This is a genomic window from Bacillus cereus group sp. MYBK95-2, from assembly GCF_051915225.1.
Taxonomy (GTDB): domain Bacteria; phylum Bacillota; class Bacilli; order Bacillales; family Bacillaceae_G; genus Bacillus_A; species Bacillus_A cereus.
The window spans coordinates 920,411-1,151,096 of record NZ_JBQAEH010000001.1 but is presented as its reverse complement, the minus strand read 5'-3'; the positions used below and the strand labels follow the sequence as shown (position 1 = coordinate 1,151,096).

The window sequence follows — 230,686 nt, the reverse complement described above, 5'->3', positions numbered from 1 at the left end:
GTAACCACTTTTAATGATAGCATACGTATGTAAAAATGTCAAATTTTATATAATAACATAATATTTATATTCGAGTCAATAAGATAAAGTGCTTTTTTATGTTTTTTTTGGGGACCTTATTTATCGTGATTTTTTTAGAAAAATAGTACAGGTGAAGAAAGAAGGCATATCCACTTATTTTTAAGCATAAAATGTAAAAGCGCTAATACAATATACCTAAATCCGTTCTTTGCAAAGGAGGGAGAGAAGGTGGGGCGCACAATAAAAATTGATATTACAAATAAAGTTGTAGCTAAATTTAGACAAAATTATTTGGAATTATATACGAGTAAATTTATGATAGGTAAGTTTTATGTCTATACTGAAGATAAAGAATATGTGTTAGAAGACGGATATATATATGAGAATGGAAAGTTTTATCGCATCATAGATACGCACCGTGGCAATAATCAAGCGGCCGAGGGCTGCGATCTAGGACGGTGTTAACATGATTCGTGTGAAAGTATTTGATGAAAGTCACGAAAAAGACTTAGAAGACGCTGTGAATGTATTTTTGAAAAAGATTGATGATAGCAACTTTGTAGATATTAAGTATCAAGTTGGTGTTTCTATTAACGACGATGAAAACCAAATTTATTGTTTTTCAGCAATGATCGTTTATAAAGCATAAAAAAGAGCTGGCTCACCCAGCTCTTTTTTATGTTTTATGTTGGGACAACATGTGTCGGTAATACGTTCATAATAGATTGGGTTGTGCCTAATTTCTTTGTCGTTAAAAGAGGCTCCCCTGTTTCATGGTTTTGGGCATCTTTACACATACCAAGGTGATAACGATCACCTAAAAATGGATCAATATAAAAACCGTTTTTGAATACTTTATCATTTGGATGTTTTTCATGGTGAATATCAGAGCAGTTAATGCAATAGAACATAGCGTTCAACCCCTTTTTATTTTGTTTGAAAAAAGTGAGTCGGTAGTCATTTCGCTCCTAAGGAAATGTTGAGGAGAAGAGAAATAACTACCTACTCAAATGGTGGGCATATTCCTTCTGATTTGTCATATCTCGCGTATTGTCCCTGAGGGAAGGAGGAGAGACGAAGTACGCATGATATAAGTAAGGCGCTTCTTTCAATATGAATGATGGAGTTTCATGTTGAGAGAAGTTTTTATTTTGTATTGCCTTTGTGAGTATATTATGAGGAAATGCTAAGAGGGTGTTTGTCCTGTTGAAAAAATGTTGAGAATTTCTCAACAGTAAAAGAATTAGCGTTGACATGAAACTAAAAGGTGTTATATTATCAAAGTATAACCAAAAGGTGTTATGTTGTAACGCCGAGTAAAGGAGAATGAAAATGGAACAACAAAATACATTAAATGATATTAAACAAACAATCGTTTTTAACGCGTCTATTCAAAAGGTATGGAGTGTAGTATCAACTGCAGAAGGGATTGCGTCATGGTTTATGCCAAATGATTTTGTATTAGAGGTAGGACATGAATTTCATGTGCAATCACCATTTGGGCCATCACCATGTAAAGTATTAGAAATTGATGAACCAAACCATTTATCTTTCTCATGGGATACAGATGGCTGGGTTGTTTCATTTGATTTGAAAGACTTAGGAGATAACAAAACAGAATTTACGTTAATTCACGGCGGCTGGAAACATCCTGATGAAATTCTTCCGAAAGCAAATGCGAAGAGCTCTATTATTCGCGATAGAATGAGCGGTGGTTGGGTAGCGATTGTAAATGAAAAACTGAAAAAGGTTGTCGAAGGCTAAGTGTCCTCGTCAGCAGCGAAATATGATGTATTTCAAGCAATTGCTGATCCAACCCGCCGAGAAGTAATACGGTTATTAAGTGACAAAGAGTTACCGATTTCCAAAATAACGGATCATTTTCCGATGAGTCGTACTGCGGTTGTAAAGCACCTTCATATTCTTTCAGAAGCGAATTTAGTAAGTGGAAGAAAAAGCGGAAGAGAGAAGATATATCGTTTGCATCCAGAACCATTAGAAGAATTACAACAATGGCTCTCGTATTATGAACGTTTTTGGGATAATAAATTATCCATGCTGAAACATATTGTGGAGAATGAAGAATAAAAAGGATGACCAAAATGGTCATCCTTTTATTGTTGCTCACTTGTTTGTGTAGCTGGCTTTAATAAGAGCCAAGCGATAATTAATGTAAATACTGCTAATACGAAAGTGCTCATATAAATGACGTGTACGCTTGATGCTAATGCAGATTGCGATTCGGTTACTACGTTTGCTGTAGTACCGCCGTGTCCGCCAGATACAAGATCAAGGTTTTTAATACCACGTGCGTGAATCATCGTATTGAAGATTGTACCGAATATTGCAGCACCTAACGTTTGACTAAATGTATTAATAAATGTGTTTAAACCAACAGCTGTTCCGCGTGTATGAGCTGGTACAGCTGCTTGAATTGTTACCATGTAAATCGGTGTCACAAGCCCCATTCCTAAGCCGAATAATCCGACTGCTACATAAATAAGGAACGATGGTGAATTTGTTGATAGTGTAAATAATAAGAACGTAGCGACTGATAAAATGCTAGCTCCAAGTAAAATGATTTGTTTCGTTTTTAATTTGCCTACTAAGTTACCAGAGAAAATAGCGCCAAATGTCCACATAACAGGAATTGGCATTAAAATAAGTCCAGCTTCTGTAGCGTTTTTCCCTAATACACCTTGGCTCCAAATTGGAAGGTACATTGTAATACTAATAATCATTGCGCCAGCAATAAGAGTTAATATATTTATCGTAGATAATGTACGGTTAGAGAAAAGTGCTAGCGGAATTAATGGTTCCGGAGATTTCTTCTCGATGAATAAGAAAATAATAAATGAAATAGCGGCAAAGATTAATAGGCCGATAATTGTCATGTCTCCCCAGTTTTGCTTACTGCTACCTGTTAATAATGCATATAGTAGAGCGATTGTACTTAATGAGAAGACTGTTGCACCAAGATAATCGATATGATGCTTAGCAGGTTTAATAGATTCTTTGTAGTAAATTGCAATCATTAAGCAAGCGATAATTCCGAATGGAACGTTTAGGAAGAAAATATAACGCCAAGAAAGGGAATCAACTAAAAATCCACCTACTAACGGTCCGATAACACCGGATACACCCCAAACGGCACTCATCCAACCTTGTGCTTTCGCGCGGTCTTTCGCTTCGCTATATAAGTCTCCAATAATCGTCATTGTGATTGGCATAACAGCACCAGCACCGATACCTTGAAGCGCGCGGAAGAAGATTAATTGTTCCATCGATGTAACGACTCCGCAAAGTGCAGAACCGACTAAAAAGATTGTAGCTCCGATCAGTAAAACTTTTTTACGGCCAAATAAATCAGCGAGCTTTCCGTATATTGGAGTCGAAACAGCTGTTGCAAGCATATAAATTGCATATACCCAACTAACAAGTTCGACGCCTGACAAATCACTCGTTATACGAGGGATTGCTGTACTAACAATCGTTCCTTCTACCGCAGAAAGAAACGTCATTAACATTAAAGACATCATGACTTTTTTTCTCATTTGTTTTCCCCTTACCCTTTTTTAAATATTCAACAATATAAAATATAAAGGTACTAAGGTATATAAAGCAACAAAAAAGCAATGGGAAGTTAAGTGGAGCCTATATTTGTCGTTTCTTGTCGGTAAGTCGATATAAGTTGCAGAATCGCTGATAAATTTGGAAAATAGCCGATATAAGTTGCGGAATCGCTGATATATTTGTGGAATCGCTCATATAATTTCATGTGCCTATAAAAAAAGAAACAGGAATCCCTGTTTCTTTTTTTAATACTGCATTTTCGCGTTTTCTCCAGCTGTCGTTCCGGCAATTCTACCAGTAACAAGGGCTGATGTAATATTATAGCCACCAGTATAACCATGAATATCAAGAACTTCTCCGCAGAAATATAAGCCGTTCGTAAATTTAGAAGACATTTCTTTCGGATTAATTTCTTTCACGGATACACCGCCGCCAGTAACGAATGCTTTTTCAATTGACTGCGTACCATTTACATTCACAGTAAACTCTTTAAAGTCTTTCACAAGTGCACGAATCTTTTCGTGAGAAACTTGTCCAGCTTGTTCGCTGCCGTCAATTTCATTTTTTTCTAATAAGAATAGGAAGTAACGTTCAGGAACATAACCTTTTAAAACGTTTTTAATTCCTTTTTTCGGATCTTCTTTCATTTGTTTCAGCATGCGCTGAAATAGTTGTTCACTATTTTCCTCTGGCAATGCATCAATACTCATTTGTATTGTATTCGTTTTAAACTTTTTCAGTGCTTTCACGACGAATTGGCTACAGCGAAGAGCAGCAGGTCCAGATAGGCCGAAATGAGTGAAGAGCATGTCCATTTTGTGAGAAATGATAGCTTTTCCTTTCGGATTTAATACACTTAAGTTTATATCACGTAAAGCAAGACCTTGTAATGAGCGGTTACGTATAAACGGCTCGTTTGAAAGGATAGGTACTTCTGTTGGGAATAATTCTGTGATTGTATGACCCGCTTTTTCAGCCCAAGCATATCCGTCTCCAGTAGATCCAGTTTGAGGAACTGATTTTCCGCCAACAGCGATAACGACGTGATTTGTTTCTAACACTTCGCCTGTTTGCAGTATAACTGCTTTTGTTTGACCATTTTCATATTCAATTGTTTCAACAGGCGTATTTGTACGAATTTTTACACCTAAGTCTTTTAATCGTGTTAAAAGTGCGTCTACAACAGATTGTGCTTTGTTTGACACAGGGAACATGCGACCGTGGTCTTCTTCTTTCAATTTAACACCGAGATTTTCGAAGAATGTAATAATATCTTCATTATTAAAAATAGAAAAAGCGCTGTATAAGAAGCGACCGTTTCCTGGTATATGTTTAACAATTTCATCAAGTGGTAGACGGTTCGTTACGTTACAGCGTCCGCCACCAGAAATTGCAAGTTTACGCCCAAGTTTATTTCCTTTATCAAGAAGTAAGACATTTGCGCCTTCTTCTGCAGCACCAATTGCAGCCATTAGCCCAGAAGGACCGCCGCCGATGACAATAACATCATAATGCATAATATATCGACCTCATTTTCTACATTTCCTGCCTAAAAGAATAGCATGTTTTCCCTTAAAAGAAAAATAGAGTGAAGTACTGCTTAATGAGAGAATTGTGGTACAATACAAAAGTTAGAGTTCAGCACTATCCTGCCATTTGTAGGCGATAAGACTAAAACCTCAAGATTTAGGAGAAGTAAATAGGGAGTCTGTTAGCCTGTAAATGCTCGAATGGTTCAACTAATAAGGAGTAGGAGAGAAGTCTCCAACTAATTATAGTTTCACTTTATGTAGATGTAGGAGGATTTTTGTATGTCCGATTCGAAATTTCTGCGCGGAACGCTTATTGTTACGCTAGGGACATTTTTAGTAAAGTTCTTAGGCATGATTTACGTCTTTCCGTTTCATGCATTAGTAGGAACAGAAGGCGGAACGCTCTATACATATGGATACATTCCATATACGATCTTTTTAAGTATCGCAACGGCAGGTGTGCCACTTGCTGTTTCAAAATTTGTTTCCAAATATAATGCGCTTGGCGATTATAAAACGAGCCGGAGAATGTTCCGCTCGGGAATGGTTATGATGATAGTAACAGGAGTTCTTTCGTTCCTAGTACTGTACATGACGGCGCCATTGTTTGCAGAAGCGATGCTTGGTAAACAAAGTATACACAATAATGTAGGAGAAGTTACGACGATCATTCGTCTTGTAAGCTTCGCGCTTATTGTTGTACCAGCAGCGAGTTTAATTCGTGGTTATTTCCAAGGTCACCAGTCTATGGGACCAACTACCGTTTCACAAATTATTGAACAAATTATTCGTATCGTCTTTTTATTAGCAGGTAGTTTTATCGTTATTAAAGTACTTGGCGGTACAGTTGCAACAGCAGTTGGAGTAGCGACATTTGCTGCGTTCGTTTCAGCGGTTGGAGCACTCGGTGTGTTAATTTGGTACTGGCTAAAACGTAAAAAATATTTGGATCAATATTTAATTGAACAAACTGTACCAGAATCAACAGTAAGCACCGTTCAATTGTTTAAAGAGTTATTTGCATATGCGATTCCTTACGTTGTAATTGGGTTAACAATTCCTTTATATCAACAAATTGATACATTGACATTTAACTCAATTATGCAGGCGATTGGTCAAGGTGATATCGCAGAGCGAGCTCTCGGTATTTTCACAATGTGGACGCATAAGTTAATTATGATTCCTGTATCACTTGCAACAGCGTTTAGTTTAACGCTTGTACCAGCAATCACAAAATCATTTACTGAAAAACAATACCGCTATTTGAAATTACAAATTACACAAACATTCCAGGCAAATATGTTTTTAACATTGCCAGCAGTTGTCGGTATTTCTTCACTTGCATATCCAATTTATACTGCGTTTTACGATTCAGATCCACTAGGTGGACAAGTATTAATGTGGTATGCACCAGTTGCGTTGTTATTCGCTTTATTTACAGTAACAGCAGCAATCCTGCAAGGTATTAACCAGCAGAAGCATGCGATTATTGCGCTTATAATGGGCGTTATTTTGAAATTTGTATGTAACGTAATCTTTATTCGTTATTTCGGTACAGTAGGAGCAATTCTAGCGACAGCAGTTGGTTTCTTAGCTTCTGTTTGGTACACAAATCAACAAATTAAAAAATACGCACACTATTCATTCGGTGTTGTATATAAAAGAACATTCCAAATTGCAGTACTGACACTTATAATGGTCGTTGCTGTAAAACTATCACAATGGATTCTATCCTTCATGATTTCGCCTGATGGCCGTATTGGTGCTCTTATAACAGTTGCGATTTGTGCAGGTATTGGCGGTCTTGTTTACGGATTGTTAGCAATTCGCACAGGAGTACTTGAAAGAGTATTTGGTGGAGAAGCATTAGATAAAATTCAACGTAAACTTGGTAGTAGATTTAAAATAAAGTTGAAATCAAGAGGGGCGTAATTACGTCCCCTTTTCTATGATAAATAAAGAAGGTGAAAAACGTGAGATTAGATAAATTATTAGCAAATATGGGATATGGAAGTAGAAAAGAAGTAAAGAAATTATTGAAAGATGGCGTTGTGAAAATTGATGGAACGCCAGTAAAAGATGCGAAAGTTCATGTAAATGTAGAAGAGCAAGAAGTTATGATTCACGGTGAAGTTGTGGAATACAAAGAATTTGTTTACTTAATGATGCATAAACCACAAGGTGTTATTTCAGCGACGGAAGATGATAATCATGAAACAGTAATAGATTTATTAGAATTAGAAGATGCAATCTTTGATCCGTTCCCAGTTGGACGACTTGATATCGATACGGAAGGCTTCTTATTGATAACAAATGATGGGAAGTTATCACATCAATTATTATCTCCGAAAAAGCATGTGCCGAAAAAATATTATGCACACGTTGCAGGAGTAGTAACAGAAGAGGATGTAAAAGAATTTGCTAAAGGTGTTATTTTAGACGATGGCTATGAAACAAAGCCAGGTGCACTTACAATATTGAAAAGCGATGATATTTCTGAAATTGAGCTTGTGATTACGGAAGGGAAATTCCATCAAGTGAAGCGTATGTTTGAAGCGGTAGGAAAAAAAGTAGTCTACCTAAAGAGAACAGAGATGGGTCCGTTAGTATTAGATGAAGAACTAGAACTTGGACAATACCGAGAGCTAACAGATGAAGAAGTAGAAATGTTAAAAACATATCAAGTAGATACTGAAAAGTAGTACCTTTATAGGCGCAGAAAAGACCCCTTTCTAATTATTAGAAAGGGGTATGTATTTATTTACCATACAATTATTTTTCGTTATGAGGTCATTCTCACTTTCTTTCCTGTTGTTGTCCACTTACCGCGGCAAGGGCTATACACGAGTTCATTAAACTGCAACACATTTAGATCACGTTGTATCGTTCGCGGTGTGATCCCGAACTCATCTACAAGGTCTTTCGTCGTTACCGTTCCGTTTTCATTGATGTACATATAAATTGATTTAATGCGTGTTAGCATACGAGTAGTTGTAGGTTTCAAGAGAAAACCACTCCTCTACTAGTTTTTTTGACCCCATTCAGGAAAGAAGGTCGTTACTACCATTGTACTCTACATGATAAAATTCATGCTTTAATCTACTTAAATTTTACAGAAATTTAACAAATATTCATATAGAAAAATATTGGTAGTTGACATTGTATATATGGTCAGTCAACTAACACATAAAATTCTACGTAAAACGCCAAATTCCTGCAAATTTTTTTGGAAAAACAAAAGAAAAACTAATAAGAAATATCTGAAATATTACAATTGTTCGGTATTTAGTTTTCGTGTATGGCATAAGAGATTTCTGTTTGTTATGATGAAAGAAACAATATAGTGAAGGATGGATGCGTGATGTCAGCGATTAATTGGACAGAAGAAGTTGCAAAACGAAAAGATGATTTAATTCGTGATACACAACAATTTTTACAAATTAAAAGTGTATGGGAAGAAGAATCTGCGAAAGAGGGCGCACCATTCGGTGAAGGTGTAGAAAAAGCTCTATCTTTCATGTTACATAAAGGAGAAGCTGAAGGTTTTGCTTCTAAAAATTTAGAAGGATATGCAGGTCATCTTGAAATGGGACAAGGAGAAGAATTAGTAGGTATTCTTTGTCACGTTGACGTTGTACCAGAAGGAGATGGCTGGACGACTCCCGCATATAGTGCGGATATTCGCGATGGAAAGATTTTTGCACGTGGTGCAATTGACGATAAAGGCCCAACGATGGCAGCATATTATGCAATGAAAATTGTGAAAGAATTAGGCTTACCTCTTTCAAAACGTGTTCGTATGATTATAGGAACAGATGAGGAAAGCAATTGGAAATGTGTAGATCACTACTTTAAAAATGAAGAAATGCCAACAATTGGTTTTGCACCGGATGCAGACTTTCCAATTATTAATGCAGAAAAAGGAATTTCTGATATACAAGTTGTGCAAAATGGTAGTGAAGAGAAAAAAGGTACATATGAACTTGTTTCATTTGATTCAGGGCGCCGTTTAAATATGGTTCCTGATTTTGCAGAAGCAGTTATCACAGGAGAAGATGTAAATGCACTTACAGTAGCATATGAAGAGTATTTACAAACTGCTAAAAAAATAGGGAAATCGACTATAGAAGGAAATACAGTGACGTTGCAAATAGAAGGAATTTCAGCGCACGGATCTACTCCTGAAAAAGGAGAAAATGCAGGTTTATTATTAGCAAACTTCTTAACTACAGTTTCACTTGATGGAAAAGCAACTGCATTTGCGACATTTGCAACAGAAACATTTACTGGTGATATTTTTGGTGAAAAAGCTACTATTGCTTACAAAGATGAAATTAGCGGTCCGTTAACAGTGAATGTCGGTCGCATTTCTTATACGAAAGAAAACGGTGGTAACTTAGGGCTAAACGTACGTTACCCAGTTACAACTAACTTTGAAGAAACAATTGTGAAGTTGAAAGAATATGTTGGTACGCATGGTTTTGAAGTGGCTGACTATTCTAATTCTCGCCCACATCACGTCGATAAAGATCACGTATTAATCCGTACGTTACAACGTGTGTATGAAGAACAAACAGGTGAAAAAGCAGAACTATTAGCAATCGGCGGCGGTACTTATGCTCGTTCATTAAAAGCTGGTGTGGCATTTGGCCCGCTATTCCCTGGAAAAGAAGAACTTGCGCATCAAAAAGATGAGTATATCGAAATTGAAGACTTATTGAAAGCAACAGCAATTTACGCGCAAGCAATTCATGAATTAGCGAAGTAATGGATATATAAATAATGTCCGCTCTCTATTTTGGAGAGCGGCTTCTTTTTACCTGAATGAGATAAGAAAGAAAAGCAACAATAGAAAAGAAGGAGAAGATGTACATGGAACTGCATTATTTTGTCGCAATTACGTTACCGAATCATATAAAAGAAATGCTGTCTAACTATAAAGAGGATATGCAAGAGGAATTACAATTTCGTTCATGGGTACATAAAGAAGACTATCATATTACCCTTTCATTTTTAGGGAGTGCAACGGGGGAACAATTAGAGGGAATAAAGAATGGATTAAAAACAATTGCAGAAACAAAAGAACTATCGTTCACATTACAAGGTTTTTCAACGTTTGGTAGGGAAGATCAGCCTCGTATTTTTTGGGCGAAGGTAAGTGAGAATCACGATTTGTTTCAGTTGCAAAAGCAAATACATGCCATTTGTGAAGAAAATGGATTTTCTCTAGAAACACGCCCATATCACCCGCATATTACCGTTGCTCGTAAATGGATAGGAGAAGAAAAGTTTCGTTTAGAAAGTATAAAAGAAGTGCCTGAAATATCATTTCAAGCAGATACAATTACTTTATACGAATCCCACGTGAAAGAAACCCCGAAGTATAAATCGATTGCTGAAATAAAATTACAAAAATAGAATGTTGAAAACGTTTTTTATGCAGGTGAATATACTATAGAGAAGAATGGAGTTACTGTATAGAGTCTTGTTGATAAGAAAAGCCTTATCATTTGCAGCTCATTTTATCTCGCCTAATTGGTGAAGGCTAATAATAAGTGAGGATGGAGAAATTTTCTCGCTCATTAAAGTTTCACTTTATTTTAACTTTGAGAATGATGGTGATTTTTTTATGTTGAAAGTAAAACGTCCATTTGATGCCTATTTAGATGAAATGAATAAAATTACAATTTTGCTCCCACATGCGTATGGAACAAGTCGGACATTTCGTTTGCAAGAAGGAAGTAATGTGAAAGATTTACCGATTGCTCATACTATTGCGCTTCCAGATGCAACGAAGTATGAGTGCTTTATAGAAGAGCCGCTAGATGTGGGGAAGTATTATACAGTACGAGATGAACGGAATGAAGAAACTGATTTACAAATAGGTGCTGTTATTCGAACAAAAAGTTTCGATGAAAAGTATTATTACGAAGGTACAGATTTAGGTGCTGTTTATCAAAAAGAAGAAACGACATTTAAAGTATGGGCCCCAACTGCAAGGCTTGCGAAAGTAAGAATTTATAAGAGCGATAAAGAATATACCGATCATGAAATGTACAGGGGAGAAAACGGAGTTTGGATTCAAACATTACAAGGTGATTTAGACGGAGCACGCTATACATTTCTTGTTTGTATTAATTTAATATGGAACGAAGCTGTGGATCCTTATGCAAAGTCGGTGACGGTAAATGGAAAACATGGTGTTGTTATCAATTTAGAAAAAACGAATGTAACAAGACGAGAGGGATTACCAACATTACAATCAATGACAGATGCCATATTGTATGAACTGCATATTCGTGATGCGACTATACATCCAAATAGTGGAGTAATTCAAAAGGGAACATATAAAGGATTGATGGAAGAGGGAACAACAGGACGGAATGGGACATTAACAGGGTTGTCCCATATAAAAGATTTAGGTGTTACACATGTTGAACTATTACCTTTATATTGTTTCGGTGGTGTAGATGAGGCGAATCCTTCGTCCGCCTATAATTGGGGATATAATCCATTATATTACAATGCACCAACAGGATATTATGCTACAAACCCCTCTGATCCGTATAACAGGATAGTTGAGTGCAAACAACTAATTGAAACATTTCATGAACAAGGTATTAGGGTGATTATAGATGTTGTCTATAATCATGTTTATGAAAGAGAGCTATCATCATTTGAAAAGCTTGTTCCAGGATACTATTTTCGTCATGGTGAAGATGGTATGCCTTCTAATGGGACGGGAGTCGGAAATGATATAGCGTCTGAACGGAAAATGATGAGGAAATTCATTGTAGAGTCTATTTTATATTGGCTTACTGAATACAATGTCGATGGATTCCGATTCGACTTAATGGGAATTTTAGATGTTGATACAATGAATATGATAGAAAAAGAAGTGCGAAACATAAAACGAGATGCTTTGTTATTAGGAGAAGGATGGGATTTACAAACACCGCTTCCTGCCAAAGAAAAAGCAACGTTAAATAATGCGAAGAAAATGCCACATATCGCGCAGTTTAATGATCAATTTCGTGATGGGATAAAAGGGAGTACATTTCATATAAATAAGCGTGGTTTTGCATTTGGTGGGCATGTAGACTGTAATCATTTGCAGTATATTGCAGCAGGAAGTCTTTTAAGTATGAAAGAAACAGGGCTGTTTCTAGAGCCAGCGCAAAGCATTAACTATGTAGAATGTCATGATAATATGACGATGTGGGATAAACTAGTGCGCAGTAATGAAGAATCAGAAACGATTTTGAAAAAACGTCACCTGTTAGCGAGCGCAATGGTTATTCTTTCACAAGGCATTCCTTTCTTACACGCAGGGCAAGAGTTTTATCGTACGAAGAAAGGAAATGAAAATAGTTATAATGCAAATGATGAGATCAATCAATTAGATTGGGATCAAAAAGAGAAAGAGATAGAGACTGTTAACTATATAAAAGGTTTAATTGCGATTCGTAAAGAGCATGGGGCATTCCGTTTACAAAGCGCAGACCTTATAAAAAAACATATGACTTTTTTACAAACATCTACAGAAGTACTTGCATATCACCTAGAGCATGCAGAAACGTTTGGGCCATGGAAAGAGATTATCGTCTTATTTAATAGCGGTTTAGAAGCTAAAACTGTGCAACTTCCGAAAGAAGCAACGTGGCATGTGTTAGTAAACGAAAACGAAGCGAAAATAGAGCCAATTTCTTCATTTAGAGGAAAGGAACTTAAGCTCGCTCCAATTAGCACGTATATATTGACGATAATGTGACAAATCGCTACTTGACGATGAGAATGTAATAAATGTAGAATTGACAAAGGTGACGATTTTGATAAGTTGTCATTCTATGACAGGTTTTGTAAAATAAAATAGAGGATTTTTGGCTTAGGCTAATTTTTCTTTTCATTTACAGTAAAATATATGAATCCACAACATGTGTAGAAATGTTGCGGTTTTTCTTTTCATAACTATAAAAGATAAGGATTTGTTAACGGGTAATGAATATGGAATGGTTGGAACAATTATTAGGAAAAGAGTGGAGTCTTGTACCGGCTGGTGGAGTAACGGGCGATGCATATATTGCGCAAAACGGACAACAGAAGTTATTTTTAAAGCGGAATACATCGCCCTTTTTAGCGGTATTGTCAGCAGAAGGAATTGTTCCAAAATTACTTTGGACAAGAAGGGTAACGAATGGTGATGTAATTTCTGCTCAAAAATGGCTTCCGGGACAGAAGCTAGAGCCAGAGGATATGAAACTAGAACGTGTTGCGAAACTTTTGAAGAAAATACACTCCTCTAAAGCGCTTGTACAGATGATTCAAAGACTTGGGAAGCAGCCGCTTCACGCACAAGAGTTATTACAACAACTGCAACTCGTTTTAAGAGGAGATATAAGGGATGATGAAACAATTCAGCAAGGCCTTCAATATTTAATGGATTCATTAAAAGCTATTGAATACAATGAATTCGTTGTATGCCATTGTGATGTAAATCATAACAACTGGCTATTGTCGGATGAAGATGAATTGTTTTTAATTGATTGGGATGGAGCTGTAATTGCTGACCCAGCTCTAGACCTCGGTATGTTATTATATTGGTACATTCCGCGCCAGGAATGGAGTGAGTGGCTCGGTTACTATGATATTGAAATGGATGAATCGCTGCTTAGGCGTATGAGATGGTATGTGATAGCACAAACGATTTTGTCTATTCAATGGCATACAACAAAAAAACAGCAAGCAGAAGCTGAATATTGGCATCAATATTTACAGCAACTACTTGCTTCAGAATGATACTTAAGAAAAATTGTCCATTCCAGCAATCCACTGAGTAAGTTGTTCTTGATTATTGGAAATATGGTTGTCCAAATTAGAGGAAGATTTACCCGATTGACTATAAGAATATACATCGTTTAGCATTGTTTTAGCGTCACTACTTATATTATCGTTTGCGAGTAACGATTGAATGAGGCGCTCTAATTGCTCGCATTCTGAAACTGTCCCGCAGCAATCACTTTGGTGGTTGACTAAAATATCTTTCAGTACTTCTAATTGATGTTGTTGATTAATTGGCATGAACGGATCATCCTTTCGATTGTTTTTCTCTTCAAATGTAAGAGAAAAAGCTGTTTCGTCATGGAATGTTTAATGCTGTATGTAGTTTTTATCAAAATGGTACATCTTATACTTGAAAGAAACGGACCGAGTGCTCGTACGTACTTGGTTTTTTGTTTGGTAGATTGATTAAAAAAGAAAGAAGGAATTATTCCTTTAAAATAGCTATGTAAAGAGAGGGAAACATCTATGCGTTTAAGACATAAACCGTATGCAATGGATCGAATTAATGAATATTCACATATCGTAATCGGAAACCCAGAGGAGCGCGCTGGTAGCTGGAAAGAAGTATTTGGAAACGAACAACCAATTCACATTGAAGTAGGTACAGGTCGTGGCCGCTTCATGTATGATATGGCGAAAGCGAATCCACATATTAATTATATTGGAATTGAAAAATTCACAAGTGTTGTTGTAGATGCACTTGATAAATTAATTGAAGAAGAATTACCAAACTTAAAGTTAATTAATAAAGATGCTGAAGATTTAACAGTTTTCTTTGCGAAAGGTGAAATTGATCGCGTTTATTTAAACTTCTCAGATCCATGGCCAAAGAAACGTCATACGAAGCGTCGTTTAACGTATAAAACATTTTTACGTAATTACGAAGAAGTGTTAGTAGAAGGCGGAGAAATTCATTTCAAAACAGATAACCAAGGTTTATTTGAATATTCTCTTATGAGTATGGCTGAGTATGGTATGTTACTAACGTACTTAAGCTTAGATCTTCATAACAGCGACTTTGAAGGTAACATCATGACTGAATACGAAGAGAAATTCTCTAGTAAAGGTCATCGTATTTACCGAGTTGAAGCAAAATATCGTACAGAGCCTATGCAGTAATGCGTAGGTTTTTTTACACCTAAAATAATCAGAATTTTATGTTAAGATTAATTAAAAAGGGGGATGTGTAATGGAACAGTTACAAATTGGAGATATAAAAGTAACGTGGTTAAAAGGCGGGAATACACATTTAGATGGAGGAGCAATGTTTGGAGTCGTGCCGAAAGTACTTTGGTCACGTAAATATAAACATAATGACACAAATCATATTTATTTACGAACAGATCCGTTACTTTTGCAAACAAAAGATGGAAATATGCTCATTGATTCCGGGATAGGAAACGGTAAGTTGAATGAGAAGATGAAACGCAATCAAGGTGTAACAGAAGAATCATCGGTTTATGAATCATTAGAAAAATTAGGATTAAAGCCTGAAGATATCGACTACGTCTTGATGACACATCTTCATTTTGATCATGCATCTGGTCTAACAAAATGGGAAGATGATCACCTTGTACCGGCATTTCCAAATGCGAAAGTTTACGTAAGTGAAACAGAATGGAATGAAATGAGGAATCCAAACATTAGATCACGTAATACATATTGGAAGGAAAATTGGGAGCCAATTGTAGATCAAGTTGTTACGTTCCAGCAAGAAATAGAAATTACAGATGAAATCAAGATGGCACATACGGGTGGGCATAGTGATGGACATGCAGTTATTGCTTTAGAAAGCCAAGGAGAAACGATGCTTCATTTAGCAGACCTATTGCCGACGCACGCGCATCAAAATGTATTATGGGTAATGTCATACGATGATTATCCGATGACCTCGATTGAAAATAAGCAAAAGTGGATGAAGTATGGTGCTGAAAAAGAGGCATGGTTTACGTTTTACCATGACGCATATTATCGAGCTGTGAAGTGGAATGAGGAAGGTCATATCGTAGAAAAAATAGAACGGAAAACGAGTATAGAAGCATAAAAATAGGAGGTTGTTCCATCATATTTATTGGAGCAGCTTCTTTTTTATTGTCGGGTTTTGTCGGTAAGTCGATATATTTAAAAAATCGCTGATATAATTTTAATCAATACCCGCAATTTCAAAAAAATAAGAGGTTCACCTAATGGGAACCCTCCGTTTTATGCTGCTATAACCTCTAAAACAGTACCTGTTTTAGCATCAACTAAAAATTCAAATCGTTCTTGTATATCATTTAACATCGTTGTAAGACCGCCGCGATAAACTTCATATGCGACATCATATTTTTCAAATGTCTCTGGAACCATATGTACCCAAGAGCCAGTAATTTCACCTTTATGACTTAATGCTTGTTTCACCATTTTCAATGCTTTTTCTGAAGAAATATGGGATTGTTCTTGTACTTTGTTTGCAACGAGATAACCAGCTGCGAACCCAACGCCAAGACCTGCTACTAAACCTTTCCAGCTCATATATTCACCTCAATTCTATAAAATAAAAATAGTGTACCGATAATAATTATAAAGCAAATACAGCTAAAAAAGAAGAAACTAGAAACATTTCGAAAATTTCGTTACAATAAAAGAGGTATTCTACTAAGGTTTGAAAGAAGGGGACTTCGTGAATAAAGAGACATTACAATTATTTCGTACGTTAACAGAATTACAAGGTGCATCAGGTTTTGAACATGATGTACGCCGTTTTATGAAACAAGAATTAAGCAAATATGCGGATGAAATTGTACAAGACGGTTTAGGTAGCGTATTTGGTCTGAAAAAAGGGGACGAAACTGGCCCACGTGTTCTTGTAGCAGGTCATATGGATGAAGTAGGTTTCATGGTTACGCAAATTACGAAAAACGGAATGCTTCGTTTTCAAACGTTAGGCGGCTGGTGGAGCCAAGTTTTATTAGCACAGCGTGTACAAGTTATGACGAAGAATGGTCCTGTTATTGGGGTTGTTGGTTCTATTCCTCCTCATTTATTAAGTGACGCGCAACGTGCAAAACCGATGGATATAAAAAATATGTTAATTGATATAGGTGCAGATAGTTATGAAGATGCGATTGAAATTGGTGTAAAACCAGGACAACAAATCGTGCCGATCTGCCCGTTTACACCGATGGCAAATGAGAAGAAAATTATGGCGAAAGCTTGGGACAACCGTTACGGATGTGGTCTTGCAATCGAATTGTTAAAAGAATTAAAAGACGAAACATTACCAAATACATTATATTCTGGTGCTACTGTACAAGAAGAAGTAGGTCTTCGCGGAGCGCAAACCGCTGCAAATATGATTCAACCAGACATTTTCTATGCGCTTGATGCAAGTCCAGCAAACGATGCATCTGGTGACAAAACACAGTTCGGTCAATTAGGAAAAGGTGCTCTTCTTCGTATTTACGATCGCACAATGGTAACACATAGAGGAATACGCGAATTCATTTTAGATACAGCAGAAACAAACAACATTCCGTACCAATACTTTATTTCACAAGGTGGTACAGATGCGGGCCGTGTACATACAAGTAACTCTGGTATCCCATCAGCAGTAATTGGTGTTTGTGCGCGCTACGTTCATACACATGCTTCAATTTTACATGTTGATGATTATGCAGCGGCGAAAGAATTAATTACGAAGCTTGTAAGAACAACAGATAAAACGACGTTAGAGACAATTAAGAATAACGCGTAGAGAGGAAGAAGGGCTGAAGAGCCTTTCTTTTTTTAGATTGAATAGATGACCCAGCGATGAGTGGGAGCGGTCAGTGCCTAATTGGTGCTCGAATGGTGTATTAAGACCCTAGATAGGAAAAGAGAGGAAGGCTGTTTTTGTTTTTGAAGACGGTAATGTTGTTAGAAAAAACCTTCTTTTTTAGATTGAATAGATGACCCAGCGATGAGTGGGAGCGGTCAGTGCTTAATTGGTGTTCGAATGATGTATGAAGACTCCAAGTAGGAAGTGAGAGGAAGGCTGTTTTTGTTTTTGAAGACGGTAATATTGTTAGAAAAAACCTTCTTTTTTAGATTGAATAGATGACCCAGCGATGAGTGGGAGTGGTCAGTGCTTAATTGGTGTTCGAATGATGTATGAAGACCCCAAGTAGGAAGTGAGAGGAAGGCTGTTTTTGTTTTCGAAGACGGTAATGTTGCTAGAAAAAAACTTCTTTTTTAGGCTGAATAGATGACTTGGTGATATGTGGTAGTGGTTGATGCTTAATTCGTATCTGATAGGGATATTAGAATAGAATGATGAATTTTTATAGAGGTGAACGAAATGAAAGTAGTAGTAGGATCAAAGAATAAAACGAAGGTTGGCGCTGTGGAGAAGGTTTGGAAAGATGCTGAAATTACATCTCTTTCTGTTCCGTCAGGAGTATCAGCTCAGCCTTTCTCAGATGAAGAGACGATGCAAGGAGCGATTAATAGAGCGAAGCGAGCGCTAGAGGAAGGAGAAGCTCCAATTGGTATTGGGCTAGAAGGCGGCGTAATGAAAACGGAGCACGGTTTATTTATGTGTAACTGGGGCGCGCTAGCAACAATGGATGGGAAAGTATTTGTGGCCGGAGGAGCGCGTATTACGTTACCAGACGATTTTTTAGCACCTCTTGAAGATGGTAAGGAATTGAGCGAAGTGATGGAAGAGTTTGTGCAGCGAAAAGATATTCGTAGTCACGAAGGTGCTATCGGTATTTTTACAGATGATTATGTCGACCGCACGGAATTATTTGTACACGTTGTTAAGTTGTTAGTTGGGCAATATAAGTATGACAAAAAGCAAGCATAAACCTTGCACCGTGCGCGATGTATGGTAGTATAAAAGAAAGATTATAACATGAAAAATGCACCCGTTAGAGGAGGAAATATAGATGAAGTCATTAGAAAGCATGGAGCAATTCCAACAGTTAAAAAATGAAGAGAATGTAGTCTTTATGTTCTCAGCAGAATGGTGCCCAGACTGCCGCTTTGTAGATCCATTTATGCCAGAAGTAGAAGAGAAATATAGTGATTTCTCATTTTACTATGTAGATCGTGATGAGTTTATTGATCTATGTGTAAAATTAGACGTATTTGGCATTCCGAGCTTTGTAGCGTACAATAAAGGTGAAGAAACTGGTCGCTATGTAAACAAAGATCGTAAAACACAAGAACAAATCGAAGAGTTCATTGAAGGTTTAAAATAAGGCAATTTGCCAATTGAATTGTAAAACAACCTCTACCTTCGCGGGGGAGGTTATTTTTTTGGAAGGGAGGAAAAAAGAGATGAAGATGACAAGTAAAAAGATGAAAGATGAGTTAATAAAGAAATTATCTCGCCCAGAATGGGACTTTCAGTATGATAGTGAGAAAGAAGTTTTACGTATTGAACAAAAAGACTCCAAAAAAGGTATTAACGTATCGCTTCCAGGAGTTGTGGCAAAATGGGAAGTGAACAAGGAAAAGGCAATTGAAGAAGTTGCTTATTACGTACAAGAAGCGCTAATTGCGATGCATAAAGAAGAAAATAGCGGAGCGAAAATTTTACCTGTTATTCGCTCTACTTCTTTCCCGAAACAAGCAGAAGAAGGAAATCCGTTTATTATGACGGATCATACGGCGGAAACACGTATTTACTACGCGCTAGATTCGAATAAAACGTATCGACTAATTGATGAGCGTCTATTACAAAAATTAGAACTTACAGAACAGCAAGTGCGTGAAATGGCATTATTCAACGCACGCTCATTAGGTTATGAATTTAAACAAGACACAGTAGCGGGTAATACATTCTACTTTTTAAACACAAATGATGGGTATGACGCGACTCGTATTTTAAACGAATCGTTACTACAATCGATGCGTGAAAAGATTTCTGGTGACATGGTTGTTGCTGTTCCTCACCAAGATGTATTAATTATTGCTGATATCGTCAACGAAATCGGTTATGATATTATTGCACAAATGACAATGAAATTTTTTGCCGAAGGGCATGTTCCGATTACATCACTTTCATTCGTATATGAAGATGGAGAATTTGAACCAATCTTTATTTTAGCGAAAAATCGGAAGAAGACAGATGGAAAAGAGAAAGGATGAACGAAGTGAACGTTTTTTACAACCTTGAAGGAATTGGTGACACTTTAATTGTTGCCTTACAAGATATTACTTTAGAGAACCGTACTTTTGATCGCAAAGGAGATGTTGCACGCGTATATGATCGTGAAAGCAACGAGACAGCAGGATTCAACATCTTTAATGCATCTTCTTACTTAGAAGTAAAAGAAACAGGCAACCTTACATTAACGAAAGAGCTTGTAGAGAAAATCAACGAAATTTTAGCGAAGAATGGCTTTGAAGAAACAGTAGAAGCAGATCTTTCTCCGAAATTTGTTGTAGGCTATGTAGCTGAAAAAGAAAAGCATCCAAATGCTGACAAGCTAAACATCTGTAAAGTAGAAATCGGTACAGAAACATTACAAATCGTATGTGGTGCACCAAACGTTGATGCAGGACAAAAAGTTGTCGTTGCAAAAATTGGTGCTGTAATGCCAAGTGGTATGTTAATTAAACCAGCAGAACTTCGCGGTGTTCCTTCTTCTGGAATGATCTGCTCTGCACGTGAATTAGAGCTTCCAGATGCTCCACAAGAAAAAGGTATTCTTGTATTAGAAGATAGCTTTGAAGTTGGACAAGAGTTTAAATTTTAATTGATATAAGAAAAGAGAGGTTGTCCTTTTGGGCAGCCTCTCTTTTTGTTTTGTCATTTTTTGTTGGTAAGTCGATATTCCGTGTCGAATCGTTGATATATGTAGAGTTACGATAGATATATTTGAAAAATCGTTGATATATGTAGAGTTACGATAGATATATTTGAAAAATCGTTGATATATGTAGAGTTACGATAGATATATTTGAAAAATCGTTGATATATGTAGAGTTGTGACAGATATATTCAAAAAATCATTCATATTATAAGGATGTCACCTTTTTTCTTAAAATCTATATTGTATTTTATAAACAAACTAGTTAAAATTTAGAAAAATAGAAGGGGATAGACGTATGAAACAACAAATAAAAATCGCAGAACTTCTAAAACGAATTGAAACTTCAAAACAGCAAGATATTGAGCTAGGTACTTATGAAATATATGTGTTTAGTGAAAGTGAATTAGAAAAAGGACAAATCGGTTACCGATACGATAAACATAAAAATTCATTAATAAGTGAAGAAAACGGAAAGTGGCAAGAAGGATGGATTACAATTGGATATGAAACGGATATGGGCGATCCAGTTTTCGTAAATATAGATGATGACGCTTATCCGGTTTATACTGCAGAACGTGGTACAGAAAAATGGCAGCCAGTTTATATTGGAAATATGGATGAGATTATAGGGCAATTATAAGAAAAACTTTGAATCCGGTGCAAAGTGATGGGAGAGAAGTATGAAGTATATAAAAATAATGAGCATGATTGCATTCATTGGAATATATATGGCCGGTTGTTCACAAGAGCAGCCGAAAAAAGAAACTACATCTTCTATACAAGAGAAAAACAAAGATACCAAAGAAGACGCACCGGTAGAAAAACAGCAAGAACAAGAAATAAACGAAGAATTGCAAGCAATTCAAACGAATGAGCAAGTAGAACATAAGCAAGAGGAAGTATCATCTGAGGAAAAGAAAGAAGAAACTACGCCAGTACAGCCAACTGAGCAACCAGTGCAAAATAATGAACAAAAAGTAGGGAGTAATGAAAAACAAGAGAAGTTTCTCGTCGTTATTGATCCAGGGCATCAACAAAAAGCGAATTTAAATTTAGAGCCAATTGGACCAGGGGCAACAACGCAAAAATATAAAGTGACAGACGGTACAACAGGTGTTGTGACGAAAAAGAGAGAGGCTGTACTTGTATTAGAAATGGCTTTTTTATTAAAAGAAAAGCTTGAAGCAAAAGGGATACAAGTATTAATGACGAGAACATCACAAGACGTTGATATAAGTAATAAAGAACGGGCGACATTCGCAAATAATCATAAGGCGAATTTATTTTTACGTCTTCATGCAGATGGTTCTGAAAATCCAAACGAAAGTGGATTTGCTGTATTGACGCCGGCAGAAGGAAGTCCGTATACGAAAGAGATTTATGCGGAAAGTCTTCAAATCTCTCAAATGATTGTAAATAAAATGAGGGAGAACCAGCAAGTAAAAGTAAATGGAATTAAATTTCGGGATGATCTTTCTGGATTTAATTGGGCAAAGGTTCCTGGTGTGTTATTAGAACTTGGGTTTATGTCAAACCATGAAGAAGATAAAAAATTATCTGACCCGCAGTATGTAAATTCTTTATTGCAAAGTGTAACGGATAGTATAGATGTATATCGGAAGAGTAAAGCTTAAGCGCAGTCTTACATGAAAGGCTGCGTTTTTCCATATGAAACACTCGTAAATTAGAATATTGTGGATAAATATGACATGCTTAATTTTACCTGCACTTTTTGCCGAATGCTGATACAATAAAGGATGTTACTATTTAGTAGAAAGAGTGGTAAGCATGTTAGATTGGATGAAAAAGCTGTTTAACAAAGAGGAAGAACAAACAGCGATGAATAAAGAAGTACCAAAGCAAATTGAAAGTCAGCCGAAAATTCCTCGTGTAAACCACTACACTGAAGCAAGAGAAGCACAAATGGCAAGTAGGAATGCAGGTAAATGCCGTTTTCCTTTAGTACCGGATAATGGGTTCGATGAAGAGGATGAAAGCGAAGTAAATCGCTTCGAAGAACAACCTATTCAAGGAGTAACATATGAAGAACCTACTGCCCAAAGAGGAATAAAGGTGGAAAGAAGCAGACGACCGTATGTGGAAAAGGTAGTTTCTACATATGAAGAGCCGGAAGTGCAATATGAACCGGTGCGGGAGTCTGTCGTTAAAAAGGCATCTGCACCTTCGCAAGAGAGTAACCGTAGACCATTTCGTCCAACAGAAATGATTTCGCCAATTTATGGATATAATCGTCCTTCAGTAGAGAAAAAGGAAGAAAAGCAGGAGGAAGTAAAGGAAAGAGAAGACCTTGAAATATCTGTAGAGGGTAAATCAGTCGTTGATGCATGGTTAGAGAAAAAAGGATATAAATTATCTGATTTCTCAGAAGGACAAGCACCAACTTCTTCTAGTCATAGAGCTGCTAACCAGCAAGGAGAGCAACAATATGAAGAGAATAAAAAGGAAGAAAAGTCAGTAGTTGATCAATGGCTAGAGAAAAACGGTTATGAAATTGAACGCCAAGTGCCTTTAGTAGAAGAAAAAGAAGTGATTCAAGAAATGAGTACACCGCAGGAAGTTTCAGCGGATGAATTACTTCATAAAACAGTAGCTGAGCAGATGGAAAGTGCTAAGCTAGAAAAAGATGTAGTGGTGTTAAACGAAAACAATCTACAAGAAGAATTAGTAGCTTCTAAAGTAGAGCACGAGGATACAATATTATCAGAAGAAATTAAACGTAACACAGAAATAAAACAACCTACTATTGAAGTAGAAAAGCAAGCTCCAGAAGAATCAGTGATTGTCAAAGCAGAAGAAAAACTTGAAGAAACAATCATTGTGGAAATACCAGAAGAAGTGTCAAAAGTAGAAGTAATTGCAGAAACGGAAGAGCTTGAAGAAGTAGTTATGGAAACAGAGGCACCTGAAGAAGTGGAAGCAGAAGGGTCAGAAGAAGTGGAAGTAATTGCGGAAACGGAAGAAGTGGAAGTAATTGCAGAAACGAAAGAGCCAGAAGAAGTAGTTATGGAAACAGAAGAAGTGGAAGTAATTGCGGAAACGGAAGAAGTGGAAGTAATTGCGGAAACGAAAGAGCCAGAAGAAGTAGTTATGGAAACAGAAGAAGTGGAAGTAATTGCGGAAGCAGAAGAAGTAGAAGTGATTGTAGAAACAGAAGAGTCAGAAGAAGTGGAAGTAATTGCGGAAGCGAAAGAGTCAGAAGAAGTGGAAGTAATTGCGGAAGCGAAAGAGTCAGAAGAAGTGGAAGTAATTGCAGAAACAGAAGAGTCAGAAGAAGTGGAAGTAATTGCAGAAACAGAAGAAGTGGAAGTAATTGCGGAAGCGAAAGAGTCAGAAGAAGTGGAAGTAATTGCGGAAGCGAAAGAGCTAGAAGAAGTGGAAGTAATTGCGGAAGCAGAAGAAACAGAAGTGATTGCAGAAACAAAAGCGCCTGTAGTAGAGACATTTGTAGCACTTGAGGAAATTCAGCAAGAAGATGAAGCAATTGAACAAAAGAGTGAATTCATACATGTTGCTGAGGCTGATGAACAAACGAAGAAAGATGTTCAAAGCTTTGCGAATGTTTTAATTGCAGAAACAGAGGAAAATAGACGAGTTGTAGAAGAAGCACAGGTCGCAGAAGAGCAACGAGTTGTAGAAGAAGCGCCAGTCGTAGAAGAGCAACGAGTTGTAGAAGAAACACCAATCGCAGAAGAGCAACCAGTTGTACAAAAAGAAGAACCAAAACGTGAGAAAAAGCGCCATGTACCATTTAATGTTGTTATGTTGAAACAAGATAGAACACGATTAATGGAAAGACATGCAGCTAGAGCAAATGCAATGCAGCCTTCTGCTAATGTACGAGTAGAGAATAAGCCAGTACAACAAGAGGTAGCAGAACCACAAGTGGAAGAACGCCCAGTGCAGCAAGTAGCAGAACCACAAGTGGAAGAACGCCCAGTGCAGCAAGTAGTAGCAGAACCACAAGTGGAAGAAAACCCAATGCAGCAGGTGGTAGTAGAACCACAAGTGGAAGAACGTCCAGTGCAGCAGGTGGTAGTAGAACCACAAGTGGAAGAGCGCCCAGTGCAGCAGGTGGTAGTAGAACCACAAGTGGAAGAGCGCCCAGTGCAGCAAGTAGCAGAACCACAAGTGGAAGAACGCCCAGTGCAGCAAGTAGTAGCAGAACCACAAGTGGAAGAGCAACCAATGCAGCAAGTAGTGGTAGAGCAAGTACAAAAGCCAATTTCAAGTACGGAAGTACAAGAGAAAGCATATGTTGTAAATCAAAGAGAGAACGATATGCGAAATGTATTGCATACACCACCGACATATACTGTTCCACCATTAGCGCTGTTGTCGATTCCACAGCAATCAGCGTTAGATAATACAGAATGGTTAGAGGAGCAGAAAGAATTATTAGATACAACGTTTAATAATTTTCACGTTGGCGCACATGTTATTAATGTATCGCAAGGGCCAGCGGTAACTCGTTTTGAAGTACAGCCAGACCCAGGTGTGAAAGTAAATAAAATTACAAACTTAAGTGATGATATTAAGTTAAGTTTAGCTGCGAAAGATATTCGTATTGAAGCGCCGATTCCAGGGAAGAGTGCAATTGGAATTGAAGTTCCAAATAAAGAAAGCAAGCCAGTATTTCTTCGCGAAATTTTAAGAAGTCCTGTATTCACAAAGAGTGAATCACCGCTTACTGTTGCGCTTGGACTTGATATTTCAGGGGACCCAATTGTAACGGATATTCGAAAAATGCCGCACGGACTTATTGCGGGTGCAACGGGTTCAGGTAAAAGTGTGTGTATTAACGCGATTTTAACGAGTATTTTATATAAAGCGAAACCACATGAAGTGAAGTTAATGTTAATTGATCCGAAGATGGTTGAGCTTGCACCATACAATTCTGTTCCGCATCTTGTAGCACCTGTTATTACGGATGTAAAAGCAGCGACAGCTGCATTAAAATGGGCAGTTGAGGAAATGGAACGCCGTTATGAATTGTTTGCACACGCAGGTGCTCGTGATTTAACTCGCTACAATACGATTGTAAGTGAGCGAGAAATTCCAGGAGAGACATTACCTTATATCGTTATTGTCATTGACGAGTTAGCCGATTTAATGATGGTAGCACCTGGTGATGTTGAGGAAGCGATTTGTCGTATTGCGCAAAAAGCACGTGCTTGTGGTATTCATTTATTAGTAGCGACGCAGCGTCCATCTGTAGATGTTATTACAGGTTTAATTAAGTCAAACATTCCAACGCGTATTGCGTTTACTGTATCATCTCAAGTTGATTCGCGTACGATTATTGATATTGGGGGCGCGGAGAAATTACTTGGCCGTGGTGATATGTTATTCTTAGGGAACGGTACATCTAAACCAGTTCGTGTACAAGGTGTATACGTATCGGATGATGAGATTGAAAAAACAGTTGATCATGTGAAAAAGCAAATGAAGCCGAATTACTTATTTAAGCAAGAGGATTTATTAGCGAAAACAGAACAAGCTGAGTCGGAAGACGAATTGTTCCTTGATGCATGTCAATTTGTTGTAGAACAAGGGGGAGCGTCCACATCTTCTGTACAGCGAAAATTCCGCATCGGTTATAATCGCGCGGCACGTCTCATTGAAGAGATGGAATCGCAAGGAATTATTTCTGAAGGTAGAGGAACGAAACCGAGAGATGTCCTTATTTCTGAGGATGAATTTGCCGCTATGCAGGAAACAAATGTATAGTAAACGGTTTTGCTGTATACTAAGAGAAAATGTTGGATAGTAAAGTAGGGAGTAAAGCGACATGAAAGAAATTGAATTAAAATTAAAAGGTGAAATAAATAGACTAACAAATAAAACATTTAAATTTGACGAACGTGTTGGAGAAGGTTGGTTCTCTGCCGTTTACTTTTTAAAGACTAGAGAAATCATCGAAGAATTTCGCCCGAAAAGTGTTGTAACGATGCAATTTTTCCAAAAGGAAAATGCAGTTCTTTGTGGAACGGATGAAGTAATTGCATTGCTACAAACATTCGCTAAAAATCCTGAGGAACTTGAGATTAACTCTTTAAAAGATGGCGATAAAATTAGTCCATTTGAAACAGTGTTAACAATTCATGGCCCTTATGAAAATTTCGGATTTTTAGAAGGTGTCATTGATGGGATTTTAGCTCGTCGTACATCGGTTGCGACAAACGTATATAACGTTGTCCAAGCTGCGCGTAGCGTAGATAAAGAAAAACCAGTTATTTTCATGGGAGACCGTGATGATCATTATACACAACAAGCTGGTGACGGTTATGCAGCATACATCGGAGGTATGAGCGCACAAGCGACGCATGCGATGAATGAATGGTGGGGCAAAAGTGGTATGGGGACGATGCCTCACGCATTAATTCAAATGTTTAATGGTGATGTTGTGGAAGCGGCAAAAGCATATCATAAGAAATTCCCAGAAGATGAATTAGTTGTATTAATTGATTACAACAATGATGTCATTACAGATGCACTTCGCGTAGCGCGTGAATTTGGATCAACATTAAAAGGTGTACGTGTAGATACGTCCCGCACGATGATTGATCAATACTTTATTCGCCACCCAGAAGTACTTGGAACATTCGATCCACGCGGTGTAAACCCATCGCTTGTATTCGCACTTCGTAAAGCACTTGATGAAGAAGGATTCCAGCATGTAGACATCGTTGTAACTGGTGGATTTGATGAGAAGCGTATTCGTGAATTTGAAGCTCAAAACGTACCTGTTGACATATACGGGGTAGGAAGTAGCTTATTAAAAATGAATATTGGCTTTACTGGTGATAATGTAGAACTAAATGGGAAACCAGAAGCAAAAGCTGGTCGTAAATATCGTCCAAACCCACGTTTAGAGCGTGTTCAATTAGAAAAAAGAGAAGAGATGTAAAAGAGAGAAAAACTGATAGGTGATTGACCCTATCAGTTTTTCTGTTATCATAGTATAGCGGCTTCTTTTTTGCTATAATGGACTTATTATGGACATATAAAGAAGTACGTACGAGTTTATCCTGATAAGTGAAGGGAAAGAATAACTTCACTACATCAAAAATGTATGATGATTACCAAAATAAGAAAAGATTCATATACTGTCTTATAGATAGGCCGTTGTATTAGTTCGAAATGTTGGAGGTTCTTTAAGATGACAGTTTACCATTTTGTAGGAATTAAAGGAACAGGAATGAGTTCATTAGCGCAAATTCTTCATGATATGAAGCATACTGTTCAAGGGTCTGATTATGAAAAGCGTTTCTTTACACAAACAGCGTTGGAAAAGCGTAGTATCTCGATCCTTCCTTTTGATAAGAATAATGTAGAAGAAGGACAAGTGATTATTGCAGGAAATGCATTTCCTGATACGCATGAAGAAATCGTAGCAGCAAAAGAATTAAACATCCCAGTCCATCGTTACCATCATTTCTTAGGTGACCTGATGAGCCAATACACAAGTGTTGCTGTAACTGGTGCACACGGAAAAACATCAACAACAGGTTTGTTAGCCCATGTAATGCAAGGTGCACACCCAACATCTTACCTTATTGGAGATGGAACAGGGCATGGGGTAGAAAATAGTAAGTATTTTGTATTTGAAGCTTGTGAGTATCGTCGTCATTTCTTGTCTTATAATCCAGACTATGCAATTATGACGAATATTGATTTTGATCATCCAGATTATTTTGCAGACATCAATGATGTATTCAGTGCATTCCAAGAGATGGCATTGCAAGTGAAAAAAGGCATTATTGCATGTGGAGATGATGAAGAACTTCAAAAAATTCAAGCGAAAGTACCTGTTATTTTCTATGGATTTGGAGAAGATAATGATTTCCAAGCACGCAACATTCAAAAGAGAACAGATGGTACGATATTTGATGTATTCGTTCGTAACACGTACTATGATACGTTCAAAATTACAGGATACGGCAATCACAGCGTATTAAATGCGTTAGCAGTAATCGCGCTTTGCCATTATGAAAATGTTGATGTAGAAGCAGTAAAACATCAATTAACAACTTTTGAAGGCGTAAAACGTCGCTTTAATGAAAAGCCGATGGGAGAGCAAGTAATCATCGATGACTACGCACACCATCCGACAGAGATTAATGCAACGATTGAAGCTGCTCGTCAAAAACATCCAGAGCGTGAAATTGTCGCTGTATTCCAGCCACATACATTCTCACGTACAGAAAAGTTCTTAGATGAGTTCGCAGAAAGCCTAAGCAAAGCTGACCAAGTATACTTATGTGATATTTTCGGATCAGCACGTGAAAACAAAGGTGAATTAACAATCGAAGATCTGCAAAAGCGTATTGACGGTGCAGAATTAATTACAGATACAACAACGGATGTATTAAAGAAACATAAAAACGGCGTTCTAATTTTCATGGGCGCAGGTGACATCCAAAAATTCGAAGCGGCTTACGTAAAAGAAGTTCAAGTTGCAGAGAAATAATAGAAAAGACGCATAGCTTGGCTGTGCGTCTTTTTTATGTTGTCGTGGTTGTGCATTAATGTTGAAACGTCGATATATATGGAGTTGTGTTCGATATATTTCAAAAATCGTTGATATATTGGTACGCGTTTTGAAATATAAATGTTAGAATAATAAGAAAACTAAAAAGGGGACTAAAAAACATGTTCACACTCCGAGTAGATGACGAAATCGAACTACAATTACTAGAAAAACATCATAAAGAGGAATTATATCAATTATTAGATCAAAACCGTAATCATTTACGGAAATGGCTCCCTTGGGTAGATGGGACAAAATCTGCTGATGCTTATGATGAAATTTTTCCGATGTGGTTAAAGAAGTTTGCAGAGGGAGACGGTTTTGAAAGTGGTATACGTTACAAAGGAAAGCTCGTTGGGATGGTAGGCATTCATCCAGTGAGCTGGGGGAAGAAAGCGACGAGTCTTGGGTATTATCTTGCAGAAGATGCTGGCGGGAAAGGTATTATGACGCGTAGCGTAAAGGCTGTACTTCACTATGCATTTGAAAATTTAAAGCTGAATAAAATTGAAATTCGGTGCGGTGTTGGAAATGCGAAAAGCCGCGCAATTCCAGAACGTTTAGGATTTAAGTTAGATGGTATTTTACGAGATGAAGAATGGCTATATGATCATTTTCATGATATCGCTGTATATAGTTTACTAGCTTCAGAATGGAAAGAGATTCGATGAACGAGAAGATTCGTATTGTTCCATATGAAAGTACGTTTCAAGAGGAAGTAGTAGATCTTATCGTTCATATTCAGCAAAAAGAGTATAATGTTTCAATTACGAAAGAAGAGCAACCTGATTTACTTGAAATAGAAACATTCTATCAAAAGGATCACGGAAACTTTTGGGTAGCAATTTATGATGGTAAAGTAGTTGGAACAGTAGCTTTATTAGATATTGAGAATCATCAAGTAGCGCTAAGAAAAATGTTCGTACAAAAAGAGTTTCGCGGAAAAGAATGGGGTGCATCACATATGTTGCTTCAAACAGCAATTTCATGGGCTGAGGATAAAAAATTGAAAGATATTTACTTAGGAACAACAGTAAAATTTTTAGCGGCACATCGTTTTTATGAAAAGAATGGTTTTCAAAGTGTGAGTATAGACGAGTTGCCGAAAAACTTTCCGGTGCTACAGGTAGATAAGAAATTTTATAGGTACATTGTGTAAAAGGTCATTTAGAAATGGCCTTTTTCTATGAACTAAAATGGAAATAGTGGTATAATTTGGATTAGGGGGGGTGTAGGTATGAACTTTCCAATTCAAAGAAGTAAGTCAGTAGTCATTTTCGTTTGCCTTACGTTAGTTTTTATGTTTATATATCCAATTGTCATGCTTTTCACTAATAAAGCGCATTGGATGTCAGCGTTGATTGGGATGGGTTTATGCTTCATTGTAAATGTACCACTCGTTTGGGAAGTATTTATTAAAAAACATAAAGTAGAAAATGGCGTATTAAAGTACGGTATTTTAAATGATGATATTGTATTAAAAGATGTGAGAATTATACGTCAGGTCGGAAAGTCTCTTGAAATTACGACGAATGCATATAAAGTACATATGGTTGCGATGCCGCAAAATATGGATGAATTCTTGGCGCTTATAGAGAAAGAAAATCCACATGTGAAAATAGAAATGGTAGGAAAGAAATGAAATATGTAAAACCTTTGTTTTGTTTAGAAATATTATTTGTGCTTGTTGGTTGCACTAGAGTATATATGAAATGGGATCTTCCTTTATATGTTCCGATATCAATCGGTACTATCGCAGTGGCACTTTTATATTATTTTCATTTTCAGCAAACAAAAAGTAAGAACAGTAGCTCGATATAGAGTGAGGATAATAAAAAAACGCTCGGATATAATTCTAACGGGTTCGGATTAGGAGTACAATAACTTAAATAGCGTAATAATTTTAGGTTCAAATCGTATATGATTTGAACCTTTTGTTTTTGTTGATTTAATAAGGTTTATTGGTAATTAACGTATTGACAATAGCCAATATCATATGTTTGGAAATCATGCTAAAATAGATTCCGATATTGTTGCTACACCTGCTCAGAGGCTTCGTATAAGTAGAAAAAAATATGAGTTAAATGATATTATCTATTTAAGAAAATCATTTCTTTCAAAAAGAAGGGGGATTGAGATGAACACAATGAAAAAAATAATAAAAAAACTATTTTTTAGCGATTTGGAAAAGTTTAGCCAAAGTCTTGGATATTCTACTTGGAATGAGTTAATGGACAATTCCTTTCACATATTCATTATCCCTCCCGATGCAGAATGGTTTGCAACCCAATTACCTAATAAAAATTGGGCAGTATGGAATGATGAAGGACAACCTCCTTTCGAATATAAAGAGTTCGTGAAATGGGCAGAAGCTATACGGTATTTAAGAGATATTTTTGAAAAGAATGGCTACCCAGAGGAGAATTGGGAACCAGAAGGTTTTGAATAAAATGACGACTGTTATTCTCAAGAACCTGGTAAAAACAAACGTATAGAGGATTAAAAAGACATCTTGTTATGTTGTCTTGAAAACAGAAAAAAGCATCTGAAATTGATGCTTTTTTCTATGCTATTAAATGTATTAGTTTAGGTACAAAATTCAAGCTAAATCAGTTGTTTTTTGCATTGCTTTTTCTGATTTTGTACCTCAAAACCGAACCCGTTAACATAATTCCGAGTGTTTTTTATTATTTTAAGTTCTCTGGGTTTAAAGCTTCTAATTCAGGTACAACGAAGCGCCCGTCTTTACGGATTAGTACGTCGTCAAAGTAAATTTCGCCGCCGCCGTATTCAGGGCGTTGGATACATACTAAGTCCCAATGGATGTTCGAGTTGTTACCGTTCCATGCATCGTCGTAAGCTTGTCCAGGAGTGAAGTGGAAGCTGCCATCGATTTTTTCATCGAATAGGATGTCTCCCATTGGATGTAAGATGTATGGGTTTACGCCGATTGCGAACTCACCAACGTAGCGTGCGCCTTCGTCTGTATCGAAGATTTTGTTAATGCGTTCTGAATCGTTTGCAGTTGCTTCAACGATTTGGCCGTTCTCGAACTTAAGTTGTACATTTTCAAATGTATAACCGTTGTAAGGAGATGGTGTGTTGTAAGAAACTGTACCGTTAACAGAATCACGAACTGGTGCAGAGTATACTTCACCGTCTGGAATGTTTAAATGACCGGAGCATTTAATTGCTGGAATGTCTTTAATAGAGAATGTTAAGTCAGTTCCAGGACCAGTTAAACGAACTTTATCTGTTTTATTCATTAATGTAACAAGGCTGTCCATCGCCTTATCCATTTTACCGTAGTCTAAGTTACATACTTCAAAGTAGAAGTCTTCGAAAGCTTCTGTACTCATTTTAGCAAGCTGTGCCATAGAAGCATTTGGGTAGCGAAGAACAACCCAGCGTGTTTTTGGAACGCGAATGTCTCTATGAACTTTTTTACCAACTGTTTGGCCATGAACTTTCATACGCTCACTTGGAACGTCAGCTTGTTCATTAATATTATCGCCAGAGCGAAGGCCGATATAAGCGTCCATGTCTTTCATTACGCTTGCTTCATATGCAGCGATTTGTTCGAAATGTTCTTCAGTAGCACCCATTAATAAAGAGCGATCTACTTGATGATCTTTTAAAGAGACGAATGGGAAACCACCAGCTGCATATGCTTCTTTTACAAGTGCAGTTACAAGTTCTTTTTGTAAGCCAAAGTTTTCAATTAATACTTTTTCACCTTTTTGTAAGCGGATAGAGTAGTTAATTAAATTGTATGCTAACTTTTCAATACGTGGATCTTTCATATGTAAAGCCTCCCTACTAATTATGTATCCTCTCCTATTGTAACCTACTTAGTGGAATTTGTTGAATGATTTATGTTACAGTTAACGAATAAGTATGAAAATTCTAATGATGAGATAGGGATTAGAATGAAACGGAAAATGATTGTATAATAGGGGAAAGTATGAAAAAGATAAAGGAAGTGATGAAATGCAAGTTCTTTTATATGTAAGTGCGGCTATTATCGCGGTTGCTTTCGCAGTATTAGTAGTGTATGTATGTAGAACGTTGTTATCGGTTCAGAAGACGTTAGAAAACGTTGCAAGCACGTTAGAAGGTTTAGAAAAACAAATGCAAGGAATTAGCGTAGAGACAGAGCAATTATTACATAAAACGAATGCGTTAGCTGATGATATTCAACAGAAGTCACAGTCATTAAATAAAGTGGTAGCGGGTGTAGATGGGATTGGAACGACAATCCAATCTTTAAATACGAAGCTTCGTAATGTATCAGACTCTGTAACGGACGAAATTGAAAATAACGCTGATAAAGTAGCGCAAGTTGTACAGTGGAGCAGTGCGGCGATTGAAGTATACAATCATTACCGTGCGTCGAGACAAGAGAAGAAGGTTGAAAAAGAAGAGCGTAAATTAGAAAGAATTGAGAAAAAAGCTGAAAAGAAAGAGAAACGCTCTAGATTTCGTATGAGAGGTGAATCGTGATGAATATGACAAAACTTGAAACAATTGAAGAGCTTGAAGTCTTAGTAGAAAAGAACGAGCCGTATGTTCTTTTTAAACACAGTACGACATGCCCAATTAGTCACGGTGCATACACAGAATTTCAAGCGTATTGCAGCGAAGAAAGAGAAGTACCAGCGTATTACTTATACGTACAAGATGCGAGAGATGTGTCAAATCGTGTTGCAGAACAATACAGTATTAGACATGAATCACCGCAAGTGTTATACATAAAAGATGGGATGGTAGTATGGAATACATCTCATTGGAATATTAAAAAAGATGCTTTAGAAGAGAATATAAAGTAAAAAGAAGCAAGCTAAAGGTGCTTGCTTCTTTTTTTTGTTTTTGTTGAAATATATTTAGTGGTACACTATTAATAGTTCAAACTAAATAACTAGATTGTTGAAAGTAGGTTTTAAGTAATGAAGAAAATGGCATTATCCTTCGCAGTCGTAAGTTTATTACTGGGAGCTTGTAGTAACAATAGTAATACGATTAGTAAGAAGGATGAAGTTATACAAAAAGATACAAAAGAAAAAAGTATGATTCCGAGAACTGCTGTTTCTAAAGATTATTATAGAACTGTTATTCCTTTAAAAGAACAAAAGGTTATTAATACAGCTAATATAAAAACAAATTCTAAATTAGATTTAGCAGAGTATGAAAATGGTTTAATAAATATTGCAACGCAGCAATTTGATACAGAGAGTCACGTACTGCAATTAAACCAGTATATTCCAGAGAAACTAATTGATGAACTAGTTGCGAAAGTAGAAGCGCCAGTTTTGACAAATATTATAGAACAAGATTATTTCGGAAAACAGAATTCAAATGAATTAAGTTTATCTGGTGTTATGATTGGCTTAGCTATGTCTTCAAGTGTATCGAATGAAGAGGCTATGTCTAAAGGGACTGAAGTTGCTAAACAACTTATTGAAGCTATTAACAAAAATGATAAATATAACAAATCTCCAATTACGTTTGCTATCTTTAAGCAAGAAAGTACAAGTTCTTTAAAAAATGGTACGTATATTGCTAGTGCTACTGTTCAAAAGAATGATACGAACCTTGGAAATTGGAGTACGATCGATGAAAAGTCGTATTCATATCCTTCTGATGAATTTACACAAGCACATGGAGAAGATAATACAAAAATAAATAACTTTGCTAAGGAAATAAAAGGTTTTTCTAATGGAGATTTTATTCCAGTCAACGCTAAAGTTTCTTATAAGAAAGATCAAATGGATACATTAAATATGAATATTGTTATTAAATATAACGGTAAAACAGAATTAATGGCTCTTACCCAATTGGCTGCTCAAGGCATGTTAGACAAATTGCCTAAAGATGCGAAAGTACAATTACAGATCAAGTCTGAGAGTAAAATTGAGGCCGTTATTATAAAAGAGAAAAACAGTGATAAACCGTTTGTTTCCTTCTTGTAAAAAAAGACAGTATGTAAACTGTCTTTTTTTTATTTTAAATGAAAATATATAATGTTTTTTGATAGTAATTCCTTGCTGTATATCGTGTGACAATCGTATATGTATCAGCTATAATAAATTATCTTAAAAAAGTAACATATAGGAATTTGAAAGAGGTGGCTTTCTTATGGCATCACAACAATTAGGTCGTTTACGTTCTGAAATTGATCAACTTAATTTACAAATATTAGAGTTACTAAACGAAAGAGGTCGTCTCGTACAAGAAGTTGGTAATTTAAAAGAAGTACAAGGTGTGAAACGTTTTGATCCTGTACGTGAAAGAAATATGCTGGATTTAATTGCAGAGAATAATAATGGTCCATTTGAAACTTCGACTTTACAACATATTTTCAAACAAATTTTTCAAGCTGGTTTAGAATTACAAGAAGACGATCATCGTAAAGCATTACTTGTTTCTCGTAAGAAAAAAACAGAAGATACGATTGTTGAAATTAATGGTGAAAAAATTGGTGACGGAAATCAGCATTTTATTATGGGACCGTGTGCAGTGGAAAGTTATGAACAAGTACGTCAAGTTGCTGAAGCAATGAAAGGGCAAGGTCTGAAATTAATGCGTGGTGGTGCGTTTAAACCACGTACTTCACCGTATGATTTTCAAGGTCTTGGATTAGAGGGATTACAAATTTTGCGCCAGGTAGCAGATGAATATGGTTTGGCTGTCATTAGTGAAATTTTAAATCCGAATGATATTGAGATGTCATTAGATTACGTTGATGTTATTCAAATTGGTGCTCGCAATATGCAAAATTTTGATTTGCTAAGGGCAGCTGGTGCTGTGAATAAACCAGTATTATTAAAACGTGGTCTATCAGCAACGATTGAAGAATTCATTAATGCGGCAGAATATATTATGGCAAAGGGAAATGGGAACATTATTTTATGTGAACGAGGTATTCGCACGTATGAAAGAGCGACGCGTAATACGCTTGATATTTCCGCTGTGCCGATTTTAAAGAAAGAAACACATTTACCTGTCGTTGTCGATGTAACGCATTCTACAGGGCGACGTGACCTTCTCTTACCAACTGCAAAAGCAGCGATGGCAATTGGTGCAGACGCAATTATGGCTGAAGTACATCCAGATCCAGCTGTAGCTTTATCTGATGCAGCGCAACAAATGAATATACCGCAGTTCAATGATTTTATGAATGAATTAAAATCATTTGGAAGTAAATTATAAAAACTTTTAATGAGCTGTTCCAAAAAGGCATTTTGGAACAGCTTTCTCCTATTGTATAGCGACTGTCATTGTCGATTTTTGTTGGTAAGTTGATATATTTAAAAAATCGCTGATATAATTAGAGTTGCGGTCGATATATTTGGAAAATCGCTGATATATTTCGAGTTACAGTCGATATATTCGAAAAATCGCCGATATAAATTTCATTTACTATCGTACTGCTTAAAATAAGATTTCTACTAAGGAAACATCTATTTTTTTACAAAAAATGCCCTTTTTTCATAAAAAATACGAAAATACGAGAAAAGAAGCGAATTTTTTCGAAACTTTTGCGGGAAAATATTGTATGAGCCTGCGTTTTTATCGTATCATTAGTAAAAGGAAGAACTCGGGACGATTGGTGGCATCTGCAAATAGAGTTGATGTCTTTTTTTCATTCAAGTAACCGATACATAAAAATAGATAACAAAAATAGAAGGAGTGTGCGATGAGATGAACGTAACAATATATGATGTAGCGCGTGAAGCGAACGTTTCAATGGCTACCGTATCACGCGTTGTGAACGGTAACCCAAATGTAAAGCCTACAACAAGAAAGAAAGTATTAGAAGCAATTGATCGTTTAGGATACCGCCCAAATGCGGTAGCACGTGGACTAGCAAGTAAGAAGACAACTACAGTAGGTGTTATTATTCCTGATATCTCAAATACGTTTTATGCAGAACTAGCTCGTGGAATTGAAGATATCGCAACAATGTACAAATATAACATCATTTTAAGTAACTCTGACCAAAACAAAGAGAAAGAGTTCCATTTATTAAATACGATGCTTGGAAAACAAGTGGACGGAATTGTTTTCATGGGTGAAGATATTACAGACATTCACATTGAAGAATTTAAAAAATCTCCAGTACCAATTGTATTAGCAGCATCATTTGATGAGCAAAATGAAACGCCATCAGTAAATATTGATTATACACAAGCAGCTTATGATGCAATGAAGCACTTTATCGAGCAAGGACATAAACGTATCGGTTTCGTCTCTGGTCCTTTCATTGATAAAGCGGGAAGCGCGAAGAAGTTACAAGGTTACAAAAAAGCTTTAGAAGAAGCAGGTATTTCATATGATGAAAATCTTGTAATCGATGGAGATTACACATATGACTCAGGTATCGAAGCATTCGAAAAGCTTTGGAGCAATGATGAAAAGCCAACAGCAATCTTCGTATCTTCTGATGAAATGGCACTAGGTGTAATCCATGCAGCACAAGACGCTGGATTAAACGTACCAACTGACGTAGAAGTACTTGGTTTCGATAATACACGCCTTGCATTAATGGTTCGTCCGCAGCTTTCAACAGTTGTTCAACCGATGTATGATATCGGTGCAGTAGCAATGCGTCTATTAACAAAGTATATGAACAAAGAAAAAGTGGAAGATCACACTGTTATCTTACCTCACCGTATCCAATTTAGAGATTCAACGAAGTAAGTATAAAAAAGCTCACAGCGATTGCCGTGAGCTTTTATTCGTATTCAGGATAGTATTTTTGTACGACTGCATTTACCATTTCGTCTTTCTTAACGTGTAAAAATCTTGCATACAATTCTTTTCCAGTTTCAAATGGGGTATCGTCTAATTCAAACACATGCAATAGTTTTCGAAACGTCCATGTTATTTGCTCGCCGTACATATTATCGTACGTATGCTCAGACTGTATAGCGATTTGTTCACCTAGTGCATGAGCTTCTTCCAAACTGTTTGCTTTAACAAGAATAATACTTTCTTCAAAAAGTGTATCGTGATTCTCTTCATAATGCTCATCAATTTTCGTAGAATCAGGCTCACTAGAATGAACAGACTCAAACAATAATTTTACAGCGTACATATTATGCTGCATGGTTCACTTTATAAATAATACTTGCGACAAGCGAAGCAGGTATTGTAAATACGTTACTTTGATAATGGTAATGTACTTGGGATTCTTCATAAGACATGTTGTCATATAGTTCGTTTTGTGAGACACTCATTTTTTTCTGTTTTTCTTTGAGCATTTTAATGTAGTTGTACTGTATTGGGACGAGAATGATGAAATAAGCTAATACGATTAGTGAAATCCAAATCATTATGAACACTCCCTTATAAAGAATATTTCTATATAACAATTATATCAATAAAAAGAAAAAATAACCATTTTTTTTGTTAGAGCTAATTTTCTTCTAAAAATGCAAACAGTTCCTTTTGATTTTTTAAATTGTGATCAATACATGTTCGAGCAACATATTTCAATCCTTGTAATAATGCATCTACGTGAAAAGTATCATAATGAATTATATTTCCCTCTACCATCGTTTCGTCTTTTTGCAAGTTAATTGATATTTTTAGTACAGTTATATTACTTTGTAAATTTACAACTTCGATGTAAAAAAACTGTTTGTCTAAGTCAATCGTAACATAATCGAATCGTTCGGATAGCTCTAATTTATATGTAGTAGTATATTCCAAATGAAAGCCTCCTTATTGTATAAGTGTATGTTATAATGCCTTCGCTATAGATGGGGCTATTCCTTGTTATATGTCACATAAGTGCAAATTTAACTATTATAGGGCAATGTCATGTATAATAGAAAGAAAAGGCTTGTGAGGGGGGAAAAGAGATGATCGTTCTTTGGATAATTACGCTTTGTATGACTGCTATTTTTGCATATATGACGTTAAAACAAAATGGTTTAAAGCGATTTGTTCCAGGAAGTATTCTTGCAGGAATTGCCCTTATCACGTATGTAATTTCTATTTTTATTGAAAGTGTATCAGTAGATATGAGCACAAGTTTAATGTTTATTGGTATTACACTATTTGCAGGTAGCATTATGGTACTTATGGTTGCTGGTATTATTTTATTTATTCATATGAATTCGGAAACGTTATAGCATATAGAAAAGGCATGTCCCCTCGGGACATGCCTTTTTATCCGTTCAATTATGCTCTATCTTTAGAAGAGTTTTGCTGTTTTAGTAAGTCGCGAATTTCGCCAAGAAGTTCTTCTTCTTTTGTTGGTTCTGGAATTTCTTCCTCTTTTTCTTCTTCTTTTTTAGATGTTAGTTTGTTGAAAACTTTAACAAACATAAAGATAGAAGCTGCGATAATTAAGAAGTCAAAAATTGTTTGGATGAAGTTACCATACATAACAGCAGATTTACCGTATCCAAAGTGTAAACTTGTAAAGTCAACGCCACCTAATACCATACCAAGTAATGGTGTGATGATATCTTTTACTAAAGAACTAACGATTTTACCGAATGCAGCACCGATTACAACCCCGACAGCTAAATCAACGACATTCCCTTTGAAAGCGAATTTTTTAAACTCGTTCCACATGTGTTAATCCCATCCTTTCCACGATTCATTATGAAATTTATAATTCCTATCAACATATTCTATAGAAATTTACGAGAGAAATAAAGAGGGAATGGGAATGAAAGTAAATTCTGAAAAATGTATCCGTTTTAATTTTTGTTTACATCATCTAGTAAAGATTGTAGCATTTGCTGCGTTTTTAATCCTTCTAATCCATCTACAACAGGCTTTGTATCGCCTTGTACACACTTAATAAAATGATGAACAGCATCTTCAAAACCACGTTGTTTTAACGTCGTATCCCATGATGGGGAACCACTTTGTGAAACTGAGTTTTCCTGTTCAATTTCAAATGTATTCATATTTTTTACGCGAATGATTTTCCCTGGCGTTACAAGTTCAATTTGTTCTAAATTTGTACCGGCATGGCGATGCATTGCAGTAGAAAGTAACAGTCCACTTGGAGTTGTATATGTATGATGTCCGTAAAGAAGTTCATTCTTTTCATTGATTTGCATCATATTGTGAACGGCGTTAAGGTCATCATTAGCTAACCAGCGAGCGGTATCTACAATGTGTAAATAATCATCTAACATAGTGAAGTCGTACGTATATGGCCCGACTTTATTTGTACGATGCTTTTCAATTCGAATCCATGAAATATCATTAGCCTGTTCTTTGGCAGCGACATACATAGGAACGAATCTGCGATTAAATCCGACCATTAATTTTCGGTTATACTTCTCGCTTAACTCGACTAGTTGCTCAGCTTGTTCCACTGTAGCTGCTAGCGGTTTATCAATATAAACGTCGATCCCTTTTTTTAGAAGTTCAGAAACGATTTCATAATGCGATGCAGTTGAACTATGAACGAAGATTGCATCGCATTCCGAAGCTAACATTTCAATAGAATGAAAGTCTTGAATTCGGTATTGCTGGCAAACTTGTTTTCTTTTCTCTGCGTTAGGTGTAAACGCCCCTACAAAATTCCAATCAGTTTCTTTTGTAAGTGTTGGAAGATAGGCCTTTTGCGCAATACTTCCAAGTCCAATCATCCCAATTTTAGGTTTGTTCATGTTTATTCCCACCCTATTAATATTAATGTAACGGCTTAAATGTAGCATAGGGTGGGGGAGGAAGGCAAAAATTAGCTTTTTACTTACGGCCTTCTAACAAAATCTTCTCTATCTCCTCAAAGTGATGAGCGCGAGCATGCTCTAGCGGGGTAACACCATCATTGTCTGGAATATTTACATCTGCACCGTGCTCAATAAGAAGGCGAATGACTTGTTGCTGTGTTTCGTTTCCGTTACTTAGTACGATGGCTTCCATTAAAGCTGTCCATCCCAGGTTATTTACATGATTTACATCAATATTTGTTCGAGTGAGGAGTTCTTTTATGACGTCAATATAGCCATGTTCTGAAGCTGGGATAAGAGCTGTTCCGCCGTAACGATTTGTAATCGTAGGATCTGCACCAGCATCAATTGTTAGTTTTAAAATGTCTAAGTAACCTTCCGCACCGGCGTATAGAAAGGGATTATTTTTCATGTCATCTTGAATATTTACGTCAGCACCGGCTTTGATAAGCGCCTTTGCGGTTTTTACATCATTTTTGTATGTAGCAATCATAAGCGGAGTGCGTCCTTGACTATCCGTCGCATTTATATTTGCGCCTTGTTTTAGTAAAGATATAACAGTATTCGTTTCATTTTTTTCAGTAGCTGCTAGTAGTGCAGTCTCCATGTTTGCCATCTCCTTTTTTACTTCTTGTTCTTGCGAGCATCCTTGTAAAAAAATTACGCAACATATCATACTGAATGTTTTTTTGAACATGGAATTTCAACCTCCTAATTTCAACTGTAAAATAGGAACATTAAATTTTTATAAACTGACGCTAAAATTACTATAAAATCGCTTGAGTAATTGAACATATATTTTTATGCTTATAAATAATAAGGTTTGATAAAGTGAGGATTTAAGATATGTCTATTAAAACAAGGTTTTTATTTTCTTATATTGCTGTTATCCTCGTTTCCATTACGCTTATATTAGTCGCGGGATTTTTAATCGTTTTTTCGATAACAGGTGACTTGGAAGCAGTGAAAAATTTCTATAAAAGTTCTTATATTCAAAAGCCGCTTACACCAGAAGAAGAGAATGCCTATCTTGAGTTGAAGTCAGCAGCTAAACAGCATCAATCTCAATTGTTAGATGAGTCGTTTGTCTCAGCAATAGAAAAAGAGGGTGTGAAAATAGTAGTAAGAAAAGGAGAAACACTTTCATATGCTTCAAACGTATTTGAAAGTGTATCTTTAAAAGAAGCCCTTCCGAAATTTGAATCAGCAAATATTAATAGTCGTGGTACAACGGAACTAGGCGATACATTTTATCGATATGTAAAGTTTGATTTTTATTTTCCTCAGGAAGAAGAGGGAAGTATATTTGTATTAAAAAAGCAAAGTTCATTTGTAGATCTTACACAAAAATTATTTCCAATCTTATTTGTATCTCTCTTACTACTAGCCATTTTACTCATTGGATTATTAAGTTACCTCGTTTCAAGAAGTGTAATAAAACCAATTTTTGTATTGAAAGGCGCAACGGAGAAAATTAAAGAAGGAAATTTAGATTTTCAAATACCAGTTACATCACACGATGAAATAGGGCAATTAAATCAAGGATTTGAGGAAATGAGGAAGAGATTAAAAGAATCGATAGAGATGCAAACACAGTATGAAGAAAATAGAAAAGAGCTTATTTCAAACATCTCTCATGACTTAAAAACACCGATTACATCAATTATCGGATATGTAGAAGGAATAAAGGACGGGGTAGCAAATACGCCAGAAAAAATGGATAAGTATTTAACAACTATCCATACGAAAGCAAGACATATGGATACACTTATTGATGAATTATTTTTATTCTCAAAGCTCGATTTGAATCGAGTTCCCTTTCAGTTTGAAACGGTTGAATTGAATACGTTTATGCAAGAGTTAATCGAAGAGATGCAAATGGATTTAAGTAAAGAAGGTATAGAAGTTAACTTACAATTACATGCATCACCACTATATGTAACGGCTGATTGCGAAAAAATCAATAGAGTTATATCAAATTTAATTCATAATAGTGTGAAATACATGGATAAAGAAGAGAAGAAAATTACTGTAATAGTATCGAGTGATAATAATAAAGTTATTGTGAAAGTGATGGACAACGGATCAGGTATAGAATCTGATACGCTACCTTATATCTTTGAACGTTTTTATCGTGCAGAACAATCGCGGAATTCTAGCACAGGTGGAAGTGGACTTGGTTTAGCAATAGCGAAGCAAATTGTTGAAGAACATGGCGGGGAAATTTGGGCGGAAAGCGAGCTTGGTAAAGGCACAAGCATTTTCTTCTCATTGGAAAAAGTAGAGGAATGTGGTGAGTAAATTGAAAAGAATTTTATTAATAGAAGATGAAGTAAGTATTGCAGAATTACAGCGAGATTATTTAGAAATTAATGATTTCCAAGTTGATGTAGAGCATTCAGGAGAAATAGGTTTACAAACAGCCTTGCAAGAAGACTATGATTTAATTATTTTAGATATTATGCTTCCGAAAATGAACGGATTCGAAATTTGTAAACAAATACGTGCTGTAAAAGATATTCCGATTCTACTTGTTTCAGCAAAAAAAGAAGATATAGATAAAATTCGCGGACTCGGATTAGGAGCGGATGATTATATAACGAAGCCGTTTAGCCCGAGTGAATTAGTCGCAAGAGTAAAAGCACATATTTCTCGTTATGAAAGATTATTAGGAAATGTAAGTAAGCAACGCGATACGTTATATATTCACGGAATTTCTATCGATCAACGAGCGAGGAAAGTTTTTATAAACAATGAAGAAGTGGCATTTACAACGAAGGAATTTGATTTATTAACATTCTTTGTCACACATCCAAACCAAGTATTAAATAAAGAACAGTTATTTGAACGCATTTGGGGATTAGATTCCGCTGGTGATTTAGCCACTGTTGTCGTCCACATTAGAAAGCTACGTGAAAAAATTGAAAGAGATCCTGCTCACCCGCAATATATTGAAACAGTATGGGGAGCTGGTTATCGTTTTAACGTGTAATATACCTGCCGAGTAATTGGCAGGTTTTTTGTATGTTATTCGAATGAAAAGGAAGAAATAGGTAATTTGTGTTAAAATGTAAAGAGAAACAAAACAGAGGAGAGCATAGGGAGCGAGCTATATGTTGGGGGATATATTAAAAGATAATAAATCAAATAAGACTTTAAAGATTGGAACTAATATCGTACTTATCTTATTGATTATTGGTGCAATACAAATGTTTTATGATGAAGATTCTACGAATGATCATTTCGGTTGGTTCTTTTTTGCGATCTTTTGGGTAATTAAAAGCATTTCTAGCTCTAAGGTAAGTTTAAAAGATAGAGATAAAAAGTCGGTATTACTTGATGTGGGTTTAGTGGTTATTTCTTTTGTTTTTTTAGTTGTTTTTAGTGTGAAATATTTCTTTTGAAAAAAGCTCATAGTCGTATAGAGGCTATGAGCTTTTTGTCAGTGTTTAGGTTTTCTTAATAATAACGGTACTGGCGTAACGATTTATAAAATGTTTGAGTAGTAGAAGTAAACTGAGCAGCTTCTTCTAAAAAAGGATAATGGTTGCTATTTTCGAATGGAATGAAGATAGAATTACGTATTCCATCATGTATCTCGATAGAATACTGAATCGGGCACTGTACATCATGTCTTCCACATGTAATGAGGGTCTTTGTTTGGATGGAAGGTAAATTCTCTCTTAAATCAAATGAAGGATATTCATTGGCGAAAGCATTCATCCGGCTAACGGACATTGTTTTATTAATTGGTTTACAAAAATAAGAGTTGTAGTTTTCTGGTTTATACAATGATAATTTTGTTCTCTCAGTAGATAGTTCTTTCCGTTCTTCACTTGTAAGGTGAGGGCTTTTTAAGTTTTCGATGAGTTTTTGCATATATTGAAACTGTGGATGTGCTGGGTAATAAATGCAAAATGGTGTTTCGGTATAGTTACTTGCTGCAGCTCCTGCTACGACTAATGATTGTAAGGAATGTGGATATGTAATTGCATATAAAAGTCCAAGCATACCACCTGTTGAATGGCCAGCGAAATGCCATGTTGGAAGTTGTAATGCTTCTCGTATGGCTTCCAAGTCGTGGATTGTTTCAATCATGCTTAATTCTTTTTCTGAATTGGCTTTTAACGAGTTACCAGCGTCTCGTAAATTAATGAGAAATACATGATGCGTAGCAGTAAAAACATCCGCAAAGTAATCACCAGTTTCATTAAATTGTGAATAGTGATGTGTAATACAAAGCGATTCGCCATCTCCTTTTGTAAAGAGTTCAAATGTACCACGTTTCGTGTGGATCATTTGTCGTTTCCACATAATATCACTACCTTTTCTCATAAAAGTTGGGCCAGGCTGTTATGAAATGAAAATATATCGGCGCATTTCGAAATATATCAGCGATTATTAAAATATATCGACTTACCGACAGAAACCGACAATAAATAAAAGGAGGCTATTCAAAAACGAGCCTCCTTTTCGTTTAGTACAAAGATTTTGTCATATTATTCCGAATAATTTCAAGGGATTTCGCTACAGTTAATGCGTTTTTTTCTTCAATTTCTGGTTTACGGGGGATAGGTTTATACATGTTGTCTGGATCTTCCCATGTGAGGGGAAGTTCTGTTTCTGCTTGTCCTTTCCAAGCTTCAATCCATTCTGGAGGGAGATAACCTGAGATGTTTTGGATGTTGTTCATTTCGAGCCAAATGAGTGCCCAAGCTCTTGGAACGACGCGCCAGTGATCATAGCCACCGCCACCGACAGCGATCCAGCGACCGTCGCAATATTCATTTGCAATTTCACGAGCGAGCTTCGGTATTTCACGGTAAATATTCATTGTCGCACAAAGATGTGTAAGTGGGTCATAATAATGTGCGTCAGCACCATTTTGCGTTAAAATAATATCCGGTTTAAAGTACGCTGCAACTTCTTTTACAACAGTTCGATATGATTTTAAGAACGATTCATCTTCTGTAAAAGCATCGAGTGGAACGTTAAAAGAATAACTATAGCCATTACCTTGTCCGCGTTCATTTACAGCGCCAGTTCCAGGAAATAAATAGCGACCAGTTTCATGTAATGAAATTGTGCATACGTTAGGGTCATCATAAAACGACCACTGTACGCCATCACCGTGATGAGCATCTGTATCAATATATAAGACGCGTAAACCGTATTTCTTTTGAATATATTTCATTGCGATAGAACTGTCGTTATAAATACAAAAGCCAGATGCTTTGCCGCGAAAGCCGTGATGTAAGCCGCCGCCCAAATTAAGTGCGTGTTTTACTTTTCCGGAAAGAACAGCATCGACAGCTGTTAACGTACCACCAACGAGCAATGCGCTTGCTTCGTGCATATTTGGGAACATCGGTGTATCTTCTGTTCCGAGTCCATATGTCATTGCAATTGATTTTTCTAACTTTCCTTCTCCAGCACGTTTTACCGCATTTATGTACTCCTCTGTATGAACGTAGGCGATTTCTTCATCTGTAGCCGTCCGTGGTGAGATGATTTGAGAGGGAGAGATGAAACCGCCCTTTTGTAATAAATCATACGTAAGTGTGACGCGCAGTTGGTTAAAAGGATGATCAGGGCTAAATGAATAGCCCCGGAAGTCATCCGAATAAATAAACGCGCTACTCATGCCTGCATCCCCATGATGTTTGGCCATAATACGCGGTAGCCTTCTGCTTCAAGTGCATCAATCACTTTTAGAGGATTCATCGTTTGAATGCGGAAAACGAGTACTTTATCATTCTCATCTTTTGCTGGGTAGACGAGAACACTCACGATATTTATTTGTAAATCACTAAAAATAGCAACGACTTTTCCAAGAATACCAGGTTCGTTTTTTACTTGAATTTCAATTTGCGAACTTGGTTGATGTGCTCCTGTTAATTTTACTAACGTGTGTAATACTGTAGATTCAGAAATGATTCCAACTAACTTCCCGGCCTTTGTAACAGGAAGACAGCCAATTTTATTTTCAAAAAATAAAGTAGCAATTTCCTCAACGAAATCGAGAGGATGGCAAGTCATAACAGGATGTTTCATAATAAGTTCGAGAGGTTGCTGTAGCATATCGAGTGAAACTTGTTCATCTAGAATAGATGGACTTGCATCTCTTACATCCCGATCAGAAATAATGCCTACGACGTGATTATTTTGATCGACAATTGGAATGTGCCGAATGCCTTTCGTGCGTATCGTTCGGATTGCTGTTTCGATTGTATCGTTTGGATGTAATGTAACTACATTTTGATTCATAATTTCTTCTACAATCATTCCAGTTGCCCCCTTTATTAATACATAAAACGATTGTGAAAACGTAGACGATCAAAAGCTTGAATAGAATCCGTATCAACGCGTTTACCGATGCGGACCATTAAACAGTTGGCAGGATGTGAACAAATTTCAGGATCGTCTGTAGCCATCCATTGTAACCCGCCGGCATTCATCATCTTCTCCATTACTTTTCGGTATTCCCACACATTCAAACCTGTTTGTTTCAAATCCCAGTGCCAATAATATTCAGTCGTCAATATAATGTAATCTTCCATATAATCGTCCATCATAGAAACCTCTAGTAAGTTCTTTCCGACAGAACTCCCGCGGAAGGCTGGGACTACTTCAATTGCCCCAAGCTCAATTAAGTTTTCCATTTTTCCTTCTGACCATCGTTCAAGTGGATCAGGATACAAGTATGTAACATATCCAACAATTGTTTGGTCATGTCTAGCAATAATGAGACGAGCTTCTGGTAATTTAGAAATTTCGACAATTGCTTTATATTGTTGCTCGGCAGGACGAAACGCAATTAAGTCTGGATGAAACTCATACATTTCTAAGTTATGTGTAGAGACAGGACCTTCAATAATTAAAGTGCCTTTCGCTGTTTTTAAGTTTCTAGCATTATATATTTTTTTATGAATCAATGTATTGCTCACCACCTTGAGGGTTTGTGAATCTATTAATATCGTACTTTATAATATATGCGATGTGAATCGAAATTTGTCATTAAAAATTTGTCTAAAAATCAACAAATATACTGAAAATTTTAAATAATGTCATTATAATAGATAATAGAATACATAGGAGGGGGATGTAAAGTATGAAAGTAGAAACGCTTCCTGTCATTAAAGGAGAAAATAATTTGCCGAATTATGATGAGGCATACGCGAATTTTAACTGGGAAGAGGTTAATAAAAACTTTACTTGGAATGAAACAGGCCGAGTAAATATGGCGTATGAGGCAATTGATAAGCATGCGAAATCCGATCGAAAGAATAAAGTAGCTCTTTATTATCAAGATGGATCGCGAAAAGAGAAATATACATTTAAGGAAATGAAGGATTTTTCTAATAAAGCAGGAAACGTCCTTAAGAATTATGGCGATGTAGAAAAAGGCGATCGCGTTTTTATTTTTATGCCACGTTCTCCAGAGTTATATTTCGCACTTTTAGGTGCAGTGAAATTAGGAGCAATTGTTGGACCGCTATTTGAAGCATTTATGGAAGGCGCAGTTCGCGATCGCTTAGAAGATAGCGAAGCAAAGGTGTTAATTACAACGCCTGAATTATTAGAGCGCGTACCATTAAATGATTTACCGGCTTTAAAAACAGTTTTCCTTGTTGGAGATAATGTAGAAGAAGGCGGTAAAACGGTAGCGTTCAATCCGTTATTTGAACAAGCTTCAAAAGAATTACATATTGAATGGTTAGGCCGTGAAGACGGTTTGATTCTACATTACACGTCTGGTTCTACTGGTAAGCCAAAAGGTGTGCTTCATGCGCAAAACGCAATGGTTCAGCACTATCAAACGGCGAAGTGGGTATTAGATTTAAAAGAAGACGATGTATATTGGTGTACTGCTGACCCGGGCTGGGTAACTGGAACAGCTTACGGTATTTTCGCACCGTGGTTAGTTGGAGCGTCAAATGTTATTTTAGGTGGACGCTTTAGTCCAGAAGCTTGGTATGAAGCACTGCAAGATTACGGTGTGACGGTTTGGTACAGCGCACCAACAGCATTCCGTATGTTAATGGGAGCTGGACAAGACGCAATTAAAAAATATGACTTATCACAAGTTCGTCACGTATTAAGCGTTGGTGAGCCGTTAAATCCAGAAGTAATTCGCTGGGGTATGAATGCATTTGGACTTCGTATTCATGATACGTGGTGGATGACAGAAACAGGTGGACAAGTAATTTGTAACTACCCTTGTATGGAAATCCGTCCAGGTTCAATGGGTAAACCAATTCCAGGTGTGAAAGCAGCGATTGTTGATAATGAAGGAAATGAAGTGCCTCCTTACACAATGGGTAACTTAGCAATTGCGAAAGGTTGGCCATCTATGATGCGCGGGATCTGGAATAACCAGCAAAAATATGAATCTTATTTCATGCCGGGAGATTGGTACGTATCAGGTGACTCTGCCTATATGGATGAAGATGGATACTTCTGGTTCCAAGGACGTATCGACGATGTAATTATGACGTCAGGTGAGCGCGTTGGTCCGTTTGAAGTAGAAAGTAAATTAATCGAGCATGCTGCTGTTGCAGAAGCTGGTGTAATTGGTATTCCTGATCCGGTGCGCGGCGAAATTATTAAAGCATTTATCGCACTTCGAGCAGGATACGAACCATCTGATGAATTAAAAGAAGAAATTCGTCAATTTGTAAAGAAAGGCCTAGCAGCTCATGCAGCGCCACGACAAATTGAATTTAGAGATAAATTACCGAAAACGAGAAGTGGTAAAATTATGCGCCGCGTATTAAAAGCGTGGGAGCTGAATTTACCAACAGGTGACTTATCAACGATGGAAGATTAAGAGGGAAAGGTCTGAACGAAAAATGTTCAGGCCTTTCTTTTTTATGATATCATGAACTTGTATATATAAGTTAAAGGGGATAGTATGATGAAAACAGAAAAGGAAAAGATGATACTAGGAGAAATGTACATACCGGCTGATCCAGTTTTAGTACAAGAAAGAGAGCAAGCACGTATATTAACGAGAAAATTAAATGATACGCCAGAAGAGCAATTAAAAGAGCGTAGCGAAATCGTAAAAGAATTATTCGGAACGACAGGAGATAATATTCATCTTGAATCTTCTTTTAGATGTGATTACGGCTATAACATTCATGTCGGTGAAAATTTTTACGCGAACTTTGACTGTACGATTTTAGACGTATGCCCGGTAACAATCGGAGTGAACTGTATGTTAGCTCCAGGTGTTCACATTTATACAGCAACGCACCCACTTGATCCGGTAGAGCGTATAAGCGGATCAGAATACGGAAAACCAGTTACAATTGGCGATAACGTATGGATTGGCGGAAGAGCAATTATTAATCCAGGTGTAACAATTGGAGACAATGCGGTGATCGCATCTGGTGCTGTCGTAACGAAAGATGTGCCTAATAATGTAGTAGTTGGCGGGAATCCTGCAAAGATTATAAAAAAACTAAAATAATATTTGAACGAAGTGCCTTCCTCGTCTGTATACATTTATGAAAGAATAGATGAGGGAGGCTTTTTTATATCTAATAAATTACTCTTTGCGACGTTGTAAAGGATTGGAGAGAAGTGAAATTCCACCTCTATTTGACACGCCTATATAAATGATGGTATAAAGAAAAGTATATGAATAATTGAGCGTGGAAAGGGAGAAGTAGTGATCATTTCCCTGTTTTAGAGAGCTGATGGCCGGTGAAAATCAGCACATAGATGATCGCGAATTACGCCCCTAGAGCATCTTTTTTCGATTGAATTGTATTCAAAAGGGAAAAGACGGTGCTAAGCCGTTATGTAAATAAGGTGGTAGGCTTTTTTTTGCTTGCAACTAGGGTGGTAACGCGATAATCAAAATCGTCCCTTATTTGAAGGGGCGATTTTTTTATGTTTTCAACCTTCACGCCAGTAATGAACTTAAAGGAGAGTATGTAGGATATGGGTATTTTACAAGATCTTGAATTTCGCGGTCTAATTAATCAGCAAACAGATGCTGAGGGCCTTGAGCAATTATTAGAAAAAGAAAGCGTTAAATTATACTGTGGTTTCGACCCGACAGCAGATAGCTTACACATTGGTCATATGTTACCAGTATTAATGTTACGTCGTTTCCAATTAGCTGGTCACCAACCAATCGCACTTGTTGGCGGTGGTACTGGTATGATCGGTGACCCAAGTGGTAAAAAAGCAGAGCGTACATTAAATACGAAAGATACAGTTGCTTACTACACAGAAAGCATTAAAAACCAACTTTCAAACTTCTTAGAGTTCGAAAACGTGGACAACCCAGCAACAATGGCTAACAACTATGACTGGCTTGGTAACTTAGATGTCATTTCATTCTTACGCGATATCGGTAAAAACTTCGGTTTAAACTATATGTTAGCAAAAGATACAGTAGCATCTCGTTTAGAAACTGGTATTTCATTTACTGAGTTTAGTTATATGATTTTACAATCATACGACTTCCTAAACTTATACCAACACCATAAGTGCCGCCTACAAATCGGTGGTAGTGACCAATGGGGTAACATTACAGCTGGTCTTGAATTAATCCGTAAATCAGAAGAAGATGCGAAAGCATTCGGTTTAACAATTCCACTTGTTACTAAATCTGACGGTACGAAGTTTGGTAAAACAGAAGGCGGCGCAATTTGGTTAGACCCAGAGAAAACAACTCCTTACGAGTTCTACCAATTCTGGATTAACACAGATGACCGTGATGTTGTTAAATACTTAAAATACTTTACATTCTTATCTCATGAAGAAATTCTTGAGCTTGAGAAACAAGTAGCTGAAGCACCAGAAAAACGTGCAGCACAAAAAGCATTAGGTGCAGAAATGACAAAACTTGTTCACGGCGAAGAAGCATTAGAGCAAGCGATTAAAATTTCAGCTGCATTATTCAGCGGTTCTGTAGCAGAACTAACTGCAAGCGAAATCGAGCAAGGATTCAAAGACGTACCATCTGTAGAACGTACTGCAGAAGATACAGTATTAATCGACTTACTTGTAGAAAGCAAAATCTCTCCATCAAAACGTCAAGCACGTGAAGATGTAACAAACGGCGCAATCTACGTAAACGGTGAGCGTACACAAGCATTAGACTACGTTGTAACAGAAAAAGACCGCATCGAAGGTAAATTCACAATCATTCGCCGCGGTAAAAAGAAATATTTCTTAATTCGTTACTAATCCGAAACGAATATAAACAAATAGTACCCCGAATTGTAGGCTGAAAAGTTTATGATTCGGGGTTTTTATGTATGGATTTAAAACGCCACATCTTTTCTTTTGAATAGAATATAAAGAATTAATATGAGCATATAAAGTAAACTCACTAGCATAACGATAAATGCTGTTGGATAAAATTTTGCTGCATATATAAAGAAGTCGATTTGATAAATATCTTCGTAATTTGAAACGGTACCTTTAAAGTAATTCGTAAATTTAGCGCTATATTTCCATTCATCAGGATCATCTATTAAATTACTTCCCTGATACCAATTAATAAGTGCGGAAGTAATAAATAGCATAAATGAACTTCCGAGTTGAACCATTTGATTTATTGTCAAAAAGAATCCACCTCCCATTTTATGGTTATTATAGCGTGCATTCATATGCTTGTAACCATTTTGTTGTAATCTCCTTTTCGAGTTCATACGGAAATCACATGTAAGCGGTATGATAAATGTATAACAACTAGAAAGGAGTGGTAAAACAAAATGTCACTAGAAGCGCTCATTATTTTTTCTTTGCTAAATGCGGGTCAGCTTGCAGAGAATTCGAAGGTGGATGTACATAAAGAGCAGAAAGATGCTTATGTATATGTTCAGAAAGAGGAAAATAAATAATTTTATTTTATATATAAACGAAAAAAGCCAATCCACAGGATTGGCTTTTTGTCATTAACGAGAGTAGAACTCTACGATTAATGCTTCGTTGATTTCAGCTGGTAACTCAGCACGCTCAGCGTGACGAGTGTAAGTAGCTTCTAATTTGTCAGCATCGAAAGTTAAGTATTCTGGTACGAAGTTGTTAACTTCGATCGCTTCTTTAACAACAACAAGGTTGTTAGATTTTTCGCGAACGCTGATAGTTTGACCAGGTTTTACACGGTAAGATGGGATATCTACGCGAGCGCCATCAACCATGATGTGACCGTGGTTTACTAATTGGCGAGCTGCACGACGAGTGCGAGCTAAGCCCATACGGTAAACTAAGTTGTCAAGACGAGCTTCAAGAAGGATCATGAAGTTTTCGCCGTGCTTACCAGGCATTTTACCTGCTTGGTCAAATGTGCGACGGAATTGACGCTCAGTCATGCCGTACATGTGACGAAGTTTTTGTTTCTCTTGTAATTGTAAACCGTATTCTGAAAGTTTCTTACGTTGGTTAGGACCGTGAGGACCTGGTGCGTAAGGGCGTTTTTCTAATTCTTTTCCTGTGCCGCTTAGAGAGATTCCAAGACGACGAGACAGTTTCCAAGCTGGACCTGTATAACGAGCCATAGTTGACTCCTCCTTTAAAAATGTTTTTATTTACGTAAAATAAAAACAGACGTAATCGATATTTACGGGCATTTTGTTTTCATGTACCTTCGCTCCAGCAGCAGGGAGTTACGAGATACACCTCCGTAGAGGAACAAAATACAAACGATAAACTCACATTACAAGGCTGCCTTTTTATTTTACACAAACGCTATTATATCTTTTACCCAGAGTTTCGTCAAGCGAGTACGTTTTTGTTTTATGCATATAAATTTTGGAAATTAATATAAGAAGGAATTTAAAACAATATAGAAGAAGAGATAGAAACACAAATAAAACGCTTACATAAAATGAAGGAAAACGTTCATCAAATTTTTATGGATGAATATGCGGCAATAAAAACATAAGGGGGATGTTTTTATGAAAAAGAAGCATATGGAGACAGCGTTAATTCATTACGGTTATACACCTGAGGAACATAAAGGAAGTTTAACACCACCTTTATTTCAAACTTCTACATTTACATTTGAGACTGCGCAGCAAGGAGAGGCGAGTTTTGCGGGAGTGGATCCATCTTATATTTACTCACGGCTTGGAAATCCAACTGTGAAATTATTTGAAGAACGTATGGCGGTGTTAGAAGGAGGAGAAGAAGCACTTGCCTTCGGATCTGGTATGGCAGCTATTTCAGCAACGTTAATCGGTTTTCTAAAAGCTGGAGATCATATTATTTGTTCAAATGGATTATATGGATGCACGTACGGTTTTTTAGAAGTGTTAGAAGAAAAATTTATGATTACGCATTCGTTTTGTGATATGGAGACAGAGGTTGATATTGAAAATAAAATTCGCCCAAATACAAAGCTTATTTTCGTTGAAACACCGATTAATCCGACAATGAAATTAATTGATTTAAAACAAGTGATTCGGGTTGCAAAGCGAAATGGCTTACTTGTTATTGTTGATAATACATTTTGTTCACCTTATTTACAAAGACCGCTTGAGCTTGGCTGTGACGCTGTTGTGCATAGTGCGACAAAATATATTGGTGGTCACGGTGACGTTGTAGCGGGCGTAACAATTTGTAAAACGAAAGCATTAGCTGAAAAGATTCGCCCGATGCGAAAGGATATCGGCGGTATTATGGCACCGTTTGATGCGTGGTTATTATTACGCGGGTTAAAGACGTTAGCAGTAAGAATGGATCGTCATTGTGATAATGCAGAAAAAATTGTATCGTTCCTAAGAAAACATGATGCGGTAGAAGGTGTTTGGTATCCAGAAGGGGAGTTAGCATCTCGTCAAATGAAACGCGGGGGCGGTGTTATTTCTTTTTCAGTAAAAGGCGGAAAAGAAGAGACGCAAGCGTTTATTAATGATCTTCACTTTATTACAATTGCGGTGAGTTTAGGAGATACAGAAACGTTAATTCAGCATCCAGCAACGATGACGCACGCTGCGATTCCAGCTGAACTAAGAAAAGAAATGGGCATTTTCGATAATTTAATACGCTTATCAGTCGGTTTAGAATCGTGGGAGGATATCGTTTCTGATTTAGAGCAGGCATTAAAGAAAATATCTACTGTAAATCAATGAAAAAAGAGTGAGCTATCGGTTTTGTACAGGGCGTACTAAATCGATAACTCGCTCTTTTCTTTTTACATATGTTTTAGGAGTGTTTCCACAAACTTTTCTAAATAGCGCTGATCTACTTCATCAAAACGATTCTTTTCAGGACTATCAATGTCAAGTACACCAATGACAGCTCCTTCTTTCACAATCGGTACAACGATTTCTGAATTAGAAGCACTATCGCAAGCGATGTGACCTGGGAATTGGTGAACGTCTGCTACAAGCTGTGTTGTTTTCGTTTCAGCTGCTACGCCGCAAACGCCTCGTCCAAATGGAATGCGTACGCAAGCAGGCATTCCTTGGAACGGTCCAAGGACAAGCTGATTTCCTTCTGTTACGTAAAAGCCAACCCAATTAACGCGATCTAAAAATTGGTTTAATAATGCGGACGCATTTGATAAGTTTGCGACTACGTTTGATTCGCCAGTTAATAACGCATCCAGTTGTTTAATTACTGTCTCATATTGCTGCACGCGAGATCCTGCATAACTTTCTTTAGTAAACATGGAAACAGCTCCTTTTTTATCGAGATGTGTAAAATATTAGCAAAATACGATGTATTTCACATGACTTTGTCGATAGAAAATTAAAGGAATTTGTCTTAAAAGTCAAGAAATTTAAACTATAGCTGTTCAGTGAGGGGAAGTGAGCGCATGAAGCAGACGAAACAAAAAGTAATTGATGCGGCAATATCGTTGTTTAATACGAAAGGGTATGATGGAACATCGGTGCGAGACATTGCAAAGCGAGCGGATGTGAATGTAGCGAATATTTCATATTATTTTGCTGGGAAGCAAGGTTTATTAGAACAGCTTATTACTGATTTTTTAGAAGGATATATTCATGTGATTGAAATGTCGTTTGAACAGAGAGAGTATTTGTCGGCTAAAGATGTGATGGTGCAAATGGTGCGCGGGATTTTACGATATCAATTTGAAAATAGAGAACTAACACGTTTCTTCTACCGAGAGCTTTCGCTTGATACGACATTAATTCGTGAAGTGATGACCGTTTATTTTTCTAAAGAAAGATATTATATAGAACAAATGATTAGACAAGGACAAATGAAAAAAGAATTTCAGAAAGTATCATTTACAATGTTTATGACGCAATTAAAAGGTATGATAAATATGCCGTTTTTATATCCACAATATATATCAGAAGTACTGCATTCTTTCCCGTCTGAGACATTTTTCATAGAAATGTACACGAAAGAGATTGAGCAATGGATGGGACAAGCATTATGTAAGGCGAATATGTACCATGAATGGCCAAGAGCTGTTCATATGTGAAGAATCCCCACCTAACGAACTGAGGTGGGGATTTTTATGTTTACTTTTCTTTGCCATAAATTGTTACATAATAGCGCTATAATTGTTAATGCAGCTCCAGCGATTTCAATTTTATCGACTGTATAACCTCGAAAGATAGAACCGATCAGTGCAAGGATAGGAACTAAATTCATAAATAATATGCCGTTAATAGATGAAATATAGCGATTTCCCATATTCCAGCAAAATACAGCGATAACGCCTGCGATAATCGACATATAAAAGAGCTCAAAACGAACGCTCACAACTGTACGCAGTGACGGCATAGTAACTATATTTGTGTACGTTAAGAAAGTAACAATAACGATGAGTGAAATGGAGCCAAATAAACAAGTTAATGTCGTGTACCTAAGTGGTGACCAAGATTGAAAACGAGCACCCCCGTTTGTATAAATGACCCAGCAAGTAACGCCGCATAGCATCAATATATTTGTTGATAAGTGGCTTGCAGCTCCAAATAGTAATTCAATATTTCCTTTTGAAATGACAAGCATAACGCCAAGTAATGCAACGAACATACAAAGGAATGTATAGTTTTGTGGGCGGCGATTTTGGGTTATCCATTGCAGTGATAAGGCAATCAGTGGCATAAGGGATTGAATCATAGCTGCATGGATTGCTCCGGAAGGTCCGGCAAGTTGCTGTCCGTAGAAAACGAGAAAACCATACCCCGCGAAACCGACTGTCCCGTAAAAGAATAGAGAAAGTGTTCTTTTTTCTAAGCGGAGTGAAGTCTTTCCTTCAGTAATTAATAGCAAAATAAGAAAAATAATAGCTGCTGATCCATAGCGAAGCGTTGTGAAGAAGAATGGATCGATAAATTGCAGAGCACTTGCCATTACAGGAAACATAAATCCCCAGGCAGTGACGGCGAGTAAGCATAGAAAGGATCCGAGTAGCATTTGTTTTTTGTTCAAGAGTATCTTTCCCCTTTACATTTCGTTATAGTAAGTTGATGAAATAAGTATAAAGAGTAATTGTTTATAGGAGGAAATATCGATTTCTTATAACGGTTATAACTTTTTGTTAGAGGTGTGTACGATGGATTTGGAGGCAGTACGATCGTTTATTGAAGTGAAGCATACGCGAAGTTTATCAAAGGCAAGTAAGATTTTACATATATCACAACCAGCGCTTAGTAAACAAATTCAAAAGTTAGAAGCGGATTTAGAGGTTACTTTACTTAAACGTTCTGCGCAAGGAGTAGAGTTAACGGAGGCAGGAGAGTTATTTATAAAAAGAATGTTACCGATTTTGGAGCAAATAAATGAAGTGAAAACAGAAATGAGGGGGTATCAAGAGAACCGGAAGTTTTCAATTGGTATACTACCGAGTTTAGCGGAGCATTACATATCAGAATGTAAAAATATATTAGGTGATGAGTTCGAAGTGGAATGGCAAATCGGGCATACGGAAGTATTAAGAGATTTATTTAAAGCGCGGGAGATTGACGCGATGTTCATCGATTCAGTAGTAGAAGGTGCTACGTATATAAAAGAAGTGCAACAAGAGAAAATTGTTTGTGCCGTTTCAAATAATCATCCGTACAAAGAGAAGATAGTCATTCAAATAGAAGAGCTGCACAATGAAAAATTAATTGTATATCCAGAAATATGTGATGTAAGGAAAATGATTATGAACATGTTTCATGAAATAGGTGTAAAACCAACTATAGCTGTGGAAACATCTTACGCAGAACCGATGCTTGCAATGGTAAAAGCTGGCCTTGGTATCACGTTACTTCCAGAAAGGGCAGTAGAGCAGTCTGTAAGGCAAGGAAATGTACATGTAATTTCTGTTGAACCACCACTCATGCGGAAAATTTATTTCGTATCCCATACGAAAGATTGTTTGTTATTACAATCATTTGAGGATAGGGAGTGAGGTAGGCGGAATATTGAGAAAGATTACAATCACATTGAAAGAAACATGAAATTTTAAAAAAAACTAGGTCAAAAACAAACCATTACATGGTATGATTAGTACATTGTTAGTTGTTAAATATAGGGGAATTCCCTTTTTATACATAATGCCTTCCATTTCATAAACGGAACGGACAAAAAAAGAGATATAACTAGGAGGCTTTTTTGCATGGATTCTATCCTGACGATCGTTATCATTGTAGTAAGCTCTATTCTAGTGCTGCTCATGATAGAGCTTGTGATAAGAAATCGTTCATATAAAGATATTGAAGCACTGGAGCAGTGGAAACAAGAGATAAAAGATAAACCTGTGGCAGATGAACTAAAACGGGTAAAAGATTTAAACATGACGGGTCAAACAGAAGAACTGTTTGGTAAATGGCGTGAAGAATGGGATGAAATTGTATCAACAACCCTTCCGAAAGCTGACAAAGATTTAGCGCAAGCGCGAAAATTCGCCTCGCAATTCTCCTTCCGAAAAGCAAAGCATGCGATGAACGAATCCATAAGTGGTTTAGATGACGCTGATAATCGTATTACGGACATTTTAAATGAATTACAGCAATTGTTAGAAAGCCATGAGAAAAATAGCTCGGAAATTGAAGGGTTACGTGATACATATCGTAGTATGAAAAAGAGTGTTCTTGCTCATAGACATATGTATGGAGCAGCAGAGCAGAAAATCGAAGAGATGCTAGACGCTGAATCTGAGAAATTTAAAACCTTTGAAGAAGCAACAAACAATGGCGACTATTTAAAAGCGAGAGAAATTGTTATTAGTTTGGAAGAAGGTTTAGCAGATTTAGAAATCATTATTCACCAAATTCCAGATTTATTGGTAGAGTGTCAAGCGACGTTACCAGTTCAGCTGGAAGATTTATTACACGGACATAATGATATGGTAAGACAAGGTTATGTATTAGATTATTTGGAAGTCCCTAAAGAAGTTCGCGATATGACGAAACAACTACAAACATGTTTAATGGATATACAGGAGCTTCATATAACAGAAGCGGCTGAAAAAGTAGAAAATTTAAAAACACGTTTAGATGGCTTCTACGATCAATTGGAACAAGAAGTACATGCGAGACATTATGTGGAGCAAAAAACACTTTCTGTTTACGATGACTTAGAAGAAATGCGTATCGAAACGATTGAAACGAAAACAGAAACACAACTTGTGAAACAAAGCTATCAGTTACAAGATAAAGACATTGAGTCTCAAAAAGTAATTGAAAAGCAAATGCACATTTTAACGAAACGTTTTGAAATGCTACAATTACGCGTTGCAGAACAAGATATTGCCTTCTCTATTATTCGTGAAGAACTAGAAGAGGTTTATGAGCAATGTGAAACGTTAAAAGTACTTCATGCAGAATATAAAGAAATGCTGCAAGCGATGCGCAAAGAAGAATTTGAAGCACGTGAGAAGTTACAAGAAATGCGAAATACTATTTTCGAAACGAAACGCTTTATGCAAAAGTCGAATTTGCCAGGTCTTCCAGAGAGTATTATGGAAGATTTAAAAAGAGGGCAAATGGCAATGCAAGCTGTATATGAACAATTAGAAGTGAAGCCGTTAAATATGAACGCTGTAAATAGCAGTTTAGAAGAAGCATACACAACTGTGAACGGTGTGGCTGAAATGACAGAAGAGTTAATTGGACAAGCATATTTAGTGGAAAAATTAATTCAGTACGGTAACCGTTACCGTAGTCATGATGAAAACCTAGCAGAAAGTTTAAATTATGCTGAGAAATTATTCCGTGAATACCAATACGATGCAGCTTTAGAACAAGCGGCTTCAGTATTAGAGCAACTTGAACCTGGCGTTGTTCAAAAAATAGCTGAATATGTAGACAATGAACAAACCCTTTCATAAAAGGGTTTGTTTTTTTGTGTAATTTTGCAGACGATGTTGCTATAATGAATAGCGGAATACAGCAAGGTTATTCGTTTCAAAATAAAGTGAAACTGTAATCAGTAGGAGGATTCATCCCCATTGATTACTAGCCATCACCAATCGGGCATTTACGGACAGCCCGACTCCTACCTAACTTCTTTGCTCTAACTGGATTTTGAGGTGAGAGTCTTATTGCCCGTTCATGCGGGATAAAGTGAAACTGTAATAGGAGGGCATCCTCGACAATTATTAGCCTTCACCAATCGAGATAAAACGGAACCTTTGCGTAGTCTTAGCGTAATGACACGTATTTATGATATGATTATACGATGTGATAGCGCTGAAAGGGGAAGAACGATGATCTATTTTGATAATAGTGCGACGACGAAGCCATATCCAGAAGCTCTTCAATCGTACGTGACGGTTGCTGGGAAATATTTTGGTAATCCTTCTTCTATTCATTCGCTTGGAGGAGAGGCAGAGCGTCTATTAACACAATCAAGAACGATTGCAGCGCAGCTTCTTCGTGTTAAACCTTCTGAAATTATTTTCACATCAGGTGGAACAGAAGGGAATAACCTTGCGATTAAAGGGATAGCGATGAGGAATCGTTCGCGCGGCAAACATATCATTACAACAAATATTGAACACGCGTCTGTGTTTGAGGCATATAAGCAATTAGAAGAACTCGGGTTTGATGTAACATATTTACCGGTTAACGAGCATGGTGTTGTGTCGGTAGAAGATGTGAAACGAGCACTTCGTGAAGATACGATTCTTGTGTCAATTATTCATGTGAACAACGAAACTGGAGCAATTCAGCCCGTTGCTGAAATTGGAACGTTATTATCGAATCATCCGAAAATAAGATTCCATGTAGATCATGTACAAGGGATAGGGAAAGTACCGCTTGATTTATATGCGTCTCATATTGATCTTTGCTCAATATCTGGACATAAATTCCACAGTGTAAAAGGAACGGGTCTTCTATATGTACGCGATGGCGTAAGATTAGATCCGATTTTATCAGGTGGTCAACAAGAGCTTAAGTATCGCTCTGGTACAGAGAATTTACCTGGCATTGTAGCGATGGTGAAAGCACTTCGCATGACAATGGAACAAGTGAAAGAAAAGGTAGCTCATTTGCAAAGTTTACAAGCAGAGCTTGTTCGTTTCTTTAAAGAGATGGAAGATGTAACGATTAACACGTCGCTTGCATATGCAGCACCGCACATTTTAAATGTATCATTTGTTGGTTTAAAACCAGAAGTAGTCGTTCATGCTTTAGAAGAACACGGTGTATATGTGTCAACGAAATCTGCTTGTTCTTCAAAAGCAAATGAAGTGAGCAGAGTGTTAGTGTCAATGGGAGTGCCGCATGCAGCAGCTGCAAGCGCTATTCGTATTAGTTTGGCACCAGAAAACACAATGGAAGAAGTAAAACAATTTGAAGGTATTGTAAAAGAGACGATGCCAAAATTATATGAAGTGATGAGGTAAAGAAATTATGTTGAAATATGAATATATTTTAGTGCGTTACGGAGAAATGACGACAAAAGGTAAGAACCGTTCTAAGTTTGTAAGCACATTAAAAGATAACGTGAAGTTCAAACTGAAAAAATTCCCAAATATTAAAATCGATGCAACACACGATCGTATGTACATCCAGTTAAATGGTGAAGATCATGAAGCAGTCTCTGAAAGATTGAAGGATGTATTTGGTATTCATAAGTTTAACTTAGCGATGAAAGTACCATCAGAATTAGAAGACATTAAAGAAGGTGCATTAGCAGCTTTCTTACAAGTAAAAGGTGATGTGAAAACATTTAAAATTACTGTACACCGTTCTTATAAGCATTTCCCAATGAGAACGATGGAATTATTACCTGAGATTGGCGGACACATTCTAGAAAATACAGAAGATATTACAGTAGATGTTCATAATCCAGATGTAAATGTACGTGTAGAGATCCGCAGTGGCTATAGCTATATCATGTGCGATGAGCGTATGGGAGCTGGCGGTTTACCAGTTGGCGTTGGCGGAAAAGTAATGGTACTTCTTTCTGGTGGTATTGATAGCCCAGTAGCAGCTTACTTAACGATGAAACGCGGCGTATCTGTGGAAGCAGTTCACTTCCATAGTCCACCTTTCACAAGTGAGCGTGCAAAACAAAAAGTAATCGATTTAGCGCAAGAGTTAACGAAGTATTGTAAACGAGTAACGCTTCACCTTGTTCCGTTTACAGAAGTGCAAAAAACGATTAATAAAGAAATCCCATCTAGCTATTCAATGACGGTTATGCGCCGTATGATGATGCGTATTACAGAACGTATTGCTGAGGAGCGTAACGCACTTGCAATTACGACTGGTGAAAGTCTTGGACAAGTAGCAAGCCAAACGTTAGATAGTATGCATACGATTAACGAAGTAACAAACTACCCAGTTATTCGTCCGCTTATTACGATGGATAAATTAGAGATTATTAAAATCGCTGAAGAAATCGGCACGTATGATATTTCAATTCGTCCATATGAAGATTGCTGTACTGTATTCACACCAGCAAGCCCAGCGACGAAGCCGAAACGTGAAAAAGCAAATCGTTTTGAAGCGAAATACGATTTCACACCATTGATCGATGAAGCTGTAGCGAACAAAGAAACAATGGTATTACAAACGGTAGAAGTAGTGGCGGAAGAAGAAAAATTTGAAGAACTTTTCTAAAACCATAAATTACCATATCTAAAACGTGTATGAAGTCATGTTATTTATCACACTCTATACTCACAAGGAGGTGATATAACATGTCACGTAGCACAAATAAATTAGCGGTTCCTGGTGCTGAATCAGCATTAGACCAAATGAAATACGAAATCGCTCAAGAGTTTGGTGTTCAACTTGGAGCTGATGCAACAGCTCGCGCTAACGGTTCTGTTGGTGGTGAAATCACTAAACGTCTAGTTTCACTAGCTGAGCAACAATTAGGCGGTTACCAAAAATAATCCCATATGATGGCTTAGAAAGAGCGGGTTCTCCCGCTCTTTCTTTTTTTGTGTTGTGTCGCTATTTGTCGGTAAGTCGATGTAATTTCGTTTACTAATTCGACAGAACTGAAAAATTTGTCAAAAGAAGAGGGTTCAAAATTAACAGAAAATTCTTTATTATATAAAGGAGGCATAAAGAAAAGGGAGGATATTTTATGAAGCGAGAAGAATTGTTGGCGCCACCGTCTTATAATTTAGTTTCTGAAATAGAGAAATATACAGGTGATAAAGGGAAGTTAGCTTTAATTTGGCAAGATGATAAAGGGAATCGAAGGGAAGTTACATACGCTGAATTAATGCAAGGTGCGAATAAAATTGGAAACGCTTTTATAAAAAGTGGTTTGCAAAAAGGGGACAAGCTTCTCATTATGATGCCGCGTTTAATTGAAGCGTACATGACGTATATTGCTGCTATTAAAGCAGGATTTGTCGTAATTCCAAGCTCGGAAATGTTACGTAAAAAAGATATAGAATATCGAATTGGACATGGAGAAGTAAAAGCGATAGTAAGCTATGAGCCGTATATTAGGCAGTTTGATGATATAGAAGCGATGGAATCTCTTCGAAAATTTGTCCTGAGCGAGCAGTCAGTAGATGGATGGGTTAATTTAAAAACAGCGTTAGAAACAGAGAGTGACATGTTAGAAATGGCGAAGACAGATAAAGAAGATATGGTCTTTTTATCTTACACGTCAGGAACGACAGGAAATCCAAAAGGTGTCGTTCATACACATGCGTGGGCATACGCTCATTTACGTACGAGCGCTCCAAATTGGCTCGGAATTGAAGAGAATGATATTGTATGGGCAACAGCTAGTCCAGGCTGGCAAAAGTGGATTTGGAGCCCGTTTTTAGCAACTTTAGGATCAGGGGCAACAGGGTTTGTATATCACGGTAAGTTTGAACCGAAAACGTACCTAAACTTATTAGACGATAATAAGGTGAATGTACTTTGTTGTACACCGACTGAGTATAGATTAATGGCAAAGGTAGAAGATTTAAGCCACTACAATTTAGAGGCATTACATAGCGCTGTATCGGCAGGTGAGCCGTTAAATAGAGAAGTCATTGAAACGTTCAAAAAGCACTTTCATATTACAGTGAGAGACGGCTATGGGCAAACGGAAAATACATTACTTGTTGGTGTAATGAAAGGGATGGATATTAGACCAGGATCAATGGGGAAACCAACGCCAGGTAACCACGTCGATATCGTAAATGAGGAAGGTACTCCAGTTAAAGTAGGCGAAGTTGGTGATATTGCAGTTCACATTGAAACGCCGGCCCTCTTTAAACAATATTACAAAGATGATGAGCGTACAGCGATGCAATTCCGCGGTGATTATTATATTACAGGTGATAAAGCGAAGAAAGATGAAGACGGCTACTTCTGGTTTGAAGGGCGCGGCGATGATATCATTATTAGCTCTGGTTATACAATCGGGCCGTTTGAAGTAGAGGATGCACTTGTAAAACATCCTTACGTAAGAGAATGTGCAGTTGTCGCAAGTCCTGATGAAATTCGTGGAAGTGTCGTGAAGGCATTTATCGTATTAAGAGAGAATATAGAAAAGAACGAAGAAACACTAATTCCAACACTCCAACAACACGTCAAAGAACTCACTGCACCATATAAATACCCTCGCAAAATTGAATTTGTAGATGAACTACCAAAAACGATTTCTGGGAAAATTCGCCGTATTGAACTTAGAAAACAAGAGATGGAGATTCCGTCAAAATAATTTTGAAAACAGTGAAGTAAATAGTTGAATGAAATGTAAATCAATGATAAAATAAAAACGAACACAAGTTCGGTTTTATAAATTTAAAAAAGAGGTGTCCGTATGATTTTAGGTATTAATCCGTACTTAGTTTTAGATGGTAGTGGGCAAGAAGCTGTACAGTTTTATAAAGAGGCTTTAGATGCAAAAGTAGAAGTCATGCAAACTTTTGGTGACATGCCTGAAAATCCAGAATACCCGATTCCAGCTGAAGCGAAAGAGCGCGTTTTACACGCTACTTTAAAAGTTGGTAATACGGATCTTATGATTTCTGATACATTCCCAGGTCAAGGGCATGCAATCGGATCTCAAGTAACAATCGCAATTCAAATTAGTAATGCAGAAAAAGCAAAAGAAGTATTCGATAAGTTACAAGAAGGTGGAGAAGTTATCATGCCACTTCAAGAAACATTCTGGAGCCCAGCATACGGACAAGTAAAAGATAAATTTAATATTGAATGGCAAGTTACAACGTCTACTACTGAACGAAAGTAATTTTTAGAAAAGCACCATGTTTTGAAATGGTGCTTTTTTTTATACAATAAAAAATAAAGGAGATGGGATATATGGGAGAAATTTGGTATGGCGGCACCATTTACACAATGAGAGAAGAAAATGAAAAAGTGGGCGCTGTTTACGTTGAAAACGGTACGATCGTTGATGTTGGAAGTAAAGAAGAGTTAGAAAACCAATATGCCGCGGTTACATTGCACGATTTAAAAGGCAAAACGATGATTCCAGGTCTCGTTGATAGCCACATGCACCTTATTGGGCATGGGGAGAGATTGCTTCGTTTAGATTTATCAAATTGCACATCTTATGGTGAAGTGCTTACTCTTGTTCAGAAGCGAGTGGAAGAAGCTCCAAAGGGCTCTTGGATTATTGGAGAAGGATGGAATGAAAATAACTTTACAGATACGAAAGATGTTCACGCGCGTGATTTAGATGAAATTTCGAAAGAACATCCCATTTTATTAAAGAGAGTTTGTCGTCACGTTACATGGGTGAATGCATACATACTGCAAGAAGCGAATATAACAGCAGCGACAGAAGATCCAAAAGGCGGGAAAATTGGTAGGGATTCATCAAATAAGTTAACAGGGCTTTTATATGAACAAGGGCAAGAATTAATTAAACATGTTCAGCCAGAAATTGATGAAGCTTATTTACAAAGAGCTCTGCAAACAGCGATTAAAGATTGCTGGAAATACGGACTTGTTGGCGGGCATACGGAAGATTTAAATTATTATGGTGGTTTTAGAAAAACATATAATGCGTTTTCTCACGTTATAAAAGAAATGCCATTTAAAGCCCATTTGCTCGTTCACCATGAAGTAGCACATGAACGAAAAGAATATGAAAATGAACATTATATTGAATTTGGAGCAATGAAAATTTTCTCTGACGGTTCTTTTGGCGGAAGAACAGCATTATTAAGTGAACCGTATGAAGATGCGAAGGAAACAAATGGGGTTGCGATTTTCTCACGTGAAGAACTTGCGGAATTAGTAAAGAAAGCACGAGATTTACATATGCCAGTTGCGATTCATACTATCGGTGACTTATCGCTTGAATATGTCATTGATGCACTCGAATTATATCCACCAGCAGAAGGGTTACGTGACCGCATCATTCATTGTCAGCTTGCTCGTGAAGAGTTGATAGAAAGAATGAAAAACTTGCAAGCCATTATCGATATACAGCCAGTCTTTCTTTCATCAGATTTTCCGTCAGTCATTGAAAAACTAGGCGAGCACCGTCTTCGTTATGCGTACGCTTGGAAGACGTTACTGGAAGCAGGATTACACTGCAACGGTGGCTCAGATGCTCCCATTGAACAAGTAAATCCGTTTCTAGGCATATATAGCGCTGTTACACGTAGAAGTTTTATTGACGGTATATGCTATATGCCTGAGGAGAGATTAACGGTATATGAGGCTGTTTCTTTATTTACAACAGGAAGTGCCTATGCAATTGGAAAAGAAGCGAAGCGAGGGCAAATTACAAAAGGATATGAAGCAGACTTTACAATATTAGACCGCAATATTTTTGAAATTGAGGCAGAAGAAATAAAAGAAATACAAGCAGAAATGACCGTAATAGATGGCCAAGTTGTCTATAGAAAAGATGCGTAAAAATATATGAGCGGTTTTCGGAATATATCGAATTACCGACAAAAACTGACAAGAATAACGGCCGGATAGTAAGAGAGTATTGTTCGCGTCAATCGGGGGAAATAAATAACCGCAGAATTATGGAATTCCATAATTCTGCGGTTATTTTAATCTTATAAAAACGTTCTCTGTACTTTTTCCCAGAAAGAATTGTTTTTCAATTTAACTGTTTTAATTTGTTTATCGCTTAAGCGTACAACAGCTTTTTCCACTTGTTTAATGCTAAGCGCTTCGTTATCCATGCCGATAACAGGATAATCGTTACCGTCTGGTCTTAGTTTTAAAGTTAATGTACGTTCGTGATTTAAAATGAAAGGTGAACCGAGCGTACGGTAAGTGTTGTTGTTTAAAGATGCTAGTTCGCTTACTTGGAAACATGGGATAAGCGGGTCAACAACTGCACCATGCAATGATTTATTGTAAGCAGTACTTCCTGTTGGGGTAGAAACCACTAAACCGTCCCCTCTAAATGTTTCGAAATATAAATCATCAACATGAACATCTACAACGAATGTTTTAATAATGCTAGAACGTAATGAGAACTCATTTAAACAATGGAAAGATGTACTGCCATCTACATCTACCTGAATTGTTGGATATTTTCGCACTTCAATTTCATTTTTTGTAATTTCTTGAAGGGCTGTATCAACGTGATCAATATGGAAATCGCAGTAGAAAGAAATTTCATCTTTCGTAGAAATCCCTGCGTATAAGCAATCTTCTCTAAAACCAGTTTTACGAACGGCTTGTAAGAAGGTTGCATCATCTCCAACACTGACGATAGCGTTTGCATTTTTTGGATGATCTAATATGGTAAATCCATTCTCTTCTAAAATACGATAGATTGGTTTCATTTTTTCAACGAGCGTTGCTTTGTCATCACCATAAAAGAAAAATAAATTGCGACGATCTGCCATTATGTATCCCTCCACTGCAGTTAAATTTTCTGTTTTTCGTGCTACATATCATTAGAGTCCGTTCCCTGATGATATGTTCAAATAATATATTTCGATATAAATTGTCAAAATACCTTTTTATTTTTAGAAAAATTTTTATATTCAATCTTATAAAACTCTGTTTAACGATGAATAAACTTGTCGATAATGGGTACGGAGTGAAAGGATGATACGTATGAAGTGGCTCGTAATTGGAATAATAATTCTTCTTCTTTTTATTTTGTTTATACTATTGTCGAAAATAAAGCTTAAGGTGACATTTTTATATTCAGAAATGGAAAAGCAATGTTTGCTTCAAGTGAAAATATGGATGATTCGATATACATTTGATGTGTTGGAAAGAATTGAAAAACAGCAGAAAAAGACAGGACAGAAAATCGAAAAAGCTGAAGAGGACGGCGGACTCGATAATAAAATTATGGCGCAACTTGACAGCATTGGTGAACTGATAAAAAAGCTTCAAGAAGTTCATACTATTGTTAAAGATTTTCTCAAACGAGTGAAAATCAATGGTTGGAAATGGCATACACAAATTGGAGCAGGCGATGCAGCTAGTACTGGAATTGTCACTGGATATGCATGGGGGACAAAAGGTATGGCTGCTGGAGTTGTCGGACAATATATGCATATTGTCGACGTACCAGAATTTGAAATTACCCCAGTTTTTCAAGGGAAAGGATTTGCATCAAGATGCGAGTTAACAGCATCTTTTCGTATATTCCGCGCTATAAAAACTGGCGTCAAATTACTCGTATTTATGAGAAGACAAAGATCTGGTATGACAGAAAAATCTGTTCAAGCATAGGGGGGATATAGAATGGACCATCCAATTCAAGGTTTAATGACAACAGCAATGCAGCATTTAAAACAAATGACTGATGTAAATACAATTGTTGGTGACCCAATTAAAGCGGCAGATGGAAGCGTAATTCTTACAGTTTCGAAAGTAAGTTTCGGATTTGCTGCTGGTGGAAGTGAATTTGGTAAAGTAGAACATTCAGGCCGTCATCCATTTGGCGGAGGAAGTGGTGGAGGAGTTTCTATTAATCCTGTTGCCTTTCTTGTTATAAATGGAGATGGTGTGAAAGTATTGCACTTAGATAAACAAACACACGTCATCGATAAAATAATTGAATTAGCGCCACAAGCTGTTGATAAAGTGAAAGAAATGATGGATAAACGAAAAGAAGATGATCCTGAATTTCAAATTTAACGAATAAAGAAGCTAATCAATAGGTTAGCTTCTTTAATTTTTTTGTAAATAAAGCGATTTTATTTGCATTATCGATAGGGACAAACTATCATTTACATTGTACATATTTTGTTTAAATAAGGGAGGATTTTCAAGTGGCAAACGTAACTTTTAAAGGTAATCCAATGACTTTAGTTGGAACAGAAGTTAAAGTTGGCGATCAAGCGCCAAACTTCCAAGTATTAGCAAACGACTTATCTCCAGTAAGTTTAGAAACATACAAAGGTGAAGTGAAATTAATTAGTGTTGTACCTTCAATCGACACAGGTGTGTGTGATGCACAAACACGTCGTTTTAACCAAGATGCAGCAGGTATTGAAAACGCGAAAGTATTAACAATTAGCGCTGATTTACCATTCGCTCAAAAACGCTGGTGTGCAGCAAACGGTTTAGAAAATGTTGTTACACTTTCTGACCACCGCGACCTTTCATTCGGTGAAGCTTATGGCTTAGTAATGAAAGAGCTTCGTTTACTTGCTCGTGCAGTATTCGTAGTAGATAGCAATGACAAAGTAGTTTACGCAGAATACGTAAGCGAAGGTACAAGCCATCCAAACTATGAAGCAGCATTAGAAGCAGCTAAATCTGCGAAGTAATGTGATGAAAATGACCTCTTATAAAGAGGTCGTTTTTTCTCATATATTGCTCTGTAACAGCATCGATATATGAGAAAAAACGTTATATCATATATAACTAAAGGGGAGCTCTTTACAGGAGGTCGCTTTTTCTTTTTGGAAAAAATCACTTTGTGGTATGATATAAGTTATGTGTAAAAGAGAGAAGGAGGAATGTACGTGAGTCAGACAGTAGAAACATTATTTTCTATTTTTGATTCTTCTGCGGTAGTTTTACGTAAAGAATTAGATGTAACATATTTAGAGGCGCTTGTAGAAACAGGTGATAACTTGTTTGAGGGAGCGATTTTACAAGAGGAATTATCCGAATCAGCAATTGAAAGGCTGAATCGTGAATATAGTACGTTTAATGAAGAAACATATAAAGGTGAAGAAATTCGTAAAGCATTTCAGTTAGCCATCTTAAAAGGAATGAAAGAAGGCGTACAAGCGAATCATGAAATGACGCCTGATGCAGTTGGAATGTTCATGAGTTACTTATTCCATAAATTTATGCAAGGTCAAAACGAGATCACAGTTTTAGATCCTGCAATTGGAACAGGTAATTTAATGACTACAGTGTTTAATAGCGCCAAAGAAGGACTAACAATGAGTGGATTTGGTGTAGAAGTGGATGAAGTGCTAATTAAACTTGCTTTAGTAAATGCAAATTTACAAAAGCATGCAATCGAATTCTTCCATCAAGATGGACTAGCACCACTTTATATCGATCCAGTTGATGCAGTCGTTTCAGACTTACCGGTTGGTTATTATCCAAACGAAATCGGTGCAAGTGAATATAAATTAAAAGCAGATGAAGGAATGTCGTATGCCCATCACTTATTTATTGAACAAAGTGTGAAACATACGAAAGAGGGCGGTTACTTATTCTTCTTAGTACCAAACTTCATTTTTGAAAGTGACCAGGCACCAAAATTACATGCATTTATTAAAGAAACATGCTTTATTCAAGGGTTATTACAGCTTCCTGTTTCCATGTTTAAAAACGAGAAAAATGCAAAAAGTATATTTGTTCTCCAAAAGAAAGGCGCTAATGTAACAATGCCAAAACAGGCATTATTAGTGGAGTTGCCTAAATTCTCTAACATGAAGGCGATGGAAGACATTATGGATCAATTAAATACTTGGTTTGCAACACATAAATAAAGCTGGGTATATGTAACAGCATTAGTGATTCATGTAGTACAGTTTTATATAATATGTCATATTTTTAAATATATACAAGATTTAACTGAATTTTTTTGAAATCTGTAATATATATTTTTTCTTGGTGTTACAATTTTTTCACTTGAAATATATGTCGGACGATGTTTAAATTAAAATCGTGAGTATAAAATTTGCTAATGATGAAACGTTTTCATATTTGGTGAATTTGATCAGATAAAATCGAGCGGTTTGTGGAAACATCCACACAACTACCAAGAGAAAAAGGGGCGAAAGACTAGATGTCAAAAATCATCGCGATTAACGCAGGAAGCTCTTCCTTAAAATTCCAATTATTTGAAATGCCAAGTGAAACAGTATTAACAAAAGGTTTAGTAGAACGTATCGGTTTAGAAGATAGTATCTTCACTATTACTGTAGATGGCGAAAAACAAAAAGAAATTACAAACATTCCAGATCACGCAGTAGCAGTTAATATGCTTCTTAAAAAGTTAACTGAAAACGGAATCGTTAAATCTCTAGATGAGATTGGCGGTATCGGTCACCGTGTTGTTCACGGCGGCGAAAAATTTGCTGACTCTGTTTTAATTACTGATGAAGTATTAGCTGATATCGAAGAATTAAGCGATTTAGCACCACTTCATAACCCAGCAAACGTTGTTGGTATTAAAGCATTCCAAGAAGTATTACCAAACGTACCAGCAGTAGCAGTATTCGATACAGCATTCCACCAAACAATGCCGGAATCTGCATTCCTATACAGCTTACCATATGAGTACTATGAAAAATTCGGCATCCGTAAATACGGTTTCCACGGAACTTCTCATAAATATGTAACTGAGCGTGCGGCTGAATTATTAGGTCGTCCAATTGAAAGCTTAAGCTTACTTTCTTGTCACTTAGGTAACGGTGCAAGTATCGCAGCAGTAGAAGGCGGTAAATCTATCGATACTTCTATGGGCTTCACACCACTTGCTGGTGTAACAATGGGTACACGTTCTGGTAACCTTGACCCTGCGTTAATTCCATACATCATGGAAAAAACAGGCCAAACAGTAGAAGAAGTAGTTAACGTATTAAACAAGAAGAGTGGTATGTTAGGTCTTACTGGTTACTCTAGTGACCTACGTGACATCATTGCGAAAGAAGAAGAAGGCGACCACCGTGCGAAAGTAGCACTTGATGTATTCGTAAGCCGTATCCACAAATACATCGGTTCTTACACTGCTCGTATGAAAGGTGTAGACGCAATCATCTTCACAGCTGGTGTAGGTGAAAACAGTGCGATTATTCGTGAGCGTGTATTAGAAGGCCTTGAGTACATGGGCGTATACTTCGATGCAAAACGTAATAACGTATTCGGTGAAGAAGCATTCATCAGCTTCCCACACTCTCCAGTAAAAATTATCGTAATTCCAACTGACGAAGAAGTTATGATTGCTCGTGACGTACTACGTCTTGGAGATATTGGTTAATATATGAAAAAAAAGACGAGATCCTATAGGATTTCGTCTTTTTTCTTTTGGATGTATTTTAAAACTCCATCTGGATATAATATTTTTTCTTTCTGAATGAATGCCGTAATAGGAATCCATTTCGCATACGCTACTGTTTCTTCATCTTGTATATTTAATATTTTCATTTCATATAGTGACGTGTTTAATAAACGCAAAGAATATAGTTGAATGATTTCATGACCAATGTCTCCATCGAGATGAAAGACATTTTCTAAACACCCTAAATAATTGGTGATTTCTATCTCCGTATGAAGCTCTTCTTTAAACTCCCGAATAACAGTATGTGCTGATTTTTCACCAAGTTCAATTGAACCGCCAAGAGGACGATAATATATTTCGCCTTCTGTATAATATTCTTGTACGAGAAGGCGATCTTGATGTACAGCAAGACCGAAAGCTTTTGCACGTGGATACATATAGAATCACTCCTTATTTGTTTTGTATAAGGACGATTATAATGTATGGTGTGATAAAAGTATCGTGTATTTAAGTGTGCGGTCTAATTGTAATTCCATCAAATAAGTCTTTCCAAAATGCTTCATTGTATTGGTATACATCCATAATAGGACATTTCATAACGCAAATACGTTGTAATCCCCAATCTTCTTGGGTGATAGTTGGTATATCGGCAGGAATTAGTAACAGGACAGAGAATGTATGTGTAACGATTTGAGATAAAATTTGTTCTAGGGAACATGCTTCTTCATATGTTCCTCCAGTTCGAATAAATAATATGGATTCTGCCGTTTCAATTGTAGCTAGAAAACGATTAATACGATGTTCATAGTTTAACTTAATTTCTGTATAAGAAGGCCAAGAAGTTGGTGTATTTACATCTGTTTTAAAGTCATGACAGGAGTCAATTTCATAAAGGTTGTCCCTTAATCTTAATTTTGCATCATCATCCCAAAATGAGATGAAGGATAAATTTTCGAGATTTAAAAAGCGGTCAAATCGATTTTGTAATAATACATTCACTTTTTCTAATGAGGGACTTAGCATAAAATCAATAACGCCAAAAAATGGTGATAATTCTAATTGATATAATGCCCAAGCGGGCCAGCAGTTTTGTCCTAAGCTGAATACCGCATTATATTCTTTTTTTATATCGGATAGATTCATGTGATTTATCTCATCCTTTTTGTTAATATTTTATGCCATTCAAAAATGGTATGTGAATAAAGATAGACAAGCATATTTGCAAAGAATAAGCAGAAATATGTTACAATAGAAAAAAATCGAACGAGGTGGTTGTTACGATGCGATCGAAGCGAGAACAAGCCATTTTAGACAATATAAAAGAATGGGAAGCGCAATTAGTTGAGCAAGAAGCGACCGATTTTCAAAAAGTGTTTGATAAATGGTTACATGCTACAGTTGCGAAATTACCTGAGAAAAAGCGAAAAGAATTCTTCACGAAAGCAGATGGATGGCTCTTTCATTTGCATGCATTTATTCAAAGTTCACAAGCACAGTTAGATGCACGTAATCGGATTTTAGGAACATCAAGGTTATTTGATGAATCGATTGAACAGCTTGAAGATTTGAAAGCATTATCTATTGATCAATTAACATACATAGCAGAGCAGCAAACAGCACGTCATCGTCTATATTCATTTGTACAAGGTGGGGCAACAGGTGCTGGAGGTTTATTATTATTAACGGCGGATTTTCCGGTTATGATCGCATTAAATGTGAAGGCAGTCCAACTTATTGCAACATCATTTGGACATGATGTGAACAAGCCGTATGAAATGATGCTTGCGTTAAAGGTGTTTCATGCGTCATTACTACCAGGAAGACTTCAGCAATATGCATGGTACAATTTATTGCAAGAGCTGGAGCAAGAAGATTCGTTCTTTTACGAAGGAGACGAAGCAGTGCTACAAACAGCTTCTACTGAGGTTGTGTTAAAACAAATTTTGAAGACATTTTCGATTTATGCTCTTCGTCGTAAATTATTCCAAGGTATACCGGTAATTGGAATGGCAATTGGATCTACAGTGAATTATCGTTTAACAAGAAACGTTACTGAATTTGCAAATAGATTTTATCAAGTGCGCCATATAGTCGAGAAAGAAAAAAGAGCATAAAAAAAGCGAGAGGCCGAAGCCTTTCGCTTTTTTAATTCGTTGCATGTTTTTTGGACATTGGAACAGATACTGGCTGCTTTTCTGCTGTTTTTTCTGTTTTTGGATAATAAATTAAATCCAATGTTTTTGCCTGTACGGCAATCGAAAGAATAGTAAAAGCAATTTCTGTCCAATTTAAATAATATAATGAAAGCGCAAGAACAATCGCGTCAAAGACGAAGAAAATTTGCCCAATTGTAAAACGAGTTCGTTTACTTAATACAATTGTTAAAATATCGTCTCCACCGGTTGCACCGCCAAATCGTAATATAAAACCGAGTCCAATACCAGCTAACGCACCGCCAACTACTGCAGCTATAAATAAGTTATTTGATAAATCTACCGTAAATGGAGAATAATTTTCCATAAAGGAATAAAATACTCCGAATGAAATTGAACCTAGGAATGAATAACCAACCATTTTTCTACCTAAAAATGAAGCGCACAGTAAAATAATTGGGATATCCATTAATACAGTTGAAATAGATGGTGAAATATCATAAAAGTTTTGAATGAATAGTGCAATTCCTACAAATCCACCTTCTGTTAAGTGGTTTTGGAAGTGAATGTGATATAGCGCTGCTGCTAAAATAAATGAACCGATTAAAACCATAAAAATTTCTTTAATAATTTGCCGACTTTGGATGTTCCTCATCGTTATTCCTTCTTTCCGTAGTTAGTAGTCCTTTTTGTGTTGTAAACTAACTACGAGCTCACATGTAGCTTTCAGTTAGTTTACGAAAAAACTAACTACGCTATATGTCGCTGAAGAAATAACGAATAATCCTCTCGTCCATCAATTCTCCCTACCTTCGTTTTAGTTTAAGTCTTAAAACGACTAAACAAAACGTGGAGTAGGATTCGTCATTTAGCAATCCTGCTCTTCTTTGTTTTGTTTAGTTAGTAACAATTAAGTCCTAAACAAAACGCTATGTGTAAGAAGAGTCTTTTTTTTGCCAAATTATCCTTCGGGCAATCATAATTTCCCCACTCTCGTATTTTTTTCGCTAGACTAAAGTATCTGAGCTAAAAAATACGCTACGTGTATGATTCGTCAATACGATGCCACATGCTCCTTCGAGCGATCATGATATCAAAATCCCTTCCTTCAAGATTTATACTATTATATCATACTTTTAAAAAATGTATGCGGATGGAAACCGACAATAAACGGAGGGAATCTACAAAAAATGTTATGTTTAAATATTTTTGTAGAAAAGCCTAAGTTATTTCGGAGGATTGGCCAGTTTATAACGGTTTGTCCAATAAGTAAGAAAAAAGGGTTTTATTCCGTTGTGTTCTTTTCATCACTTTTATCTTTAAAAAACGCATCCCAACTAATCACACTTAAAAAAGTTAAAGTGATAATAACGAAAGCACGCATAATTTTTAAACCTCCTTTTGTACATAGTATATGAATCATTCGATTCAGAATGTGTCATTTTTTTACAAGTCTTAACTATTATGAGAGTATATTAATATAGATAGATGAAGGGGAGAGTGAAGGTATGCTAAAAGACATGTTCAAAAGAAAAGAATTAATATGCATTTCATGTCAGAAAAAAATTCAATATGAAGAAGAGCTTGTTGCTTTTGTAAAGTTGCCGAAAGAAAGAAGTATATTAGTTGGTCCATTCGATGTATGTTTGGCGAAAACAGCACAAGAAATATATTGTAAATCATGTTATGACAAAAAAAGCATGACCCAAAGTTATTGAGGGGCATGCTTTTTTCATTGGTGTGCTTTCCCCTCAGATACATTTTGAGTGAGTCGATACCAAAGCCAAAGGTCATTAATGATTGAAGCAAGATCGGCAATTTCTGAATTTAGTTTACAAGAAACTTCGAAGTCTTCTTCGTTATTTAAATAATGTTGTTTTGTATTAATATAGTGCTCAAGTTCTTTTATACGATCAGGAATTTTCCCGCGAACTTGTTCCCATTTTAGTAAAATAGCATGCTGCATTTTTTCGGGGATATCTTCCCAATCTTCTTGTAAATGAGGAATTTCAATTCCTAGATGATCATCGTATAAGAAATACTTTTCCATAAGTTCACCCCCGTTGTCCTGCTTATATTGTACAGAAAAACAGAAAGAAGTTCGACGAAATTGTTTGAAAAAATTTGAAAATGACTCTTGATACATTTTGTGAAAGGTGGTAAAGTGTGAATTATTATAAAAGAAAATGAATATTTATTCTTAGGGGGATGCAAAATGGAGAAGAAAAAAGTTGTATTAGCATATTCCGGAGGTCTTGATACTTCCGTTGCAATTAAATGGTTACAAGAGAAGAATTATGATATTATCGCGCTTTGTTTAGACTTAGGGGAAGGTAAAGACTTAGCATTTGTAAAAGAAAAGGCACTTTCAGTAGGTGCAATTAAATCATATATGATTGATGTTCAAGAAGAATTCGCGAATGAATATGCATTGATGGCGATGCAAGCACACACATTATACGAAGGGAAATACCCTCTTGTCTCTGCATTATCTCGTCCGCTTATTGCGAAGAAATTAGTAGAAATCGCAGAACAAGAAGGCGCAACTGCAGTTGCACACGGATGTACAGGGAAAGGAAATGACCAAGTTCGTTTTGAAGTTTCTATCCAAGCATTAAATCCTTACTTAGAAGTGATTGCACCTGTACGTGAATGGAAGTGGTCACGTGAAGAAGAAATTGCCTATGCAAAAGAAAACGATGTACCAATTCCGATTAATTTAGATAGCCCGTTTTCAATCGATCAAAACTTATGGGGACGCAGCAACGAATGTGGAATTTTAGAAGATCCATGGGCAGCGCCGCCAGAAGATGCATATGAGATGACATTGGCATTAGAAGATACACCGAATAAACCAGAGTTTGTAGAAATCGGATTTGAAGCAGGCGTACCGACTACTTTAAATGGCACTGCATATTCACTTGCAGAATTAATTAAAACGTTAAATGCGCTTGCTGGAAAACACGGCGTTGGACGTATTGATCACGTAGAAAATCGTCTTGTCGGTATTAAATCTCGTGAAGTATACGAATGCCCAGCAGCAATGACGTTAATCACTGCGCATAAAGAGTTGGAAGATTTAACACACGTAAAAGAAGTAGCACATTTTAAACCAGTGATTGAACAGAAAATAACAGAACTTATTTATAATGGTTTATGGTTCTCGCCTTTAAAACAAGCGCTTCATGCATTTTTACAAGAAACGCAAAAGAATGTAACAGGTACAGTGCGTGTGAAATTATTTAAAGGTCATGCGATTGTAGAAGGACGTAAATCTGAATACTCTTTATACGATGAAAAATTAGCAACATATACTGCTCAGGACGAATTTAATCATGATGCAGCAGTTGGATTCATTTCATTATTCGGTTTACCGACGAAAGTATACAGCCAAGTGAATCAAAAGAAGGTGGAAGCGTGAGCAAACTTTGGGGCGGACGTTTTACAGAAGAAGCGGAAGCATGGGTTGAAGAGTTCGGAGCATCCATCTCCTTCGATCAACAATTAGTAAATCAAGATATAAATGGGAGTATGGCACACGTAACGATGCTAGCAAAGCAAGGCATCGTTACGCAAGAAGAAGCAGAGAAAATAAAGATAGGTCTTCAATATTTATTGAAAGAAGCAAAAGAGAATAAGCTACAATTTTCAGTAGAAGCAGAAGATATTCATTTAAACATCGAAAAAATGTTAATTGAACAAATTGGCGAAGTAGGAGGAAAACTTCACACTGGCCGAAGTCGTAATGATCAAGTAGCGACAGATATGCATTTGTATTTAAAAGAAAAGGTAGAACATATTATAAAAGCTACAAAGCAATTGCAAACTGTTCTTGTTCATCAAGCAGAAAATAATATTGAAACCATTATGCCTGGCTATACGCATTTGCAACGTGCTCAGCCGATTTCATTTGCTCATCATATTCTCGCTTACTTTTGGATGTTAGAGCGTGATGTGAATCGTTATGAAGATTCGTTAAAACGTATTAACATTTCGCCATTAGGAGCAGGAGCGTTAGCTGGAACGACATTCCCCATTGACCGAGAGTATAGTGCGGAGCTTCTTGGATTTAATGGAATCTATGAAAATAGTTTAGATGCAGTAAGCGATCGTGATTTCATACTGGAGTTCCTAAGTAACTCCTCTATGCTTATGATGCACTTATCACGCTTTTGCGAAGAACTTATTTTATGGAGTAGCCAAGAGTTTCAATTTATTGAAATGAGCGATCAATATGCAACGGGAAGCAGCATTATGCCGCAAAAGAAAAACCCGGATATGGCGGAACTAATCCGTGGTAAAACAGGCAGAGTATACGGTAATTTATTCAGTTTACTCACAGTAATGAAAGGATTACCGCTCGCTTACAATAAAGACTTACAAGAAGATAAAGAAGGAATGTTTGATACAGTTAAAACAGTAGAAGGATGCCTTCATATTATGGCGGGCATGCTTGAAACGATGACTGTAAACAAAGAAAAAATGGGGCAAGCTGTGACGCAAGATTTCTCCAACGCAACAGAAATTGCTGACTATTTAGCGAACAAAGGACTACCATTCCGTCAGGCTCATGAAATTGTTGGAAAGTTAGTGCTACATTGCACACAAAAAGGAATTTATTTATTAGATGTCTCGCTTGAAACATATAAAGAAATGAGCTCTTTATTTGAAGAAGATTTGTATGAAGTTCTTTCACCATATGCGGCTGTAAAGCGTCGTAATAGTTCGGGTGGAACAGGATTTGAACAAATCAAAAACGCTTTGGAGAAGGCGAAGGGGTTAACGAAAGAAGTTATTAAGAGTTGAGTTGGGAAGTACGCCAGTCTAGTAAAGTCTGGCGTACTTTATTTTTTACTAGCATTTAAGTTACAATGTAGTAAAAAATAACAATTTAGGGGAAGTCTATGAAAAAAATAGTGTTGATCATTGTACTGTTAATTAGCTTAATTGCAAATGCTAAAGTGTTTCTTTTGGACAAATATATATATGTTGGTGAAAAAGAAAAGCGAGAAGAAGCGGTTATCGCAACGATGTGGCATTTACAAGATAAAGGATATAAAGAAAGTGATATTTTATATATAAAACCGGCCTTTTATAGCAAAATGGATTCGTATGGTATGAATGTACAGTTTAAAGATGAACCAAATGAATCATATACATATAGAGTTTTAAAAGATGCGAAAACAAATAAACTAACTGTACACCAAGATAGCAATGAGTCTGGTGGTATGGGCGGGAAACATCAAGAGCTTAAATAAAGAAAGAAAACGACTGATGGCATTCGCCTGCAGTCGTTTTCTTTTAATCATACTTATGTCGATCTTCCGTAATTCGAATATACTCAATATCCATCAAATCACGAAGTAATGCACCATTACTTAGTTCAACGCCGTGCTTCTCTTTAAAATGAGTGCGAATCGTACCTAGCATTTCAATTTCTTTGCCGTTCACATCTAAAATAATGCGTTCAGAATCATCCATATAGCATCCTCCTTTTTTACACATATATATTTTGTCCGTCTATTTCTAAAAAATGTATGTTAACGTAATGTTAGGAAATAAGAAAGGGATGGAAAATGAGACGTATTTATTTTATAGGGCTAATTTTGTACACATTCATTGTATTACATGTTGCATTCCCAAATATCTTTTCATTTGAGGATTTAGAAACAGTACACGTTGCGATATTTATTTTTGCTCTATTTGTAGTAGATTGCTTTATTTCTATATGGCTTTCGAAAAGAAAAGATATACAAGGCAAAAAAGAAATGGAACGGAAAAAGAGAAAACGTTCCTTTTGGATGATGACATACTGTTTGTCTTTAGTGCTTACTGCTGCTTTTTTTAGTGAACATATTCCATTAGAAAGAGTAAATATTGGATTTGGAGCATTCGTATTCGCATACTATTTTTTTATGCACTTTCTTCCTTATATGAAAGAAAAGCGAGGAGAAGAGGAAAATCCGCTTGTAGAAGAAGAGAAAGAACAAGAGCATAAGAGAATAGAAGGGGATATAAAGAAACTTGGAGAACAAAAGTGGTATTTAAAATCAAAAATCATATACGTTCTTTGCTTTATTACGCCGCCAATTGGTTATTTGTATGTTTTCTTATTTCGTAAAAAAATGACAGAAGGTGCAAGGCGAACGTACTTAACGGTTGCGACGATTATGATGGCATTATGGTCTTTGAAGTTTCTTCCGCCTTATGTGTTGGCAATTACCGTTGTTGTCGTAGCATGTCTTTTGTTTATAGTGAAGTTTATAAAATGAAAAACACCAAGCCTATGTGGACTTGGTGTTTTATCTATAAATTAAAGCTCACCTTGCTCTTCATCACCACGAACAACAAGGACATCGCATTTCGCATAGCGAATAATATGTTCAGAGACGCTACCAATTAGGAAACGCTCAACAGCATTTAAACCAGTCGCACCACACATAATTAAATCTACTTTATGGTTTGGAGCGATTTCTTTTGAAATTTTTGATTTAGGATTACCGAATTCTAATACAGTTTCAATTTTTTCAAGACCAGCTTCAAGCGCAGTTTTTTTGTAGTCTTCTAATAGGTCTTCTGCAAATAGATTTGCACGTTCCGCAATTGCACGGCTATAAGCTTCTACTGCTGAGTATGCTTTTACATCAACGATATGAGCAATTGTTAATGTTGCATTGTTGCGCTTTGCGACTTGAATTGCTTTTTTAAAGGCTTTTTCTGCTTCTTTAGAACCATCCACCGCGATTAAAATATTTGTATATGTATTATTCATAGTAAATTCCTCCCAATCTGTTTTATAACTGTTTACAACTTAATTATAAAACAAATTTTGGTAACGTGCTTGCCAGAAACGTTACAGAATTTTGAAAACTCTGTTTCAATTCATTTTAGTTGTAATTGGAGCGAGAACTTGTTACATATGAAGTATAGCAATTTAAAAGGGGGCAGTTTTGTGAGACATGCGCTCATTACAGCCGGTACGAAAGGTTTAGGAAAGCAAGTAACAGAAAAGTTATTGGCTAAAGGCTATTCAGTAACAGTAACGTACCATAGCGATATCACGGCTATGGAAACGATGAAAGAAACATATAAAGATGTGGAAGAGCGTCTACAATTCGTGCAAGCGGATGTCACGAAAAAGGAAGATTTACATAAAATAGTAGAAGAAGCGATGAGCCGTTTTGGCAAAATTGACTTTTTAATTAATAATGCTGGTCCATATGTATTTGAACGAAAAAAGTTAGTTGATTATGAAGAAGATGAATGGAATGAAATGATTCAGGGAAATTTAACAGCGGTATTTCATTTATTAAAACTTGTCGTTCCGGTCATGAGAAAACAGAACTTTGGCCGTATTATTAATTACGGATTTCAAGGGGCGGATAGTGCACCGGGATGGATTTATCGTTCAGCTTTTGCCGCAGCGAAAGTAGGACTTGTTTCATTAACGAAAACAGTTGCTTATGAAGAAGCGGAGTATGGTATCACTGCGAACATGGTATGTCCTGGTGATATTATTGGCGATATGAAAGAGGCAACTATTCAAGAAGCACGTCAGCTGAAAGAGCATAACACACCGATTGGTAGATCTGGAACAGGTGAAGATATTGCAAGAACCATTTCGTTTTTATGTGAGGACGATTCCGATATGATTACCGGTACAATTATTGAAGTGACTGGTGCAGTGGATGTTATTCATAGACATCGATAGAATAAAATAAGATGAAGTTTCGAATAATTGGACAGTTTATCCATTGTGCTGAGAGGTGCGGATAATACTGTCCTTTAATATAAAATTAAATCTATCGGAAAACTCGTGTTATTTTTTTGTCAAATATTGAGATATTATGTTAAAATATAAGAGCGTAGAAAGCGCTTTAAAAAATGATTCAGGGGTCATTTCATAACTCAAGGGGGAACTAATCATGCGTATCGGTATTCCAACAGAAATTAAAAACAATGAAAACCGTGTGGCAATGACGCCAGCGGGAGCAGTACATTTAGTACAAAATGGTCACGAAGTTTTTGTTCAAAAAGGAGCAGGTTTAGGATCTGGCTTTACAGATGAAGAATACGTACAAGCTGGTGCGAAACTTGTAGAAACTGCTGAAGAAGCATGGAATCAAGATATGGTTATGAAGGTAAAAGAGCCAGTAGCAAGTGAATACGGCTATTTCCGTGAAGGCTTAATCTTATTCACATACTTACACTTAGCTCCAGAACCAGAATTAACGAAAGCATTAATCGATAACAAAGTTGCATCAATCGCATACGAAACAGTACAATTAGACAATCGTTCTTTACCATTACTTGCACCTATGAGTGAAGTGGCTGGTCGTATGTCTGCACAAATCGGTGCACAATTCCTTGAGAAAAACAAAGGCGGTAAAGGTATTTTACTTGCAGGCGTTCCAGGGGTAAAACGCGGCAAAGTAACAATCATCGGCGGTGGTCAAGCTGGTACAAACGCAGCTAAGATTGCAGTAGGTTTAGGTGCAGATGTAACAATCATTGACTTAAGTGCAGAACGTCTTCGTCAATTAGATGATATTTTCGGTAACCAAGTAAAAACATTAATGTCTAATCCATACAACATTGCAGAAGCTGTTAAAGAATCTGACCTTGTTATTGGAGCAGTATTAATTCCGGGTGCAAAAGCGCCAAAACTTGTAACTGAAGAAATGATTCAATCAATGGAACCAGGTTCTGTCGTTGTAGATATCGCGATTGACCAAGGTGGTATTTTCGAAACAACTGATCGTATTACAACTCATGACAACCCAACTTACGAAAAACATGGCGTTGTTCATTATGCAGTTGCTAATATGCCAGGTGCAGTTCCACGTACGTCAACTCTTGCATTAACAAACGTAACAGTACCATATGCAGTACAAATTGCTAACAAGGGCTACAAAGAAGCTTGCTTAGGCAACACTGCATTATTAAAAGGTATTAACACATTAGATGGTTATGTAACATTCGAAGCAGTTGCGGAAGCTCACGGCTTACAATACGCTGATGCAAAAGAGCTTCTTGAAAAAGCTCCTGCTTTATCATAATAGAAATACATTTGAGACCTTCCTTTTCGTGAGGAGGGTCTTTTTTATATGGAGAAATAACATGTGAATAATTGTTATTTATTGGTGTAAAACGATTTTTATTATGATAATTTAGAATTATATAATAAAAAGAGGGGATTCGATGGGGAGCAAAAAGAGGAAGAAAAAACAGGCAAAGAGACAAAGGTATATAAAGAAAAAACAGGAACAGAACATACCTTTTTCACAAAAAGTAGTCATTACGATAGAGAAAACATTTCGGTATATTTGTATGTTCTTGTATGTGATTTTTTGCTTGTATTTATGTGGGATATTTAAAAGTTTGGGGATAACCCCCAATGTTATTGAAAGTACCTTAGGCGTTCTACTTGTTATGGTAGAAGGAATCTTATTCTTTATATTATTTGATAAAGTATGGCCTAGTCATGAAAGTAAAAAAGATAGAAAAAGAAGCAAAAAATCTTCATACGCTTCAAGCTCATCAAGTGGATTCGGTGACTACAGTAGCAATGACTGTAGTAGCTCAAGTGATGGTGGAGGAGATTGCGGAGGTGGTGGAGATTAAGTTAGTTTTTTAGAAGAACGACTAATGAAAGGATGGGACGAAAGATGGAGACTGTGAACTTAATAGAATTAACAAAGGATATTAAAGATCAACATAAAAACTTCGTCGTTTCAAATATAAACAGTCATTGCTTACGAATCGCTGTATTTACTGGTGAATATGATTGGCACTATCATTCTAATTCGGATGAATTATTTATTGTGTTAGAGGGAGAATTACTTATTGATTTTGAAGATGGAGAAACAGCGGTTTTAAAGCCAAATGATTCAATCTTAATTCCAGCATGTAAGATTCATAGAACGAGAGCATTAAAGAGAACTGTAAATCTTTGTTTTGAACATATAGAGGCGGATACGATTAAAGTGGAGCAATTATGAAAAAATTATCCGTAGCCGAGTATAGAAAAATCCTTCCGATTTTAGAAAGTCATACAAAAACGACGACGTTTGCTTATGCGGTATGTGATCAAGTGATAGATGGTGAGGTTTTTGCAAACGAGAAATTAACAGCAGGACTAATTCGTACAGCTAACGGTATTTATTATTTATTTGGTGATACTGATGATCAAAATTATAACGAAGATTTATTTTCTTTTATAAAAAGGGCTATTGAAAAAACAGAGAAGAGATTTACATTGTTCTCTTCGAGTAACGAGTGGGAAATGATGATAGAAGAACGTTTTAGTCATGTACTTCGAAACATTCCGCGAATGAAATTTCAAAGCGTAACCTTTGAAGAGAGAAAACGAGATTGTAACAAAAATACATATGAAGTGAAGCGTATTGATAGAAGAGATATAGAGCGAAGCAGTGAATTTAAAGAGGAGTACTACAAAGAATATTGGGGATCAAAAGAAACGTTTTTGAATAGTGGTTTTGGATTTTGTATAGAACAAGATGGGATAATTGTAGCTGAATGTGTCTCGATATTTAGCGGGAATGGTTATGCTGAAATAGATATTGCAACACATGAAGCGCATCAAGGGAAAGGATTAGCTCAAGCTGTTGCAACACGGTTCATTGAACATTGCATGCAAAATGATATTATACCGAGCTGGGATTGTTATGTAGACAATATTCCTTCGCGAAAATTAGCTAGTAAATTAAGTTTTTATCATCCAATAGAATACAGTTTGTTTGTACGTAAGAAAACGGGGGAAGAAAAATGAATGTAGAATTAACGAGATTTAAAGTTAAGCCTGGTAAGAGTCATCGAGTAAATGAATGGATGCAGCTTCTGAATGACAATATGAAAGAAGTACTTTTGACATTAAACGACGAAAAGATGTACGTTGAGACAATTTTCCGGGAAATAAGAGATGGAGAAGAGTACTTATATTGGTATTCTGTGCAAGGAGAAGGTGGGGCTCTTGTCGAAAATTCTCATTATGAAATTGATAAAAAGCACTTGGAATTTTGGTATGAGTGTATTGATGAAGAAGCACCCTCTGTTGATATGAAAACAGAAGTCGTTATGATTCAAGATGTTGTGAAGGACGCGATGAAATAATAGATTGGTATTTTATAACCGTAAAAGGGTCATCTTTTTGGTTGGAATATATATTATTGGAGATGCTGTAGGATGAGAATTAGTAATAAATATATCACTCTCGATGAAATAGAAGTAATAAGGGAACCTTTAAATAAATTGCATGAATATCATAATAATACATCAAGGCATTTTTCTGGTGACTATCCAAGAATGACATTTGAGGAACGTATTGAAATTTATAAACAAAATTCAAAGTATGGAGAGTATAGAATTGAATTATTGTTGAGGCGGAAACAGATAATATATTAGGATGTTGTATAGCGTATAGCAAAAGTGTAAACGGAAAGATTGAAGTTTTATTCGTTGATGAAAGATACCGAAGAAACGGATTTGGTTTGAAATTAATGAATAGTGCAGTGGAATGGTTTAAAGCGAAGAAGATAGATGAAATTGAATTAACAGTAGTGTACGGAAATGAAGCTGTATCGTTTTATGAAAAGCTGGGGTTTTATCCTCGTTCAATTATTATGGAAACTAAGTCATAACGATAGTATGGAGAGAGATGAGTGAGAGTTTTTGTTTCAAAAAAGTGATTTATATGTTAATAAAATATATGTGAAGGGCGCATCAAAATAGATGTGCTTTTTATTATGATAAAAATGTAGAACAGCTGTATTTGGATATCTTTAAGTGAAAATAAAAGGGATATTAAGAATCTTTTAGGACAAACTATAAAGAAATAAAAAACACCAAACCAAAAGACCTACCAATATACGGTGTAGTCGTAACAGGCAAAACAGAGGATTTACAAAGTTTACAAGGAGCACCATATATTAAGGCTGCTGTAAGAGGTGTAACAGTTGAGAAATATTGATTACAAGCAATTAATGTGAATAATCAGAAAATTTATGTTATAATATGGGAAAAGGAGGTTTATATGAGGCAAATACATGGAGCAATTTATATTTACATAACAATGTTTTTCGTGGCGGTATCCTATGGATTGGGGCACGTGTATTCGCATCCTATACTAACTTTTTTAAGCGGAGCATGTATGGCGTTTGCGCTTCTTGTCCACCTTTTCTCAGTTTGGATCGTGAAATTTCAATTAAATATTAGTGAAATAGAAGAAGGCACTTTTTGAGTGGCCTTCTTTTTTTAATAATATTTTGGAAGTTCTTGTAGCAATTTTTCAATTTCGCATTCTGTTTCTTCGCATATAGAAAGCTTGCGCAGTCTGAAAAATAAGCTGCGTAAGAAAGATTTTATATTTCCGTATAGAAACTCGTATGATTCAATATGTAATGTTTGTTTTTGAACGGGTAATTGAGCTACTAAATCACGAAGGGCTAATATGAGTGCTTCTTCCTTTAAGCCATTTTGTAGCATTGCGACAATCGGATAAACGATACGTTCATCTTCTTCATATTTGTAATAGATGGAATGAACACAAACTTTGTTTAATAAAGTTTGTAATATTTCTTCGTAATATAAAGTTTCCAGTTTAGGACTATTCACAAGCGCCTCAAATGTATCAGAAGCATGAGCGATACTATGTGCCCAGCCGTGTTTTTGCACATATCCCCGGAAATCATGTTCGTTGTTCATATATAGAATTAGTTGATCTTTTACATTTGAAATATCAGTCTGTGATAAGAAATTATGATTTGTATCAGCATCAATAATGAGGGCAATTAATAATGTTGTAAATGCTCGGGTAAATACCGCATCTTCATCATCTGAATGAATCTTATACAATAAATATTTTTCACCGATGCTTTCTAATAATAGTTTCTGTAATTGTGTGTGTGAAAGATATTCCTTCTTGATGAGATGAAAAAAAGTAGAGTAGATGAGTTTGTCCCTTAAATAGCTATCAGTATCGCCAATTTGCTCAAGCATATTGGAACTTAAAGAATCAATGTTAAGTGTGTTATCCAGTATGTAATTATTATTACGAATTTCTTCTAACTGTTGTTGTAACATATAAACCCCCTATTTTAGAAAATTCTGTATTTTAATAGTATAATAGAAGGAAGAAATAGACAATAAATAAGTGCATTTGAATGGAGGGGCATGATGAAGAGAGCGTTATTCTTTTTCATTAGTATTTTCTTTTTAGGAAGCTGCTCGATTTGGTATTTTACTTTTTCTAGCGAGAGCAAAAGTTGGACTGGACAATATAAAGGGCATATTAAGGATGACAGTGAAGATGGAATGTTTACGTTTCAATATAAGGGCGGGGATGGAAAGACAGAATTTAAAAACTTAGAGATTGCTATTAATGGAGCCTTTAGTACAATGACACAAACGTCAGAAGTTCATAGAGGAGCAAAGGTTGAAATGAAGTCTTCTTGTGTAAGTTGCGCGCCTATCTCTAAAGATGAACCTATAGAAGTTGTGATTAAATGGGATGATAAGTATGAGGAGAAGATGGTGTTAAATTTGAAATAGCCTAGAGTAAGGAGTTAAAAATGAATAGGCATATGAAAATTGTTATGTTTTTAAGTGTATTTCTAGTCGTATTATCAGCGTGTGATACAAAACAAGTAGAGCAAGTAACGGTAAAAGAAGTACCTAAAGAAGGGTATATCATATTAAGAAATGACACGATGTTTTTTGCCGATGATAAAACGGTTGAAACAAAAGTAGAGTTGCAACATTATATAGAACAACAAATGAATAAAGAGCATCCAGCACATATAGTCTTGAGCTTTAAGGACAAAGACGCATATAAACAGTTAAAAACAGGGGATAAAATAAAAGTATGGTTTTCTCAAATACTTGAAAGTTATCCAGCAAAAATGATTGTAGAGAAATTTGAAATAGTAGGGAAATAGAAAAAGGCAGCACTCCCGCTGCCTTTTTCTATTATTTTACAAATTGTAACTCTTTCGGGAATTTCGTTAAAATTTCTGATCCGTCTTTTGTGATGTAAATATCATCTTCAATACGAACGCCACCTACGTTTGGTACGTAAATACCAGGTTCGATTGTGAAGACCATACCTTCTTTTAATGGAGACTCGTTACCAGCTTTTACATCTGGATATTCGTGTACGCTAATTCCAAGTCCGTGACCAAGTCGGTGTGGGAAGAAGTCTCCGTAACCTGCATCTGCGATAACAGAACGAGCAGCGTTGTCGATTGCGCCAAGTGTAACACCTGGTTTACATGCTTCAACTGCTTGTAGTTGTCCAGCAAGTACAGTGTTGTAAATACGAGTTTGTTCTTCAGAAATCTCGCCGAATGCCACTGTACGTGTAATATCAGAGCAATAACCGTCAATGATTACGCCTAAATCAAATAGTACGAAATCACCGCGTTTCATTTTGTTTGCGCCAGGAATACCGTGTGGAAGAGCTGAGTTCGCACCTGCTAATACCATCGTATCAAATGACATTTTATGTATGCCTTTTGTTTTTAATTCGTGTTCAATAATTGCTAATACTTCTAGTTCACTACGATCTTCTTTAATTGCATTTACACCAACTTCAACAGCATAGTCCGCCATTTTAGCTGCTTCGCGTAAAATAGAAAGTTCTTTTTCATCTTTAATTAAACGAAGTTCGCGAACTTTCTCCTCAGCTGATTTGAAAGCTGCATTTGGGAATAATTTCGTTAATTCTTCGTAGCGCTCTACGTTTAAATGTTCTTTTTCAATTGCAACTGCATTTGCATTGATGCCGCGGTCTTTAATTGCTTTTGCAATCATATCCCATGGTCTGTCAGTATCAGTAAATCCGATAATTTCATGTGCCCAGCCAGCGTTACGTGCTTGACCTTCTTCCATTTTAGGGCAAATTAAAATAGGTTCTTTTTCTTGGAATACAAACATACCAAGTAATCTTTCGTGTGGTTCACAGTGGAAGTTTGTCATGTAGAAGACGTTTGGTGTAGAAGTTAAGAACGCAGCTTCTACGTTTTTTTCTTTTAGCCATTGCATTAAATTTTCTAATCTAGCATTCATCGATTGGCACCCCCGAGATATTTAATTACAAATATAACTTTAACTCGGAAGAAAGCGTTATGACAAGTAAATAGATGTTAGAAAAGACAGGGAATTGAAAAATCATGTAGAATACAAAGTGAGAATGTGAACAGGGGAGGAATGTAATAATGAAAGTATCTTATCATGGACATTCAGTTGTGAAAATTGAGGCGAATGGAAAAGTTATTTTAATTGACCCGTTTTTAACAGGTAATCCGAAAACAGATTTAAAAACTGAAGATGTAAAAGTGGATGCAATTCTTTTATCGCATGGACACGGTGATCATGTTGGAGATACAGTAGAACTTGCGAAGAAAAATAATGCAGTTGTTGTAGCGCCATTTGAACTAGCAACATTTTTAAGTTGGCAAGGTGTAAATACACACCCGATGCATATTGGTGGTTCACATGAATTTGACTTCGGAAAAGTGAAGTTTACACAAGCATTCCACGGCTCTAGTTATATTGATGAAGAAAATAAGACGATTACATATACAGGTATGCCAGCAGGTATTTTATTTACAGCAGAAGAGAAAACTGTATACCACGCAGGAGATACTGCACTATTCTCTGATATGAAGTTAATTGGGGAATTAAATAAAGTTGATCTAGCATTTTTACCAATTGGTGATAATTTCACAATGGGGCCAGAAGATGCTGTACTAGCGGCAAAATGGATTAATGCGAAAACTGTTGTACCGATGCATTACAATACGTTCCCAGTTATTGAACAAGATCCATATCAATTTGTAGAAAAGCTACAAAATTGTACAGGGAAAGTATTAGAAGCTGGAGAAAGTATTACACTATAGAAAAGAAACCCTTCATTTGAAAAGAAAAGTGAAGGGTTTTTTACGTGTGTAGGACAGCTTTTAATGCTTGTATTTGTTTTGGTGATTCTTCTCTTTTGGTACGTGGTTGTTCAGGTGTTTCATTCAATTCCATTGCAACTTTTTTCCCATCTACGAAAGCTAAAAATACAGCACCTACAACCTCTAAAAGTTTTTTCATCATGTGTTCGCTCCTTTGTTTTATTTCTTGTCTTAATTGTATAGGCAATTAAGTGGGCGAACTATCGAATGAGATGACAATAGCATTACATTGTTGTAATAGAATGACTGGTGGAATGTAAGCGTCATTTTGTTATAAAAAAAATAGTACAGGTATGCAAAGAGAGAGTGTAACAGTTTTGAAAATATAGTATACTGAAAGTACAACACATGAAGAATTTAGGGAAAAGAAAGTATGGTGAAACCATTTGGCTACCAAGCATAACCAAATTTTAGAACATATTAATAGCCTGCCAGTAGGCCATAAAATTTCTGTAAGACAAATTGCGAAAGATTTGAGTGTAAGTGAAGGGACCGCTTACCGTGCAATTAAAGATGCAGAAAATAAAGGATATGTTAGTACAATTGAACGTGTCGGAACAATTCGAATTGAACAAAAGAAGAAAGAGAATATCGAAAAACTGACATATGCAGAAGTCGTTAACATTGTCGACGGTCAAGTACTTGGGGGCAGAGAAGGACTACATAAAACATTAAATAAATTCGTAATCGGAGCTATGAAATTAGAAGCGATGATGCGCTATACAGAAGCTGGGAATTTACTCATTATTGGTAACCGTACCAATGCACATGAATTAGCGCTAGAAACTGGAGCGGCTGTATTAATTACGGGCGGATTTGATACGGAAGATCATGTGAAGAAATTAGCAGACGAATTAAAGCTGCCGATCATTTCAAGTAGCTACGATACATTTACGGTCGCAACGTTAATTAATCGTGCAATTTATGACCAACTTATTAAGAAAGAAATTGTACTCGTTGAAGATATTTTAACGCCAATTGAAGAAACGTTATATTTAAAGCCGAGTGATACAGTACAGCAATGGCATGCATATAACGAAGAGACAATGCACGGAAGATATCCAATTGTCGATGAAAGTAACAAAGTACTAGGAATCGTAACTTCAAAAGATATGATCGGAGTAGCGAAAGAAACACCAATTGATAAAGTAATGACAAAACACCCAATTACAGTGAACGGTAAAATGTCTGTCGCAGCTGCGGCACGTATGATGGTGTGGGAAGGAATTGAATTACTTCCTGTCGTTGAGGAAGGAAACAAACTGCAAGGTATTATTAGCCGTCAAGATGTACTTCAGGCACTGCAAATGATTCAACGTCAGCCACAAGTTGGAGAAACCATTGATGATATTGTAACGAATCAATTTATGACACCAAAAGAAGCGAAGAATGAGCATCTATATCAATTTTCGGTGACGCCGCAAATGACGAACTCAATCGGGACGTTATCGTACGGTGTATTTGCAACAATTGTGACAGAAGCGACAAATCGCGTCATTCGTGCGCAAAAGAAAAGTGATTTAATTGTTGAAAACTTAACGATTTATTTCGTAAAGCCGGTTCAAATTGATAATGTTGTATCTGTTCATCCAAAAGTATTAGAAATTGGACGTAAATTTGGTAAGGTCGATGTAGAGGTGCATCATGAAGGTAATGTTGTTGGAAAAGCATTACTTATGGTTCAGTTAATCGATAAATAAAAAGATGGAACAAATCGTTTTGATTTGTTCCATCTTTTTTTGTTGTTTTAAATTTGAAAGGCATGATTTTAGATGGGAGTTTTAGTGAAATATGTATGGGATGGAGTGGAAAAGTAATGTGAGAAAAGACGGAATAATAATTCAATTCAGTTGTATATTGTGTTATGATTATATTGTAAGAAAATGGAATCGTGAGAGGTGGTATGCATTATGTCGTCAGCCGTACTCTTTTTTGGTAGTATCGCACTATTTTACTTTCTTGTAATGATACCGATTCAATATTTATATTTACAAGGTTTACATGAAAAAAAGGAAAAGACAGGATTATCTCAGCGAGAGCTATATGAAAAAATGTCTTTTGGAGAAGAACAATTACATTTTCACGTACAAGGGAACCCATTTAATATACCATCTGCGTTTGTTGCGTATATGATTTTGAAAGTTAAGGGACGTAAAAAAGCATCACAATATTGATGCTTTTTTACGTTGCTTCATAGACTTCAGCTTCTTTAACTGCTAATGGCAAGAAATGTTTGTATTGGCGAAACCCGTTAAATACACTTGCACTACCAAATAGAACGAATAAAACACCAACGATAATACGAGCGGTTGAAAGTTCTAAAAAGAATTGGTTTATCCCGAAAAATAAAACGAATGAACCGAGTGCCATTGCGGATTTTCCTGAGAGCCAACCTTTCTCCATTGGGCGGTTTGTACGAAAGTATTTTGTTTTGTAAAAGAGGTACAACATAAATGAGACGATAATACAGAAGACTAATACTGGCATAATGAACACTCCCATCGCTTTGTGAAAAATAATAGAAAAGAAAAAGAAATATCTAAACTTTCTAACTTTTATTATAAAGCAATTGTTCGCATGTATGAAATACTTTCCGTTATAATGGAGGATAAAGTGAAGAAGTTGATTAAAAAGGAGATTATACATATGCATGAGCAAATTTTAGGAGCAATTAAAGAGTTTGATACAATTATTATTCATCGCCACGTGCGTCCGGATCCAGATGCGTTAGGTTCACAGGGTGGTCTTGGTACAATTCTACAAGAATCGTTTCCAGAGAAAAATATTTATACGGTTGGGTACAATGAGCCGTCACTAGCATACTTACGAGTAATGGATGATATTGAAGATAGTGTATACGAAAATGCGCTTGTTATTGTTTGTGATACTGCGAATCAAGAACGTGTTGACGATCAACGCTATACAAAAGGGAAGATGTTAATTAAAATTGATCATCATCCAAATGAAGATCCATATGGAGATATTACGTGGGTAGATACGACAGCGAGTTCTACAAGTGAAATGATTTATGAGTTTTATAACTATGGGAAAGATAAAGGATTAAAAATAACAAAAGAAGCAGCCCGCCTTATTTTAGCAGGAATTGTTGGAGATACAGGTCGTTTCTTATTCCCGAATACGACAGCAAAAACACTTCGTTACGTAAGTGAGCTTGTTGACATGGGTGTGAAATTCACAGATTTATACAATGAGATGTATAAGACAAAAGAAAAAATTGCTCGTTTAAACGGTTATATTTTACAAAACTTTACGATGGTAGAAGAAGGAGCAGCTTACATTAAATTAACGAAAGAAGTATTAGAAGAGTTTGATGTACTTCCTTCTGAAGCATCTGGTGTTGTTGGAGCGCTTGGCAATATTGATGGATTAAAGGCGTGGGTTCTATTTTTAGAGGAAGACGACGTAATTCGTGTTCGTCTTCGTTCAAAAGGACCAGTTATAAACAAATTAGCAATGCAATATAACGGCGGGGGGCATCCGATGGCTTCTGGTGCGAAGGCATCTTCTTGGGAAGAAGCGGATCGTCTTTTTGCTGATTTACGTGAGATTTGTAAATAAGAGACTATATGTTAGAACGAAAAGAAGGAGCGGCGCTAAAGCCCTCCTTCTTTATTTTTCTTTCTCTATAGTAATGCTAATTTCAAGCACTGTATCAAAAGATATTGTATCGACTTTAAAACGGTATAGCCGATCGTAATGTTTGTACGTTTTATTTTCGATTACCTTTTTAAGTAGGTCTTTATTTTTTGCGATACTTTGAATGTTTTTCGTTAAAAGATGTTGGAGGTCATTATGGATAGATGTAGTCATATTTTCGAGTGTGAGATTGTCTAAATCGTATTTTTCTCGATTGATAAGTTTTATTTTAATCTCTTGAATGGTTAAGAGCCGTTTATTTTCAGTGTTCAATTTTTCTTGATCTTCGAGAAGGACGTGGAGCTTTGCTTCTTGTTTTTCTATAATTTCTCTTTGTTCTGCTATTTTACTAGCTTGTTCTTCTTGAAAAACACCGTATATGTACAAAAAAATAAACCAGCTCAACACGCCTCCAACAGCAGCCCCAGCTAATACTAAGTACCATCTTTTTGCTGTATTGGCACTTGGTACTCTCATACATGTTCCTGCGTTAGCCATTTAATAATAATGAGACCTGTTTGCATACCACCAGTTGCGAAAAAAATAAGGAGAATTTGCTTTACGATATCTTTCATATCTCCGCCAAAGAAACTTCTTTCAAAGCTATAAAAGGTATCGAATGTTCCGCCGATTGCTGCAACGAGTGCCCAAATTCTTAAATTTTGGGCGAATTGATTAATGTAAGTTAGAGCTGGTTTTCCGATAAGAAACGCACCAAATCCACCAATTAATGAACCGCCAAGTATAACCCCAAAGGCAATAAAATAACTAATAATAAGCAGAGAGAAAAAAGTATGTTCTCTTACATCCATCGTCATTCCCCTTTCTTCTTCATATATATGGACAAAGTATAAGAAGTATGTTTTGATTTCCGCTTTCCTCATCACCTATAATAAAAGTAGTCAAATAGGTAAAGAGAGGGTACAACAGTGAAGTTTGTGCATTTACAATGTCAAACCGTTTTTAGTTTATTAAAAAGTGCTTGTAAAATTGATGAGCTTGTAGTCAGGGCGAAAGAACTCGGTTTTTCATCGCTGGCTATTACGGATGAAAATGTTATGTATGGCGTTATTCCGTTTTATAAAGCATGTAAGAAACATGGTATACAGCCCGTTATTGGATTAACCGCTTCTATTTTTAGTGAAGAAGAAGAAAGGTCTTATCCGCTTGTATTACTTGCTGAGAATGAAATAGGCTACCAAAATTTATTAAAGATTTCTAGCAGTATTATGACAAAGTCCAAAGAAGGTATTCCTAAGAAGTGGCTTGCGCATTATGCGAAAGGATTAATTGCAATTTCACCAGGTAAAGATGGCGAAATTGAGCAATTATTACTAGAAGACAATGAGAGTCAGGCTGAAGAAGTAGCTCGCACGTATCAAAATATGTTTGGCCATTTTTATATGAGTTTGCAGCATCATGCGATTCAAGATGAGTTGCTTTTACAAGAGAAACTACCTGAATTTATTAGTAGGGTTAATATTCCAGTCGTTGCAACAAACGATGTGCACTATATCAATCAAAGTGACGCGCTTGTTCACGAATGTTTACTATCTGTTGAAAGTGGAACGAAAATGACTGATCCAGATAGGCCGAGGCTGAAAACAGATCAGTATTATTTAAAGTCATCGGATGAAATGGAAGCACTATTTTCCCATGCGCCGGAAGCAATCCAAAATACAATAAAAATTGCAGAGCGTTGCCAAGTAGAAATACCGTTCCATGTAAATCAACTTCCGAAGTTTCCTGTTCCGTCTAATGAAGCGAGTGATATATACTTGCGTCGTGTTTGTGAAGAAGGTTTGCGGAAACGATATGGTGAACCGAAAGAAGTGCATATAAAGCGTTTGGATCATGAATTAAATGTTATTTCTCGTATGGGATTTAGTGATTATTTCCTCATCGTATGGGATTTTATGAAGTATGCACATGAAAATCATATTCTAACAGGACCAGGTCGTGGATCGGCAGCTGGTTCACTCGTTTCATACGTATTAGAAATTACAGATATTGATCCAATTGAATACGATCTATTATTTGAAAGGTTTTTAAATCCTGAACGTGTGACGCTTCCCGATATTGATATTGATTTTCCAGACGTAAGACGTGATGAGATGATTCGCTATGTGAAAGATAAATACGGTCAGCTCCGTGTTGCGCAAATTGTAACGTTTGGTACGCTTGCAGCAAAAGCGGCAATTAGAGACATTGCCCGCGTAATGGGGCTTCCGCCGCGAGATATTGATATATTTTCAAAACTTATTCCATCAAAGCTTGGTATAACGTTAAAAGATGCATATGAAGAATCACAATCACTTCGTGAGTTTATACAAGGGAATCTTCTGCATGAGCGTGTATTTGAAATCGCAAAACGTGTAGAAGGTTTACCACGTCATACGTCTATTCATGCGGCTGGTGTTATTATGAGTCAAGAACCGCTAACAGGAAGTGTAGCAATTCAAGAAGGACATAACGATGTTTATGTTACGCAATATCCAGCCGATGCGCTAGAAGAACTTGGTTTGCTTAAGATGGACTTTTTAGGATTACGTAATTTAACGTTACTTGAAAATATTATAAAATTTATCGCGAACAAAACAGGGAAAGAAATCGATATAAGAAACTTACCTCTTCAAGATGAAAAGACGTTCCAATTATTAGGGAGAGGGGATACAACAGGTGTATTCCAGCTTGAGTCGGGTGGTATGCGAAATGTACTTCGCGGGTTAAAACCGAATGAGTTTGAAGATATCGTAGCTGTTAACTCGTTATACAGACCAGGACCGATGGAACAGATACCGACTTTTATTGAATCGAAACATGGAAAAAGAAAAATTGAATATTTACATCTGGATTTAAAGCCAATTTTAGAAAGAACATACGGCGTCATTGTATACCAAGAACAAATTATGCAAATTGCATCGAAGTTAGCTGGTTTTTCGCTCGGAGAAGCAGATTTACTGCGCCGTGCGGTGAGTAAAAAAAATCGTGATATTTTAGATCAGGAACGTAAGCATTTCGTCCAAGGATGTTTGCAAAATGGTTATGATGAGACATCCGCAGAGAAAATTTATGATTTAATTGTAAGATTTGCGAATTACGGTTTTAACCGAAGTCACGCTGTAGCTTACAGTATGATCGGATATCAGCTTGCCTATTTGAAAGCGAATTATACGCTGGAATTTATGACGGCATTATTATCAAGCGCAATTGGAAATGAAGATAAGATTGTACAGTATATACGAGAAACGAAGCGGAAAGGTTTTCACGTTTTGCCACCGTCTCTTCAGAGGAGTGGCTACAACTTCCAAATAGAAGGGAATGCGATACGTTACAGTTTACTTTCGATCCGAAATATTGGAATGGCTACAGTGACGGCATTATTAGAAGAACGAGAGAAAAAAATGTTCGAAGATTTATTTGAATTTTGTCTTCGTATGCCGTCAAAGTTCGTAACGGAGCGTAATTTAGAAGCTTTCGTCTGGTCGGGATGTTTTGACGATTTTGGTGTTTCGAGAACGAATTTATGGAAAAGTATTAAAGGGGCGTTAGAGTACGCGAATCTCGCACGTGATTTAGGAGATGCTGTTCCAAAATCAAAATATGTACAAGGAGAAGAGTTATCTTTTATTGAACAACTAAATAAAGAGAAGGAAGCGCTTGGCTTTTATTTATCAAGTTATCCGACAGCGCAATATGTGAAGTTAGCAAAAGAATTAGAAATTCCATCTCTCGCTCAGGCGATGCGACACAAGAAAAAAGTACAAAGAGCTATTGTGTATATAACAAGTGTGAGAGTGATTCGTACGAAAAAGTTTCAAAAGATGGCATTTATTACATTCTGTGATCAAAATGATGAAATGGAAGCGGTCCTCTTCCCGGAAACGTATATACATTTCTCGGATAAGTTGCAAGAAGGAGCAATTGTTTTAGTTGACGGTACGATTGAGCTAAGAAATCATAAGCTGCAATGGATTGTAAATGGACTATATCCGCTAGAGGAAATGGATGTTTATGAAGAAAAGAAAGACGCATCTGTTTACGTGAAATTGCCGTCTCAGTATGAGAAAAAGCTTTTAAATCAGGTTACGAAAATATTGTTCGACTATTCAGGTTTTGCGAAAGTACTAATTTATTATGAAAAGGAACATAAAATGGTACAATTATCTCGGAGTTTATCGATTCATCCAAGTGAAGAATGTTTAGGAGCACTTCGTGAAATTGTCGGGGAAGAAAATGTAGTTGTGAAAATATAATGGACAATTTCCCTACACTTCGATTATTATAGTAGTAGTGTTCGTGGTCAGACCACTTGGAGAAATTGATATCAGCAAGAATAATTTGAGGAGAGTGGATAGTTTGTCAACACTTCGTGAAGAAGCACTTCACATGCATAAAGTGCATCAAGGAAAATTAGAAACTGTATCAAAAGTAAAAGTAGAAAATGCAAAAGATTTAAGTCTTGCATATTCTCCAGGGGTTGCAGAACCTTGTAAAGAAATTTATGACGATAAAAGTAAGGTATATGAATATACGATGAAGGGAAATATGGTAGCAGTTGTGACAGATGGAACAGCTGTACTTGGTCTTGGTAACATTGGACCTGAAGCATCTCTTCCAGTAATGGAAGGTAAAGCTGTATTATTCAAGAGCTTTGCTGGTGTAGATGCATTCCCAATTGCCTTAAATACAAACGATGTAGATAAAATTGTTGAAACTGTAAAATTAATGGAGCCAACTTTTGGCGGCGTTAACTTAGAAGATATCGCAGCACCAAACTGCTTCATTATTGAAGAGCGTTTGAAAAAAGAAACAAATATTCCTATCTTCCATGATGATCAACACGGAACAGCTATTGTAACAGTAGCAGGTCTTGTAAATGCACTGAAATTAGTTGGAAAGAAAATGTCTGACATTAAAGTTGTCGCAAATGGCGCAGGTGCAGCAGGTATTGCAATTATTAAACTTTTATATCGCTATGGTGTACGCGACATTATTATGTGTGACCGTAAAGGCGCAATCTATGATGGTCGTCCTACAGGTATGAATCCGGTGAAGGATGAAGTTGCAAAATATACAAATAAGAATCGTATAGAAGGTTCTTTAGCTGATGTTGTACAAGGTGCGGACGTATTCATTGGTGTATCTGCAGAAGGTGCATTAACAGAAGAGATGGTTCGTACAATGAATGACGATGCGATTATTTTTGCAATGGCGAATCCAGTTCCAGAAATTATGCCAGAATTGGCAAAAGCAGCGGGCGCAGCTGTTGTTGGAACAGGTCGTTCTGACTTCCCGAACCAAGTAAATAATGTACTGGCGTTCCCTGGTATTTTCCGCGGTGCACTTGACGTACATGCGACACAAATTAACGAAGAAATGAAGATGGCAGCTGTACAGGCTATTGCTGAGCTTGTAGCAGAAGATGAGTTAAATGCAGACTATATCATTCCGGCACCATTTGACGCGCGTGTAGCGCCTCAAGTAGCGGCTTACGTTGCAAAAGCAGCAATGGAGACAGGAGTAGCTCGCCGTCAAGTAGATCCAAATGAGATCGCTGAAAAAACAAAACAATTAGCGCTGATTGGTAAAGAATAAGCGAGGAATTTCCATTGACATCATCAAATACAAAAGTATATCTCGAAATTGTAAAAAAAATCCGTTCCATTATGGAAGAGGATGGTTTGGTGGCGGGGGATCGTTTGCCGTCTGAGCGTGAGTTAAGTTCACGCTTAAACGTAGGACGTTCCTCTGTAAGAGAAGCATTGCGTGCTTTAGAACTGGTAGGATTGATTGAAACGAGACGTGGTGAAGGGACGTTTATTCGAAACTTTTATGATAACGGTCTTGTACAATTAATTGCTCCGTTCTTATTGCAAGATGAGAAAACAATTCGTGATTTATTACAAACGAAACGATTACTTGAGAAAGATATGATTCGAATTGTATGTAATTTACCGAAAGAAACGTTTTCTAAAGTACTAAGTAGATTACACCAAGTACTTGAAGGAAATGAAAGCTCAGTCCCAACGCTTCATCAAACGTTCTTTAAAACACTTATTGAACAAGTCGATAATTATTTACTATATCGCATTTGGATGATCGTAAATGATTACGTAGCAACTCTTTCTTGTAAAGTTTCAAGAGATTCTATCGATATGTATAGAAAGCTTTATGCTACTTTGGAAGAAAAACAAGAAAATGATGCACTAAAAATTTACGATGAATTAGTAGAGAATATACAGTTTCACTCGTAATGTATAAAATTTGTCGAAATGACCATGACACGTTATGACAAACATTCTACCGCTTAGCGGTTAAAGTTAAACGTAAAGAGTGAGGTTATTAGACAGATTGAGAAGATAAGGCTAACATCAAACTTTGGTGTTAGCCCCATTTTCTTCTTACGCTAACCTTAGCTCTCAACGAAGGGGGTCAAATTGTGCTAAGAGATTTATTCGTGAAAAAGAAAAAGTACGCTGCAATACCTTCAGAACAAGTACGAAAAGATGTACCAGATGGCGTTATGACAAAATGTCCGGAATGTAAAAAAATCATGTATACGAAAGAACTTCTAAAAAATTTAAAAGTATGTGTGAATTGTGGATATCATCATCCTATGAATGCATGGGAACGTCTTGATAGTATATTGGACGAAGGGTCATTCCGTGAGTATGACAAAGAAATGGTTTCATTAAATCCACTCGAGTTTCCAGGTTATGAAGAGAAACTAGAGAGCGATCGTAAGAAGACTGAATTGAACGAAGCGGTTGTAACTGGTGAAGGAACAATTGATGACATGCTTGTTGTTGTTGCAGTAATGGATTCTCGTTTTCGAATGGGGAGCATGGGCTCTGTAGTAGGAGAAAAAATCGCCCGTGCGGTTGAAAAGGCGTACGACTTACAAGTTCCATTTATTATCTTTACTGCTTCGGGTGGTGCCCGTATGCAAGAAGGGATATTAAGTTTAATGCAAATGGCAAAAACAAGCGTAGCTTTGAAAAAGCATAGTAATGCAGGAGGGTTATTTATTTCTGTTATGACTCACCCAACGACGGGCGGGGTTTCAGCGAGTTTCGCTTCACTTGGTGATTATAATCTTGCAGAACCAGGTGCACTTATCGGATTTGCTGGTAGACGTGTAATTGAACAAACGGTGCGTGAGAAACTACCAGAAGATTTCCAAACGGCAGAATTCTTACTAGATCATGGTCAATTAGATGCGGTGGTGCATCGTGATGATATGAGAGAATCACTTCGCAAGATTTTAGAAGTTCATCAAGGGGGGGGAATGGCTGTATGGCAGAGCTAGAATTTGAAAAACCAGTTGTTGAGCTAAGAAATAAGATTCGTGAACTGAAAGACTATACGAAAAACAGCCAGATGGACTTCAGTGAGGAGATTCGTATTTTGGAAGAAAAGCTAGAAAATTTAGAGGAAGATATATACGGCAATCTGAAAGTATGGGACCGTGTTCAAATTGCTCGTCATGCAGAACGACCGACAACGCTCGATTATATTGAGCACTTATTTACTGATTTTTTCGAATGTCATGGAGATCGTCTATTTGGCGATGATGCAGCGATTGTCGGCGGCATTGCGAAATATAAAGGGATGCCTGTAACTGTAATTGGGCATCAGCGCGGAAAAGATACGAAAGAAAATATTCGCCGTAACTTTGGAATGCCTCATCCAGAAGGATATCGAAAAGCATTACGTTTAATGAAGCAGGCGGAAAAGTTCAATCGTCCTATTATTTGTTTTATTGATACGAAAGGAGCTTATCCTGGTAAAGCTGCTGAAGAACGTGGTCAAAGTGAAGCTATCGCCCGCAATTTATTTGAAATGGCAGGTTTAACGGTACCTGTTATTTGTATCGTTATCGGCGAAGGTGGTAGTGGTGGTGCGCTAGGCCTTGGAGTTGGAGATTACATTCATATGCTAGAAAATTCCACTTATTCTGTTATTACACCAGAGGGTGCAGCGGCAATTCTTTGGAAAGATGCAGGAAAAGCAAAGGAAGCTGCAGAGGCAATGAAAATTACAGCAGCAGATTTGAAAGAATTAGGTGTAATTGACGAAATTATTCCAGAAGCAAGAGGCGGAGCTCACCGTAATATTTTGAAACAGTCAGAAAATATAGACTTAATGATTCAAAAAACTTTTGAACAATTAAACGGAATTTCGAAAGATGAATTAATCGAAAAACGTTATGAAAAATATATGAAAATTGGGCAAGTTTCGTTTTCAAACGCTTCCATTTGGATAAAATAAGAAAAGCGTGCGTTCCACTTCGCGAATGCACGTTTTTATTATGAAAAGACACATCTTCTCCATTGTATTTTTATATTTTTTCGTGTTATTTTATTATAAGGCAAATAATCTTTATGAGGTGAGTACAAATGAAACGTATTGGTGTATTAACAAGTGGTGGAGATTCACCTGGTATGAATGCTGCCATTCGTGCAGTTGTTCGTAAAGCGATTTTCCATGATATTGAAGTATATGGTATTTACCATGGATACGCTGGATTAATTTCTGGTCACATTGAAAAATTAGAACTTGGTTCTGTTGGCGATATTATCCACCGCGGTGGTACAAAATTATATACAGCAAGATGTCCTGAGTTTAAAGATCCAGAAGTACGACTAAAAGGTATCGAGCAATTAAAGAAACACGGTATCGAAGGACTTGTTGTCATTGGTGGAGATGGTTCTTACCAAGGCGCTAAAAAATTAACTGAACAAGGATTCCCATGTGTTGGTGTACCAGGTACAATCGACAATGATATCCCTGGAACAGACTTCACAATTGGTTTCGATACAGCTTTAAACACTGTTATTGATGCAATTGATAAAATTCGTGACACAGCTACATCTCATGAACGTACATATGTTATCGAAGTAATGGGACGTCACGCTGGTGATATCGCATTATGGGCTGGTTTAGCTGATGGTGCGGAAACGATCTTAATTCCAGAAGAAGAGTATGACATGGATGATGTTATCGCTCGTCTGAAGCGTGGTAGTGAACGTGGTAAAAAACACAGTATTATCGTTGTAGCTGAAGGTGTTGGAAGTGCAATTGACATCGGTAAGCACATTGAAGAAGCAACAAACTTTGATACTCGTGTAACTGTATTAGGTCACGTACAACGTGGTGGATCACCAAGTGCACAAGACCGTGTATTAGCAAGTCGTCTTGGCGCAAGAGCAGTTGAATTATTAATTGCTGGTAAAGGCGGACGTTGTGTAGGTATTCAAGATAACAAACTTGTTGATCATGACATTATCGAAGCGTTAGCTCAAAAGCATACAATCGATAAAGACATGTATCAATTATCTAAAGAATTATCCATCTAATCGGCGTAATGTCAGATATTTGGGAACGGTTTCATAATTTTCGGAGGTGCAATATGCGTAAAACTAAAATTGTATGTACTATAGGTCCTGCTAGTGAAAGTATTGAAAAATTAGAGCAATTAATCGAAGCAGGTATGAACGTTGCTCGTTTAAACTTCTCTCATGGTAGCCATGAAGAGCACGGAGCTCGTATTAAAAACATTCGTGAAGCTTCAAAGAAAACTGGTAAAACAGTTGGTATCTTACTTGATACAAAAGGTCCAGAAATCCGTACTCACGACTTCGTAGACGGACAAGCTGAGCTTGTAACAGGTGCAGAAGTAGTTCTTTCTACTGAGCAAGTATTAGGTACTGCAGAGAAGTTCTCTGTATCTTATGCTGGTCTTTATGACGATGTAGACCCAGGTTCTCGTATTCTAATCGATGACGGTCTTATCGAACTAGAAGTAATCGAAAAAGCTGATGGAAACATCCGTACAAAAGTTCTTAACAGCGGAACTGTAAAAAATAAAAAAGGTGTTAACGTACCAAACGTAAGCATTAAGCTTCCTGGTATCACTGAAAAAGACGTAAAAGATATCATCTTCGGTATCGAGCAAAAAGTTGATTTCATTGCAGCTTCATTCGTACGTAAAGCGTCTGACGTATTAGAAATCCGTGAATTATTAGAAGAGCATAACGCTCAATACATCCAAATCGTACCAAAAATCGAAAACCAAGAAGGTATCGACAACATCGATTCAATCTTAGAAGTTTCTGACGGTTTAATGGTAGCTCGTGGTGACATGGGTGTAGAAATTCCACCAGAAGAAGTACCGTTAGTACAAAAACGTCTAATTAAAAAATGTAACGTGTTAGGTAAACCAGTTATTACTGCAACACAAATGTTAGATTCTATGCAACGTAACCCACGTCCAACTCGTGCGGAAGCAAGTGACGTAGCTAACGCAATCTTCGATGGTACAGATGCAATCATGCTTTCAGGTGAAACAGCTGCTGGACAATACCCAGTAGAAGCAGTAACAATGATGGCTAACATTGCGGTACGTGTTGAAAAATCATTACAATATGAAGATATGTTCAAAAAACGTATTAAAGAGTTCACTCCAACAATTACAGATGCAATTAGCCAATCTGTTGCACATACAGCACTTGCTCTTGATGTAGCTGCAATCGTAGCTCCAACAGAAAGTGGATATACTGCGAAAATGATCTCTAAATACCGTCCAAAATCTCCAATCGTAGCTGTAACATCTGACGAGCAAGTAGGACGTCGTCTTGCACTTGTTTGGGGTGTACAAGCATTTATGGCTGAGAAGCGCGCAGCTTCAACTGACGAAATGTTAGATACAGCAATTCAAACAGGTATGGATGCAGGTCTAATCGGACTTGGAGATACTGTAGTGATTACTGCTGGTGTTCCAGTTGCTGAAACTGGTACAACAAACTTAATGAAAATCCACGTTGTTGGTGAAGAAATTGCTAAAGGACAAGGAATCGGTCGTAAAGCTGCAAAAGGTAAAGTAGTTGTAGCAAAAACAGCTGCTGAAGCTGTAGCGAACGTAAACGAAGGTGATATCCTTGTTACAACAAGCACTGATAAAGATATGATTCCTGCAATCGAAAAAGCTGCAGCTTTAGTTGTAGAAGAAGGTGGCTTAACAAGCCATGCAGCTGTTGTAGGTGTATCAATCGGTATTCCTGTTATCGTTGGTGTAAACGGCGTAACAGCAACTTTAAAAAATGGCCAAGAAGTAACAGTTGATGCAGCACGCGGAATTGTTTATAATGGACATGCGGAAGTGCTATAAGTAATACGGAGAGAAGGATCGGAGTCCTTCTCTTTTTTTTACACAAAAACGAGATAAAATTAGCTTGAAGCGCCTAGAATTGCTTTTAAAAGCTGTTTGTTATGGGTTTTAATATGAAAGGGTATCTATATTTCATATGATGTATATAGGCATTGTGAGGGCGTTAAAAGTGAGATGTGAGAGAGGTGTAGAACTATGAAGTGGTTACTATTCTTGTTTATTTTAATACCGGCGATTGAGATTACGGTCTTAATTGGATCAAGTCATGTAATAGGTTTATGGTCTACGTTCGCTATGATTGTATTTACAGGTGTTGTAGGTGTGTATTTGGCGAAAAGACAAGGGTTTAAAGTGCTTGGAGAGATTCAATCTAAGTTGAATAGAGGGGAAATGCCAGGTGAGGCGGTACTAGATGGTATTTTTGTATTTGTAGGAGGTATTCTCTTAGTGCTTCCTGGGTATGTGACAGATATGCTAGGGTTTATCTGCGTGATCCCTATTACGAGAGCTTTATTGAAGCCGCTTGTTATGAAGTGGATGGAATGGAAATTTAGAAAGAATTCTACTATTATTATTCAGAAATAGCACTTAGATTGTAGAAATCTAAGTGCTATTTTTTTGTCTTGTAAAAGGAGAGGAACTTGCTGATTGAAGCTTTGTTTTACCGCGCTATTTGTGGGGGGGATTTCTATCTCAAAGCTGGGCTGCTCGTAAGTGTCTGATGTGGGGCGAATGATGAGTGGGGATGAACAAAACGTTCGCTTATTATATTTGCTATATAATTTTCGTTTGAACTCTTGTGTGTACTTCGATTAAACTTGTGATTTTTTAGTGCTATTAATTTAGATGAATAAGATGGAGGGAAACACTGCTAAATTAAAGTTTTGCTTTCTTATATAGAGGAACGATTGGTGTAAAAAATTCATATAAAAAGGCGGAGATTGTTAGTTGAAGTCGTATTTTATGCTATTTTGTATGTTTATTCATTTACATAAAAAGTAATAAATGTAAATGATAATTATAAAATAAATAGAATAAATATGTAAAAACACCACGGAATATGCGTTTTTCATGCAAAAAAACAAGAGAATTATCTTTTTTGAGTGCAATTCTCTTGTTTTATGTAATAAGTATGAAAAATAAGTACAAGGAATAATCAGTGGGAATTTCCCACTGATTACAGGTAAGTTTTTTGTTGTGTATGAATTAGAAACTATTATTTTGAAGGTGAACCTTTAATATATTTCCACAAGTCATGGAAGACATTAGCTTTGTGTAATGTATTAAGTAGTACTAAGGTGACTGGGCCGATGATTAATCCTAAAAAGCCAAAAAGTTTAAAGCCGACAAATAGAGCGACGAGTGTTGCTAATGGATCGAGACCGATGTTAGATGAAAGTACTTTCGGCTCCATAATTTGTCTTTGGACAATCACGACGATGTATAAAATGAGAAGACCAATGGCGAATGCGGTATCGCCAGTGAAAAATACGTATATAACCCATGGAACAAAGACTGCGCCTGTTCCTAAATATGGTAGTAAATCTACAACCCCTGTAATAATCGCGATAGTAATGGCGTATGGTACGCGTAATATTAAAAGCCCGATTAGTACAATGACAGTTGTCATAGATACGAGTGTAAGTTGTGCTTTCACAAAACCAAACAAAGCTTTTCTTAAGTCGACAAAAATAGTTTTTCCATAGCCATGTACACGATTCGGTAGCAATTTTCTTGCTTTCTGAGCAAGACGGTGCCAATCGTAACTAATGAAGAAAGTGGCTAATAAAATGAATACAAGGACAGTTAAAGTTGTTGGCAGTGCACTAATGAAATTCGTTAACCCGCTTATAATGGCGGTTAAAAGTTCTTTCATTTGTGTTGTCGCTTCTGTTCCTAAGTTTTGAATGTTTTGTGTAATTGTATAGCGCTGTGGTTCTCCAAGATGATTAAATTTAGAGATTAAATCATCGTAGAGAGGCATAATATGATTAAGTGCAAATTGCTGAGCGAATGTAACGATATCTGGAAACTTTACTGTAACAAGTTGTAGTAAGTATGTTGTGGCAGATATTGCTTCAGTCACAAGATATGTAACAAGTCCAACGATAGCTCCAAATACGAGAATTAAGCTAACGAGTACTGCTAGTGCGCGAGGAAATTGTAGTTTTTGATTAAGGAAATTGACGACAGGATTAATCAAATAAGCAAATGCAAAAGCGATAATAAAAGGATAGATAAGCCCTGACATGTATAGTAATACATAGAACCCAGCTACCGTTGCTACAATGACAAATATGAGTCGCAATATCATATATAGTAAGTTTCGGTTCAAAGATGTATACCTCCCATTCCAATTTGGATTATCCTAATTCGTTCAACTTATAACGAGTGTGCCCCACTGATTAAAGTTTCACTTTATGTTATAGTGGAATGATGGATTTTTCCTGCTTTTTCAGTATGTGAGTGACTGTGAAAGCTTGGTGTTGATGCTTCTACTATATGGTAAAAACTTCATTTTCTCTTCTTTTTATTTTACCTGTTTCTAATTAGAAAAGAAAGAAGAGACGCCTGTTTTTTAAAATGTATACACGCTTAAATTTTTATGGTGAAAGTCTCAATTTATCATTTTAAAATACATAAAAAATGAAGTGATTCATGTTGAATAGGCATCGATATATCATGTATAACGATAGGTTTAAAGGTATTTTTGTTTGGAAATGAGTTCATTATTTTCAGAAAGGAAGTGCAAACATGATTAGTCAGTCAACGTTATTTTTATTCATACTACTTATTATAGGACTTATTGCGAAAAACCAATCGCTTACTGTGGCTATTGGTGTGTTATTTTTATTGAAGTTTACGTTTTTAGGAGATAAGGTCTTTCCTTATTTACAAACGAAAGGAATTAACCTAGGTGTAACGGTCATTACAATAGCGGTGCTCGTACCGATTGCGACGGGGGAAATAGGTTTTAAACAACTTGGAGAAGCGGCAAAATCTTATTATGCGTGGATTGCTTTAGCTTCAGGTGTAGCGGTCGCTTTGTTAGCGAAAGGCGGCGTACAATTGTTGACAACGGATCCCCACATTACAACTGCGCTTGTTTTTGGGACAATTATAGCGGTTGCGCTATTTAATGGGGTTGCTGTTGGTCCGTTAATTGGGGCTGGAATTGCCTATGCGGTTATGAGTATTATACAAATGTTTAAATAAGGAATTTTATAGTAATATAAAATTTTTGAATTCTTTCTGTTCACAAAAGTCAGATAATTGTTTATAATAGGATTAGAAACTTTGAAAAGTTACATAACAGCAGAGACTTTACACCAGATAAAATAAAAACAACATAAAACAATTTTATAATGATATTGTTTTATGTTGTTTTTATCATAAAACTCTTCGGAATGTATTTTCCTCACTAACTTGTTGTTTTGAGCGTGAGGATTCGGGGAGACATTCACGCTCATGCTTTCCATGTAAACAATGGACAATAAGAGGGGAACATCGCAACAAATTTGCATGATCGTGCATTTTGCTTGCCTAAAGAGTGAACGGGCGTTCATAATTCATAAGGGGAGCAAATAGATATAAGGAGCAAGGTTGGGAGAATTTTCAGGAAAAGGAGAGAATGTCATGACTGTTATTCGAGGTTTAGAAGGGGTAGTAGCAACAACATCATCTGTGAGCTCTATTATTGATGATACATTAACTTATGTTGGGTATAATATTGATGATTTAGCTGAGAATGCTACGTTTGAAGAAGTAGTGTACTTATTATGGCACCGCAAGCTTCCTAATGAAAAAGAACTAGCGGAATTTAATGAAATTGTATCAGAATACTATAAAGTTCCAGGTGAGATTTTAACATATTTGAAACAAGTAGATTTAAAAATTGCACATCCGATGTCGGTTTTACGAACTGCAATTTCCATGCTATCATTATACGATGAGAGCGCTGAAATTATGGACGAAAAGTCCAATTATTTGAAAGCGGTTAAATTACAGGCGCAAGTGGGAACTTTAGTTGCTGCTTACGCGAGAATCCGTAAAGGTTTAGATATTGTTGAGCCAAGAAAGGATTTATCATTAGCTGCAAACTTCTTGTACATGTTAAATGATCGCGAGCCAAATGAAGTTGAAATTGAAGCTTTTGATAAGGCGCTTGTACTTCATGCAGATCATGAGTTAAACGCTTCTACATTTACTGCACGTGTTTGCGTAGCTACACTTTCAGATGTATATTCTGGTATTACAGCAGCAATCGGTGCATTAAAAGGTCCTCTTCACGGTGGGGCAAATGAAAATGTAATGAAGATGTTAACTGAGATTGGTGAAGAAGAAAATGTAGAGTCATATATTCATAATGCTCTTCAAAATAAAGTGAAAATCATGGGCTTTGGCCACCGTGTGTATGAGCAGGGTGATCCACGTGCAAAACACTTACGTGAAATGTCTAAGAGATTATGCGTGCTTTTAGGAGAAGAGAAATGGTATAATATGTCTATCAAAATTGAAGACATTGTAACAAAAGAAAAAGGTCTTCCACCAAATGTTGATTTCTATTCAGCTTCTGTATACCATTGTTTAGGAATTGACCATGACTTATTTACACCTATTTTTGCAATTAGCCGTATGTCAGGCTGGTTAGCTCATATTCTAGAACAATATGAAAATAACCGTTTAATTCGTCCGCGTGCTGATTATAATGGACCAACGCATCAAGTGTATGTTCCAATTGCACAACGATAAGCGAATAACACTATTTTGATAGTGAAAATACGCTTTCAAAAGTCTGATTTTTTCGGAAAGATGTAATGATTAGAATATTTTAATTTGACTAACGGTTTGAACTGAGGGGTTATTCCCTCAGTTTCATACATATGAAATTTCAAACATGGGGGTTATCACATTGACGACAGGTGAAAAAATTACTGTAACTAATGGTGTTATGAATGTACCAAACAATCCGATTATTCCATTTATCGAGGGAGATGGAATTGGTCCTGATATTTGGGCAGCTGCATCTCGCGTACTAGAAGCAGCAGTTGAAAAAGCTTATGATGGTGAGAAGAAAATCGTTTGGAAAGAAGTGCTTGCAGGGGAAAAAGCATTCAACCAAACAGGCGAGTGGTTACCAGAAGAAACTTTAAACTTAATTCGTGAATATTTAATCGCGATTAAAGGTCCACTTACAACTCCAGTTGGCGGTGGTATTCGTTCTCTAAACGTAGCACTTCGTCAAGAATTAGATTTATATGTATGTCTACGTCCAGTTCGTTATTTTGAAGGTGTTCCTTCACCTGTAAAACGTCCGGAAGATACTGATATGGTTATTTTCCGTGAAAATACAGAAGACATTTATGCTGGAATTGAATATGCGCAAGGATCTCCAGAAGCAGAAAAAGTTCTTGCTTTCTTAAAAGAAGCAATGGGTGTTAATAAAATCCGCTTCCCAGAAACATCTGGTATTGGTATTAAGCCAATTTCAGAAGAAGGGACAAAGCGTCTTGTTCGTGCTGCAATTCAATATGCAATTAACGAAAAACGCTCTTCTGTTACATTAGTTCATAAAGGAAACATTATGAAATTTACAGAAGGTGCTTTCAAAAACTGGGGTTACGAAGTAGCGGAACAAGAATTCGGCGACAAAGTATTTACTTGGGCTGAATACGATCGTATCGTTGAAAAAGATGGTAAAGATGCAGCGAATAAAGCGATGGCAGACGCTGAAGTGGCTGGAAAAATCATCGTAAAAGATTCTATTGCAGACATCTTCTTACAACAAATTTTAACTCGTCCACGTGAGTTCGATGTTGTTGCAACAATGAACTTAAATGGTGACTATATCTCTGATGCACTTGCTGCACAAGTAGGTGGAATTGGTATTGCACCTGGTGCAAACATTAACTATGTGACTGGACATGCTATCTTTGAAGCTACACACGGTACAGCTCCAAAATATGCAGGTTTAGATAAAGTAAATCCATCTTCTGTTCTTCTTTCAGGTGTATTATTATTAGAACACTTAGGATGGAACGAAGCTGCGAAATTAGTAACTGCTTCTGTTGAGAAAACAATTGCTTCAAAAGTAGTAACTTATGATTTCGCACGCTTAATGGAAGGTGCAACAGAAGTGAAATGTTCTGAGTTCGCTAATGAACTTATTAAAAACATGGATGTAGCGATAATCAAAAACGCATAATTAAAGCGGGGGGTAAATTATGACAATCAAACGCAAGAAGGTTTCAGTCATCGGTGCAGGATTTACAGGAGCAACAACGGCATTCTTATTAGCACAAAAAGAACTTGCAGATGTTGTATTAGTGGACATTCCACAACTGGAAAATCCAACAAAAGGGAAAGCGTTAGATATGTTAGAAGCGAGCCCAGTACAAGGTTTTGATGCTAACATTATTGGAACATCTGATTACGCAGATACTGCTGATTCTGACGTTGTCGTTATTACAGCAGGTATTGCACGTAAGCCTGGTATGAGCCGTGATGACTTAGTAGCAACAAACTCTAAAATTATGAAAAGTATTACGCGCGACATTGCAAAACATTCACCAAATGCAATTATTGTTGTGTTAACAAATCCAGTTGATGCAATGACATATTCTGTATTTAAAGAAGCAGGATTCCCGAAAGAGCGTGTAATCGGCCAATCGGGTGTATTAGATACAGCTCGTTTCCGTACATTCATCGCACAAGAATTAAATCTTTCTGTAAAAGACATTACAGGATTTGTTCTTGGCGGACACGGTGACGACATGGTACCTCTTGTGCGTTATTCTTATGCAGGCGGTATTCCGTTAGAAACGTTAATTCCGAAAGAGCGTTTAGAAGCAATCGTAGAACGTACACGTAAAGGTGGCGGTGAGATTGTAGGCTTATTAGGAAACGGTAGTGCATATTACGCACCAGCAGCTTCTTTAGTTGAAATGACAGAAGCAATCTTAAAAGATCAACGCCGTATATTACCAGCTATTGCGTACCTTGAAGGTGAGTATGGTTATAGTGACCTTTACTTAGGGGTACCAGTAATTCTAGGTGGTAACGGAATTGAAAAAATTATTGAATTAGAACTTCTTGCAGATGAAAAAGAAGCGTTAGATCGCTCTGTAGAATCTGTACGTAATGTAATGAAAGTTCTTGTTTAATAATTGAATAGTAGTGAAAAAGATTCGGGATTCCGAATCTTTTTCTACTATTTACCGAATTGTTTTTTTGAAATAATATGAAAACGCTATCATTTGTAATATCCTATAATGAAACTGTAGATTTATACTATACATTGCCCTCATCATAGTAAATTTCGGATAAGGTATCGCTTTTAGTAGGATAATAAGGTGAAAAAATCGGAGGGGGTTGTAACATGTTAAAGAAAAAAGTTCAAATTGGTCGTAAAATGGATGAAATTACAGTAGGAGAGAAATTATCTATCACTGAAAAAATTGAGGATAAAGATTTGTTATTGTACTTAGGGTTAACGAATGATGCCAATCCATTATATATTCAGCATGATTACGCATCCCAAACTCCGTATGAAAAGCCGATTGTACCAAGCATTATGCTAACGGGAATGATTACAACGGCGGTTACGAAATATTTACCGGGTCCAGGAAGTCATATTACGAGAAAGGACCTTACATTCGTGAAACATGTTCACCATTATGAAACGTTACAAATCCACTTTGAAGTTGTGGCTGTTTCTGAGGAGGAACATACAATTGATATGCTTGTATCTGCTCATGATGAAAAAGGAGAAACTGTTGTGAAAGGTTCATTAACAGTAACGCCACCTTTTAAATCAGTTTCTATTATGGAAAAAGCATTAGATAATTTTTAAAAAGATGAAAATATGAATAGCGCTAGCATACCTTTAATAAGGATGCTAGCGCTATTTTTAGTTGAAGAACCCTTCTTTGAACCCTTCAGCAAATTCTGAGCACCCCGTTTTAATCGTATCCCAGCTCGGAGCGTTAAAAGCAAGGATACATGTGACTGCTAAAGATAGAATGGATAGTATTAGTCGCATAATAGACCTCCGTATATTATTAATTTATATATTAAGATTAATGATATGATTATCGGTAATTGAAGTCAATTAAAGGAGTGGTTTTTTAGGTAAGGTGGAAAAGAGAAGACGTGATCTTTGAAACGGTAAGAGAAGCTGAAGTGTGGGCCAGATGGGGTAGCAAATGAAATGTATGGAAGAGTATTTGATGGATATGAAACACCAGATTATAAAATAGCGTATGCTCTTTCGTTTTTCCTAGCACAAAATTAAGATTTTATAGTTCATACGGAAGTGAGCTTTAAAGAAGAGAGAGCAATCTATAAAGTTTGGCAAAATCCTGTGTAGTTGCAGGTGAATTGTAATTACTTCTATTTTCTCAATTCTACACAAACGCTCTCCATGAATAGACAATTATATTGAGAGGGACCTTGTTTTCTAGTATGATGAGAATAACGGGGAAAATACTAGGATGAAGAAGGTTTCAAGTCTATAACTTGGAGGAAAAGAATGAACAATCGTATTTTAGTAGTTGATGATGAGGAATTTATCTTAACTTTAATCGAATTTAATTTACAACAAGCTGGGTTTGAAGTTATAACAGCGATGGATGGAGAAATGGCGCTTCAAAAAGCGACAACAGAACGCCCAGATTTAATTATATTAGATTTAATGCTTCCGAAAATGGATGGTATGGAAGTGTGTAAAGAATTACGATTGCAGCGCGTTATGACACCGATTTTAATGTTAACGGCAAAAGATGATGAGTTTGATAAGGTGCTAGGCCTTGAACTTGGGGCGGATGATTATATGACAAAGCCATTTAGTCCAAGAGAAGTTGTTGCTCGTGTGAAGGCGATTTTGCGTCGTACGAAATTACAACAAGAAGAACAAGTTGCAGAAGCGCCAGATGAAGATAGCATCACAATTGCAGAACTTAAAATTTTACCGGAATTTTATGAGGCTTATTTCCAAGGAAGAAAGCTTGAATTAACACCAAAAGAATTTGAACTACTTGTGTATCTTGCGAAAAATAAAAGTCGCGTGTTGACACGTGATCAATTACTAAGTGCTGTATGGAATTACGATTTTGCTGGTGATACACGAATTGTTGATGTTCATATTAGCCATTTGCGCGATAAAATTGAACAAAATACGAAAAAACCGACGTACATTAAAACGATACGTGGTTTAGGATATAAATTAGAGGAGCCAAAAGGGAATGAATAAATTTCGTTCCAGGCTTCTTTTTACATTTGTTTCTCTTATTGTATTTATTTTAGTTGGACTAGGTTTATTACTAGAAACTGTGTTTGAAAACTACTATATAGATCATGCTAAAGAGAGAATGGTAAAAGAGACAGAGTATGTTGCGACGTTAGCAGAAGAGCAAGGTTTTGATAATGTCTTAAAAAACCCATACATATTTGAAAAGTTAGAAGAAAAAATACCAGCTTCTATCGTATTTTTGGATGAAAAAAAGAAAGTTCAATATAGAAAAGGACAAGAATTGGCATTTAGTCCAGAGACGATTAAAGAACTTTCTTCGGAAGTGGCAAAACAACGAAGTAAAGTGATTACGAAAGAAACGGATCGAAAGAATGAATTTTATCATGCGGTGTTCGTTCAAGATGTAGAAGGAAAACAAGGATACATTTTGGTGAAAAGTATAATTGATCCTTTAAGAGACGTACATCAAAAAACGTGGGGATTATTAATTATCGGATTTGTCATTGCTTGTCTCGTAGTTGTATTTTTAGGTATGAAAATTACAGGGCAATATATTAGGCCAATTGAATCGGTTACGAAAGTTGCAATTGAATTGGCAAAGGGCAATTATAAAGCACGTGCATACGAAAGTCATTCGGATGAAACTGGAATGCTGAGTAAAGCGATTAATATTTTAGCTCGAAATTTACAAGAGATGACACTTGAACAAGAAATGCAGCAAGATCGTCTGCATACGTTAATTGAAAATATGGGAAGCGGAATGATTTTAATTGATAGCCGAGGATATATAAACCTTGTAAACCGCTCTTATAAGGAAACTTTCCACGTAACAGATGAAGAATATTTAGATCGCTTATATTATGAATCGTTTCATCATACAGAAATTATTGAGCTTGTAGAAGAAATCTTTATGACAGAAGTGAAAGTGCGTAAACAAATGTTATTGCCACTTGGAATTGAACGGAAGCATTTCGAAGTATATGGAGCGCCGATTATCGGGACAAACCATGAATGGAAAGGTATTGTTCTCGTATTCCATGACATAACAGAGTTAAAGAAATTAGAACAAATGAGAAAAGACTTTTTAGCGAATGTTTCTCATGAATTAAAGACACCGATTACTTCTATTAAAGGTTTTTCAGAAACACTTTTAGACGGAGCGATGGATAATAAAAAATTCTGCGAACATTTCTTGCACATTATTTTAAAAGAAAGTGAGCGCATGCAAGGATTAATTGAAGATTTATTAGATTTGTCGAAGATCGAACAACAAGGATTTAAATTAAATATGGGAACCGTTGATATGAAGGGGCTGCTTGAAGATATTCATATGGTACTTGATAATAAAGCAGGAGAAAAAGAAATCTCTTTACAAGTTAATGTATTAAAACGTGCCTCTGTTATTGGAGATCCAAGTCGTTTGAAACAAATCTTTATTAATTTAATTAATAACGCAATCGTATATACACCGGCTGGAGGCGTTGTTTCAGTAGAGTTAGCGGAAGATAAATATAATGCTTATATAAAAGTATCGGATACTGGAATTGGTATTAGTAAAGAGGAAATTCCGCGTATTTTTGAACGTTTCTACCGGGTGGATAAAGCAAGAAGTAGAAATACTGGTGGTACCGGCCTTGGATTGTCGATCGTAAAGCATTTAGTTGAGGCGCATCAAGGTACGATTACAGTAGATAGTGAAGTTGGAGAAGGGACAACGTTTACAGTTGTTTTACCGAAATCAGCAACTGAAAAATAGGATGAAGGATGTTTACAATATATTAACAATGGCTTAATTAAATATTAATAAAGCTCTGTTAATATAATACATGAAAACCCCTTCATCCAAGGAGTAATTTTGGACGAGAATAGTTAAGCTGTTCTCGTCACTTCCCTTTATGCCAATATAAGTCTGTTTTATATATGAAAGAAAATAGCCGTTATTTTTCTTCTCTCTATTAGTCATGTTAATATAGAGAGAGGAAAGGAACGGTTTTTTTCTGTGAAAAAAATCATTTCAAATTTGTATGGGGAGGTTTCAATTTTGGAAAAAAAGGTCGTATTAGTAGATGGTAATAATATCGCGTATCGTGCTTTCTTTGCACTACCGCTTTTAAATAACGACAAAGGTATACATACGAACGCAATTTACGGTTTTACAATGATGTTAATGAGAATATTAGAGGAAGAAAAGCCAACTCATATGTTAGTGGCGTTTGATGCAGGCAAAACAACGTTCCGTCATAAAACGTATAGTGAGTATAAAGGAGGACGTCAAAAGACTCCACCTGAATTATCAGAGCAGTTCCCGTTTATTCGTGAGATGCTAGATGCGTTCAATGTACCGCGTTATGAATTAGAAAATTATGAAGCGGATGACATCATGGGAACGTTAGCGAAAGAAGCGAGTGAGCAAGGGGCAAGTGTAAAAGTTATTTCAGGAGATAAAGATTTACTTCAACTTGTTTCTGATAACACGCTTGTATGTATTCCGCGAAAAGGGATTACAGAAGTGGATGAATATACGAAAGAAGCTTTATTTGAAAAATACAGCTTATCACCAAAGCAAATTATCGATATGAAAGGTTTAATGGGAGACCAATCAGATAATATACCGGGTGTACCAGGAGTTGGTGAAAAAACGGCAATTAAATTGTTAACACAGTTTGGAACGGTTGAAGCGGTGTATGAAAATATAGATCAAGTAAGTGGGAAGAAATTAAAAGAAAAACTGGAAGAAAATAAAGAACAAGCTCTTATGAGTAAGGATCTTGCAACTATTATTACAGATGCGCCGATTACAGTTCATGTGGATGATATGGCGTATAAAGGATATGAAGCAAGTGATGTCATTCCAATGTTCGAGAGTTTAGGATTTACATCTCTTTTAAATAAATTAGGCGTTACGCCAGAAGAAACAGCTCCAGCTGAATTAGATGATATTACATTTGATATTGTGGAAGAAGTTACAGAAGAAATGCTTCAGCAAGATAGTGCGCTTATCGTTGAAGTACAAGAAGATAACTATCATAAAGCAGACATTCAAGGTTTCGGTATTCAAAATGAAAATGGATGTTACTTTATTCAGACAGACATTGCTCTTAAGTCAGATGCTTTTAAAGAGTGGCTTGCAGATGGAGAGATGAGAAAGCATACATTTGATGCGAAGCGTGCAATCGTTGCACTGAAATGGAATGGGATAGATATGCAAGGGATTGACTTTGATCTATTAATCGCTGCTTATTTACTTGACCCGGCTGATACAGATAAAGATTTCCGTACTGTAGCGAAAATGAAAGAAACGCATGCTGTGAAATCAGATGAAGAAGTTTACGGAAAAGGTGCGAAGCGTGCTGTTCCAGAGTTAAAGGTAGTCGCGGAGCATGTGGCTCGTAAAGTGCATGTATTATATGATGTAAAGCAAACATTCGTTGAAGAGTTAAAGAAGAATGAGCAATATGAACTGTTTACAGAGTTAGAATTGCCGCTTGCACGTGTATTAGCTGATATGGAAGTAAAGGGTGTAAAAGTTGATACAGAGCGTCTTCGTAATATGGGAGAAGAACTTGCGGGTAGATTAAAGGAAATGGAACAGGAAATCTATAAGCTTGCGGGAACAGAGTTTAATATTAATTCACCGAAGCAGCTTGGTGTTATTCTGTTTGAGAACTTAAACTTACCGGTTATTAAAAAGACGAAAACAGGTTATTCTACGTCAGCTGATGTACTAGATAAGCTTATGAATCACCATGAAATTATTCCAAATATTTTACATTATCGTCAATTAGGGAAACTAAATTCAACTTACATTGAAGGTTTACTGAAAGTTGTACATGAAGATTCATCTAAAATTCATACTCGCTTTAATCAAGTGTTAACGCAAACAGGTCGATTAAGTTCAACGGATCCGAACTTGCAAAATATCCCGATTCGATTAGAAGAAGGAAGAAAGATTCGTCAGGCATTTGTTCCATCAGAAGAAGGATGGATTATGTATGCGGCTGATTATTCACAAATCGAACTGCGTGTATTAGCTCATATTGCAAATGATAAAGGGCTAGTTGAAGCGTTCCAACATGACATGGATATTCATACGAAAACAGCTATGGATGTATTTGGCGTTGAAAAAGATGAAGTAACTTCAAATATGAGACGACAAGCGAAAGCTGTTAACTTCGGAATTGTGTATGGTATTAGTGATTATGGTCTTTCACAAAACTTAGGAATTACAAGAAAAGCAGCAGCGGAATTTATTGAAAAGTATTTAGAAAGTTTCCCTGGTGTACAAGAATACATGGAGGACATCGTAAAAGATGCGAAACAAAAAGGATATGTAGCTACATTATTAAATCGTCGCCGTTATATTCCAGAAATTACGAGTCGTAATTTTAACTTGCGTAGCTTCGCTGAGCGTACAGCGATGAATACACCAATTCAAGGTACTGCAGCAGATATTATTAAAAAAGCGATGATTATTATGGCAGATCGTTTAGAAGAAGAAGGATTACAAGCGCGTCTTCTTCTGCAAGTACACGATGAATTAATATTTGAAGCACCAAAAGAAGAAATCGAAAAATTAGAGCAGCTTGTACCTGAAGTAATGGAACATGCGATTGAACTTGCAGTTCCGCTGAAAGTTGATTATTCTTACGGTCCAACTTGGTACGACGCAAAATAAGGAAGTGATGAAATGCCTGAATTACCAGAGGTTGAAAACGTCAGACGGACACTTGAAAATCTTGTAACAGGAAAAACGATTGAAGATGTTATTGTTACTTATCCAAAAATAGTGAAACGACCGGATGATGCAGAAATCTTTAAAGAAATGCTAAAAGGCGAGAAGATTGAAAATATAAAGCGAAGAGGAAAGTTTTTGCTTTTATATGTAACGAATTATGTCATTGTTTCACATTTGCGTATGGAAGGTAAGTTTTTATTACATCAAGAGGATGAGCCGATTGATAAACATACGCACGTCCGTTTCTTATTTACAGATGGAACGGAATTACATTATAAAGATGTGAGAAAGTTTGGTACGATGCATCTCTTTAAGAAAGGTGAAGAAATGAACCAAATGCCTCTTGTTGACTTAGGTCCGGAGCCATTTGATGCTGAAATGACACCGCAGTATTTACAAGAAAGATTACAAAAGACAAATCGTAAAATAAAAGTTGTGCTACTGGACCAGCGTCTTTTAGTAGGGCTTGGAAATATATATGTAGATGAAGTTTTATTCCGTTCTCAAATTCATCCAGAACGAGAAGCTTCGTCTTTAACAGTAGAAGAAATTGAGCGAATTTATGAGGCTACCGTTACAACGCTAGGCGAAGCAGTAAAGCGTGGCGGAAGTACAATTCGGACGTATATCAACTCACAAGGGCAAATTGGTTCGTTCCAAGAACTCCTAAATGTATATGGGAAAAAAGGAGAGCCGTGCGTAACTTGTGGCACGATATTAGAAAAAACAGTTGTTGGCGGGCGAGGAACGCATTACTGCCCAATTTGTCAGCCTAGAATATAGAAAAGAGATAACATCGGATAGGCATTTGTCATATACATACAGCAGAGCTATGTATAAGGGAGGAGCTTACCGATGTACCTTTATTTATCTCTTATTTTATTAGCTTTTACATTAAGCTTAGATAGCTGTAGTGTAGGGCTAACATATGGTTTAAGAAGCGTAAGAATTCCACTAAGATCAATTATAATTATCGGAATGTGTTCAGCGGCTGTTATGCTTGTTTCAATGGGAATTGGACATATGATCGCGAAAGTATTTTCACCTGTTATCGCAACGCGTATCGGTGGGCTTGTTCTTATTGGAATAGGGATTTGGGTATTATATCAATTTTTTCGAAGTGAGAAAAAAGAAGAACCGAAGCAAGAGGAGAAGGTCTGGAAATTAGAGATTGCCTCGCTAGGGCTAGTGATTCAAATTTTACGGAAACCGACTGTAGCAGATTTTGATAAATCAGGCACCATTTCTGCAGGAGAAGCATTACTTCTTGGTATAGCTCTTTCTGTAGATTCATTTGGTGCCGGAATTGGTGCATCTTTATTAGGGTATGCACCCGCTATGATGGCGATATTAGTTGCAGTTATGAGTTCTTTGTTTTTATTTATTGGAATGAAACTTGGAACGGTTTTATCAAATATGAAATGGTTACAAAAATTTACATTCCTGCCTGGAGTATTACTCATCATTATTGGAATTTGGAAAATGTAAGTATGGGCGTGGAACATTAGTTTCGCGCCTTTTATTATGAGGAGGATTATTATGACAGTAGTAATTGGATTAACGGGAGGCATTGCAAGCGGAAAAAGTACGGTATCAGAAATGTTTCGTGAACTGAGCATACCAGTTATTGATGCAGATATTATCGCAAGAGAAGTTGTAGAGCGAGGAAAACCAGCATATAACAAAATAGTAGAAGTATTTGGAACGGAAGTGTTACAAGAGGATGGAGAACTAGATCGTCCAAAACTAGGAAGTGTCGTTTTCTATAATGAAGAAAAACGATTGCAGTTAAATAAAATTGTTCATCCTGCAGTGCGTGAGGAAATGAATAGGCAAAAGGAAATGTACATAAAAGAAGGTATGCAAGCGGTTGTGTTAGATATTCCTCTCTTATTTGAAAGCAAATTAACAAGTCTCGTTGACCGCATTTTAGTTGTAGCGGTTAAGCCGCATACGCAATTAGAACGTTTAATGAAACGAAATAACTTTTCAGAAGAGGAAGCAACAGCTCGTATTCAATCTCAAATGCCGTTAGAAGAAAAAATGAAAAATGCAGATGAAGTGATAAATAATGATGGCACAATTATGGGAACGAAAACACAATTGCAGGTAATTTTAAAAAAGTGGAACATTATTGACTAAAAAATTGTGAAATTAATGAAAATGCTTAGTGACATATCCCCTTTTTGTGTTATACTATTATTGGGATTGGAGATAAATAGTATAACGCATTCAAGGGGGATAACATATTATGACTCGTGTGGCAATTAATGGATTTGGACGTATTGGGAGAATGGTATTTCGTCAAGCAATAAAAGAAAGCGCATTCGAAATTGTAGCAATCAATGCAAGCTATCCATCTGAAACGTTAGCACACTTAATTAAATATGATACAGTTCATGGCAAGTTTGACGGAACAGTAGAAGCATTTGAAGATCACTTATTAGTTGATGGAAAAATGATTCGCCTTTTAAACAACCGCGATCCAAAGGAATTGCCTTGGACAGATTTAGGTGTTGAAGTTGTAATTGAAGCAACTGGTAAATTTAATTCGAAAGAAAAAGCAATTCTTCACGTTGAAGCTGGAGCGAAAAAAGTTATTTTAACAGCGCCTGGTAAAAATGAAGATGTAACAATTGTAGTTGGTGTGAACGAAGACCAATTAGATATTACAAAACATACTGTTATTTCAAATGCATCTTGTACAACAAATTGTTTAGCGCCTGTTGTGAAGGTGTTAGATGAGCAGTTTGGAATTGAAAACGGTTTAATGACGACAGTTCACGCTTATACAAATGACCAAAAAAATATTGATAACCCACATAAAGATTTAAGAAGAGCACGTGCTTGCGGACAATCAATCATTCCGACAACGACAGGTGCTGCGAAAGCGCTAGCAAAAGTTCTTCCACATTTAAACGGAAAACTTCATGGTATGGCACTTCGTGTACCAACACCAAACGTGTCTCTTGTTGATTTAGTAGTAGATGTAAAACGCGATGTGACAGTTGAAGCTATTAACGATGCATTCAAAACTGTTGCAAACGGTACGTTAAAAGGTATTGTAGAATTCAGCGAAGAGCCTTTAGTATCTATCGACTTTAATACAAATACACACTCAGCTATTATCGATGGTTTATCTACAATGGTAATGGGTGATCGTAAAGTGAAAGTACTTGCTTGGTATGATAACGAGTGGGGCTACTCTCGTCGTGTTGTAGATCTTGTAACATTAGTTGTTCAAGAGTTAGCGAAACAAGAAAATGTGCAACACATTTAAGTGAATAAGGGAGGAGAGGGCAAGGCAATATTTGCCCTCTTTTTTTAATTTTTTCTGAAAAGGAAAAAAATTATATAAGTATATTTTAAAAAGTGGACATACCACGAAACGTTGTGATTACTGCATTTGTGAATCGTTTATTTTTTTTAGGGAAAAGTAAAGAGGAAAATATGACAGAAAATCGAAAAAACTGTTGTTGCAAAATGAAAATAAACAAAGTATACTAACACTCGTAAACTTAAGAGCTGAGGTACGTAGTCACTACTTAAAGGGTTAGGACCTCTCTGGACTAACTTTCCCCCGTGGTAGTGGAGCAAGCCAAATTGCAAATTAGTTTTCAATTCGAACAGTTAGAATAAATTTACAAGGGGGAACTGTAGAATGGATACTATGGATACGATGGGTCGTCACGTGATCGCTGAACTTTGGGATTGCGATTTCGACAAGCTTAATGACATGCCGTATATTGAACAATTATTTGTGGATGCAGCACTAAGAGCTGGTGCTGAAGTGCGTGAGGTTGCTTTCCATAAATTTGCACCACAAGGTGTAAGTGGAGTAGTAATTATCTCAGAATCACATTTAACAATTCATAGCTTTCCGGAGCACGGTTACGCAAGTATTGATGTTTATACTTGTGGGGATCGTATTGATCCAAATGTTGCTGCAGAATATATTGCAGAAGGTTTAAACGCGAAAACGCGTGAGAGCATCGAGCTTCCTCGAGGCACTGGTAGCTTCGAAATTAAGCAGAGAGAAACAAAAGCTCTTTAAAAAAGAACATAATTGATTTAAAATGTAAAGAGGTGTATAATGCACCTCTTTTTTAGTTTATAAAAAAGGGAAAATATAACGTACTCGTTAGTTGAATAAATTGGACTCTTGCAAATGAGGTAGTGCCCTATATACCATCTTATTTTTAAGGATGAGATGATAAAGTTATGCGCTGGAACTTAAAGTGGTAAGAGAGTTAGAATGAGTTATATAATATTGTATATATATTTTAGGTGAAGTGAGTAGAGAAAAATAAAGAGTATAGTGTAAAGGAGTGAATGAATTGCGTTGTCCATCCTGTTCTCATAATGGTACAAGAGTGTTAGATTCGCGTCCGGTAGACGAGGGGCGCTCTATTCGAAGAAGGAGAGAGTGTGAAAGCTGCTTAAGTCGCTTTACGACCTTTGAAAGGGTAGAAGAGTCACCTCTTATCGTTGTAAAAAAAGAAGGCACACGAGAAGAGTTTAATAAAGAAAAGATTTTACGCGGTTTAATTAAAGCGTGTGAAAAAAGACCAGTATCTTTAAGACAATTAGAAGAAGTAACACAAAGCGTGGAACGTGAACTGCGTAATTTAGGTATATCAGAAGTGAAAAGTGATATGATTGGTGAAATTGTTATGGAAGAACTTCGCGATATTGATGATGTTGCTTACGTACGTTTTGCTTCTGTATATCGTCAATTTAAAGATTTAAATGTATTTATTGAAGAATTAAAAGATATACTGCAAAAAGAAAGAGAGTAGAAGTTGTATTTTATTCTCTTTACATACCGTAAGTAATAGGATAAGAGAGCTAGAAGCGCAAGCTAATAGCTCTTTTTCACTAAGAATTTATATAATGAAGATAGAACGAATGAAGTAGAGGATAGATTGGATGAGAGAAAGGAAAAGCAAGAATGGAAAAACAGTCATGGATGGAGCTATTGCCGATTGATCGTTATAAAGTAAGTGCGAAAGGACTACTGCACAATTACGACCGAAAAGTGTTAACGATGTTGTATCAGCCGTTAATAGGTAGTAGAGCTTTTAGCTTATACATGACACTATGGGGAGAGCTAGAGCAAGATCGTGTATTTGGAAAAGAGAATACGCATCATTCCCTTATGGTGACTATGCAAATGCAACTTCCTGAAGTATATGAGGAACGAGTAAAGTTAGAGGCAATTGGGCTTTTGAAGGTATATATTAAGAAAGAAAAAGATATTCGAATGTTCATATATGAGTTGCAACCACCTTTATCTCCGAAGCAGTTTTTTGATGATATTGTTTTAAGTATCTTTTTATACAATCGATTGAGCAGGACAAAATATAATCAAGTAAAGCAATATTTCTTAGAAGAAGAATTTGATTTTGCTTCTTATGAAAATGTTACGCGTTCTTTCAATGATGTGTTTGGTTCGTTTAATCCAGGACAACTTGAGCATGCGCAAGAAGACCTTCGTATTCCAAAAACGACAACTATGCCAAGTAACGAGAAGGGAGACGCTCCGAAAGTTTGGAATGATTTCTTTGATTTCTCTTTATTTGTAGATGGATTGTCCGCTCTTGTTCCTAAAAAGGCGATTACAGATCAAGTGAGAGACTGCGTTATAACACTTGCTTACGTGTATGGTGTAGATGTGTTATCGATGCAAAATATCGTTCTTGGTGCAGTGACAGAGATGCAAACAATTGATATGGAAAGGCTTAGAAAAGGAGCGCGCGATTGGTATCAATTTGAAAATGGTCAAGCATTACCGGTATTAAGTGAAAGAGTACAGCCTCATGCTGCACGTACGATGAAAGAGAAAGAGCCTTCATCGCAAGAGGAGATGCTAATAAAGCAGCTAGAGGAAATCTCACCAAAACAACTATTGAAAGAGATTTCTGGTGGTGCAGAGGCAACGAAAGCGGACTTGCAGATCGTTGAAGATATCATGATTAATCAAAAATTGACACCAGGAGTTGTGAATGTACTTATTTATTACGTTATGCTACGCTCAGATATGAAACTTGCGAAAACGTATGTCGAGAAGATTGCTGGGCATTGGGCACGTAAAAAGGTCGGTACAGTAGCGGACGCGATGGCGTTAGCGAAAGAAGAGAACCGTCAATATCAAGAGTGGGCTGAGACGAAGAAAAAAGGCCGTACGGCGAAGAAAACGGTGCGGAAAGAAATGGTGCCAGATTGGCTTAAGGAAGAAGAGCCGAAAGAACAAGAGAAAGAAACAGTGAAGAAAGATGTAAGTGTAGAAAAAGATGCAAGTACGCTAGAAGATGAACGAAAACGACTAGAAGAAGTGTTAAAAAAATATAAGCGTGATTAATAGAAGAGAATGAACGCTCTTTGAGGTGAGAAAATGGAGCATATTCAAAATTCATTTGCAAAATTAATGGAAAATGAAAACTTTAAAAATAGATATGAAGTATTAAAGGCAGAAGTAATGGCGCATCCGCGTGTGAAAGAATTTATAGATGAACATAAGGGTGAAGTAACGACTTCTATGATTGAGCGTAGTCTTGTGAAGTTATATGAATATATTGGACAAAGTGTAGGTTGCGTGGATTGTCCGGATTTAGGCTCATGTAAAAATATGCTACAAGGGTACGAGCCAAAGCTTGTTATTCAAGGGAAGATGATTGATATTCAATACGATCGCTGCGTTAGAAAAGTAGCGCATGACGAGAGAAAGAAATATGAAAAACTTGTTCAAAGTGTATATATGCCAACGGATATTTTACAGGCAACTATGGAAAACTTAGATCCTTCTGATTTAAATGCACGTATCGATGCGATTGGTGCAGCGAATGAATTTTTAAGTACATATGAACCAGGTAAAAAAGCACAAGGTTTATATTTGTACGGTAAATTTGGTGTAGGGAAAACGTATTTGTTAGGAGCAATAGCGAACGAGCTTGCTCGAAAGAAAATAAGTTCGATGCTCGTATACTTCCCGGAATTTTTACGTGAAATTAAAAGTTCAATTCAAGATAATTCGATTGGTGAGAAGATTGATGCGGTTAAACGCGTACAAGTTTTAATGTTAGATGATATCGGGGCAGAAGCGATGTCAAGCTTTGTCCGTGACGATGTACTCGGTGCAATCTTACAATTCCGTATGTTAGAAAACTTACCGACGTTCTTTACGTCTAATTTTGATTTTAAACAACTGGAACACCATTTAACGTATACGCAGCGTGGCGAGGCTGAAGAAATGAAGGCAGCACGTATTATGGAACGAATTAAATATTTAGCGAAACCAATTCCGATTGGTGGGAAAAACCGTCGTCATAAGTAAAAGAGCAAGCTGAGAAGCTTGCTCTTTTGTATTATAGTGATATTTTCTTTTCAAATATGAGGTCGAAATATTCAGGTTGTCCAGAACTGCCAAACGTAGGGGCAACAATCTGTACGAACCTCCAGCCATCTCTAGCATGTTCTTGAATAATTTCTTGGTAGTCTTCAGCTGGTTTTGAGCGAGTGAACCCCCAATGTAATTCGACTTTTACGAATTTATATTCAAACATTCAGATACCCCCTTTTATTGATAAGTAAAGTATACAATAAAAATTCATAGTAGCTTGTATCATTTTTTTCTCCCTCCCTTAATATATATAAAATTAGCAAGCCATATTGAGTGGATTTTCTAACGATAGGAAATGTGATTCTACTAAGAGTGAAATTCACGCGGGACGGACTCTTATAGGATTTGTAACGTATAGATACAGTCCTTTAGAGCGGGGATAAAAGGGGGGACAAAAGTGATTGAAATTTGCTTCGAAGAAAAAAATGATGCTATGCACGTATATAGACAATTGCTGAAAAGAGCGGAAGTGTTATATAAGGAAACGAGTGTGTATTTACAGGAACAAAAAGTGGTGATTCACATACCAGTACGTGAATCGAATTATATTGAAAAAATCTTATTGCCAGTAATGGTGTATTTCATTGTGAATGTGAAACAAAATGAGTGGATTTATACGATTTTAAAAGAAAAGTTTTTTTATGAAGAACAAGAAGAGTGTCATCAAATATTGCACATGGCACATGAGATTTTAAAGGGAAGAAGAAAAGGTGTAGCTCAGGATTTAACGCGTAACGCATTTGAGTCATATATTAAGTCTTCTTTAAATAATTGGCTTTGTGATCCGCTCTCATTCTCGTTTTCATCATATATCCGTTTTCGTCTTCGTACATATAGGGAAATGGTGGCTAAACTTGCGGAAGTGGCAATTGATGAATATAAGATGGAGCAAGAATACCAAATGTTCATTGAGACGCTTCGGCAACAAGTAAGTAGCCGTAAATCACGTTTGTCTTGCGTGCATCTTATTTTTGATGAAAGCTTTATCTTTTATGATGATAAAGGTAGACGTTTAAAACAGGAGAAGTTGGTCCAATATATAGATGAGGAATTATTAAAGCAAAATGATGTATATATTGATACGAAAGTAATTGCGCCGCTTCTTTCTATTTCGCCTAAAAAGATTTATTTATATACGAAAGAACAAGACCATAATATGATTATTACTTTGCGAAATGTGTTCCAAGAACGGGTCCAATTACATGGATTACATGATTTTGAGCGCAATGTGAAAAATTTAAAAAATAAAGGTAACGCCCTTGATTTTCTAAGTTTTTGAGCATATAATTACCTACATAAATGAAATATATTGAAATGTCATGATGAGGACATGAGTAGTTTTCTACGATTTTCAGAGAGGGAAGCCTTAGGGTGTGAGCTTCCTAGTACGGGATTATTACTTACCACCTCTAAACTTTAGCAGTGAACGGTTTTTCTAGTAATTGCTAACGGACAACACCGTTATGTTGAACTTGAGCAATTAACAATTATGTTAATTGGAACAAGGGTGGAACCACGAATTCAACACTCGTCCCTTTTTACGGGATGAGTGTTTTTTATTTTGAGAAAAAGAGGAGTGACCAGTGATGGCAGATGTAGTTAAAATTACTTTCCCTGATGGAGCTGTGAAGGAGTTTCCAAAAGGCGTAACAACTGAAGAAATCGCAGCTTCTATTAGCCCAGGCTTAAAGAAAAAAGCTGTAGCTGGAAAATTAAACGATGAGATGATCGATCTTGTTACACCAATCGAAGAAGATGGTGCAGTTTCTATCATTACATTAGATTCTGAAGATGGCCTATATATTTTACGCCATTCAACAGCCCACCTTTTAGCACAAGCGTTAAAACGTTTATATAAAGATGTTAAGGTTGAGCTCGGCATTGGTCCAGTAATTGAAAATGGCTTCTACTACGATATTGATATGGAAGAAGCAATTACAGTTGAAGACTTCAAGAAAATCGAAAAAGAAATGCAAAAAATCGTGAACGAGAACTTAGAAATCGTTCGTCATGAAGTACCACGTGCAGAAGCAATTCGTCGCTTTGAAGAAATCGGCGATGAGTTAAAATTAGATTTAATTAACGATCTTCCAGAAGATGCAGTTATTTCAATCTATGAGCAAGGCGAATTCTTCGACCTTTGTCGTGGTGTTCACCTTCCATCTACAGGGAAAATTAAAGTGTTTAAATTATTAAGCGTTGCAGGTGCTTACTGGCGCGGCGATAGCAATAATAAAATGCTACAACGTATTTACGGTACTGCATTCGTTAAAAAAGCGGAATTAGATGAGCACTTACGTATGCTTGAAGAAGCGAAAGAGCGCGATCACCGTAAATTAGGTAAAGAATTAAAACTATTTACTAATAGCCAAAAAGTAGGACAAGGTTTACCACTTTGGTTACCAAAGGGTGCAACAATTCGTCGTATTATCGAGCGTTATATCGTTGATAAAGAAGCAAGCTTAGGCTATGATCACGTATATACTCCAGTACTAGGAAGCAGAGAGCTTTATGAAACTTCTGGTCACTGGAACCACTACCGTGATGGCATGTTCCCATCAATGGAAATGGATAACGAAGAATTAGTTCTTCGTCCAATGAACTGTCCTCATCATATGATGGTTTATAAAAATGATATTCACAGCTACCGTGAATTACCAATCCGTATTGCGGAACTTGGAACAATGCACCGTTATGAAATGTCAGGTGCGTTATCTGGATTACAACGTGTACGCGGAATGACTTTAAACGATGCGCATATTTTCGTTCGTCCAGATCAAATTAAAGAAGAGTTAAAACGTGTTGTAAACTTAACTCTAGAAGTGTACAAAGATTTCGGTTTAGAGAACTACTCATTCCGTCTATCTTACCGCGACCCAGCAGATACTAAAAAGTATTATGCGGATGATGAGATGTGGGAAAAAGCACAAGGTATGTTAAAAGAAGCTATGGATGAAATGGGTCTTGATTACTATGAAGCTGAAGGTGAAGCGGCATTCTACGGTCCAAAACTTGACGTTCAAGTTCGTACTGCTCTTGGAAAAGACGAAACACTTTCAACTGTACAATTAGACTTCTTGCTTCCAGAACGCTTTGAATTATCATACGTTGGTGAAGACGGTAAACAACATCGTCCAGTTGTAATTCACCGTGGTGTTGTATCAACTATGGAACGTTTTGTAGCCTTCTTAATTGAAGAATACAAAGGTGCATTCCCAACATGGTTAGCTCCAGTTCAAGTACAAGTAATTCCAGTTTCTCCGCAAGTACATTTAGACTATGCGAAGAAAGTACAAGACGAATTGCGTCGTGCTGGTATCCGTGTTGAATTAGACACTCGTGAAGAGAAGATCGGTTACAAAATCCGTGAAGCACAAATGCAAAAAATTCCGTACATGCTTGTAGTAGGTGACAATGAAGTAACTGAAAACGGCGTAAACGTACGTAAATATGGTGAACAAAAATCAGAAACAATCGCATTAGATGCTTTTGTTGACATGATTAAAGTAGAAGGAAAACGATAAGAAAAAGCCGCGGTATACCGCGGCTTTTTTATGTAATATACTTGAGAAAAATTAGAAAAAATAACCATGTAACACTTATCATAAAAAAGTATTGCAAGTATGTTAGTTGTTTGTTACAATATTTCTTGTTGTTAGTAAAACACATCGCGTCTTCTTGACAGACGTCATGTCCTATGATAAACTCATCAAGGATAATAGAATATTGTTTTGTGGAACAAGTAGAAGCACCCGCTTCTCACCTGATGGACGCATTCGCAGTTAACAGGTAAATGTATTTCTTACTTAAGATTTTACAAGTGTGGGTGTCGTATGCCCGCACTTTTTTTGTTCGGGTTCTATGACTACAAAATATGTTCTGAGAAAACCTTGGAGGTGGCTTACTATTAGCAAGGATATGATGATTAACGAGCAAATTCGTGCACGTGAAGTACGTTTAGTTGGCGCAAATGGCGATCAACTTGGAATCAAGTCTCGTAATGACGCTTTAGACTTAGCTGCAAATCTTAATCTTGATTTAGTATTAGTTGCTCCAAATGCGAAACCGCCAGTATGCCGCATTATGGACTACGGTAAATTCCGCTTTGAGCAACAGAAGAAAGAAAAAGAGCAGCGCAAAAATCAAAAAGTAATTAGCATGAAAGAAGTTCGTTTAAGTCCAACAATTGATGAACACGACTTTAACACAAAACTTCGTAATGCTATCAAGTTTTTAGAGAAAGGCGACAAGGTTAAAGCATCAATTCGCTTTAAAGGACGTGCCATTACTCATAAAGAAATCGGTCAACGTGTTTTAGATCGCTTCTCAGAAGCTTGTGCTGAAGTTAGCACAGTTGAATCTAAGCCTAAAATGGAAGGACGCAGTATGTTCTTAGTTTTAGCACCGAAAAACGATAAGTAATAGATAGAGGAGGAAATACCTATGCCTAAACAAAAAACTCATCGCGGCGCTGCAAAGCGTTTCAAAAAGACTGGATCAGGTAAACTGAAACGTTCTCACGCTTACACAAGCCATTTATTCGCTAACAAATCTACAAAAGCTAAACGTAAACTACGTAAAGCTGGTGTAGTAAGCGCTGGTGACTTCAAACGCATTCGTCAAATGCTTGACAACTTAAAATAAGTTCGGCTGATATATAGAACAATTAGGAGGTAATATTATGCCAAGAGTAAAAGGTGGTACAGTTACTCGTCAACGTCGTAAAAAAGTAATTAAATTAGCAAAAGGTTACTACGGTTCAAAAAATACATTATTCAAGGTTGCTAACCAACAGGTTATGAAATCTCTAATGTATGCATTCCGTGACCGCCGTCAAAAGAAACGTGACTTCCGTAAATTATGGATTACACGTATCAACGCAGCAGCTCGTATGAATGGTCTTTCTTACAGCCGCTTAATGCACGGTCTTAAAAATGCTGGCATCGAAGTTAACCGCAAGATGCTTGCTGACTTAGCTGTTCATGACGAAAAAGCTTTCGCTGAATTAGCAACAGTTGCAAAAAACAACATTAACTAATTAATTAGTTGAAACCTTAGAAGAATTTTCTTCTAAGGTTTTTTTATTTGTATTCAAATAGAAGTTAGAAGTGAAAGAAATTCTAAAGATTAACGGCTATGTTGTTATCAATATGACAAAATCAATATAAAAGTTATAGCAGTATAGAAGAATATACATATGAAGTCAGGAGAATACTCCTGGCTTTTTTCAATTCTGCTCGTTTGGAAAGAAGAGTATCTTTCCTAGCTGAAACGACACTGCTATAATGGAAAGATGATATGGAACTTTCATCAGATGAACAATTTAAGAGCGATGACTGAAACGTATTTGTAAATTAAGGACAAGCTATTTTATAAAGAGTTAGATAGCTGACTTATTCATAAGAACTGAAACATAATAATGAACTTTGAGATGAAACAACATTGTTGCGTAAAATGCGATGTTGGAGGAGGACAATAGAATGGACTTACTACAACTATTTAAATTACAAAAAGAATTAGATGACCGTATTGCAAAAGAACATGACTTACAACCGAAAAAATTGTTAAAAGAAAAAATGTTAGCTCTTCTTGTAGAAATTGGAGAACTTGCAAATGAAACACGTTGTTTTAAATATTGGAGCAACAAACCAGCATCAGAACGTGAAGTAATATTAGAAGAATACGTAGATGGTTTGCATTTTATTTTATCAATCGGAATTGATTTAGGTATTGATAAAAACTTCCTATTCTATAAATGTGCACAGACGAATAAAACACAAGTGGAAATTTTCTTAGACACATATGCGAAAGTAATTCGTTTTACAGATCAACCATCTATTACAAACTATATTGAATTATTTACGAGCTATCTTCGACTTGGACAAGCACTTGAATTTGAACAAGAAGAGATTGAAAAAGCATATTTAGATAAAAATGAAGTAAATCATCAGCGTCAAACACAAGGATACTAATTTAATTTTTGAATATTTCAATTTAATTATTGTATAATGAATTGACTGAAGAAAAAGGAGGGTGTTGGCAATGACAAAATTAGACGCGACATTGACAATGCTAAAAGAATTAACAGATGCACGTGGTATTGCTGGTAATGAGCGTGAACCACGTGAAGTAATGAAGAAATATATTGAGCCGTTTGCGGACGAACTTTCTACTGATAATTTAGGGAGTTTAGTTGCGAAAAAAGTAGGGGAAGAAAACGGCCCGAAAATTATGGTTGCAGGTCATTTAGATGAAGTTGGATTTATGATTACACAAATCGATGACAAAGGTTTCCTTCGCTTCCAAACGGTTGGTGGCTGGTGGTCACAAGTTATGCTTGCGCAACGCGTGACGATTGTAACGCGTAAAGGAGATGTAACAGGTGTAATTGGTTCAAAACCACCGCACATTTTACCTCCAGAAGCTCGTAAAAAGCCAGTTGAAATTAAAGACATGTTCATCGATATCGGTGCTTCTAGCCAAGAAGAAGCGATGGAGTGGGGCGTACGACCAGGAGATCAAGTTGTACCTTACTTTGAATTCCAAGTGATGAAGAATGAAAAAATGTTACTTGCAAAAGCATGGGATAACCGAATCGGTTGTGCAATTGCAATTGACGTATTAAAACAATTAAAAGATGAAAAGCATCCAAATGTTGTATATGGCGTTGGAACTGTACAAGAAGAAGTTGGTCTTCGTGGCGCAAAAACATCTGCGAATTATATTAAACCAGATATCGCGTTCGCAGTAGATGTTGGTATCGCTGGAGATACACCGGGTGTAACGTCAAAAGAAGCACAAAGTAAAATGGGCGATGGACCACAAATCATTTTATATGATGCTTCTGTTATTGGACATACAGGTTTACGTGATTTCGTAGTTGATGTTGCTGATGAATTACAAATCCCGTATCAATATGATTCAGTAGCAGGCGGAGGAACGGATGCGGGTGCGATTCACATTGCTGTAAATGGTATTCCTTCTATGGCAATTACAATTGCAACGCGCTATATCCATTCTCATGCGGCAATGTTACATCGTGATGATTATGAAAATGCAGTGAAGTTAATTGTAGAAGTTATTAAACGTCTTGATAAAGAGGCTGTACATAACATTACATTTAATTAATAGAAAAAGCGAAGGAGCTTCTCCTTCGCTTTTTTATGTTTTAAAAAGGCCTTTCTAATCCTGCAGCAGTATGAGCCCCTAAAATAATTAAACGAGTTAATTGCATCGCCATAAAATGCGGGGTATATATCATCCCTCTTTTTAGCCATGACATAATCATTCCTAGGTGGGCACCAGTAACATAACTAATGAGAATATCGCGTGGAACCATTAGTTTTTCATCGTTAGGTTGTGAAATAGAGAGGCTTAATGTTAAATGCGTTTGAATTGCTTTCATCATCTTATACGTATAGTTTCCAGCAGCTTTATCACCAAGCATGACGTTATAGAAGTTAGTGTTTTCTGCAATATGTTCGAACAAGGCCAAAAAACTTGGATGTGGCGAATCAAATGTTAGTTGGAAATCTTCTTTATTTCTATTTCTCGGTTTAATTACTTCAGTTAGCTTTTCTAACATTTCTTCAATGCTTTTGTCTAGTAAGTCATATTTATCGTGGTAATGGCTATAAAATGTAGCGCGGTTTACAGGAGCGCGTTCTGCGATATGTTGAACAGTAACATTTTCAAAACCTTTTTCGCCTACTAAAGCGACAAAAGCATCCTGTATGAGTTGTCTCGTCCGTTTTACACGTGGATCATTTGTATTTTTAATAGACATTTTTATTTCCCCTCGTTTAATTTTCTATACTTAAACAACATATTGGTATTATATTGTTGTTTAAACGACATTTCATACGTGAATTGTCGGTTGTAGATTCAAAATAATTATTTATAATTATAAACGATAGTCCTTCAGAAATCAGCACCGCTCGCAGGTAGATAAATTTCGATTTACGCTGCAGATGGTGTGATTTTTTTGTTAAAAGGTTAATATAATTAACAATTAAACAATCTAAACAATAAGGACATAAATAGTTTAGAAAAAAATTATATGCGATATAAGGAGAGGAATGCAATGAATCAGTTTCGAAGAATGGTAATTATCAACATTATCACATTAATTGTACTAGTTGGCGGCGGTATTGGCGGTTATTACTATTACAATCAAACGGAAAATTACTTAAAAACAGACAATGCAAAGATTGATGGAAAGGTAATTCCGGTTGCTTCACCAGTAGCAGGTAAACTAACTGACTGGAAAGCTGAAGTAGGAAAAAATTATAATGAGAACGATAAATTAGGTACTGTTACTGTAGCGGCAGCTAATGGAGAACAAACAGTAGATGTAACAATTCCACAAAATGCAACAGTTGTACAATCAAACGCGACAACAAATGCTTTCGTTGGAGCGGGTAGCCCGATTGCTTATGCATTTGATATGAACAATTTATGGGTAACAGCAAACATTGAAGAAACAGATGTTGATGATGTTCAAAAAGGTCAAGATGTAGATGTGTATGTAGATGCATACCCAGATACAACGTTAACAGGAAAAGTAGAACAAGTTGGCTTAACAACAGCGAATACATTCTCTATGTTGCCATCAAGCAACGCAACAGCGAACTATACGAAAGTAACACAAGTAGTACCAGTTAAAATTTCTTTAGATCATAGCAAATCAGTAAATATTGTTCCTGGCATGAATGTGACAGTTCGTATTCATAAGTAAGGGGGAGATGAGATGTCCTCAATTGTAATTGCAGGATATGCACTATTTTGTATAATCGTCTTCTTCCTTGTAAATCGTCTTTTACGAAAGAAAAAAACGAAAATGGGAGAAGAACAAGTCCCAGCCGTAAGTAAAATAGAAGTAAGTAAAGTTGAAACAGAAGAGAAAGAAATTGAACGAAAGCAAGAATCGGAAATTTCTAATGTAGTTGAGTTAGAAACAGGAAAGCAAGAAGAAGTAAAACAAGAAAAAGAAGTGCCGAAAAAACAAATGTCTATGCCTGTAGAGAATGTGAACGTAAAAGCAGTTGTAGCTGTATTAATTCTAGGCATGTTCGTTTCTATTTTAAACCAAACAATCATTAATGTTGCATTACCTCCGTTAATGAATGAATTTAATGTATCAACTTCAACAGCACAATGGTTAATTACAGGCTTCATGCTTGTAAATGGTATTTTAGTACCGATTAGTGCCTTTTTAGTTTCACGATTTACGTATCGTAAATTATTCGTAGCAGCAATGTTATTCTTCACGGTAGGATCTATCATTTGTGCTACTTCAGGAAACTTTACAATGATGATGACAGGTCGCGTAATTCAAGCAGTTGGTGCGGGTATTTTAATGCCGGTTGGTATGAATATCTTCATGACGTTATTCCCGCCTCATAAACGCGGAGCGGCGATGGGATTACTAGGTGTAGCGATGATTTTAGCACCAGCTATCGGACCAACTGTAACAGGTTGGGTGATTGAAAACTATAGCTGGAACTTAATGTTCTATGCGATGTTTATTATTGGTTTAATTATTACGTTCCTATCTTTAAAATTCTTTACACTAGCTCAGCCGGTGTCTAAAACGAAATTAGATATATTCGGTGTGGTTAGTTCAAGTATTGGACTAGGAAGCTTATTGTACGGATTTAGTGAAGCTGGAAATAATAGTTGGACTAGTGCAGAAGTCATTATTTCACTTGTTATCGGTGTAATTGGTTTAGCGTTATTTATTTGGAGAGAGTTAACAACGGACAATAAAATGCTTGATTTACAAGTATTTAAATATCCAGTATTTACTTTTACTTTAGTAATTAATGCAATCGTTACGATGGCATTATTCGGAGGTATGTTATTGCTTCCAGTATATCTGCAAAACATTCGTGGCTTTACGCCAATTGAATCTGGTTTACTACTTCTTCCAGGATCATTAATTATGGGGATCATGGGACCAGTAGCGGGTAAATTATTCGATAAATATGGTATTCGTCCATTAGCAATAATTGGATTGGCAATTACGACGTATGCGACATATGAATTTACAAAATTATCGATGGATACACCGTATAGCGTTATTATGACGGATTATATTATACGTTCAATTGGTATGTCATTCATTATGATGCCAATTATGACAGCTGGTATGAACGCGCTGCCGATGAAATTAATTTCTCACGGTACAGCAACGCAAAATACGTCAAGACAAGTAGCTGGTTCAATTGGAACAGCGATTTTAATTACACTTATGACGCAACAAACAACTGCCCACGTAGCAGATTACGGCAACATGTTAACAACATCAAACCCAATTTTAGTTGATAAAGTACACGGCATGGGTCAAAGCTTAGCGGCCTTAGCTGGATCAGCTCAAGCAGGAGACGCGATGAGCACACAACTATTATATGGACAAATTTCAAAGCTATCTGCAATTAACGGTATTAACGATGCCTTCTTAATCGCAACGATACTTGCAGGTATCGCTTGGGTGTTATCGTTCTTCTTACAATCAGGCAATAAACCAAATAGAAAAGCAGGGAATTAATTTCCCTGCTTTTTTGTCTTTTTAAAGAGTGAGATATAAAAAATGATAACCAGTTACGGAGCACAGCCCTGCTAGAAACAAAATTATCCCCATAGAACAAATACTCGATATTTGCCTGCCGCTTATAATAGCTAATAGTCCAGCTAAAGAGAAGAAGCACCAATATAAAGTTCCCGAAATTGGAACCATCCCCTCTAAATCTATTCCAGAACCTATACAAACGATAGGAACAACGATAAGTAATATGCTAATTAAACCAGCTATAATAGTGAGTGATTTATGACATTTAATACCATAAATAATTAAAAAAATACCAACGATAAATGCGCATAACATTAAAGTAAGAGCTAAAATTATCCAAGTTAATATTCCAAACACTTCTGTATTACCTCCGATTTGTAGGTTGCTAAAAAATATTATATATAGAATGAATCACCTACAGACATGAGCTCCCAGAAGATAACACCTAATATTCCAATGGTAAAAATAATGAATCCCATATTACGTATACTTTTAATTTTGGCTTGTACTCCACTTACCCCTGCTAATAATCCAGTTAAAGAAAATAGGGTCCAGTAAAGAGCAGTTGGAATCGGGAAAATTGTATCGATATGAATCCCTACACTTAAAAGAACAAAAGGTAGTGTGACAAAGGATAGGCTAAGTAGCCCCATTAAACCAACGAGTAATTTCCGATATTTAATCCCCGTTACTATTAAAAAAATACCACCAGCAATCCCGCATAGTAAGAGAAGTGGCGTGAAAAGCATCCAAATAATACTGAACATATGTAAACTCCTTTATGTGAATTAAGTTATATTTTACTACATGAGGTTTATTTTTGATATTATTAATGAGTATATATAAATTGAAGGAAATGGGTAATAACGATACGGATTATCAAAAACGCTAACCGTAGAAGAGTTTGAAGTTATGATAAAAGAGTAAAGAGAGGTATCGCGATGATACCTCTTTTTAACTCAAGAATGCCAACATGTTATTCATAATATGAAATAACATAGCTGGAATAATGGACTTTGTTTTTTTACATAAAATGGCCATTAATAATCCCATAAAGAAAGTAATTACCATTACCCCAAGTGAGTATGTATGAGCGATACCGAAGAAGAAACTTGTTACGATGGCTGCAATCCAAAATGGAAAGCGTTCTGAGAAGAAGCGAAGTATAAAACCACGGAAAATAAGTTCTTCAAAAATGGGTGTGAGTATTGCAAAGCTGAGAAGTAATAATATTTGATATTGCTTAAAGACGTCTAAGCTTAGTGCGGAAGATTGCTGCTTTGTTGCGTCTTGGAACACATAATTTAACAAGATGTAATTGAGTATGATGTTGATAACGAAGAAAAGAAGTAAGTATACGTATGTGCGCCATTCTTTCAGTGTTTTAAAGTTAAAAGATTTTAGTAGTAATTTTTTTGCGGGTTCGAATTTAAAAATGAAGAATAACAATACAGCTAGTTGTAATACGGTACTTGCAGTATTTGCAATAGATTCATACAGGGCAACTTGTTTTTTATCTGTAAGACCTGCTGTATAAATTGTTAATGGCATTGCGAGGAACATAGTAATAAGTCCAGTTCCAAAAAAGGCGAATAAAACAGAGCTAATAAATTGTCCCCATGACATCGAGTGTTTTTGTTCATTAGAAAGCTGTGTAGCGGGTTGCATTTGTAAAATCACCTCTTTTATATTTGTATATTTAATTATAAAGTAAGATGTTTTTGAATGTAACATTTAAATATTACATATAAAGTGAAACTTTAATCATTGGGGAGGTTCATCCCCCACTGATTATCAGCCCTCACCAATTGGGCTTTTACGGGCAGTTGATTCTCCACCTAACTTCCTCGTCTTTGCTGAATTTCGAGGTGGGGGTCTTACTGCTCGTTAATGCGGGATAAAGGTTTATTTTCCATAAAATAATAAAAGAGGTATCACCCTGTAGTGATGCCTCTTTCTCATTGATAACTATGTTCTGTCTTGTTATTCAATTTTGCTTGCTCTATTTGCAATTCACGCTCTACCAATCGATCTAATTGCTGAATTGCTTTAAGTGCTTTTTCATAAGAAATTGTTCGATAATGATGCGCTCCGCCCGGTTCTTCATCTGCTTCGTCTGCCCATTTAATAATATTTTGAAGAGATGTTCTTTCAATTTCTTGTTCCACTAAGAAAGAATCTGTATGAAGAAGAATTGCAATAGAAATTTCTTTTGCTAGTTTTGGATGTTCTCCTAATCTAATAAGTAATTTATGTGCTCTTTCAGCGCCTTTAATTGCATGGATATCATTCTTTTTATATAAGTCATAATCCCATTCGCCGCCTGTGTACCACGTATGATGTCCGATATCATGAAGGAAGCCAGCTTTTGTGGCAGCATCGACTGAGGCGTGATGCTTTTTGGCTAGGTGAAACGCATGGTAAGCGACAGCGATCGCGTGGACCATTCCAGAACGGTTTACGTATTTTTGTGTAATGTGGTGTTTAAAAATTTGTTCAAGCGTAATACGGTGCATAAAACATTCACTCCTTTTATCTTATGGTGTATATGAAGAAAAATCGATCGGTTTAAATGTATTTTGAACATTGTACTCCATCATAGTTCGTTAGTAAAGTAGAAATGTTTAGGAGAAGAAAAAATTTTTCTGCAAAAAAATCACCTTAGCTTATGCAAAGGTGATTTTCAAATTGCTTATTTTTTTAATCCTTGCTCTAGTGTTTCTAACATTTCGTGCTTTTCATTTTCATCAGCGTTTTTCCAAATGACTTCAAATAAAACGCCAAGACCTGGAAGCATTTTTTCTTCACCGCTTTGAATTGCATCGACGATTGTTTCTTGTAATTGATCTTGTGAATTTCCAGATACATTCGCTAATACGGCACCGCGTAAATTAAAACTCATTGCTTTCACCTCTTCTTCAGAATTGAAACTGACGTTAGTTTTTGTTCTTTTTTATGTAAATATGTATGAAAAATAGGCTATAATGATAAGACAAGAAGAGAGGGAAATACATATTATGAAAAACATTGATTCAGTACAAAATCCGCGTGTAAAGCAGTGGAAAAAGCTGCAAACGAAAAAAGAACGCGATAAAAAAGGTTTATTTTTTGTAGAAGGATTCCACTTAGTCGAGGAAGCTTTGAAGACAGGAATTGTAACAGAACTTATCGTTTCAGATCAGACAGACCTTCCGAAAGATTGGACAGTTAATGATGTGGAAATGTACATCGTACCTGAGGCGATTGTAAAAATACTTCGTGAAACAGAAACGACGCAAGGTGTATTTGCTGTTTGTGAGAAGCATGAGAAAGAAGTAGCTCTTACTGATGGGAAATTCCTTTTATTAGATGGCCTGCAAGACCCAGGTAATTTAGGAACAATTATTCGTACAGCTGATGCAGCTGGTATTCACGCCGTTGTGCTTGGAGAAGGTTGTGTTGATGTTTACAATAGTAAAGTACTCCGCTCTACACAAGGCTCTATTTTCCACTTACCAATTGTAAAAGGGAACTTAGAAGAATGGGTAGACAAGTTAAAAGAAAATAACGTTCCTGTATATGGAACAGCTCTTGAAAATGGAGTTCCGTATGGTGAAGTAACGCCGGCTGGCAGTTTTGCATTAATTGTAGGAAATGAAGGAAATGGCGTACGCCAAGAAATTCTTGCAAAAACGGATCAAAACTTGTATATTCCGATTTACGGCGGGGCAGAATCATTAAATGTTGCGGTTGCAGCAGGGATTTTAACGTATTATTTGCAAAGCCCGGTTGCGAACAAATAAAAAACTTCTTATAATAAGTTGAAGTACATTATATTAAAAGTTAAATAACGAAAAACGTTGATAGAGAAGAGTAGCTTACAAAATCGCCATATAGGGAGAGAATGTCGTAGACTGAAAGCATTCTTATGGTAGACGAAAGTGAATTCACCTCTGGAGTTGACGCCAGGACCATGTATATGTAAAGGCGTTCCGGTCAGAATTGATCGTTATAACTAATGAGTGGGCAGACATGTTCTGTCAATTTAGGGTGGTACCGCGAATTTACCTCGTCCCTTTTTGGGAGCGAGGTTTTTTTATTTTTAAAATTAGGAGGGTTCCAAAATGGAAGCACGTTTAAAAGAGCTAAAGCAAAAAGCGTTAGAGCTTATTGAAGAAGCGAAAGAGCTGAAAGGCTTAAACGACGTACGCGTAGCGTATTTAGGAAAAAAAGGTCCAATTACAGAAGTATTACGCGGCATGGGAAAATTATCAGCAGAAGAGCGTCCACGTATGGGAGCATTAGTAAATGAAGTACGTGAAGCGATTCAAACGCGTCTAGACGACAAAATTAGTAACTTAGAAAAAGCAGTAATTGAAGCGAAATTAGCTACTGAAACAATTGATGTTACATTGCCAGGTCGTCCTGTTGAAACAGGTTGTCACCATCCGTTAACGGCTGTTGTTGAGCAAATTGAAGATGTATTCATCGGTATGGGTTATGAAGTAGCTGAAGGAACAGAAGTAGAAAAAGACTACTACAACTTCGAAGCACTAAACTTACCGAAAGATCACCCAGCGCGTGATATGCAAGATACATTCTACATCACAGAAGAAACGTTACTACGTACACATACATCTTCTGTGCAAGCACGTACGATGGAAAATAATAAAGAAAAAGGCCCAATTAAAATTATTTGTCCTGGTAAAGTGTATCGCCGTGATGACGACGATGCGACGCATTCACATCAGTTCATGCAAATTGAAGGTCTTGTAATTGATAAAAACATTCGTATGAGTGACTTAAAAGGTACACTGCAAGTATTCGTGAAAAAGATGTTCGGTGAAGATCGTGAAATCCGTCTTCGTCCAAGTTTCTTCCCATTCACAGAGCCATCTGTAGAGATGGATATTTCTTGTATGATGTGTCATGGCAAAGGCTGCGGCACTTGTAAAGGAACTGGCTGGATTGAAATTCTAGGCGCAGGTATGGTTCACCCGAACGTACTTGAAATGGCTGGTTATGATTCAAAAGAATATCAAGGTTTCGCATTCGGTATGGGCGCAGAGCGTATCGCAATGTTGAAATACGGAGTAGATGACATTCGTCATTTCTATACAAATGATGTACGTTTCTTACAACAATTCAAACGAGCGTAAGGGAAGGAGAGGATAAGTATGTTCGTATCATATCGTTGGTTACAAGAGTATGTAGATATTAAAGATGTAACAGCACAAGAACTAGCAGACAAAATCACGAAAAGTGGTATTGAAGTAGAAGGCGTTGAAGTATTAAATAAAGGTGTAAAAGGTGTTGTAGTTGGTCACGTATTAGAATGTGAAAAACACCCAGAAGCTGATAAATTAAGCAAATGCTTAATCGATATCGGTGAAGAAGAGCCAGTTCAAATTATTTGTGGAGCTGCTAACATTGCAAAAGGTTTAAAAGTACCAGTTGCAAAAGTTGGAGCTGTACTTCCTGGTAACTTCAAAATCAAAAAAGCAAAACTACGCGGTGAAGCTTCTCACGGTATGGTTTGTGCTCTTCAAGAGCTTGGTATTGATGGAAAGTTAGTTTCAAAAGAATACGCAGATGGTATCTTCATCTTCCCAAGTGACGCTGAAGTTGGTGCAGATGCACTTGAAATTTTAAACTTACACGATGAAGTACTTGAGCTTGGCTTAACACCAAACCGTGCAGATTGCTTAAACATGTTAGGTGTTGCTTACGAAGTAGCTGCTATTTATGGCCGCGAAGTAAAGCTTCCAGCTATCGACTTACAAGAAACAGCAGAAAAAACTTCTGATTATATTTCTGTAAGTGTAGAAGCGAAAGAAGAAAACCCATTATACATTGCAAAAATGGTTAAAAACGTAAAGATTGGTCCATCACCAATGTGGATGCAAACTCGTCTTATGGCAGCTGGCATTCGTCCAATTAGCAACGTAGTTGATATTACAAACTACATTTTAATGGAATACGGTCAACCGTTACATGCATTCGATTACGATAAATTAGGTTCAAAAGAAATCGTTGTTCGTCTTGCAAAAGAAGGCGAAAAAATTGAAACGTTAGATGATCAAGAGCGTATATTACAAAGCCACCACCTTGTAATTACAAACGGCACGAAAGCTTTAGCTGTTGCTGGTGTAATGGGCGGGGCGGATTCTGAAGTTACAAATGAGACAGTAAACGTTCTAATTGAGTCTGCATACTTTGCAGGTCAAACAGTACGTCGTACATCAAAAGACTTAGGTCTTCGTAGTGAATCAAGTGCACGTTTCGAAAAAGGAATCGACCCAACACGTACATTTGAAGCAATTCAACACGCAGCTGCTTTAATGGCGAAATATGCTGGCGGTGAAGCACTTGAAGGTGTAGTAGAAGCTGACAACTTACAAGTACAAGAGCGTACAGTATCTGTTACTGCTGAAAAAGTAAACCGTGTATTAGGTACAAATATTTCTGCGAGTGAAATGGGTACAATGTTCACAAACTTGAAATTCCCATTCACAGAAGTAGAAGGAACATTCCACGTGAATGTACCAGCACGTCGTCCTGATATTACAATTTCAGAAGACTTAGTAGAAGAAGTGGGCCGTCTATACGGTTATGACCACATTCCAGTTACATTACCTTCTGGAACGATGACTCGTGGTAAATTAACATCAGCACAAACGAAACGTCGTAAAGTACGCCGCTTCTTAGAGGGTGCTGGTTTATATGAAGCAATCACATATTCATTAACAAGCGCTGATAAAGCGAAACAATATATGGTTGAGCAAAACGAAAAGGCGCCTGTAGGTCTTGCACTTCCAATGAGTGAAGAACGTAGCCAACTTCGTTTAAGCTTAGTACCGCAATTACTAGAAGCAGTTTCATACAATGTCGCTCGTAAAAACGACAGCGTTGCTTTATACGAAGTAGGTTCTATCTTCTTACCGACAGAAGAAGGAGAACTTCCGAAAGAAGAACAACATCTTGCAGGTGTTATGACAGGTCTTGCTCTTCACCATGCATGGCAAGGTGAGAAGAAAGTAGTAGACTTCTTCGTTGTGAAAGGTGTACTAGAAGGACTATTCGACGTACTTGGCGTTGCAAACCAAATCACATATGCACCAGCAAAACGTGGAGGTATGCACCCAGGTCGTACAGCTGACATCGTATTAGATGGCGAAGTAATTGGTTTCATCGGTCAATTGCACCCAGAAGCAGAAAAACAATTAGATGTGAAAAATACATTCGTATTCGAACTATCTCTTGTAAAAGTATTCGGTGCAGACGCAGAAGAAACTTACTACTCAGCGATTCCACGTTTCCCATCTATGACACGTGATATGGCTGTTGTCGTAACGAAAGAAACAAAAGCTGGCGAAATGAAGCAAGTTATTGCTGAAGCTGGTGGAGAACTTCTGAAAGATGTAACACTATTTGACTTATACGAAGGTGAAAAAATGGAAGAAGGCAAGAAATCACTTGCATTCTCTATGAACTACTTCGATGCAGAGCGTACGTTAACAGACGAAGAAGTAACAGAAGCACATAACCGTGTATTAACAGCGGTAGAAGAGAAATTTGGTGCGGAGTTACGTAAGTAATTAGAAAATTGCCGGATATATTCCGGCAATTTTTTTATTGGGTTAGTTGTCGGACACTGTCGGTAAGTCGATATATTACAAAAATCGCTCATATATTTTCCGACACCTTGCATCTTTCTCTCGAATGTAGTACATTAATTTTAGTTTAACAAAATGAAAGACGATGATAAGGAAAAGTAGTATATACTATAATCCAAAGCGAGTCAGGGACGGTGAGAGCCTGATGAGGCGGTATATGTGAAGAACACCTTGGAGTTGCTAACCGAAATTGAATCTCGTATTCAAGAGTAGACTTAGACGGGAATCCGGCCTGTTACAAACCGGGAAGTATGTATTACATACGAGTTAAAGTTGGTCTTTATGACAAATTGGGTGGTACCGCGAAGTTTAACCTTTCGTCCCTTTATGGATGAAAGGTTTTTTTGTATTTAAATATATGAGCAAAGGAGAATTTCACTATGGAAAACACATTAGTAAAAAGTCTGTATAGAGATACAGAAAAGTATGCAGATCAAACAGTACAAGTATCAGGGTGGATTCGTAACTTACGTGATTCAAAAGCATTTGGTTTCATCGAATTAAACGACGGTAGCTTCTTCAAAAGCGTTCAAATCGTTTTCGATACAGAATTAGAGAACTTCAAAGAAATTGCAAAACTTCCACTTAGCTCTTCAGTTAAAGTAGAAGGTAAAGTAATTGCAACGCCTGGAGCGAAGCAACCATTTGAAATTAAAGCAGAAAAAATTGATATCGAGGGCTTATCAGATTCTGATTACCCACTTCAAAAGAAACGTCATACATTTGAATACTTACGTACAATCGCTCACTTACGTCCAAGAACAAATGCATTCTCTGCAACGTTCCGCGTACGTTCTATCGCAGCATTTGCGATTCACCAATTCTTCCAAGAGCGTGGATTCGTACATGTTCATACACCTATCATCACTGGTAGTGATACAGAAGGTGCTGGCGAAATGTTCCGCGTAACAACGCAAGATTTAAATAACCTACCAAAAGGTGAAGACGGAAAAGTTGATGAGTCAAAAGACTTCTTCGGTAAAGAAACAAACTTAACAGTAAGTGGACAGCTGAACGCTGAAGCTTATGCATTAGCATTCCGTGATGTATACACATTCGGACCTACATTCCGTGCAGAAAACTCAAACACAACTCGCCACGCTGCTGAGTTCTGGATGGTTGAGCCTGAGATTGCATTCGCGGAACTAGGGGATGTAATGAACCTTACAGAAGATATGCTGAAATATGCAATGAAATACGTATTAGAGCATGCACCAGAAGAAATGGAATTCTTCAACAGCTTCGTTGATAAAACAGTTCTTGAGCGCATGAACAACGTAATTAACTCAGACTTCGGTCGCATCACTTATACAGAAGCAATTAAAGTACTTCAAGAATCAGGTGCTGACTTCAAATACCCAGTAGAATGGGGAATTGACTTACAAACAGAGCACGAAAGATACTTATCAGAAGAAATCTTCAAACGCCCTGTATTCGTAACTGACTATCCGAAAGACATTAAAGCATTCTACATGCGTTTGAATGAAGACGGTAAAACAGTAGCTGCTACTGACCTTCTAGTTCCTGGCATCGGCGAATTAATCGGCGGAAGTCAACGTGAAGAAAGAATGGACGTTTTAGTAGACAGAATTAAAGAATTAGGTATGAACGAAGAGGACTACTGGTGGTACTTAGAACTTAGAAAATACGGCGGTACAAAACACGCTGGATTCGGTCTAGGTTTCGAGCGCTTCCTAATGTACATCACTGGCATGGCTAACATCCGTGACGTAATTCCATTCCCAAGAACTCCAGGTTCTTCTGAGTTCTAAAATATGAAAAAAGCGAGAGGATTTCCTCTCGCTTTTTTGTTTGCATAGTTTATGACCCCGTAGCAAAAAGTAACGCGAAGGGGTGAATATAAATGAGTAAAAAAGTGAAAAAAGATCATTCAAGGTCAAGCCTTGGTTCTCCAGAAGTAGAAGGACAAGGAACGACGACACATGAAACAGGTTCACATAAAGTACCTTCATCAAATAAGAAGCAGAAACGAAGCTAACATAAAAAAGGAGAGTCTTGGCGACTCTCCTTTTTTCATGTATTACATCTTCTTATCGTTAATTTCTTTTGTAATCTTATTTATGTCTTTGCCTAATCGATCTAAATAGAAAAACCACAGTAAACTCATGAACACGTAATAGATGGCCATCACGCCAAGATTATCAGATATATTTTCGAATGTGGATTTAGTAGTGAAAAAAGCTCCTCAAATGGTAGAAATAGTGAAGTAAGAAAGTGGGCCTACGAGGTGTACGAAAACATATAATATCTTTTTAACTTTTACAGCGTTCATATGAAAAACCTCCTTTTTCTAATCATACATTCAAGTTTCTCACAGAAGTGTTGTAGTTTTGCTGGATTATGTATTAACGAGCGAGCATCGTGTTTCCCGATAAATCTTCGAATCCGAAAGTTTAATAAGAAAGAGCGACCATAACGCTCTATTAGATCGTTGAACGCTCGTTGTTCACTTAGTAGCTGAATGTTTTCCCTAATTTCAAACTGCCTTTCGTGTGGATCGCCTAGTAAAATATTTAGAATCATTTGTAGAAGTAGCAATGGGGATCCCCTCCTATGTTAGAATAATCTGTATATTATAATTGTAACAAAACTATAAGGACAATAGTAGGGTGAAACAAAAAACAGGAGTTTGTAGGCTCCTGTTTTTGTCGATACTATCTTAATAAGCGAAGCGCCTTCTCCGTATTAGCGAAATGCAGTTTCACAAACTCAGGTAATCGTTCTTTACCAAGCTTTTGAATTAATTTAGCAGCGGCGATATCAACTTGTTTACCGGCACCTTTTGGCAGCGGCATACCAGCTTTTTTACTTAGTTCATCAAATTGTTTTACGAATGAGTAACGAGCTAAAATGGAGGCAGCGGCTACAGCTAAATGGACGCTTTCGCCTTTCGTTGCGAAATAAACATTTTCACGCTGTACCTGTTTTTGTTTTGCTAAATATTTGTAGTATGTATCAGGTTGTGTGAATTGGTCGATTAAGACGCCTTCAGGTTTTGTAGGTGCCATTTTAGCTAATAAGTTTGTAATAGCTTTATTGTGTAGTAAAGCTTTTAACTTACCTTGGTTGTTTCCTTTATCAAATAGCTCGTTATATTTTTCGTTATGAAGGACAAGAGAGCTATAAGGAACAACGTGTAGAAGTTGTTTCGCAATGGCAGTAATTTGATCGTCATTTAAGTTTTTAGAGTCTTTTACACCAAGTTCTTTTAGTAGTGGAATTTGCTTTGCATCCACATATACAGCAACGACTGTCATCGGTCCGAAGAAATCACCAGTACCAACTTCATCAGACCCTACAATAGACATTGTACCGATGGAAGCAGGCGGTGCATAACGGTGTGAATCAACAGATTTTTTTGCAGCTGTTTTCGGTGTTTGAGAGACAGTTTGCCAACGAGAAGCTTCTGCTTCAGCGCGGCCTCCTTGGAACATTACTTTTCCAGATTTATACGCTGTAATCGTGCAAGATGGTACCTTTGCCATGAAGATCCCGCCTTGCGGAGTTTTCGGGCTAAGCGAATGTTTATATTGTTGTTTCATGTCTTCAATTACTGTAGAATTTGTTTGAATTACGATAGAATTTGACATAATGGTCGCCCCTTTTTTTATATTGTTATTTTTATCATATCGGATTGTTCTTTCTGTTTCCATATTATGAAGGTTCATGGTATGATAAACTTTAGGATTCTGTACGTGATTGGAGGCCGGTGAGTTGTCACAACAAAAGGGAAAGAAAAGTCGAATTAATGTAGAAATCTATGGTCAGCAATATTCAGTTGTTGGCGATGAAAGTACAAGTCATATCCGCATGGTAGCAGCGATTGTGGATGATAAAATGCGCGAACTCAATGCCAAGAATCCTTCGCTTGACACGAGTAGACTAGCGGTATTGACGGCGGTAAACGTCATACACGATTACATAAAATTAAAAGAAGAACATGAGAAATTGAAAGAAAGTATGACAAAAAAAGGAATGGAATAACATGATTGATATTATTATCATTTTACTGCTTGTTATGGGATTTTTCCTCGGCTTACGCAGAGGGTTTATTCTGCAACTTGTAAAGTTAACAAGCTTTATTATCGCATACCTTGTTGCATACTGGTACTGTAAAGATTTAGCGCCAGCACTTGCGAAATTTATTCCGTATCCATTTGATAAAAACGTATCTGTTCCAGAATGGATTGATGCAAATAATATTGAGACAGTATTTTATCAAGCGCTTGCGTTTATCATATTGTTTATTATCACTAAAATTGCACTTTCATTACTTGGTAATTTGTTAAATATGTTTGCAGAAATACCGGTTTTAAAGCAAGTAAATGCGTTTGCGGGGGCAATCCTCGGATTTTTAGAAGTATATATTATTTTGTTTGTCTTAATTATCATTGGAAATATTCTTCCGATTGAACAAGTACAAACACCATTACAAAAATCATCAATTAGCAAAATAATTGTAGACGATACACCGATTCTATCTGAAAAGGTGAAGGAACTATGGCAGACAGGTAGCAGAGTATAACTTCTCTTTTTTCGGAAAGAGAAGTTTTTTTCTATGAAAGAAAGGCGGGGCAATGATGAAAGTAAATAAAAAACAAGTGATCAAATTATTAGAGACAATCGGGCTTTTTATGGAACTAAAGGGTGCGAATCCATTTAAAATATCTGCATTTCGTAAAGCGGCAGCAGCATTAGAAAGTGACGATCGTAGTCTTTCTGAAATTGAAGATTTCACAAAGATTCCAGGAATCGGAAAAGGAACAGCAGCCGTTATACAAGAATATATAGAATCGGGAACATCTGAAGTATTACAAGAACTTGAAAAAGAAGTACCAAGTAGCTTATTGCCGTTATTAAAACTACCAGGTCTTGGTGGTAAAAAGGTGGCTAAGTTATATAAAGAGCTAGGCGTTATTGATATGGAGACGTTAAAAGCTGCTTGTGAGGAAAATAAAGTACAAGCTTTAGCTGGTTTCGGTAAGAAGACAGAAGAGAAAATATTAGAAGCAATCGATCAAGTAGGCTCTCGTCCAGAGCGTTTACCAATTGCGATGGTATTGCCTATTGCCGGGGAAATAGAGGAGAAATTGTCGAATATTGCTGAAGTAATTCGTTTCTCTCGCGCTGGTAGTTTGCGCCGTGTTCGTGAAACAGTGAAAGATTTAGATTTTATCATTGCAACGACAGAACCAGCAGCGGTACGTGAGCATTTACTACAATTTGATAATATGATTGAAGTAATAGCAAGTGGAGATACGAAAGTTTCTGTCCGTCTTCAATATGAATATGATATTTCAATTGATTTCCGTTTAGTAAAACCAGAAGAGTTTATTACAACTCTTCACCATTTCACAGGATCAAAAGATCATAACGTAAAAATGCGTCAAATCGCAAAAGATAAAGGCGAGAAAATTAGTGAGTACGGTGTAGAGAACTTGGAAACAGGTGAAGTGAAAACATTTGAGACTGAAGAAGACTTCTTTGCTCATTTCGGTTTGCCATTTATTCCGCCAGAAGTGCGTGAAGATGGAAAAGAAATTGAATTAATTAAAGAGTATCCGAACTTAATTCAGTTTTCCGATATACAAGGTGATTTACATATGCATACAACTTGGAGTGACGGTGCTTTTTCTATTGAAGAAATGGTACAAGCGTGCCGTGCTCGTGGATATAAGTTTATGGCGATTACTGATCACTCGCAATACTTAAAAGTGGCGAACGGTTTAACGAAAGAGCGTCTTCGTGAGCAAGCGAAAGAAATTGAACGTATGAATGAAAAGTATCCAGACATTACAATTTTACGCGGAATTGAAATGGACATTTTACCAGATGCCTCGCTTGATTTTGATGATGAAGTATTAGCAGAATTAGATTATGTCATTGGAGCGATTCACTCTAGCTTCTCACAAGACCGTGAAACGATTATGAAGCGTCTACGTACTGCACTTGAGAATAAACATGTCACAATGATTGCCCATCCTACAGGACGTCTTCTCGGGCGTCGTGAGGGTTATGATGTAGATACAGATTTATTAATTGAACTAGCAAAAGAGACAAATACAGTTTTAGAATTAAATGCGAATCCGAACCGTCTAGATTTAAGCGCGAAATTATTAAAACAAGCACAAGATGCTGGTGTGAAAGTAGCGATTAATACGGATGCTCATACGCTTGAAATGTTAGAAGATATGGAAACAGGTGTAGCAGCAGCACGTAAAGGTTGGATTCAAAAAGATAACGTGATTAACACGTGGGATATTGAACGTTTATTAGACTATATTAAACGTAATAAGTAATACAAGGGGGACCTGCAACATGTTAGAAAGAACGTTGCGTGTATTAGAATACAATAAAGTAAAAGAACAATTACTTGAACATACAGCATCTTCACTTGGTCGTGACAAAGTGAAGCATTTAGTGCCGAGCACTGATTTTGAAGAAATTGTAGAAATGCAAGATACAACGGATGAAGCAGCGAAAGTTATTCGTTTAAAAGGTAGTGCACCATTAGGTGGTATTACGGATATTCGCTCAAATGTGAAGCGTGCAAAAATTGGGAGTATGTTAAGTCCAAATGAATTACTTGATATTGCAAATACGATGTATGGTAGTCGTAATATGAAACGCTTCATTGAAGATATGGCTGATAACGGTGTCGAGCTTCCGATTTTAGAAACTCACGTCGCTCAAATTGTATCTTTATATGATTTAGAAAAGAAAATTACAAATTGCATCGGTGACGGCGGTGAAGTAGTCGATAGCGCAAGTGATAAACTGCGTGGTATTCGTACTCAAATTCGTACTGCGGAAAGTCGTATTCGTGAAAAGTTAGAAAATATGACGCGCTCTTCAAACGCGCAAAAGATGCTGTCTGATTCGATTGTAACGATTCGTAACGAACGTTACGTAATCCCAGTAAAACAAGAATATCGCGGCGTATATGGTGGTATTGTTCACGATCAATCGGCTTCTGGACAAACGTTATTTATTGAGCCACAAGTCATTGTAGAATTAAATAATGCACTGCAAGAAGCACGTGTGAAAGAAAAACAAGAAATCGAACGCATCTTATTAATGTTAACAGAAGAAGTGGCAGTAGAAGCGGATATCGTTTTATCAAACGTAGAAGTAGTTGCAAATCTTGATTTCATCTTTGCGAAAGCTTTTTATGCGAAGCGAATTAAAGCGACAAAGCCGATTGTAAATAACGAGCGTTACATGGACTTAAGACAAGCACGCCATCCGCTTATCGATCCAGAAATAATCGTGCCAAATAACATTATGTTAGGGAAAGATTTCACGACAATTGTTATTACAGGACCGAATACAGGTGGTAAAACAGTTACGCTGAAAACAGTTGGTATTTGTGTGTTAATGGCGCAATCTGGCCTTCACATTCCAGTAATGGATGAGTCAGAGATTTGTGTATTCAAAAATATCTTTGCTGATATCGGTGATGAGCAATCGATTGAACAGAGTTTAAGTACGTTCTCCTCACATATGGTGAACATCGTTGATATTTTAGAAAAAGCTGATTTTGAAAGCTTAGTTTTATTCGATGAATTAGGTGCTGGAACAGACCCACAGGAAGGGGCTGCACTTGCCATTTCAATTTTAGATGAAGTATGTAATCGCGGTGCTCGCGTTGTTGCAACGACGCATTATCCAGAATTAAAAGCATACGGATATAACCGTGAGCAAGTTATTAATGCGAGTGTTGAGTTTGATGTAAATACATTAAGTCCAACTTATAAATTATTAATCGGTGTACCAGGCCGTAGTAATGCCTTTGAAATTTCGAAACGTCTTGGATTATCTGATCGCGTTATTGAGCAAGCACGCAATCACATTAGTACAGATACGAATAAAATTGAAAATATGATTGCGAAGTTAGAAGAAAGCCAGAAGAACGCAGAGCGTGACTGGAACGAAGCAGAAGCGCTTCGCAAACAATCTGAAAAACTGCATCGTGAATTACAACGTCAAATCATTGAATTTAACGAAGATCGTGATGAACGATTATTAAAAGCGCAAAAAGAAGGAGAAGAAAAAGTCGAAGCTGCAAAGAAAGAAGCAGAAGGCATTATTCAAGAACTTCGTCAATTGCGTAAAGCACAGCTTGCAAATGTGAAAGACCACGAGCTAATTGAAGCGAAGAGTCGTCTAGAAGGCGCAGCGCCAGAGCTTGTTAAGAAACGAAAAGTAAATGTGAAAAATACTGCACCGAAACAACAGTTACGTGCAGGTGATGAAGTGAAAGTATTAACGTTCGGTCAAAAAGGTCAACTACTTGAAAAAGTAAGCGATACAGAGTGGAGCGTACAAATCGGTATTCTGAAGATGAAAGTGAAAGAATCTAATATGGAATACATTAACACACCGAAGCAAACAGAGAAAAAAGCAGTTGCAACGGTAAAAGGTAGAGACTATCACGTTTCATTAGAACTTGATCTTCGTGGTGAACGATTTGAAAATGCAATGGCGCGCGTTGAGAAATACTTAGACGATGCCCAGCTTGCAAGCTATCCTCGCGTATCAATCATTCACGGTAAAGGGACAGGAGCACTTCGCCAAGGTGTACAAGATTACTTGAAGAAGCATCGCGGTGTAAAAACCTTCCGTTACGGTGACATGGGCGAGGGAGGCCTAGGCGTAACAGTTGTCGAATTAAAATAGAAAACAACGAAACAAAGGGGAAACCATTATATGTTTATGGACAAACTTGCAAAAGTATTGTTAGCTTGTTGTGGAATATTTTTGGTGATTGGGGTTATTTATTTAGTTGTTTTTGCGAAGTGAAAAAGCGTCAATCGTGGCAGAATGATATTGCCATAGATTGACGCTTTTAATATATGTGAAAAGGAATAGAACATGAAAATCAACCAATACATAAGCGAAGCAAAATTATGCTCCAGACGTGAAACAGATCGTCTCATTAAAGCTGGACGCGTGGCTATTAACGGCGAAATATGTACGCACGGTGCACTCGTAAGCGATGGTGATAGGGTAACGATTGATGGGCAAGTTATTGTAAAAGAAGAGAAAGAAAAAGTGTATATCGCATTTCATAAACCAGTCGGAATTACTTGTACAGCAGCCGATCATATTGAAGATAATATTATTGATTATATCAATTACCCAGAGCGAATCTTTCCAGTTGGGCGATTAGATAAAGCATCAGAAGGACTTATTTTATTAACGAATGACGGCGGCATTGCGAATCAAATTTTACATGGTGATCATGAGCACGAGAAAGAATATGTTGTCACAGTCGATAAACCTTTTACGGACTGGTTTATTGATGAGATGTCCCGCGGTGTAAAGATTAAAGATGGAATGACGAAGCCGTGCAAAGTGACAAGAGTCGATCAATCAACATTTCGTATCGTTTTAACGCAAGGAATGAACAGGCAAATTCGTAGAATGAGTCGTGCTTTCGGATTTACTGTAATAAAGCTAAAGCGAGTACGCATTATGAATATAGAGCTAAATGAGCTTGAAGTTGGAAAGTGGCGGAGCGTTACAGCTGAAGAGTTAGAAATTTTAATAGGGCAGTTATAGGGAGGAAAAATTTTCTCCCTATATTTTTTTGTCAGAAAAAATAAAACTATTGATTTTTTAAAAAATAGCCCATATAATAAAAAACAACAAGTTTCGACAAGATATTTTATAAAAGTAATGATGAGGACATGAGTTGTATTTTACGATTCTCAGAGAGGGAAGCCTTAGGCTGTGAGCTTCCTAATACGAAAAGACAAGCTTACCACCTCTAAACTTCAAGAGTGAACTGCATACATGATGCATTGTAATTCTTGGCGGATAAAACCGTTATCAATTTACACGAGCTATAAAATGAGCTTATTTCGTTATAAATTCATTTTATTAGAATAAGGGTGGAACCACGATTTCAACACTCGTCCCTTTATTAGGGACGGGTGTTTTTTGCGTTCTTTTACGGGGAAGTATGCTTGAAAGAGGATATGTGACGGATTTTAATTCAGAATATTTTGTTAATTTATTATTTTAGGAGGTTAGTAGAAATGAAATCATCTTTAAAGTTTTCAGAGATGTTTGCAATAAGTTTAATGTTATTTGCACTGTTTTTTGGTGCGGGTAATATGATTTTTCCACCAGCGTTAGGACAAGGCGCTGGAACAGACGTATGGATTGCGTTGTTTGGTTTTATCGTAACAGGCGTTGGACTACCTTTATTAGGAGTAATTGTTATAGCTTTAAAGGGAGATATTAATGAGCTAGCAGGACGTGTACATCCTATATTCGCACTTGTTTTTATCACTGCAATTTATTTATGTTTAGGCGTATTCGTAAGTGTGCCGCGTACAGGAACAGTAGCTTATGAGATGAGTATTGCACCGTTTTTACCAAGTGAGATAGCTGGTCAGTCATATCCACTTGTTATCTTTACACTTATTTTCTTTGCAGTCACTTTCTATTTAGCTTTAAATCCTTCGAAATTAGTGGGTCGTATTGGTAAAGTGCTAACTCCAATATTATTAGCTGTTATTGCAATTATCGTAGGTAAAGCACTTATTACACCAATTGGAGAATTTGGTGCACCGACAGAAGCGTATAGTGCTCCTCTCTTCAAAGGATTTATTGATGGATATTTAACTTTAGATGGACTTGCAGCACTGGTATTCGGAAATGTTGTAATTCATGCGTTAAAAGAAAAAGGCATTACAAATAAAAACAGTATTGCAAAAGTAACAATCTTTGCAGGATTTATTGCAGCGCTTGGTCTACTACTTGTGTATTTAGCACTTGCTTATCTTGGAGCTTCTAGTGTGTCACTTGGAATGGGCGCAAACGGAGGAATTATTTTAACAAATGTCGTGAATCATTTATTTGGTAGCTACGGAACTTTATTACTAGGGATCGCAATTACAGCAGCATGTTTAACAACTTCTGTAGGTATTGTTGCAGCTTGTGGTGATTACTTCTCTTCTTTATTACCAAAGCTTTCTTATCAAAAAGTCGTTTTCATTTTCTGTGTATTAGCATTTATGGTAGCAAACCTTGGGTTAACTCAGTTAAATGCATTAGCATTACCAATCTTAATCGCAATTTATCCAATTGGAATCGTACTTATCGTATTATCACTTGTTGAAAACTACGTTCGTCTTCCATTAGCGATGTATGTGGGCGGGATTGTAGGAGCATTTGCAATAAGTTTCTTTGATGGGTTACACAATGCAAACCTTCAAATTGCAGCGCTAGCACCTATTTTAGATAAGATTCCATTATATAGTGTAGGGATTGGTTGGTTAGTTCCAGGCATAATCGGTATAGGATTTGGTTATATAGTTTCTAAGTTTCGAAAGCAGGAAATTGCTGTAGAAAAATAGAGAAAAGAGGCTTTCTATAATAGAAAGTCTCTTTTTTTGTAAAAAAAGCCGCATATAGAGAAATTTAGATATTAAAAATTTTATACGTAATATAGTTGACAAAAAATTTATGAGTAGGCTAAGATTGACTTAGTTGTGGAAATATTGGAAGGGAAGTGAGGGAAACGGGGTTTCTATAACTATAGTGTTGTTATGGGAAGAGGTGAAAGAGGAGAAGAGGAGAAGAGGAGAAGAGGAGAAGAGGAGAAGAGAAAGTTTATTTTTTTGACTTACATTGAGAATGATAATCAATAAATACGTTTTATAATTTTTTCTCAGTTTCTATGCCTTCGTATAAGGAATAGGGTGAGATATTATTTTTAATATCCAATGAGAATGATAATCAATAACGCTTATGTTACATAAAAGAATGCTAATTAAATAATAGGTAGAAGAGATTATTTTTTTCTTGTGAATTGAGAATAATTATCATTTTCAGAAAAAGTGAAATGAAAGATAACCAAGGAGGAAACAAGAAAAATGAAAAAGGTTTCTGTATTACCCGCTTTTATTATAACGTTCGTATGTATGCTAGCTTTTCTTGTAATGCCATACGGGAATGCTTCAGCAAAACTAGCTGATGGTACTTACGATATTAATTACGTAATTCAAAAAGCGGAAAATGATTCAGCTTCAATGGCAAATGACTATTTTGAAAAGCCGGCAAAATTAATAGTGAAAAACGGTGAGATGAGAGTACAAGTTCCGATGAATCATAGTGCTTGGATTACAGAATTTAAAGCACCAGAGAACGGAAATTTTGTTGATGCGAAAGTTGTTAGTAAAGATGAATCGGCAGATAAAAGAACAGTAGAGTTTAAAGTAGATGATTTATCCAAACCGGCAGCTGTAAAAATTCATGTTGTTGTACCAAGTGCAAACTATGACCACCACTACACAATTCGTTTTGCTTTTGATGCAAATGTAAAAGCTGTAGGTGGCGATAATGGCGTAGCTGCTACAACAAAAAATAATGATCAAGCGAAAACAGATACACAAGTAAAAGAAGAGAAAACAAAAGTAGAGAGTAAGGAAACAGCTAAAGAAGTGAATAAAGAAACAAAAAATGAAAATGGAAAAGCTGAAAAAACAGATAACCCAAAAACAGGCGATGAAGCACGTATTGGATTGTTTGCAGCGTTAATTCTTATTTCAGGTGCTTTCTTAATTCGTAAAGTGAAATTGAGTAAATAAATCTTTTGAAGGGTGATGAATATATGTTTAAACAATTTAAAATGATTATTGCCGTATTTGCTGTTTTATTTACATTTATCGCAACACTAGGTTTACAAGATGCAAAGGCTGCTACAAAACTAGCTGATGGAAAATATAATATTGCTTTTACTGTATGGAAAGGCGATAAAGATGAATCGTCTAGAATGAATAGTTATTTTGAAAGCCCAGCAACATTAACAGTTAAAAATGGAAAACAATATGTTTCATTTAAAGTGAAAGATAGTGCTTCTATTAAAAGTTTCCAAGTAGAAAAAGATGGTCAATTTGTAGAAACAACCGTGTTAAGTGAAAACAAAAAAGATAATACTAGAGTTGTAGAATTTGAAGTTGCTGACTTGTCAAAAAAACTAAATGGCAAGGTGAAAATTAATATTCCAATTATTAATTATAATGCTTCGTATGATATTCGCTTTGTATTTGATGGGAACAGTATTAAATAATTTTCAAAAGGGAGAGTCGTTCCATTGAACAGGTATACAAAAATTATTGTTGCTATGTTTTTAATGATATTTACATTCGTATCAACATTACAACCACTTGCAGTTCAAGCAGCTACCAAGTTGGCTGACGGTGAATATTCAATTGGCTTCAAAGTTTTAAAAGATACATCAGATGAAGAATCGATGATGAATCAATATTCAGTAAGTCCGGGAACTTTAAAAGTGAAGGATGGGAAAAAGAAAGTATCCTTTACATTAACAAATAGTTCATGGATTACGAAATTTGAAACAGAAAAAGCAGGTAAGCTAGTTGCGACAAATGTAATTAGTGAAGATAAAGAAAAAGATACAAGAGTAGTAGAATTTGATGTAGAAGATGTAGAGAAGGTATTAAATGCAAAAGTAAAAGTAGATATTGATTTTTTAAATTATCATCATGAGTACGACGTTCGTATTGCATTTGATCAAAATAGCATTACACCAATTCATGTAGAAAAACCAAATGAAAAAGAGGACCCAGCTAATAAGCCAGATCCAAATGAAACTACCGATCCAGGTCAGAAGCCCGACCAAAAGCCTGACCCAGATCAACAACCAAATTCTAACACAATTACAGATGGTGCGTACAGCATTCCATTTAAAGTGTTAAAAGATCAAACAGATGAAGAATCTAAGATGAATAGTTACATGGTAAATCCAGGAGTATTAAAAGTAGAAAACGGTAAGAAAAAAGCAATTGTAACACTAAAAAGTAGCTCATTAATTAAAAATTTCCAAACGGAAAAAGATGGCGCATTTGTTGATGCAAAAGTAGTGAGTGAGGATAAGGAAAAAGATACAAGAGTAGTAGAGTTTGAAGTAAACGATTTATCTAAAAAACTAAATACAAAAGTATTTATCGAAATGGCATCAAGAAATTATAAGCAAATGCATGATGTACAACTTTTATTTGAACAAGATAAACTTGAACAAATTAAAAATGAAGAGAAACAACCAGAAGTAGAAAAACCGGAAGCAGAAAAACCAGAAGTAGAAAAACCGGAAGCAGAAAAACCAGAAGTAGAAAAACCGGAAGCAGAAAAACCAGAAGTAGAAAAACCAGATGAAAATAAAAAACCAGATGCTGAAACAATTAAAGATGGTGAATACAGCATCAATTTTAAGGCATTAAAAGATCAAACAGACGAAATTTCAATGATGAACACATATACAAAAAGTCCAGGTGTGCTAAAAGTAAAAGATGGTAAGAAGTATGTATCATTTACGTTAACGAACAGTTCTTGGATTACAAAATTTGAATTTGAGAAAAATAGTTCGTTTGTTGATGCAAATGTAATAAGTGAAGATAAAAAAACTGATACACGCGTAGTGGAAGTAGAAGTACCAGATTTATCGAAAAAGTTAAATGCAAAAGTAAAAGTAGATATCGATTCAATGAATTATCACCATTTTTACGATATTCAATTTGCATTTGATAAAGGTAGCATTAAGTCGTTAGATAACCAAGGTGGAAACAACAACCAAGGTGAAAACAACAACCAAGGTGAAAACAACAACCAAGGTGAAAACAACAACCAAGGTGGAAACAACAACCAAGGTGGAAATGATAACCAAGATAATAACACAACAATTGATCCAAAAGCTCTTAAAGATGGTGAATACAGAATTGGCTTTAAAGTGTTAAAAGATCAAACAGATGAAATCTCAATGATGAACACATACACAAAAAGCCCAGGTGTATTAAAAGTAAAAGATGGTAAGAAATACGTATCGTTTACATTAACAAATAGTACATGGATTACGAAATTTGAATTTGAGAAAAATGGTTCTTTCGTTAATGCAAAAGTGTTAAGTGAAAATAAAGAACAAAATACAAGAGTAGTAGAAGTAGAAGTAAACGATTTGTCTAAAAAATTAAATGCAAAAGTAAAAGTAGATATTGATTCAATGAATTATCACCATTTCTATGATGTTCAATTTGTATTTGATCAAGACAGTATTAAAGCCTTAGGGAACCAAGGCGGAAACGACAACCAAGGCGGAAGCGACAACCAAGGCGGAAACGACAACCAAGGCGGAAACGACAACCAAGGTGGAAACGACAACCAAGGCGGAAACGACAACCAAGACGGAAACAACAACCAAGGTGGAAATAATAACCCGAAAGTAATAGTTGATCCGAAAAATTTAGTAGATGGCCAATATGATATTACATTTAAAGTATTAAAAGATAAAACAGATGAGATTTCAAAGATGAATGACTATGTTGTAAATTCAGCGAAATTAATCGTAAAAGATGGTAAAAAATATATTGAGATGACGCTGAAAAATAGTGCGTGGATTACGAAATTCCAAACGGAAAACAATGAACTATTCGCTGATGCGAAAGTAGTAAGCGAAGATAAAAATGTAAATACGCGAGTAGTACAGTTTGAAGTAGAAGATCTATTTAAAAAATTAAACGCAAAAGTAAAGGTAGACATCGATGAGATGAACTACCATCATTTCTACGATGTGCAAATTCAATTTGATACAAATAATATCGGCGCGTTAGGAACTCTTAAAAATGAACCGAAAAATCCAGTGACTACACCGAAAGTAGATAATGTAAAAACAGTAGGTACTCCTGATTTTAACCGAAATGCAGATGGTCAGAAGAAAAAAGAAGATACAAAAAATGATTCGAAAAAAGAGAAAAACTCAAAAACTGCAGATACAGCACAACTTGGTTTATATATGGTGTTACTGCTAGGTTCACTTGCTTTACTAGTTCGTAAATATAGAGCAGGTAGATTGTAATTTTTGGAGTCTTGATGCATATTCGCGTGCATCAAGACTTGTTTCATATTGTATGGAAAGGAGTGGTGATTGAGAGTGAAGAAAATTGCAAGTGTACTAATGGCTATCATTTTGTTAATGAGTATAGCTGGGTGCTCATCACCAAAAAAAGAAACAGCAAAGCAGGTAAAGAGTGAGAGTAAAGAGCGCGTTGTTGCAACAACAGTGGCTGTTACTGAAATTATGGATGCGTTAGAAGTAGATTTAGTTGGCGTTCCAACAAGCTCTAAAACTTTACCGAAGCGATATAAAGGTTTACCTGAAGTTGGGAATCCAATGAGTCCAGATATGGAAAAGGTAAAGTCATTAAAGCCTTCAGAAGTGTTATCTGTGACAACACTTGAATATGAATTAAAGCCAGTTTTTGATGGTGTGGGTATGAAAGCAAACTTTTTAGATTTAACGAGTTTGAAAAATATGCAAAGTTCTATTAGCGATTTAGGTAAGAAATATGGGCGTGAAAAACAGGCCGAAGCAGTAGTAACTAAATTAGATAAAAAGGTTGCTAGCATTCAAAAAGAAGTAAAAGGAAAGAAAGAACCGACAGTGCTTATTTTATTAGGTGTGCCGGGAAGTTATTTAGTAGCAACAGAGCATTCTTATATTGGAGATTTAGTGAAACAACTAGGTGGTAAAAATATTGTGCAAGGTGAACAAGTAGAATATTTAGCTTCTAATACAGAGTATTTAAAGAAAGCTGATCCAGATATTATTTTACGAGCAGCTCATGGTATGCCTGATGAAGTTGTAAAAATGTTTGATAAAGAATTTAAAACAAATGATATTTGGAAACACTTTGCTGCGGTTAAAAATAATCGTGTTTACGATTTAGAAGAGCGTTTATTTGGAACGACAGGCAATTTAGCAGCAATTGAAGCGTTAGATGAATTGAAAAAAATGATGTATCCGTGATGCATTTTAATATAAAGGAAGAGTAGAATGAATAAAAAAACTTGGAGTTTCCTCATTGTTACTGCATTGCTTATTGTTATGACATCATTGTCAGCGATGAAAGGGAGTTTAGAAGTAGGTATTGTTGAACTTGTGCAAGGGATATTTACAGGTGGAAATGAAGATGTTGAAGTCATTAAAGATTTACGTTTCCCGCGTATTATTATTGCGTTGTTCACTGGAGCGGCTCTCGCTGTTTCAGGTGTGCTTTTTCAAGCTGTTATGAAAAATCCACTCGCCGATGCTGGGGTAATCGGTATATCTTCAGGAGCAAGTTTTATGACACTCGTTATTATTACGTTGTTTCCGCAATTTTTTTTCTGGACACCCGTATTCGCCTTTTTAGGTGGTGCGCTTGCATGTTATCTCGTTTATTCGTTTTCATGGAAATCAGGATTAAGCCCGCTTCGCATTATTTTAATTGGTATTGCCATTAATGCAATGTTTACTGGATTAAATGAATCATTCGTTACGATTTGTGGGTATTTTATTAAGAGTATTAAGCAAACGACGACTTCTAACATAACAATGAAGACGTGGGGCGATGTAGAAATAATGGTGACTTATGGAACGATTGGTCTTATTCTTGCTCTGTTCGTAGGAGCTTGGTGTAACTTATTATCGCTACAAGATAAGACTGCGAAAAACTTAGGCTTGCATGTGACGAGAGTTCGTCTTATTATTTCTGCCATTGCAGTACTCTTAGCGGCAGTATCAACAGCGATTGCAGGTGTTATTGCTTTTGTAGGATTACTAGTTCCGCATATTTCAAGACAATTAGTCGGTTCAGACCATAAAGTATTAATTCCATTTTCTGCGCTTGCAGGGGCGTTATTAATTTTGACGGCAGATACAATTGGAAGGTTAATTGTGCCACCTAACGAAATTCCAGCAGCAACAATTATGGCGGTTATTGGTGGTCCATTCTTAATATTTTTGCTTAGAAAGAGTGATAAAGTTCATGGAAATTAAAAATGTAACCTTTTCATACGATAACGTAACAAATCGTTTAAAGTCTGTTAGTAGTGAAATAGAAATTGGGAAAATTACAACAATCATTGGACCGAATGGATGTGGGAAATCAACATTACTTAGTGTCATGTCTAGAAACCACGCTCCTAGCAGTGGAGAAGTAATACTTGATGGGAAAGCGATTGGTGAATATAAACCGAAAGAGTTTGCTAGAAAGCTAGCAGTTGTCCATCAACAAAATGAGGCTCCAGCAGATATTACAGTGGAAAAGCTAATAAGCTTCGGGCGTATGCCATATAAAAATATATTCTCTCCGCAAACAGATGAAGATAGAGAAGCGATTGAGCGTGCACTAGTATGTACGAATTTACAAAGTAAGCGTGATAAGCCAATTTATGCTTTATCTGGTGGAGAGAGGCAGCGAGTTTGGATCGCGATGACATTAGCTCAAAATACACCAATGCTCTTCTTAGATGAGCCGACCACATATTTAGATATTTACTATCAGTTAGAAATATTAGAGTTAGTGAAAGAGTTAAATGAAGTGCATGGACTAACGATTGTAATGGTATTACATGATATTAATCAAGCCATTCGTTATAGCGACCATATTATCGTTATGAAAGATGGAGAAATCATTACGAAAGGTATTCCTAATGATGTAATAACAGAAGAAATGGTTAAAGCAATATATGGTGTAGATGTCATTGTAAAGCAGGATGAAGATACCGGATTGTACATGGTACCTATGGGAATCTAAAGGCTGAGCATAATCCGTTTTGAGGTGATAATTTGAATAGTAAGAAAGGACGGAAAAAGAATTCTTTTTTTCAACGCATACTTACAATTGTGTTTTTAGGAATCTTTTTCTATTCAATGTATGAGTTGGGCGGGATTTTCATGGATTATTATGAAAATCGTAAAGTAATGGCTGAGGCACAACATATTTATAAAAGAAGTCCAATGGAAGAAAAATCAGAAAATGGAGAGGTACGTAAACAGTTTCAGGATCTCCAGAAAATTAATCCAGAGATAGTCGGATGGATTACGATGGATGATACACAAATTAATTATCCAATCGTTCAAGCAAAAGATAATGATTACTATTTATTTCGTAATTACAAAGGTGAAGATATGAGAGCGGGAAGCATTTTTATGGACCATCGTAATGATGTGAAATCTCAAAATCGAAATACGATTTTATATGGCCATCGTATGAAAGATGGTTCTATGTTTGGTAGTTTAAAAAAAATGTTGGATGAAGACTTTTTTATGTCTCATCGTAAATTATATTACGATACATTATTTGAAGGATACGACGTTGAAGTTTTTTCAGTATACACGACAACAACGGACTTTTATTACATTGAAACGGATTTTGGAAATGATGCAGCATATGCATCGTTCTTAAAGGAAATTCAAGAAAAATCACTGTACAAAACGGATACGGAATTGACGGCTAATGATGAAATCGTAACACTTTCTACTTGTGATTATGCTCTTGATCCAGAGGCTGGAAGGCTAGTTGTACACGCAAAATTAGTAAAAAGAAATTAAAGAAAAAAGTATAGAATATGAGAAGTGATAGATAACGCTTCTCATATTCTATACTTTAAAAAAGGACTGTTCTTACTGTGCTGCAGCCATTGGCATACGTACAACTTTTACATCATAGTAAGCAATTTTATTATCAAGAATATATTCTGGCATTCCGCCTTGATGTGAGTGAGCATCTTTAAATGCAGCGCTCTTTGTCCAACCTTGGAAATCTTCTTTTGCATTCCAGCGAGTGCTAATTGTTACTTCATCATAATCAACTGTATTTTGTGTTAAAAGAACTTCTAGACCTAAAAAGCCTGGCATCGTTTCAACTTTACCTACTTTATTAAAACGCTCAATTAATTTATGCCCATTTCCCTTTGTAATTTTAGCTGTATTTGTAACAATGATCATGTTTATTCCTCCTATAAATGTAGCTATATTTTCAAGAACTCATATACATCAAATGATAATGAAAATCATTATCATTGTCAATGGTAAATGTGAAATATATAAGTTTTTTTCTATTATTTTGGACAGTGAGATTTTCATTTCAAAACGTAGTAAATATGTGGCGGTTAAGTGCGAGAATGAGCTAGTTGTACTAGCAAAGCAATAATATGGTATAGTGAAACGAGGCTGTTTTTTCAGTCTTGTTTTTCAAATGCTTCCTGTAGAGAAAGCATGCAAATGGAAAGGAAGTTATTATATGCGATTAGAAGTAACTGTAAAAATAAAACCGAAATTTATAAAAGAAATTAAAAGTGGATATCCGCTTATTTTAAAAGATGCGATTCAAAATTTAAATGATGTTCGTGAAGAAGGAACAATCATCAAAGTAGTAGATGAGAAGAACAACTTTGTCGGAAAAGGTTATTATGGAAAGCAAAATAAAGGATACGGCTGGATTTTAACGAGAAAAGAGAGTGAACAAATTAATCAATCTTTCTTTGAAAGTAAAATCAAATCTGCCCTACATAAACGAAAGCAATTTTATAAATCAAGTGATACGACAGCATTCCGTGTGGTGAATGGTGAAGGTGATGGTCTTGGAGGACTAATTATCGATTATTATGATGGCTACTACGTAGTAAGTTGGTATAGTGAAGGGATTTACACTTTCAGAGATGAGATTATAGCCGCTCTTCAAAAAGTAGCAAACTTTAAAGGTATTTATGAGAAAAAGCGTTTTGATACGAAAGGGAAATATATTGAGGGTGATGATTTCGTAGCAGGAGAGCGCGGCGAGTTCCCACTTATCGTAAAAGAGAACGGTGTGAACTTTGCGGTTTATTTAAATGATGGGGCAATGGTTGGTGTATTTTTAGATCAACGTAACGTTCGAAAACAAATTCGTGATAAATATGCAAAGGGAAGAACAGTGTTAAATATGTTCTCTTATACAGGTGCTTTCTCTGTATTTGCAGCGCTTGGCGGAGCAAGTAAAACGACGAGTGTTGACCTTGCAAATCGTAGTTTAAGTAAAACGATTGAGCAGTTTAGTGTAAATGAAGTTGATTATGAAGCACAAGATATTATTGTAGAAGATGTATTTCTTTACTTCAAATATGCAGCTAAGAAAAAGATGAAATTTGATATGGTCGTACTTGATCCTCCAAGCTTCGCCCGCTCAAAAAAATATACATTTAGTGCAGCAAAAGATTATAAAAATTTATTAAAAGAAACAATTGCTATTACAGAAAATAACGGTATTATCGTTGCTTCTACAAATTGTAGCGCATTCGATATGAAAAAGTTTAAAGGCTTTATCGATACAGCCTTTAAAGAAATGAATGGCAAATATAAAATATTAGAAGAACATTCTTTACCAGAAGATTTCCGTACCATTGATCAATTTAAAGAAGGAGACTACTTAAAAGTAGTTTTCATCGAGAAAATTAAAGGTTAATAAAGAAAAGGAGCTCGAGTTTACTTGAGCTCCTTTTCTTATTGAACGATATTTTGTACTCTACCGACTTGTCCGTCCTGCAATCGCACTTTAATGCCATGCGGATGGGAAGGGGAGTTTGTTAAAATATCTTTTACAATTCCACGTGTTAATTTGCCTGTTCGTTGATCTTGTTTTAATACAATATCAACTTCAAGACCGGGCGCGATATTAGAACGTTTTTGTCCGTTCATTTACACACCTGTACGTCTACGTTGGTTGTTTGTTTTCTTTGTTTGTTGGTTTTGTAATTTTTTTGTTTCTTGGCTTTGATTTTTTGCATTTTGACCATTTCCATTTCCTTGCTTTTTCTTAGCAAGTTGTTCACGCATTAAATCAGCTAAGCTTACTTTTTTGTTTTCTGACATGATAAGTCTCCTTTATATAAAGTTAATTATGAACAATCATAGTGAATTTCATCATATCATTGTTAAGGAAGGAAGGGAAGTTGGTTTGAAAATTCATATATTTGTTTCAAGTCTGTAGTAGTTACGATACAATTGAGTTGTTAACGTTTGTAAAAAGGGGATAGACATATGTCACATCATATTTTATTAGTTGAAGATGATCTCTCAATTCAAGAGATGGTGGAAAAGTATTTGATAAAAGAGGGCTTTCAAGTAACAATTGCGTCTGATGGAGAAGAAGGCGTGAACACATATTTAAAAGGTTCATTTGATTTGATTATCCTCGACATTATGATGCCGAAGCTAGATGGCTTAGAGGTTGTACGAATCATTCGAGAAAAAAGTGCTGTTCCGATTTTAATGATGTCGGCAAAAGATACAGATGTTGATAAAGCTGTTGGATTAGGACTTGGAGCAGATGATTACATTTGTAAGCCATTTTCTATGATTGAATTAGCTGCACGTGTAAAGGCAGGTATTCGAAGATCTACGAAATATTCGGCTACAGAAACAACAGAAAAGATGATTCAAATTGGTGATTTAACGATTGATCCAATTAATTTTACTGTGGAAAAAAACGGGAAGCCTCTCAAACTTACTTTAAAAGAATTTGAGATTCTAAAATTGTTTGTAAAAAATCAAAATCGTGTATTTACAAAAGCACAAATATATACACTAATTTGGAACGAAGAGTATTACGGTGACGATAACGTTATTAATGTTCATATGAGAAGGTTGCGTGAGAAAATCGAAAGTGATCCATCTAATCCAGAATATATTAAAACGTTATGGGGTATCGGCTATAAGTTGGAAGTGATGTAATATGGTCAATTTGTTAATAAGTATTATTTTTATATTGTTATGTGTCATTTACATACAATATAAAATGAGAAAAAATAGTAGTAAAAATTTACGATACACATATGAAAAATTAGAAAATATTGTAAATTTACAAACGGGCGAGACGCTACTCGTTATGACAGATGATCTAGAATTGCAAAAATTATTAGTGGCAATTAATCAATTATTAGATGCAAAACAGAAAACGAATGCAGATCATGCAAAAGTAGAAATTTCGATGAGAAAAATGCTTTCAAATATTTCACATGATTTAAAGACGCCACTAACAGTTATTCTTGGATATACAGAAATGTTAAATAAGGATAAAACGATGAATAAAGAAGAACAGCAAATATTACTTGAAAAGGTGCATGTGAAAACACTAGAAGTAATGGAACTGATTCATAAGTTTTTTGATTTAGCAAAACTAGAATCTGGTGACAAGGCAATCGAGATGACAAAAGTAAATATGAATGAAGTTTGTCGTGAGAAGATTTTATCTTTTTATGATTTAGTGACGGCGAAAGGGTTTCAAGTTCATATTGATATACCAGAAAGAAATATATATGCACTTGGAAATGTAGAAGTATTAGGTAGGGTATTGAACAATTTAATATCAAATGCAATTACATATGGAGACGATGGAAAGATACTGGGTATGACGTTAAGAGATGATGAAACGAATGTGTATATAGACGTATGGGATACAGGAAAAGGGATTGATGAATCTCATATTGATAAAGTGTTTGAGCGTATGTACACACTTGAAGATTCGAGAAATAGATTGTACCAAGGAAGCGGTTTAGGGTTAACGATTACGAAAAGACTGGTGGAAGCGATGGATGGAAAAATCCATCTTTCTAGTAAACCGTATGAAAAAACAATTTTTACAATTGTATTAACAAAGATACAGTTTTAGCTTGTAGAGCAGTAGATTCTACAAGCTTTTTTTCAGCGTAAGGAATTTGTAAGAAACGGGTAAGAAAAAAGAGATTTCCGTTGTCTATTATAGAAATATAGAGTATTGCGAAAGGGGAAAGTAACATGACATATATATTAAAAACAAATCAGTTAACGAAAGTGTTTAAAGGGAAAGAAGTTATTTCCGGTGTTAACATGCATGTGAAAAAAGGAGAAATTTACGGTTTTTTAGGACCAAACGGTGCTGGTAAAACAACGATTATGAAAATGATTACAAATTTAATAAAACCGACGAGCGGTGAGATTGAAATTTTCGGTGAGAAGTTAACAGATACATCTTATGAAGTATTAAAGAGAATGGGGACGATTATTGAATATCCAATCTTTTATGATAAATTAACGGCGAAAGAAAACTTAGAATTACATTGTGAATATATGGGCTATTACGATAAAAATGAAATTGACCATGCTTTACATTTAGTGAAGCTGCAAGGTATAGATAATAAAAAAGTAAAAGATTTTTCATTAGGAATGAAACAACGACTCGGTATTGCAAGGGCAATCGTAACAAAGCCAGAATTACTCATTTTAGATGAACCCATTAACGGTTTAGATCCAATTGGTATTAAAGAATTAAGAGACTTATTTAAAATGCTCTGCAAAGAATATGGCATTACATTATTAGTTTCTAGCCATATTTTAGGTGAGATGGAATTAATGGCGGATACAATTGGTGTCATTCAAAATGGAAAACTAATAAAAGAAGTTTCAATGAAGAGTATTAACGGAAAACAAACAGAGTACATTGAAATTACTGTTCCTGATGTGAAGCGTGCAGCTTATATTTTAGAAGATAAACTTGGTATAAAAAACTACAAAATAATGAGTGGAAACATGATTCGGGTTTATGAAGTGGCGGTGACACAGCAAGCCATTTCCAAAGCACTTATTATGAACGATGTGGAAATTGAAAGTATTAATAAGAAACATAGTTCCTTAGAAGAATATTTCTTAAATGTAATGGATGGAGAGGGCATTCATGCTTAATGGACTGTGGCTGAACCTGGTAAGTGGATTTATCGTAATGCTAGTAAGTGGAATTTTATATTATAGAAAACCAGAGCGGAAATGGTTGTTAATCCTACTAGTGATAGGAATGTTAAGCTTCGTTACTGCTGGAATTAGAATGTTAGCAGCGTAGAGACAGGTATATAAAGAATGGAGGCGTGGTTTATATGTTTAAATTAATGAAGCTCGAATGGAAGAAACATCAATTATCTAGTTACTTTAAAAGTGTAGCAATTTGTATTATAGCAATTTTCGCTGCAGTAAGCCTTATGGCATGGGGAATGAAAGCCGAGGGAGACGTGCTCTTCTTTGACTTCACACAGAACATGGCTTTAGTAAATATTTTTATTAGGATAACATTCATTATTTTTAGTTCAGTCATTTTATCACGTTTAGTAATTGATGAGTATAAGAACAAAACGATACAACTATCATTTATGTATCCGCTACAAAGGAAAATGCTAATGAGTGCGAAATTAACAATTGTTTTCTGTTTTTGTTTTGTGAGCACGATTATCGCGACTTTCATTATTAGCTTGCTCGTATATTTTGTGAGTCCAATGATGGGACTGATTGAAACACCTGCTACGATAGGTGAAATAATAGCTATCGTTCCAGGTACTATTATAAGTGCATTTATGATATCTGGTATAAGTTTAATTCCTTTATTTTTTGGAATGAGAAAGAAATCGACACCGACAACGATTACTTCAGCAGTAATAATTGGCTTGCTGATTAGTGGTAACTATGGTCCTGGAAACGGTCAAGTAAGTATGTTTGATTTTATAGCTATCCCAATCGTGCTCTGTTTATTAGGAATTTTCATTAGTTATCTATCGTTTCGTAAAATCGACAAGATCGATGTGGCGTGAAGCAAGCTTAAAACGAAAACGAACTGGGGTATGAATAGTGAAAAAAATAATAGTAATTGCAATATTATTCATTACAATTGCTAGTGCGGTTTTTGGTTTTAAGATATTTCAGGGGAAAGATTTTAAGAAAGAAAAGTCTTTTGAGATAAATAATATAAAAGAAATAGAAGTAGACAATGAAAACTGGAATCTTGAATTTAAAAGTACAGACGCTAATAAAATAATAATTTCCGCTCAAGGTGAACAAGCAGATAAAGAGATAGATCCCGTCAAAATAGAAAATGATGAAAATAAAATTATGGTTAAGCAAAAACAAGAGGCGAACAAATTTTTTAATGGTTTTACGTTTAGGAAGAAGAATAGTATATGTATAGCTATTCCGAAGAAAGAAATAGATAAAATTGTATTAAATAATAAATCAGGTGATGTGAAAATAAGAGATATAGTAGTAAAAAGTATCGTGACGAAAGGCAAATCTGGGGATGGAATGATTGTAGGACTATCAGCCGAGAAAGGTGAATTCATATCGCAAAGTGGAGAGTTAGTTGTAAAAGATAGTTCAGTACAAGAATTAAATATAAAGTCTACGACTGGTGATAACTATATAACAAATGTAAGTAACTCAAATATGAACATCACTTCAACATTTGGGGAAGTATTGCTGAAAGATATGACAGAAGGAAAATCATTATTTATAGAAACAAAATCAGGGGATATTGGCGTACGGTATAAAGGTGTCCCGGCATCATTGAAGCTTATGGCTAAAAGTAATTCGGCTGACGTAATAGTGGATTTAAAAGGACTTAAGAAAGATAAAAATACAGAAAAAATAAAAGTAGGAACGATTGGTGATGCAAAAAATGAAGCGAAGATTTTAAGTGAAACAGGAGTCATTTATATTGATTAAATCTTAGGAGGAAGGAGGACACTATCATGCTACATTTAATGAAGCTAGAATTGAAAAAGTTTAAGCTTGGTTGGTACGTGAAGAGAGCAATTATTGCAAATATTGTTATACTGGCATTAATGATCTTTGTGAGCATCATTGCTCAAGTAGAAGGTGATGCAGAAATAAGGAATCCAGAGACGATATTGTTAATGGCTAGCACAATAGTAAGAGCAACGTTTATTGTTTTTGGTAGTGTATTAATCGCAAGGCTAATAATTGGTGAATATAAAAATAAAACAATACTACTTATGTTTTCTTACCCTATTAATCGGAAGAAAATGATGGCTAGTAAGTTGGCTATTACAGCGATAGTAACATTTATAACAGTTATTGTATCTAACATTTTAGTAGTAGGAGTTTTCTTTGGTATAGATAGCTATTTTTCAATTCTTCCTAATTCATTTACAGTAGATCAATTGATGCAAGAAGGAATAAAACTAGTTCCTTTAGCCATTGCAACTGCGGGGATGAGTTTAATCCCATTATATTTCGGAATGCGTAAACGCTCCGTGCCAACTACAATTGTTTCATCTCTTATCGTTGTCACAATTGCAATGAATGGCAACCCAGAGTTTTCTACAGCAACTTTTCTTCCCCTTCAACTAGCACTCGCAGCAATTGGAGTTGTGATTGCGTATTACGGCATTAAAAATATAGAGAAGGAAGATATAGCAGTATGATAAGAATACGTAAAAGGAGTTGGTGTTATACTAACTCCTTTTTTGTATATGTATGCTTCGTTACTACTCTGTAAATTTGGAGTGTTTGCTTAAATACGCTTGTACTTCTGGAGAAATATTAAAGTTATTAGGACTTTTATATTCGATAGTAAACTCTCCGTCTTTATTTGTTTCAAAGGCGATTGCATAGCTATTCATTTTAGCATCGTAAGAAGTGTTTTTGACTTCTGCATCTAGATTAAAATATTTTGTAATATACTCTTTTGATTCCGTAATTGCTGTTTGTTTTCCCCAAGGGGTACCATAATAGGTGAAATAAAGAGATACACTAATAACTCCAATAATAGAAGTTAGTAAAATAGTTCCCATAGCTATTTTTTTATTTTTTGTATTCAATTTGGTTACCCCTCTTCGTAATATGTATTCATTTTAACCTATATATTCCATAAAACAACCATTTAGAAAAAATAGTTTCACATGAAACAAGTTACAGAAAAAGACAAGATGTGTAAACACCTTGTCTTTTTTGTCGTTACATTTTAGGAGCTTCCATTCCAGCCGCAGCCCATTCTTCTTTTGCGGGGCCATATACGCCAGGAACTGTTAAGCCGGCTTGTCGCATTAAAACCGTCATTTGCCCGCGGTGATGATTTTGATGATTAATAAGTGTCATTAAAAATATAGAATTCGGCATAGGGCGACCAAAGAAGTCATTAATAGTTGCTAAATCTTTATTAGTCCATTTACTTTGAAGTGCTTCAACAAAAGCCGCATTCACTTTACGGTACTCATCTGCAATTGTTTTTGCAGAAGTTGGAACAGGATAATCTTTCGTTTCTCCTTCAAACTTTAGCCCTGTGCCAGATAGTATAACAGGAATTGCCGTCACGATATGCCAAGCGACTCTTCCTAACGTCCAATGTCCAGGTGCAATTTCTTGTGATAAAGATGCATCGGTTAATGAATCAAGCATTTTCTGAGTAGACTCTGCTTCGTATGTCCATGATTGCAAGAAGCCTTCAATTGTTTGGTACATTATTGTTATCCCCCTCTACTTATGTTCATAGATTAAGTTCGAGAAGAAATGACAAGTTCCCTTTATGTTTTAATAATGGTATTTAAAATTTTATATATAAATTTTATGATACTATTGAGTGTATATAGAATTATATTAATTCAGGGGGATATTATGAAAAGATTGATTTTAGGAATCATAATTTTATTTTTAATGGTAGGATGTAGCAATGAAACCTATAAAAAAGCAATGGATCAAGGGAAATTGGCGTTAGCGAGTAAAGAATATGACACGGCAGTAGCATCATTTGAGCTAGCATTAGAAGAGAAAAAGGATGATAAAGAAGCAAAGGTATTAAAAGACCAAACTACTAAGATGATAAGTTCGATAAAAGAGAAATCGAGTGGAAATATAGAACAAGCAATAGGTTTGTTTCAAGAAGTAGAAAAGATGAAAGATGGTTCCGCAATCCTTCAAAGTCAAGCGAAAGAACAAAAAGATTCGCTCATAGAGCATAAAGAGTTAAAAGGTCAATATATAGGTCAATTGGAAAAGGCAGAGAAGTTAAAGAATGATAAAAAGTATGAAGAGGCTAAAGGGATAGTAAATAAAATTGTTAACGATACTGGCCAAAATCAACAATTTATTTCGGAAAATCAACGGGCCGAAGAGCTGAATAAGCAAATAGATGGTTTACTAACTCAACAAGCAGAAGTTAAGAAAAAAGAGGAAGAGTTAAAAAATGAAAAGAAAAAAGAGGCTGTTATTGGAAAGTTAAAGGGGTCTTGGATGTCATCAGAAAGTACAGACAGGCCAGTTGGGTTGGAAATAGAATCTATTAATAGTGAGAAAACAGGCGGAGAATTTATGGAACATAATATTTTTGGGAAAGGGACTACTATAGGAGACTTTCGAATATTAAGTGTGGACCAAGGGATTATTTCCATAGAGCTTGTATTTTTAATGGGAGAAAGAAAACAGAAGGTTGATTTGAAACTTGAGGAGAGCACATTAACTGTACATCATGAGTTTATGGGAGGGACTAAATCTGTGAAATTAGTGAGATCAGAGTAATTTATCCCGCTATTCACCTGCAGTAAAATTCCCACCTCAAGATTCGGCTGGAGCAAAGAAGTTAGGTGGGAGATCCACTGCTCATAAAAGCCCAATTGGTTTGGGTTAATAATCAGTGGGGATGAAGAACCCCCCCACTAATTAAAGTTTCACTTTATTTAGTATATAAAAAGGAGGCTTCTAAAAAACGAAGCCTCCTTTTTAATTAACTTTCTTCCCACTCTTCCTCATCAACCATAAGAAATAAGGTGCTCCAAGTACAGCAACGACAAGGCCAGAAGGAATTTCTTTCGGATATGCGATTGTACGTCCAAGTAAGTCAGCAACAGAAAGAAGGATTGCTCCAAATAGTGCTGAACAAACGAATAGTCTTTGATGATTCATACCAACAACAATTCTTGCTAAGTGAGGTGCGACAAGGCCTAAAAAGGAAATTGTACCGACAGCAGCGATATTTACTGATGCAAGTAGTGTCGCTAGCACAATCAGAGCAAGACGTGTTTTATTTACTGGTTGCCCAAGTCCAGTTGCTAAATCGTCTCCCAGTACGAGAACGTCAAGTTGTTTTATTAAGAAAAAGATAATGAATACAAGAATTAGAGATGGATATAGAATGATATTTTCTAAGTGATTCCACCCTCTTGCATACGTACTACCAGATAACCATGTTAAAGCAGCGGCAACATTCAAATTGGCTCTAACGATAAAGATTTGAATAATTGCTGAGCCAAGCGCAGAAATACCAATCCCTATTAAAGCGAGAGCTGTTGGACTAAATCCTGATTTCCAAGAGAAGAAGAGGACAATTCCAACTGCAAGTAGTCCGCCAATAAATGCACCAATTGGTAGGAAGAAACCAGGAAGTGCAGGAAAGACATACATAATCGTTAAAGCACCGACACCAGCTCCCGATGAAATACCAATAATAGAAGGATCGGCAAGTGGGTTTCGTAATATACCTTGGAAAACAAGCCCACTTATTGCAAGGCATGCGCCAGCAATAGCAGCAACGAGCATTCTTGGTAAACGAAGATTCATCATCATATTTTTGTCAAATTGTGTTAATTGACCTGATATAACATTAGTAATGCTTTCGATATAAGCGTTACTACCGATTGTAACACCAAGAGCAATCGTCACAATACAAAGTGTGATAGATATAATGATTACCTTTTTATAAGAGTAATAGCGGGAACTAGCTCCAGCTGCATTCGCACCGTTATCATTCATATATTGTTTCGACTTCATCATTCGGTACACTAAGTAAATAAGCCAAGGAGATCCAATCATTGCTGTGACTGCCCCAACAGGAAGTTCTGCACCGGTTGGATCTATTAATCTACCGACAACATCTGCTCCAAGTAATAATACTGCCCCCCATAAGAAAGAAGAGAGAAGAAGAGTAAAGTGTTGACGGTATCCGATAAGGCGCATTAAATGAGGCGCAACTAAGCCGACAAATCCAATTGGTCCAACAACAGTAACAATTACTGCTGTTAAAAAGATTGCAGCAATGAAGGCGATAAGACGTGTTACTGCTGTTTTTTCACCAAGAGAAACAGCAACATCATCACCAAGTAAGAGAATGTTGAGTTTACGAGACATAAATAGTAAAACTAGGAAAGAAATAATGATAAATGGAAAAGCAAATTGAACGCCATCCCAGTTATTTTGAATAAGAGAGCCAGCTCCCCATAAAAATAAACCAGCTGTTTCATTTTCATAGAAAAGCTGCATCGTTCCAGCAAAGGCAGAGAGCATTAATGTAACGACCATACCAGCTAATGCCATTCTAAGTGGGGTTCCCTTTTTTCCACCAGAAATACGGTATACAAATAAAGCAGTAATAGCGCCGCCGATAAATGTGAACAGAAGAGAATTAATTTGTAAACCTTTCGGTAAGAAAATTGTAGCCGCTACTAGAAAGAAATATGCGCCAGAGTGAATACCCATTGTACTGGATTCAGCAAGTGGATTTTTCGTTAACGTTTGTAAAATAACCCCTGATGCAGCAAGAGCGCCTCCAGCTAAAATGGCAATTACAGCTCTAGGTAATCGAAGCATGATTAAAGTTTGATGTTCTAGCGATTGGTTCGGTGAGATAAGAGCATCAATAATCATACTATAGGAAATGTTTGCTTGACCTTGTCCGATATGAATAAAGAAAAGGAGGAGCAAGAGAGCTGCTCCTCCTCCGAATACAAGACTTGCTCGAAGTGTATGTTGTAAGCTATTCATTGTGTAATCACTTCTTCGCTGTCATTACATCTGCTACTTGTGTTGCTAAAGATGTTGCAGACTCAGGACCACCGAAAATCCAAGTGTCGCCTTTTAATTTATACATTTTGTTTTCTTTTTTGAACTTTAATTCTTCCCAAGCAGGGTTGCCTTTTAGTTGCGTGTCAAAAATGTTATCTTCATCCGCTACAATGTAAATGAAGTTTGAATCTTGTACACTTTGTAATGATTCTACAGTTGTTTGTTTGAAACCATCTGGCTCAGATTTTCCTGCTTCAAAAGTATTTGTTAAACCTAATTTTTTTGTAACTTGTAAAGCTAAAGAATTGTCAGTTAAGATACGGAATGTTGGTACGTTTTTAGCAGTAAATGCTTGTGCCATTGCGATGTTTTTATCTTTTAAGTCTGCTTTCTCAATTTTTGCTTTTGCATCAGCGAATGCTTTATCCATATCAGCTAATACTTTTTTACCTTCTTCTTCTTTTCCAACTGCTTTTGAAATTTGTTTAAATGTTTCTGTCATTTCAGCAAAGTGATCGTTATTGCTTGTTGATGGATCAAACATAACTGTTGGTGCAATTTGCTCTAATTCATTTTTAATTGCTTTACCACGGAATGAAGCTGTGATAATTAAGTCTGGTTTTAAACGGCTAATTTCTTCTAAGTTTGGTTGTTGACGTGTCCCTACATCTACAACATCTTTACTTGGTTTTGTTTTTGTATTTACCCATTTATTATAATTCTTAATGTCTGCCATCCCTACTGGCTGAACACCAAGTGCTAATAAGTCTTCTGAATATACCCACTCAAGTACAACTACTTTTTTTGCTGGTTTATCTAACTTCGTTTCCCCTTCAGCGTGTTTAATTGTTATAGCTTGATTTTTATTGTCCGCTTTTGTTTCTTTTTTCTCCTCTTTTTGCTGTCCGCATCCAACAGCGAATAGAAGAACTACTATGAAAATACTGAGAATTTTCTTCATCTTCTGCCCCCAAATTAAGTGTTTTTTATAACTAGCACCATAAGTGAAAATGGTTATCAATTACAACACCCAAATCATACTATGAGGGTATTTTAAGTGTCAATATATTTTTAAAATTTTGACGAAAAACAACAAATTATATGAATTTATATATATTATAGTCGTTATTTATCCCGCTATTTGCCCGGCTGTAAGATTCATATCTCAAAATTTGGATGGAGCAAAGAAGTTAGGTGGGAGTCGGGCTGATTAAAGTTTCACTTTATGGAGAGTAAGTCTCTTTACTAAAAATATTGGCGAATGTGGAAAGTTAAAATGGGAACTTGGCTGTGTACGAAAGTGTAATGTGTATGGTTAATAATCTGTGGAGATGAGGCGAAAGTACAAGCAAAAGGAGAGTGAATTGCATGTAATAATTACTAGAATGTATGGAGGAAATCTGTGTTTTATCCCCGACTAGGCAAAGTATTTCTTTGTTATTTAGATAGGTGTTTTTTAAGTCGGTGATTGCGCTAAAAAGATCGAATGTAAAGGAAGTGATCAACATGTCTTCATGGAGCAATAACATAAATGGATATTGTGGGTGTAATAATCAAAATGGTGTACATGTTGATTCATGCTGTTTTAGTTGCGATGGGACAGTTCCTAAGGTTGGTCCGACAGGTTCAACAGGTCCAACGGGAGCGACAGGCCCAACAGGGGCGACAGGTTCAACAGGTCCAACGGGAGCGACAGGCCCAACAGGGGCGACAGGTTCAACAGGTCCAACGGGAGCGACAGGTTCAACGGGAGCGACAGGCCCAACAGGAGCGACAGGCGACACAGGTCCAACGGGTTCAACAGGTCCAACGGGAGCGACAGGAGCAACAGGAGCGACGGGCTCAACGGGTTCAACCGGGGCTACAGGTACAAGTATCACGGCGACATATGCATTTGCAAATAATACGTCGGGAACAGCGATATCGGTAGTTCTTGGTGGAACGAATGTCCCGCTTCCAAATAATCAAAACATCGGTCCAGGAATTACTGTTTCTGGTGGAAACACAGTATTTACGGTTGCAAATGCTGGTAATTATTATATTTCATATACAATTAATATAACGGCTTCATTATTAGTCAGTTCACGGATTACAATTAATGGAGGGGCACTTGCTGGGACGATAAATTCTCCTGCGGTAGCAACCACATCATTTAGTGCAACAATTATTACAACTCTTGCAGCAGGAGATGCTATTAGCTTACAATTATTTGGTTTGTTAGCTGTCGCAACATTATCAACAACTACCCCAGGAGCAGTGTTAACGATAATAAGATTGAGCTAAGCCATAACTCTCTTACTCTTTTAAGATTAGGAGAGTTTCTACATATAATAAGAAGTTAATGAAGTAAAGCATAGTTATATAAAAGTCAGAATATTATGATTGTAACGTTATGGTGACTATAATATAATGAAAATAACCATCATGAATGAACATTCATTTATTTTTTATGTATTTGAAGGGGGAATGAAGGTGGAAAAACCATGGTTGAAAAGTTATCCAGAGGAAATTCCTAGTACGATTTCTTATGATATTCAGCCGCTTCATAGATATGTAGAACAGATGGCATTTCGCTACCCAGAAAAGAAAGCGCTTCACTTTTTAGGGAAGGATATTACGTTTTCGGACTTCCATGATAAGGTGAAGCGGTTTGCAAATTATCTTCAAAAGCTCGGTGTGGAAAAGGGTGATCGAGTTGCTATTATGTTGCCGAATTGTCCGCAAGCTGTAATTGGTTATTACGGTACATTACTTGCGGGAGGTATCGTAGTACAAACCAATCCACTGTATACAGAAAGGGAATTAGAATATCAGCTTCATGACTCGGGAGCAAAAGTAATTCTTTGTCTCGATTTAGTGTTTCCAAGAGTAACGAATGTTCAATCTGCTACAAAAATTGAGCATATTATCGTAACTCGTATTGCAGACTTTTTACCATTCCCTAAAAATCTATTGTATCCATTTGTGCAGAAAAAACAGTCGAATTTAGTTGTGAAAGTATCAGAGAGTGAAACAATTCATCTTTGGAATTCAGTAGAAAAAGAAGTGAATACGAATGTTGAGGTGCCTTGTGATCCTGAAAATGATCTAGCTCTTTTACAGTACACAGGAGGAACAACCGGATTTCCGAAAGGAGTTATGTTAACGCATAAAAACCTCGTCTCTAACACGTTAATGGGAGTTCAATGGTTATATAATTGCAAAGAAGGAGAAGAAGTCGTTCTTGGGGTTCTTCCATTTTTCCATGTTTATGGTATGACAGCTGTTATGAATTTAAGTATTATGCAAGGATACAAAATGGTCCTTATTCCAAAGTTTGATATGAAAATGGTTTTTGAAGCGATTAAGAAGCATAAAGTGACATTGTTTCCAGGGGCACCAACTATTTATATCGCTCTTTTAAATAGTCCGCTTTTAAAAGAATACGATATTTCTTCTATTCGTGCTTGTATTAGTGGATCAGCACCACTGCCAGTAGAAGTACAGGAAAAGTTCGAAAAAGTTACAGGTGGTAAACTAGTAGAGGGATATGGTTTAACAGAATCCTCTCCGGTTACACATAGTAATTTTTTATGGGAAAAGCGAGTGCCAGGTAGCATCGGAGTTCCGTGGCCAGATACAGAAGCAATCATTATGTCGCTTGAAACTGGTGAGGCATTACCGCCAGGAGAAATAGGGGAAATTGTAGTGAAAGGCCCTCAAATTATGAAAGGATATTGGAATAAGCCAGAGGAAACAGCGGCTGTATTGCAAGATGGCTGGCTCCATACAGGTGATGTTGGCTACATGGATGAAGATGGATTCTTCTATGTAAAAGATCGCAAGAAAGATATGATTGTCGCGAGTGGATTTAATGTGTATCCTCGTGAAGTTGAAGAAGTATTATATGAGCATGAAAAAGTGCAAGAAGTAGTGACAATTGGAGTTCCAGATCCGTACCGAGGAGAGACAGTTAAAGCATTTGTTGTGTTAAAAGAAGGTACGGAGTGCTCTGAGGAAGAATTAAATCAGTTTGCACGTAAATATTTAGCGGCTTATAAAGTGCCGAAAGTATATGAGTTTAGAGATGAATTGCCAAAAACGACAGTAGGGAAAATTTTACGCCGTGTTCTAATAGATGAAGAGAAGAGAAAGAATGAGGATGAGCAAACGGGCTAAGGCCCTTTCTTTTTGAAAAAATAGGATTGACACTTTTCTAAATAGTCAGTATTATAAGAATATGAATGACTATTCATTCAGTCATCTTCTTGAAGGGGACAGTAAAGTGAAGAAAAATAGACCGAAATACAATCAAATTATTGATGCGGCAGTCATTGTGATTGCGGAGAATGGGTACCACCAAGCGCAAGTTTCTAAAATCGCAAAGCAAGCTGGGGTAGCTGATGGCACGATTTATTTATATTTTAAAAATAAAGAAGATATATTAATATCCTTATTCCAAGAGAAGATGGGAGAATTTGTCGAAACAATTCGTCAAAAAACAGCAGGAATTGAAAGCGCTGTATCGAAGTTATTCATGTTGGTAGAAACGCACTTCTTGCTGTTGTCGCAAAATGATCCTCTTGCTATCGTTACGCAATTAGAGCTAAGGCAGTCCAATCAAGACTTGCGCCTTAAAATAAATGAAGTATTAAAAGGCTACTTACAAGTTATGGATGAGATTTTAGAGACTGGTATAAAACAAGGTGAATTTCAAGCAGATTTAAATGTTCGCGTGGCAAGACAAATGATCTTTGGAACAGTAGATGAAGTTGTGACCAATTGGGTAATGAGCGATCATAAGTATGATCTGGTCGCACTTTCAAAAACGGTACACGGGCTACTTATTGCAGCTTGTGGTTATCGTCAATAATGGGAGGGATCATGTTGAAATTCCTATCTGTAAGAGTTGAAGATCATATCGCGGTGGCGACATTAAATCACGCACCAGCGAATGCGATGTCTTCACAAGTTATGCATGATGTTACTGAATTAATTGATCAAGTGGAAAAGGATGATAACATTCGCGTTGTTGTTATTCACGGTGAAGGACGTTTCTTCTCAGCAGGAGCAGATATTAAAGAATTTACATCTGTTACTGAAGCGAAGCAAGCAACAGAATTAGCACAGCTTGGACAAGTTACGTTTGAGCGTGTTGAAAAATGTTCAAAACCAGTTATTGCGGCAATTCATGGAGCGGCACTGGGCGGCGGCCTTGAGTTTGCTATGTCTTGCCACATGCGCTTTGCAACTGAAAGTGCAAAACTTGGTTTACCTGAATTAACACTTGGATTAATTCCTGGCTTTGCAGGTACACAGCGCTTACCACGTTATGTTGGGAAAGCGAAAGCTTGTGAAATGATGTTAACAAGTACACCAATTACTGGTGCAGAAGCATTAAAGTGGGGACTTGTTAACGGATTGTTCTCTGAAGAATCTCTTTTAGATGATACGCTTAAAGTTGCAAAACAAATTGCTGGAAAAAGTCCAGCAACAACTCGTGCTGTACTAGAGTTATTGCAAACGACAAAATCGTCTCATTACTATGAAGGTGTACAACGTGAATCACAAATTTTTGGTGAAGTATTTACGAGTGAAGATGGAAGAGAAGGTGTAGCCGCATTTTTAGAAAAGCGTAAACCTTCATTTAGTGGCAGGTAGTTCAATTATTTTTTTAATATAAATTAACAGAAAATTAAAATTGATAGAATCTTTCTGAAAAACAAGGGGGTAAATGGAATGAACATCTACGTACTCATGAAACGAACATTTGATACAGAAGAAAAAATCGTAATTAAAAACGGTGCAATTTACGATGGCGAAGCGGAATTCATCATCAACCCTTACGATGAATATGCAATTGAAGAAGCAATTCAAGTAAGAGACGCACAAGGTGGAGAAGTTACAGTTGTAACAGTCGGTGGCGAAGATAGTGAGAAAGAACTTCGTACTGCATTAGCAATGGGCTGTGATAAAGCGGTATTAATTAATATTGAAGATGATGTAGAAAATGGTGACCAGTTCACGACAGCAAAAGTACTTGCTGAGTATTTAAAAGATAAAGATGCAGATTTAATTTTAGGCGGAAACGTTGCAATTGATGGTGCATCTGGACAAGTAGGGCCACGCGTAGCTGAAGCGTTAAATATTCCATATGTAACGACAATTACAAAACTTGAAATTGACGGTACAAATGTGAAGATTGAGCGTGATGTTGAAGGTGATACAGAAGTGATTGCAACTTCATTACCAGTTTTAGTAACAGCACAGCAAGGTTTAAATGAACCGCGTTATCCATCGCTTCCAGGTATTATGAAAGCGAAGAAAAAGCCGCTAGAAGAATTAGAATTAGATGATTTAGATTTAGAAGAAGATGATGTGGAAGCAAAGACAAAAACAATTGAAATCTATTTGCCTCCTAAGAAAGATGCAGGAAAAGTGTTACAAGGCGAGCTGCAAGATCAAGTAAAAGAACTTGTATCGTTGCTCCATACAGAAGCGAAAGTAATCTAATAAAATACGAAATTATATATGCAGGAGGGAAAATCTATGGCTCGTAAAGTATTAGTAATGGGTGAAGTTCGTGATGGATCGCTACGTAACGTTTCTTTTGAAGCGGTAGCAGCAGCAAAAACAATTGCAGAAGGCGGTGAAGTAGTAGGTCTTCTAATTGGAGACAGCGTTGCCTCTTTTGCAAATGAATTGATTCATTACGGTGCAGATCGCGTTGTGACAGTTGAAAATGATAAATTAAAATCATATACATCTGATGGTTATGCACAAGCGTTTTTAGCTGTACATGCTGAAGAAAATCCAGAAGGTATCGTTTTTGGACATACAGCACTTGGTAAAGATTTATCACCAAAATTAGCAGCGAAGCTTGAAGCTGGTTTAGTTTCTGACGTAACTGCTTTAGAGGTTGAAGGTGGAAATGTTATCTTCACTCGTCCAATTTACTCTGGTAAAGCATTCGAGAAGAAGATTGTAACAGACGGCATCTTATTTGCGACAGTGCGTCCAAATAATATTGCAACTCTGGAAAAAGATGAGTCTCGCAGCGGTGACGTATCTTCTATTACAGTTGATGTGAAAGATTTACGTACAATCATTCAAGATGTTGTCCGTAAAACAGCAGAAGGTGTGGATCTTTCTGAAGCAAAAGTTATTATCGCTGGCGGACGTGGTGTGAAGAGTGAAGAAGGCTTTAAGCCATTAAAAGAGTTAGCAGACGTACTAGGCGGCGCTGTTGGGGCATCTCGTGGTGCTTGTGACGCTGAATACTGTGATTACTCATTACAAATTGGTCAAACTGGTAAAGTTGTTACGCCAGACTTATACATTGCATGTGGTATTTCTGGTGCGATTCAGCATTTAGCAGGTATGTCTAACTCGAAAATAATCGTTGCGATTAATAAAGATCCAGAAGCAAGTATCTTTAAAGTAGCTGACTATGGTATTGTCGGTGACTTATTCGAAGTTGTACCTCTTTTAACAGAAGAGTTTAAAAAGTTAAAAGTACATTCATGATTTAAGTACCCTTGAGTTCCAAGTGAAGTACCCCTATATATAGAAAAAGGTGAGAGATCCCCTGTCTCTCATCTTTTTAGTATTTAATCCGTATTTTTATATAGTATAAAGGAACATTTTTTTGTTACAATACATAACGATACATATTATTCGCCACGTATATAAGTTAATGATATACTCTTGGTAGAATATACTTGAAGGAGGAAATAAAATGGCAATTGTAAACGCAAATGACCAAAGCTTCGCAGCAGAAACTAGCGAAGGTGTTGTATTATTAGATTTCTGGGCACCTTGGTGTGGACCTTGTAAAATGATCGCTCCTGTATTAGAGGAAATTGATGCAGAACTAGGCGAAAAAGTAAAAGTAGTAAAAGTAGACGTTGATGAAAACCAAGAAACTGCTCGTCAATTCGAAGTAATGAGCATTCCAGCTCTTTTCGTATTAAAAGACGGTAAAGTAGTTGATCAAGCGTTAGGTTACAAACCGAAAGAAGCGTTAGTAGAATTAGTTTCTAAACACTTCTAAAATAAAAAAAGCTACCATTTGGTAGCTTTTTTTATTTTCTTTTTTACAGTCTTTCCGTTACAATAAAAGAACGTATGTTGGGTGTTTGGGCATAGTATGTTTTCAAGGGAAAATAAAAATGCTAAGTATGTAGAAATGGAGGGAGACGAGTGCACGAACATTTGAAAGAGAAGTTGGCTATTTTACCAGATCAACCTGGTTGTTATTTGATGAAAGATAAGCAAGGAACGGTTATATATGTCGGAAAGGCAAAAGTGCTTAAAAATCGTGTGCGCTCGTACTTTACTGGTTCACATGATGGGAAAACACTGCGGCTTGTAGGAGAAATTGTTGATTTTGAATATATTGTAACCTCTTCGAATTTAGAAGCACTTATTTTAGAGTTAAATCTAATTAAAAAATATGATCCGAAATATAATATTCAATTAAAAGATGATAAAACATATCCTTTTATTAAAATTACGGCGGAGAAGCAACCGCGCTTACTCATTACTCGAAACGTAAAAAAGGATAAAGGGAAATATTTTGGTCCTTATCCAAATGCACAATCTGCTCATGAAACGAAAAAACTGCTAGATCGTATGTATCCACTTCGGAAATGCACGAATATGCCAGATAAAGTTTGTTTGTATTATCATATGGGTCAATGTTTAGCGCCTTGTGTGAAAGAAGTGACGGAAGAACAAAATAAAGAAATTGTAGATGAAATTATTAAGTTTTTAAATGGTGGACATAAAGAAGTTCGTTCAGAACTAGAAATAAAAATGTATGAGGCCTCAGAGAAACTAGAGTTTGAACGTGCAAAAGAGTTGCGTGATCAAATTGCTCATATTGATGCGATTATGGAAAAACAAAAGATGATTATGAGTGACTTAGTAGATCGTGATGTGTTTGGATATGCAGTTGATAAAGGATGGATGTGTGTTCAAGTTTTCTTCGTTCGAAAAGGAAAGCTAATTGAACGTGATGTTTCTATGTTTCCAATTTACGATGAACCAGAAGAGGGTTTTTTAACGTTTATCGGCCAATTTTATGAAAACAGTAGTCATTTTAAGCCGAAGGAAATTGTCGTTCCAGGAAGTATAGACTCGGAATTAGTAGAGCGCTTTTTAGAAGTGGAAGCGACGCAGCCGAAACGTGGTAAGAAAAAAGACCTTGTAGAATTGGCAAATAAAAATGCGAAGATTGCTCTTGAAGAGAAGTTTTACTTAATTGAACGTGATGAAGAACGAACGATTAAAGCGGTAGATCATTTAGGGAAGCAGCTTGGGATTGAAACGCCGTATCGTATTGAAGCGTTTGATAACTCAAATATTCAAGGAACAAATCCCGTTTCTGCAATGATTGCTTTTATCGATGGGAAACCGGCGAAGAAAGAGTATCGAAAATATAAAATTAAAACGGTTCAAGGGCCAGATGATTATGAGTCTATGAGAGAAGTTGTGAGGCGCCGTTATACAAGGGCGCTTAAAGAAAATTCACCTTTACCTGATTTGATTATTATTGATGGAGGAAAAGGCCATCTAGCGGCTGCGAGTGATATTTTAGAGAATGAGCTTGGATTATATATTCCGATGGCAGGTCTTGTAAAAGATGATAAACATAAAACCTCCCATTTAATTATTGGGGATCCACCGGAACCTGTGATGCTTGAGAGAAATAGCCAAGAATTTTATTTATTGCAGCGTATTCAAGATGAGGTGCATCGATTTGCGATTACATTCCATCGTCAATTACATGGGAAATCTGTCATTCAATCAGCATTGGATGATATTCCAGGAATCGGTGATAAACGGAAAAAGGTATTGTTAAAACATTTTGGTTCATTAAAGAAGATGAAAGAAGCTTCTATAGAGGAATTTGTCGAAGCGGGTATGCCGAAAAATGTCGCGGAGACGATTTATACGTATTTAACAGATAAGAAGACGTTGTAGTTTACAACGTCTTCTGTTTTTTGGTATAATTTCTGAAGATTTAAAATAAACTCATCTGAATGAAAATACAAAAAAGTCAACTAAACTGATATGTCTAGTTGACTGTAGGTAATGCTTACACTTCAATGAGATCTTTTATATCCCATTTTACAAGAAATGTAATAGAGTCAGAACGTTTTTTCTTTTCTTCGTATGACTCTGCAACGACGTTCCGTTGCTTTTGGATTTGTTCAGCGATGAATCCGGCTTCTAGTTGATAAGAAGAATGTCGTTTTTGTTTTTGACGTTCTGCGATGAGTGTGCCTTTAAGTTGGAACTGCATTTCACGACGCTTATGTTCAACAATGCTTAAAGTGCCCCAGCCAGCCTTTTCAAAGAACTGAATGACTTCTTCAATTGTTTCTAGCGGATATTTTCTTGCAAGGTTTCTACCAGACCAGTATAAAATACCATCTAAATCGTTGCCGATTAAATCAGGTAGTAATTCTTCACGTAGCAATTCATAAGCGAAGGCGTTCAATGAAACATCTTCTAAAGATGTTGTATCGATTGTATTTTTACTCACAATATTCCCCTCTTTCTATAGGGATTATTATATAACATTTCACATTTATAAAAACAGATTTTTCTTTAGGAAAATCTGAATATATAAGAAGAAAAAAAGAATTGGCAAATTATATGCAAATTATGTATACGTTTTCTTGACGCTTCGACAAAAATAGGAGTAAAATGAACTTGGTATCAAATTATGCTGAAATATTTCGAATAATTTTTTCAGTTTTTCTTATGCCAATAGTGAAAAAACATTATTGTCATAAACTAATCTGAAAACAGCAGTCAAACATTCAAGGGGGGTAATGGGGACATGAAAGGCCGCGAGTATACGTTTCGTAAGTGGCACTCATTAATGGGGGTCATCCCGGTTGGTGTCTTTTTGACGCAACATTTAATTGTAAACAACTTTGCAACACGAGGAGCAGAGGCTTTTAACAAAGCTGCAGGCTTTATGGAGCTCCTTCCATTCCGGTATGCGCTAGAAATTTTCATCATCTTTTTACCGATACTGTACCATGCTATATATGGCTTATATATTGCATTTACAGCTAAGAACAATGCGGTTTCTTACGGTTATTTCCGTAACTGGATGTTCGTCTTCCAAAGAATTTCAGGTATCGTTACGCTGATCTTCATTTCTTGGCACGTCTGGGAAACTCGTATTCAAGCAATGTTAGGTAAAGAGGTAAACTATGATATGATGGCAGATATTTTAAACAATCCAGCTATGTTTGCATTCTACTTAGTTGGTGTTGTTTCAACAATTTTCCACTTTGCAAATGGACTATGGACATTCTGCATCAGCTGGGGAATTACAGTATCTCCACGTTCACAAAGAATCTCTACTTATGTAACATTAGCTATTTTCTTAGGTTTATCTTATGTAGGTGTGAGTGCATTATTAGCGTTCATCGATCCACAGCTAGCAAACCAGTAAGGAGTGGGAGAGCATGAAAGGGAAACTTATAGTAGTCGGCGGTGGCTTGGCTGGCTTAATGGCAACGATTAAAGCGGCAGAAGCAGGAGTAAATGTTGAACTGTTTTCTTTAGTACCAGTAAAACGTTCACATTCTGTATGTGCTCAGGGCGGAATTAACGGTGCCGTAAATACGAAAGGTGAAGGGGATTCTCCATGGATCCACTTTGACGATACAATTTATGGTGGGGACTTCTTAGCGAACCAACCACCAGTTAAAGCAATGTGTGAAGCAGCACCTGGTATCATTCATTTAATGGACCGTATGGGTGTTATGTTCAACCGTACGGAAGAAGGACTTCTTGATTTCCGTCGATTTGGTGGAACGCAACATCACCGTACAGCATTTGCTGGTGCAACAACTGGACAGCAATTACTTTACGCATTAGATGAGCAAGTACGTCGTCACGAAGTAGCAGGACTTGTAACGAAATATGAAGGTTGGGATTTCTTACGAGCTGTTGTTGATGATGAAGGTGTGTGCCGAGGAATCGTTGCACAAGACTTACAAACTATGGAGATTAGAAGTTTCGGAGCAGATGCCGTGATTATGGCAACAGGGGGCCCTGGTATCATTTTCGGAAAATCAACAAACTCCATTATCAATACAGGTACAGCAGCTTCTGCTGTATATCAACAAGGCGCATATTATGCAAACGGTGAGTTCATTCAAATTCACCCAACGGCAATTCCTGGAGACGATAAATTACGTCTTATGAGTGAATCTGCACGTGGTGAAGGTGGACGTGTTTGGACATATAAAGATGGTAAACCATGGTACTTCTTAGAAGAAAAATATCCGGCTTACGGAAACCTTGTACCTCGTGACATCGCAACGCGTGAAATCTTTGATGTTTGCGTAGAGCAAAAACTAGGTATTAACGGTGAAAACATGGTGTACTTAGATCTTTCTCATAAAGATCCAAAAGAACTAGATATTAAACTAGGTGGAATTATTGAAATCTATGAGAAATTTACAGGGGATGATCCTCGTAAACTACCGATGAAAATCTTCCCAGCTGTTCACTATTCAATGGGCGGACTATGGGTTGATTATAAACAGATGACAAACATTCCAGGTTTATTTGCAGCAGGTGAGTGTGATTATTCTATGCACGGTGGTAACCGTCTTGGTGCGAACTCACTATTATCAGCAATTTATGGTGGTATGGTAGCAGGACCAAACGCAATTGAGTATATGAAAGGTCTTTCTAAATCATCTGATGCTGTTTCATCTACTGTATATGAGCAAAATGAATTAATCGAAACAGAGAAATTTAACAATATTTTAACGATGGATGGTAACGAAAATGCGTATGTTCTTCATAAAGAGCTTGGAGAATGGATGACAGATAACGTTACAGTAGTTCGTGAAAATAAAAAATTATTAGAAACAGATGCGAAAATTGAAGAATTAATGGCTCGTTACAAACGTATTAACATTAACGATACAGCAAGATGGAGTAACCAAGGTGCTTCATTTACACGCCAACTTGCAAATATGTTTGAGTTAGCACGTGTTATTACAATTGGCGCATATAACCGTAATGAGAGCCGTGGGGCGCATTACAAACCTGAATTCCCAAATCGTGATGATGCAAACTTCTTAAAAACTACGATGGCAAAATTTGAGGGAGAAGGAAATGCACCAGCATTCCATTACGAGGACGTTGATATTTCGTTAATTAAACCGCGTAAACGTGATTATTCTTCAAAACACGATGTAGCTGCTAAGGGTGAAGAGAAGGGGGATAAACAACATGTCTGAGAAAACAATCCGCCTCATCATTACGAGACAAGACGGGCCAGATGCGCAAGCGTTTGACCAAGAGTTTGAAATTCCATATCGTCCGAATATGAATATTATCTCAGCACTTATGGAAATCCGTCGTAATCCTGTTGATTCAAAAGGGAACCAAACAACTCCGATTGCCTGGGATATGAACTGCTTAGAGGAAGTATGTGGTGCATGTTCGATGGTGATTAACGGAAAACCACGTCAATCATGTACGGCACTTATCGATCAATTAGAGCAACCAATTCGCTTAAAACCGATGAAGACATTCCCGGTTGTACGTGACTTACAAGTTGATCGTAGTCGCATGTTTAATGCTCTAAAACGCGTTAAAGCGTGGATTCCAATTGATGGTACGTATGACCTAGGTCCAGGACCAAGAATGCCTGAGAAAAAGCGTCAATGGGCTTATGAGCTTTCAAAATGTATGACATGTGGTGTTTGCTTAGAATCATGTCCAAACGTAAACAGTAAGTCTGACTTTATTGGACCAGCACCGTTATCACAAGCTCGCTTATTCAACTCACATCCAACGGGTGAAATGCATAAAGCAGATCGCTTACGTGCAATTATGGGAGATGGAGGACTAGCAAACTGTGGTAACTCTCAAAACTGTGTGCAATCATGTCCGAAGGGTATTCCTTTAACAACTTCAATTGCGGCATTAAACCGTGATACAACAATTCAATCGTTCAAAGATTTCTTTGGTAGCGATAATAACTATTAATAAATATTGCCTCTTCATATCGAAGAGGCAATATTTATAACTTTATTATTCTGTTTATTCTGTTTATTTCAAGGTGAAAAGGAGAGATAACAATGAAGAGGATTTCTTATATTGAAGACTTTGAGCAATGGGAAAGTGGTTTTTCGTTTTACAACCCTGTAAAGGTTCGTTTTGGTGAAGTAGATATGTTTGGACATGTAAATAATGTCGTTGCTTTTACTTATTTTGAAGAAGCTCGTATTGCGTTGTTTAAAGAACTTGGATTTATGCAAGAGTGGACACATGCATCATCAGAAACGATGATCCTTGTTGCGGATTTACAATGTAATTTTATTAAGCAAATATATTTTGATGAACAGCTGAAGGTGTATGTAAAGGCAGGATCGGTCGGGAATTCTTCTTTAGATTTACATTATATGGTGAAGAATGCAGCAGGAGAGGTTTGTTTAGTAGGTCGCGGAATGATGGTTCAAGCTTCGAAAAAAACAGGAAGAGGCGAACCATGGCCTGAAGAATGGAAGAAGAAATTACTACAATAATAGAGTGAAAGAAAAATAAGAGAGCAATTTGCTCTCTTATTTTTTGTCTTCCATCGCTTCTTCTAATGTTAAGTGATGTTTATATAGGTATGTAGCGTATGGATTACCAACGTAGCGTAAGTGCCATGGTTCATAGGCATATTCTGTTGTATCTGTTTTATCTTCTAAGTAACGAATGACAAAGCCGAATTCATGAGCATGTTCCGCGACCCATTTTCCTTCTGCTGTCTCTCCGAAGATAGGCTCTAATTGAAATTTAGCTGATTTTGAACTAATATCCATTGCTAAACCCGTTTGGTGTTCACTTGTACCAGGAATTGCGCTTACCGAATTAGCTTCGGCTTTTCCTTGACGTCTAACGTATGTATCATGCAACGATTTTTGGCGTTTGTATGAACGATAACCAGATACAGCTGTAAGATCAAGCCCTTCTTTTTTCGCAGCTTTGAACATGTTTTCAAGTGCCTCGGCAGCATCTTTGCGCAGCAATGTTTTTTCTTTATCTTTTGGACTAATAAATGGTACATTTGGTCTCGTTAAGTCTTCAGGAATGTATCCATCTGGTAGTTTTCGATGTTTATTAATTAAGACAAGATTAGATTTTGGATTTGTTACAACTGAAAAGTCATTGTCTATTTTCTTTGCATTATGATCAGCTTTTGGAAAAGCAGGAATCTCTTCTTTTTTATGGTTATTATGCTTTTGACTTTCGACAGCTTTTGCTTCATTATGTAGTGGTGTTTTAGAACCAAAGTAAGCGAAAGATGTGATCCCGATTACAATAGTAGTGGCAGAAATAATTATTATCTTTTTCATGATGCCTTGTAATCACAGTCCCTTCTTCATAAAATGTGTATTGTTTTTTTTATTATAAATCTAGTTTGTTGGAAAAGGAATATAAGAGTCATAACGTAATAGAAATGCAAAGAAAATGTCAGAAAATGTGTGAATTTGTAGTATTTTTTTATATAATTCATTTCTTATCTTTCATGATTTGCATTTTTTATGTAATATATATACATAAGAAGATGTAGCGATTATCGAGAATAAAGAACTTCTTGTATAGACTAGGAGTGAATGGGAATGGATTTTGCAACAATTATTGGACTTATTTTAGGATTTGTAGCAGTGGTAGTAGGGATGGTCGTCAAGGGCGCTGACGTAACAGCCTTATTAAATCCTGCCGCAGCATTAATTATTTTTATCGGTACATTTGCTGCAGTATGTATTGCATTTCCGATGAATCAACTAAAAAGGGTTCCAAAACTATTTAAAGTTCTTTTTGGTTCAAATAAAAAGGATTTAAGTTATGAACAGTTGCTAGAATTATTTGTTCATTGGACATCTGAAAGTAGAAAATACGGTATTTTGTCTTTAGAGCAACAATTAGACAAAATTCAAGATGAATTTCTTTTGCGCGGTATGAAATTTGTGATTGATGGCGTATCCGCAGAAGATTTAGAGCAGATTTTGGAATCTGAATTAGAAGCAATTGAAGAAAGACATGCAAAGGGAGCTGCTATTTTTTCACAAGCTGGTACGTATGCACCGACATTAGGAGTTTTAGGTGCTGTTATCGGTCTTGTAGCTGCGCTTGGTAACTTAACTGATATTGAAAAGTTAGGTCATGCTATTTCGGGTGCGTTTATTGCAACGATTTTTGGTATTTTTTCAGGTTATGTATTATGGCATCCATTTGCAAATAAGTTAAAGCAAAAATCTTCAGCTGAAATTGAGAAAAAACGTTTAATCATTGATTGTTTATTAATGTTACAAGAAGGTACATATCCGTTTATTATGAAGAACCGCATTTTAGGTGCACTTTCTGCAACTGAGCGTAAAAAGCTAGAAAAAGGAGCAGAAAAAAATGCGGAGTAAGAAAAATAGAAGAGGCAAAAAGAAAAAACATGATGAGCATATCGATGAAACGTGGTTAATCCCATATTCTGATATGTTAACGTTGTTATTTGCATTGTTTATCGTTTTATTCGCAATGAGTAGTATAGATGCTGCGAAGTTTAAACAGATGGCAGTTGCTTTTCGAAGTGAATTAGCTGGGGGAACAGGTAACAAAGAATTTTTAAGTGATCAAAAGCCAAATGATGAAAAAGAATTATCAGCAAGTAGCCTTGAGGCAGAACAAGCAAAAAAACAAGAAGAAGCTAGAGCTAAAGAAAAAAAAGAGATGGATGAATTGAAAGCATTACAAAAAAAGATTGATCAATATATTAATGAAAAACAATTATCTTCTTCTTTTCAAACTAAATTAACTGAAAAGGGATTAATGGTGACAATATTAGAAAATATACTGTTTGATTCGGGGAAAGCAGATGTGAAATTAGAATCTTTAGGGATTGCAAAAGAGATGTCTAGCTTACTTGTTTCAGCGTCACCTCGTGAAATTACAGTATCGGGTCATACGGATAATGTCCCTATTGCCAATGCGCAGTTTGCGTCGAATTGGGAATTAAGTACGCAGCGGGCAGTTAATTTTATGCAAGTATTACTGCAAAATAAAGAATTACAACCAGAAAAATTTAGTGCGATTGGATACGGAGAATACCGTTCAATTGCTCCAAACGATACACAAGAAGGAAAGGCAAAGAATAGACGTGTGGAAGTATTTATCTTGCCTTTAACAGAGAAAGTAAAATAAAAGAGGATGGCGAATGCCATCCTCTTTTATTTTACATCAAATGATTTTAAGTTGTCGCGACGGATTTTATCTTTTTCTGCATCTGATTTTTTGAAATCATAATCATATAAAGCGCCTTCCCAATCGCCATACATTGGATTCGGGAAAATAATGAATTTCTCACCAAATTGTGCTTTTGAATCTGCTACTGTTTGGTTACGATCTTTTACAGATTTCCCATCAAAACCTGTGAAATCAGATAAGTTATCACCGAAGAATAAGACAATATCATGGGTTTGAGAAACGAGTTCACGGCGTTTTTCTTTTCCTTTTTCTTTCGGATCTTGTAGTAATATATGTTCTTTCGTTGCTTGAGGAGCACCTACACGCTCAAGATTTTTAATTGTTGCATCTAGTTGATTCGTTTTACGATTTGAGATGTAGTAAATATCTACACCTTTAGACTCTGTATATTTTAAGAAATCAATTGCGCCTGGAAGGGCTTCAGCCTCAGCTTTGTTAATCCAATCATCCCATTTGTAAGGATAGCCTTTGCCTGTTTTTACGCTCATTGCCTGATGAGGACTGTTATCTAAAACAGTTTCGTCTAAATCAAGCACGATAGCAGGTTTTTTCTCTGTCCCTTTTGCAAGAATTGCATCAAGCTTTAATTGACCAATGTTGTACCCTTGGTAGTAAAGTGCTTTCGTTTCACCGGCTGTTTGATACCATAAATCAGCCATTAATTGTTGTTCTGTTAATTTTACTTTCTCTTCTTTCGCCACTGTTTTCTCTGGTGTTCCTGAACATGCTACAAGTGATGTAGATAGAACCGCTACAGATAATAAAGTGGTAATGCCCCTCTTCATCTTCATATGTATCCTCCTTGATGTTAGAAAATCATTTTATATTATATATTAAAATATAATATTTTTATATGAACATTTGCATATTGTCTTTTGTATATATAGTAGTATGTCCTATATTAGAAAGATGAGCAAAATAATAATAGCTGTTTTGACAAGTTTTATTGTCGTAATGACAATTATAATTGACAAAAAGAACTTTGTTATTTACAATTTTAACTAAATAGAACAAATGATGGATTCATGACGATGTTTACATATAAGAGGATGAAGCGTGGTGCTATATTTTGTCTTGAATAAACATAGTCTTTGAAAGAGAGTACGAATGATACTAAAGGGGAGGCTTTATACTTGAGTTTACAAATTCAAAACTTAACGAAACAATTTGGGGAATCAAAAGCAGTTAACGGTTTGCAAATTTCGTTACCAAAAGGTGAAGTACTAGGGTTACTTGGACGAAATGGTGCAGGGAAAACAACAACAATCAAAATGCTTCTCGGATTATTAACGCCTAATGAAGGTTCGATTACATGGGATGGAAAAGCATTTGGAAATAGTGGTGTAACAATTGGGTATTTACCAGAAGAAAGAGGTTTATATACAAAAAGTAGAGTAATAGATCAGCTGCGATATTTTGGTAGATTAGAAGGAATGTCGAAGAAAGAAGTGGATCACGCTATTGATCACTGGTTAGAGCGTTTAGCGATACCAGAATATAAATTTAAAACGGCTGGAGAGCTTTCAAAAGGGAATCAGCAAAAAATCCAATTAATTGCTGCTCTTCTTCATAATCCGGAACTTCTCATTTTAGATGAACCATTCAGCGGCCTTGATCCAGTTAATGCTGGGATGTTAGCTAGTATTATTGAAGAACAAGTACAGAGCGGAAAGACGATTATTTTATCAAGTCATCGTATGGAACAAGTAGAGGCTTTTTGCCAACATGTATGTATTTTGAAAAAAGGTGAAGCAGTCGTAAAAGGACAGCTAAGTGATATTAAGAAAGAATACGGTTTCCGTAATTTAACGATTGAAGATACAGTAGAGAATGAAAAGGGATTAGAAGCTATACATGTATCGTATGAAAAACAACAAGGCCTTCTTTATGTGAAAGTACAAGACGATGCGGAAGCTCTCAAGATTTTGCAACAGTTGCAAGAGCAAGGTGTTAGCTTACGACAATTCAAAATGTTAGAGCCGACGTTAAACGAAATCTTTGTAGAGAGGGCGAAATAACGATGCGTAAATTTTCTCACGTATTTTCATTTTATTTTAGGGAAGCGTTTTTATCTAAGAAATCATTAATTACGAGTGCGATTTTATTTTTAGTTGTGTTTGGGATTTTTGCATTTAATCATTTTACTTCAGGCGATGATAAAAATAAGGATAAAGATAAAATTGCAGTTGTAGTAGAGAGTTCCACATATAAAGTACAAAAAGATGAGCTAAATAAGCTATTGCCATCAGCAAAAATAACAATTGGTTCAAAGGATGATTTTGATAAACTGCATAAGCAAGTAGAAGAAGGCGATTTAGATGGTCTATTCCATGTGACGGAAAAGGGTGGGGCTCCATCGATTACATATATGTATAATGGATTTCCAAGCCAAGCAACTTCTGCAATTATGGCAGGATATTTAAAGCAACAATATACGATGGTGACGATTGCCAAAAATAATGTTTCACCAGAAATTGCACAGCAATTACAAACAGAAATTCAAGTAAAGCAAGAAGCGATAAAAGATCGTACATCTTCTTTCGGAATTGCCTATTTCTTTACATTTGCTTTATATATGTTTATTGTAGCGTTCGGAAATACAATCGCAATGAATATTGCATCTGAAAAGGCGTCACGTGTAATGGAAGTAATGCTTCCGAAAGTGAAGCCTCTTACGATGATGTATGCGAAAATTTTAGCGGTTGTTTCAACGGCGTTATTGCAACTTGTCGTATTGGCGTGTGGTTATCTTATTCCATATTTGTTAGGTTGGGTCGATTTAGAAAGTGCCTCACTATTTGGTATTCCAATTGACTTTACGAAATTAGATGCAAAAGTTATCAGCATGTTTCTTGTTTATTTCATTACGGGATATTTACTTTATGCGATGATGTATGCTGCTGCTGGAGCTGTCGTATCTAAGACGGAGGATTTACAAGCTGTATCTTTCCCGGTAATGATTTTAATTATGGCTGCATTCTTTATTAGTATTAAATCATTAAGTGATCCGAATAGTACTATCGTTGTTGTAAGTTCTTACGTTCCATTTTTTACACCGATGGTTACCTTCTCACGTATTGTAGCTGGTGAAGCAGGTATGCTAGAAATTACGATAACATTAGCAGTCTTATTGGCGACAATTGCAGTATTAAATGCTGTTACAAGCCGCATTTACGTAAACGGCGTAATGAATTACTCAGATAAAGTGAAATTTAAAGATTTAGCGAAATTTATAAAGCGTCAATAATGAGAGAAAAGCATGATTTCCTATTGAAATCATGCTTTTTCTTTATGTATAAATTAAAAATAGTATATAATAATAAGAGTCGTCTTTTAATAGAATGAATAAAAAGGAGGGTGTGCAGATGGGGATTAGTAGTCGTTTTACAGTAGGTGTTCATATGCTGACATTACTTGCGATAGATCGAAACTCTCGCTGTACCTCTGAATGGATTGCCGGTAGTGTGAATACAAATCCAGTTGTGATTCGTCGCATTACAGGAATGTTGAAGAGAGCAGGACTTGTTGATGTACAAGCTGGTAAAGGTGGTACGACACTTGCTCGAGATTTAGAAGAAATTACATTACTTGATGTATATAAAGCAGTGGAAGTTGTAGAAGAAGGACAACTATTTTCCTTCCATGAAAATCCCAACATTGAATGTCCAGTAGGAGCTAATATTCAATCAGTATTAGAAATTATTTTAATGCAAGCGCAAGAAGCGATGGAAAACGTACTTGCAAATGTAACGGTAGATCAATTAGTTACAAATTTAAAGTCTAAAATGAAAGAATAAAAAAAGCGAGCTTCCTCATAATGAGGGCTCGCATTTTTTTATTCAGAAATATTGAAAATTCTATTTTTCAGTATTTAAAATGAATTTACCTACGATAGCTGCGAAGATACCACCAAGAATTGGTGCTACGATGAATACCCATAGTTGAGAAAGTGCTTCTCCACCAACAAATAAAGCTGGTGCGATACTACGAGCTGGGTTAACAGATGTTCCAGTTAACGGAATTCCTAATAAGTGAATTAAAACTAATGTGAAACCAATTACTAGTCCAGCTAAAGAAGAACTTCCTTTTTTACCTGTTACAGCAACGATAACTAAAATAAATACGAAAGTTAAAATGAACTCAACTAAAAATGCTCCAGATAAACCAAGAGTTCCGAAACCATTTTGTCCTAAATTATCTAAAGGTGTTTTAGCAGATTTTAAAATTGTTACTAACGTTGCAGTTCCTAATAAACCACCTAAAATTTGAGCTAATACATAATAACAAAGTTCCATAGCGTTCATTCGTTTGTTGATGAACATAGCTACTGATACTGCTGGGTTAATGTGACATCCAGAAATTGTTCCGATGCTATATGCCATAGCTACAATAGATAAGCCGAAAGCCATAGCGATTCCTAATGTTCCAATTCCTTCAATTCCGCCGCCAGTGACAGCTACTCCAGTTCCGAATAATACAAGTACAAATGTACCAATAAATTCAGCGATTGCTTTTTTTAACATAATTTACCTCCTATTAATGCGCATGAAACGTATTATAACATAAGTTTTAGTATAAACAGCCAATGAAATACTATTCTGATAAGGCGAAATAGGGGGACAATAAAAAAGAGTATGGTTCATCTCTATAGAACCATACCCTTTTTTTATGCCGATTTTTTCTGTTTAACGACTGGAACAGAACGGTTTAAAATACTATTTGCAACCATTCCTAACATGATAATAATCATTCCGATGAGAGAAAGTCCTCCAGGGAGTGAACCATTTAAGAAAATGATTTCTCCAAGTACGGTAAAGACCATCGTTCCAGCTTGTGTTGCTTCAACAGCTCCAAGTAGAGCGAGGTTATCTTTTGCTAAGTCAGTAGCAAAGAAAAATGTCATCGTTGCAATAACGCCGGAACATAATGCTAACAAAAATCCTTGAAGCATTTGGTTGGATGTTGGAATGCCAGTAGTAGAAAATCCGTATATACCAAGCAAGATTGTTATAGGAAGACTTCCAATTGCCATTCCTAATACACGTTGGAACGTATCAAGGCGTCCACCAACAAGCTCCATCATTTTTCGGTTACCGAACGGATATAAGAAAGCGGCTAATACGACAGGTAAAAAACCTGAAATGAACTGAGTCATTGTAATATGGCCTGCGGCAGTTGCTTGCATACAAATTACACCAAGTAAAATAAATAATGCAACATATAAGCTACGAAGTGGAATTTTTCCGCGTACAAGTTTCGTACCTGATTTTGTTTCTATTTTCACGAAAAATAGTGGTGATAGTAGTAAACCAGCTAAAATCGTAACTTGCCAAGTTCCAGCAACGAGCCAAGCTGGAGAAAAGACAGCTGAGAAACTTAATAAAGAATAAAAACCAATACCGGCAACAGAACCCCATCCGATCCATGCCAATGGATGTTTTTTTAACTCTTCCCATAATCCCCTAAAGTTTTTGCGAAATAAAACGATAAGGAATAAAATAGGAAGAGCAAATAAAAAACGGAAGGAAGCTGTCCAAGCCCAGCTCGTTCCAGATACATTCATTGCTCTATTAATAATAAAGGTTGCAGAAAAAAAGGCCGATGATAAAAGACCTAATAAAATTGCGCGCATGAAGTATAGCACTCCTTTCGAAAATAAATAATTATGTATAGTATGATATACTTTTAATTGTTAAAAGTAAACTATTTTATACTTTAAGGTGGTTTTATATATGAAAGAAAATGAAGATATGCAAACGAAAGAAGTCATTCAACAAGTTGGACAGTTATTGAGACAAATTCGAAATGAACAGAAATTAAGTTTAGAAGAATTAGCCCATAAAACAGGAGTTAGTAAATTAACATTAGGAAAGATAGAAAGAGGGGAAACAAATCCGACACTAGCTGTCATTTGGAAAATAACGAAAGGGTTATCAATTCCTTTATCCAGATTAATGGTTGCTGGAGAACCTGTAGCTGTTGCGCGCTGTGGAGAAGGATTTGCAGTAGATGAAGGACAAGCGTGGCATTTAGAAACGATGTTCCGTTATACGAAAGAAACAGGGATGGAAATGCACCGTGCTTGTTTACGATCAAATAGTATATATGAGCCAGAAGCTCATCATGAAGGTGCGATTGAGCTTGTAACGGTAATGAAAGGGAAAGTGTCTATTCAAGTGGAGAATGATGTATACGAATTAAATGAGTTTGATTCCATTCAATTTGAAGCGAATAAGAAGCATATTTATAAAAATGAAGAAGAAGAAGTGGCGGTATTACATTTAACGATGAAATATTCTTCATGAAAAAATCACCTATAGGATTCTATAGGTGATTTGCTCTTCTTAAGTATGTGAAATGATGCCATTAGTACGAACGTGGCATAAGTAATAAACAAATGAAATAAACTAAAAATCCTGTCCCAAAACATAAAACAGCAATAACCCAAATGATACGAATAAGAGTAGAGCTAATATCAAAATATTCTCCTAAACCACCACATATACCAAATAGCATTTTATCAGTTTCGGATTTACATAACCTTTTTGACATATTCCAATCAACTCCTTTTTATATCAAACTGCATACTTTTATTCTATATGGAAATTTATGAGAAGACTATGGGGTTGTATTACATTTTTTTGTGAGAAGCGATCGTATTAATTGTCTTAATTTTCAGTGGATATTAAACTTGTAGTTATGAGGTGATTTTTAATAAAGGGTGGGGAAATAGAGATGACAGTATATTGGTTGACTAACGTAATGCTTGAATCAGGATATACATATGAAGAAGAGAGAATTTCACAAACAGAAACAGAATTATGCAGTTTACTTATTGAAGATGGTCGAATTAAAAAAATTATAAAAGGGATTGTTCAAGAGGAAGATATAGTAACTTTTGATGCTAAGAACTTATTAATGTTGCCAGCTTTCAAAGAGATGCACATTCACATTGATAAAACATATTATAGTGGCCCATGGAAAGCTTGTATGCCAGCAGAAAGTATTTTTACACGTTTTAATGAAGAAGAAAAAATTTTACCAAAGCAATTAGCGACTGCTCAAAATAGAGCGGAAAATATGCTAGAGTTACTACTGCAAAATGGTGCAACGAATATTAGAACGCATTGTAATGTTGATCCAATTATTGGGCTTAGTAATTTGGAGGCGACGTTAGCGGCATTAGAAACATATAAAAATCGAGTATCTAGTAGAATTGTTGCGTTTCCGCAACATGGATTATTGCGCAGTAATTCTGTGCAACTCGTGAAAGATGCGATGCGTATGGGTGCTCATCTAGTCGGAGGAGTAGATCCAGCTACAGTGGATAATGACATTGAAAAGTCATTACATACAATTATGGATATCGCAGTCGAATTTAATGCGGATGTTGATATTCATTTGCACGATGCGAATAATCTTGGAACGTTTACGATGAAGAGATTGGCAAGTTTAACAGAAGAAGCAGGATGGCAAGGCCGTGTAACGATTAGTCATGCACTTGGACTTGGTGGTGTTACTGATAAAGAGGCTGAAGAAGTGGCAGAAAGACTCGCAAATGTAAATATTGATATTACTTCAACAGTGCCAATTGGTAAACAAGTAATCCCAATTCCGTTATTAGATAAAAAAGGTGTTAAGGTTTCATTAGGAAATGATAGCATTACAGATCATTGGTCACCGTTTGGAACAGGTGATATGCTTCAAAAGGCGAATCGATTAGCAGAGCGTTTTGGGTGGAGTGACGAAAGGTCTTTAGGAAAAGCACTCCGCTTTATTACAGGAGGAAAAGAAACGTTAAATAAGGAAGGGAAGCGAGTATGGCCGAATGTAGGGGATGAAGCGAGCTTTGTTTTGACGAATGCGACATGCGCTGCTGAAGCAGTAGCGCGTCAAACAGAAAAACGTTTAGTCGTGTATAAAGGAAATATTGTTGTTGGAAGTTTAAATGAGGTGGAATTAAATAATCTTGTGTAGAAGAATCGTTTAAATATTTTGAGGAGGGTTCTAATGGTGAGTATAGAACTCTTCTTTTTTATTCTTACAATATATTTTTATAGGAAAGCTAGAAGGGATGAAAAAATTGGACAATCAACATAACCAAAATCATATTATGGGAACTTTGCAATGGTTTATATTTTTATTAGCAAATTCAATCGCACTACCAATTGTCGTTGGCGGATTATTTCATCTTACGACGGAAGAAATATTTTATTTAATGCAGCGTACGTTTTTTGTAGTTGGTATATCTTCTTTTTTACAAGGATGGCTTGGGCATAGACTACCAATTGCGGATGGGCCGGCTGGATCTTGGGTTGGTGTATTTACCGTACTTGCTTATGCAACGGCCGGACAAGATCAATTACATAGTACACTGCAAATTTTAGAATTAGGAATGATAATCTCCGGTATTATTTTAATAGGATTAGGAGTAACTGGTTTTATAGGACGTATTTTATTTTTATTTACGCCGCTTGTGACAGGGACGTTTTTACTTTTATTATGTTTACAATTAAGTGGTGTATTTTTAAAAGGAATGTTAGGAATTACAGCTACTATTTCTCAAATCGACGGATTTACAGCAATGATCGCGTTTAGTATATTTCTGTTCGTTATTATACTATCTAATTTTGGAAAAGGCTTTGTCAAAAGTTATGCAGTTTTAATAGGATTAATTAGTGGGTGGATTATTTTTCTCATTGCAGGAAAAGTGACAATCCCATCTCAAGTAACTCATTTTGTGCAACTTCCACATATATTTGCTTGGGGACTTCCAAAATGGAATACAGGTATGGCTGTATCAAGTTTTGTTATGGTATGTATTTTAGTTTCGAATACGGTGGCAGCTATTATAGCAATTAATCAAGCAACTATTCATAAAGCGACTATTGAACAAAAACAGTTGAAAGATGGAACATGGGTTGGGGGGATTTCGCATATCATCTCTTCTGTATTTTCAACTGTAGGTGTCGTTCCGTTACCAGCAACGGCAGGATTTATACGTTTAACAAAACAAAAATATATCCGATCGTTCTTAATGGCATGTGCGTTACTAGTCGTAATGTCTCTTTTTCCAAGTATTATTCGTTACTTAGCATCTTTACCATCAGCTGTCGCATCGGCTGTTTTAATGGCTTCGTTCGTACAGTTAATTGGAATTGGATTTAATAATATAAAACAAGTGCCGATGAGTGAAAGGAATGTAACGATTTTAGGCGTTGCAGTATTATTTGGCAGCGGCGTTATGTTTTTACCGTCTGGAGCCCTCCAATCCTTGCCGTCTGTTATGCAATATATATTCGGTAATGGCTTATTTGTAGGTACGGTTGTAAGTATATTGCTAGAACAAATATGGCGCGTTGGAAAGTAAGTGGACAAAAAGAGTGTACGCACTGTATAAAAGTCTAAAATAACATAGGAAATAAAGCCCATTTTCATTCACCACCTGCACATTTCGTTCATACAATATCTTGACTAAATAAACACCCAACTTACACATACACAGCTCTGGCTTAAGCAAGGAGGGTTATACCAGTTGAAGGAAAAAGCGTATCAATCTAAACCTTTACTCACAAAGAGAGAGAGAGAAGTATTTGAATTGCTGGTTCAAGATAAAACAACGAAGGAAATTGCAGGTGAACTTTTTATAAGTGAAAAGACAGTTCGCAACCACATCTCAAACGCAATGCAAAAGCTAGGGGTTAAAGGACGTTCACAAGCAGTTGTGGAGCTTCTTCGTATGGGAGAGCTCGAATTATAAGAAAGCAGCCGACTTTTATATAAAAGTCGGCTATTTTTTTGTTTGCTTCACTTGCTATATGAATGATAAAAACGTTTCATACATAAATAGGTAATAAGGAGGGGATATGTTGAAAAGGATACTGTTAGTTTCAACAAGTGCTCATGATATGAATGGACACCCGACTGGTTTGTGGCTTGAAGAGCTCGCAGCTCCTTATCATGTATTAAAAAAGGCTAAGTTTGATGTTGATATTGTGTCAATAAAAGGCGGGAGAGTACCTATAGATAGAGTGTCTATTCCGAATGGTATACCTCGCGAATTCAAGCATGTAGCTTCTTTATTGCAAAATACGAAGCCGATTTCAAATGTTCATTTTTCGGATTATGATGCGGTTTTATTTGGTGGTGGGCACGGGGCGATTGTAGATTTTCCAGGTAATCCATATGTAGCAAATTTGATTGAGAATATGTATAACAATAACCGGATTGTAGCGGCTGTTTGTCACGGAGTAAGCTCTTTAGTCGGTGTGAAAAATAAGGATGGCTCGTTTTTTGTTGCGGGTAAGCGTATAACAGGTTATACAAACGATGAAGAAAGAGCTGTACATTTAGAAAAGCGCGTTCCGTTTTTGCTAGAAAGTAAGTTGAAAGAAGAAGGAGCTTTGTTTTATGTAGCCCCCAATTTTACGCCGCATGTAGTAGTAGATGGTCATTTAATTACAGGACAAAATCCACAGTCTAGCGTGGAAATAGGTAAGGCTATAAAAAGGGCTGTAAATAAATTATAGAAAAAGTACCCGCTACTAACAAAGGTAGTGGGTATTTTTATCCCTCTATTTGCCGGGCAGTAGGACCCCCGATTGGTGAGAGCTAATAATCAGTGGGGATGAACGCCCCCCCCACTGATTAAAGTTTCACTGTATTCTAAAATTCCCGCCTCGAAATTGGTTTGTAACCGTCCAGTTGGTAATAATTGATTATAGTTTTTTATGTATAGTATATGAAAATGTAATAAACTAAAAAGGCATAGTGAGTATAATAACTTCATTTATAATCATTCGTGAATTTGCTATACTATTTTGTATGGACAAAAGGGGAGGCTCTTTTAAATGAGAAAAGTCGCATGTGCAAATACTTATATTAATAAAATAAAGCCCATTATTAGAAAGACAAGTTTTAGCCAATTGAAAATAGATGAAATTGCGAAATATATGGATATTAGTAAAGCTACTTTATATAAACGTTTTTCTTCGAAAGATGAAATTATTGAGGCGGTAGTAGAGGATTTCATGAACTATCTACTCGAAGGTGATGCGGATAATCAAGATGAAAGTATGTCATTTACAGAACGTTTCCAAAAGACGTTTATCCATTCTTTAAAATGTGTGACATATATTTCGGATGTTTTTTTGCAAGATTTGAAAGAAGCATATCCGCATTTGTCGGATCAATTAGTCGCTGCCCAACAAAATCGTAACCATAATTTGCAAATGTTTTTTGAAGCGGGTATGGAACAAGGTTATTTTAATAAAATGAATGCACAATTATTTATGGTACAAGATGATGTGATGTTAAGACGTATTATAGATCATTCTTTTTGTATTCAGTACGATATTACGTTAAAGAAAGCGATACTTGATTTTTATCAATTAAAGAAGTATCAACTTTTTAAACCAGAGTATATAGAAGCAATTGATGATTCTGAAATTGAAAAAGAAGTTATTGCTATTTTGCAAATGATTTCGTAAAAAAGCAGATCTCCCTTAATAGAGGAGAATCTGCTTTTTTAGTACATATTATTTTTGCAACTGTTTTAATACTAATTCGGCTACTAGACCACCTGAAGCTGGGTTTTGACCAGTGATAACACGATTATCTTCTAGAGCATAAGCTTCCCACGGTTGCGCGGCTTTTTCGTAAAGTCCTCCATTTTTAATGAGTTCATCTTCTGTTAAAAATGGAACGAATTGATCTAATTCAGCTAATTTTTCTTCTTCATTTGAAAAGCCTGTTACCTTCTTACCGCTAATTAAACGATCCCCATTGCTTAATGTAATATGAAATAGACCAGCAGCTCCATGACAAACCGAAGAAACAATTCCACCGTTTTCATAAATATTGCGGCTAATATTTTGAAGTTCTTTATTTTCTGGGAAGTCCCAAATAACCCCGTGGCCACCTGCGTAATAAATAACAGCGTAGTCTTCTGGATTCACTTCACTTGGTTTCATTGTAGAACCGAGGCGATTCATAAACTCTTTCTTTTGATACCATTCCCAATCGATACTCTCCGCCATTGCTAAACTATGTGGATCAATTGGTGTATAACCGCCTTGTGGACTGACGTAATCAACTTCGTAACCCGCTTCTTCTACTTTTTTTACGAAATGTACAGCTTCACCAAGCCAAAGTCCGGTAGCCCTATTTAAATTTGGGTATTTTTCTACGCTTGTTAATACAACTAACATTTTTCTCTTCATCATAATCCTCCTATAATGTCTCTTCTATATAAAAGTTCTGTATGCGTTTCATTTTATTAAGTTAAAAAATGTAAATTTGAATAATCATGCCAGTCCTCCTTATATCGGCTTCGAAATTAGTGTATAATAACTTTTGAACAAAGTAAACTAAAAAGGCTTAATTAGTTTACTTTGTATATTTTTCGTTGACAAACTGTAATGCTGAAACTATGATAGTTCCATGAATATCGAACAACATACGTGTTTCGTTTCGAATTCAATTTACCCCGCATTAACGGGCAGTAAGACCTCCATCTCAAAATTCAGCGGAAGCAAAGAAGTTAGGTGGGAGATCAACTGCCCGTAAAAGCCCGATTGGTGAGGGCTAATAATCAGTGGGGGATGAACACAAACCTCACTGATTAAAGTTTCACTTTATCGCGCGATAAATTAGCAACTTTTACACATTTAATGAAGTTGTTTAGTGGTGATACAACATTTAAATAAGTTCATTTTTTTATCTATAGTTTGATAGTTTTAAAATTGCAATCAGGAGAGTGTTACACATGGGGAAAGATATAAGAAACCATTCGAAATGGTTTGTTTTTACATTATGTTTTATTGTTTTGTTAGGACCGATGAACGCTGTGTTATTTAATGTAGCGCTAGAGGATATTGCCAATGATTTATCAATTAGTCAATCGAAAGTAAGCTGGGTTGTAGTAGGGTATTCCTTAGTTGTCGGTATTGGTTCGATAATATATGGAAAGCTGGCTGATCGTTACAGTGTAAAAAGACTATTAATTATTTCTATTATCATATTTGTAGCTGGTTCTATTGTTGGATTTATGAATCAATCTTATGAAATTATCATTTTCGCAAGGTTAGTGCAGGCGAGCGGGGGAGCAGCGTTTATTGCGCTTAGTATGATTGCGGTGGCGAAATTAGTTGCTCCAGCTAAAAAACCAGGTGCGTTAGCAATGATTAGTTCTTCTATTGCATTAGCGGTTGGTATTGGACCTTTAGTAGGTGGGGCAATTACAAATACGTTAGGGTGGCCGTATTTATTTTTATTTATGGTTATTTCAATGATTGGTATTTTCTTACTCGTAAAATTTATGCCAGAAGAGGCGCGACATACAGATGAAGTGTTTCGCTTTGATTTCATTGGAGCAGTTTTATTATTTGTATTAATTACGACCATTTTATTAGGAGTTAATATTAATAGTTGGCTTTTTGTGTTATCTGTTGTTTTTCTATTTTTATTTAAGGCTCATATGAAGAGAACAGAGTCGCCGTTTATTGATATTGAGTTATTTACAAATAAACCATTACTTCGTTTAATAGCGGTCGGATTTATCATTAATGTGGCGTTATGTGCTAGTTTATTATTATTACCATTACTGTTAGGAAGAGGACATGGATTGTCTCCATTCGTTATTGGAATTGTATTGTTTATTGCATCTCTCTTTGGTATTGTATCTAGTTTTATTACCGGAAAGATTATTCCTTCGTTTGGGAATGTGAAGATGATGTATGTAGCTTCTGTAGTTATGATCATTGGCTTTTTAATTTTAGGGATTATTCCGGACGGGAACTTACTCTTTATTTTATTTGCGGTTATTTTAACATTTATGAGTTATTCGGCAATTCAAGTATCATTAAACACATTTATCCCGAAAACATTAAATCCAGCTAAAGTTGGAGTCGGTCTTGGTTTATATAATTTAATTAACTTTTTCGGTATGGCATTTGGACCAGCTGTAGCGAGCAAAATTATGGAATCTACAAATAGTTATCGATTAAATTTTATTTTGATCGTCATTTTAATTGCTGCTCATTTCTTCTTATTGATGGGAATGTCTTCTTTTCAAAAAAAGATGGAGCAATGAATATGCACTTTATATAGAAGAAACCGACTTTCTTATAGAAGGTCGGTTATTTTTCTATCTTGCAAATTACGAAAAAAAGGAGCAAAATAAAAAAGGTCCTAGTCTATACATGGGAAAATGAAAATTTTCATACAGAAGCATTTGAAGTGAGCGAACTTAAAGTGTGTAAAATATAATGATAAACATAAAAGATGATGAATGAGAAAACGGGTGATGAAGTTGAATAGAGCAATCGGTGTTATCGATTCAGGAGTTGGCGGTTTAACAGTAGCGAAGGAATTAATTCGTCAGTTGCCGAAAGAGCGTATCATATATTTAGGAGATACAGCACGTTGTCCTTATGGTCCACGTTCTCGAGAAGAAGTACGTCAATTTACGTGGGAAATGACAGAGCATTTACTAGACTTAAATATTAAAATGTTAGTTATTGCGTGTAATACAGCAACTGCAGTTGTATTAGAAGAGATGCAAAAACAATTACCAATTCCAGTAGTAGGAGTTATTCACCCAGGATCACGTACAGCTTTAAAAGTGACAAACACGTATCACGTTGGGATTATTGGAACGATTGGAACGGTGAAAAGTGGTGCATACGAAGAGGCGTTAAAGTCTATTAATAACCGTGTTATGGTAGAAAGTTTAGCTTGTCCACCTTTCGTTGAACTTGTAGAGAGTGGGAATTTCGAAAGTGAAATGGCGTATGAAGTTGTAAGAGAAACGCTGCAACCACTGAAAAGTACCGATATTGATACACTTATATTAGGGTGTACACATTATCCGATTTTAGGACCTGTTATTAAAAAAGTAATGGGAGATAAAGTGCAACTAATTAGTTCTGGTGATGAAACAGCACGTGAAGTAAGTACAATCTTATATCATAGTAAAATGTTGAATGAAGGAGAAGAACAAAGCGATCATCTCTTCTTAACAACAGGAAAAATAGGCTTGTTTAAAGAAATTGCATCAAAATGGTTCGGTCAACCGATTGAAAATGTGAAGCATATTCATTTAGAAAAAGAATAATAGTAGAATTTATATAAGTGAGCTCCTGAGAAATCAGGAGTTTTTGTTTTATCTTGCTATTTGCTGGGGAGTAAGACCCCTACTGATTAAAGTTTCAATTTATAAGAGGCGCAGCTTGTTCTAAAACATGAAACAGCTCGTATACATAATAGTACAAACTTAGATTTTAGGGGGGAATGGCATGCCTAAATCCACTTTTAAATGGGTTGTTGGTGCTACTGTGAGCGCTGTTTTACTAACAGGGTGTGGCTTTATAAATCAAGAGAAAGCAACTGAACAAATTGATCCGCCAAAACAAGTTACGTATACAGAGGGTGGGAAGAAAGAAGTAGCTAAAAAAGATAAGCAAGGGCAAATGGTAAACAGAGAACTATACCTTGTTGATAAAAATGGTTATGTTGTACCACAAACGTTAGCTATACCTACTCCGAAAGCAAATGAGACTGTGAAGCAAACGTTAGAATACCTTGTGAAAGATGGACCGGTAACGAATTTATTACCGAATGGGTTTCGTGCAGTCATTCCGGCGAATACAACGATGACTTTAGATTTGAAAAAGGACGGAACGGCAGTTATTGATTTCTCTAAAGAAATGAAAAACTATGCGAAAGAAGAAGAGCGTCAAATCGTTGAATCTATAGCTTGGACGTTGACGCAATTTACAGAGATAAAACAAGTGCAGTTCCAAATAAATGGTGAGAAATTGGCAAAGATGCCGGTTGGTGGTACACCGCTTGGTGAAGGAGTGAGCCGTGCAAATGGTATTAACTTCGATGATGAACAAGTAGCAGATGTAACAAATACAAAACCAGTCACACTGTATTTTATGGCGCAAAATAATAATAAACAGCAATACTACGTACCAGTCACACGCCGCGTTGCGGAAGGTAAAGAAAATGACTATGCAGCAATTATAGATGAACTTGTAAAAGGTCCGATCCATCAATCGCTCCTGAATGATTTTAATCCAGGCGTTAAGCTTATTACGAATCCGAAATTACAAGACGGAAATCTTACATTAAACTTTAATGAAAATATATTTGTAAACCCAGATAAAAATATGATCTCAAATTACGTATTGAAGTCGTTAGTTTTATCTTTAACAGAAAAGAAAGGTGTGAAAAATATTTCTATTGAAGTGAATGGAAAAGCAAATCTTATAGATGAAAAGGGCGGAAAGTTAATAAAACCTGTAGATCGTCCAGAAAACGTGAATACAGGTAGTTTTTAATCTTGAATAATTTGATATACTTAAGTAAGAAAGGAGAATTGCTTTTTGGGTTCTCCTTCTTTTATTGTATACATATCATACATTTAAATTTGGCTATACTAACGAGTAGTAATTAAGAGGAGGTTATTTTTATGCGAGTAGATGGTAGAGAGAAAACAGAATTACGCCATATACATATTCATACGAATTATTTAAAACATCCAGAGGGATCTGTATTAATTGAAGTTGGGGATACAAAGGTGATTTGCTCAGCAACAATTGAAGAGCGTGTACCACCGTTTATGCGTGGAGAAGGAAAAGGATGGGTAACAGCTGAATACGCGATGATTCCGCGTGCAACAGAACAACGTACGATTAGGGAGTCAAGCAAAGGGAAAGTAACAGGGCGTACAATGGAAATCCAGCGCTTAATTGGACGAGCATTACGTGCGGTAGTTGATTTAGAAGCGCTTGGCGAGAGAACAGTTTGGATTGACTGTGATGTCATCCAAGCAGATGGTGGAACGAGAACAGCTTCTATTACAGGTGCATACGTAGCGATGGTATTAGCGTTTGAGAAGTTATTACAAGCAGAAAAAGTATCTAAAATTCCAGTAAAAGATTATTTAGCAGCAACGTCAGTAGGAATTGTTGAAGAGCAAGGTGTTGTTTTAGATTTAAACTATGCAGAAGATTCTAAAGCAGACGTTGATATGAATGTAATTATGACTGGAAAAGGTCAGTTTGTTGAAGTGCAAGGAACTGGAGAAGAAGCGACGTTTAGTAGAGCGCAGTTAAATGAATTACTTGATGCAGCAGAACAAGGCATTTTCCAACTGATTGATATGCAAAAAGAAGCGTTAGGTGACATCGTATCTCATATAGAGTAGAGGTGGAAAGTATGAAACAAGTTGTTGTAGCGACAAAAAATATGGGGAAAGTACGTGAATTTGCTGAGTTATTTGAGCGATTTGATTTAGAAGTGAAATCATTACACGATTTTCCTCATATTGAAGAAGTCGAAGAAACTGGTGAAACATTTGAAGAAAATGCGATCTTAAAAGCGGATAGTTTGAGTAGACAGTTGAATGCAATTGTAATTGCGGATGATTCAGGTCTTATTGTAGATGCGTTAAACGGGAAACCAGGCGTGTATTCAGCTCGTTTTGCTGGAGAGCCAAAAGATGATCAAGCGAATATTGATAAAGTTTTACAAGAATTAAATGAAATACCGTTTGATAAGCGTAAAGCTCGCTTCTACTGTGCATTAGCAGTAGCTTTCCCTGAAGGTGATAAAAAGCCTGTCATTGTAAACGGGACATGTGAAGGATTTATTTTAGAACAACGCCGCGGAGAAAATGGCTTTGGATACGATCCGATCTTTTATGTGGAAGAATACAAAAAAGCAATGGCGGAATTAAGTTCAGATGAAAAAAATGCTATTAGTCACCGCGGACGTGCTCTTCGTAAGCTAGAAGAAAAAATCCCTGAATGGTTTTTAGGAGAATAAGGGAGAGAGATTGATGAAAGCTTTAATCGTAAGCGATAGTCATAGCTCTGTGAAGGAATTACAGCAGTTAAAAGAGAAGTATGAAGGGAAAGTAGATATCATGATTCATTGCGGTGATTCAGAGCTAACGCCTGCTCATGAAGAGCTGCAAGGTTTCCATGTTGTAAAAGGAAATTGTGATTATGCTAACTTTCAAGATGAAATTGTAACTGATGTAGATGGAATTCGCTTCTTAGTTGTACATGGGCATCGACATAATGTAAAAATGACATTACAAACGCTAGCGTACCATGCTGAAGAAGTGGGAGCGCAAGTTGCATGCTTCGGACATTCTCACGTATTAGGTGCGGAATTAATCGAGGGCGTTTTATTTATTAATCCAGGCAGTATTTTATTACCACGTCAGCGTGTAGAAAAGACATTTGCTTTATTAGAAATGGATGAAAATCAAATGGAAGTTCGTTTTGAAACGTTAGACGGACAACTAGTTGAACAGGCAGTTTTTAAAAGAGGATAAGAAAATTTATCCTCTTTTAAAAAAGGTGTTGACTTTATGTGTGGTTATACATATAATAAATATTGTCGATAGGGCAACGGCGCTAACGAAGAAAAGAAAATAACATATGCGGGTGTAGTTTAGTGGTAAAACAAGAGCCTTCCAAGCTCTGGTCGAGAGTTCGATTCTCTTCACCCGCTCCATGTCCCAGTAGCTCAGCCGGATAGAGCATACGCCTTCTAAGCGTACGGTCGGGAGTTCGAATCTCTCCTGGGACGCTAAAAAAACCTTGTTATCAAAAGATAACAAGGTTTTTTGTTTGTCTAAAATTTGATGTTTGGGTTATAAGTGTAGTTCATGCTTAATATTTGCGACCTTTCCTTTGATATTAAGCAGTTGCATATGTACTTTTTTTCTTAAATAAAAAGAGCGCCATTTATGCGCCCTATTCATCTTATTTAATTTAAAGAATTAATAGGTTTATGATGGAACTCAAATCCATATCCAGATTCTCTTAATTGTTTACTTGCAATATTATAAAATTCTTTACCATTCTAGTACGGTTGAGCAGCAGTTATCGGAACTTATCCCCGGCAGTGTGTTACAATTAATAGAAGCGGAAAATGAGAATCTCCAATTGACTGGACCTGTGATTGGTTAGATGGTTTAAGAAGGTCGTATAAAAAAGGGAGATGGCGCAAAGATGGCGAGATCAAATGAGAATGATTTAACGGAGAAATTGGCAGAAGGCCACCGAAAATATGGTGATGGCAATTTTACAGTACAGAACATCGGTGATGAAACTAACCCGAATTGGACTGTCGTAAAAAATGTGAGGAAGGGATCGGCAGGCATTCGCGAAGGAGAAGATATATTAAGACTGCGATCAAAATATATAAAATAGTACGGAAATGGGCGGAGCGGGAGTTCGAATCTCTCCTGAGACGCTAACAAAACCTTTTGCGGTGACTTCAAAGTCCGCAATATATAAGCTCTCTAATTCGTAAGTTGAATCGTACAATGTGCGGTCGCTAACGAGTTAGGGGGCTTTTTTTGTCAAAAAATGTGATTCTTTAACGATTAGTGAGAACTTATCGAATATTTTGGGGGATAGATTGAAAAGTGATCAGCGAAAGAAAGAGACCGCAGAAAATCGTTATACGTTCAACCTAACAATCGGTAAAGCGCTCGAGATAATTGTGCGTTAAATAAAAAATACACCCCCAATTGTTAGTTATGTCTAACAATTGGGGGTGTTGTTGGCAGATGTTGCTGGATTAGCAGTCACATGTTCTTCAGATTTTTTTGTATGCTTCAAAAAAACCTTTGATGAAAAATCACATACATAAAAAACCTCATCGGATTTTATGCCTTCTACAAAACAAACCGTTCGTTTTTCATCAATTGTGTAACCGTGGATTAAAGTTTCTAATTTTTCTTCGGCTACTATAGTAATAATATATTGTGAAGGTTTCTTATTTCTTGTTAGGTTATTCATTGGGGGTTGTATACATGGCAAAATTAAAATAAGAAGTACTATGGAAGGTATCATCTCATAATTCCATTTCCTAAAAATTTAAATAGTAATGAGATAGGAAAAAATAATTACACTACTTATGATTTGAAGGGAAATTAAAACTTTAAGAATAATATTAAACTTCTTGTTTTTATGCAGAGAAAACAAAAACAGAAAATATAGTACAACTAATAGAATAACACTAATAATTAAAGCTCCTTCGATGTACCAAACATTTTCGTTGTTCAACCCTTTCAAAGTTAAAGTTAGATAAAAAAGAACGCTGTCCTAAGAATAGGTAAGCGTCCTATGTTTTTAATAAATCAACCTGTATCACCATCAGCTAAACTTTGTATAATATTAATAGTTGTTTGAGTGTTAACTGAGGTATGTGTGCCTATTGTTACAAGTGTAATCAATAGCATTCCTAATAATACTTTCTTCACTTTAACGCCTCCTTTTTAAAAATTTCTTTTTTAGCTTCATAACTTAAATAGAAATATTTACTTCCTTGTTCAAAGTTTCCTTCGTTATGAAATTGGATTGCGACTGCTTCCGCGTATTCTTGGACATACTCCCATAATCTTTCGTTTTTAAAGTAGTTCATTCCTGCTAGCACAGCTTGTTCTAATTTTTCGGCAGTAACTTTTTTATTAATTTTTCTTAGAATTGTAAAGCGGTATTGATATTCTTGATTTCCTAATTCATTGCAGATAGTTAAACCTTTTTCAATGAGTTGAGATGCAATTTCTTCTTCATCTAGCTTGACGTGTTCCTTGGCTTTAACAAAAATAGCTTTATAATTATGAGGTTTCTTTTCGACAACTTCTGAAAGGTATCGAATTGCCGAAATAGAGAGGTTTTGACTCGCATACATTAAGCCTAAATTATGGCGAACTAGTAAGATTGCTTTCTCATTTTTTTGCTTTTGGAATGTGTTCATTGCAGTAACAAAGTATTCTTCAGCTAGTTCAAATTCTCTTAAATGCGTACAAGCTAATCCTAATAAATTATCGCAATAGGCTGTTTTTAATTCATAGCTTTCATGTTTAGAAAATATGTCCCTAGCTTTTGTACTGTGCTTAATGGCTAAAAGTGCTTGATAAATATGATAATGATATGTTGCTAAGTTATAATGAAATTCTGCTTTTTCAAGTTCATCAGGAATGTGTTTAAGTAAAATTTCTGCTTTATCATAATGTTCTTTAGCAAGGCTATAATTACCGATTGCGTTAGAATGAATAGCCTTATAAAAATGGTAGTAGTAAGATAAAAAGTTATCTGTGGGAATATTAAAAGATTCAATTTTATCAAAGCTATTTTTTGAAATACTTAAATTATCCACTAAATATTTATAACCGAAATCTAAAAGGTAATAGTAGAGTAACAATTTTGGGTCTGCTTCGTTAGTGTGAATGATCGAATTAATTTCTTCTTTTAAAAAATGGGCATTATCTATATTACGTGAACGTATTTCTTGATACCATCTGTTAAGTAGTTTTGAAATTTGTTCATTCCCCTTTATTAGAACGTCCATGAAATCCCACCCCTTTTTGAATATTCTTATAAATAATGATAGCAAGAATAGAATTTGATGGAAATTGAATTTCAATATTTCTCAACATTTGTGTAAAAATTTTATTTTCAATTATGTAACTAATTGCATTCATTCTCCCTGTTAGTAATTTCAAATATTGGGCACAGTGAAATAAACAGACATAATATAATCTTCTTATAAAATACTTTATAAAGATGGAAGGTTAACACTTCAAAATATCCTAAAGGCGATGGAGGAAGCGAAAGAAGCTCGTGAAAAATTAAAACTATTCTCACCATCAGAAGTAGTGTGGGACATTGAAGATTTATCTAAGCAACTACCATGGAGAGATAAATCTTCAACAAATATAACAGATCTATCTAACTACTTTTACACAAGTGGTGGTAAAGACATGTTTGAAATGTTATTTAAAGCATGTGACGAAGCTCTAGAATTAGAAGTAGATTTAGAAATAGAGACATTATAATAGGGAAAAGCTTCATCTTGACGATAAGGTATATAATAAGGCAGAATTTTAACAAATGGTCAGTTAACCGAAACAATGAACGATTCAATAAACGAATTATACTAGCGTTTATATATTTTGGTTAAAGACGAAGCGGGAGCTCGAATTTCTCCTGGTACGCTACAAAAACCTTGTTATCTTTTGATAACAAGGTTTTCTGTTTAGTTATTAATAAACTTCTCAAATACAAAACCATAATCTTTCACATTATATTGTTTCTTCGTATCAACAAGCCAGTTAAAGGCAATCTCGTTCATTTCTTTAAATTGCTCTGCTAAATTTACTTGTGCGTTTGAAATGCGGCTAAAGGCATTAGATGCCATATCTAAACTTTTATGTGCATATTGTAATGTAATATCGTTGTCGTATGAAATTTCTTCGATTTTAAGTAAAGCCTTATATAAATCTTTTAATTCTTCAATATGTTTTTTATGAACATCAATTGAGTAATGTTCATCGCCCATTTGAAACTTAATTTCTACATCTAAATCAATCGTTCCTGCAGTTTCGAGTGCTACGTTTTTAATTTGATATTTACTATAACGAAAGCGGCGTAGTGTACGTTTTTTACTTGTTGCGCTTGTACCGTCTAAGTGAATTAACCCTTTGTTTGTGAAGCAATATTCATCTGATTTCGATTTAATTAGAAAGTAAATTTTCTCTCCATCTTCATGCATTACATAATCATCGGCATCGACCTTATCATAGTCTTTAGGTGTAATAACAGAACCTACATCGCTTAGTCCTAATACATCTGCGGCCATTTTTTTAAACATATATAATCCCCCTTGTAAATTAAATTCTTAATTGTATAAAAATATATTAACATGATTTTCATCCTTTGTTTTCTTGTAATACGAAAATATCTGAAGGTAAGTTAAGAAAAGTAATGAATAATTATTTTGATCCTAAATTATTTAGTAAATCTATTAGTTTAAGATTGGATTCTCCGAAAAATAACCAAGAGAAAAAAGTTAATTTTGCAAGTGATTATAGAGAAATTCCGTGAAAGCACCTCAAGCTATGTGAGGTGTTTTTCTATCCTCTTTTGAAATCTTACAATTCTGTAAGGTAACTGTAAGGTAGTTCGATGGTAACAAATTGCTAATCTTTTATAATGAAGATAACAACGATAAAACGAGGAGGCAGAAATGATGAAAGGATTAGTTGTAACGGGCTTAACGGTTGCTTTTGGATTTGTAGCATATGAGAAATTAACGTATGTAGTTGATGTTGTGAAACATTTGATTGCTTAGAGAAAACAGCCATGAGAGGGAAAGGGAATGAGTGAATGAATGGAATGGTTATTTGGAATTATAGGTACTTGTAGTGTAGTGTTATTGTTCTTTGTCCCAAGTGGTATACTTAGTTCGACAACAAGTTTGTTCTTCTTAAGTTTGTTTGCTTGTACGATGCTTATTATTATGTTTTTAATGAAGCGAAGTAAACCAATCTTCTATTTTAGCATGATTGTTATGGCAATTATTGTTCTCCAAATTATTACCCTTGTAATATACCCCACAATTATAAAAGCTTTCCATTAATGATGAATCCTCTGCGCTTGTTGCTGGGGATTTTTATTTGTACAATTTTAATTTTTAGTAGAGATTTATTCGTATTGGAATGTAAAAATTAAATATTTTTATATTTCAAACAAATAGTTTTGGGATGTTGTGTTCTCATTACGCATTTGATATATTTACTTTGAACATAATTAAAATCAAGAAAAAGAGGCGGACGTATGGATAAAAAAGAAAATACGGTCGTATTGTTTCCACAACTATCAGAGCGCTATATTGATGAAGGTTTTTTAGCGCTGAAAGAGCGGAAGTTCGAAGATGCATTGCGCTGCTTTGAAATATTACGTCAGTATAATGCGGAAACGGAACAAACGGAATTAGCTTCAGTTATTTGTTTACTCGAATTAAAACGTATGGAAGAAGCGAAAGACAAATGTGAACAGTTGCTTAAAACAGGAGTTGTCTTATTTGGTGATATTCTTGAAACGTACGTGACTATTTTAGTTCAAACAAATGATTATGAAGGTGTTATTGAAACTGTTGAAAAGGTTTTACAAACGAAAGATATAATGCCTGATCAAAAGGAAAAATTAGCGCAACTTGCTTTATTTGCAGAAGGTATGCTCAATGAGGGAGACGCATCGCTAGTCGATTCAAATTTTGAGTTGGATGAGTTTACTAATGAAATTTTTGGAGAAAACTTTGGACAGAAGCTAAGAGCGATTCAGCGACTTTCGTTAAAAGACTTAGATCTTGCATTACCTGTTTTAAAGAAATTTTTAATAGAAGAAGAGCAACACCCCTATTTGAAAACTTCTATTTTGTATAAAATGATAGAAAGTCAGGTAGAAGAGGAAATAGAGGTAGAAAAGTTTGGGAATACGATTAAGGTAATTCCAGCATTTACAGGTCATAATGAGGAGCAATCCAATAACATTATACATAAATTATCAAGTCGATTAGAGCAAAATTATCCCGATATATTTGAAGCAATGGTTACATATTGGAAAGAATTGCAAATTAGTGTTTTCCCATTTGCTCTATTAATGGATAAAGAAGAGATTTGGTCAGCTGTTTTAGAGAGAATTGGAAGAAAGCGTTTCGGATTGGCTATTGATGAAGAAGAGCTTATGGCAGCATACAATATCGAATTGGAAGAGTTTCATATTGCCTATCAATGGTTATTACGTGTTGAAAGAGAAGGATATTTGCCCGTATAATTATGAAAAAGAATCGTTCAGTTCTTGAAACGAGCATATTCTATGTTATAATGTAAGGGTTGCAAAAGGCAGAAAACTGCCTGTTTGTAAGAGAAGAGAAGTGTAATTCTCTTACTTAATATGTTTCATATTATTCTCGAACAAAATATACCGTAGTTGTCTTCTGGGCAATTAGTAGATTGGAACATTATATCTGAAAGCTTTTGCTAGAGGATTATTTGTGTATTTGTTATTTCAAAAAAGAGATAATGAAGATCTTAATCTATAGAGGTATGTGCATACATTATTATAGTTGGAGGGAAAGAATAAATGTCTACAAAATGGGAAAAATTAGAAGGTAACGTTGGCGTTTTAACAATCGAAGTTGATGCTAAAGAAGTAAACAACTCTATCGACGCTGCGTTCAAAAAAGTAGTAAAAACAATTAACGTACCAGGTTTCCGTAAAGGAAAAATGCCTCGTCCATTATTCGAACAACGCTTTGGTATTGAATCTTTATACCAAGATGCTTTAGATATCATTTTACCAAAAGCATACGGTGAAGCGATTGAAGAAGCTGGTATCTTCCCAGTTGATCATCCTGAAATCGACATCGAGAAGTTCGAAAAAAATGCTAACCTTATCTTCACTGCAAAAGTTACAGTGAAACCTGAAGTTAAATTAGGTGAGTACAAAGGTTTAACAGTAGAAAAAGTTGAAACAACTGTAACTGACGAAGATGTAGAGAACGAATTAAAATCTTTACAAGAACGTCAAGCTGAACTAGTTGTTAAAGAAGAAGGAACTGTTGAAAACGGTGATACAGCTGTAATCGACTTCGAAGGTTTCGTTGATGGCGAAGCATTTGAAGGCGGAAAAGGCGAAAACTACTCTCTAGCAATCGGTTCTGGTACATTCATCCCAGGTTTCGAAGAGCAAGTAATCGGTCTTAAATCTGGTGAGTCTAAAGACGTTGAAGTATCATTCCCAGAAGAGTACCATGCTGCTGAATTAGCTGGCAAACCAGCAACATTCAAAGTAACAATTCACGAAATCAAAACAAAAGAACTTCCTGAGTTAAACGACGAGTTCGCTAAAGAAGCAGACGAAGCGGTTGCAACTCTTGATGAATTAAAAGCAAAACTTCGCACAAACTTAGAAGAAGGCAAAAAGCACGAAGCTGAGCACAAAGTACGTGACGAAGTAGTAGAATTAGCTGCTGCTAACGCTGAAATCGAAATTCCAGAAGCTATGATCAACACTGAGTTAGATCGTATGGTTCGTGAATTCGAGCAACGTTTAAGCCAACAAGGTATGAACCTTGAGCTTTACTACCAATTCACAGGTACTGATGCTGACAAATTAAAAGAGCAAATGAAAGAAGATGCACAAAAACGTGTAAGAATCAATCTTGTTCTTGAAGCTATCATTGAAGCTGAAAACATCGAAGTTACTGAAGAAGAAGTAACTGCAGAAGTTGAAAAAATGGCTGAAATGTACGGTATGCCAGTAGACGCTATCAAGCAAGCTCTTGGAAGCGTAGACGCTTTAGCTGAAGATCTTAAAGTGCGTAAAGCTGTAGACTTCTTAGTAGAAAACGCTGCATAATAAAATAACAAGGCACGATTAAAATCGTGCCTTGTTTTATAAATATAGAAATATATTTATAAAACTTTTCGATGGAGAAGGAAAAGTTCCTTTACAAGTCGAATATACATATTTCAAAAGTTTTAAAAATTTTTTATTTGTACATAACTAGTCATATTATTTGTATTTCTCGCCACGTAGTGACATAATATGTATTTACATACGATACATTTATCGTGTACATACGAAGGCAAGAGGTTAGCACTTTGTAAGGGGTGTGAAAATATGTTTAAATTTAATGATGAAAAAGGGCAATTAAAATGTTCTTTCTGTGGTAAAACACAAACGCAAGTTCGAAAGTTAGTGGCAGGTCCAGGTGTTTACATTTGTGATGAGTGCATCGAACTTTGTACTGAAATTGTACAAGAGGAGCTTGCGAAGGACGAAGAAGTAGAATTCAAAGATGTACCGAAACCGGTAGAAATTCGTGAAATCTTAGATGAGTATGTCATCGGGCAAGATAGCGCGAAAAAAGCACTAGCGGTAGCGGTATATAACCATTACAAACGCATTAATTCTAACAGCAAAATTGATGATGTAGAATTAGCGAAGAGTAATATCGCACTTATCGGGCCAACAGGTAGTGGTAAAACATTACTTGCACAAACGTTAGCGCGTATTTTAAATGTTCCATTTGCAATCGCGGACGCAACATCTTTAACAGAAGCTGGATATGTTGGGGAAGATGTAGAAAATATCTTACTAAAATTAATTCAAGCAGCTGATTATGATGTAGAGAAAGCGGAAAAAGGAATTATTTATATTGATGAGATTGATAAAGTGGCACGTAAGTCCGAAAATCCATCAATTACACGTGATGTATCTGGTGAAGGTGTGCAGCAGGCACTTCTGAAAATTTTAGAAGGTACTGTAGCAAGCGTTCCACCTCAAGGTGGTCGTAAGCATCCGCACCAAGAGTTTATTCAAATTGATACAACGAACATCTTATTCATTTGTGGTGGAGCGTTTGATGGCATTGAGCCGATTATTAAACGTCGCCTTGGTGAAAAAGTAATTGGATTTGGTTCTGAGAAGAAAAATGCTGATGTGAATGAGAAGCATGTTTTATCTCACGTATTACCAGAGGATCTTTTAAGATTTGGTTTAATTCCAGAGTTTATCGGTCGTCTTCCAGTTATTGCGAACCTAGAGCCACTTGATGAAGATGCTCTTGTTGATATTTTAACGAAACCGAAAAATGCACTTGTTAAGCAATTCCAAAAATTATTGGAGCTTGACGATGTTGAGTTAGAGTTTGAAGAAGGTGCACTAATCGAAATTGCGAAAAAAGCAATTGAACGTAAAACGGGTGCTCGTGGACTTCGTTCTATTATTGAAGGCTTAATGCTTGATGTAATGTTCGAACTTCCATCTCGTAAAGATATCGAGAAGTGTATTCTTACAAAAGAAACAGTAGCTGATAATGAGCCGCCAAAATTGGTGTTACAAGACGGTACTGTACTTGATACAAAAACATCTGCATAATGCGAAAGGGAAACAGCAATTTTTATAATTGCTGTTTTTCTTTATGTTTAGCTACGTTCCTCCGCGGAAATACTAAGAGATAAAATATTGCGGGAGGAAATAAATAATGAGCTGGACAAATATATTTTTAGTTGTTCAACTTGTTTTTGGTGTAATTGTCGGATTGTATTTCTGGCATTTACTTCGAAATCAACGAACACAAAAAGTTTCAATTGATCGAGAATCGAAAAAAGAATTAGAACAGCTTCGTAAAATGCGTGAGATTTCTTTAACAGAGCCGCTAGCAGAAAAGGTGCGTCCTACAACCTTTTTAGATATTGTAGGGCAAGAGGACGGAATTAAGTCGTTAAAAGCGGCTCTTTGTGGTCCGAATCCGCAACATGTAATCATATATGGCCCGCCAGGTGTTGGGAAAACAGCGGCAGCACGTCTTGTATTAGAAGAAGCGAAACGAAATCCTAAATCTCCATTTCGTACGAATGCAACATTTATTGAACTTGATGCGACAACAGCTCGGTTTGATGAACGTGGTATCGCAGACCCTTTAATAGGTTCGGTGCATGATCCGATTTATCAAGGTGCTGGGGCGATGGGGCAAGCAGGTATTCCGCAACCGAAAAAAGGTGCTGTAACAGATGCACATGGTGGTATTTTGTTTATTGATGAGATTGGCGAGCTCCATCCGATTCAAATGAACAAAATGTTAAAGGTGTTAGAAGATCGAAAAGTATTTTTAGAAAGTGCGTACTATAGTGAAGAAAATACGATGATCCCAACATATATACATGATATTTTCCAAAAAGGCTTACCGGCAGATTTTCGCTTAGTTGGAGCAACGACACGTTCGCCAGAGGAAATTCCTCCTGCTATTCGGTCACGTTGCTTAGAAGTATTTTTCCGTGAATTAGATACGGAAGAAATTCAAAAAGTAGCGAAAAATGCCGCGGAAAAAGTGGAAATGCAAATAGGTGAAAATGGTATTGAAATGATCGGGATGTATGCAAGGAATGGACGAGAAGCGATTAATCTCGTGCAAATCTCTGCTGGTATGGCGATAAATGAAGAACGTTCTTTCATTAAGGATGAAGATATAGAGTGGGTTGTTCACTCAAGTCAGCTTACACCGAAATATGAAAAGCGCATTTATCCGATTCCAAGGATTGGTCTTGTAAATGGTCTTGCTGTATACGGACCAAATACAGGTGCGTTATTAGAAATTGAAGTAACAGCAATCAAGGCGAAAGATAAAGGATCGGTAAATGTTACCGGAATTGTGGAAGAAGAAAGTATTGGTAGTCAAACGAAATCGATTCGTCGTAAAAGTATGGCGAAAGGCTCTGTTGATAATGTATTAACAGTACTTCGTTCTTTAGATGTGTTGCCAGAAGGATATGATATACATATTAATTTTCCAGGTGGTATCCCGATTGATGGCCCTTCTGCAGGAATCGCTATGGCAACAGGTGTATATTCTGCGGTGCACCGCACGTATGTAAATAATGAAGTAGCGATGACAGGGGAAATAAGTATACACGGAGAAGTAAAACCTATTGGTGGCGTGTACGCAAAAATAAAAGCTGCGAAAAAAGCGGGAGCTAAGAAAGTCATTATTCCTGCTGAAAATATGCAACCATTTTTGTATACGATCAAGGGAATTGAAATTATTCCTGTCCGTAAGTTAAAAGAAGTATTTGAGTTAACGTTTATGCAAGAAAATATGCATAGAGAGCTAGATGTACATACTAAGGTAGACGAAACTGATGCACAATCTATGTGAAAATAAACAATAATAAAATTTGCCAGACTTCGTTTAAGTTTGTATGCTTAATCGGAGTCTTTTTTCTTTTCGTGAGGTAGAAAAACAAGCTATTTACAATTGCGCGGAATCTCAGCAATTGCATCTAGGTGTATTGTAATATAAAATAGTTGAACAGGAGTTTAATTTATTATGGAGGTGCTATGTCTAGTATGAATACGAACGAAAGAATCGTGCCCCTCCTACCATTAAGAGGCGTTCTCGTATATCCAACGATGGTTTTGCATCTTGATGTAGGACGTGATAAATCGATACAAGCACTAGAGCAGGCGGCAATGGATGAAAATATCATCTTTTTAGCAATGCAAAAAGAAATGAATATCGATGATCCGAAAGAAGATGACATATATAGTGTAGGTACGGTGGCGAAAGTGAAGCAAATGTTAAAATTGCCGAACGGTACGCTTCGTGTCCTTGTGGAAGGTTTACATAGAGCAGAAGTAATAGAGTTTATCGAAGAAGAAAATGTAGTACAAGTGTCGATTAAAACGGTAACTGAAGAAGTAGAAGATGATTTAGAAGAGAAAGCTCTTATGCGTACGTTACTGGAGCATTTCGAACAATATATTAAAGTTTCGAAAAAAGTTTCAAATGAAACATTTGCAACGGTAGCTGATGTGGAAGAACCAGGGAGATTAGCTGATCTAATTGCTTCTCACTTGCCGATTAAAACGAAGCAGAAACAAGAGATTCTAGAGATTGTATCTGTAAAAGAACGATTACAAACACTTATTTCAATTATTCAAGATGAACAAGAGTTACTTAGCCTAGAAAAGAAAATTGGGCAAAAAGTGAAACGTTCCATGGAGCGCACGCAAAAAGAATATTTCTTACGTGAGCAAATGAAGGCGATTCAAACTGAACTTGGCGACAAAGAAGGCAAGGGCGGAGAAGTAGAAGAACTTCGTGAGAAAATTGAACAGTCAGGAATGCCGGAAGAAACAATGAAGGCTGCGCTGAAAGAATTAGATCGTTATGAAAAGTTACCAGCAAGTTCTGCGGAGAGTGGTGTTATTCGCAATTATATTGATTGGTTATTAGCGCTTCCGTGGACAGAGGCAACAGAAGATATAATTGATCTTGCTCATTCGGAAGAGATTTTAAATAACGATCATTACGGTCTTGAAAAAGTGAAAGAGCGTGTACTTGAATATTTAGCTGTACAGAAGTTAACGAATTCATTAAAAGGACCTATCCTTTGTTTAGTAGGCCCTCCTGGGGTCGGCAAAACTTCGTTAGCGCGTTCAATTGCAACATCATTGAATCGTAACTTCGTCCGTGTATCTCTTGGTGGTGTGCGTGATGAATCTGAAATTCGTGGTCACCGCCGTACATATGTTGGAGCAATGCCAGGACGCATTATTCAAGGTATGAAAAAGGCGAAAACAGTTAATCCAGTCTTCTTATTAGATGAGATTGATAAAATGTCTAACGATTTCCGTGGAGATCCATCAGCGGCATTACTTGAAGTATTAGATCCAGAACAAAACCATAACTTCAGTGATCATTACATTGAAGAACCATATGATCTATCAAAAGTTATGTTTGTAGCAACTGCTAATACACTTTCAAGTATTCCAGGTCCATTACTTGACCGTATGGAAATCATTTCGATTGCTGGCTATACAGAACTTGAAAAAGTACACATTGCTCGTGAGCATTTATTGCCGAAACAATTAAAAGAACATGGCTTACGAAAAGGTAATTTACAAGTGCGTGATGAAGCGCTGCTTGAGATTATTCGTTATTATACACGTGAGGCTGGTGTTCGTACGCTAGAGCGCCAAATTGCAAAAGTTTGCCGTAAAGTAGCGAAGATTATCGTTACAGCAGAACGTAAACGTATCGTTGTGACAGAGAAAAAGATTGTTGATTTACTTGGTAAGCACATATTCCGTTATGGGCAAGCTGAAAAAACAGACCAAGTTGGTATGGCAACAGGTCTAGCTTACACAGCAGCAGGCGGCGATACACTTGCCATTGAAGTTTCTGTAGCGCCAGGAAAAGGGAAACTAATTTTAACAGGGAAACTTGGGGATGTTATGAAAGAATCAGCACAAGCTGCGTTTAGTTATATACGTTCTCGTGCAGAAGAGCTTCAGATCGATCCGAATTTCCATGAGAAAAATGATATTCATATTCACGTTCCAGAAGGAGCAGTTCCAAAAGACGGACCGTCAGCAGGTATTACGATGGCAACGGCACTTATTTCTGCGCTAACAGGTATTCCTGTAAGTAAAGAAGTCGGTATGACAGGTGAAATTACACTTCGTGGTCGTGTATTACCAATTGGTGGTTTAAAAGAAAAAACATTAAGTGCTCACCGCGCAGGCTTAACAAAAATTATTTTGCCAGCAGAAAACGAGAAAGATTTAGATGATATTCCAGAGAGCGTAAAAGAAAACCTTACGTTTGTGCTTGCATCTCATTTAGATGAAGTATTGGAGCACGCATTAGTAGGAGTGAAACAATGAAAGTAACAAAAGCAGATATTGTAATTAGTGCTGTTAAACCAGAACAATATCCAGACAGTGATTTACCAGAAATTGCATTAGCAGGTCGTTCAAATGTGGGGAAGTCTTCCTTTATTAATAAAATTTTAAATCGTAAAAAGTTAGTACGTATTTCTTCTAAACCAGGAAAAACGCAAACGCTGAACTTTTTCTTAATCAATGAGATGATGCACTTTGTTGACGTTCCAGGTTATGGATATGCGAAAGTATCTAAATCGGAGCGCGCTGCATGGGGGAAAATGATTGAAACGTACTTTACAACGCGTGAACAATTAGACGCAGCTGTATTAGTAGTTGATTTACGTCACCAACCAACAAGTGATGACGTGATGATGTATGATTTCTTAAAGCATTATGAAATCCCAACAATTATTATTGCGACGAAAGCCGATAAAATTCCGAAAGGGAAATGGCAAAAGCATTTAAAAGTTGTAAAAGAAACGCTTGCTGTTGAAATTGGCGATGAAATTGTTCTATTCTCTTCTGAAACAGGACTTGGAAAAGAAGAAGCGTGGAAAGCAATTCATAAATTTACAAAAACAAAAAACGCGTGACGAATGTCGCGCGTTTTTGTTTTGCTAAATTTTTTAGCGTACGTTTAATGTAACTTCAATATTTCCTCTTGTTGCTTTCGAGTAAGGACATACACCGTGAGCCGCTTCTACAAGTTCTTGTGCTTCGCTATGTGAAACGCCAGCCACATGTACATCAAGTACAGCAGATAGGCCGAAACCACCATCTGTATCTTTTCCGATAGAAACGTGAGCAGTTACTTCTGTACTTTCTACTTTCACACGTTTTGTACGAATGACAAGTTGTAATGCACTATCGAAACAAGCTGCATAACCAGCTGCAAATAGTTGTTCTGGATTTGTTGCTTCTCCGCCTGCACCACCTAGTGCTTTCGGCATTTTTACATCAAGATTTAATATGCCATCATCTGAAACTACTTTCCCATTTCTTCCACCTGTTGCTGTTACTGAAGCAGTATATAATTTATCCATATTTATTCCCCTTTTCCATCATTAATTGTTTTCATTGTGTCAATCAGTTTATTTAGTTGAATTAATAAAGAGCGATATTCTTGCTCTGTAATTCCTAAGTTTGTAGCCATCGTTGTCGGTAATGAACAAGCCTTTTCCTTTAAATCTTTGCCCTGTTCTGTTAATTCAATACAAACTTTTCGCTCGTCTTCTTTGGAACGAACACGTTTTACAAGTTTTAATGATTCCATACGTTTTAACATAGGTGTTAACGTACCAGAATCTAAAAATAGACGTTCTCCAATTTCTTTTACTGTTAGTCCATCTTGCTCCCATAGTACGAGTAAAGTAATGTACTGGGGATACGTAATACCCATTTCTTCTAAATAAGGTCGATAAAAACGAGTAACCTCTCTAGAGCAGGCGTAAATAGAAAAACAAAGTTGGTTATCTAGATGCAAAGAGTCTTCTGTCATAAATAACTCCCTTCTAATTAAGTTGTGCACAATTTAATTTTGTAAAACTAATATAACGAAAAAGAAATGCAATGTCAAATACATTGTATTGAGAAAGTCTTTGTTACATTTTGGAACAATCATACATATTTTCCTTCATGATGAAAGAAGATAGGGAAGATGATGTTATAATTTATATGGAATAGTTTCCATCACTTGATTATGAGGGCTTTTTTTGGTAACGTACAAATAGAGTTATTAATTTATAATCATTATAAAGTAGGATTTTTTTTATTAGTGTTACTGAATCTCCTTTATTACATACGGAGAATAATTAAAAAATAATCGGTTGTTCACACGATTGTCAGATTCATAAGAGGAAAGTTGTATTATGATAGTAGATAAAGTGATAAAACGGGTGAAGGGGGACATGCTGCGTGCATATTCTTGTTGTTAGTGTAAATTATCGAACAGCCCCTGTAGAATTTCGTGAGAAACTCACATTTCAGGCAGCAGAACTAGAGCGAGCGATGACTACATTACAAAATCAAAAGAGCGTGTTAGAGAATGTCATTGTGTCAACTTGTAATCGCACTGAGATTTATGCTGTTGTCGATCAATTACACACGGGACGGTATTATATTAAGAAGTTTTTAGCTGATTGGTTTCAGCTTGAAATAGAAGAAGTCGCGCCATATTTAACTATTTTTGAACAAGATGGCGCAATAGATCATTTATTCCGCGTAACGTGCGGTTTAGATTCAATGGTAGTCGGAGAAACGCAGATTTTAGGTCAAATAAAAGATAGCTTTTTAGAAGCGCAACAAGTTAAAGCAACAGGCACAATTTTTAATGAATTGTTTAAGCAAGTCATTACATTAGCAAAACGTGCCCACTCAGAAACAACAATCGGGGAAAGTGCAATGTCTGTTAGTTATGCTGCTGTTGAGCTTGGAAAGAAAATATTTGGCGAGTTAACAGATTGTCATGTGCTTATTCTTGGTGCTGGTAAAATGGGCGAACTTGCACTACAAAACTTATATGGAAGTGGTGCTCGTAAAGTAACAGTTATGAATAGGACGCTTTCGAAAGCAGAAGTAATGGCTGAGAAATATATGGGACATGCAAAATCGTTAAGCGAATTACAATGTGCATTATTAGAAGCAGATATTTTAATTAGTTCAACTGGTGCATCTGAGTATGTCATTACGAAAGAGATGATGACAAAGGTGGAGAAAATGCGCTCTGGTCGTCCATTATTTATGGTTGACATTGCAGTGCCGCGTGATATTGATCCAGCGATTGATGAGCTAGAAGGTTCTTTCTTGTATGATATTGATGATTTACAAGGAGTAGTGGAGGCAAACCGTGCTGAGCGTTTGAAAGAGGCAGAGAAAATTCAATTTATGATTGAAGAGGAAATTGTTCTGTTTAAAACGTGGTTAAGTACACTTGGTGTTGTTCCATTAATATCAGCTCTTCGTGATAAGGCACTTGCAATCCAAAGTGAAACGATGGTAAGCCTAGAGCGAAAAATACCAAACCTTAGTGATCGTGAGAAAAAAGTTATTAGTAAGCATACGAAAAGTATTATTAATCAATTATTAAAAGACCCAATTTTAGTAGCGAAAGAAATAGCTGCTGAAGAGGGAGCGAGCGAAAAATTAGCGTTATTTGCAAAGATTTTTGATTTAGAAACGGAAGAAGTAGAGAGTCGTGCGGAAGAAGTAGAACATAAAAGAGTGTGGACACCATCCGTTCCATCTTTATAATTTGGAAGGATGATCGGATGAGTTTTTTAAATAACAGTATTATTTATCATATTGCAATTATTTTATATGCTTGTAGCATTAGTTTATATTTTATAGATTATTTCCAAAGTAACCGAAAGGCGAACCGATTTGCTTTTTGGTTACTTGCGATTGTATGGGTCCTGCAGTCTATTTTTATGTTGCTTAGAGCTACAGATTCAGAAACGAATCCTATTTTAACTTTATTATCAGGGATTTATTTTTATGTTTGGTTATTGATTACGATGTCGTTAGTTATTAATCGATTTATGAGAATTGACTTTTTAGTCTTTTTTACAAATGTTGTAGCATTTGGCGTAAGCGCTTTTTCTATTTTTACACCGCTCGGAAAGATGTCGCCAGTACTTGCGGAACAATTAGTTTCAGAACTTGTATACGTGCATGTCGGTATGGCAATTATTTCTTACGCAACGTTTACTGTATCGTTCATTTTTTCTATTATGTATTTATTGCAATATCGCCTATTAAAAAAGAAAAAATGGAATGCGAGATTAAGAAGGTTAGGGAATTTACCGAAGCTAGAATCTATGTCTTACGGATTAAATTTATTTTCTGTTCCATTTTTCTTACTAGCAATTTTATTAGGATGTATATGGGGATATACAAAATTGGATAATTTCCATTGGTATGATACGAAAGTAATCGGATCTTTTGTCGTTCTATTTGTGTATTGCACAGGTTTATATTTACGAGCGGCAGATGTGTTGCAAGGTAAGAAAATTGTACAGTGGAATATCGGATCGTTTCTCGTAATGCTAGTAAACATTTTTCTATTAAGCAGTTTGTCCAATTTCCACTTTTGGTATTTATAATGAGGAGAGAGAATTATGCGCAAAATTATTGTAGGATCACGAAAGAGTAAACTAGCATTAACGCAAACAAACTGGTTTATTGATCAGTTAAAAGCCTTAGGTCTACCATATGAATTTGAAGTGAAAGAAATTGTCACAAAAGGTGATGTTATTTTAGATGTTACTCTTTCAAAAGTAGGCGGAAAAGGCTTGTTTGTGAAAGAGATTGAACATGCGCTACTTACGAAAGAAATTGATATGGCTGTACATAGTATGAAAGATATGCCGGCCGTACTTCCAGAAGGATTAATGATCGGTTGTACACCAAAGCGTGTTGACCCTCGTGATGCTTTTATCTCAAAAAGCGGAGCGTCGTTTAAAGAGTTAGCAGAAGGCGCTATTTTAGGTACGAGTAGTTTAAGACGTAGTGCACAGCTACTCGCTGCGAGACCAGACTTACAAGTGAAGTGGAT

Annotated in this window: 240 protein-coding genes, 2 tRNA genes, 5 pseudogenes and 6 other annotated features (1 of these 253 only partly in view); of the genes and pseudogenes, 180 read left to right on the top strand and 67 right to left on the bottom strand. The window is 36.3% G+C overall.

The features are described 5' to 3' along the window. Positions 1-249: 249 nt before the first annotated feature. Both ACTFN4_RS05980 and ACTFN4_RS05975 read left to right on the top strand, forming a co-directional pair. The gene (locus ACTFN4_RS05980; RefSeq protein ID WP_000533806.1) at positions 250-486 is read left to right on the top strand and encodes a DUF2553 family protein; all 237 of its coding nucleotides are present in this window, start codon (positions 250-252) and stop codon (positions 484-486) included. A 1-nt stretch (position 487) separates the two neighbouring features. Continuing rightward, positions 488-670 (top strand): sporulation protein Cse60, encoded by a 183-nt coding sequence (locus ACTFN4_RS05975; RefSeq protein WP_000621751.1) that lies wholly within the window; start codon positions 488-490, stop codon positions 668-670. A gap of 34 nt (positions 671-704) precedes the next feature. Here ACTFN4_RS05975 and ACTFN4_RS05970 read toward each other — a convergent pair whose 3' ends face one another. Then, on the bottom strand, positions 705-932 hold the full coding sequence (locus tag ACTFN4_RS05970) for a DUF3973 domain-containing protein (RefSeq protein ID WP_000498989.1): 228 nt from the start codon (positions 930-932) through the stop codon (positions 705-707). 421 nt (positions 933-1,353) lie between these two features. Between ACTFN4_RS05970 and ACTFN4_RS05965 the strand changes: the two genes are divergently transcribed. Continuing rightward, positions 1,354-1,785, top strand: a complete 432-nt coding sequence (locus ACTFN4_RS05965) for an SRPBCC family protein (RefSeq protein WP_000437765.1) — start codon at positions 1,354-1,356, stop codon at positions 1,783-1,785. Beyond that, positions 1,786-2,109 (top strand): ArsR/SmtB family transcription factor, encoded by a 324-nt coding sequence (locus ACTFN4_RS05960; protein WP_000098837.1) that lies wholly within the window; start codon positions 1,786-1,788, stop codon positions 2,107-2,109. A 26-nt stretch (positions 2,110-2,135) separates the two neighbouring features. On the opposite strand, the gene ACTFN4_RS05955 is transcribed toward ACTFN4_RS05960, so the two are convergent. Together ACTFN4_RS05955 and ACTFN4_RS05950 are read right to left on the bottom strand one after the other, a co-directional pair. Further along, a complete protein-coding gene (locus ACTFN4_RS05955; protein WP_001228021.1) occupies positions 2,136-3,575 on the bottom strand; it encodes an MDR family MFS transporter in 1,440 nt (479 codons plus the stop codon). Between the two features lie 264 nt (positions 3,576-3,839). After that, the gene (locus ACTFN4_RS05950) at positions 3,840-5,111 is read right to left on the bottom strand and encodes an NAD(P)/FAD-dependent oxidoreductase (protein WP_325832487.1); all 1,272 of its coding nucleotides are present in this window, start codon (positions 5,109-5,111) and stop codon (positions 3,840-3,842) included. A 294-nt stretch (positions 5,112-5,405) separates the two neighbouring features. Here ACTFN4_RS05950 and ACTFN4_RS05945 point away from each other — a divergent pair, with 294 nt between their 5' ends. Further along, the gene (locus tag ACTFN4_RS05945; RefSeq protein ID WP_001284028.1) at positions 5,406-7,058 is read left to right on the top strand and encodes a putative polysaccharide biosynthesis protein; all 1,653 of its coding nucleotides are present in this window, start codon (positions 5,406-5,408) and stop codon (positions 7,056-7,058) included. A gap of 41 nt (positions 7,059-7,099) precedes the next feature. After that, positions 7,100-7,828, top strand: coding sequence for a pseudouridine synthase (locus tag ACTFN4_RS05940; protein ID WP_001234947.1), 729 nt, complete (start codon positions 7,100-7,102; stop codon positions 7,826-7,828). Between the two features lie 80 nt (positions 7,829-7,908). On the opposite strand, the gene ACTFN4_RS05935 is transcribed toward ACTFN4_RS05940, so the two are convergent. Next, a complete protein-coding gene (locus ACTFN4_RS05935) occupies positions 7,909-8,130 on the bottom strand; it encodes a DeoR family transcriptional regulator (RefSeq protein ID WP_000805512.1) in 222 nt (73 codons plus the stop codon). A 357-nt stretch (positions 8,131-8,487) separates the two neighbouring features. Between ACTFN4_RS05935 and pepV the strand changes: the two genes are divergently transcribed. The 4 genes from pepV to ACTFN4_RS05915 all read left to right on the top strand — a co-directional run bounded on the left by pepV (position 8,488) and on the right by ACTFN4_RS05915 (position 13,922). Next, positions 8,488-9,894, top strand: a complete 1,407-nt coding sequence (gene pepV / locus ACTFN4_RS05930; protein ID WP_001274236.1) for a dipeptidase PepV — start codon at positions 8,488-8,490, stop codon at positions 9,892-9,894. A 104-nt stretch (positions 9,895-9,998) separates the two neighbouring features. Continuing rightward, positions 9,999-10,544 (top strand): RNA 2',3'-cyclic phosphodiesterase, encoded by a 546-nt coding sequence (thpR, locus tag ACTFN4_RS05925; RefSeq protein ID WP_000418986.1) that lies wholly within the window; start codon positions 9,999-10,001, stop codon positions 10,542-10,544. Between the two features lie 211 nt (positions 10,545-10,755). Continuing rightward, on the top strand, positions 10,756-12,897 hold the full coding sequence (gene pulA / locus ACTFN4_RS05920; RefSeq protein WP_000921750.1) for a type I pullulanase: 2,142 nt from the start codon (positions 10,756-10,758) through the stop codon (positions 12,895-12,897). Positions 12,898-13,124: 227 nt separating this feature from the next. Next, positions 13,125-13,922, top strand: a complete 798-nt coding sequence (locus ACTFN4_RS05915) for a phosphotransferase family protein (protein ID WP_001986674.1) — start codon at positions 13,125-13,127, stop codon at positions 13,920-13,922. Between the two features lie 3 nt (positions 13,923-13,925). Here the strand turns inward: ACTFN4_RS05915 and ACTFN4_RS05910 are convergent, their stop codons facing one another. Next, positions 13,926-14,204 (bottom strand): YtzH-like family protein, encoded by a 279-nt coding sequence (locus tag ACTFN4_RS05910; protein WP_001122235.1) that lies wholly within the window; start codon positions 14,202-14,204, stop codon positions 13,926-13,928. Positions 14,205-14,432: 228 nt separating this feature from the next. Here ACTFN4_RS05910 and trmB point away from each other — a divergent pair, with 228 nt between their 5' ends. Further along, positions 14,433-15,086, top strand: a complete 654-nt coding sequence (trmB, locus tag ACTFN4_RS05905) for a tRNA (guanosine(46)-N7)-methyltransferase TrmB (RefSeq protein ID WP_001239385.1) — start codon at positions 14,433-14,435, stop codon at positions 15,084-15,086. A 70-nt stretch (positions 15,087-15,156) separates the two neighbouring features. After that, positions 15,157-16,011, top strand: a complete 855-nt coding sequence (locus ACTFN4_RS05900; protein ID WP_000436848.1) for a YtnP family quorum-quenching lactonase — start codon at positions 15,157-15,159, stop codon at positions 16,009-16,011. 158 nt (positions 16,012-16,169) lie between these two features. On the opposite strand, the gene ACTFN4_RS05895 is transcribed toward ACTFN4_RS05900, so the two are convergent. Next, entirely contained in the window at positions 16,170-16,481 is a 312-nt protein-coding gene (locus tag ACTFN4_RS05895; RefSeq protein WP_000118543.1) for a PepSY domain-containing protein, read from the bottom strand. A gap of 148 nt (positions 16,482-16,629) precedes the next feature. Between ACTFN4_RS05895 and ACTFN4_RS05890 the strand changes: the two genes are divergently transcribed. From ACTFN4_RS05890 to ACTFN4_RS05820, 15 genes are all read left to right on the top strand, one after another. Next, positions 16,630-17,703: a M42 family metallopeptidase gene (locus ACTFN4_RS05890; RefSeq protein ID WP_001031514.1), complete on the top strand. Its 1,074-nt coding sequence runs from the start codon at positions 16,630-16,632 to the stop codon at positions 17,701-17,703. A 582-nt stretch (positions 17,704-18,285) separates the two neighbouring features. Further along, on the top strand, positions 18,286-18,795 hold the full coding sequence (locus tag ACTFN4_RS05885; RefSeq protein ID WP_000869940.1) for a DUF84 family protein: 510 nt from the start codon (positions 18,286-18,288) through the stop codon (positions 18,793-18,795). 82 nt (positions 18,796-18,877) lie between these two features. Further along, complete coding sequence (locus tag ACTFN4_RS05880; protein WP_000838193.1) at positions 18,878-19,192, top strand: thioredoxin family protein; 315 nt, start codon at positions 18,878-18,880, stop codon at positions 19,190-19,192. Between the two features lie 79 nt (positions 19,193-19,271). Further along, positions 19,272-20,084 (top strand): DUF1444 domain-containing protein, encoded by an 813-nt coding sequence (locus tag ACTFN4_RS05875; protein ID WP_000784588.1) that lies wholly within the window; start codon positions 19,272-19,274, stop codon positions 20,082-20,084. Continuing rightward, positions 20,081-20,695 (top strand): YtpR family tRNA-binding protein, encoded by a 615-nt coding sequence (gene ytpR, locus ACTFN4_RS05870; protein ID WP_001006761.1) that lies wholly within the window; start codon positions 20,081-20,083, stop codon positions 20,693-20,695. Before ACTFN4_RS05875 ends, ytpR begins: the two co-directional genes overlap by 4 nt. 352 nt (positions 20,696-21,047) lie before the next feature. After that, positions 21,048-21,392, top strand: coding sequence for a hypothetical protein (locus tag ACTFN4_RS05865; protein WP_000813166.1), 345 nt, complete (start codon positions 21,048-21,050; stop codon positions 21,390-21,392). Between the two features lie 40 nt (positions 21,393-21,432). Beyond that, positions 21,433-22,386 (top strand): N-acetylmuramoyl-L-alanine amidase, encoded by a 954-nt coding sequence (locus tag ACTFN4_RS05860; RefSeq protein WP_257115700.1) that lies wholly within the window; start codon positions 21,433-21,435, stop codon positions 22,384-22,386. Between the two features lie 154 nt (positions 22,387-22,540). Then, positions 22,541-26,500 (top strand): DNA translocase FtsK, encoded by a 3,960-nt coding sequence (locus tag ACTFN4_RS05855; protein ID WP_439962119.1) that lies wholly within the window; start codon positions 22,541-22,543, stop codon positions 26,498-26,500. 61 nt (positions 26,501-26,561) lie between these two features. Further along, a complete protein-coding gene (locus tag ACTFN4_RS05850; RefSeq protein WP_000658370.1) occupies positions 26,562-27,680 on the top strand; it encodes a nicotinate phosphoribosyltransferase in 1,119 nt (372 codons plus the stop codon). A gap of 252 nt (positions 27,681-27,932) precedes the next feature. After that, a complete protein-coding gene (gene murC, locus ACTFN4_RS05845) occupies positions 27,933-29,243 on the top strand; it encodes a UDP-N-acetylmuramate--L-alanine ligase (RefSeq protein WP_000219468.1) in 1,311 nt (436 codons plus the stop codon). 182 nt (positions 29,244-29,425) lie between these two features. Next, positions 29,426-29,974: a GNAT family N-acetyltransferase gene (locus tag ACTFN4_RS05840; protein WP_000494681.1), complete on the top strand. Its 549-nt coding sequence runs from the start codon at positions 29,426-29,428 to the stop codon at positions 29,972-29,974. Further along, positions 29,971-30,462, top strand: a complete 492-nt coding sequence (locus ACTFN4_RS05835) for a GNAT family N-acetyltransferase (RefSeq protein WP_001003163.1) — start codon at positions 29,971-29,973, stop codon at positions 30,460-30,462. The genes ACTFN4_RS05840 and ACTFN4_RS05835 overlap by 4 nt, the downstream gene beginning before the upstream one ends. A gap of 78 nt (positions 30,463-30,540) precedes the next feature. Then, positions 30,541-30,945: a PH domain-containing protein gene (locus tag ACTFN4_RS05830; protein WP_001010643.1), complete on the top strand. Its 405-nt coding sequence runs from the start codon at positions 30,541-30,543 to the stop codon at positions 30,943-30,945. Beyond that, positions 30,942-31,124 (top strand): hypothetical protein, encoded by a 183-nt coding sequence (locus tag ACTFN4_RS05825; RefSeq protein ID WP_071740266.1) that lies wholly within the window; start codon positions 30,942-30,944, stop codon positions 31,122-31,124. Before ACTFN4_RS05830 ends, ACTFN4_RS05825 begins: the two co-directional genes overlap by 4 nt. Positions 31,125-31,299: 175 nt before the next feature. Continuing rightward, the gene (locus ACTFN4_RS05820) at positions 31,300-31,752 is read left to right on the top strand and encodes a hypothetical protein (protein ID WP_439962118.1); all 453 of its coding nucleotides are present in this window, start codon (positions 31,300-31,302) and stop codon (positions 31,750-31,752) included. Positions 31,753-31,990: 238 nt separating this feature from the next. Here the strand turns inward: ACTFN4_RS05820 and ACTFN4_RS05815 are convergent, their stop codons facing one another. Then, positions 31,991-33,106 carry an aminopeptidase gene (locus ACTFN4_RS05815; RefSeq protein WP_000654729.1) on the bottom strand — a complete coding sequence of 372 codons (1,116 nt, stop codon included), beginning with the start codon at positions 33,104-33,106 and terminating at the stop codon, positions 31,991-31,993. A 187-nt stretch (positions 33,107-33,293) separates the two neighbouring features. On the opposite strand from ACTFN4_RS05815, the gene ACTFN4_RS05810 reads away from it, so the two are divergent. The 5 genes from ACTFN4_RS05810 (at position 33,294) to ccpA (ending at position 38,003) form a co-directional block, all read left to right on the top strand. Further along, positions 33,294-33,806, top strand: a complete 513-nt coding sequence (locus ACTFN4_RS05810; protein WP_001197720.1) for a DUF948 domain-containing protein — start codon at positions 33,294-33,296, stop codon at positions 33,804-33,806. Beyond that, on the top strand, positions 33,806-34,132 hold the full coding sequence (ytxJ, locus tag ACTFN4_RS05805; RefSeq protein ID WP_001057469.1) for a bacillithiol system redox-active protein YtxJ: 327 nt from the start codon (positions 33,806-33,808) through the stop codon (positions 34,130-34,132). Before ACTFN4_RS05810 ends, ytxJ begins: the two co-directional genes overlap by 1 nt. A 117-nt stretch (positions 34,133-34,249) precedes the next feature. Continuing rightward, the gene (locus tag ACTFN4_RS05800; protein WP_000738025.1) at positions 34,250-35,272 is read left to right on the top strand and encodes a CamS family sex pheromone protein; all 1,023 of its coding nucleotides are present in this window, start codon (positions 34,250-34,252) and stop codon (positions 35,270-35,272) included. Between the two features lie 166 nt (positions 35,273-35,438). Continuing rightward, positions 35,439-36,512: a bifunctional 3-deoxy-7-phosphoheptulonate synthase/chorismate mutase gene (locus tag ACTFN4_RS05795; RefSeq protein ID WP_000168210.1), complete on the top strand. Its 1,074-nt coding sequence runs from the start codon at positions 35,439-35,441 to the stop codon at positions 36,510-36,512. A 492-nt stretch (positions 36,513-37,004) separates the two neighbouring features. Further along, positions 37,005-38,003 carry a catabolite control protein A gene (ccpA, locus tag ACTFN4_RS05790; protein WP_001103297.1) on the top strand — a complete coding sequence of 333 codons (999 nt, stop codon included), beginning with the start codon at positions 37,005-37,007 and terminating at the stop codon, positions 38,001-38,003. 34 nt (positions 38,004-38,037) lie between these two features. On the opposite strand, the gene ACTFN4_RS05785 is transcribed toward ccpA, so the two are convergent. From ACTFN4_RS05785 to dhp61, 3 genes are all read right to left on the bottom strand, one after another. After that, a complete protein-coding gene (locus tag ACTFN4_RS05785) occupies positions 38,038-38,400 on the bottom strand; it encodes a DUF4288 domain-containing protein (protein WP_002182963.1) in 363 nt (120 codons plus the stop codon). A gap of 1 nt (position 38,401) precedes the next feature. Continuing rightward, the gene (locus ACTFN4_RS05780) at positions 38,402-38,638 is read right to left on the bottom strand and encodes a DUF3949 domain-containing protein (protein WP_000637903.1); all 237 of its coding nucleotides are present in this window, start codon (positions 38,636-38,638) and stop codon (positions 38,402-38,404) included. An 82-nt stretch (positions 38,639-38,720) separates the two neighbouring features. Next, entirely contained in the window at positions 38,721-39,017 is a 297-nt protein-coding gene (dhp61, locus tag ACTFN4_RS05775; RefSeq protein ID WP_000456864.1) for a protein Dhp61, read from the bottom strand. Between the two features lie 152 nt (positions 39,018-39,169). Between dhp61 and ACTFN4_RS05770 the strand changes: the two genes are divergently transcribed. Beyond that, positions 39,170-39,442 (top strand): DUF3917 domain-containing protein, encoded by a 273-nt coding sequence (locus ACTFN4_RS05770; protein WP_000636589.1) that lies wholly within the window; start codon positions 39,170-39,172, stop codon positions 39,440-39,442. Positions 39,443-39,491: 49 nt separating this feature from the next. Here the strand turns inward: ACTFN4_RS05770 and mscL are convergent, their stop codons facing one another. From mscL to ACTFN4_RS05755, 3 genes are all read right to left on the bottom strand, one after another. After that, positions 39,492-39,890, bottom strand: coding sequence for a large conductance mechanosensitive channel protein MscL (mscL, locus tag ACTFN4_RS05765; RefSeq protein WP_000267011.1), 399 nt, complete (start codon positions 39,888-39,890; stop codon positions 39,492-39,494). A 128-nt stretch (positions 39,891-40,018) separates the two neighbouring features. Beyond that, complete coding sequence (locus tag ACTFN4_RS05760; protein ID WP_086403862.1) at positions 40,019-40,945, bottom strand: Gfo/Idh/MocA family protein; 927 nt, start codon at positions 40,943-40,945, stop codon at positions 40,019-40,021. 79 nt (positions 40,946-41,024) lie between these two features. Next, complete coding sequence (locus ACTFN4_RS05755) at positions 41,025-41,705, bottom strand: ankyrin repeat domain-containing protein (RefSeq protein ID WP_000474105.1); 681 nt, start codon at positions 41,703-41,705, stop codon at positions 41,025-41,027. A gap of 149 nt (positions 41,706-41,854) precedes the next feature. On the opposite strand from ACTFN4_RS05755, the gene ACTFN4_RS05750 reads away from it, so the two are divergent. From ACTFN4_RS05750 to ACTFN4_RS05740, 3 genes are all read left to right on the top strand, one after another. Beyond that, positions 41,855-43,309, top strand: a complete 1,455-nt coding sequence (locus ACTFN4_RS05750; protein WP_000023874.1) for a sensor histidine kinase — start codon at positions 41,855-41,857, stop codon at positions 43,307-43,309. Between the two features lies 1 nt (position 43,310). Continuing rightward, positions 43,311-44,000 carry a response regulator transcription factor gene (locus ACTFN4_RS05745; protein ID WP_002024886.1) on the top strand — a complete coding sequence of 230 codons (690 nt, stop codon included), beginning with the start codon at positions 43,311-43,313 and terminating at the stop codon, positions 43,998-44,000. 121 nt (positions 44,001-44,121) lie between these two features. Next, the gene (locus ACTFN4_RS05740) at positions 44,122-44,412 is read left to right on the top strand and encodes a hypothetical protein (RefSeq protein ID WP_000900161.1); all 291 of its coding nucleotides are present in this window, start codon (positions 44,122-44,124) and stop codon (positions 44,410-44,412) included. 55 nt (positions 44,413-44,467) lie between these two features. Here the strand turns inward: ACTFN4_RS05740 and ACTFN4_RS05735 are convergent, their stop codons facing one another. The 4 genes from ACTFN4_RS05735 to acuA all read right to left on the bottom strand — a co-directional run bounded on the left by ACTFN4_RS05735 (position 44,468) and on the right by acuA (position 47,943). After that, a complete protein-coding gene (locus tag ACTFN4_RS05735; RefSeq protein WP_439962117.1) occupies positions 44,468-45,343 on the bottom strand; it encodes an alpha/beta fold hydrolase in 876 nt (291 codons plus the stop codon). Between the two features lie 142 nt (positions 45,344-45,485). Next, positions 45,486-46,652: an acetoin utilization protein AcuC gene (gene acuC, locus ACTFN4_RS05730; RefSeq protein WP_000092832.1), complete on the bottom strand. Its 1,167-nt coding sequence runs from the start codon at positions 46,650-46,652 to the stop codon at positions 45,486-45,488. Next, entirely contained in the window at positions 46,649-47,293 is a 645-nt protein-coding gene (locus ACTFN4_RS05725; protein WP_000634583.1) for an acetoin utilization AcuB family protein, read from the bottom strand. Before ACTFN4_RS05725 ends, acuC begins: the two co-directional genes overlap by 4 nt. 17 nt (positions 47,294-47,310) lie before the next feature. Further along, positions 47,311-47,943, bottom strand: a complete 633-nt coding sequence (gene acuA / locus ACTFN4_RS05720) for an acetoin utilization protein acetyltransferase AcuA (RefSeq protein ID WP_000581388.1) — start codon at positions 47,941-47,943, stop codon at positions 47,311-47,313. 176 nt (positions 47,944-48,119) lie between these two features. Between acuA and acsA the strand changes: the two genes are divergently transcribed. The 3 genes from acsA to tyrS all read left to right on the top strand — a co-directional run bounded on the left by acsA (position 48,120) and on the right by tyrS (position 52,216). Then, positions 48,120-49,838, top strand: a complete 1,719-nt coding sequence (acsA, locus tag ACTFN4_RS05715; RefSeq protein WP_000862049.1) for an acetate--CoA ligase — start codon at positions 48,120-48,122, stop codon at positions 49,836-49,838. An 84-nt stretch (positions 49,839-49,922) separates the two neighbouring features. Further along, the gene (locus tag ACTFN4_RS05710; protein ID WP_002026426.1) at positions 49,923-50,483 is read left to right on the top strand and encodes a maltose acetyltransferase domain-containing protein; all 561 of its coding nucleotides are present in this window, start codon (positions 49,923-49,925) and stop codon (positions 50,481-50,483) included. Between the two features lie 176 nt (positions 50,484-50,659). Further along, positions 50,660-50,889: a binding site (T-box leader), on the top strand. 70 nt (positions 50,890-50,959) lie between these two features. Further along, positions 50,960-52,216, top strand: a complete 1,257-nt coding sequence (gene tyrS, locus ACTFN4_RS05705; RefSeq protein WP_439962116.1) for a tyrosine--tRNA ligase — start codon at positions 50,960-50,962, stop codon at positions 52,214-52,216. A gap of 77 nt (positions 52,217-52,293) precedes the next feature. Here tyrS and ACTFN4_RS05700 read toward each other — a convergent pair whose 3' ends face one another. Further along, on the bottom strand, positions 52,294-52,641 hold the full coding sequence (locus ACTFN4_RS05700; RefSeq protein ID WP_000994182.1) for a YjdJ family protein: 348 nt from the start codon (positions 52,639-52,641) through the stop codon (positions 52,294-52,296). A gap of 105 nt (positions 52,642-52,746) precedes the next feature. Between ACTFN4_RS05700 and ACTFN4_RS05695 the strand changes: the two genes are divergently transcribed. After that, positions 52,747-52,875, top strand: a complete 129-nt coding sequence (locus ACTFN4_RS05695) for a hypothetical protein (RefSeq protein ID WP_000050944.1) — start codon at positions 52,747-52,749, stop codon at positions 52,873-52,875. Between the two features lie 54 nt (positions 52,876-52,929). Here ACTFN4_RS05695 and rpsD read toward each other — a convergent pair whose 3' ends face one another. Next, entirely contained in the window at positions 52,930-53,532 is a 603-nt protein-coding gene (gene rpsD, locus ACTFN4_RS05690) for a 30S ribosomal protein S4 (protein WP_000135311.1), read from the bottom strand. A gap of 399 nt (positions 53,533-53,931) precedes the next feature. On the opposite strand from rpsD, the gene megL reads away from it, so the two are divergent. After that, positions 53,932-55,107 (top strand): methionine gamma-lyase, encoded by a 1,176-nt coding sequence (gene megL, locus ACTFN4_RS05685; RefSeq protein WP_000726616.1) that lies wholly within the window; start codon positions 53,932-53,934, stop codon positions 55,105-55,107. 62 nt (positions 55,108-55,169) lie between these two features. On the opposite strand, the gene ACTFN4_RS05680 is transcribed toward megL, so the two are convergent. Then, the gene (locus ACTFN4_RS05680) at positions 55,170-55,649 is read right to left on the bottom strand and encodes a GAF domain-containing protein (RefSeq protein ID WP_000494340.1); all 480 of its coding nucleotides are present in this window, start codon (positions 55,647-55,649) and stop codon (positions 55,170-55,172) included. A 147-nt stretch (positions 55,650-55,796) separates the two neighbouring features. Between ACTFN4_RS05680 and refZ the strand changes: the two genes are divergently transcribed. After that, a complete protein-coding gene (gene refZ, locus ACTFN4_RS05675) occupies positions 55,797-56,435 on the top strand; it encodes a forespore capture DNA-binding protein RefZ (protein ID WP_121868107.1) in 639 nt (212 codons plus the stop codon). Between the two features lie 11 nt (positions 56,436-56,446). Here refZ and ACTFN4_RS05670 read toward each other — a convergent pair whose 3' ends face one another. Beyond that, positions 56,447-57,391, bottom strand: coding sequence for a DMT family transporter (locus ACTFN4_RS05670; RefSeq protein ID WP_061457762.1), 945 nt, complete (start codon positions 57,389-57,391; stop codon positions 56,447-56,449). A gap of 124 nt (positions 57,392-57,515) precedes the next feature. Between ACTFN4_RS05670 and ACTFN4_RS05665 the strand changes: the two genes are divergently transcribed. The 8 genes from ACTFN4_RS05665 to ACTFN4_RS05630 all read left to right on the top strand — a co-directional run bounded on the left by ACTFN4_RS05665 (position 57,516) and on the right by ACTFN4_RS05630 (position 67,257). Further along, positions 57,516-58,358: a LysR family transcriptional regulator gene (locus ACTFN4_RS05665; RefSeq protein ID WP_071740844.1), complete on the top strand. Its 843-nt coding sequence runs from the start codon at positions 57,516-57,518 to the stop codon at positions 58,356-58,358. A 207-nt stretch (positions 58,359-58,565) separates the two neighbouring features. Further along, positions 58,566-60,278 (top strand): septation ring formation regulator EzrA, encoded by a 1,713-nt coding sequence (ezrA, locus tag ACTFN4_RS05660; protein WP_000377303.1) that lies wholly within the window; start codon positions 58,566-58,568, stop codon positions 60,276-60,278. 378 nt (positions 60,279-60,656) lie between these two features. Beyond that, positions 60,657-61,799: a cysteine desulfurase family protein gene (locus ACTFN4_RS05655; protein ID WP_000638992.1), complete on the top strand. Its 1,143-nt coding sequence runs from the start codon at positions 60,657-60,659 to the stop codon at positions 61,797-61,799. A 7-nt stretch (positions 61,800-61,806) separates the two neighbouring features. Beyond that, positions 61,807-63,021, top strand: a complete 1,215-nt coding sequence (gene thiI / locus ACTFN4_RS05650; protein ID WP_000922337.1) for a tRNA uracil 4-sulfurtransferase ThiI — start codon at positions 61,807-61,809, stop codon at positions 63,019-63,021. Between the two features lie 80 nt (positions 63,022-63,101). Then, on the top strand, positions 63,102-63,299 hold the full coding sequence (locus tag ACTFN4_RS05645) for an alpha/beta-type small acid-soluble spore protein (RefSeq protein ID WP_000091640.1): 198 nt from the start codon (positions 63,102-63,104) through the stop codon (positions 63,297-63,299). 197 nt (positions 63,300-63,496) lie between these two features. Further along, positions 63,497-65,083: an acyl-CoA synthetase MbcS gene (gene mbcS / locus ACTFN4_RS05640; protein WP_000817772.1), complete on the top strand. Its 1,587-nt coding sequence runs from the start codon at positions 63,497-63,499 to the stop codon at positions 65,081-65,083. Between the two features lie 102 nt (positions 65,084-65,185). Continuing rightward, positions 65,186-65,617 carry a VOC family protein gene (locus ACTFN4_RS05635; protein WP_000600351.1) on the top strand — a complete coding sequence of 144 codons (432 nt, stop codon included), beginning with the start codon at positions 65,186-65,188 and terminating at the stop codon, positions 65,615-65,617. Positions 65,618-65,688: 71 nt separating this feature from the next. After that, positions 65,689-67,257: an amidohydrolase gene (locus ACTFN4_RS05630; protein ID WP_000504012.1), complete on the top strand. Its 1,569-nt coding sequence runs from the start codon at positions 65,689-65,691 to the stop codon at positions 67,255-67,257. Positions 67,258-67,409: 152 nt separating this feature from the next. Here ACTFN4_RS05630 and ACTFN4_RS05625 read toward each other — a convergent pair whose 3' ends face one another. Continuing rightward, complete coding sequence (locus tag ACTFN4_RS05625) at positions 67,410-68,213, bottom strand: NAD kinase (RefSeq protein ID WP_000785177.1); 804 nt, start codon at positions 68,211-68,213, stop codon at positions 67,410-67,412. Between the two features lie 205 nt (positions 68,214-68,418). Here ACTFN4_RS05625 and ACTFN4_RS05620 point away from each other — a divergent pair, with 205 nt between their 5' ends. The 5 genes from ACTFN4_RS05620 (at position 68,419) to ackA (ending at position 72,778) form a co-directional block, all read left to right on the top strand. Then, entirely contained in the window at positions 68,419-69,057 is a 639-nt protein-coding gene (locus ACTFN4_RS05620) for a DUF2953 domain-containing protein (RefSeq protein WP_002164419.1), read from the top strand. A gap of 12 nt (positions 69,058-69,069) precedes the next feature. Further along, positions 69,070-69,465, top strand: coding sequence for a GerW family sporulation protein (gene ytfJ, locus ACTFN4_RS05615; protein ID WP_000350003.1), 396 nt, complete (start codon positions 69,070-69,072; stop codon positions 69,463-69,465). 134 nt (positions 69,466-69,599) lie between these two features. Continuing rightward, positions 69,600-70,100, top strand: coding sequence for a thiol peroxidase (gene tpx, locus ACTFN4_RS05610; protein WP_000024525.1), 501 nt, complete (start codon positions 69,600-69,602; stop codon positions 70,098-70,100). Between the two features lie 198 nt (positions 70,101-70,298). Continuing rightward, positions 70,299-71,285 (top strand): class I SAM-dependent methyltransferase, encoded by a 987-nt coding sequence (locus tag ACTFN4_RS05605; RefSeq protein WP_000084367.1) that lies wholly within the window; start codon positions 70,299-70,301, stop codon positions 71,283-71,285. A 299-nt stretch (positions 71,286-71,584) separates the two neighbouring features. Then, positions 71,585-72,778 carry an acetate kinase gene (gene ackA / locus ACTFN4_RS05600; protein ID WP_000034575.1) on the top strand — a complete coding sequence of 398 codons (1,194 nt, stop codon included), beginning with the start codon at positions 71,585-71,587 and terminating at the stop codon, positions 72,776-72,778. Positions 72,779-72,801: 23 nt separating this feature from the next. Here ackA and ACTFN4_RS05595 read toward each other — a convergent pair whose 3' ends face one another. After that, positions 72,802-73,236 carry an NUDIX hydrolase gene (locus ACTFN4_RS05595; RefSeq protein WP_086403873.1) on the bottom strand — a complete coding sequence of 145 codons (435 nt, stop codon included), beginning with the start codon at positions 73,234-73,236 and terminating at the stop codon, positions 72,802-72,804. 70 nt (positions 73,237-73,306) lie between these two features. Then, a complete protein-coding gene (locus tag ACTFN4_RS05590) occupies positions 73,307-73,942 on the bottom strand; it encodes a DUF1796 family putative cysteine peptidase (RefSeq protein ID WP_086403874.1) in 636 nt (211 codons plus the stop codon). Between the two features lie 137 nt (positions 73,943-74,079). On the opposite strand from ACTFN4_RS05590, the gene ACTFN4_RS05585 reads away from it, so the two are divergent. Further along, positions 74,080-74,913 carry an EcsC family protein gene (locus ACTFN4_RS05585; RefSeq protein ID WP_001256850.1) on the top strand — a complete coding sequence of 278 codons (834 nt, stop codon included), beginning with the start codon at positions 74,080-74,082 and terminating at the stop codon, positions 74,911-74,913. 31 nt (positions 74,914-74,944) lie between these two features. On the opposite strand, the gene ACTFN4_RS05580 is transcribed toward ACTFN4_RS05585, so the two are convergent. Continuing rightward, complete coding sequence (locus ACTFN4_RS05580; RefSeq protein ID WP_001244515.1) at positions 74,945-75,607, bottom strand: YitT family protein; 663 nt, start codon at positions 75,605-75,607, stop codon at positions 74,945-74,947. Between the two features lie 853 nt (positions 75,608-76,460). Here ACTFN4_RS05580 and ACTFN4_RS05575 point away from each other — a divergent pair. Next, the gene (locus ACTFN4_RS05575; RefSeq protein ID WP_000910274.1) at positions 76,461-76,670 is read left to right on the top strand and encodes a hypothetical protein; all 210 of its coding nucleotides are present in this window, start codon (positions 76,461-76,463) and stop codon (positions 76,668-76,670) included. Between the two features lie 14 nt (positions 76,671-76,684). On the opposite strand, the gene ACTFN4_RS05570 is transcribed toward ACTFN4_RS05575, so the two are convergent. Then, positions 76,685-77,002: a hypothetical protein gene (locus tag ACTFN4_RS05570; RefSeq protein ID WP_000417206.1), complete on the bottom strand. Its 318-nt coding sequence runs from the start codon at positions 77,000-77,002 to the stop codon at positions 76,685-76,687. Between the two features lie 165 nt (positions 77,003-77,167). Here ACTFN4_RS05570 and ACTFN4_RS05565 point away from each other — a divergent pair, with 165 nt between their 5' ends. The 3 genes from ACTFN4_RS05565 to ACTFN4_RS05555 all read left to right on the top strand — a co-directional run bounded on the left by ACTFN4_RS05565 (position 77,168) and on the right by ACTFN4_RS05555 (position 80,210). Beyond that, positions 77,168-78,373, top strand: a complete 1,206-nt coding sequence (locus ACTFN4_RS05565; protein WP_000412315.1) for an argininosuccinate synthase — start codon at positions 77,168-77,170, stop codon at positions 78,371-78,373. Further along, on the top strand, positions 78,370-79,758 hold the full coding sequence (gene argH, locus ACTFN4_RS05560; RefSeq protein WP_086403656.1) for an argininosuccinate lyase: 1,389 nt from the start codon (positions 78,370-78,372) through the stop codon (positions 79,756-79,758). The genes ACTFN4_RS05565 and argH overlap by 4 nt, the downstream gene beginning before the upstream one ends. 98 nt (positions 79,759-79,856) lie before the next feature. Next, on the top strand, positions 79,857-80,210 hold the full coding sequence (locus ACTFN4_RS05555; protein ID WP_078186396.1) for a DUF3139 domain-containing protein: 354 nt from the start codon (positions 79,857-79,859) through the stop codon (positions 80,208-80,210). 43 nt (positions 80,211-80,253) lie between these two features. Here the strand turns inward: ACTFN4_RS05555 and ACTFN4_RS05550 are convergent, their stop codons facing one another. After that, positions 80,254-80,433: a ProA domain protein gene (locus tag ACTFN4_RS05550; protein ID WP_439962115.1), complete on the bottom strand. Its 180-nt coding sequence runs from the start codon at positions 80,431-80,433 to the stop codon at positions 80,254-80,256. Between the two features lie 95 nt (positions 80,434-80,528). Here ACTFN4_RS05550 and ACTFN4_RS05545 point away from each other — a divergent pair, with 95 nt between their 5' ends. Beyond that, positions 80,529-81,224: a hypothetical protein gene (locus ACTFN4_RS05545; protein WP_001252878.1), complete on the top strand. Its 696-nt coding sequence runs from the start codon at positions 80,529-80,531 to the stop codon at positions 81,222-81,224. 41 nt (positions 81,225-81,265) lie between these two features. On the opposite strand, the gene ACTFN4_RS05540 is transcribed toward ACTFN4_RS05545, so the two are convergent. After that, a complete protein-coding gene (locus ACTFN4_RS05540; protein ID WP_001066673.1) occupies positions 81,266-81,724 on the bottom strand; it encodes a universal stress protein in 459 nt (152 codons plus the stop codon). A gap of 147 nt (positions 81,725-81,871) precedes the next feature. Here ACTFN4_RS05540 and ACTFN4_RS05535 point away from each other — a divergent pair, with 147 nt between their 5' ends. The 9 genes and pseudogenes from ACTFN4_RS05535 to ACTFN4_RS05495 all read left to right on the top strand — a co-directional run bounded on the left by ACTFN4_RS05535 (position 81,872) and on the right by ACTFN4_RS05495 (position 87,211). Further along, on the top strand, positions 81,872-82,663 hold the full coding sequence (locus ACTFN4_RS05535; RefSeq protein ID WP_002024902.1) for an SDR family oxidoreductase: 792 nt from the start codon (positions 81,872-81,874) through the stop codon (positions 82,661-82,663). Positions 82,664-82,877: 214 nt separating this feature from the next. After that, the gene (gene ald / locus ACTFN4_RS05530; protein ID WP_001219403.1) at positions 82,878-84,011 is read left to right on the top strand and encodes an alanine dehydrogenase; all 1,134 of its coding nucleotides are present in this window, start codon (positions 82,878-82,880) and stop codon (positions 84,009-84,011) included. A gap of 142 nt (positions 84,012-84,153) precedes the next feature. Continuing rightward, a complete protein-coding gene (locus tag ACTFN4_RS05525) occupies positions 84,154-84,576 on the top strand; it encodes a hypothetical protein (protein WP_086389540.1) in 423 nt (140 codons plus the stop codon). Positions 84,577-84,620: 44 nt separating this feature from the next. Continuing rightward, the gene (locus ACTFN4_RS05520) at positions 84,621-84,953 is read left to right on the top strand and encodes a cupin domain-containing protein (RefSeq protein WP_000450925.1); all 333 of its coding nucleotides are present in this window, start codon (positions 84,621-84,623) and stop codon (positions 84,951-84,953) included. Beyond that, positions 84,950-85,744: a GNAT family N-acetyltransferase gene (locus tag ACTFN4_RS05515; RefSeq protein WP_439962114.1), complete on the top strand. Its 795-nt coding sequence runs from the start codon at positions 84,950-84,952 to the stop codon at positions 85,742-85,744. The genes ACTFN4_RS05520 and ACTFN4_RS05515 overlap by 4 nt, the downstream gene beginning before the upstream one ends. Beyond that, entirely contained in the window at positions 85,741-86,085 is a 345-nt protein-coding gene (locus ACTFN4_RS05510; protein ID WP_001100217.1) for a DUF6176 family protein, read from the top strand. The genes ACTFN4_RS05515 and ACTFN4_RS05510 overlap by 4 nt, the downstream gene beginning before the upstream one ends. Before the next feature lie 72 nt (positions 86,086-86,157). Further along, positions 86,158-86,612 (top strand): annotated as a pseudogene (locus ACTFN4_RS05505) (GNAT family N-acetyltransferase). A gap of 138 nt (positions 86,613-86,750) precedes the next feature. After that, positions 86,751-86,941: pseudogene (locus ACTFN4_RS05500) on the top strand (anti sigma factor C-terminal domain-containing protein); the annotation flags it as partial. Positions 86,942-87,004: 63 nt separating this feature from the next. Next, on the top strand, positions 87,005-87,211 hold the full coding sequence (locus ACTFN4_RS05495; RefSeq protein WP_001248908.1) for a hypothetical protein: 207 nt from the start codon (positions 87,005-87,007) through the stop codon (positions 87,209-87,211). A gap of 14 nt (positions 87,212-87,225) precedes the next feature. On the opposite strand, the gene ACTFN4_RS05490 is transcribed toward ACTFN4_RS05495, so the two are convergent. Beyond that, the gene (locus tag ACTFN4_RS05490) at positions 87,226-88,053 is read right to left on the bottom strand and encodes a DUF2785 domain-containing protein (RefSeq protein WP_000941475.1); all 828 of its coding nucleotides are present in this window, start codon (positions 88,051-88,053) and stop codon (positions 87,226-87,228) included. Between the two features lie 93 nt (positions 88,054-88,146). Between ACTFN4_RS05490 and ACTFN4_RS05485 the strand changes: the two genes are divergently transcribed. Beyond that, positions 88,147-88,521: a hypothetical protein gene (locus tag ACTFN4_RS05485; RefSeq protein ID WP_000816717.1), complete on the top strand. Its 375-nt coding sequence runs from the start codon at positions 88,147-88,149 to the stop codon at positions 88,519-88,521. Positions 88,522-88,541: 20 nt separating this feature from the next. After that, entirely contained in the window at positions 88,542-88,907 is a 366-nt protein-coding gene (locus ACTFN4_RS05480; RefSeq protein WP_001079377.1) for a DUF3221 domain-containing protein, read from the top strand. Positions 88,908-88,938: 31 nt separating this feature from the next. On the opposite strand, the gene pepQ is transcribed toward ACTFN4_RS05480, so the two are convergent. Beyond that, a complete protein-coding gene (gene pepQ, locus ACTFN4_RS05475; RefSeq protein ID WP_000994026.1) occupies positions 88,939-90,036 on the bottom strand; it encodes a Xaa-Pro dipeptidase in 1,098 nt (365 codons plus the stop codon). A gap of 149 nt (positions 90,037-90,185) precedes the next feature. Between pepQ and ACTFN4_RS05470 the strand changes: the two genes are divergently transcribed. Next, the gene (locus tag ACTFN4_RS05470; protein WP_000868927.1) at positions 90,186-90,869 is read left to right on the top strand and encodes a metal-dependent hydrolase; all 684 of its coding nucleotides are present in this window, start codon (positions 90,186-90,188) and stop codon (positions 90,867-90,869) included. A gap of 40 nt (positions 90,870-90,909) precedes the next feature. Here the strand turns inward: ACTFN4_RS05470 and ACTFN4_RS05465 are convergent, their stop codons facing one another. After that, the gene (locus ACTFN4_RS05465) at positions 90,910-91,071 is read right to left on the bottom strand and encodes a hypothetical protein (protein ID WP_000976303.1); all 162 of its coding nucleotides are present in this window, start codon (positions 91,069-91,071) and stop codon (positions 90,910-90,912) included. A 244-nt stretch (positions 91,072-91,315) separates the two neighbouring features. Between ACTFN4_RS05465 and ACTFN4_RS05460 the strand changes: the two genes are divergently transcribed. Next, positions 91,316-92,629 (top strand): CBS domain-containing protein, encoded by a 1,314-nt coding sequence (locus ACTFN4_RS05460; RefSeq protein ID WP_000201572.1) that lies wholly within the window; start codon positions 91,316-91,318, stop codon positions 92,627-92,629. A gap of 210 nt (positions 92,630-92,839) precedes the next feature. Beyond that, on the top strand, positions 92,840-93,103 hold the full coding sequence (locus tag ACTFN4_RS05455; protein WP_000093045.1) for a DUF3949 domain-containing protein: 264 nt from the start codon (positions 92,840-92,842) through the stop codon (positions 93,101-93,103). A 7-nt stretch (positions 93,104-93,110) separates the two neighbouring features. On the opposite strand, the gene ACTFN4_RS05450 is transcribed toward ACTFN4_RS05455, so the two are convergent. Further along, positions 93,111-93,416, bottom strand: a complete 306-nt coding sequence (locus ACTFN4_RS05450) for a YtpI family protein (RefSeq protein WP_001144776.1) — start codon at positions 93,414-93,416, stop codon at positions 93,111-93,113. Positions 93,417-93,575: 159 nt separating this feature from the next. On the opposite strand from ACTFN4_RS05450, the gene ACTFN4_RS05445 reads away from it, so the two are divergent. Further along, positions 93,576-94,508: a DHH family phosphoesterase gene (locus tag ACTFN4_RS05445; protein WP_000545136.1), complete on the top strand. Its 933-nt coding sequence runs from the start codon at positions 93,576-93,578 to the stop codon at positions 94,506-94,508. Positions 94,509-94,559: 51 nt separating this feature from the next. Here ACTFN4_RS05445 and ytrI read toward each other — a convergent pair whose 3' ends face one another. Together ytrI and ACTFN4_RS05435 are read right to left on the bottom strand one after the other, a co-directional pair. Further along, positions 94,560-95,063: a sporulation membrane protein YtrI gene (ytrI, locus tag ACTFN4_RS05440; protein WP_001265736.1), complete on the bottom strand. Its 504-nt coding sequence runs from the start codon at positions 95,061-95,063 to the stop codon at positions 94,560-94,562. Continuing rightward, positions 95,060-95,473: a YtrH family sporulation protein gene (locus tag ACTFN4_RS05435; protein WP_002005839.1), complete on the bottom strand. Its 414-nt coding sequence runs from the start codon at positions 95,471-95,473 to the stop codon at positions 95,060-95,062. The genes ytrI and ACTFN4_RS05435 overlap by 4 nt, the downstream gene beginning before the upstream one ends. A 42-nt stretch (positions 95,474-95,515) precedes the next feature. Here ACTFN4_RS05435 and dnaE point away from each other — a divergent pair, with 42 nt between their 5' ends. From dnaE to ACTFN4_RS05395, 8 genes are all read left to right on the top strand, one after another. After that, positions 95,516-98,842 carry a DNA polymerase III subunit alpha gene (dnaE, locus tag ACTFN4_RS05430; protein ID WP_439962113.1) on the top strand — a complete coding sequence of 1,109 codons (3,327 nt, stop codon included), beginning with the start codon at positions 95,516-95,518 and terminating at the stop codon, positions 98,840-98,842. Between the two features lie 133 nt (positions 98,843-98,975). Continuing rightward, positions 98,976-100,184: an NAD(P)-dependent malic enzyme gene (locus ACTFN4_RS05425; protein ID WP_161508111.1), complete on the top strand. Its 1,209-nt coding sequence runs from the start codon at positions 98,976-98,978 to the stop codon at positions 100,182-100,184. A gap of 14 nt (positions 100,185-100,198) precedes the next feature. Then, on the top strand, positions 100,199-100,843 hold the full coding sequence (locus tag ACTFN4_RS05420; protein WP_000204448.1) for a FadR/GntR family transcriptional regulator: 645 nt from the start codon (positions 100,199-100,201) through the stop codon (positions 100,841-100,843). A 185-nt stretch (positions 100,844-101,028) separates the two neighbouring features. After that, the gene (gene accD, locus ACTFN4_RS05415; protein ID WP_000942858.1) at positions 101,029-101,898 is read left to right on the top strand and encodes an acetyl-CoA carboxylase, carboxyltransferase subunit beta; all 870 of its coding nucleotides are present in this window, start codon (positions 101,029-101,031) and stop codon (positions 101,896-101,898) included. Then, complete coding sequence (gene accA / locus ACTFN4_RS05410) at positions 101,886-102,860, top strand: acetyl-CoA carboxylase carboxyl transferase subunit alpha (protein WP_000818802.1); 975 nt, start codon at positions 101,886-101,888, stop codon at positions 102,858-102,860. The genes accD and accA overlap by 13 nt, the downstream gene beginning before the upstream one ends. A gap of 128 nt (positions 102,861-102,988) precedes the next feature. Next, positions 102,989-103,948 (top strand): 6-phosphofructokinase, encoded by a 960-nt coding sequence (gene pfkA, locus ACTFN4_RS05405; protein ID WP_000821157.1) that lies wholly within the window; start codon positions 102,989-102,991, stop codon positions 103,946-103,948. 53 nt (positions 103,949-104,001) lie between these two features. Beyond that, positions 104,002-105,759 carry a pyruvate kinase gene (pyk, locus tag ACTFN4_RS05400; RefSeq protein WP_001232673.1) on the top strand — a complete coding sequence of 586 codons (1,758 nt, stop codon included), beginning with the start codon at positions 104,002-104,004 and terminating at the stop codon, positions 105,757-105,759. 195 nt (positions 105,760-105,954) lie between these two features. Then, positions 105,955-106,344, top strand: coding sequence for an FxsA family protein (locus ACTFN4_RS05395; protein WP_000871628.1), 390 nt, complete (start codon positions 105,955-105,957; stop codon positions 106,342-106,344). A gap of 631 nt (positions 106,345-106,975) precedes the next feature. On the opposite strand, the gene ytvI is transcribed toward ACTFN4_RS05395, so the two are convergent. Continuing rightward, positions 106,976-108,094 (bottom strand): sporulation integral membrane protein YtvI, encoded by a 1,119-nt coding sequence (gene ytvI / locus ACTFN4_RS05390; RefSeq protein WP_001081388.1) that lies wholly within the window; start codon positions 108,092-108,094, stop codon positions 106,976-106,978. Positions 108,095-108,513: 419 nt separating this feature from the next. Between ytvI and ACTFN4_RS05385 the strand changes: the two genes are divergently transcribed. The 5 genes from ACTFN4_RS05385 to ACTFN4_RS05365 all read left to right on the top strand — a co-directional run bounded on the left by ACTFN4_RS05385 (position 108,514) and on the right by ACTFN4_RS05365 (position 113,611). After that, the gene (locus tag ACTFN4_RS05385; protein ID WP_000625507.1) at positions 108,514-108,975 is read left to right on the top strand and encodes a DUF441 domain-containing protein; all 462 of its coding nucleotides are present in this window, start codon (positions 108,514-108,516) and stop codon (positions 108,973-108,975) included. Positions 108,976-109,362: 387 nt separating this feature from the next. Next, complete coding sequence (gene citZ, locus ACTFN4_RS05380; protein WP_000503652.1) at positions 109,363-110,511, top strand: citrate synthase; 1,149 nt, start codon at positions 109,363-109,365, stop codon at positions 110,509-110,511. 160 nt (positions 110,512-110,671) lie between these two features. Further along, positions 110,672-111,964 carry an NADP-dependent isocitrate dehydrogenase gene (icd, locus tag ACTFN4_RS05375; RefSeq protein WP_000206898.1) on the top strand — a complete coding sequence of 431 codons (1,293 nt, stop codon included), beginning with the start codon at positions 110,672-110,674 and terminating at the stop codon, positions 111,962-111,964. A gap of 19 nt (positions 111,965-111,983) precedes the next feature. Continuing rightward, on the top strand, positions 111,984-112,922 hold the full coding sequence (gene mdh, locus ACTFN4_RS05370; protein ID WP_000153230.1) for a malate dehydrogenase: 939 nt from the start codon (positions 111,984-111,986) through the stop codon (positions 112,920-112,922). A gap of 215 nt (positions 112,923-113,137) precedes the next feature. Further along, positions 113,138-113,611, top strand: coding sequence for a MaoC family dehydratase (locus ACTFN4_RS05365; protein ID WP_000914180.1), 474 nt, complete (start codon positions 113,138-113,140; stop codon positions 113,609-113,611). A gap of 57 nt (positions 113,612-113,668) precedes the next feature. Here the strand turns inward: ACTFN4_RS05365 and ACTFN4_RS05360 are convergent, their stop codons facing one another. Beyond that, positions 113,669-113,800 (bottom strand): hypothetical protein, encoded by a 132-nt coding sequence (locus tag ACTFN4_RS05360; protein WP_001237022.1) that lies wholly within the window; start codon positions 113,798-113,800, stop codon positions 113,669-113,671. Positions 113,801-113,910: 110 nt separating this feature from the next. Here ACTFN4_RS05360 and ACTFN4_RS05355 point away from each other — a divergent pair. The 12 genes and pseudogenes from ACTFN4_RS05355 to dnaI all read left to right on the top strand — a co-directional run bounded on the left by ACTFN4_RS05355 (position 113,911) and on the right by dnaI (position 127,077). After that, a pseudogene (locus ACTFN4_RS05355) lies at positions 113,911-114,127 on the top strand (hypothetical protein). A gap of 162 nt (positions 114,128-114,289) precedes the next feature. Next, positions 114,290-115,009 carry a two-component system response regulator PhoP gene (gene phoP, locus ACTFN4_RS05350; protein ID WP_001065220.1) on the top strand — a complete coding sequence of 240 codons (720 nt, stop codon included), beginning with the start codon at positions 114,290-114,292 and terminating at the stop codon, positions 115,007-115,009. Next, complete coding sequence (gene phoR / locus ACTFN4_RS05345; protein ID WP_001032102.1) at positions 115,002-116,765, top strand: sensory box histidine kinase PhoR; 1,764 nt, start codon at positions 115,002-115,004, stop codon at positions 116,763-116,765. The genes phoP and phoR overlap by 8 nt, the downstream gene beginning before the upstream one ends. Positions 116,766-117,050: 285 nt before the next feature. Beyond that, complete coding sequence (polA, locus tag ACTFN4_RS05340) at positions 117,051-119,684, top strand: DNA polymerase I (RefSeq protein WP_000412802.1); 2,634 nt, start codon at positions 117,051-117,053, stop codon at positions 119,682-119,684. A gap of 12 nt (positions 119,685-119,696) precedes the next feature. Next, positions 119,697-120,527: a DNA-formamidopyrimidine glycosylase gene (mutM, locus tag ACTFN4_RS05335; protein ID WP_086403650.1), complete on the top strand. Its 831-nt coding sequence runs from the start codon at positions 119,697-119,699 to the stop codon at positions 120,525-120,527. Positions 120,528-120,599: 72 nt separating this feature from the next. Further along, entirely contained in the window at positions 120,600-121,232 is a 633-nt protein-coding gene (gene ytaF, locus ACTFN4_RS05330) for a sporulation membrane protein YtaF (RefSeq protein ID WP_000281744.1), read from the top strand. A 51-nt stretch (positions 121,233-121,283) separates the two neighbouring features. Continuing rightward, positions 121,284-121,886, top strand: coding sequence for a dephospho-CoA kinase (gene coaE, locus ACTFN4_RS05325; RefSeq protein ID WP_000219283.1), 603 nt, complete (start codon positions 121,284-121,286; stop codon positions 121,884-121,886). 109 nt (positions 121,887-121,995) lie between these two features. Continuing rightward, on the top strand, positions 121,996-123,024 hold the full coding sequence (locus ACTFN4_RS05320; RefSeq protein ID WP_439962112.1) for a glyceraldehyde-3-phosphate dehydrogenase: 1,029 nt from the start codon (positions 121,996-121,998) through the stop codon (positions 123,022-123,024). Between the two features lie 390 nt (positions 123,025-123,414). Then, complete coding sequence (gene speD / locus ACTFN4_RS05315; protein WP_002003660.1) at positions 123,415-123,798, top strand: adenosylmethionine decarboxylase; 384 nt, start codon at positions 123,415-123,417, stop codon at positions 123,796-123,798. A gap of 283 nt (positions 123,799-124,081) precedes the next feature. Then, entirely contained in the window at positions 124,082-124,543 is a 462-nt protein-coding gene (gene nrdR, locus ACTFN4_RS05310; RefSeq protein ID WP_001203687.1) for a transcriptional regulator NrdR, read from the top strand. A gap of 152 nt (positions 124,544-124,695) precedes the next feature. Next, a complete protein-coding gene (locus ACTFN4_RS05305; RefSeq protein ID WP_197201661.1) occupies positions 124,696-126,105 on the top strand; it encodes a replication initiation and membrane attachment family protein in 1,410 nt (469 codons plus the stop codon). A 33-nt stretch (positions 126,106-126,138) separates the two neighbouring features. Then, positions 126,139-127,077 carry a primosomal protein DnaI gene (gene dnaI / locus ACTFN4_RS05300; RefSeq protein ID WP_000400104.1) on the top strand — a complete coding sequence of 313 codons (939 nt, stop codon included), beginning with the start codon at positions 126,139-126,141 and terminating at the stop codon, positions 127,075-127,077. A 31-nt stretch (positions 127,078-127,108) separates the two neighbouring features. Here dnaI and ACTFN4_RS05295 read toward each other — a convergent pair whose 3' ends face one another. After that, positions 127,109-127,306 carry a DUF4177 domain-containing protein gene (locus ACTFN4_RS05295; RefSeq protein ID WP_000464456.1) on the bottom strand — a complete coding sequence of 66 codons (198 nt, stop codon included), beginning with the start codon at positions 127,304-127,306 and terminating at the stop codon, positions 127,109-127,111. A gap of 234 nt (positions 127,307-127,540) precedes the next feature. On the opposite strand from ACTFN4_RS05295, the gene ytxC reads away from it, so the two are divergent. From ytxC to ACTFN4_RS05260, 7 genes are all read left to right on the top strand, one after another. After that, positions 127,541-128,422 (top strand): putative sporulation protein YtxC, encoded by an 882-nt coding sequence (gene ytxC / locus ACTFN4_RS05290; protein ID WP_000569629.1) that lies wholly within the window; start codon positions 127,541-127,543, stop codon positions 128,420-128,422. A 31-nt stretch (positions 128,423-128,453) separates the two neighbouring features. Then, positions 128,454-128,682, top strand: a binding site (T-box leader). A gap of 47 nt (positions 128,683-128,729) precedes the next feature. Further along, a complete protein-coding gene (gene thrS, locus ACTFN4_RS05285) occupies positions 128,730-130,667 on the top strand; it encodes a threonine--tRNA ligase (protein ID WP_000786083.1) in 1,938 nt (645 codons plus the stop codon). 210 nt (positions 130,668-130,877) lie between these two features. Next, positions 130,878-130,998, top strand: a sequence feature (ribosomal protein L20 leader region). 63 nt (positions 130,999-131,061) lie between these two features. Next, positions 131,062-131,565, top strand: coding sequence for a translation initiation factor IF-3 (gene infC, locus ACTFN4_RS05280; protein ID WP_000973215.1), 504 nt, complete (start codon positions 131,062-131,064; stop codon positions 131,563-131,565). 21 nt (positions 131,566-131,586) lie between these two features. Then, entirely contained in the window at positions 131,587-131,787 is a 201-nt protein-coding gene (gene rpmI, locus ACTFN4_RS05275; RefSeq protein ID WP_001125945.1) for a 50S ribosomal protein L35, read from the top strand. A 37-nt stretch (positions 131,788-131,824) separates the two neighbouring features. Beyond that, positions 131,825-132,181, top strand: coding sequence for a 50S ribosomal protein L20 (gene rplT / locus ACTFN4_RS05270; protein WP_001138362.1), 357 nt, complete (start codon positions 131,825-131,827; stop codon positions 132,179-132,181). A 442-nt stretch (positions 132,182-132,623) separates the two neighbouring features. After that, positions 132,624-133,115: a dUTP diphosphatase gene (locus ACTFN4_RS05265; RefSeq protein WP_000365050.1), complete on the top strand. Its 492-nt coding sequence runs from the start codon at positions 132,624-132,626 to the stop codon at positions 133,113-133,115. A 70-nt stretch (positions 133,116-133,185) separates the two neighbouring features. Next, a complete protein-coding gene (locus ACTFN4_RS05260) occupies positions 133,186-134,271 on the top strand; it encodes a M42 family metallopeptidase (RefSeq protein ID WP_000163555.1) in 1,086 nt (361 codons plus the stop codon). A gap of 40 nt (positions 134,272-134,311) precedes the next feature. On the opposite strand, the gene ACTFN4_RS05255 is transcribed toward ACTFN4_RS05260, so the two are convergent. After that, positions 134,312-134,929 (bottom strand): TetR/AcrR family transcriptional regulator, encoded by a 618-nt coding sequence (locus ACTFN4_RS05255; protein ID WP_000023672.1) that lies wholly within the window; start codon positions 134,927-134,929, stop codon positions 134,312-134,314. A gap of 297 nt (positions 134,930-135,226) precedes the next feature. Between ACTFN4_RS05255 and ACTFN4_RS05250 the strand changes: the two genes are divergently transcribed. Beyond that, positions 135,227-135,880 carry an HlyD family secretion protein gene (locus ACTFN4_RS05250; protein WP_001071419.1) on the top strand — a complete coding sequence of 218 codons (654 nt, stop codon included), beginning with the start codon at positions 135,227-135,229 and terminating at the stop codon, positions 135,878-135,880. A gap of 12 nt (positions 135,881-135,892) precedes the next feature. After that, positions 135,893-137,692, top strand: coding sequence for a DHA2 family efflux MFS transporter permease subunit (locus ACTFN4_RS05245; protein WP_000095295.1), 1,800 nt, complete (start codon positions 135,893-135,895; stop codon positions 137,690-137,692). A gap of 21 nt (positions 137,693-137,713) precedes the next feature. Here ACTFN4_RS05245 and ACTFN4_RS05240 read toward each other — a convergent pair whose 3' ends face one another. From ACTFN4_RS05240 to sspI, 5 genes are all read right to left on the bottom strand, one after another. After that, a complete protein-coding gene (locus ACTFN4_RS05240) occupies positions 137,714-138,070 on the bottom strand; it encodes an ammonia permease (protein ID WP_439962111.1) in 357 nt (118 codons plus the stop codon). Positions 138,071-138,108: 38 nt separating this feature from the next. Next, positions 138,109-138,480 carry a hypothetical protein gene (locus ACTFN4_RS05235; RefSeq protein WP_000491395.1) on the bottom strand — a complete coding sequence of 124 codons (372 nt, stop codon included), beginning with the start codon at positions 138,478-138,480 and terminating at the stop codon, positions 138,109-138,111. Positions 138,481-138,667: 187 nt separating this feature from the next. Next, positions 138,668-139,381 carry a CPBP family intramembrane glutamic endopeptidase gene (locus tag ACTFN4_RS05230; protein WP_001182108.1) on the bottom strand — a complete coding sequence of 238 codons (714 nt, stop codon included), beginning with the start codon at positions 139,379-139,381 and terminating at the stop codon, positions 138,668-138,670. A gap of 290 nt (positions 139,382-139,671) precedes the next feature. Continuing rightward, a complete protein-coding gene (locus ACTFN4_RS05225; protein ID WP_000554786.1) occupies positions 139,672-140,229 on the bottom strand; it encodes an HD domain-containing protein in 558 nt (185 codons plus the stop codon). A gap of 176 nt (positions 140,230-140,405) precedes the next feature. Next, entirely contained in the window at positions 140,406-140,615 is a 210-nt protein-coding gene (gene sspI, locus ACTFN4_RS05220; RefSeq protein WP_000009509.1) for a small acid-soluble spore protein SspI, read from the bottom strand. An 82-nt stretch (positions 140,616-140,697) separates the two neighbouring features. On the opposite strand from sspI, the gene ACTFN4_RS05215 reads away from it, so the two are divergent. The 5 genes from ACTFN4_RS05215 to ACTFN4_RS05195 all read left to right on the top strand — a co-directional run bounded on the left by ACTFN4_RS05215 (position 140,698) and on the right by ACTFN4_RS05195 (position 147,367). Next, a complete protein-coding gene (locus ACTFN4_RS05215) occupies positions 140,698-141,495 on the top strand; it encodes a TrmH family RNA methyltransferase (RefSeq protein WP_002026395.1) in 798 nt (265 codons plus the stop codon). Positions 141,496-141,543: 48 nt separating this feature from the next. Continuing rightward, positions 141,544-141,772 (top strand) — a binding site (T-box leader). Between the two features lie 44 nt (positions 141,773-141,816). Further along, positions 141,817-142,851: a phenylalanine--tRNA ligase subunit alpha gene (gene pheS, locus ACTFN4_RS05210; RefSeq protein ID WP_000388219.1), complete on the top strand. Its 1,035-nt coding sequence runs from the start codon at positions 141,817-141,819 to the stop codon at positions 142,849-142,851. Between the two features lie 18 nt (positions 142,852-142,869). After that, on the top strand, positions 142,870-145,290 hold the full coding sequence (gene pheT / locus ACTFN4_RS05205) for a phenylalanine--tRNA ligase subunit beta (protein WP_410989148.1): 2,421 nt from the start codon (positions 142,870-142,872) through the stop codon (positions 145,288-145,290). A gap of 154 nt (positions 145,291-145,444) precedes the next feature. Continuing rightward, positions 145,445-145,696, top strand: a binding site (T-box leader). 52 nt (positions 145,697-145,748) lie between these two features. Further along, the gene (gene asnS, locus ACTFN4_RS05200) at positions 145,749-147,140 is read left to right on the top strand and encodes an asparagine--tRNA ligase (protein WP_000432177.1); all 1,392 of its coding nucleotides are present in this window, start codon (positions 145,749-145,751) and stop codon (positions 147,138-147,140) included. A gap of 92 nt (positions 147,141-147,232) precedes the next feature. After that, a complete protein-coding gene (locus tag ACTFN4_RS05195; RefSeq protein WP_000039592.1) occupies positions 147,233-147,367 on the top strand; it encodes a YuzL family protein in 135 nt (44 codons plus the stop codon). A gap of 42 nt (positions 147,368-147,409) precedes the next feature. Here ACTFN4_RS05195 and ACTFN4_RS05190 read toward each other — a convergent pair. The 3 genes and pseudogenes from ACTFN4_RS05190 to rnhC form a co-directional block, all read right to left on the bottom strand. Beyond that, positions 147,410-147,661: pseudogene (locus ACTFN4_RS05190) on the bottom strand (hypothetical protein). Then, entirely contained in the window at positions 147,658-147,927 is a 270-nt protein-coding gene (locus tag ACTFN4_RS05185) for a hypothetical protein (protein WP_086403646.1), read from the bottom strand. Before ACTFN4_RS05185 ends, ACTFN4_RS05190 begins: the two are co-directional and overlap by 4 nt. A 116-nt stretch (positions 147,928-148,043) precedes the next feature. Continuing rightward, positions 148,044-148,979: a ribonuclease HIII gene (gene rnhC / locus ACTFN4_RS05180; RefSeq protein ID WP_000071587.1), complete on the bottom strand. Its 936-nt coding sequence runs from the start codon at positions 148,977-148,979 to the stop codon at positions 148,044-148,046. A gap of 124 nt (positions 148,980-149,103) precedes the next feature. Between rnhC and zapA the strand changes: the two genes are divergently transcribed. The 13 genes from zapA (at position 149,104) to srtB (ending at position 164,791) form a co-directional block, all read left to right on the top strand. Further along, positions 149,104-149,373 carry a cell division protein ZapA gene (zapA, locus tag ACTFN4_RS05175; protein ID WP_000082701.1) on the top strand — a complete coding sequence of 90 codons (270 nt, stop codon included), beginning with the start codon at positions 149,104-149,106 and terminating at the stop codon, positions 149,371-149,373. Between the two features lies 1 nt (position 149,374). Then, positions 149,375-149,914, top strand: coding sequence for a CvpA family protein (locus ACTFN4_RS05170; protein ID WP_000565409.1), 540 nt, complete (start codon positions 149,375-149,377; stop codon positions 149,912-149,914). A 55-nt stretch (positions 149,915-149,969) separates the two neighbouring features. Further along, positions 149,970-151,688, top strand: a complete 1,719-nt coding sequence (polX, locus tag ACTFN4_RS05165; RefSeq protein WP_000867515.1) for a DNA polymerase/3'-5' exonuclease PolX — start codon at positions 149,970-149,972, stop codon at positions 151,686-151,688. Between the two features lie 19 nt (positions 151,689-151,707). Further along, the gene (locus tag ACTFN4_RS05160; RefSeq protein WP_439962110.1) at positions 151,708-154,068 is read left to right on the top strand and encodes an endonuclease MutS2; all 2,361 of its coding nucleotides are present in this window, start codon (positions 151,708-151,710) and stop codon (positions 154,066-154,068) included. Positions 154,069-154,263: 195 nt separating this feature from the next. Continuing rightward, on the top strand, positions 154,264-154,953 hold the full coding sequence (locus tag ACTFN4_RS05155) for a 23S rRNA pseudouridine(2604) synthase RluF (RefSeq protein WP_000700716.1): 690 nt from the start codon (positions 154,264-154,266) through the stop codon (positions 154,951-154,953). Positions 154,954-155,061: 108 nt separating this feature from the next. Then, positions 155,062-155,317, top strand: a binding site (T-box leader). 115 nt (positions 155,318-155,432) lie between these two features. Further along, entirely contained in the window at positions 155,433-156,758 is a 1,326-nt protein-coding gene (brnQ6, locus tag ACTFN4_RS05150; protein ID WP_000842636.1) for a branched-chain amino acid transport system II carrier protein BrnQ6, read from the top strand. 519 nt (positions 156,759-157,277) lie between these two features. Continuing rightward, positions 157,278-157,991 carry a heme uptake protein IsdC gene (gene isdC, locus ACTFN4_RS05145; RefSeq protein WP_000757953.1) on the top strand — a complete coding sequence of 238 codons (714 nt, stop codon included), beginning with the start codon at positions 157,278-157,280 and terminating at the stop codon, positions 157,989-157,991. 23 nt (positions 157,992-158,014) lie between these two features. Beyond that, entirely contained in the window at positions 158,015-158,473 is a 459-nt protein-coding gene (locus ACTFN4_RS05140) for an NEAT domain-containing protein (protein ID WP_000476164.1), read from the top strand. 24 nt (positions 158,474-158,497) lie between these two features. Next, positions 158,498-161,272, top strand: a complete 2,775-nt coding sequence (locus ACTFN4_RS05135; RefSeq protein ID WP_439962109.1) for an NEAT domain-containing protein — start codon at positions 158,498-158,500, stop codon at positions 161,270-161,272. A 69-nt stretch (positions 161,273-161,341) separates the two neighbouring features. Continuing rightward, the gene (gene isdE / locus ACTFN4_RS05130) at positions 161,342-162,223 is read left to right on the top strand and encodes a heme ABC transporter substrate-binding protein IsdE (RefSeq protein WP_002182955.1); all 882 of its coding nucleotides are present in this window, start codon (positions 161,342-161,344) and stop codon (positions 162,221-162,223) included. A gap of 27 nt (positions 162,224-162,250) precedes the next feature. Next, a complete protein-coding gene (locus ACTFN4_RS05125) occupies positions 162,251-163,234 on the top strand; it encodes a FecCD family ABC transporter permease (RefSeq protein WP_001036848.1) in 984 nt (327 codons plus the stop codon). Then, positions 163,224-163,994, top strand: coding sequence for an ABC transporter ATP-binding protein (locus ACTFN4_RS05120; RefSeq protein ID WP_000403758.1), 771 nt, complete (start codon positions 163,224-163,226; stop codon positions 163,992-163,994). The genes ACTFN4_RS05125 and ACTFN4_RS05120 overlap by 11 nt, the downstream gene beginning before the upstream one ends. A gap of 32 nt (positions 163,995-164,026) precedes the next feature. Beyond that, positions 164,027-164,791 (top strand): class B sortase, encoded by a 765-nt coding sequence (gene srtB / locus ACTFN4_RS05115; protein WP_001086126.1) that lies wholly within the window; start codon positions 164,027-164,029, stop codon positions 164,789-164,791. Positions 164,792-164,863: 72 nt separating this feature from the next. Here the strand turns inward: srtB and isdG are convergent, their stop codons facing one another. After that, on the bottom strand, positions 164,864-165,187 hold the full coding sequence (isdG, locus tag ACTFN4_RS05110; RefSeq protein ID WP_000587818.1) for a heme oxygenase: 324 nt from the start codon (positions 165,185-165,187) through the stop codon (positions 164,864-164,866). A 295-nt stretch (positions 165,188-165,482) separates the two neighbouring features. Between isdG and ACTFN4_RS05105 the strand changes: the two genes are divergently transcribed. Next, complete coding sequence (locus ACTFN4_RS05105) at positions 165,483-166,682, top strand: class I SAM-dependent rRNA methyltransferase (protein ID WP_001235507.1); 1,200 nt, start codon at positions 165,483-165,485, stop codon at positions 166,680-166,682. Between the two features lie 38 nt (positions 166,683-166,720). Here ACTFN4_RS05105 and ACTFN4_RS05100 read toward each other — a convergent pair whose 3' ends face one another. Both ACTFN4_RS05100 and ACTFN4_RS05095 read right to left on the bottom strand, forming a co-directional pair. Then, positions 166,721-166,915 (bottom strand): YwbE family protein, encoded by a 195-nt coding sequence (locus ACTFN4_RS05100; protein WP_001014310.1) that lies wholly within the window; start codon positions 166,913-166,915, stop codon positions 166,721-166,723. Continuing rightward, a complete protein-coding gene (locus tag ACTFN4_RS05095) occupies positions 166,916-167,089 on the bottom strand; it encodes a hypothetical protein (protein WP_001293578.1) in 174 nt (57 codons plus the stop codon). A gap of 168 nt (positions 167,090-167,257) precedes the next feature. Between ACTFN4_RS05095 and ACTFN4_RS05090 the strand changes: the two genes are divergently transcribed. The 7 genes from ACTFN4_RS05090 (at position 167,258) to ACTFN4_RS05060 (ending at position 172,458) form a co-directional block, all read left to right on the top strand. Then, the gene (locus ACTFN4_RS05090; protein ID WP_000018056.1) at positions 167,258-167,950 is read left to right on the top strand and encodes a response regulator transcription factor; all 693 of its coding nucleotides are present in this window, start codon (positions 167,258-167,260) and stop codon (positions 167,948-167,950) included. A gap of 1 nt (position 167,951) precedes the next feature. Further along, positions 167,952-168,887, top strand: coding sequence for a HAMP domain-containing histidine kinase (locus ACTFN4_RS05085; protein ID WP_000247684.1), 936 nt, complete (start codon positions 167,952-167,954; stop codon positions 168,885-168,887). A gap of 125 nt (positions 168,888-169,012) precedes the next feature. Continuing rightward, positions 169,013-169,936 carry an ABC transporter ATP-binding protein gene (locus ACTFN4_RS05080; protein ID WP_000221069.1) on the top strand — a complete coding sequence of 308 codons (924 nt, stop codon included), beginning with the start codon at positions 169,013-169,015 and terminating at the stop codon, positions 169,934-169,936. Next, on the top strand, positions 169,929-170,090 hold the full coding sequence (locus ACTFN4_RS05075; RefSeq protein ID WP_000931817.1) for a hypothetical protein: 162 nt from the start codon (positions 169,929-169,931) through the stop codon (positions 170,088-170,090). Before ACTFN4_RS05080 ends, ACTFN4_RS05075 begins: the two co-directional genes overlap by 8 nt. A gap of 34 nt (positions 170,091-170,124) precedes the next feature. Continuing rightward, positions 170,125-170,829, top strand: coding sequence for an ABC transporter permease (locus ACTFN4_RS05070; protein ID WP_000475549.1), 705 nt, complete (start codon positions 170,125-170,127; stop codon positions 170,827-170,829). A 37-nt stretch (positions 170,830-170,866) separates the two neighbouring features. Next, positions 170,867-171,736, top strand: coding sequence for a DUF4097 family beta strand repeat-containing protein (locus tag ACTFN4_RS05065; RefSeq protein ID WP_000720988.1), 870 nt, complete (start codon positions 170,867-170,869; stop codon positions 171,734-171,736). Positions 171,737-171,762: 26 nt separating this feature from the next. Next, positions 171,763-172,458: an ABC transporter permease gene (locus ACTFN4_RS05060; protein WP_000902926.1), complete on the top strand. Its 696-nt coding sequence runs from the start codon at positions 171,763-171,765 to the stop codon at positions 172,456-172,458. A gap of 63 nt (positions 172,459-172,521) precedes the next feature. On the opposite strand, the gene ACTFN4_RS05055 is transcribed toward ACTFN4_RS05060, so the two are convergent. After that, on the bottom strand, positions 172,522-172,854 hold the full coding sequence (locus tag ACTFN4_RS05055; protein WP_001093296.1) for a YfjL-like protein: 333 nt from the start codon (positions 172,852-172,854) through the stop codon (positions 172,522-172,524). A gap of 136 nt (positions 172,855-172,990) precedes the next feature. Continuing rightward, positions 172,991-173,494 (bottom strand): DinB family protein, encoded by a 504-nt coding sequence (locus ACTFN4_RS05050; RefSeq protein WP_000284980.1) that lies wholly within the window; start codon positions 173,492-173,494, stop codon positions 172,991-172,993. Positions 173,495-173,647: 153 nt separating this feature from the next. Between ACTFN4_RS05050 and ACTFN4_RS05045 the strand changes: the two genes are divergently transcribed. Continuing rightward, positions 173,648-174,547: a hypothetical protein gene (locus tag ACTFN4_RS05045; protein ID WP_439962108.1), complete on the top strand. Its 900-nt coding sequence runs from the start codon at positions 173,648-173,650 to the stop codon at positions 174,545-174,547. A 201-nt stretch (positions 174,548-174,748) separates the two neighbouring features. Here ACTFN4_RS05045 and fhuB read toward each other — a convergent pair whose 3' ends face one another. Further along, on the bottom strand, positions 174,749-176,785 hold the full coding sequence (gene fhuB, locus ACTFN4_RS05040) for a Fe(3+)-hydroxamate ABC transporter permease FhuB (protein WP_439962107.1): 2,037 nt from the start codon (positions 176,783-176,785) through the stop codon (positions 174,749-174,751). Between the two features lie 7 nt (positions 176,786-176,792). After that, positions 176,793-177,767, bottom strand: a complete 975-nt coding sequence (locus ACTFN4_RS05035; protein ID WP_259591314.1) for an ABC transporter substrate-binding protein — start codon at positions 177,765-177,767, stop codon at positions 176,793-176,795. Between the two features lie 545 nt (positions 177,768-178,312). On the opposite strand from ACTFN4_RS05035, the gene ACTFN4_RS05030 reads away from it, so the two are divergent. From ACTFN4_RS05030 to uvrC, 8 genes are all read left to right on the top strand, one after another. Next, complete coding sequence (locus tag ACTFN4_RS05030; protein WP_439962106.1) at positions 178,313-179,089, top strand: BclA C-terminal domain-containing protein; 777 nt, start codon at positions 178,313-178,315, stop codon at positions 179,087-179,089. Between the two features lie 189 nt (positions 179,090-179,278). Continuing rightward, positions 179,279-180,964 carry a long-chain-fatty-acid--CoA ligase gene (locus ACTFN4_RS05025; protein ID WP_439962105.1) on the top strand — a complete coding sequence of 562 codons (1,686 nt, stop codon included), beginning with the start codon at positions 179,279-179,281 and terminating at the stop codon, positions 180,962-180,964. 106 nt (positions 180,965-181,070) lie between these two features. Next, positions 181,071-181,658 (top strand): TetR/AcrR family transcriptional regulator, encoded by a 588-nt coding sequence (locus tag ACTFN4_RS05020; protein ID WP_000742223.1) that lies wholly within the window; start codon positions 181,071-181,073, stop codon positions 181,656-181,658. 11 nt (positions 181,659-181,669) lie between these two features. Further along, a complete protein-coding gene (locus tag ACTFN4_RS05015; RefSeq protein ID WP_000911292.1) occupies positions 181,670-182,446 on the top strand; it encodes an enoyl-CoA hydratase in 777 nt (258 codons plus the stop codon). 78 nt (positions 182,447-182,524) lie between these two features. Continuing rightward, positions 182,525-183,298 carry an electron transfer flavoprotein subunit beta gene (gene etfB, locus ACTFN4_RS05010; protein WP_001029028.1) on the top strand — a complete coding sequence of 258 codons (774 nt, stop codon included), beginning with the start codon at positions 182,525-182,527 and terminating at the stop codon, positions 183,296-183,298. Between the two features lie 36 nt (positions 183,299-183,334). Continuing rightward, on the top strand, positions 183,335-184,312 hold the full coding sequence (etfA, locus tag ACTFN4_RS05005) for an electron transfer flavoprotein subunit alpha (RefSeq protein WP_000101945.1): 978 nt from the start codon (positions 183,335-183,337) through the stop codon (positions 184,310-184,312). Between the two features lie 211 nt (positions 184,313-184,523). After that, positions 184,524-184,838 carry a thioredoxin gene (gene trxA / locus ACTFN4_RS05000; protein WP_001018943.1) on the top strand — a complete coding sequence of 105 codons (315 nt, stop codon included), beginning with the start codon at positions 184,524-184,526 and terminating at the stop codon, positions 184,836-184,838. A gap of 149 nt (positions 184,839-184,987) precedes the next feature. Further along, positions 184,988-186,772: an excinuclease ABC subunit C gene (uvrC, locus tag ACTFN4_RS04995; RefSeq protein ID WP_000544296.1), complete on the top strand. Its 1,785-nt coding sequence runs from the start codon at positions 184,988-184,990 to the stop codon at positions 186,770-186,772. Positions 186,773-186,887: 115 nt separating this feature from the next. Here the strand turns inward: uvrC and ACTFN4_RS04990 are convergent, their stop codons facing one another. Further along, entirely contained in the window at positions 186,888-187,337 is a 450-nt protein-coding gene (locus ACTFN4_RS04990) for a YslB family protein (RefSeq protein WP_000042226.1), read from the bottom strand. Positions 187,338-187,637: 300 nt separating this feature from the next. Between ACTFN4_RS04990 and sdhC the strand changes: the two genes are divergently transcribed. From sdhC to ACTFN4_RS04970, 4 genes are all read left to right on the top strand, one after another. Beyond that, positions 187,638-188,264 (top strand): succinate dehydrogenase cytochrome B558, encoded by a 627-nt coding sequence (sdhC, locus tag ACTFN4_RS04985; protein WP_000678354.1) that lies wholly within the window; start codon positions 187,638-187,640, stop codon positions 188,262-188,264. Positions 188,265-188,277: 13 nt separating this feature from the next. Beyond that, entirely contained in the window at positions 188,278-190,071 is a 1,794-nt protein-coding gene (gene sdhA, locus ACTFN4_RS04980; RefSeq protein WP_000676750.1) for a succinate dehydrogenase flavoprotein subunit, read from the top strand. Then, the gene (gene sdhB / locus ACTFN4_RS04975) at positions 190,064-190,825 is read left to right on the top strand and encodes a succinate dehydrogenase iron-sulfur subunit (protein WP_001291827.1); all 762 of its coding nucleotides are present in this window, start codon (positions 190,064-190,066) and stop codon (positions 190,823-190,825) included. The genes sdhA and sdhB overlap by 8 nt, the downstream gene beginning before the upstream one ends. 92 nt (positions 190,826-190,917) lie before the next feature. Then, positions 190,918-191,364: an acyl-CoA thioesterase gene (locus tag ACTFN4_RS04970; RefSeq protein WP_439962104.1), complete on the top strand. Its 447-nt coding sequence runs from the start codon at positions 190,918-190,920 to the stop codon at positions 191,362-191,364. Between the two features lie 36 nt (positions 191,365-191,400). Here the strand turns inward: ACTFN4_RS04970 and ACTFN4_RS04965 are convergent, their stop codons facing one another. Next, complete coding sequence (locus ACTFN4_RS04965) at positions 191,401-192,180, bottom strand: M15 family metallopeptidase (protein ID WP_000720201.1); 780 nt, start codon at positions 192,178-192,180, stop codon at positions 191,401-191,403. A gap of 267 nt (positions 192,181-192,447) precedes the next feature. On the opposite strand from ACTFN4_RS04965, the gene motA reads away from it, so the two are divergent. Together motA and motB are read left to right on the top strand one after the other, a co-directional pair. Further along, positions 192,448-193,242, top strand: coding sequence for a flagellar motor stator protein MotA (gene motA / locus ACTFN4_RS04960; RefSeq protein WP_000344859.1), 795 nt, complete (start codon positions 192,448-192,450; stop codon positions 193,240-193,242). Continuing rightward, entirely contained in the window at positions 193,232-194,020 is a 789-nt protein-coding gene (gene motB / locus ACTFN4_RS04955; RefSeq protein ID WP_001256734.1) for a flagellar motor protein MotB, read from the top strand. Before motA ends, motB begins: the two co-directional genes overlap by 11 nt. Before the next feature lie 26 nt (positions 194,021-194,046). Here motB and ACTFN4_RS04950 read toward each other — a convergent pair whose 3' ends face one another. Then, a complete protein-coding gene (locus ACTFN4_RS04950; protein WP_000782767.1) occupies positions 194,047-194,874 on the bottom strand; it encodes a 5'-nucleotidase, lipoprotein e(P4) family in 828 nt (275 codons plus the stop codon). Positions 194,875-195,216: 342 nt separating this feature from the next. Between ACTFN4_RS04950 and ACTFN4_RS04945 the strand changes: the two genes are divergently transcribed. From ACTFN4_RS04945 to ACTFN4_RS04935, 3 genes are all read left to right on the top strand, one after another. After that, positions 195,217-196,101 carry an ABC transporter ATP-binding protein gene (locus tag ACTFN4_RS04945; RefSeq protein WP_000058117.1) on the top strand — a complete coding sequence of 295 codons (885 nt, stop codon included), beginning with the start codon at positions 195,217-195,219 and terminating at the stop codon, positions 196,099-196,101. Between the two features lie 2 nt (positions 196,102-196,103). After that, the gene (locus tag ACTFN4_RS04940; protein ID WP_001224982.1) at positions 196,104-197,330 is read left to right on the top strand and encodes an ABC transporter permease; all 1,227 of its coding nucleotides are present in this window, start codon (positions 196,104-196,106) and stop codon (positions 197,328-197,330) included. Between the two features lie 118 nt (positions 197,331-197,448). Then, positions 197,449-197,880, top strand: a complete 432-nt coding sequence (locus ACTFN4_RS04935) for an Rrf2 family transcriptional regulator (protein ID WP_000512998.1) — start codon at positions 197,449-197,451, stop codon at positions 197,878-197,880. A 60-nt stretch (positions 197,881-197,940) separates the two neighbouring features. Here ACTFN4_RS04935 and ACTFN4_RS04930 read toward each other — a convergent pair whose 3' ends face one another. Together ACTFN4_RS04930 and ACTFN4_RS04925 are read right to left on the bottom strand one after the other, a co-directional pair. Continuing rightward, positions 197,941-198,606, bottom strand: coding sequence for an aquaporin (locus ACTFN4_RS04930; RefSeq protein WP_000913213.1), 666 nt, complete (start codon positions 198,604-198,606; stop codon positions 197,941-197,943). 143 nt (positions 198,607-198,749) lie between these two features. Then, on the bottom strand, positions 198,750-199,715 hold the full coding sequence (locus ACTFN4_RS04925; RefSeq protein ID WP_001201636.1) for a DMT family transporter: 966 nt from the start codon (positions 199,713-199,715) through the stop codon (positions 198,750-198,752). A gap of 100 nt (positions 199,716-199,815) precedes the next feature. On the opposite strand from ACTFN4_RS04925, the gene ACTFN4_RS04920 reads away from it, so the two are divergent. Beyond that, positions 199,816-200,388: a helix-turn-helix domain-containing protein gene (locus tag ACTFN4_RS04920; RefSeq protein WP_000661920.1), complete on the top strand. Its 573-nt coding sequence runs from the start codon at positions 199,816-199,818 to the stop codon at positions 200,386-200,388. A gap of 61 nt (positions 200,389-200,449) precedes the next feature. On the opposite strand, the gene ACTFN4_RS04915 is transcribed toward ACTFN4_RS04920, so the two are convergent. Continuing rightward, positions 200,450-200,635, bottom strand: coding sequence for a PspC domain-containing protein (locus tag ACTFN4_RS04915; protein ID WP_000044334.1), 186 nt, complete (start codon positions 200,633-200,635; stop codon positions 200,450-200,452). 183 nt (positions 200,636-200,818) lie between these two features. Here ACTFN4_RS04915 and ACTFN4_RS04910 point away from each other — a divergent pair, with 183 nt between their 5' ends. The 5 genes from ACTFN4_RS04910 to ACTFN4_RS04890 all read left to right on the top strand — a co-directional run bounded on the left by ACTFN4_RS04910 (position 200,819) and on the right by ACTFN4_RS04890 (position 205,572). Then, complete coding sequence (locus ACTFN4_RS04910) at positions 200,819-202,060, top strand: amidohydrolase family protein (protein WP_098583789.1); 1,242 nt, start codon at positions 200,819-200,821, stop codon at positions 202,058-202,060. 97 nt (positions 202,061-202,157) lie between these two features. Further along, entirely contained in the window at positions 202,158-203,453 is a 1,296-nt protein-coding gene (locus ACTFN4_RS04905; RefSeq protein WP_000732140.1) for a purine/pyrimidine permease, read from the top strand. A 165-nt stretch (positions 203,454-203,618) separates the two neighbouring features. Further along, a complete protein-coding gene (gene gerE, locus ACTFN4_RS04900) occupies positions 203,619-203,843 on the top strand; it encodes a spore germination transcription factor GerE (protein ID WP_000659484.1) in 225 nt (74 codons plus the stop codon). 106 nt (positions 203,844-203,949) lie between these two features. Beyond that, positions 203,950-204,612, top strand: coding sequence for a type 1 glutamine amidotransferase domain-containing protein (locus ACTFN4_RS04895; RefSeq protein ID WP_000919607.1), 663 nt, complete (start codon positions 203,950-203,952; stop codon positions 204,610-204,612). 321 nt (positions 204,613-204,933) lie between these two features. Further along, positions 204,934-205,572: a TetR/AcrR family transcriptional regulator gene (locus ACTFN4_RS04890; protein WP_001233006.1), complete on the top strand. Its 639-nt coding sequence runs from the start codon at positions 204,934-204,936 to the stop codon at positions 205,570-205,572. Positions 205,573-205,620: 48 nt separating this feature from the next. Here ACTFN4_RS04890 and ACTFN4_RS04885 read toward each other — a convergent pair whose 3' ends face one another. Beyond that, positions 205,621-206,304 carry a type 1 glutamine amidotransferase domain-containing protein gene (locus ACTFN4_RS04885; protein WP_000823847.1) on the bottom strand — a complete coding sequence of 228 codons (684 nt, stop codon included), beginning with the start codon at positions 206,302-206,304 and terminating at the stop codon, positions 205,621-205,623. Between the two features lie 545 nt (positions 206,305-206,849). Between ACTFN4_RS04885 and ACTFN4_RS04880 the strand changes: the two genes are divergently transcribed. The 8 genes from ACTFN4_RS04880 to ACTFN4_RS04845 all read left to right on the top strand — a co-directional run bounded on the left by ACTFN4_RS04880 (position 206,850) and on the right by ACTFN4_RS04845 (position 212,692). After that, the gene (locus ACTFN4_RS04880; RefSeq protein WP_000513854.1) at positions 206,850-208,175 is read left to right on the top strand and encodes an MFS transporter; all 1,326 of its coding nucleotides are present in this window, start codon (positions 206,850-206,852) and stop codon (positions 208,173-208,175) included. A 213-nt stretch (positions 208,176-208,388) separates the two neighbouring features. Continuing rightward, a complete protein-coding gene (racE, locus tag ACTFN4_RS04875; RefSeq protein WP_000774005.1) occupies positions 208,389-209,198 on the top strand; it encodes a glutamate racemase in 810 nt (269 codons plus the stop codon). A gap of 181 nt (positions 209,199-209,379) precedes the next feature. Beyond that, positions 209,380-210,429 (top strand): spore germination protein GerM, encoded by a 1,050-nt coding sequence (gerM, locus tag ACTFN4_RS04870; RefSeq protein ID WP_001126746.1) that lies wholly within the window; start codon positions 209,380-209,382, stop codon positions 210,427-210,429. A 131-nt stretch (positions 210,430-210,560) separates the two neighbouring features. Beyond that, a complete protein-coding gene (rph, locus tag ACTFN4_RS04865) occupies positions 210,561-211,298 on the top strand; it encodes a ribonuclease PH (protein WP_001261765.1) in 738 nt (245 codons plus the stop codon). Positions 211,299-211,309: 11 nt separating this feature from the next. Continuing rightward, the gene (locus tag ACTFN4_RS04860; protein ID WP_000815939.1) at positions 211,310-211,918 is read left to right on the top strand and encodes an XTP/dITP diphosphatase; all 609 of its coding nucleotides are present in this window, start codon (positions 211,310-211,312) and stop codon (positions 211,916-211,918) included. A 13-nt stretch (positions 211,919-211,931) separates the two neighbouring features. Then, complete coding sequence (locus ACTFN4_RS04855; RefSeq protein ID WP_000645488.1) at positions 211,932-212,435, top strand: metallophosphoesterase; 504 nt, start codon at positions 211,932-211,934, stop codon at positions 212,433-212,435. A gap of 108 nt (positions 212,436-212,543) precedes the next feature. Continuing rightward, positions 212,544-212,617, top strand: a tRNA-Gly gene (locus ACTFN4_RS04850). 1 nt (position 212,618) lies between these two features. Then, positions 212,619-212,692 (top strand) — tRNA-Arg (locus ACTFN4_RS04845). A gap of 180 nt (positions 212,693-212,872) precedes the next feature. Here the strand turns inward: ACTFN4_RS04845 and ACTFN4_RS04840 are convergent. Then, positions 212,873-212,965, bottom strand: a pseudogene (locus tag ACTFN4_RS04840) (DUF6572 domain-containing protein); the annotation flags it as partial. 152 nt (positions 212,966-213,117) lie between these two features. Here ACTFN4_RS04840 and ACTFN4_RS04835 point away from each other — a divergent pair. Then, positions 213,118-213,318, top strand: a complete 201-nt coding sequence (locus tag ACTFN4_RS04835) for a hypothetical protein (RefSeq protein WP_000124460.1) — start codon at positions 213,118-213,120, stop codon at positions 213,316-213,318. Positions 213,319-213,654: 336 nt separating this feature from the next. Here the strand turns inward: ACTFN4_RS04835 and ACTFN4_RS04830 are convergent, their stop codons facing one another. The 3 genes from ACTFN4_RS04830 to ACTFN4_RS04820 all read right to left on the bottom strand — a co-directional run bounded on the left by ACTFN4_RS04830 (position 213,655) and on the right by ACTFN4_RS04820 (position 215,467). After that, on the bottom strand, positions 213,655-213,912 hold the full coding sequence (locus tag ACTFN4_RS04830; protein ID WP_134207591.1) for a hypothetical protein: 258 nt from the start codon (positions 213,910-213,912) through the stop codon (positions 213,655-213,657). A gap of 341 nt (positions 213,913-214,253) precedes the next feature. Next, on the bottom strand, positions 214,254-214,376 hold the full coding sequence (locus ACTFN4_RS04825) for a hypothetical protein (RefSeq protein ID WP_000756803.1): 123 nt from the start codon (positions 214,374-214,376) through the stop codon (positions 214,254-214,256). Next, entirely contained in the window at positions 214,373-215,467 is a 1,095-nt protein-coding gene (locus tag ACTFN4_RS04820; protein ID WP_439962103.1) for a tetratricopeptide repeat protein, read from the bottom strand. The genes ACTFN4_RS04825 and ACTFN4_RS04820 overlap by 4 nt, the downstream gene beginning before the upstream one ends. Before the next feature lie 202 nt (positions 215,468-215,669). Between ACTFN4_RS04820 and ACTFN4_RS04815 the strand changes: the two genes are divergently transcribed. After that, positions 215,670-215,954, top strand: a complete 285-nt coding sequence (locus ACTFN4_RS04815; RefSeq protein WP_427250953.1) for an Imm70 family immunity protein — start codon at positions 215,670-215,672, stop codon at positions 215,952-215,954. Between the two features lie 200 nt (positions 215,955-216,154). Here the strand turns inward: ACTFN4_RS04815 and ACTFN4_RS04810 are convergent, their stop codons facing one another. Beyond that, positions 216,155-216,769 (bottom strand): PH domain-containing protein, encoded by a 615-nt coding sequence (locus ACTFN4_RS04810; protein ID WP_000473863.1) that lies wholly within the window; start codon positions 216,767-216,769, stop codon positions 216,155-216,157. A 519-nt stretch (positions 216,770-217,288) separates the two neighbouring features. Here ACTFN4_RS04810 and ACTFN4_RS04805 point away from each other — a divergent pair. The 7 genes from ACTFN4_RS04805 (at position 217,289) to ysxC (ending at position 226,727) form a co-directional block, all read left to right on the top strand. Continuing rightward, positions 217,289-217,537: a hypothetical protein gene (locus ACTFN4_RS04805; protein WP_001983650.1), complete on the top strand. Its 249-nt coding sequence runs from the start codon at positions 217,289-217,291 to the stop codon at positions 217,535-217,537. A gap of 197 nt (positions 217,538-217,734) precedes the next feature. Then, positions 217,735-218,733 carry a hypothetical protein gene (locus ACTFN4_RS04800; RefSeq protein ID WP_000358277.1) on the top strand — a complete coding sequence of 333 codons (999 nt, stop codon included), beginning with the start codon at positions 217,735-217,737 and terminating at the stop codon, positions 218,731-218,733. A gap of 309 nt (positions 218,734-219,042) precedes the next feature. Next, a complete protein-coding gene (tig, locus tag ACTFN4_RS04795) occupies positions 219,043-220,320 on the top strand; it encodes a trigger factor (RefSeq protein WP_033695596.1) in 1,278 nt (425 codons plus the stop codon). 264 nt (positions 220,321-220,584) lie between these two features. Beyond that, positions 220,585-221,844, top strand: a complete 1,260-nt coding sequence (gene clpX / locus ACTFN4_RS04790; protein ID WP_000472289.1) for an ATP-dependent protease ATP-binding subunit ClpX — start codon at positions 220,585-220,587, stop codon at positions 221,842-221,844. A gap of 106 nt (positions 221,845-221,950) precedes the next feature. Then, on the top strand, positions 221,951-223,621 hold the full coding sequence (lonB, locus tag ACTFN4_RS04785) for an ATP-dependent protease LonB (RefSeq protein ID WP_000119176.1): 1,671 nt from the start codon (positions 221,951-221,953) through the stop codon (positions 223,619-223,621). A 182-nt stretch (positions 223,622-223,803) separates the two neighbouring features. After that, a complete protein-coding gene (gene lon, locus ACTFN4_RS04780) occupies positions 223,804-226,134 on the top strand; it encodes an endopeptidase La (protein WP_000097289.1) in 2,331 nt (776 codons plus the stop codon). Continuing rightward, positions 226,131-226,727: a ribosome biogenesis GTP-binding protein YsxC gene (ysxC, locus tag ACTFN4_RS04775; protein WP_000869116.1), complete on the top strand. Its 597-nt coding sequence runs from the start codon at positions 226,131-226,133 to the stop codon at positions 226,725-226,727. Before lon ends, ysxC begins: the two co-directional genes overlap by 4 nt. A 33-nt stretch (positions 226,728-226,760) precedes the next feature. Here ysxC and ACTFN4_RS04770 read toward each other — a convergent pair whose 3' ends face one another. After that, entirely contained in the window at positions 226,761-227,177 is a 417-nt protein-coding gene (locus ACTFN4_RS04770; RefSeq protein ID WP_000359781.1) for an organic hydroperoxide resistance protein, read from the bottom strand. A 2-nt stretch (positions 227,178-227,179) separates the two neighbouring features. Beyond that, positions 227,180-227,632 (bottom strand): MarR family winged helix-turn-helix transcriptional regulator, encoded by a 453-nt coding sequence (locus tag ACTFN4_RS04765; RefSeq protein ID WP_000133916.1) that lies wholly within the window; start codon positions 227,630-227,632, stop codon positions 227,180-227,182. 416 nt (positions 227,633-228,048) lie between these two features. On the opposite strand from ACTFN4_RS04765, the gene hemA reads away from it, so the two are divergent. The 3 genes in view from hemA to hemC are tightly spaced (at most 17 nt apart) and all read left to right on the top strand, a layout consistent with a single transcriptional unit that may run on beyond the window. After that, positions 228,049-229,383 carry a glutamyl-tRNA reductase gene (hemA, locus tag ACTFN4_RS04760; protein ID WP_000547868.1) on the top strand — a complete coding sequence of 445 codons (1,335 nt, stop codon included), beginning with the start codon at positions 228,049-228,051 and terminating at the stop codon, positions 229,381-229,383. A 17-nt stretch (positions 229,384-229,400) separates the two neighbouring features. Beyond that, a complete protein-coding gene (locus tag ACTFN4_RS04755; RefSeq protein ID WP_000008991.1) occupies positions 229,401-230,234 on the top strand; it encodes a cytochrome c biogenesis protein in 834 nt (277 codons plus the stop codon). A gap of 15 nt (positions 230,235-230,249) precedes the next feature. After that, positions 230,250-230,686: the 5' portion of a hydroxymethylbilane synthase gene (gene hemC / locus ACTFN4_RS04750; RefSeq protein ID WP_439962102.1), read on the top strand. Its footprint extends 493 nt past the window's final position; 437 of the gene's 930 nt are visible here — the first part of the coding sequence; it begins with the start codon at positions 230,250-230,252; its stop codon lies off the right edge, out of view.

Excerpts from the sequence above, each read along its gene's own strand:
- ACTFN4_RS05975 (WP_000621751.1), top strand. The coding sequence starts at position 488 with ATGATTCGTGTGAAAGTATTTGATGAAAGTCACGAAAAAGACTTAGAA.
- ACTFN4_RS05970 (WP_000498989.1), bottom strand. The coding sequence starts at position 932 with ATGTTCTATTGCATTAACTGCTCTGATATTCACCATGAAAAACATCCA.
- ACTFN4_RS05965 (WP_000437765.1), top strand. The coding sequence starts at position 1,354 with ATGGAACAACAAAATACATTAAATGATATTAAACAAACAATCGTTTTT.
- ACTFN4_RS05955 (WP_001228021.1), bottom strand. The coding sequence starts at position 3,575 with ATGAGAAAAAAAGTCATGATGTCTTTAATGTTAATGACGTTTCTTTCT.
- ACTFN4_RS05950 (WP_325832487.1), bottom strand. The coding sequence starts at position 5,111 with ATGCATTATGATGTTATTGTCATCGGCGGCGGTCCTTCTGGGCTAATG.
- ACTFN4_RS05945 (WP_001284028.1), top strand. The coding sequence starts at position 5,406 with ATGTCCGATTCGAAATTTCTGCGCGGAACGCTTATTGTTACGCTAGGG.
- pepV (WP_001274236.1), top strand. The coding sequence starts at position 8,488 with ATGTCAGCGATTAATTGGACAGAAGAAGTTGCAAAACGAAAAGATGAT.
- thpR (WP_000418986.1), top strand. The coding sequence starts at position 9,999 with ATGGAACTGCATTATTTTGTCGCAATTACGTTACCGAATCATATAAAA.
- pulA (WP_000921750.1), top strand. The coding sequence starts at position 10,756 with ATGTTGAAAGTAAAACGTCCATTTGATGCCTATTTAGATGAAATGAAT.
- ACTFN4_RS05915 (WP_001986674.1), top strand. The coding sequence starts at position 13,125 with ATGAATATGGAATGGTTGGAACAATTATTAGGAAAAGAGTGGAGTCTT.
- ACTFN4_RS05910 (WP_001122235.1), bottom strand. The coding sequence starts at position 14,204 with ATGCCAATTAATCAACAACATCAATTAGAAGTACTGAAAGATATTTTA.
- trmB (WP_001239385.1), top strand. The coding sequence starts at position 14,433 with ATGCGTTTAAGACATAAACCGTATGCAATGGATCGAATTAATGAATAT.
- ACTFN4_RS05900 (WP_000436848.1), top strand. The coding sequence starts at position 15,157 with ATGGAACAGTTACAAATTGGAGATATAAAAGTAACGTGGTTAAAAGGC.
- ACTFN4_RS05895 (WP_000118543.1), bottom strand. The coding sequence starts at position 16,481 with ATGAGCTGGAAAGGTTTAGTAGCAGGTCTTGGCGTTGGGTTCGCAGCT.
- ACTFN4_RS05885 (WP_000869940.1), top strand. The coding sequence starts at position 18,286 with ATGAAAGTAGTAGTAGGATCAAAGAATAAAACGAAGGTTGGCGCTGTG.
- ACTFN4_RS05880 (WP_000838193.1), top strand. The coding sequence starts at position 18,878 with ATGAAGTCATTAGAAAGCATGGAGCAATTCCAACAGTTAAAAAATGAA.
- ACTFN4_RS05875 (WP_000784588.1), top strand. The coding sequence starts at position 19,272 with ATGAAGATGACAAGTAAAAAGATGAAAGATGAGTTAATAAAGAAATTA.
- ytpR (WP_001006761.1), top strand. The coding sequence starts at position 20,081 with ATGAACGAAGTGAACGTTTTTTACAACCTTGAAGGAATTGGTGACACT.
- ACTFN4_RS05865 (WP_000813166.1), top strand. The coding sequence starts at position 21,048 with ATGAAACAACAAATAAAAATCGCAGAACTTCTAAAACGAATTGAAACT.
- ACTFN4_RS05860 (WP_257115700.1), top strand. The coding sequence starts at position 21,433 with ATGAAGTATATAAAAATAATGAGCATGATTGCATTCATTGGAATATAT.
- ACTFN4_RS05855 (WP_439962119.1), top strand. The coding sequence starts at position 22,541 with ATGTTAGATTGGATGAAAAAGCTGTTTAACAAAGAGGAAGAACAAACA.
- ACTFN4_RS05850 (WP_000658370.1), top strand. The coding sequence starts at position 26,562 with ATGAAAGAAATTGAATTAAAATTAAAAGGTGAAATAAATAGACTAACA.
- murC (WP_000219468.1), top strand. The coding sequence starts at position 27,933 with ATGACAGTTTACCATTTTGTAGGAATTAAAGGAACAGGAATGAGTTCA.
- ACTFN4_RS05840 (WP_000494681.1), top strand. The coding sequence starts at position 29,426 with ATGTTCACACTCCGAGTAGATGACGAAATCGAACTACAATTACTAGAA.
- ACTFN4_RS05835 (WP_001003163.1), top strand. The coding sequence starts at position 29,971 with ATGAACGAGAAGATTCGTATTGTTCCATATGAAAGTACGTTTCAAGAG.
- ACTFN4_RS05830 (WP_001010643.1), top strand. The coding sequence starts at position 30,541 with ATGAACTTTCCAATTCAAAGAAGTAAGTCAGTAGTCATTTTCGTTTGC.
- ACTFN4_RS05825 (WP_071740266.1), top strand. The coding sequence starts at position 30,942 with ATGAAATATGTAAAACCTTTGTTTTGTTTAGAAATATTATTTGTGCTT.
- ACTFN4_RS05820 (WP_439962118.1), top strand. The coding sequence starts at position 31,300 with ATGTTTGGAAATCATGCTAAAATAGATTCCGATATTGTTGCTACACCT.
- ACTFN4_RS05815 (WP_000654729.1), bottom strand. The coding sequence starts at position 33,106 with ATGAAAGATCCACGTATTGAAAAGTTAGCATACAATTTAATTAACTAC.
- ACTFN4_RS05810 (WP_001197720.1), top strand. The coding sequence starts at position 33,294 with ATGCAAGTTCTTTTATATGTAAGTGCGGCTATTATCGCGGTTGCTTTC.
- ytxJ (WP_001057469.1), top strand. The coding sequence starts at position 33,806 with ATGAATATGACAAAACTTGAAACAATTGAAGAGCTTGAAGTCTTAGTA.
- ACTFN4_RS05800 (WP_000738025.1), top strand. The coding sequence starts at position 34,250 with ATGAAGAAAATGGCATTATCCTTCGCAGTCGTAAGTTTATTACTGGGA.
- ACTFN4_RS05795 (WP_000168210.1), top strand. The coding sequence starts at position 35,439 with ATGGCATCACAACAATTAGGTCGTTTACGTTCTGAAATTGATCAACTT.
- ccpA (WP_001103297.1), top strand. The coding sequence starts at position 37,005 with ATGAACGTAACAATATATGATGTAGCGCGTGAAGCGAACGTTTCAATG.
- ACTFN4_RS05785 (WP_002182963.1), bottom strand. The coding sequence starts at position 38,400 with ATGTACGCTGTAAAATTATTGTTTGAGTCTGTTCATTCTAGTGAGCCT.
- ACTFN4_RS05780 (WP_000637903.1), bottom strand. The coding sequence starts at position 38,638 with ATGATTTGGATTTCACTAATCGTATTAGCTTATTTCATCATTCTCGTC.
- ACTFN4_RS05770 (WP_000636589.1), top strand. The coding sequence starts at position 39,170 with ATGATCGTTCTTTGGATAATTACGCTTTGTATGACTGCTATTTTTGCA.
- mscL (WP_000267011.1), bottom strand. The coding sequence starts at position 39,890 with ATGTGGAACGAGTTTAAAAAATTCGCTTTCAAAGGGAATGTCGTTGAT.
- ACTFN4_RS05760 (WP_086403862.1), bottom strand. The coding sequence starts at position 40,945 with ATGAACAAACCTAAAATTGGGATGATTGGACTTGGAAGTATTGCGCAA.
- ACTFN4_RS05755 (WP_000474105.1), bottom strand. The coding sequence starts at position 41,705 with ATGTTCAAAAAAACATTCAGTATGATATGTTGCGTAATTTTTTTACAA.
- ACTFN4_RS05750 (WP_000023874.1), top strand. The coding sequence starts at position 41,855 with ATGTCTATTAAAACAAGGTTTTTATTTTCTTATATTGCTGTTATCCTC.
- ACTFN4_RS05740 (WP_000900161.1), top strand. The coding sequence starts at position 44,122 with ATGTTGGGGGATATATTAAAAGATAATAAATCAAATAAGACTTTAAAG.
- ACTFN4_RS05735 (WP_439962117.1), bottom strand. The coding sequence starts at position 45,343 with ATGAGAAAAGGTAGTGATATTATGTGGAAACGACAAATGATCCACACG.
- acuC (WP_000092832.1), bottom strand. The coding sequence starts at position 46,652 with ATGAGTAGCGCGTTTATTTATTCGGATGACTTCCGGGGCTATTCATTT.
- ACTFN4_RS05725 (WP_000634583.1), bottom strand. The coding sequence starts at position 47,293 with ATGATTGTAGAAGAAATTATGAATCAAAATGTAGTTACATTACATCCA.
- acsA (WP_000862049.1), top strand. The coding sequence starts at position 48,120 with ATGAAAGTAGAAACGCTTCCTGTCATTAAAGGAGAAAATAATTTGCCG.
- ACTFN4_RS05710 (WP_002026426.1), top strand. The coding sequence starts at position 49,923 with ATGATGAAAACAGAAAAGGAAAAGATGATACTAGGAGAAATGTACATA.
- tyrS (WP_439962116.1), top strand. The coding sequence starts at position 50,960 with ATGGGTATTTTACAAGATCTTGAATTTCGCGGTCTAATTAATCAGCAA.
- ACTFN4_RS05700 (WP_000994182.1), bottom strand. The coding sequence starts at position 52,641 with ATGAATGCACGCTATAATAACCATAAAATGGGAGGTGGATTCTTTTTG.
- ACTFN4_RS05695 (WP_000050944.1), top strand. The coding sequence starts at position 52,747 with ATGTCACTAGAAGCGCTCATTATTTTTTCTTTGCTAAATGCGGGTCAG.
- rpsD (WP_000135311.1), bottom strand. The coding sequence starts at position 53,532 with ATGGCTCGTTATACAGGTCCAGCTTGGAAACTGTCTCGTCGTCTTGGA.
- megL (WP_000726616.1), top strand. The coding sequence starts at position 53,932 with ATGAAAAAGAAGCATATGGAGACAGCGTTAATTCATTACGGTTATACA.
- ACTFN4_RS05680 (WP_000494340.1), bottom strand. The coding sequence starts at position 55,649 with ATGTTTACTAAAGAAAGTTATGCAGGATCTCGCGTGCAGCAATATGAG.
- refZ (WP_121868107.1), top strand. The coding sequence starts at position 55,797 with ATGAAGCAGACGAAACAAAAAGTAATTGATGCGGCAATATCGTTGTTT.
- ACTFN4_RS05665 (WP_071740844.1), top strand. The coding sequence starts at position 57,516 with ATGGATTTGGAGGCAGTACGATCGTTTATTGAAGTGAAGCATACGCGA.
- ezrA (WP_000377303.1), top strand. The coding sequence starts at position 58,566 with ATGGATTCTATCCTGACGATCGTTATCATTGTAGTAAGCTCTATTCTA.
- ACTFN4_RS05655 (WP_000638992.1), top strand. The coding sequence starts at position 60,657 with ATGATCTATTTTGATAATAGTGCGACGACGAAGCCATATCCAGAAGCT.
- thiI (WP_000922337.1), top strand. The coding sequence starts at position 61,807 with ATGTTGAAATATGAATATATTTTAGTGCGTTACGGAGAAATGACGACA.
- ACTFN4_RS05645 (WP_000091640.1), top strand. The coding sequence starts at position 63,102 with ATGTCACGTAGCACAAATAAATTAGCGGTTCCTGGTGCTGAATCAGCA.
- mbcS (WP_000817772.1), top strand. The coding sequence starts at position 63,497 with ATGAAGCGAGAAGAATTGTTGGCGCCACCGTCTTATAATTTAGTTTCT.
- ACTFN4_RS05635 (WP_000600351.1), top strand. The coding sequence starts at position 65,186 with ATGATTTTAGGTATTAATCCGTACTTAGTTTTAGATGGTAGTGGGCAA.
- ACTFN4_RS05630 (WP_000504012.1), top strand. The coding sequence starts at position 65,689 with ATGGGAGAAATTTGGTATGGCGGCACCATTTACACAATGAGAGAAGAA.
- ACTFN4_RS05625 (WP_000785177.1), bottom strand. The coding sequence starts at position 68,213 with ATGGCAGATCGTCGCAATTTATTTTTCTTTTATGGTGATGACAAAGCA.
- ACTFN4_RS05620 (WP_002164419.1), top strand. The coding sequence starts at position 68,419 with ATGATACGTATGAAGTGGCTCGTAATTGGAATAATAATTCTTCTTCTT.
- ytfJ (WP_000350003.1), top strand. The coding sequence starts at position 69,070 with ATGGACCATCCAATTCAAGGTTTAATGACAACAGCAATGCAGCATTTA.
- ackA (WP_000034575.1), top strand. The coding sequence starts at position 71,585 with ATGTCAAAAATCATCGCGATTAACGCAGGAAGCTCTTCCTTAAAATTC.
- ACTFN4_RS05595 (WP_086403873.1), bottom strand. The coding sequence starts at position 73,236 with ATGTATCCACGTGCAAAAGCTTTCGGTCTTGCTGTACATCAAGATCGC.
- ACTFN4_RS05590 (WP_086403874.1), bottom strand. The coding sequence starts at position 73,942 with ATGAATCTATCCGATATAAAAAAAGAATATAATGCGGTATTCAGCTTA.
- ACTFN4_RS05585 (WP_001256850.1), top strand. The coding sequence starts at position 74,080 with ATGCGATCGAAGCGAGAACAAGCCATTTTAGACAATATAAAAGAATGG.
- ACTFN4_RS05580 (WP_001244515.1), bottom strand. The coding sequence starts at position 75,607 with ATGAGGAACATCCAAAGTCGGCAAATTATTAAAGAAATTTTTATGGTT.
- ACTFN4_RS05575 (WP_000910274.1), top strand. The coding sequence starts at position 76,461 with ATGCTAAAAGACATGTTCAAAAGAAAAGAATTAATATGCATTTCATGT.
- ACTFN4_RS05570 (WP_000417206.1), bottom strand. The coding sequence starts at position 77,002 with ATGGAAAAGTATTTCTTATACGATGATCATCTAGGAATTGAAATTCCT.
- ACTFN4_RS05565 (WP_000412315.1), top strand. The coding sequence starts at position 77,168 with ATGGAGAAGAAAAAAGTTGTATTAGCATATTCCGGAGGTCTTGATACT.
- ACTFN4_RS05555 (WP_078186396.1), top strand. The coding sequence starts at position 79,857 with ATGAAAAAAATAGTGTTGATCATTGTACTGTTAATTAGCTTAATTGCA.
- ACTFN4_RS05550 (WP_439962115.1), bottom strand. The coding sequence starts at position 80,433 with ATGGATGATTCTGAACGCATTATTTTAGATGTGAACGGCAAAGAAATT.
- ACTFN4_RS05545 (WP_001252878.1), top strand. The coding sequence starts at position 80,529 with ATGAGACGTATTTATTTTATAGGGCTAATTTTGTACACATTCATTGTA.
- ACTFN4_RS05540 (WP_001066673.1), bottom strand. The coding sequence starts at position 81,724 with ATGAATAATACATATACAAATATTTTAATCGCGGTGGATGGTTCTAAA.
- ACTFN4_RS05535 (WP_002024902.1), top strand. The coding sequence starts at position 81,872 with ATGAAGTATAGCAATTTAAAAGGGGGCAGTTTTGTGAGACATGCGCTC.
- ald (WP_001219403.1), top strand. The coding sequence starts at position 82,878 with ATGCGTATCGGTATTCCAACAGAAATTAAAAACAATGAAAACCGTGTG.
- ACTFN4_RS05525 (WP_086389540.1), top strand. The coding sequence starts at position 84,154 with ATGGGGAGCAAAAAGAGGAAGAAAAAACAGGCAAAGAGACAAAGGTAT.
- ACTFN4_RS05520 (WP_000450925.1), top strand. The coding sequence starts at position 84,621 with ATGGAGACTGTGAACTTAATAGAATTAACAAAGGATATTAAAGATCAA.
- ACTFN4_RS05515 (WP_439962114.1), top strand. The coding sequence starts at position 84,950 with ATGAAAAAATTATCCGTAGCCGAGTATAGAAAAATCCTTCCGATTTTA.
- ACTFN4_RS05510 (WP_001100217.1), top strand. The coding sequence starts at position 85,741 with ATGAATGTAGAATTAACGAGATTTAAAGTTAAGCCTGGTAAGAGTCAT.
- ACTFN4_RS05495 (WP_001248908.1), top strand. The coding sequence starts at position 87,005 with ATGAGGCAAATACATGGAGCAATTTATATTTACATAACAATGTTTTTC.
- ACTFN4_RS05490 (WP_000941475.1), bottom strand. The coding sequence starts at position 88,053 with ATGTTACAACAACAGTTAGAAGAAATTCGTAATAATAATTACATACTG.
- ACTFN4_RS05485 (WP_000816717.1), top strand. The coding sequence starts at position 88,147 with ATGAAGAGAGCGTTATTCTTTTTCATTAGTATTTTCTTTTTAGGAAGC.
- ACTFN4_RS05480 (WP_001079377.1), top strand. The coding sequence starts at position 88,542 with ATGAATAGGCATATGAAAATTGTTATGTTTTTAAGTGTATTTCTAGTC.
- pepQ (WP_000994026.1), bottom strand. The coding sequence starts at position 90,036 with ATGAATGCTAGATTAGAAAATTTAATGCAATGGCTAAAAGAAAAAAAC.
- ACTFN4_RS05470 (WP_000868927.1), top strand. The coding sequence starts at position 90,186 with ATGAAAGTATCTTATCATGGACATTCAGTTGTGAAAATTGAGGCGAAT.
- ACTFN4_RS05465 (WP_000976303.1), bottom strand. The coding sequence starts at position 91,071 with ATGATGAAAAAACTTTTAGAGGTTGTAGGTGCTGTATTTTTAGCTTTC.
- ACTFN4_RS05455 (WP_000093045.1), top strand. The coding sequence starts at position 92,840 with ATGTCGTCAGCCGTACTCTTTTTTGGTAGTATCGCACTATTTTACTTT.
- ACTFN4_RS05450 (WP_001144776.1), bottom strand. The coding sequence starts at position 93,416 with ATGCCAGTATTAGTCTTCTGTATTATCGTCTCATTTATGTTGTACCTC.
- ACTFN4_RS05445 (WP_000545136.1), top strand. The coding sequence starts at position 93,576 with ATGCATGAGCAAATTTTAGGAGCAATTAAAGAGTTTGATACAATTATT.
- ytrI (WP_001265736.1), bottom strand. The coding sequence starts at position 95,063 with ATGAGAGTACCAAGTGCCAATACAGCAAAAAGATGGTACTTAGTATTA.
- ACTFN4_RS05425 (WP_161508111.1), top strand. The coding sequence starts at position 98,976 with ATGCATAAAGTGCATCAAGGAAAATTAGAAACTGTATCAAAAGTAAAA.
- accA (WP_000818802.1), top strand. The coding sequence starts at position 101,886 with ATGGCAGAGCTAGAATTTGAAAAACCAGTTGTTGAGCTAAGAAATAAG.
- pfkA (WP_000821157.1), top strand. The coding sequence starts at position 102,989 with ATGAAACGTATTGGTGTATTAACAAGTGGTGGAGATTCACCTGGTATG.
- pyk (WP_001232673.1), top strand. The coding sequence starts at position 104,002 with ATGCGTAAAACTAAAATTGTATGTACTATAGGTCCTGCTAGTGAAAGT.
- ACTFN4_RS05395 (WP_000871628.1), top strand. The coding sequence starts at position 105,955 with ATGAAGTGGTTACTATTCTTGTTTATTTTAATACCGGCGATTGAGATT.
- ACTFN4_RS05385 (WP_000625507.1), top strand. The coding sequence starts at position 108,514 with ATGATTAGTCAGTCAACGTTATTTTTATTCATACTACTTATTATAGGA.
- mdh (WP_000153230.1), top strand. The coding sequence starts at position 111,984 with ATGACAATCAAACGCAAGAAGGTTTCAGTCATCGGTGCAGGATTTACA.
- ACTFN4_RS05365 (WP_000914180.1), top strand. The coding sequence starts at position 113,138 with ATGTTAAAGAAAAAAGTTCAAATTGGTCGTAAAATGGATGAAATTACA.
- ACTFN4_RS05360 (WP_001237022.1), bottom strand. The coding sequence starts at position 113,800 with ATGCGACTAATACTATCCATTCTATCTTTAGCAGTCACATGTATCCTT.
- phoP (WP_001065220.1), top strand. The coding sequence starts at position 114,290 with ATGAACAATCGTATTTTAGTAGTTGATGATGAGGAATTTATCTTAACT.
- phoR (WP_001032102.1), top strand. The coding sequence starts at position 115,002 with ATGAATAAATTTCGTTCCAGGCTTCTTTTTACATTTGTTTCTCTTATT.
- mutM (WP_086403650.1), top strand. The coding sequence starts at position 119,697 with ATGCCTGAATTACCAGAGGTTGAAAACGTCAGACGGACACTTGAAAAT.
- ytaF (WP_000281744.1), top strand. The coding sequence starts at position 120,600 with ATGTACCTTTATTTATCTCTTATTTTATTAGCTTTTACATTAAGCTTA.
- coaE (WP_000219283.1), top strand. The coding sequence starts at position 121,284 with ATGACAGTAGTAATTGGATTAACGGGAGGCATTGCAAGCGGAAAAAGT.
- ACTFN4_RS05320 (WP_439962112.1), top strand. The coding sequence starts at position 121,996 with ATGACTCGTGTGGCAATTAATGGATTTGGACGTATTGGGAGAATGGTA.
- speD (WP_002003660.1), top strand. The coding sequence starts at position 123,415 with ATGGATACGATGGGTCGTCACGTGATCGCTGAACTTTGGGATTGCGAT.
- ACTFN4_RS05305 (WP_197201661.1), top strand. The coding sequence starts at position 124,696 with ATGGAAAAACAGTCATGGATGGAGCTATTGCCGATTGATCGTTATAAA.
- dnaI (WP_000400104.1), top strand. The coding sequence starts at position 126,139 with ATGGAGCATATTCAAAATTCATTTGCAAAATTAATGGAAAATGAAAAC.
- ACTFN4_RS05295 (WP_000464456.1), bottom strand. The coding sequence starts at position 127,306 with ATGTTTGAATATAAATTCGTAAAAGTCGAATTACATTGGGGGTTCACT.
- thrS (WP_000786083.1), top strand. The coding sequence starts at position 128,730 with ATGGCAGATGTAGTTAAAATTACTTTCCCTGATGGAGCTGTGAAGGAG.
- infC (WP_000973215.1), top strand. The coding sequence starts at position 131,062 with ATGATGATTAACGAGCAAATTCGTGCACGTGAAGTACGTTTAGTTGGC.
- rpmI (WP_001125945.1), top strand. The coding sequence starts at position 131,587 with ATGCCTAAACAAAAAACTCATCGCGGCGCTGCAAAGCGTTTCAAAAAG.
- rplT (WP_001138362.1), top strand. The coding sequence starts at position 131,825 with ATGCCAAGAGTAAAAGGTGGTACAGTTACTCGTCAACGTCGTAAAAAA.
- ACTFN4_RS05265 (WP_000365050.1), top strand. The coding sequence starts at position 132,624 with ATGGACTTACTACAACTATTTAAATTACAAAAAGAATTAGATGACCGT.
- ACTFN4_RS05260 (WP_000163555.1), top strand. The coding sequence starts at position 133,186 with ATGACAAAATTAGACGCGACATTGACAATGCTAAAAGAATTAACAGAT.
- ACTFN4_RS05255 (WP_000023672.1), bottom strand. The coding sequence starts at position 134,929 with ATGTCTATTAAAAATACAAATGATCCACGTGTAAAACGGACGAGACAA.
- ACTFN4_RS05250 (WP_001071419.1), top strand. The coding sequence starts at position 135,227 with ATGAATCAGTTTCGAAGAATGGTAATTATCAACATTATCACATTAATT.
- ACTFN4_RS05245 (WP_000095295.1), top strand. The coding sequence starts at position 135,893 with ATGTCCTCAATTGTAATTGCAGGATATGCACTATTTTGTATAATCGTC.
- ACTFN4_RS05235 (WP_000491395.1), bottom strand. The coding sequence starts at position 138,480 with ATGTTCAGTATTATTTGGATGCTTTTCACGCCACTTCTCTTACTATGC.
- ACTFN4_RS05230 (WP_001182108.1), bottom strand. The coding sequence starts at position 139,381 with ATGCAACCCGCTACACAGCTTTCTAATGAACAAAAACACTCGATGTCA.
- ACTFN4_RS05225 (WP_000554786.1), bottom strand. The coding sequence starts at position 140,229 with ATGCACCGTATTACGCTTGAACAAATTTTTAAACACCACATTACACAA.
- sspI (WP_000009509.1), bottom strand. The coding sequence starts at position 140,615 with ATGAGTTTTAATTTACGCGGTGCCGTATTAGCGAATGTATCTGGAAAT.
- ACTFN4_RS05215 (WP_002026395.1), top strand. The coding sequence starts at position 140,698 with ATGATAAGACAAGAAGAGAGGGAAATACATATTATGAAAAACATTGAT.
- pheS (WP_000388219.1), top strand. The coding sequence starts at position 141,817 with ATGGAAGCACGTTTAAAAGAGCTAAAGCAAAAAGCGTTAGAGCTTATT.
- pheT (WP_410989148.1), top strand. The coding sequence starts at position 142,870 with ATGTTCGTATCATATCGTTGGTTACAAGAGTATGTAGATATTAAAGAT.
- asnS (WP_000432177.1), top strand. The coding sequence starts at position 145,749 with ATGGAAAACACATTAGTAAAAAGTCTGTATAGAGATACAGAAAAGTAT.
- ACTFN4_RS05195 (WP_000039592.1), top strand. The coding sequence starts at position 147,233 with ATGAGTAAAAAAGTGAAAAAAGATCATTCAAGGTCAAGCCTTGGTTCT.
- rnhC (WP_000071587.1), bottom strand. The coding sequence starts at position 148,979 with ATGTCAAATTCTATCGTAATTCAAACAAATTCTACAGTAATTGAAGAC.
- ACTFN4_RS05170 (WP_000565409.1), top strand. The coding sequence starts at position 149,375 with ATGATTGATATTATTATCATTTTACTGCTTGTTATGGGATTTTTCCTC.
- polX (WP_000867515.1), top strand. The coding sequence starts at position 149,970 with ATGAAAGTAAATAAAAAACAAGTGATCAAATTATTAGAGACAATCGGG.
- ACTFN4_RS05160 (WP_439962110.1), top strand. The coding sequence starts at position 151,708 with ATGTTAGAAAGAACGTTGCGTGTATTAGAATACAATAAAGTAAAAGAA.
- ACTFN4_RS05155 (WP_000700716.1), top strand. The coding sequence starts at position 154,264 with ATGAAAATCAACCAATACATAAGCGAAGCAAAATTATGCTCCAGACGT.
- brnQ6 (WP_000842636.1), top strand. The coding sequence starts at position 155,433 with ATGAAATCATCTTTAAAGTTTTCAGAGATGTTTGCAATAAGTTTAATG.
- isdC (WP_000757953.1), top strand. The coding sequence starts at position 157,278 with ATGAAAAAGGTTTCTGTATTACCCGCTTTTATTATAACGTTCGTATGT.
- ACTFN4_RS05140 (WP_000476164.1), top strand. The coding sequence starts at position 158,015 with ATGTTTAAACAATTTAAAATGATTATTGCCGTATTTGCTGTTTTATTT.
- ACTFN4_RS05125 (WP_001036848.1), top strand. The coding sequence starts at position 162,251 with ATGAATAAAAAAACTTGGAGTTTCCTCATTGTTACTGCATTGCTTATT.
- ACTFN4_RS05120 (WP_000403758.1), top strand. The coding sequence starts at position 163,224 with ATGGAAATTAAAAATGTAACCTTTTCATACGATAACGTAACAAATCGT.
- isdG (WP_000587818.1), bottom strand. The coding sequence starts at position 165,187 with ATGATCATTGTTACAAATACAGCTAAAATTACAAAGGGAAATGGGCAT.
- ACTFN4_RS05105 (WP_001235507.1), top strand. The coding sequence starts at position 165,483 with ATGCGATTAGAAGTAACTGTAAAAATAAAACCGAAATTTATAAAAGAA.
- ACTFN4_RS05100 (WP_001014310.1), bottom strand. The coding sequence starts at position 166,915 with ATGAACGGACAAAAACGTTCTAATATCGCGCCCGGTCTTGAAGTTGAT.
- ACTFN4_RS05095 (WP_001293578.1), bottom strand. The coding sequence starts at position 167,089 with ATGTCAGAAAACAAAAAAGTAAGCTTAGCTGATTTAATGCGTGAACAA.
- ACTFN4_RS05090 (WP_000018056.1), top strand. The coding sequence starts at position 167,258 with ATGTCACATCATATTTTATTAGTTGAAGATGATCTCTCAATTCAAGAG.
- ACTFN4_RS05085 (WP_000247684.1), top strand. The coding sequence starts at position 167,952 with ATGGTCAATTTGTTAATAAGTATTATTTTTATATTGTTATGTGTCATT.
- ACTFN4_RS05080 (WP_000221069.1), top strand. The coding sequence starts at position 169,013 with ATGACATATATATTAAAAACAAATCAGTTAACGAAAGTGTTTAAAGGG.
- ACTFN4_RS05075 (WP_000931817.1), top strand. The coding sequence starts at position 169,929 with ATGCTTAATGGACTGTGGCTGAACCTGGTAAGTGGATTTATCGTAATG.
- ACTFN4_RS05070 (WP_000475549.1), top strand. The coding sequence starts at position 170,125 with ATGTTTAAATTAATGAAGCTCGAATGGAAGAAACATCAATTATCTAGT.
- ACTFN4_RS05060 (WP_000902926.1), top strand. The coding sequence starts at position 171,763 with ATGCTACATTTAATGAAGCTAGAATTGAAAAAGTTTAAGCTTGGTTGG.
- ACTFN4_RS05050 (WP_000284980.1), bottom strand. The coding sequence starts at position 173,494 with ATGTACCAAACAATTGAAGGCTTCTTGCAATCATGGACATACGAAGCA.
- ACTFN4_RS05045 (WP_439962108.1), top strand. The coding sequence starts at position 173,648 with ATGAAAAGATTGATTTTAGGAATCATAATTTTATTTTTAATGGTAGGA.
- fhuB (WP_439962107.1), bottom strand. The coding sequence starts at position 176,785 with ATGAATAGCTTACAACATACACTTCGAGCAAGTCTTGTATTCGGAGGA.
- ACTFN4_RS05035 (WP_259591314.1), bottom strand. The coding sequence starts at position 177,767 with ATGAAGAAAATTCTCAGTATTTTCATAGTAGTTCTTCTATTCGCTGTT.
- ACTFN4_RS05030 (WP_439962106.1), top strand. The coding sequence starts at position 178,313 with ATGTCTTCATGGAGCAATAACATAAATGGATATTGTGGGTGTAATAAT.
- ACTFN4_RS05015 (WP_000911292.1), top strand. The coding sequence starts at position 181,670 with ATGTTGAAATTCCTATCTGTAAGAGTTGAAGATCATATCGCGGTGGCG.
- etfB (WP_001029028.1), top strand. The coding sequence starts at position 182,525 with ATGAACATCTACGTACTCATGAAACGAACATTTGATACAGAAGAAAAA.
- etfA (WP_000101945.1), top strand. The coding sequence starts at position 183,335 with ATGGCTCGTAAAGTATTAGTAATGGGTGAAGTTCGTGATGGATCGCTA.
- trxA (WP_001018943.1), top strand. The coding sequence starts at position 184,524 with ATGGCAATTGTAAACGCAAATGACCAAAGCTTCGCAGCAGAAACTAGC.
- sdhC (WP_000678354.1), top strand. The coding sequence starts at position 187,638 with ATGAAAGGCCGCGAGTATACGTTTCGTAAGTGGCACTCATTAATGGGG.
- sdhA (WP_000676750.1), top strand. The coding sequence starts at position 188,278 with ATGAAAGGGAAACTTATAGTAGTCGGCGGTGGCTTGGCTGGCTTAATG.
- sdhB (WP_001291827.1), top strand. The coding sequence starts at position 190,064 with ATGTCTGAGAAAACAATCCGCCTCATCATTACGAGACAAGACGGGCCA.
- ACTFN4_RS04970 (WP_439962104.1), top strand. The coding sequence starts at position 190,918 with ATGAAGAGGATTTCTTATATTGAAGACTTTGAGCAATGGGAAAGTGGT.
- ACTFN4_RS04965 (WP_000720201.1), bottom strand. The coding sequence starts at position 192,180 with ATGAAAAAGATAATAATTATTTCTGCCACTACTATTGTAATCGGGATC.
- motA (WP_000344859.1), top strand. The coding sequence starts at position 192,448 with ATGGATTTTGCAACAATTATTGGACTTATTTTAGGATTTGTAGCAGTG.
- motB (WP_001256734.1), top strand. The coding sequence starts at position 193,232 with ATGCGGAGTAAGAAAAATAGAAGAGGCAAAAAGAAAAAACATGATGAG.
- ACTFN4_RS04950 (WP_000782767.1), bottom strand. The coding sequence starts at position 194,874 with ATGAAGATGAAGAGGGGCATTACCACTTTATTATCTGTAGCGGTTCTA.
- ACTFN4_RS04940 (WP_001224982.1), top strand. The coding sequence starts at position 196,104 with ATGCGTAAATTTTCTCACGTATTTTCATTTTATTTTAGGGAAGCGTTT.
- ACTFN4_RS04935 (WP_000512998.1), top strand. The coding sequence starts at position 197,449 with ATGGGGATTAGTAGTCGTTTTACAGTAGGTGTTCATATGCTGACATTA.
- ACTFN4_RS04930 (WP_000913213.1), bottom strand. The coding sequence starts at position 198,606 with ATGTTAAAAAAAGCAATCGCTGAATTTATTGGTACATTTGTACTTGTA.
- ACTFN4_RS04925 (WP_001201636.1), bottom strand. The coding sequence starts at position 199,715 with ATGCGCGCAATTTTATTAGGTCTTTTATCATCGGCCTTTTTTTCTGCA.
- ACTFN4_RS04920 (WP_000661920.1), top strand. The coding sequence starts at position 199,816 with ATGAAAGAAAATGAAGATATGCAAACGAAAGAAGTCATTCAACAAGTT.
- ACTFN4_RS04915 (WP_000044334.1), bottom strand. The coding sequence starts at position 200,635 with ATGTCAAAAAGGTTATGTAAATCCGAAACTGATAAAATGCTATTTGGT.
- ACTFN4_RS04910 (WP_098583789.1), top strand. The coding sequence starts at position 200,819 with ATGACAGTATATTGGTTGACTAACGTAATGCTTGAATCAGGATATACA.
- ACTFN4_RS04905 (WP_000732140.1), top strand. The coding sequence starts at position 202,158 with ATGAAAAAATTGGACAATCAACATAACCAAAATCATATTATGGGAACT.
- ACTFN4_RS04895 (WP_000919607.1), top strand. The coding sequence starts at position 203,950 with ATGTTGAAAAGGATACTGTTAGTTTCAACAAGTGCTCATGATATGAAT.
- ACTFN4_RS04890 (WP_001233006.1), top strand. The coding sequence starts at position 204,934 with ATGAGAAAAGTCGCATGTGCAAATACTTATATTAATAAAATAAAGCCC.
- ACTFN4_RS04885 (WP_000823847.1), bottom strand. The coding sequence starts at position 206,304 with ATGAAGAGAAAAATGTTAGTTGTATTAACAAGCGTAGAAAAATACCCA.
- ACTFN4_RS04880 (WP_000513854.1), top strand. The coding sequence starts at position 206,850 with ATGGGGAAAGATATAAGAAACCATTCGAAATGGTTTGTTTTTACATTA.
- racE (WP_000774005.1), top strand. The coding sequence starts at position 208,389 with ATGAAGTTGAATAGAGCAATCGGTGTTATCGATTCAGGAGTTGGCGGT.
- gerM (WP_001126746.1), top strand. The coding sequence starts at position 209,380 with ATGCCTAAATCCACTTTTAAATGGGTTGTTGGTGCTACTGTGAGCGCT.
- rph (WP_001261765.1), top strand. The coding sequence starts at position 210,561 with ATGCGAGTAGATGGTAGAGAGAAAACAGAATTACGCCATATACATATT.
- ACTFN4_RS04860 (WP_000815939.1), top strand. The coding sequence starts at position 211,310 with ATGAAACAAGTTGTTGTAGCGACAAAAAATATGGGGAAAGTACGTGAA.
- ACTFN4_RS04855 (WP_000645488.1), top strand. The coding sequence starts at position 211,932 with ATGAAAGCTTTAATCGTAAGCGATAGTCATAGCTCTGTGAAGGAATTA.
- ACTFN4_RS04835 (WP_000124460.1), top strand. The coding sequence starts at position 213,118 with ATGGCGAGATCAAATGAGAATGATTTAACGGAGAAATTGGCAGAAGGC.
- ACTFN4_RS04830 (WP_134207591.1), bottom strand. The coding sequence starts at position 213,912 with ATGAATAACCTAACAAGAAATAAGAAACCTTCACAATATATTATTACT.
- ACTFN4_RS04820 (WP_439962103.1), bottom strand. The coding sequence starts at position 215,467 with ATGGACGTTCTAATAAAGGGGAATGAACAAATTTCAAAACTACTTAAC.
- ACTFN4_RS04810 (WP_000473863.1), bottom strand. The coding sequence starts at position 216,769 with ATGTTTAAAAAAATGGCCGCAGATGTATTAGGACTAAGCGATGTAGGT.
- ACTFN4_RS04805 (WP_001983650.1), top strand. The coding sequence starts at position 217,289 with ATGGAATGGTTATTTGGAATTATAGGTACTTGTAGTGTAGTGTTATTG.
- ACTFN4_RS04800 (WP_000358277.1), top strand. The coding sequence starts at position 217,735 with ATGGATAAAAAAGAAAATACGGTCGTATTGTTTCCACAACTATCAGAG.
- tig (WP_033695596.1), top strand. The coding sequence starts at position 219,043 with ATGTCTACAAAATGGGAAAAATTAGAAGGTAACGTTGGCGTTTTAACA.
- clpX (WP_000472289.1), top strand. The coding sequence starts at position 220,585 with ATGTTTAAATTTAATGATGAAAAAGGGCAATTAAAATGTTCTTTCTGT.
- lonB (WP_000119176.1), top strand. The coding sequence starts at position 221,951 with ATGAGCTGGACAAATATATTTTTAGTTGTTCAACTTGTTTTTGGTGTA.
- lon (WP_000097289.1), top strand. The coding sequence starts at position 223,804 with ATGTCTAGTATGAATACGAACGAAAGAATCGTGCCCCTCCTACCATTA.
- ysxC (WP_000869116.1), top strand. The coding sequence starts at position 226,131 with ATGAAAGTAACAAAAGCAGATATTGTAATTAGTGCTGTTAAACCAGAA.
- ACTFN4_RS04770 (WP_000359781.1), bottom strand. The coding sequence starts at position 227,177 with ATGGATAAATTATATACTGCTTCAGTAACAGCAACAGGTGGAAGAAAT.
- ACTFN4_RS04765 (WP_000133916.1), bottom strand. The coding sequence starts at position 227,632 with ATGACAGAAGACTCTTTGCATCTAGATAACCAACTTTGTTTTTCTATT.
- ACTFN4_RS04755 (WP_000008991.1), top strand. The coding sequence starts at position 229,401 with ATGAGTTTTTTAAATAACAGTATTATTTATCATATTGCAATTATTTTA.